Raw genomic sequence first — 226,021 nt, 5'->3', positions numbered from 1 at the left:
GGCCCGCAACCTCGCTCATCGGCGCGAGCAGCGGCAGCGCCCGCGTCGGCAGCTGCACGGTCTCGTAGGCGATCGAGGTGACACCGCCCTCCAGCAGCGCACGGGTCAGGGCTGGTTCCGCGGCCAGGTGCAGGTAGGTGAACAGCAGCAGATCGGGGCGAAAATAACCGTACTCGCTCGCCACGGGCTCCTTTACCTTGAGCAGCAGGTCGGCGGCGGCCCAGGTTGACGCGGCATCCGGCATGATCGTCGCGCCCGCCGCCGCATAGCTCTCGTCGCTGAGCCCGGAGCCGAGCCCGGCCCCCGTTTCGATCAACACCTCGTGCCCGTGCGCCACGAGGTCGTGTACGCCAGCCGGGGTGATTGCCACCCGGAACTCGTTGTTCTTGATTTCTGCCGGAACTGCGACCTTCATGGCGCTCCCTTGTCTAACGAATTCGACGGAGATTTTGATTCAAAAACCGTTTTTGGGGCCAAAAACGGCCTTTATGGTGAAAATCTCCGTCGAATTGGTTCAAACCCTCAGCGGTGGACCTCCGGGCGGTGGACCACTCTGGCCTGAGCGAAATCCTACCGCCGCCGAACAGCTCATTTCGATTGAGAGTGTCGCCATAGAGTGCTGATTTCGTGCGTGATCTGACCAGAAATTAACGATTCGGTCACTCTTGGGTGCGCAGGGGGCGCTCCTGTGCAAGTATCTAGCAACTCGCAATGAAAGCTGTGAGAGCTCATCCGCTGAGAAGTGCAAGGAGACCCGACCATGAAGCCCAGGCCGTTGCCCGCAGATCCCATGATCGCTCAGCTGGTCCGTCAGGCCCGGGCGACCACGATGGGGCGCCGCGCTCTGCTCGCCGGAGCCGGTGGCGGGGCCGCAGCCCTGGCGCTCGCCGCATGCTCGACCGGAGGGGCCACGAAGCCCACCGCCGCCCCCGACGAGTCCGACAGCAGCAAGCTCGTGCGCTGGGACAACTGGGCGCTCTACATCGACGTCGATGACGCCGGCGACTACCCCACACTGGATGCGTTCACGACCGAAACCGGCATCAAGGTCGAGTACACCGAGGCCGTCGACGACAACAACACCTACTACGGCAAGGTCAAGGACCAGCTCGCCCTCGGCCAGGACATCGGCGCCGACACCGTCTGCCTGACCGACTGGATGGTCGGCCGTTGGATCCGGTTCGGCTACACCCAGGAACTCGACCAGGCCAACATCCCCAACTTGAAAAACCTGCTCCCGTCCCTGAAAGACGTGGGCTTCGACCCCGGCCGCAAGATGAGCGTGCCGTGGCAGGGCGGGTTCGCCGGCATCTGCTGGAACAAGGAGAAACTTCCGAACGGCATCGCCTCGGTCGAGGACCTGTGGAGCTCCGACCTCAAGGGCCGGGTCGGCGTTCTGTCCGAGATGCGCGACACCATGGGACTGATCATGCTCGACATGGGTGTCGACATCGCGGGCGACTGGGGCGACGACGAGTTCTTCGCCGCGATCGACGTGCTGGAGAAACAGGTCGGCGACGGCCAGGTTCGCAACATCAAGGGCAATGCGTACAAGGAAGACCTCATCAACGAGGACACCCTCGCCGCCATCGTCTGGTCCGGCGACATCGTGCAGCTCAACGCCGAGAACGGGGACAAATGGGAGTTTGTGGTCCCCGACAAGGGCGGCACCCTCTGGAACGACAACTTTCTGGTGCCGATCGGCTCCACGCACAAGAAGAATGTCGAGAAACTCATCGACTACTACTACGACCCGGCCGTCGCCGCCGAGGTCGCCGCCTACGTGAACTACATCACCCCCGTCGCCGGCGCCAAGGAAGCCGCGATGGCGATCGACCCCGAGCTCGCGAACAACCAGCTGATCTTCCCGGACGACACGACCCTGGCCAAGGCTCGCGTCTTCCGCACCCTGACCGGCGCGGAGGAGCAAAAGTACGACGCCGCCTTCCAGGGCATCCTGCTGGGCTCGTAGGGATGGCCAACGGAGAATTCGCCAGCGCGGGGGCCGACCTGGAGCTGGTGGGTATCCAGAAGAGGTTCCCGGGCTTCACCGCTATCGAGCATCTCGACCTGAAGATCCCCGCGGGGTCGTTCTTCGCGCTGCTCGGCCCGTCCGGCTGCGGCAAGACCACGACCCTGCGCTTGGTGGCCGGCCTCGAGGAACCGACGGCCGGGCGCATCCTGATCGGGGGCACGGATGTGACGAATCAGAAATCCTTCCAGCGTCCGGTCAACACGGTGTTCCAGAGTTATGCCCTCTTCCCGCACATGACAGTGTTGGAGAACGTCGCCTTCGGGCTGCGCCGCCGGCGGATGGACGACCCGGTCGCCAAGGCTCACGAGGCGCTCCGCCTGGTGGAACTGGACCACCTCGCCGCCCGCCGCCCGCAACAGCTCTCCGGCGGACAGCAGCAGCGCGTGGCCCTCGCTCGCGCGATCGTCAACCGGCCGGCCCTGTTGCTGCTCGACGAGCCCCTCGGGGCGCTCGACCTGAAGCTGCGGCGCCAGATGCAGCTCGAGCTCAAGACCATCCAGGAGGAGGTCGGCCTCACGTTTCTGCACGTCACCCACGACCAGGAGGAGGCCATGACCATGGCCGATACCGTCGCGGTCATGAACAAGGGCCGGATCGAGCAGATGGGCGCCCCCGAGGAACTCTACGAGCTGCCGCGCACGGCGTTCGTCGCTAACTTCCTCGGCCAGTCGAACCTGTTCACCGGCCCCGTGGTCGGTAGCACGAGCGAGGCCATCTCCGTGGCCGTGGCCGGCCAGAAAATCGTGGTTCCGGCGGCGCGCGCGCACCGGCACACCGGCGAGGTCACGATCGGCGTCCGCCCGGAGAAGCTGACCCTGCACGTGACCGAGCCCGTCGCCGACGTCGCCCGCAACCTGATGGGTCCCGGCCGGGTGATCGACGTCTCGTTCAGCGGGGTCAGCACCCAGTACCTGGTCGAGGTCGTCGGCGTCGGCACCCTCATCGTCTTCGCGCAGAACATGGCGTTCGGCCCCGTCGCCCATGAGGGGTCCGAGGTCTGGCTGGACTGGAACATCGAACACGGCTTCGGGCTCGAGGACGACGCCTCGGCGGAGCCCCGTTTCGAGGCGGACGACAGCACCCGGAGCATCGCGACCCAGAAACGCTCCTCCCTGCTCACGGAGCTTGAGGGAGCCTAGGGTGGCGTTCGCGGCATTCTCCACCAGCACCACCGCGCCCGAACCGGCGCCGCGCCGGAAGAGCCCGATCGCGCTGCTCCTGCTGTTGCCGGGCATCCTCTACCTGGTGCTGTTCTTTCTGGCCCCCCTCGTCTCGCTGCTGCTGACGTCGTTCCAGGCCCCCTCGGAATTCGGCGACGTCGGCCAGTACTCCTACGCCTTCCGCTGGGAGAACTACGTCGACGTCATCACGGCCTACTGGCCGCACATCATGCGCTCCTTCGGCTACGCGCTGATCGCCACGCTGCTCGCCCTGGTGTTCAGCTACCCGCTGGCGTACTTCATCGGCGTGAAGGCGCGGCCCTGGCCGTTGCTGCAGAGCCTCATGCTGGTGCTGGTGATCGCCCCGTTCTTCATCAGCTTCCTGCTGCGTACCCTGGCCTGGAAGCAGCTCCTGTCCGACGAGTCGTTCGTGATCACCTCGCTCAAGGCTCTGTCGTTGCTGGCACCGGATGCCCATTTCACGGGCACTGCTTTCGCCGTCATCTTCGGGCTCACCTACAACTTCATCCCGTTCATGACCCTGCCGCTCTACACGACGCTCGAACGGCTCGACCTGCGCTACCTCGAGGCCGGCAGCGACCTCTACGCGCATCCGTTCGACGTGTTCCGCAAGATCACGATCCCGCTGTCGATGCCCGGCATCGTGGCCGGAACTCTGCTGACCTTCATCCCGGCGGCCGGCGACTACATCAACGCGAGCCGGGACTTCCTCGGCGGACCGGACACCCAGATGATCGGTAACGTGATCGAGGCCAACTTCCTGGTGCTGCAGAATTATCCGGCGGCGGCCGCGCTGTCGATCATCCTGATGTCGGTGATCCTGGTGATCGTGAGCGTCTACGTCAAACGGTCGGGCACGGAGGAGCTGCTGTGAAAATCTCCCTGGGCAAGTGGTTGCTGCCGCTTTACACGGTGCTGGCGCTGATCTTCCTGATGGTGCCGATCGTCTACACGTTCGTGTTCTCGTTCAACGACTCGCTCAAGTCCAACATCACCTGGCGCGGATTCACCTTCGACAAGTGGCTGAACGTGTGCCAAGTGCAGAACGGCGCCGTCTGCGAGGCGTTCGGCAACAGCATCCTGATCGGCGTGGTGGCAACGGTGGCCGCGACCACGCTCGGCACCATGATCGCGATCGCCCTCGTGCGGTACCGGTTCCGGTTCCGTTCGCAGACGAGCCTGCTCCTGTTCCTGCCGATGGCCACGCCGGAAGTCGTGCTCGGCGCCGGCCTGGCCGCGCAGTTCCTGTCCCTCGGCGTTCCGAAGGACATGTCCACGATCATTCTGGCTCACACTATGTTCTGCATCAGCTTCGTGGTGGTGACGGTCAAGGCGCGTGTCGCGAGCCTCGACCCCGCGCTCGAGGAGGCCGGCCGGGACCTCTACGGCTCGGCAACCCAGGTGTTCGCGCGGATCACCTTTCCGCTCCTGCTGCCCGGCATCCTGGCGGCCGCGCTGCTCTCCTTCGCGCTGAGCTTCGATGACTTCATCATCACCAACTTCAACTCCGGCGCCGTCACCACGTTCCCCAAGTACATCTACGTGTCCGCCGCCCGGGGGATCCCGGCCGAGGCGAACGTGATCGCGTCGGCGGTGTTCATTTTCGCCCTGGTGATCGTGGTCACCGCCCAGGTATCCCGGGCGGCCAAGGAGAAGCGGCTGGCAAAACTGGGCTGACTCCCGGCCCGCGCCCTACACGTAGCTGGCGCGGATCTCCCCGACCGGGAGCCCACCGCCCAGCACCATCAGGTGCAGCTCGGGCAGAATGGCCTCGACGTCGCTGTGTGCGATCGCACCGGAGTCCGCGAGCAGACGCAGGGCCACGATGGTGGTTGCCCGCAGGCTGCCGTCGAGAATCTTGAGGGCGACCGTCGTGCCGTTGGCGGCGGAGGCGACGCAGATGCCCTCCGCGCCGGTCTTCACGAACAGTCCGAGGCGGTCGATCACGACCGTGTCGGGCATGCCGGGTCCGGCGATGACCCAGCCGTTCTGCCGTATTGCCTCGCCGAGGAAGCCGGCCTCGCGGTAGATCGCGAACGGCGAGTTTGACTTGGACGTGGCGATGCGGGCGATGCCGCGTGCCAAAGCGGTGAGGGACAGCGCGTGAACCGGCGCGCCACATCCGTCGATGCCCGACGCCGACGGCCGCTCGCCGGTGAAGCGCTCCACCACGTCGAGAATGCGCTTCTGCAACGGATGCGCCGGCTCCAAGTATCCAGACAGCGCCCAGCCGTTCTGCTGGCAGGCCACGAGCATCGCGGCGTGCTTGCCCGAGCAGTTCATGTAGATCGGGGCCTTGGCGGCCCCCAGTCGCACCAGGGCGTCGCGGGTGGGGGAGTCGTCCGGCCAGGCCGCCGGGCAGGCGAGCGCCGTCTCGGGGATGCCGGCGCGGGCGAGGAGCCCGCGCACGAGGTCGGCGTGGCGCTGCGTTCCGGTGTGGCTGGCGGTCGCGATGGCGGCGTCTTCCCCGCGCAGGGTGACCCCGCTGGCCATCACGGCGATGGCCTGGAATGGCTTCATCGACGACCGCGGGAAGATCGGGGTGGTCACATCGCCGAGGGCGCGTAGGACCGCGCCCTCGCTGGTGAGCACGACCGCGCTGCCGGCATGCCTCGATTCGATGAAGCCGCTGCGCTCGACCACGGCCAGTTCGACCGCATCGGGGACGAAGAACGTCTGCCCGGCGTGGATTGGCACCTCGAATGTCGTTGTCACGGTGTGTGCTTCGCGCCTAAAGCGCGGCGATGGCGTCGTCGATGACCGAGAGGGCATCGTTCAGGAGGGCATCACTCACGGCCAGGCTCGGGAGGAAGCGCAGCACGTTGCCGTAGGTTCCGGCGGTGAGCAGCAACACGCCGTGCTGGGCGGCGTAGGCGGCGATGGAGGACACTGCGGCGGCGTTCGGCGCCTTCTCCGTGTCACCGGTGCCCGGCTGCACGAGTTCGATGGCGATCATGGCGCCGCGACCGCGGATCTCGCCGATGATGTCGTACTTCTCCTTGAGGGAACCGAGGCCGGCGCGCAGGGTGTTCTCGATACGCACACCCTCGGCGAGCAGATCGCCTCGCTCAATCGACTCGAAGACCGCTATGGCCGCTGCGCAGGAGACCGGGTTACCGCCGAAGGTTCCGCCGAGGCCGCCGGGCTGCGAGGAATCCATGATCTCGGCGCGGCCGGTGACGGCGGCCAGCGGCATGCCGCCGGCGATGCCCTTGGCGGTGAGCACGAGGTCGGGGGTCCAGCCGAAGTGCTCGCTGGCGTAGTACTTGCCGGTGCGGGCCATGCCGCTCTGGATCTCGTCTGCGATCATGACGACGCCGTTCGCGGTGCACCAGGTCTGCAGGGCGTTGAAGTAGCCCTCGGCCGGAACCATGAAGCCACCCTCACCCTGGATGGGCTCGACGACCAGGCAAGCCAGGTCGGTGGGTCCGACGACCTTCTCGAGGTACGCGATCGTGCGCGCCGCGGCATCCGCCCCGCTCAGACCGTCGTGATACGGGTAGGAGCTGGGGGCGTGGTAGACATCGCTGGCGAGTGGGCCGTAGCCGGTGGCGTAGGGCATGGCCTTGTAGTTCATGGCCATGGTCAGCACCGTGCGACCGTGGTAAGCGTGGTCGAGCACGGCGACGGCGCGGCGGCCGGTGTGCTTGCGGGCGATCTTGACACCGTTCTCGACGGCTTCGGCGCCCGAGTTGATCAGCACCGACTTCTTCGGCCAGGAGCCGGGGGTGTGCTCGGCGAGAAGCTCGCAGACGCGCACATACTCCTCGTAGGGCGTGATGGTGAAGAGGGTGTGGATGAAGTCCTGGGTCTGTTCGACGGCGGCCGCGACCACGCTGGTCTCGGTGTGGCCGATCGTGGTCACACCGATGCCGGCGCCCAGGTCGATGAACTGGTTGCCGTCGACGTCGACGAGGATGGCGCCGTTCGCCTTGGCGATGTAGACGGGCAAAGCGGATGCGACGCCGCCGGAGACGACGGCGAGCCTGCGCTGCTGGAGTTCTTTCGAGCGCGGACCCGGGATCGCGGTCACGATCTTGCGTTCCTGCGGCACGGTGTAAACCAGTGCGGCGGGGGTGGACGGGGAGGTCGAAGGCGTCAGCGTGTCAGTCATGATCTGACCAGTTTACCGATCGATGCGACGGGAGGCGCGGCGAATTGCTGCGACAATCGGTTCCCTGGCCGTGTTACGGCCCGTTGTCGGCCGCGAATCGGCCCGCAGAGCCGCGCAAATCGAAGGAGGCGCCGTGATCGGTGCACACCACCACTACGCCGTGAACATCGCCTGGACAGGCAACCGAGGCACCGGCACGAGCAGCTACCGGGACTACGGCCGGGATCACCTGATCACCGCCCCCGGCAAGGAGCCGATAAGTGCATCGGCCGATCCGACCTTCCACGGGGACGCCGACCGTTGGAACCCGGAGGAACTGCTGCTGGCCGCCCTCAGCGAATGCCACCTGATGAGCTACCTGCACGTCGCCGTGAAGCACGGCGTGCAGGTCGTCGACTATACCGACGACGCGACCGGGTCGATGGCCCAGACGACGGATGGTGGCGGCCACTTCACCGAGGTGACCCTGCGACCGCGCGTCACGGTTGCCGACCCCGGCCAGGTCGAACTCGCGCAGTCCCTGCACGCGGAGGCCGCCGGCCTCTGTTTCATCGGCGCATCCGTGAACTTCCCCGTCATTCACCAGCCGCAGACGGTGGCGCTCGCCGATACTGAGGTGTGACGCCGACCCGGTCACCGCAACGTGCGGTCGGTGGCCGTGCTCCCTGCGGCGGCGGCGATCAGACGGCTTCCGCCGCACGCTCGCCGCCACCTACCCGGGGTTCTATCGGTGCTACGGGCCGGACAAGGCGGCGAGGGTTTCCTCGATAACGGAGGCGGCATCGTCGATCAGCGCCTCGGAGATGACGACCGACGGCATGATGCGCAGCACCGAGTCCCAGCTGCCGGCATCCAGCACGATGACGCCGTTGGTGGTCGCGTGCTTGATGATCGCGGTGAGAGCCTCGGGGTACGGTGTGTTCGTGCCCGGGTGAACGAGCTCCACCCCGAACATCGCACCCTTGCCGCGCACGTCGCCCACGACCGCGAACCGCTTCGGCCAGTCGCCGATGCGTGCCCAGAGGGCCTTCTCGACGCGCCGCGCCTCGCCGAGGAGGTCGTCCCGCTCGATCAGGTCGAAGACGGCGAGGGCGGCCGCGGTCGAGACCGGGTTGCCGCCGAAGGTTCCGCCGATGCCGCCGGGCTGCACAGAGTCCATGATGTCGGCGCGGCCGGTGACGGCGGCGAGCGGGAATCCGCCGGCGATGCCCTTGGCGGTGGTGACGAGGTCCGGCACCACGTTGTGGTGCTCGATGCCGTACCAGGCGCCGGTGCGAGCGATGCCGGCCTGGATCTCGTCGGAGACGAAGACGATGCCGTGCTCGGTGCAGAATTCGCTCAGGCGCTTGAAGAATCCGGGGGCGGGGATGACGATGCCGCCGTCGCCCTGGATCGGCTCGATGAAGAAGGCCGCGATCTCGGTGGCGCCGATGTGGGTGTTGATGTAGTCGATGGTCTTCTCGGCGGCTTCTTCGCCGGTCAGGCCGTCACGGTAGGGGTAGCTGGTCGGCACGCTGTAGATCTCGCCGGGGAACGGTCCCATTCCGGCGCGCTCGGGCCAGGGGCGGTAAGTCATCGCCATGGTCAGGTTGGTGCGACCGTGGAACGCGTGGTCGAGCGCAACGATGGCGCGCCGGCCGGTGAACTTGCGGGCGATCTTCACGGCGTTCTCGACGGCTTCCGCGCCGGTGTTCACCAGGATGGAGCGCTTCTCGAAGTCGCCGGGGGTGATCTCGGCGAGCTTCTCCGCGACGGCCACGTAGTTCTCGTACGGGGTGACGGTGAACAGGGTGTGGGTGAGCTTGGCGGCCTGCGCCGCGGCGGCCGCGGCCACCTCGTCGTTCGCGTGACCGATGGTGGTCACGCCGATGCCGCAGCCGAGGTCGATGATCTGGTTGCCGTCGACGTCGACGAGGATCGCTCCCGCTCCGTGATCCATATAGATGTTCGCCAGCGTGCCCGCACCGCGGGAAACCGCGCGCAGGCGGCGTTCCTGCAATTCGACCGACTTGGGGCCGGGAAGGGCGGTGACGAGCTTGCGCTCCTGGGGTACCGAATACGTGTCAGACATGACCCCAGCTTAGGTCGCGCCCGTTTCCGCGGTGTTTCCGGGCGACGGATGCTCGGCTCGGCCGGTCCGAAAGCGGCTAGACGCGTTCGCGCGGGAAGACCCGGTCGGCGATCTTTTGCAGGGTGCCCGAGGGCGGCGACTCGTTGTACCGGCCGGCCAATTCCTGACGGGACAGGGCGTGGATCGCGGCCATGATCTCGTCGGTCGCGCCGCGCCGTGCCTTGCCGGACTCGGCGGAACCGTGGCGGCTCAGGTCGAGGGGCTCGCCGAAGGTGACCGTGACCTTGCGGATGCGCGGGAATTTCGCTCCCACCGGCTGGATCTCCTGTGTGCCGATCAGCCCGACCGGAACCACGACGGCCCCCGTGGTGAGGGCGAGCCATGCCACGCCCGTGCGGCCCTTGTACAGGCGGCCGTCGAGGGAACGGGTTCCCTCCGGGTAGATCGCGAACGCGCTGTCGGATTCGAGGATGTTGCGACCCGCGTCGAGAGCGTCCTGGGCGGCCTGCCCCGCGCCGCGTTCGACCCCGACCGCTCCGATCGAGGTGAAGAAGGTGCGCGAGACGAAACCCGTGAACCCGGTGCCGGTGAAGTAGGTGGACTTGGCCAGGAACTGCACACGCCGAGGTGCGACCAGCGGAATCACGATGCTGTCGATGAACGACAGGTGGTTGCTGGCCAGGATGACGCGGCCGCTGCGCGGGATGTTATCCCGGCCGATGATGGTGGGGCGGAAGACCAGCCGGGCGATCGGCGCCATGATGCCGTAACCGAGAAAGTAGACGAATCCGGGGCGCTTCGTGCGCTCCGATTCCTCCGCCGACAGGTCGACGGGAGTTGCATCCTGGGAATCTTCTTTGGAACCGGTCATCCTTGGACCCTACCGCCACGGCCCGCCCCGCCACGAAAGGCGGCGGCGCCACCTAAAATTGCAGGATGCGCAGACGAGTTGTAATTCTCGGGTCGACCGGCTCGATCGGAACCCAGGCCCTCGATGTGATCAAGGCCAACCCCAACCGGTTCGAGGTGGTCGGGCTCTCCGCCGGCAACAACAGGACGATGCTCGAGGCGCAGGCCGCCGAGTTCGAGGTCGAGCACACGGCGCTCGGCGCGGACGAGGCCGAAGAGCTCGTCCGCGACGTCGAGGCCGACGTGGTGCTCAACGGCATCACGGGCTCGGTGGGCCTCGGGCCGACTCTCGCCGCCCTGCGAGCCGGTCGCACGCTGGCCCTGGCCAACAAAGAATCGCTCATCGTCGGTGGCGACCTGGTGAAGTCGCTGGCGGCGCCGGGACAGATCGTGCCCGTCGACTCCGAGCACTCCGCCATCGCGCAGGCGCTCCGCTCGGGAACGGCCGGCGAGGTGCGACGCCTGGTGCTGACGGCATCCGGGGGCCCGTTCCGTGGCCGACGACGTGGGCAGCTCGCCGACGTCACGCCGGCCGAGGCGCTCGCGCACCCTACCTGGGAGATGGGGCTCGTCGTCACGACCAACTCGTCCACCCTCGTCAACAAGGGCCTCGAGGTGATCGAAGCGCACCTGCTCTTCGACGTGGAATACGAGCGCATCGATGTGGTCGTGCACCCGCAGTCCGTCGTGCACTCCATGGTGGAATTCATCGACGGATCGACGATCGCCCAGGCGTCCCCGCCGGATATGCGTCTGCCGATCTCGCTCGGGCTGGACTGGCCGAACCGCGTCGCGGCGGTCGGCACCCCGATCGACTGGACCATCCCGCAGAACTGGACCTTCGAGCCCCTCGACACGACGGCTTTCCCGGCCGTCGGCCTGGCCAAGCAGGTCGGGCGCGCGGGCGGCACCTACCCCGCGGTGTTCAACGCGGCGAACGAGCAGGCCGTGGCGGCTTTCCACGCCGGCTCCATCGGGTTTCTGGACATCGTCGACACCATCCAGCGTGTCGTCGAACGGCACGAGCAGGACGGCCCGCTCACACGCGAGTCGCTCGGCGGCGCCGAGGCGTGGGCCCGCGCCGCGGCGGACAAGCTCCTCGCCCGCTGAGAAAGCCGGCCACGCGGCTCAGGCCGTGTCGCCTGAGCTGCGGTAACTGTCCGCGGTGGCGGCGAGGGCATCCGGCCACGGGGTCTTGCCGACGCCGAGCTCGCGCTCGGTTTCGGCGGAATCGATGATGTACGGCACCCTGAGCTGATAGCTCGCGGCCCAGATCTCGTGCATCATCGGGTTCAGCGCGCCGAGCGATTTGAGCAGCCACTGCGGGTAGCCCGCCACCGTGCCGTGCGTGCCGTAGCGGCGGTTGAGCTGGGCGGCGATGTCGTCACGGGTGATGGCCGTGCTCGGCACATGCCAGAGCCGGCCCCAGTCGCCCCGGTAGTCGGCGGCGGCCACGAGAGTTGTCACGATGTCGGGCAGGTAGCTCCAGCTGTGCACGCGCCCGGGCCGGCCCACGACCCGGGCGGTCTTCGATTCCAGGATGGCTCTGAAGAACCGGTCGTCGAGATGCGCAGTGCCGACGACGCCCGGCCCGAAATAATCGCTCGCCCGCACCTCGACGGCCCGAATCTCGCCGCGGTCGTGCGCGTCCCTCACCCGGTGCCAGAGCTCCTTGCGCACGAGCCCCTTCGTCTCGGTGGTCGTTTCCGGCGAATGCTCGGTCATCGGCCCGGTCGGAGACCCGTACGGGTAGAGATTGCCCATCATCACCAGGCGGGCGCCGGTGACGGATGCCGCCGTCAGCGCCGCGTCGATGACCGGCGGCCACTGGGTGGGCCAGTCGGTGTACCGCGGGTTGATGCACAGAAAGATCGTCGACATGCCGGTTGCCGCCCGGGTGAAGGTCTGGGCGTCGCTCGCGTTCAACACGACAGACTCTACCCCGGGTGCCGCCGCGCCGGAGCGTGTTCCGACGGTCACCTGGTCTCCTCGAATCATCAGACGCTCGGCGAGCGGTCGTCCGACCATGCCGGCACCGACGATCAGTTGCTGGGGCATGTATCCTCCTGAGGTGAGGCCGACGCTAGTCCTCGTCGTCGCAGCCGTCGTCGTTCTTCTTGCATTTACCGTCGTCCTTGTCGTTGCCGTTGTCAACGGACGTCGGGCTCGGGGCTGGAACCGGGGCCACGGTCGGCTCCGGCTTGCTCGCTTCGATCGCGGCGGTCAGGTCCGCGGACACCAGGTTGAGGGCTGACTGGATGTCGGCAGCACGGGCGGCGCTCACCCCGTCCGCCGCGGCCGCGGTCAGCAGGTCGGCCTGGACGGCCTCGAGCGAGGCCTGGGCGGCTTCGAAGTCGCCGGCCGCGGCGGCCGCTGTGACGTTCCGCACACCGGCCTGCAACTCGGTGGCGGTGCTCTGCTGCAGGTCGGGAGGAGTGCTCCCGCACCCGGTCAGGGTGGACGCGACGAGCGTGATCGCGGTCAGCGCGAGTGTTAGGCGGGCCCGAGGCATCATGGCGTCACGCTTTCCTGGAGTCGCTTCAGATTGGTGCCGAGGGAGCCGTCGACGGCCGGGTAGGTAGCGGCGGGCGTGGACGGTTCAGGCACCCGCGGGGTGAAGACCACCACGGCGAGCAGAATGAGCGCGGCCAGGACTCCGAGCGAGGCGAGCACTCGGTGCCGGCGCCACGCGGGAGCGATGGTGGTGCCACGGGCGCTACCCGGGGACCGTTCCGCCGCGCGGCCCGGTGAGCGGGCCGGAGCGCCGGCCGGCGTCAGAAACTCGGTGGGGGAATCCGCGCCGGGTTTCGGGGCAGCGATGACCTTCGTGACGGCCAGAACCGCAGTCGGCTCGAGGGTCGCGGCCCTGAGGACCGCGGTGGACTCGAGGGTTTCGGTGGCGCCCAGGACGGCAGTGGGCTCCAACAGCTCGTTGGCGCCCGGATCGGCGGTGGGTTCCAGAAGCTCGGTGGCCCCCGGAGCCCCCATTGCCACGGTGACTGCGGTGACATCGGCGACGTTCTCCCCGCTGACCAGGCGTCGCAGCTGCACGGCTGCGTCGCCCGCGCTGAGTCGGTCGGCCGGCTCGCGGATGGTCATGCCGCCCAGAACAGCGGCCCAGCGCTGGCCGAGATGGGCCGGGATGTGCGGCTGCCGCTGCAGCCTGGCCATTGCCGATTCGATCGCCGTTCCGGTGAAGGCGCGCTCGCCAGTGAGGCATTCGAGCAGCACGAGTCCGAGCGAGTAGACGTCGCTGGGCGGGCCGATGGTGTTGCCGAGCGCCTGTTCGGGGCTGAGGTAGCCGGCCGTGCCGAGCAGAGACCCGGTCGCCGTGAGGCGGGTCGCGTCGAAGAGACGGGCAATGCCGAAGTCGGCGAGTTTGGCATGCATGGCGCGGCCGGGGAAGCCCGACGGTGCGAGCAGCACGTTCGCGGGCTTGATGTCGCGGTGGATGATGCCCTGCGCGTGCACGTAGTGCAGCGCCTCCGCGAGGTCGGCGCCCATGGCTGCCACCTCGTCGGGGTGCAGGGCCCCGTCGGCGATCTTGCTGCGCAGGTCCGTGCCGTCCACGAGCTCCATCACGATGTAGGTGCGCGAGACTCCGTCGATCACGGCCGTGCCGGCGTCGAACAGGGTGACCAGAGCGAAGTGGTTGAGGCTCGCGAGCACCGTGACCTCGCCGCTCTGGCGCTCGGGCCCGGCGTCGTCGGCCGTGTCGAGACGGAACAGCTTCACGGCGACCGTACGCCCCAGAAAGAGGTCGGTGGCCCGGTAAACGGATGCCATCCCGCCCGTTCCGAGCAGAGCGTCGATACGAAAACGGTCGGCCAGACTGATGCCGATGGGACCGACGGCGTGTGGCTTGGACAGAGGGAACCTCCTCGTGGATCCGTAAAGACAAGCAAACCACACCTTGCAGGGGGAACAGCCAGCGCCCTCGCAGGGTGGAGTGGGTAATCTACGACTGTGGAAACCGTGCTGCTGTATATTCTGGGCGTTCTGATCGTCGTGGTCGGCCTTGCCCTGTCCATCGGCCTGCACGAGATCGGGCACCTGCTTCCCGCCAAGCTCTTCGGCGTCAAGGTCACCCAGTACATGATCGGTTTCGGGCCCACCCTATGGTCCCGTCGCAAGGGCGAGACCGAGTACGGCGTGAAGGCCATCCCGCTCGGCGGCTACATCGCCATGATCGGCATGTTCCCGCCCGCCAAAAAGGGCGGCAGAGTGCAGGCATCCAGCACTGGCTTCTTCAACCAGCTGGTGCAGGAGGGTGAACCGGAGAAGAAGCCCGGCGCCATGGCCACCATGGTCGACGACGCCCGCCAGTCCAGCGCCGACACCATCGGTGAGGGCGAGGAGCACCGCGCGTTCTACCGCCTGCCCGTCTTCAAGCGTGTCATCATCATGCTCGGCGGGCCCACGATGAATCTCCTCATCGCGGTCGTGCTCTTCGCCGTGCTCCTGATGGGCTTCGGAACGGCCCAGGCCAGCACCAGCGTCGGCAGCGTGTCCGAGTGCGTGCTGCCGGCCACGAGCACCCGGCAGACCTGCGAACCGACCGACGAGAAGGCGCCCGGCGCCGCGGCCGGCCTGCAGCCGGGCGACCGCCTGGTCAGCATGAACGGCACCCCGATCGACAGCTGGGACCAGTCCACCGAGATCATTCGCGAGTCGCCGGGCATCCCGCTTGCCACCGTCGTCGAACGCAACGGCACCCAGCAGACCCTGACCATCACCCCGAAACTCACCGAACGCTACGTGAGCGATGCCGACGGCGAGATCGAAGAGGATGCCGCCGGCGAGCCGAGGACCCAGGAGGTCGGCTTCGTCGGAATCGGCCCGGCTGGCGAGCTCGTGTCGCAGCCGGCGACCGCCGTGCTGCCCGCGGTGGGCGAGAACATCGGCGCGGTCGTGCACATGATCGCGAACCTGCCGCAGCGCATGATCGATATCGCCAACGCGGCCTTCGGACCGGGGGAGCGCGACCCCAACGGCCCGATCAGTGTGGTCGGGGTCGGCCGCGTCGCCGGCGAGATCGCCAGCATCGACGCCATCCCGGTGAACAGCAAGATCGCGAGCATGCTGGGGCTCCTGGCCTCGCTCAACGTGGCCCTGTTCGTGTTCAACCTGGTGCCGCTGATGCCGCTCGACGGCGGACACGTCGCCGGCGCGCTCTGGGAAGGGTTGCGGCGTCAGATCGCCAAGCTGTTCAGACGCCCCGACCCGGGCCCCGTCGACACGGCGAAACTGATGCCGCTCACCTTCGCCGTCGTGGTGGTGCTCGGCGCCATGAGCCTGCTGCTGATCTACGCGGACATCGTCAAACCGATCAACATCTTCGGCTGATCGGCGGCGCGTCCCGGCGCAGTTCCTCGCGGCTCTGCCCGGCGAGATTCGCCGAGATTCGCCGAGATTCGCCGAAAATGCCGAGAGTCGCCGTTCCGCCAGGTCAACTGGGCAAAAACGGCGACTCTCGGCGTCTGCGAGCGGCGTCCGGTACGGGCGTTAGCGCGAGAGCAGCAGCGCCTCACCCTGGCCGCCGCCGCCGCAGAGGGCGACGGCGGCCTTACCGGTGCCGCGCCGGGCCAGCTCAAGCGCCGCGTGCAGCGCGAGGCGGCCGCCCGAGGCCCCGATCGGATGCCCGAGGGCGATCGCGCCGCCGTGGATGTTGACCTGCTCGGGGGAGAGGCCGAGCTCCCGGGTCGATTCGAGCGACACCGCGGCGAAGGCCTCATTGATCTCGACCAGGTCGAGCTCGTTGGCCGCCCAGCCCTGGCGCTCCAACGCGCGGTGGATCGCGTTCGCCGGCTGTGAGTGCAGCGAGTTGTCGGGTCCGGCGACCTGGCCGGAGGACTCCACCACCGCCAGCCAGCTGAGCTCATTGTCGTCGGCGAAGCGGCGGCTGCACAGCACGAGGGCGCTGGCACCGTCGCTCAGCGGCGACGAGTTGCCGGCCGTGACGGTGCCGTCCTCGGTGAAGGCCGGGCGCAGCCGGCCCAGCGTCTGCGTGGTGCTGTCGCCGCGCACACCCTCGTCCGTGGCGACCAGGAGCGGCTCGCCCTTCCGCTGCGGAACGCTGATCGGGGTGATCTCGTCGTCGAAGACGCCGTTCTCGACGGCGGCGGCGGCGCGCTGGTGCGAGGCGGCCGCGATGGCATCCTGGTCCGCCCGAAGCAGGCCGAGCCGCCCGTTGACATGCTCGGTGGAAAGGCCCATAGAGAGGCCGTCGAAAGCATCCGTCAGCCCGTCGCTGGCGGCGTGGTCAAGCATGGTGACGCTGCCGTAGGCCCAGCCCGTGCGCGAGCCGGGCAGCAGGTGCGGGGCGTTCGACATCGATTCCTGGCCGCCGGCCACGACGACATCCGCTTCACCGAGACGGATGATCCGGGCCGCGTCGATCACGGCGGCCAACCCCGAGAGGCACACCTTGTTCAGTGTCATTGCCGGAACGTTCCACGGGATGCCGGCGCCGATCGCGCTCTGCCGGGCCGGGTTCTGGCCGGAGCCGGCCTGCAGGACCTGGCCCATAAGCACGAACTGCACCTGATCGGGTGTCACGCCGGCGCGGGCGAGCGCCCCGGTGATGGCAGCGGTTCCCAGCTGCACGGCGGTGAGGCCTGAGAGCTGCCCGTTCACCCGACCCTGCGGTGTGCGCGAGCCCGCGAGGATGACGACGTCGCTGCTGTTCACGGCACTGTGGTTCATAGCGGATCTCCTTCAGAAGACCGATCGGGCCGGGGGCCGATCGGGTAGGGGTGGCGATGCGTTCCGGCGGTGGCCCCGACCGTCGGGAGTCATCCGGCATCCGTTCAGATTTCGCCCGGTCTCGCCGCGTAAGCTGTCGCCGTGGCTGCAATCAACCTGGGAATGCCCAAAGTACCTGAAGTTCTCGCTCCGCGTCGCAAGACGCGTCAGATCAAGGTCGGCAAGGTACTCGTCGGCGGCGACGCGCGCGTGAGCGTGCAGTCGATGACGACGACACCGACCACGAACATCAACGCGACCCTGCAGCAGATTGCCGAGCTGACGGCATCCGGCTGCGACATCGTGCGCGTCGCCGTGCCCAGCCGCGACGACGCCGAGGTGCTGCCGATCATCGCGATGAAGAGCCAGATCCCGGTCATCGCCGACATCCACTTCCAGCCGAGCTACGTGTTCGCCGCGATCGACGCCGGCTGTGCCGCCGTGCGCGTCAACCCGGGAAACATCCGCAAGTTCGACGACCAGGTCGGCAAGATCGCCGCCGCGGCCAAAGCAGCCGGCGTCTCCCTCCGCATCGGCGTCAACGCCGGCTCGCTCGAGCCGAGCCTGCTGCAGAAGTACGGCAAGGCCACCCCGGAGGCGCTCGTCGAGAGCGCCGTCTGGGAAGCCAGCCTGTTCGAGGAACACGACTTCCACGACTTCAAGATCTCCGTCAAGCACAACGACCCGGTGATCATGGTCAAGGCCTACCGGCTGCTCGCCGAACGCGGCGACTGGCCCCTGCACCTCGGCGTCACCGAGGCCGGACCGTCGTTCCAAGGCACCATCAAGAGCGCCACGGCGTTCGGTATCCTGCTCGGCGAAGGCATCGGTGACACCATCCGGGTGTCGCTGAGCGCGCCCCCGGCCGAGGAGATCAAGGTGGGCCTGCAGATCCTGCAGTCGCTGAACCTGCGCGAGCGCAAGCTGGAGATCGTGTCCTGCCCGAGTTGCGGTCGCGCCCAAGTCGACGTGTACAAGCTCGCCAACGACGTCACCGACGGCCTCGAGGGCATGACTGTGCCGCTCCGGGTTGCCGTGATGGGTTGTGTCGTTAACGGACCGGGCGAGGCCCGCGACGCCGACCTCGGCGTGGCGTCGGGTAACGGCAAGGGCCAGATCTTTGTGCGCGGCGAGGTCATCAAGACCGTGCCGGAGTCGGAGATCGTCGCGACCCTGATCGAGGAGGCCAACCGGATGGCCGCCGAGATGCCGCCGAGCGAAGACTCCCTCGGCGCCCCCGTCGTGACGGTCGGCTCCAACTAGTCGAGATCCGACGAGTCCAGCGAGTCCCATTCGCTGGGTCGCGTCGCGTCGCGTCCGGGAGATCAGATCTCAGGCGCCGCGTGCATGACGTCCATCACAGGTGGAGAACCGTACCAGCGTTGAACCAATTCGACGGAGATTTTCACGTAGTGGGGACTTTTCGCGGGCTCTAGGGCCGATTCCGGCAGAATCTCCGTCGAATTCGTTCGAGAGAGGGAAGCTGCCGGGGCTCTGATGGGAAGGACTCGTCGGCCGGAACGTGCGGTCATTCGGCGTCGCGGTGCGTCGCTGGGCCAGCCGCGCACACTCGTCATGGGCATCCGTTGTCACGTAAACGCGGGAATTTTTGAGACACACCGGTTTTGGCGCCGTATTGTGCGGCGTGTTGCGAAAATCTCCGAGGTTAGCGACCGGCCGCAACGGATGCCCGGGGCGGGAGCCTCCGCACGTCGGGTCGCCAAGTCTCGGCGAGTGCGACCGCCGCTGGTGCGACCGCCGCTGGCGGCACCTCGGTCAAGACGGTTCGCGGCGCGGGTTGTGGAATCCCGCGGACCGCGGAACAGGTGCCGGCGTCCACCGGGTGCGCCGCGACGTCTGTCCGCGCGCCGTAAAGTGGGTGAGTGCCTATTCGTATGTCCAACTACTTCCTCCGTACCCTCCGCGAAGACCCCTCGGACGCCGAGGTCACCAGCCACCGCCTGCTGGTGCGCGCCGGCTACATCCGCCGCCAAGCCCCCGGAATCTTCGCGTGGCTGCCGATCGGTCTGCGCGTCAAGGCCAAGATCGAGACGATCGTGCGCGAGGAGATGGCCGCGGCCGGCGCCTTCGAGGTGCACTTCCCGGCCCTGCTGCCGCGGGAACCCTACGAGATCACGGGCCGCTGGGACGAATACGGCGACGGCCTCTTCCGGCTCACGGACCGCAAGGGCAGCGACTTGCTCCTCGCCCCCACCCACGAAGAGGTCTTCACACTCCTCGTGAAGGACCTCTACAGTTCCTACAAGGACCTGCCCCTGTCGATCTTCCAGATCCAGGACAAGTACCGCGACGAGGCCCGGTCCCGCGGCGGGCTGCTGCGCGGCCGCGAATTCACGATGAAGGATGCCTACTCCTTCGACTACACGGATGCCGGCCTCGACACGAGCTACCAGGCTCAGCGCGACGCCTACGAGCGCATCTTCACCCGGCTCGGCCTCGAGTACGTCATCGTTCAGGCGGATGCCGGCGCAATGGGCGGCTCCAAGAGCGAAGAGTTCCTGCACCCGACCCCGGTCGGTGAAGACACCTTCGTACGCTCGGCCGGCGGCTACGCGGCCAACATCGAGGCGTTCCGCACGGTCGTCCCGCCATCGATCGACTGGGCTGGCTTCCCCGCCGCCGAGGTCTTCGACACCCCGGGAACCCCCACCATCCAGACCCTGGTCGACCGGGCCAACAGCGATCATCCGCGTCCCGACGGCCGCGCCTGGACCGCCGCGGACACCCTCAAGAACGTCGTCCTCGCGCTCATCCAACCCGACGGCACCCGTGAACTCCTCGTGATCGGCCTCCCCGGCGACCGCGAGGTGGACCTCAAGCGCGTCGAGGTGGCCGTCACCCCCGCCGAGGTCGAGGCCGCGAACGAAACGGACTTTGCCAAGTTCCCCGGGCTGGTCAAGGGCTACATCGGACCCTGGAGCGCGAACGGAGCGGTGTTCGGTGAGAAGTCGACCACCGGCATCCGTTTTCTGGTTGACCCGCGCGTCGTGGAGGGCACCGAGTGGATCACGGGCGCGAACGAGCCCGACCGCCACGTCTTCGGTCTCGTCGCCGGCCGGGATTTCGCGCTGGGCGGCACCATCGAGGCCGCCGAGGTTCGCGTCGGCGATCCCGCGCCCGACGGCTCCGGCCCGGTGGAGCTGGCCCGCGGCATGGAGATCGGCCACGTTTTCCAACTCGGCCGAAAGTACGCTGAGGCGCTCGGCCTCAAGGTTCTCGACGAGAACGGCAAGCTCGTCACGGTCACGATGGGTTCCTACGGCATCGGCGTCACCCGCATCCTCGCCACCATCGCCGAACTCAACAACGACCCGAAGGGGCTGATCTGGCCCGAGACGGTCGCGCCGTTCGACGTGCACGTGATCGCCACCGGCCGGGACGATGTCGTCTTCGAGACTGCCGAAACCGTTGTCGCCATGCTGGAGAGCACCCAGCGCGACGTGCTCTACGACGACCGCCGCAAGGTGTCGCCGGGCGTCAAGTTCGGCGACGCGGAACTGATCGGCATCCCCGTCATCGTCATCGTGGGCCGTGGCGCCGCCGACGGCATCGTGGAACTCTGGGACCGTCGCACCGGTGGGCGCACCCAGGTGGCCATTGCCGAACTGGCCGCCAGCTTCGCCTGAGCGCCCGGCCCGGCTGAAGGTTCAGAGGCGGGCGAGCCGCGCCTGGGCGAAGCAGTACACGCCATAAGCGATCACTCCGGCGCCGACCAGCACCAGGATCGCCACCCCGAACGGCAGCGCCACGAGTGATTTCAGCGCACCGTCCATGCCGGTGGCCTTCTCCGGGTCGAGCGTGAAAGCCGCCACGGTGAAGAGGATGCCCACGGCGGCCAGCGCGATGCCCTCCGCTATGTAGCCCACGGTTCCGAGGATGACGACCACCGTGCCGGCCGGGCCGCCGGGCACCGTGATGCTGTCGGTGAAGCCATGGCTGGCGCCGCGGTGAACGAAGACGCCGCCGATCACGACCACGGCCAGGCCGGCGACGAAGAGCAGCACGACGCCCCCGGGAATCGACAGCAGTCTCGCGGTCGAGTCGCTGGCTGTTTCCGACGAGCTTGCCGAGGCTCCGCGGGCGAACGTGAACGCCGTCCCCGCGATGAACAGGAAGACGACACCCTTGCCGATCAGGACGGCGCGGTGGGCCCACTTGCGTTTCGGATCTTGGGCGGGTTCAAGGAACACCTGTACCAGATACCAGAGGCCGAGCGAGGCCAGGCCGAGAACCACCGTCCAGAGCACGAACACGCCGCCGGGGGTTTGGGCCAGCTGCCCGAGCGCGCCAGACTGGTCTGCCGACTCGCCACCGGCGCCCGTTGCCACGCTGATTGCGATGGCGCCGATCATGATGTGAAGCAGGCCGTTCACAGCATAACCGGCGCGGGCCAGAAGTTGGAAGGTGCGGCTGCCCTCGACGGTGCGTGCAGCGTGGTGAGCGTTGTCGGATACGGAATCGGCGGCCATCCGCCCAGCGTAGCGCCGCGCTCGGGCCGAGGGGAAGGCAGTTTCGGCGCGGGACGGGCCTGGGTCGGGTGACGGGCGTCCGGGGATTCGGCTAATCTAGGACGAGCCCGCTGCGCAGTTTCGCGGCGGCAAGATCTGAATAGAGGAGGCCGGCCATGGACATCGACCTCAGCGTGTTGCGGCAGTTGGAGCGCGAGAAAGAGATTCCCTTCGAGGAACTCGTGCGGATCATTGAGCAAGCAATTCTGACGGCCTACGTGAAGCACACCCAGCAGGGTGAAGTCTCCACGAAGCAGGTCGTCGAGGAAGAGCCGGAAGCGCGCGTCGTCCTCGACCGCAAGACCGGCCACGTCGACATTTTTGCGCCCGAACACGACGAAGAGGGCAACGTCGTCGGCGAAGCCGTCGACAACCCCACCGACTTCGGTCGCATCGCGGCCTTCGCGGCCAAGCAGGTCATCAACCAGCGTCTGCGCGACCTGGCCGATGACGCTGTGCTCGGTGAATTCAAGGGCCGCGAGGGTGAGATCGTCGCCGGGATCATCCAGCAGGGTCCGAACCCGCGCATGATCCACGTCGACTTGGGCACGATCGAGGCGATCCTGCCGCCCGAAGAGCAGGTGCCGAGCGAGAGCTACGTGCACGGACAGCGCATTCGCGTCTATGTCACTGCCGTCGGCAAGGGCCTCAAAGGCCCGCAGATCACGGTGTCCCGCACGCACCCTTCGCTGGTGCGTCGCCTCTTCGCCCTCGAGGTGCCGGAGATCGCCAGCGGCGTCGTCGAAATCGTCTCGCTTGCCCGTGAGGCCGGTCACCGCACCAAAATGGCCGTTCGCGCCACGGAGCCCGGCGTCAATGCCAAGGGCGCCTGCATCGGCGAACTCGGCCAGCGCGTGCGCGCCGTCACCGTGGAGCTCAACAACGAGAAGATCGACATCGTCGACTACTCGCCAGACCTGGCCACCTTCGTCGCCAGCGCACTGTCGCCGGCCAAGGTCACCAGTTCCTACGTGATCGACGAATCGATCAAGGCCGTCCGAGCCCTCGTTCCCGACTACCAGCTGTCGCTGGCGATCGGCAAGGAAGGTCAGAATGCGCGCCTCGCGGCCAAGCTCACGGGTGCGAAAATCGACATTCAGCCGGACAGCATTCTGGAGGACACGGAATAGGGGGTACGATGAATCCCGTTAGAACGTGCATTGGATGCCGTTTGCGCGCTCCGCAATCCTCACTTCTGAGAGTTGTAGCCCGAGAATCGGAACTCGTGGTGGATGAAACCGCCACTCTGCCTGGGCGAGGCGCGTGGCTGCATCCCACTACCGCGTGCTTCCAGGACGCACTGCGGCGACACGCTTTCGGGCGTGCCCTTCGCGTGACCAGTTCAATGGACGCGAATCAACTAGAGAACAGGCTGAACAGGCTTATGGATAACTAATGAGCGGCTCGAAATGAGACCCGTCCGTTACTAACGGTCTGCCCCTTTCCGGGTGCAGACCCGGAACAGGAGAATTGTGGCTGCGAAACCACGCGTACACGAGATCGCTAGCGAGCTCGGCGTCGACAGCAAGGTTGCCCTTGCTAAATTGAAAGAGATGGGCGAGTTCGTCAAGGGCCCGTCCAGTAGCGTTGAACCCCCGGTAGCGCGCCGTCTGCGCGCCGCCCTGGCGGCCGATGGCTCCAGCACCGCGGCTCCCGCCGCCACTGCCACAGCTCCAGCCGGCGCCACCCCCATCGCCGCGACAACCCCCGCAAAGCCGGGCGGCGCACGTCCGTCCCCGGCCAAGTTGGCCGTCAAGCCGGGCGTACGTCCCGTCGTCGAGGTCCCCGCAGCGGTTGCTCCCACCGCGGACGTCCCGCCGATGCCGACTGCCCCGCTCACAGTCGCCGAGCGTCAGGCTCAGGCTGCCGAGAAGGCTGCGGCTGCCGCGAAGGCTGCGGCTGCCGCGATCGTCACCGAGACCGTGTCCGCGACGGATGCCCCGGTCGCCAGGACCGCGGGTGGCGCTTCGGGCGCAGCCAAGCCCGGTGCGTCCGTGCCGAAGCCGCCGGCGGCTCGTCCGGGCAACAATCCGTTCGCCAGCAACCAGGGCATGGGCAAGACCCCGAGTCCGCGTCCCGGCAACAACCCGTTTGCGAGCGCGCAGGGCATGGGCCAGCGCCCGCCGTCCACGTCTTCGCCCAGTAACATTCCGCGCCCCGCGGCCCCGCGCCCCGGTGCACCTCGTCCGGGTGGACCCGGGCAGGCCCCGCGCCCGACTGGTTTCGGTCAGCGTCCGGGTGCGTTCCAGCGCCCCGGTGGCGCTCCGGGTGGTGCCGGCGGCGCACGCCCCGGCTTCCAGCGTCCTGGTGGCGCCCCGGCCGGAGCCCCCGGCTTCGGCCCGCCCCGTCCTGCCGGTGGTGGCGGCGCCGGAGGTCGCGGTCGCGGCCCCGGCGGCGGAACCGCTGGCGCGTTCGGTCGCGGTGGCGGCAAGAACAAGGCCCGCAAGTCCAAGCGGACGAAGAGAGCAGAGTTTGAGCTGCGCGAGGCTCCGTCGCTGGGTGGCGTGAGCGTACCCCGCGGCGACGGCGGAACCGTGGTGCGTCTGCGCCGCGGTGCGTCCATCACGGACTTCGCCGACAAGATCGACGCGAGCCCCGGAAACCTGGTCACGGTCCTGTTCCACCTCGGTGAGATGGCCACGGCAACCGAGTCGCTCGACGAGGCCACGTTCGACGTTCTCGGCTCCGAGCTCGGTTACAAGATTCAGATGGTCTCTCCGGACGACGAAGACCGCGAGCTGCTGCTCGCCTTCGACATCGACATCGACCAGGAGCTGGAAGACGAGACGGATGACGAGCTTGTCGCCCGTCCCCCCGTCGTCACCGTCATGGGTCACGTCGACCACGGCAAGACCGCGCTCCTGGACGCCATTCGTAACGCGAAGGTGGCCGCGGGCGAAGCCGGCGGAATCACGCAGCACATCGGTGCCTACCAGGTCATCACCGAACACGAGGGCATTGAACGCGCCATCACCTTCATCGACACACCGGGCCATGAGGCGTTCACCGCCATGCGTGCCCGTGGTGCCCAGGTGACGGACATTGCGATCCTCGTGGTCGCGGCGGACGACGGCATCATGCCGCAGACGATTGAGGCGCTCAACCACGCCCAGGCCGCCAACGTGCCGATCGTGGTTGCAGTCAACAAGATCGACAAGCCCGGCGCCAACCCGCAGAAGGTGCGCCAGCAGCTCACCGAGTTCGGTCTCGTCGCCGAAGAATACGGTGGAGACGTCATGTTCGTTGACGTGTCGGCGAAGCAGGGCACCGGCATCCAGGAAGTCCTGAACGCCGTGCTCCTCACCGCTGACGCCGGTCTCGACATGCGGGCCAACCCGGACAAGGACGCTCGCGGTGTGGCCATCGAGGCTCGCCTCGACAAGGGGCGTGGCGCCGTGGCGACCGTGCTCATCCAGTCGGGAACACTGAACGTCGGGGACTCCATCGTGGCGGGCACGGCCTACGGCCGCGTTCGCGCGATGGCAGACGAGAACGGCGTGCCCGTGCTCGCCGCAACGCCGTCCCGTGCCGTCCAGGTTCAGGGCCTCTCCAGCGTGCCGCGTGCAGGCGACACCTTCCTGGTGATTCAGGAAGACCGCACGGCTCGTCAGATCGCCGAGAAGCGCGAAGCCGCCGAGCGCAACGCCCTGCTGGCCAAGGCCCGCAAGCGGATCAGCCTCGAAGACTTCACCCGTGCACTCGAAGAGGGCAAGGTCGAATCACTCAACCTCATCATCAAGGGTGACGTTTCCGGTGCTGTTGAAGCCCTGGAAGAGTCGCTGCTCAAGATCGAGGTCGACGATTCGGTTCAGCTGCGCATCATCCACCGCGGAGTCGGTGCGGTCACGGAAAGCGACGTCAACCTCGCCACCGTCGACAACGCCATCATCATCGGCTTCAACGTGCGCCCCGACACGAAGGCACGCGAACGCGCAGCCCGTGAAGGCGTGGATGTGCGCTTTTACTCGGTCATCTACAACGCACTCGAGGACATCGAGAACTCCCTCAAGGGAATGCTCAAGCCCGAGTTCGAAGAGGTGCAGAGTGGCGTCGCCGAGATCCGCGAGGTGTTCAGCTCCTCCAAGTTCGGAAACGTCGCCGGCGTCATCGTACGGTCGGGCGTCATCACGAGAAACGCCAAGGCGCGGGTAATCCGCAACGGTGTCGTCGTGGGAGACAACCTGGGCATCGAGTCACTGCGCCGGTTCAAGGACGATGTCACCGAGGTCCGTACGGACTTCGAGTGTGGCATCGGCCTGGGCAAGTTCAACGACATCCAGATCGGTGACGAAATCGAGACGATCGAAATGAAGGAAAAGCCGCGGGTCTAAGGACGTACGGATGATGGGTGTGGGTTTCGCCGAGGTTCCTGAACTCGGACGCGGCGGGGCCCGCACCTTCGGTAATTTTTCGACAATAGGAGTTAGACCATGGCAGATCCGGCACGCGCCAGGAAAATGGCCGACCGCATCAAGGTCATCGTGGCCAAGCGCATCGAACGCGGACTCCGCGATCCGAGGCTCGGTTTCGTGACCATCACCGACGTGAAGGTGACCGGTGACCTGCAGCACGCCTCGGTGTTCTACACGGTCTACGGTTCGGCAGAGGAACGAGCCGACAGCGCGACAGCGCTCAAGGCGGCTACCGGCATGCTGAGAAGCGAGGTCGGTAAGAACATCACCGCCCGGCTGACGCCGTCGCTCGAATTCATTGCGGACGCCATCCCGGAGAACGCGGCCCTGATCGACGACCTGCTGCGTGAGGCGCGCGAGCGCGACACGCAGGTCGAGGAGCAGGCACGCACGGCGAAGTATGCCGGCGACGAGGACCCCTACGTCAAGGCGCGCGAATACGACGACGGCGACGACGAAGACGAAGGCGACGACGAGGAAGACGACGAGGTGCAACCCGGGGGCGGCCAACACGCCGAAGTTCCCGCCGAAGTTCCCGCCGGGTCGGATTTGCAGAAGTAAGGAAGCAACACCTGCCGGTCAGTGACCGGCCGGCCGTGCCGGCCCGCATCATCCGTCAGCGGTGTGCGGGCCGGTTCGGCTTTTCTCGCGCCCGAAGGGGCTTATTCCTGCGGCAGGGTGTACTCGCCGGGTGCGGTGGCAATGGCGAGGCCGTCGGACAGCAAGCCCGCCAAAGCCCGGTCACGCTGGGGTGAGTCGGCCCACAGGTCGGTGATCTCGGCATCCGTCACCGGGTGCCGGGTGGCGCGAAGCTCGGCCATGATCAAGCCGCGCACCTTTCGGTCGCTGCCCTCGAACTTCTTCTGCACGGCTTTGCGCGGGCCGGAATAGGGCGGGTAGTCCGCCAGGCGCCAGGCGCAGGCGGCGCGGATGGGGCAGTCATCGCACCGGGGGATCCTGGCGGTGCAGACCACGGCGCCCAGCTCCATCATGCCGGCGTTGAATACGGCGGCGTCGCTCACGGGAAGTGGGAGCAGCGCGCTCATGGCGTCAAGGTCGCGGGTGCGGCTGGGTGGGGCTGGTTCGGCCTGACCGGCCACGGCGCGCGCGATGACGCGCCGGGTGTTGGTGTCGACGACCGGATGCCGCAGGCCGTAAGCGAACGCGGCGACCGCCCTGGCCGTATAGTCGCCGATCCCGCTGAGGGCCAGCAAGGCGTCGACGTCGGCGGGGACCACCCCATCGTGCCGCTCGGTGATCTCCACCGCGGCCGCGTGGAGCCGCAGAGCGCGGCGAGGGTAGCCCAGGTTTGCCCAGGCCCGCACCGCCTCGCCGGGCGGGACCGCCGCGAGGTCCCCCGGGGTCGGCCAGCGCTCGAGCCACTCCGCGAGGCGGGGAATCACCCGGTTCACCGGGGTCTGCTGCAGCATGAACTCGCTCACCAGCACGCCCCAGGCGCCGAAGCCGTGCCGGCGCCAGGGCAGGTCGCGAGCATTGCCCCGGAACCAGGCGTTGATGGCGAGGCTGAGGGCAGGGGAGCCGGCTGCAGGAGCAAGCGTGAGCGTGGCATTCACCGTTCTAACCTAGGCTCGAAAGATGAAGCTTGCCTCCACTCCCCGGATCGAGTTCCTGCGGGAACTCGCGACCGAAATCCTTGGCGTCTACGGTCTCGGTCGCACGGTCGTCGCCATCGACGGCACGGATGCCGCGGAGCGCGCCGCTTTCGCCGACGACCTGGCCGCCGTGTTCGATGAGCGGGAGCATCCGGTGTTCTCAGCCTCCCTGCGCGATTTCCGGCGGTCGCGCGCGGAGCAGGAGCGCTTCGGCCCGGAATCTCCCGAGCGGCTGCTGCGCCACCTGTACGACTTCTCGCTGCTGCGGCGCGTGCTGCTCGACCCGTTCCGGCTGGGTGGCAGCACCGGTTTCGTCACCCGAGCGTTCGACGCCGACCGGGATGCCTGGATCCAGCCCACCTGGCTGACCGGGCCGTCCGACGCCACGCTGATTCTCGACGGCGAGTACCTGAACCGCAAGGAGTTGCGCGACCTGTGGTCGTACAGCGTTCTGGTGGAGACCGAGGCGGACGCGGTGCGCTTCGGACCAGGCGGTGCCGAGGATACCGGCATGGTCACCGAGCACGAGGTCGCCGACCGGCTGTACCGCGGCGAGGTGCGTCCGCGCAGCCGGGCCACGGCCATCGTCGACGTGAGCAACCCGGCCGACCCGCGCCGTGTGTTCCTCGACAGCTGCTGATCGGGGTCTTGGGTCACGGGTCGTGACGGTCATCGGCGGAGCGCCGCGAACCGCTCGAGCACGTCGTACGGGGCCAGCGACACCCCGCGTGCCTCAACCTCGTGCACGAGAGTTGTCAGCAGCTCGTTCACGGGCGCCCGCACGCCGGCCAGGGCGGCTTCCCGCACCACCGCGCCGTTGAGAAAGTCGACCTCGGTGAGCTGCCCGCGCTTCAGGCTCTGCTGCGTCGAACCCAGGTTCGGCACGTCGCCCATGCGGGCCTTCAGCCTCAGCGGCAGCACCTGGCCGAGGGCCGGCGGCAGCCGCGAGAAGGCTCTCAACGGCCGGTCGCCGAGCCCCTGCAGGCTGCCGTAACGCACCCCGCGCTTCATCCCCACCTCCACGGTCTCGCGCATGCTCTCGGTCATCAAGCGGCGCAGCCCGGCGTGGTCGATGACATTCTGAACGCTCATCCCGGTGATCGCGGGTAGTGCGTTGAGCATGTTGACGACGAGTTTGGTCCACTGGGCACCGACGAAGTTGTCGAGGGCGACGGTGGGCACGGCGCCGGCGAGCACGTCCCGCCAGGCGAGCGTGGCGGCATCCGCGGCGCCGGTTCCCCGGCCCAGATAGGTGGGCGCGGCGGTTGTGATCGTCACCTGGCCGGGTGCCGCGTAATTCGCCGCGATGATCGACAGGGCGCCGAAGCAGTCCGAGCGGGGCAGCAGAGAGCCCGCCGTGAGCACCCCGTCGAGGCCGTTCTGCACGACGATCACGGGGGAGCCGTCGAGCACCCGGGCGTTCTCGCCGATGGCCGCAGCCGCATCCTGGGCCTTGGTGCAGACGAGCGTCAGCTGCGGGGTCCGGGCCAGACGTTCGAGCGCGAGCGGATGCTGGCGTACGGTTCCGAAGGCCCCGGTCAGTGAAATCCCCTCGGCCCGGATGGCCGCCAGCGCCGGTCCGCGCGCCGTCACGGTCACCGTATGACCGGCCCGGGCGAGCAGGGTCGCGAACGTGCCGCCGAGGGCGCCGGCTCCGATCACCGCAATATTCATCCCCCCAGCCTAGGTCGCGCCCGATGGGTCAGCGCCGGACCGGGGCCGGATACCATGTCAAGAATGAACGAAGCATCCGGCGGGCCAGCCAGCGAACCGACAGTCGAACGGACGCCCGGGCAGCGGTCGATGAAGGTCGGCACCACCGTCAGCGGACTCCTCCTGGTCGACAAGCCCCAGGGCTGGACCAGCCACGACGCCGTCGCCCGCACCCGCCGCCTGGCCGGCACCCGCAAGGTCGGCCATGCCGGCACGCTGGACCCGATGGCCACCGGCCTGCTGATCCTCGGCATCAACAGTTCCACCCGCCTGCTGACGTACGTCGTCGGCCTCGACAAGGAATACCTGGCAACAATTCGACTGGGTACGTCGACGACGACCGACGACGCCGAGGGTGAAGAGCTGGCGCGGGCATCCGTCGACGCCGTGGCCGCCGTCACGCCGAAAGCCGTCGCGGCCGGAATCGGCGCCCTCACCGGCGCCATCGCGCAGCAGCCCAGCTCCGTCAGCGCCATCAAGATCGACGGCAAGCGCGCCTACGCCCGGGTGCGCGCCGGCGAGGAAGTGGACCTGCCGGCCCGCCCCGTCACCGTGAGCGCGTTCGAGCTGCTCTCCCTGACCCCGGGCGACGGCTTCCTCGACCTCGAGGTGCGGGTGGAGTGCTCCTCCGGCACGTACATCCGGGCGCTGGCCCGCGACCTCGGCGCCGCCCTCGATGTCGGCGGCCACCTCACCAGCTTGCGCCGAACCCGGATCGGCCCGTTCGGCATCGACATGGCCCAGCCGCTCGCCGAACTCGACGTCGCTGCCGGACTGATCGGCCCGACGGATGCCGCCACGCGCATCCTGGGACGCCTCGACCTGACAGAGCAGCAGGCCATCGACCTCGGCCACGGCAAGCGCATCGCGGTGGACGGCGCAGTCGGCACCGACGCCGAAGCCGGCACGGCGGTGCCGGTCGGCCCGGTGGCCGCGGTCGCGCCGGACGGCCGGTTGGTCGGCCTGGTCGAGTACCGCGGCGACCACGCCAAGTCCCTGCTCAACTTCCCGCTTGATCAGGTCGCCGATGCCCCGCAAACCGTGGCAGCCCCGAAGGCCACCGCATGATCGAGTGGTTCATGTGGCTCCAGTTGGCCGTGGCCACCCTCGCCGGCCTACTCTGCATCGCCCTCGGCCTGGCCGGGCGCAAACCCAGCGACCTCACCATGGGTGCCACCGCGCTCGTGGAGCTACTGCTGATCGTGCAACTCGTCGTCGCGATCGTCGCCCCGCTCACGGGCAACACCGCGACCGGCAGCCTGCTCGAGTTCTACACCTACCTGATCAGCGCAATTCTCGTGCCCGTGGCCGCCGCAGCCTGGGCGCTGATCGAACGTAGCCGCTGGAGCACGGTCATCTTGGGCATCGCCGGGCTGGGCGTCGCCGTGATGGTCTACCGCATGTGGCAGATCTGGACCGTCCAGGGCCTGTGAGATTCAGGGCCAAGAAGTCCGGCGCCCGTGAATTCAGATCCACGGATGCTGCGATAATTAGGAAGCCATGACCGCAGAGCAGAGCAACGCCGCAGGGACGCCCGCCGAGAGCGCTCGGTCGACCCCGGTGACCGGCATCGGGCGCGTGCTGATCGCCGTCTACGGCCTCCTCGCGCTCGCCGCCACGGGCCGCTCCTTCGTGCAGATCGCCTCCAAATTCGCCGAGGCACCGTTGTCCTACTCATTGTCCGCGCTGGCCGCGGTCGTCTACATCGTCGCCACGGTGGCCCTGATCAGGAGCGGCGGACGCTGGCGCCGCGTGGCCTGGATCACGATCGGCTTCGAGTTCGCCGGCGTGCTGGTGGTCGGCACCCTCAGCCTCGTCGACCCGGCCCTGTTTCCGCACGACTCGGTCTGGTCGTTGTACGGCCGCGGCTACCTCTTCATCCCGCTCGTGCTGCCGGTCCTGGGCATGTGGTGGCTGTCCCGGAGCGGTAAGGTGCGCGAGTGAAGGTGCTGCGCGGCGTCGCCGATATCCCGGCCGACTGGCCGGCCTCCGCGGTCAGCATCGGCAAGTTCGATGGCGTGCACGCGGGGCATCGCGCGGTCATCGCCGAGTTGCAAGCACTCGCCGACAGCGACGGATTGGCCTCCGTGGTGGTGACCTTCGACCGGCATCCGCTCGCCGTGCTTGCCCCCCAGGAGTGCCCACAGACCCTGATCAGCACCGAACAGAAGCTTGCCTTGCTCGCCGAGACCGGCGTGCGCGCCACCCTTCTGCTCGAGTTCACCGCGGCGTTGGCCGCTCTTTCGCCCGAGGATTTCATTGAGAGCATCGTGGTGCAGGGGCTTCACGCGCGCACCGTGCTGGTCGGCCGCGACTTCCGGTTCGGCGCTCGCGGCGCCGGCGATGTGCACCTATTGCAGGAGCTGGGGGACCGGTTCGGGTTCACCGTGCGCCTGATCGACGACGTGAAACCAGACCGGATGCGCCGGGTCTCGTCGACCTGGATCCGCGAGCTGCTCTCTCGCGGCGAGGTCGGCGCGGCCATCACCCTGCTCGGGCACAACCCGACCGTGCGCGGGGAGGTCGTGCACGGCGCGAAGCGAGGACGCGAACTCGGCTTTCCCACGGCCAACCTGTCACCGGCGTCCGAGGGGCTGATCCCCGCGGACGGGGTCTACGCGGGCTGGCTGACGGATGCCGGTATCCGCTACCCGGCGGCCATCTCGGTGGGCAACAACCCCACCTTCGACGGTGTGGCGCAGAAGCAGGTCGAGGCCTTTGTGCTCGACCAGGACATCGACCTGTACGACCATGTGGTGGAGGTGTCCTTCGTCGAACGTATCCGCGGCATGGTCGCGTTCACCGGAATCGAACCGTTGATCGTGCAGATGCACGATGACGTGGAAAAGGTCCGCGGCATCCTGGCCTGACGCGGGCATCCTGGCCGGACCGGGCATCTCGCTGTTGAGAGTCGGCTACTTGGTCGCGCCGCTGCTTGTCGGGCTGCTGCTTTTCGGGCTGCTGCACCAGCTGGCCGGCGGCTGGACTTGGCCGCTCGCCTTCCTGATCGGCGCCGCCCTGGTCGCTACGCTCGGCGGCGCCGTGCTGTCCTGCCCGCCCAGTGTCCTGCTGCCTGCCTAGCGCCCTGCTGCCCGCCCAGTGCCCCGCGCGGCCTCACGAATTCGACGGAGATTCTGGCAAAAAACCGGGTGAGACCGGTCTCAATGCCGGTTGAGAGCAAAATCTCCGTCGAATTGGTTCAGGGGCGGGCGGGCAGGCGGGCCAAGGGCGCGCGGGCGGGGGAGTGGGTGACTCAGGCGACCAGATCGGCGCGGTGGATGAGCGCCGCGGCGCCGACCAGTGGGCCGTCGCCGGAGAGAGCGGATGCGACGACGCGCACCCGGGTCGCGAAGGAGAACACCGTGCGCTCGGCGACGGCCGCTCGCACGTAGTCGAACAGGTCCGGCGTGACGTGTGAGAAGCCGCCGCCGATCGCCACCACGTCGAGGTCCACGAGGTTCGTCGCGGAGGCGATCGCCTGGCCGATGGCCTGGCCGCAGCGCTTGACCGCACTGATCGCGATCGGGTCTCCCGCGGCGTACGCGGCCGAGAGGTCTTCGCCGGTGAGGCCCGACCAGCCCTCGGCGCGCGCCCAGGCCACGGTGCGCGGTCCGGATGCGACGGCCTCGAGGCATCCGGTGCCGCCGCAGGCGCAGGCGTCGTCGAACCCGCCGACTTCGATGTGACCGATGTGCCCGGCGTTGCCGGTCGGCCCGGAAACGGTGGACCCACCCAGGATCAGGCCGCCGCCGATGCCGGTGGACACGACCATGCCCATCAGGCTGTCGGCGCCCCTCCCGGCGCCGAGCCAGTGCTCGGCGAGCGTGATGCAGAGGCCGTCCAGGCGCAGGCGCACGGGCGCCTCGGGCACGAGGGCCGCGACACAATCCCGTAAGGGGTAATCCCGCCAGGCCGGCAGATTCAACGGAGAGACTGTCCCCGTGTCCACGGTGATCGGTCCGGCGGTGCCGATGCCGACGCCGAGGAGGGCGTCTCCGGCCGGCAGGCTCGCTCGGGCGCGGGTGACGACGGTCCGTACACTGTCCGCGAGTTCCTCGGCGGTTTTGACCGGGCCGGTGGGGGCGCGGTGCCGGCTGGCGGCGAGCACGACCCCCTGCTCGTCGACGAGTGCGGCTTCAACCTTGGTGCCGCCGAGGTCGACGGCGAGAGCGTAGCTGGTGGGCATGACATCAGCCTAGGGCGTGCAGAGTTGCAGGGTCGATGCTCGAATGCGCAGATGAGCAACATGACCAACAGGCGTTGATCGGGGGAGACCGGCGACTTAGGCTGGACCCGAACGGAACGGAGCACCATGACGGACACCGACGAACTCTTATCCATTCGCGCGGCCGAGCTCTACTATGAGGAAAACAAGACGCAGGACGAAATCGGCACCGTTCTCCGCCTCACCCGCTGGAAGGTGGGCCGGCTCCTCGCCCAGGCCAAGGCCAGTGGCTTCATCCGCATCGAAATCGTTCACCCGCGCGCCCGTCGTCTCTCCATCGAACGCCGGCTGCGCGAGACCACGCAGCTGACGGATGCCATCGTCGTCTCCTCTGCCGGCGTCTCCACTGACGAGGAACTCCAGTCCCGCACCGCCCAAGCTGCCGCCGACTACCTCACGGGCCTCCGCCCGGTGCCGCGAACGCTCGGCATCAGCTGGGGCCGCACCCTGCACGAGGTGTCGCTGCACCTGGCCCAGGGCTGGGCCAGCGGCGTCAACGTCGTGCAGATCAACGGCGGAGTCAGCCTCAACCGGCGCGCCGGCACCGCAGCCGCGACGGCCGTCACCATTGCTCACAAGGCCTCGGGGGCGGCGACGCTGCTGCCGAGCCCCGCCATCCTCGAGCGCCTCGACACCAAGACCGCGATCGAAGCCGACCGCTCCGTCGCCGCCGTGCTGAACCTCGGCGCCGCGGCATCCGCCTACCTGTTCAGCGCCGGCCAGGCCGACCAAAACTCGGCTCTCGTCGACAGCGGCTACCTCACCGCAGAACAGGTCGCCGAGCTCGTACGCAAGGGCGCGGTCGGCGACATCGTCGGCCGGTACATCGACAGCAACGGCAACATCGTCGACCCGGAACTCAACGGCCGGACCGTCGGCATCCAGCTCGAAGCGCTGCGTCACGCGAAGACCGCCATCGCCGTGATCACCGGCGGCTCCAAACACTCCATCGCCCGCGCCGTCGTCGGCAGCGGCCTGTGCACAGTGCTCGTCACCGACGAAGACACCGCACTCGCCATCCTCGGCGAAAACGCATGACCGCACCTCGACCGCAAGGACAATTCATGACTACCAGCCAAACGGCCATGGCCCAGCTGAACACCGGTGAACGCGCCCTGGCGCTCATCGGCGGCGAAGCCACGGATGCGAATCTGCGGCGTTACCTGCACGGCATCCCCGGCATCGACGCCGTCGGCTTGGAGCAGCGTGCCTCCGACCTCGGCACCCGCTCGATCAAGACCAGCTCGAAGAAGTGGGCGATCGACAAGATCATCAGCCTCATCGACCTCACCACCCTCGAGGGGGCCGATACCCCCGGCAAGGTGAAGTCCCTGGTCGGCAAGGCCCTCACGCCCGACGCCGGTGACCTCAGCTGCCCTCGCGTGGCTGCGGTCTGCGTCTACGGCGACATGGTGCCGCACGCCGTCGCCGCTCTCGGCTCCGCGCACTCCGCGGGCACGGATGCCGGCGTGAACGTCGCCGCCGTCGCGACCGCGTTCCCGAGTGGGCGCGCGTCCCTCGCGATCAAGCTGGCCGACGTGCACGACGCCGTCGCGGCCGGCGCCGACGAGATCGACATGGTCATCGACCGTGGTGCGTTCCTGTCCGGCAGGTTCGGCCAGGTCTACGACGAGATCGTGGCGGTCAAGCAGAGCTGCCGCCGCCCCGACGGCAGTTTCGCCCACCTCAAGGTGATCCTCGAGACCGGGGAGCTCAGTACCTACGACAACGTGCGCCGCGCGTCGTGGCTGGCCATCCTGGCCGGCGGCGACTTCATCAAGACCTCCACCGGCAAAGTGCCCGTCGCGGCCACCCTGCCCGTGACCCTCTCCATGCTCGAGGTCGTGCGCGACTGGCATCGCCTCACCGGGGCGAAGGTCGGTGTGAAGCCGGCCGGCGGCATTCGCACGTCTAAAGACGCCACCAAGTACATCGTGACCGTCGCCGAAACCGTGGGCGAGGAATGGCTCACGCCGAGCCTGTTCCGGTTCGGGGCGTCGAGCCTGCTGAACGACGTGCTGATGCAGCGCCAGAAGATGACCTCCGGACACTACTCCGGCCTTGACTACGTGACGATCGATTGAATCTCGACAAGCTCGATCACCGACAGCTCGATCAACCTTGATTGGAATAACCATGAGCTTTCTTGACTACGCTCCCGCCCCGGAGTCCCAGGCCGTGCTGAACCTTCGGGGGGACTACGGACTCTTCATCGACGGGGAGTTCGTCGCCGGTCGGGGTGAGCCGTTCCAGAGCATCAACCCGGCCACCGAGAAGCAGATCGCAATGATCGCCCACGCCGACGCGGCGGATGTCGATGCGGCGGTGGCCGCCGCCCGTCGCGCCTACGACAAGACCTGGTCGAAGCTCTCCGGCAGCGATCGCGGCAAGTACCTGTTCCGCATCGCCCGCCTTGTGCAGGAGCGGGCCCGTGAGCTTGCCGTCGCCGAGACCCTCGACAACGGCAAGCCGATCAAGGAGAGCCGCGACGTCGACGTGCCTCTCGTTGCCGCCTGGTTTTTTTACTACGCCGGCTGGGCCGACAAGCTCGACCACGCCGGGGTCGGCCCCACGCCGTCCGCGCGGGGCGTCGCCGCCCAGGTGATCCCGTGGAACTTCCCCCTGCTGATGCTGGCTTGGAAGATCGCCCCGGCCCTCGCCGCCGGCAACACGGTCGTGCTCAAGCCGGCTGAGACCACCTCCCTGACCGCGCTGTTGTTCGCCGAGATCCTGCAGCAGGCCGACCTGCCCGCCGGCGTTGTCAACATCGTCACGGGCGGCCGCGACACCGGCAAGGCCCTCGTCGGGCACCCCGGCGTCAACCTCGTCGCGTTCACCGGCTCCACCGGCGCCGGCCGGGCCATCGCCCGCTCGGTCGCCGGAACCGACAAGAAGGTCATCCTCGAGCTCGGCGGCAAGGCCGCGAACATCGTCTTCGACGACGCGCCCATAGACCAGGCGATCGAGGGCATCGTCAACGGCATCTTCTTCAACCAGGGCCACGTCTGCTGCGCGGGCAGCCGTCTGCTCGTGCAGGAGTCGATCCACGACGATGTCATCGACCGCCTCAAGGCGCGCCTGTCCACGCTGCGCCTCGGCGACCCGATGGACAAGAACACCGACATCGGCGCCATCAACAGCGCCGAGCAGCTGGCGCGCATCCGGGAGCTCACCGACATCGGCGAGCAGGAAGGCGCCGAGCGCTGGAGCCCGGACTGCGTGCTGCCCGAGGCCGGTTTCTGGTTCAGGCCGACCATCTTCACCAACGTCTCCACCAGCCACCGCATCGCCCGTGACGAGGTATTCGGCCCGGTGCTCTCCGTGCTGACTTTCCGCACCCCGGCCGAGGCCATCGCCAAGGCGAACAACACGCCGTACGGACTGTCCGCCGGAATCTGGACCGAGAAGGGCAGCCGGATGCTGGCCGTCGCCGACAAGTTGCGTGCCGGCGTGATCTGGGCGAACACGTTCAACCGCTTCGACCCGGCCAGTCCATTCGGCGGCTACAAAGAGTCCGGCTACGGGCGCGAGGGCGGCCGCCACGGGCTTGCCGCATACCTCAAGCCCGCCGCCGGTCGCGCGGCCGCGCGCACCGTGACGGCCGCGCCCGCGGCATCCATCGCACCGGCCGTTGCTTCGCCGGCCGCGGAGAAGACCCCCGTTTCCCGAAAGAAGGCAGCCAAGTGACCCGCCTCGCCGTTCCCAAGACCTACAAGCTCTACCTCGGCGGCAAGTTCCCGCGCAGTGAATCGGGCCGGGTCTACGAGATCCGTTCCCACGACGGGGAATTCCTCGCCAACGCCGCGAAGGCCAGCCGCAAGGATGCCCGGGACGCCGTCGTCGCCGCCCGCTCGGCCCTCGGCGGCTGGGCCGGCGCCACGGCCTACAACCGCGGCCAGGTGCTTTACCGCATCGCGGAGTTGCTCGAGGGGCGCCGGACCCAGTTTGTCACCGAAATCGTGCAGTCGGAAGGCGTGAGCACCGCGGCAGCGTCCGTCCAGGTCGACGAGGCCATCGACCGCTGGGTCTGGTACGCCGGCTGGGCCGACAAGTACCTGCAGGTGGCCGGCAACGCCAACCCGGTTTCGGGACCCTACTTCAACCTCTCGGTGCCGGAGCCCACGGGCGTCGTCGCCATCATCGCGCCGCAGACCGGGGGTTCCCTCCTCGGTCTCGTCAGCGCGGTCGCCCCGGCGCTGGTCTCAGGCAACACCGTGGTCATCGTCGCGAACGAGGCCATGCCGCTCTCGGCGATCAGCCTGGGCGAGGTGCTCGCCACTAGTGACGTGCCCGGCGGCGTAGTCAACATCCTCACCGGGTCTCCCGCCGAGATGGCGCCGTGGCTGGCCAGCCACGCCGACGTCAACGCCCTCGACCTGGTTGGCGCCGGCGATCTCGACTGGATCCACCTCGAGATCGACGCGGCCGAGACCCTCACCCGGGTGCTGCAGCCCGAGAACGGTCCGGATGCCGCGAGTCCCTCCCTGGCGCGCGTCCTGGCGTTTACCGAAACGAAGACGATCTGGCACACGAAGGGCCTGATCTAGCCCGCGCCCGCCTGACGAATTCGACGGAGATTTTGCCCAAAACGGCGCAAAAACCGCTTTCCGGGCCTCAAAACCCCAAAATCTCCGTCGAATTCGTCAGGGCCAACCGGGCTACGCCTCGTGCGGCCGCTCGGTGTCGTCGTCGCGCAACAAGTCTTCCAGGGCCTGGTCCACCTCGTCGAGGACCGGCTCAACCCCGGCTGCCGAGCTGGTCAGGCGGGCCACGAGGGCCTGTGGGTCGTCGAGGTCCGCTGACGAGGGCAGAAGGTCCGGGTGGGCCCACAGCTCGTCGCGCTTCTCGTTGCCCACGGCATCCGTCACGGCCTGCCACAGGGCGGCGGCCTCGCGCAGGCGCCGGGGGCGCAGCTCGAGCCCGACCAGGGTGGCGAACGCCGACTCGGCGGGCCCACCGGATGCCCGGCGCCGCTTCACCGTCTCGGCGATCGCGTCCGCGCGGGGCAGCCGGCTCGTGGCCTCGAGGGTGACGACATCGACCCAGCCCTCGATCAGGGCGAGCATCGTTTCGAGCCGGGAGAGCGCGGCCAGCTGGGCCTCGCTCTTCGGCGGGATCAGCGAGCCGTCGACCATGGCGGCGCGCAGTTCTTCCGGGTTGGCCGGGTCGAAGCCGTCGGCCAGCTGCTCGAGGCGGCTTGAGTCGATGTGGATGCCGCGGGCGAAGTCGGTGATCGAGCTGATCAGGTGCAGGCGCAGCCAGCGGGAGTGGCGGAAGAGGCGCGCGTGGGCGATTTCGCGCACCGCGAGGTAGATCTGCACCTGGTCGGCGGGAACGTCGAGGCCTTCCCCGAACGCGGCCACGTTCTGGGGGAGCAAAGCGGCCTGCTGGTCGCTGAGCAGAGGGATTCCAACGTCTCCACCGGAGACGACTTCACTGGACAGCTGACCCACGACCTGGCCGAGCTGCATGGCGAACAGGGTGCCGCCGATGCTGCGCATCACCTGGCCGGCACCGGCCATCATGCCTTTGAGCTCTTCCGGGGCCTGATCGGTGAGCACCCGGGTCAGGGAGTCGGAGATGCTGGTCGCGACGGGCTCGGCGAGCTGGGTCCAGAGCGGCATGGTCGCGGAGACCCATTCCTTACGGGTCATCAGGCGCGGAGGGGTGGTGAGCTCGGCGACCGAGATCACCTCGTCTAGCCAGAGGGAGGCGATGTGGAATGCCTGGTCGAGGGCGGCGCGTTCGGCCGAGGTCACGTCGAGTTGACTCTGGGCCGCGCGCTCCTGGCCCTGGTTGAGGGCGGCATCCCAATTGATGGATCCGTCGCCGCCGCCGCGCAGAGCACCCTGCAACTGATTCATCAGCGCGGAAATGCTCGCCGGGTCGCTGGGAAGCCCCGCCGCGCCGGCCAGCTGGCTCGGGTCGATGGACGACTTCCCACTCAGGATGTCGCGCAGCATGTCCCGAAACTCATCTTCAGGATTGTGACCCTCGTCGGGTCGGGAGTCGTCGTCGGCCACTTCAGGCACCTCTCAGTCGCGTCCTTCTACGCTAGCCGGAGATCCCCGGCGCGGACTGGGAAATGACCTACGCTGGTAAACCGGTGTCCGCCTGCCGCGAACAGCCAGCACAATCCCTGGAAGGAGACCGGTGGCCCTCTTCACCGATCACCCAGTACAGCCGCCCGACCGATCCGCGCGCGCCGTCGGGACAGGCTGGGTGGTGCTCGGGATCGCGATGGTCATCGGCCTCATCCTCGCCGTGACGCCGTCACCGTATGTGATCGAGAAGCCAGGACCGGTCTACAACACCATCGGCACGGCCGAACAGGACGGCAAGCAGGTGCCGCTCATCTCCATCTCCGGCGAACCCGTTTACCCGACCGAGGGCAGCCTCGACCTGCTGACCGTGTCGCTGCTGGGCAACCCCGACAACCGGCCGAGCTGGCTGACGGTCGCCGCCGCCTGGCTCGACCCGAACCAAGCCGTGATCCCGATCGAGTCGGCGTTCCCGCCCGACGTGAGCACGAAGCAGCGCGAGGAGCAGAGCCAGGCGCAGATGGTGAATTCGCAGCAGGATGCGATCGCCGCCGCTCTGACCAGCCTCGACTATGACTACCCGACGATCCTCTCGGTCGTCTCCCTGCCGGGCGACTCGCCCGCCGAGGGAGCCATCGAAGCCGGCGACGAGGTGGTCTCGGTGAACGGTGAAGAGGTCGCCGACATCACGGCCCTGCGGGACGCGCTGACGCGAAACGGTGTCGACGACGCCGCCTCCATCGGAATCATCCGGGACGGCGCCAGCGAGACGGTGCAGGTCACCCCGGTTGAATCGGGCGACGCCGTCGTGGTGGGCATCAATGTGACGAGCGACTACGACTTCCCCTTCGACGTCACGATCGAACTCGACTCGGTCGGCGGGCCCAGCGCGGGCATGATGTTCGCCCTCGGCATCATCGACACGCTCACCTCCGGCTTTATTCAGGGCGGTGAGGATGTCGCTGGCACCGGCACGGTAAACCAGGCCGGCGAGGTGGGTCAGATCGGCGGTATCCGACAGAAGCTGATCGGTGCCGACCAAAGCGGCGCCGATTGGTTCCTCGCGCCCGCCGACAACTGCGACGAGGTCACCGGTCACGTGCCCGACGGGATGACGGTCTTTTCCGTGGACACCCTCGACGACGCGCTGGCCGCGCTGGACGCCATCCGCACCGGTTCGGACACCGACGCACTGGAGCAGTGCGCACTCGGCTAACCCCGGGTCGCTGCCCAGCGAATGTGCGGCTTTCGTTCGCGGCGGCTGTCTAGAATGGGCGATGACCGCCGATTTCGAGATCAAGAGGCCAATTCGTGACGTCACAACAAGCCCGAAGCGCTCCCGCGCCACAGCGCAGCCGTGCTCCCCTTGCCATTACGGCAGCGATTATCGCGGGGCTGGTGATCATCTTCTTCGTTTTCGCCGGGCTATATGCCGACGTTCTCTGGTTCGACCAGTTGGGCTTCCTAGCCGTGCTGACCACGCAGTGGTTCGCCGGTGCCGTGCTGTTTCTGATCGGGTTCGTAGCGATGGCGGTCCCCGTCTGGGCGAGCATCCAGATCGCTTACCGCTTGCGGCCGGTCTATGCGAAGCTCAACTCGCAGCTCGACCGCTACCAGCAGGTCATCGAGCCGCTGCGCCGCCTCGCCATGTACGGCATCCCGGCTCTGCTAGGTCTGTTCGCCGGCGTCGCCGCGGCCACCCGCTGGCAGGTCGTTCTGATGTGGTTGAACCGCACGGACACCGGCCGAGTTGACCCCCAGTTCAAACTGGACATCTCGTTCTATCTGTTCGATCTCCCCTTCCTGCACTCCGTGCTCGGCTTCGCGTCGGCCGTGGTGCTCATCTCGGCCCTCGTCGCCGCGGCTACGAGCTACCTGTATGGCTCGATCAGGGTGAGCGGGCGCGAGGTCATGGTTTCCAAGGCCGCCCGCATCCAGATTGCCAGCACGGCAGCCCTCTACCTGATGCTGCAGGCCGTGAGTATCTGGCTCGACCAGTACTCCACGCTGACCAACACCAACGACATCATCACCGGCGCCGGCTACACCGACGTGAACGCCACGATTCCGGGCCGAGCCATCCTGGCCGGAATCGCCGCCGTCGTCGCTATCCTGTTCCTCCTCACGGCCTTCATCGGCCGCTGGCGCCTGCCCATTGTCGGCACCGCGCTGTTGATCGTGAGCAGTCTCCTGCTCGGCTCGCTGTACCCGTGGGTCGTGCAGCGCTTCCAGGTGGTGCCGAGCGCCAAAACGCTCGAAGAACCCTATATTCAACGCAACATCGACCTCACCCGCGACGCCTACGACCTGGCGGATGTGGAAGAGATTCCGTACAACGCGATCACGACGGCCGCGCCCGGCGCCTTGCGCGCCGACGCTGAGACGACCGCTAACATTCGTATTCTCGACCCTGCTCTGGTCAGCGACGCGTTCTCCCAGCTCGAGCAGTTCAAGCAGTATTACCAATTTCCGCAAAACCTCGACGTCGACCGGTACCCGATTGACGGCAAGTCCCAGGACACAGTGGTCACCGTGCGCGACCTCAACCTGGCCGGTTTGAACGCCGGCAACACCTGGGTCAACTCGACCGTGGTCTACACGCACGGCTACGGCGTCGTGGCGGCCTACGGCAACCAGCGCTCGGCCGCCGGCCAGCCCGTGTTCCTCGAGTCCGGCATCCCGACCACCGGGTCGCTGCCCGAATACGAACCGCGGATTTACTTCGGCGAGACGTCGCCGCCGTACTCCATCGTGGGTGCGCCCAAGGACAGCAAGCCGGTCGAACTCGACTACCCGTCGGGCACGGATGGGGCGCAGCAGACCTACACGACATTCACGGGCGACGGTGGGCCGAAGCTCGACAACGCGTTCAACAAGCTGATCTACGCGCTCAAGTTCCAGTCGGAGCAGATCTTTCTGGCCAACGCCGTGAACGAGAAATCGCAGATCCTTTACGACCGTGACCCGGTCACCCGGGTGCAGAAGGTGGCTCCGTACCTGACCCTCGACTCCGACGCTTACCCGTCGATCGTCGACGGTAAGCTCAAGTGGATCGTCGACGGCTACACCACCTCGGCCGACTACCCGTACTCCACTTCCGTGGGCCTGAGCGACGCGATCGCCGACACGGAAACGCCCCCGCAGCCATTCGCGCTCGACAACATCAACTACATGCGCAACTCGGTCAAGGCCACGGTCGACGCCTACGACGGCGAGGTCACCCTCTACGCCTGGGACGACGAGGATCCGCTGCTCAAGACCTGGCAGAAGATCTTCCCGTCGACGATCAAGCCGATGTCCGAGATGAGCGGCGATCTGATGAGCCACGTTCGCTACCCGGCGGACATGTTCAAGGTGCAGCGCCGGGTTTTGGGTAAGTACCACGTCACCGACCCGGGTTCCTTTTACTCGGTCGACGACGCCTGGACGACGCCGAACGACCCGGTGTCGCCGTCGACGAACACGACCCTACAGCCGCCCTACTACCTGACCATGCAGGTTCCGGGCCAGGAGAAGCCATCCTTCTCGCTGTACACCACGTTCATCCCGGACGCGAGCGGCGCGACGAGCCGGAACGTTCTGACCGGCTACCTTGCGGTCGACGCGGATGCCGGTTCGACCGACGGGGTGCGGGCGGAAGGCTACGGGAAGCTCCGCCTGCTCAATCTGCCGGAGGACGTGACCGTGCCTGGCCCCGGCCAGGTGCAGGCCAAGTTCAACGCGGACCCGACCGTCTCACAACAGTTGAACCTGCTGAAGCAGGGCCAGTCGAAGGTGCTCAACGGAAACCTGCTCACCGTGCCTGTGGGTGGCGGCCTGCTCTACGTGCAGCCGGTTTACGTGCAGTCCACAGGCGAGACCAGCTACCCGCTGCTGCAGAAGGTGCTCGTCGCCTTCGGAGACCAGATCGCGTTCGAGGACACGCTGGACAAGGCGCTTGACGTGCTCTTCGGAGGCGACTCCGGCGCCAGCGCCGGAGACACCGATGTGCCGCCGTCCGAGACGCCCGTGGAGGGGGAGGCCCCTGCCGAGGGCGAAACCACCCCGTCGACGTCGACCGGTGACCCGGCGACGGATGCTCAACTGAAGTCGCTCCTCGCCGCGGCCAAGCTGGCCGTCACCGAGAAGCAGGCGGCCCTGACGACCGGTGACTTCACCGCCTATGGGGTAGCCGACAAGAAGCTGAACGATGCGATCGCCGAAATGCTGGTGCTGCTCGACCAGTAGCGAGTCGTTCGCCGCTTCATCCGCTGCGCGGGTGCTGCGCCGTTTCGCCGGGGGCACGCCTCCCGCGGAACGGCGCGGCATCCGCGTTCCGCGGGCCGGGACGGCCGGTTCCGCAGCCCGTGTGGTCGGACCGCGCCGGAGGCTGTGGTAAATTTAATGTTGCAGCGCGGGGTGGAGCAGTTCGGTAGCTCGCTGGGCTCATAACCCAGAGGTCGTAGGTTCAAATCCTGCCCCCGCAACCAATGGCGTTTCAGGCAATGCCACCGTGATTTTCATCACATACGCAGAAGGACCGGTTCAGCAGAAATGCTGCACCGGTCTTTTTGCTTTAACTCACAGGGGCCAGTGAATGTCCGGACTTTTCAGAGAAAGTGTCGGGGAGGCCATCACCCTGACTCCACATTCATCACGGCCGCAGTTCGACTACCCGATCCGGATCGTCTGGGCGACGCTCGGCACCCCGTTAACGTCCATGGCGAACAGGAGATAATGCCCGGGGACCACGACTCCCGGATCGGACGGAATCGTCAGGGATGCGGTATTGCCGGTTACGCCGGTGGGCGTGAGTGGGTTGCGACGCTGGTCAGTGTTGATCGAGTGGGTGACCGTGCTCATGCGGATGAGGGAGAACGCTGGTGTGGGCCCGGACGTCGTTACCTGGATGGTGAAACCCCGCACCGCAGCGGTAGGCGCCGTGGTGATCGATGGGCGAGGGCGGGCGGTGCCGTCGGCGTTGAACAGGTAGGGCGGGGTGAATATCTGCCCGTCCGGGTGATTGGTCGTGCAGGTGCCGCAGAGGCCGCCACCGCCGACGAAGACCCGGGCATCAGGCAGCAGTAGCCCCACGCTGTGATATGTGCGCGGCGCAGTCATCGGCGCGAGCGCGGTGAACTTGCCTGTCACCGGGTTCCAAACCTCAGGCGCCATGGCGGCCGTTGCGTCCGAGAACGGCTTCGCGTACGCCTGACCGCCCAATGCCAGAACCTGTCCGTCGGGCAGCACGACGGGGTTCAAGAAAACCCGTCGCGCCGCCATGTCGCCGGTTCGCGTCACCTTGACACCATTGTTGATGTCGATTGCATAGGCCCGCGCGGTCGCGTCACTGTCCTGGTACGCGGGCGAGCCACCGAGGGTGAGTATCTTGCCGACGTCGTACATGACCGAATTTCCGTTCATCGCGTCGCCACTGTCGGCCCGGAGACCAAGATCCTGAACAGCGCTGGCTCTGCTGGTCGTGCACATGTTCATCCGACGGCTCGGGCCGGCATTGAACACCTTCCCGTCGGCCACCGCGAACAGCCACGCGTGGTTGTCGGATCGGAACACCCCTTGCGGGTCGTTCGTCAGGATCGGTGCGACAGGCACGTTGGCCAGCCCGCGCCACCCGGCGCAAGTCGACCAGATTTCACCGTTCTTACCGCCCTGGCCGCCCGCCCAGGAACCGCCGAGAAGGAACACCTGCCCATTGCAGAGCGTGACGTTCGACTGATAGGCGCGCGGGATGTTCATGGGTGTGGCGGCTGACCACGTGTTGTTCGCCGGGTCGTAGATCGTCGACGAGGCGGCATTGCTCCCCCCGCTGATCAGGATCCTGCCGTCCGAGAGGATCGACACTCCGGGGCAGAACATGTCGTGCCCCGTATTAGCGACAGTAAGCGGGGTGACCACGCCGGTGTTCAGATCGAGGATGGCGGTCTGGGTCTTGCCGTTGGCCCCGCCGAAGGTCGTGTTGGAGTACGAGGACCAGGTGAGCACTTTGTTGCCGGGCAGGAGGGCTGCCGCCGTGGTCCACTGTCCGCGATTGCCGGCCTCGGTCGTCGCGGTCAGGCGAACGTATCGCGCCTGAACAGCCGGGAACGTGAGGGTCTTCGCCTGGCTGTTGTCAGCCCAGGTTCCGCTGGCGACCGGTGCACTCCAGCTCGTTCCGTCGGAGCTCACGGCGATGGCATATTGGCCGATGGTGCCGTTCCGGGACGTGCCGGACCTCGGGGTGTAGGTGAAGCCGGAGACCTCGTTGATCGCCCGCACGTCGAGAACAATGCTGTGCGGCAACGGGATCAACGTGGGGGAGTACTGGGAGTGCCAGATCGTGGTGAGGTTGCCGTCGAGCATGTTCGCGGCGCCGCCGCTTTCGCGGGTTGTCTCTTGGTCGCTCACCGTCACTATCCAGCCGGTCCGGGTGAGCGCCGTCGGCGCTGGCGCGGGTGGGGGCGGCTGGGTGGTGCCTGTTTCTGCGATCAGATGGAGTTCGGCGGCGCTGGTCCAGGGCCGCCGTGACCTGCCTCCGTGATCGCGGTCAGCCGGATGAAACGGGTCGCCACAGGGGTGAATCCCGTCGTCTTCTCCAACGCGTTGTCGGCCCAGGTTCCTGTTGCGACGGCGGCACCCCAGTTCGTGCCATCCGGGCTGGCATGGATCTCGAAACGGCCGATTCGTCCATTCGAACTGCTTGTGCGCGGCAGGTACTTCAGGGCTGCGACGGTGTCGGTTTTGTGCATGTCGATGGTGATCGAATGGGGCAGCGGCACCGCGGTTCCGCTCCACTTACTGCGCCAGCAGGTCGAGGCGTTGCCGTCGAGCACGTGAACGGCTGCGCCGTTCTCACCTGTGGTTTCCTGGTCACTCGCGGTCACGGTCCACCCTGTGCGCGGCAGCGGAGTGGACGAGAAGCCGGGCAGCAGTCGGGTTTCGGCGCATGCGGAATACCTCGTTGGGTACCTCGGGGAAGGTGCAGGCACTGTCGATAGAGTCCCAGATCCACCGTCAATGGAAGGGTGGGGGGAGAGCAATTCGACGAACGTCGACATCCCCGGCACAGCGTCGCGCGCGGCCGCCCAGGACGTCCGGAATCAGTTTCCGGACTTGTCGCCGAAGCCGTCGGCATAAACGGCGGTGTCGGACAAGACTTCTGTGAGAACGGTCACGGGTGCATCTCTCTCTATCGAAAGCGGTTTCAGGAGTACCCAGAGCGTGGCCATCACCTCTGAGGTCTGACCATGCGTTTCACAACCCGAGGCTGTGGTAAGTTTGTTCTTGCAACGCGGGGTGGAGCAGTTCGGTAGCTCGCTGGGCTCATAACCCAGAGGTCGTAGGTTCAAATCCTGCCCCCGCAACCATCAGCCCCCGGAACCACACGGTTCCGGGGGTTTTTTTGTGTCTGGCACACGTGGCTGTGCGCCGAACGAATCGTCACGAAGGAGTCACTCATGCCACTGGTTCGAATCGATCTGAATCGAGCGGGCCCCCAGTCCAGTAAGTTCGATATGCATCAGGTCACCGGCGAACCCTCGCTGTTTCAGGCCGCCGCACGACAGTCGGGAACAGTTCAGATATGAAACTCAAGATCAGCCTGCTGGCCGTTTTCGGTGTCGCGTCGCTGGCGCTGACGGGGTGCACCGCCACGGAAACGGATGCTGACGGGGGAGCGGCAGGGGAGCCGGTCACCATCGCCGTGGTCACCCACGGCACCGCGGGCGATTCCTTCTGGGACGTCGTCAAGAGCGGCGCCGAGCAGGCAGGCACCGACCTCGGAGCCACGGTCACGTATCAGGGCGACGGCGACCCGGTCAAGCAGAGCCAGCTGATCGAAGCGGCCATCGCGGCCCAGCCCGACGGGCTCATCATCTCGATGGCGAACCCCGACGGCGTGAAGGGCGCCGTCGAGAAAGCCGTTGCCGCCGGCATCCCAGTGATCACCATCAACTCGGGCCTGGAGAAGTCCGTCGAATTCGGCGCCCAGACCCACGTCGGCCAGAGCGAGTTCATCGCGGGCCAGGGAGCCGGTGAACAGCTGGCCGCCGCCGACGTGACCAACGTGATCTGCATCATCCACGAGGCCGGCAACTCGGGGCTCGAAGAACGCTGCACGGGTGCCGCCGACACGGTCGGCGCGGACGTCAGCAACGTGCAGGTCGACGTCGCCAACCTCGCGGATGCCCAGAACATCATCAAGAGCAAACTCCTGGCCGACCCGTCCATCGACGCCGTCCTCACCCTGCAGACCGGGGTCGCCGTGGCCGCGAGCCAGGCCATCGACGAGGCGAAAAGCCCAGCCACGCTGGCCACGTTCGACGTGTCCGCCGACGTGACCCGGCTCATCCAGGGCGGCAAGATGCTGTTCGCGGTCGACCAGCAGCCGTACTCCCAGGGCTACCTGCCCGTGACCTTCCTCACCCTGCAGAAGCGCAACGGCGACGTCGTCGGCGGCGGGCTGCCGGTCTATTCAGGCCCGGGCTTCGTGACGAAGGACAACGCGGCCCAGGTCGCGAAGTTCGCGGAGAACGGCACGAGATGACCGTCGCTGTGAACGCGGGGATCGATGAACGGCCGACGAGGGCGCATCCGCTGCCCACTCTGCTGCGCAGGCCCGAGGTCGGCGCACTCGTGGCGACCCTGGCGATCTTCCTCTTCTTCTCGCTCTCCACTCAGGCGTTCCTGACTCCCGCGGGCATCTCCACCTGGCTCTACTCGGCCTCCCTGTTCGGCATCATGGCCGTGGCCGTCGCCCTGCTCATGATCGGCGGGGAGTTCGACCTCTCGGCGGGCGCGATGACGGGCACCACGGGGCTCATCGTCGGCGTGGTCACCACTCAGTGGGAGCTGAACATCTGGCTCGCCCTCGTGCTGGCCCTCGCGGTGGCGCTCCTGATCGGCGCCGGCAACGCCTGGGTCGTCATGAAGACCGGCCTGCCGAGCTTCATCGTGACCCTCGCGGCCTTCTTCATCCTGCAGGGCTGCAACCTGGCGTTGACGAAACTCTTCACGGGCAGCGTCGCCATTCAGGGGATGGGGGCGGTGCCCGGGTTCGACCAGGTCAAGGTCTTCTTCGGCTCCTCGTTCCCGTTCCTGGGGATGGACGTCAAGATCTCGATCGTCTGGTGGATCGCGTTCACCGCGCTGGCCACCTGGGTGCTGCTGCGCACCCGGCCCGGCAACTGGATCTTCGCCGTCGGCGGCCAGGTCACGAGCTCCCGGCAGGTCGGCGTTCCCGTGTTCAAGGTCAAGCTCGGGCTGTTCATGACCACGGCCGGTGCCGGCTGGCTCGTCGGCATGCTTCAGCTCTTCGACGTATCGACCGTTCAGGCCACGACCGGGGTCGGTCAGGAATTCATCTACATCATCTGTGCCGTCGTGGGCGGATGCCTGCTCACCGGCGGTTACGGATCGGCGATTGGCGCGGCCCTCGGAGCCCTGATCTACGGGATGACCCTGCAGGGCATCGTGTTCGCCCAGTGGGACAACAATTGGCTCAAGGCATTTCTCGGCGGGATGCTGCTGCTCGCCGTGCTTGTAAACCTGCTCGTTCGCCGCCAGTCCGGGGTGCGCGCATGACGCCGGCCCCGATCCGTCCGGAGCCGATTCTCGAGGTGCATGACATCGGGAAGTCCTACGGTTCGGTGCGGGCGTTGGCGGGCGTGTCGGCATCCGTCGGCGCCGGGGAAGTGCTCTGCGTGCTGGGCGACAACGGCGCGGGCAAGTCAACGTTCATCAAGATCCTCTCCGGTGCCCACCAGCACTCGGAGGGCAGCCTGCGCGTCTTCGGGGTGGAGCGCCGATTCGCGCATCCGCGGGAGGCGCTCTCCCTCGGCATCGCCACCGCCTACCAGGACCTGGCCGTGGTGCCGTTGATGCCGGTGTGGCGCAACTTCTTCCTCGGTTCCGAGCTCACCCGAGGCCGAGGCCCGCTGCGGCGCCTCGATGTCACCGGCATGCGGGCCACGACCAAAAACGAGCTCGCCCGGATGGGCATCAACCTACGCGACGTGGACCAGCCGATCGGAACGCTTTCCGGCGGGGAACGGCAATCCGTCGCCATCGCACGCGCCGTGCATTTCGGGGCGAAGGTCGTCATTCTCGACGAGCCCACGTCGGCCCTGGGGGTCAAGCAGGCCGGGGTGGTGCTCTCGTACATCGCCCGGGCCAGGGACCGCGGGCTCGGCGTCGTCTTTATCACGCACAATCCGCACCACGCCTATCCGGTCGGCGACCGTTTCCTGCTGCTGCAGCGCGGCACCAGTATGGGTGATTTCGCCAAGAGTGAGATCACGATCGAAGAGATGACCGCGCTGATGGCGGGAGGGGCCGAACTTGAGGCGCTGGCCCACGAACTGGAGCGTGCGTAGGGCCTGAGATGGCCGCCCCGTCGCCGCGCGGGCGGTGGAAAGGCGCTGATTCATTCGTATACATCTACTAAACTAGTTTGCGTTATTGGTGAGCTACTCTGAACTTCAGGTCGGCTTTACGATATAGGTGAGATGGCTCCCGAAGCCTCCGCGATTTTCGCTGCTCTTTGAATTTCTCTGGCTTGAGCTCGCGCAAGGGCCTTCTGGATGCGCAATTCCTCCATCGCGAGCTGTGGCTTGGCCGCCCAGAGGCTGTTGAAGAGGAACTCACCCTTTGGATTGACTTGGGTGTCATAGGTTTCGCGGTAGCTGCGTGGCGGGTGGCCGTGGTGCTCGTTCAAGAAGGCTCGGATGTCGGTGGCGTAGTCGGTAGCGGTGTCCACGCGCAGACGCGCCAGTCGCATCAGCGTCAGAAGGTGGTTCATCCGGGCTCTGTTCTTGAAAACGTAGGCGCGAGGTTTGATGATTTGCCGTATCTCCCGAATGGGCTGCTCGACGGCACTGTTGGAGTAGACCGGTGGGATCCGATCTCGGCCTTGTGTCTGCCCGCGCATCCACGTCTGGTTCTTCGTCAGCCATCCGTTCGTCATCAACAGTTTTGGCCGGCTGGTGATCGCAGCCTCGAATGCGTCCCATTTCTCTCGCGAGGTGAAGGCTCCGCGGGCGAGCGTCCGAATGGGGTCATCGGAGCTGAGTTTGTCGCTCTTAAAAGCGGCCAGAGCCCGTTCGTTGAGGTGGTGCTCACAGTGGTGAACCAAGTTCACCGCGGCCCACTCTCCCCAGTGTTTGTTGATGGCGCCGATGATGGATCCGCCCTGATCGCAGACGATTGACTCCGGTTTTCCGGGCAGCGAGCCAAGAAAATCAGTCCATGCTCCGATGTCATCCGCCGGCCCGGCTTCGAGCTTCCAGAGGTGCCCCTGCTTGCCGTCCTTGTCATATCCGTAGGCAGCCAGGATCGAGAACAGCGCCATGCTCGTCTTCGTCCGCGGATCGGTCCAGAAGAACGTCGTCGAGTCCAGAACGAGCACGGCCGGCCATGCGGTCTCCTCATGCCGGGCCGCGACCGCAGGCACGAAATCTGACATCCAGTCAGCTACGGTCTGGCCGTTGACTACCTCCCTGCGGTCACCGGTCTTGCCGATGTTCCCTCGAGCCCGGGCTCGGATCGCGGCGTCGGTATAGGTCTGTCCGCGGCCCATGCCCACGAGTGCGCCAGCGATTTCCCTCACGAGATACTCGCCCTCGGCTGGCGCTACAGGTCCTGCGTGCGGAGCAATGTGGTTCTCGCACTCCACACAGGTCGAATCGGCCGCGATCGTCCTGCTCATGACGCCGAGGAACCGATGATAAGTTCCATCAGGGAGCACGCACCGCCAGCGTTGCTTGGCCCGGCCGCCCTTGCGCTGGATGCCGTCTCGCACGATGCGCACGCTGTCATGGCCTCGGGGGCAGATTGCAGCCTTTTCGCTCATCGCTGCCTGCTTTCGATCACAGGATCAGGCTATGCCATCTCACCTATATCGTAAGGCCGCTTCAGGTTCTAGTCAGGGTAAAATTATCCCGTGACCAACCTCCTGGAACAGCCCGAAGCGGATGCCGCGCACGGCCTGTCCGCGGCCGCTCGGGCGGTCGCGGGGCTGCCGCACCGCCGGAGAACTACTCGAGCGTCTGACGCTCGTCTCCGGGCCGACCGCGGGGCGACGGATGCGGTTGGGCACGCAGCTGCGCACCGGCCGCTCCTTGGGGTGGCGAACCGCTGCCGCCCACCTTCCCCGCCACGGCCATCGGCCTGGCCGCCGGGGCGATCGGCGTCGACACGGCCGACGCGATTCTCACCGCGTTGACGCCGACGCTGCGGTACACCGACCTGGACTCGGTGCCGGCAGCCGAGAGCGAGCTGGTCGCCTCGGCCACCGGCACCATTTCTGAGACCCCGGTGCCGACGTCGGTGCCGGCGTCGCTGCCGGCGTCGCTGCCGGCGGATGAGATCCGGTTGCAGGGTGCGGTCTGGAGGGCCGTGCTCGCGCCCGACGGGTCCCGACCAGCGGCGCCACGACGTGCTCGCCGTGATCCTCGACGTCGTCTCCCGGGCCGGGGAGGCCCCGACCATCGGCGGCGCCCCGGCCACGGTTCTGGTCAGTGTGCGGGAACAGGACCTGAACGCGGACTTCGGTCAGGGCCGCGGCATCGGCTGGATCGACGGCGTCGAAACCCCGATCTCGATCAGCGCCGTCACGGACCTGATCAGCATCGGCGGTCAGCAGAAAGTCGTCATCACCGACGAGGGACGCATCATCGCCCTCGGCTCACCCGAACGGTGCTTCACCGCCGCGCAACGCCGGGCGATTCAGCTCCGCGACGGCACCTGCGTCATCCCGGGCTGCAAAATCCCGGCCGGGATGACCGAGGTTCACCACGTGATCCCGCACTCCGAGGGCGGACCGACGCACACCGACAACGGCGTCTGTTTGTGCTGGTGGCATCACCGCTACCTCGCCGCCTCCGGCTGGGCAATCCGGATGGTCCGCGGCGCCGTGCAGATCATGGCACCACCCTGGCTGGAGACCGGGGCCCGCAAATGGCGGAACGAGACCAAGTCCCGCCCCCGAATGACGGACGCGGCCGAACGGGAAAACGGATAGGGGGTCCCTGGTCACGGTCTCGGTCTCGACATGCTCGACCAGCGTCGCGGGAACGTTGGGGAGGGTGGGTCGCCGGGTAGCGTGGGGACCATACGCGTTGACCCGAGAAAGGGGCCCCATGAGCGCACCCCACGATCCGTTTGAGCTTTCTGCACGCCGGTTGACGCTGGACCTCGCCCGGCGGGGCACGGAATTCTTCGGTTGCGAACTGCAGGGGCTAACGGACGATGAACTCGACGGGGACTCCCTGCTGCCGGGCTGGACCCGGCGCCAGGTCGTCGCGCACGTCGCGTCCAACGCCCGTGCGATCGGACGGCTGGCACAGTGGGCCGACACCGGAGCCGAGACGGTGATGTATGCCTCGATGGAGGCGCGGAATGCGGAGATCGTCGCGGGCAGCATCCTCAGTTCCGATGCGCTCCGTGAATCCTGGGCGGACTCGGCCGCCGACCTGGACCGACGCTGGCTGGCGCTGGCGGACGACCGCTGGGTCGTTCCGGTCAGGAACGGGCAGGGTGCCATGGTGCCGCTGCGGGACACGATCTGGATGCGCACCCGCGAACTCTGGATCCACGCCGTCGACCTCAACCACGGTGCCGGCTTCCGGGACCTGCCGGAGGAGGCTCTCGAGCGGCTTCTCGGCGAGATCGTCGGTGCCTGGGCCGCCCGGGGTGACACGGGCCGCCGGCTCACCGCGACGGATTCGACGCACACAGGCTACGGCGATCCGGATGCCGCCCACCAGGTCACGGGGTCGCTCGCCGACCTGGCCGCCTGGGCCGCCGGCCGTGCCCGATCGGGCGTTACTTCCGATGCGGGGGAGACCCCCGTGGCACCGCGCTGGCTCTGAACCGACTGTGACCAGGCTCGCTCCTGCCACAGGCTGGACCGTACACGAGAACGGCCCCGCACCAACAGGTGCGGGGCCGTTCCCCAGACAATCAGGCGGTGACGGTTACTTGCCTGCCTTGCGGGCCGACTTCTTTTCTTCGGCCGGTGCCACTGCTTCGACGGCCGCGCGAGCGGCGCGGACCTCGTTGAAAGAGGTGCCGTAGTACGCGGCCTCCATGATGGTGTGCATGTCGTCGAGCATCGGCATGCGCGGGTTGGCCGGTGCGCACTGGTCACCGTAAGCACCCATGGCCAGGCTGTCGAGGCGGCTGATGAAGTCCTCTTCCGGCACACCCTGCGCCTGGAAGGACGGCTTGATGCCGGCCAGGTCGCGCAGCTTCTCCACGGCCAGGGCGTAGGACTCGACGCCCTCCGCCGGGGTCGACGCCGGGAGGCCGAGGTGCTTCGCGATCTGCTGGAAGCGCTCCGGGGCGATGTAGCTCTCGTACTTGGGCCAGCTGGTGAGCTTGGTGGGGATGAGGCCGTTGTAACGGATCACGTGCGGCAGGTAGGTCGCGTTGACCCGGCCGTGGATCAGGTGGAGCTGCGCGCCGGTGACGTGAGCCATCGCGTGACAAATACCCAGGAACGCGTTGCCGAACGCCATCCCGGCGATCGACGAGGCGTTGTGCATCTTCTCGCGGGCCTTGATGACCTCACCGTCGGTGCTGGCGGTGGTGCCGTTGACGCTGGTCACGATGTTCTCGAAGATCAGCTTGATCGCGTGCAGGCAGAGGCCGTCGGTGAAGTCGTTCGCGTAGACGGACACGTAGGCCTCGGTGGCGTGTGTGAGAGCGTCGAAACCCGAGTCAGCAACCAAGAACGACGGCATCATGGCCGTGAGCACGGGGTCGATGATCGCGACGGTCGGCAGGAGGGCGTAGTCCGCGAGCGGGTACTTGACTCCGGTGACTTCGTCGGTGATCACGGCGAACGGGGTCATTTCCGAACCGGTGCCCGAAGTGGTGGGGATGCAGACGAGCTTGGCCAGTTCGCCGAGGTCGGGGAACTTGAACGCGCGCTTGCGCACGTCGAAGAACTTTTCCTTCATGTCGGAGAATTCGATTTCGGGGTGTTCGTACAGCAGCCACATGACCTTCGCGGCGTCCATCGGCGAGCCGCCGCCGAGAGCGATGATGGTGTCAGGCTTGAAGGCCCGCATTTCGGCGGCACCCTTTTCGACCGCTGAGACGGTCGGTTCGGGCAGCACGTTGTCGATGATCTGCAGTGCGACGCGGCCCTCGCGCCGGTTCAGGATGTCGAGGATCTTGTCGACGAAACCGAGGCGGGTCATGGTCGAGTCGGTCACGATCGTGACACGTTCGACGTTGCGCATGTCCGCCAGGTAACGGATGGCGTTCGGCTCGAAGTACGTCTTGGCGGGGACCTTGAACCACTGCAAGTTGTTGTTCCTTCTGCCGATGCGTTTGACGTTGATGAGGTTGATCGCGGAGACGTTGTTCGAGACTGAGTTGTGTCCGTACGAGCCACAGCCGAGCGTCAACGACGGGATGAACGCGTTGTAGATGTCACCGATACCACCGAGCGAGCTGGGAGCGTTGGTGATGATCCGGACCGCCTTGACGCGGGTTCCGAACTCTTCGATGATGGCCGGGTTTTCGCTGTGGATGGAGCCCGAGTGGCCGAGGCCGTCGAATTCAACCATCTGCTCGGAGAGCGAAATGCCCTCTTCAGCGTCCTTGGCATGCAGCACGGCGAGAACGGGTGCCAGCTTTTCGCGGGTCATCGGCTCGTGCGGTCCTACTCCGGCGACCTCGACCAGGATGATCGATGTGTCGGCCGGGATGGTGAATCCGGCCTGCTGTGCGATCCAGACCGGCGACTTGCCGACGACGGCGGCGTTGAGCTTGGCCTCGCCACAGTTGGTCGAGTTGGCCTGGACTCCGAAGATGTAGTCCTCGAGGAGAAGCTTCTCGGCCGGGGTGACCAGGTAGGTGTGCAGGATCTTGAACTCGGCCATGGCTTCTGCGTAGAGCGGCTCTTCGATGATGACGGCCTGCTCCGACGCGCAGATCATGCCGTAGTCGAAGGACTTGGAGAGCACGACGTCGTTGATGGCACGCTTGAGCTTGGCGCTCTTCTCGATGAAGGCGGGAACGTTGCCCGCTCCGACGCCGAGGGCGGGCTTGCCGCAGGAGTACGCGGCCCGGACCATGGCGTTGCCACCGGTGGCGAGAATGGTTGCGACGCCCGGGTGGTTCATCAGCAGGCTGGTGGCCTCGAGGGACGGCGTTTCAACCCACTGGATGCAGTTTGCCGGTGCACCGGCGAGGATGGCGGCGTCGCGCACGACGCGCGCTGCGGCCACAGAGGACTGCTGGGCGCCCGGGTGGAAACCGAAAACGATCGGGTTGCGGGTCTTCAGCGCGATGAGCGACTTGAAGATCGCGGTCGAGGTGGGGTTCGTAACGGGGGTCACACCGCAAATCACGCCGACCGGTTCAGCGATCTCAGTAATGCCGGTAATGTCGTCTCGGCTGATAACGCCGACGGTCTTAAGGTTTTGCATCGAGTTCGTAACGTGCTCGCATGCGAAAAGATTTTTAACGGCCTTGTCTTCGAATACGCCACGGCCGGTTTCGGCAACGGCGTGAACGGCAAGCTCGGCGTGTTTGCTGAGAGCAGCCACCGAGGCTTTCTTAACGATGTGGTCGATTTGTTCCTGCGTGAAGTTCGCGTAATCCAGAAGCGCGACCTGAGCGGCTTTAACCAGAGAGTCAATTTGAGTGGCAAGTGACTCGGTGACTGGTTTGTCGATTATTGTCATTGTGTCCCTTTTTGGCGGCCCACCTTGGGCTTATCGCCTCTTACCTATAACCTTAGGGCGCTGGCCAGACGGCCGCACGTCGAGGGACGTGCAGTCAGCGGTCCAGGGTCGGTCACCGTCAGCAGATTAGCTGATCGGGGGCATCTTCGCCGCGAGGAACGAAACCTTCGGAAATTGTCTGACAACTCGCAGTAAGTTCGGTTTCTGTCGCGCGCGTGCACGCGCGCGCCGCGCGCGCGAAGCCGGGCCTGAAGCCCCGGCAGGTCAGCCTCGGCCGAGACTGCGGACGGTGCCCACGGCGGCCTGAACGGATGCGGCTGCTTCAGACGCATCCGCTGCTGTGGTCGTCGATGCCAGCGTGAACCGCACGGCGGTCTGGGCGACCTCAGCCGGGATGCCCAGAGCGGTCAGCACGTGGGACGGTTCGTCACTGTCGGCCGCGCAGGCCGACCCGCTCGAGCAGACGATGCCGCGCTGTTCCAGCTCGAGCAACACCGCCTCGCCGCTCGTGCCCGGGAAGACGAACGAGGCGGTGCCCGGCAGACGCTCCGTCGGGTGGCCGGTGAGCCGGGCCGACGGTGTGCCGCTCAGAACCGTGGCGATGAAGGCATCCCGCAGCGCGGTGATGCGGGGCGCTGCCTCCGCGCGTTCCGCCTCGGCGAGGCGCAGTGCGGTCGCCAGCGCCAGCGCCCCGGGCACGTTCTCCGTTCCGCTGCGGCGCCCGCGCTCCTGACCGCCGCCGTGCAGCACCGGTTCGACCGCGATGCGGCGGCGCAGGAAAAGCACCCCGATGCCGGGAGGTGCGCCGAGTTTGTGGCCCGACAGGCTCAGGGCATCGACGCCGAGAGCCCCCACGTCGACCGAAAGCCAGCCGGCCGCCTGCACGGCGTCGGTGTGGAGCGGCACGCGGGCGCCCTGGGCGATGGCCGACAGTTCCGCGAGCCGCTGAACGGTGCCGACCTCGTTGTTGGCGTATTGCACCGAGACGAGGGTGGTATCCGGGCGGATCACGGCGCGGAGCTGTTCCGGATCCACCCGGCCGGAGGCATCCGGGTCCAGGAGCGTCACCTCGAAGCCGTGCAGGCGGCGCAGATAGTCGCAGGATTCGAGTACCGCCTCGTGCTCGATCGGCGTCGTGATGAGGTGACGGCCGCGTGGAGCGCCCAGGGCGATGCCCTTGATCGCGAGGTTGTCGGACTCGGTGCCGCCGGTCGTGAACACAACGTCGGCCGACCGACACCCGAGCACGCCCGCGACCATGGCCCGCGCCTCGGCCAGCGCGGCGGCCGCGGCCTCACCCACTCGGTGGTGGCTCGACGGGTTGCCGAACCGGCCCGCGAGCTGCTGCCAGAGCACCTCGAGAACTTCCCGTCGCACCGGGGTGGTCGCGGCGTTGTCGAGATAGATCATGGCCGGACCGGTCAGCCCTCGGTGAGGATGACGACGTCGAGGCCGAGGTCGAGGGAGCGCACGCTGTGCGTGATAGCCCCGACCGAGATGATGTCGACGCCGGTCTCGGCGATGCCGCGCACGGTCAGCAGAGAGACGCCGCCGCTGGCCTCCACGCGTGCTCGGCCGCCCGTGAGGCGTACGCCCTCGCGCAGGTCGTCGGGGCTGAAGTTGTCGAGCATGATCGTGTCGACGCCGGCGGCAAGCACAAGCTCGATTTGGTCGATCCGGTCCACCTCCACCTCGAGGTGCGTGGTGTGGGAGATGCGGTCGCGCACCTGCCGGAGCGCCTCGGTGAGGTTCAGGCCGCCCGCGGTTAGCACGGCCAGGTGGTTATCCTTGGCCATGATCGCGTCGGAGAGGCTGAACCGGTGGTTGTGGCCGCCGCCGTCGCGCACCGCGGCACGTTCCAGCACACGCAGGCCCGGGGTGGTCTTGCGGGTGTCGACGATGCGGGCGCGGGTGCCGGCCGTCTCGGCCACGTAGAGCGCTGTCAGTGTGGCGATCCCGCTCATGCGCTGCACGAAGTTCAAGCCGATGCGCTCCGCCTGCAGAATGCCGCGGGCGGACCCCGACACTTCCGCCAGGGTGTCACCGGCGTCGAAGACGGTGCCGTCGGCCACGAGTATCCGAACGACGATGCGCGCGTCGGTCAGTCGGAAGGCCGCCGCGAACACGGCACCACCGCTGAAGACGCCGGATTCCCGGGCGACCAGCTGCGCGGTCGCGGCGGCGTCGGCGGGGATCAGCACCTGCGAGGTGAGGTCACCCCAGGGGGCGTCCTCCTCGAGCGCGGCGCGCACGACGGTGTCGATGGCGTTCATGGTCAGCATGCAATGGCCTCCTCGGCCTCAGTGGGGTGGTCCAGATTTAGGGTGCTCCGCATGCCGTCGGCTGTGTCCGGGGCTGTGCCGCGGTTCCAGGCGACGGTGCGGGTCCAGGCGACGGTGCGGGTGAGCTCGAGCCGGCCGTCGGGGTAGTCGGAGCGGTGATGTGCGCCGCGCGATTCCTCCCGGGCCAGGGCGGAAGCCACGGTGACCCGCGCCAGGTCGAGCAGGTTGGCGTCTTCATATGCCCGAACCCGCATATTAGGTGCAATGGTTTCGTCCGGGCCCGTCGGACGGGTGGCCCAGTCGGCCAGGGTGACGGATGCCTCGGCGAGCTTCTCCCCACTCCGCAGCACTCCCGCGCACTCCCACATCAGCTGCTGTACCGCGTCACGGTCGACACCGGCAGGCAACCCCCCGGTGGTCGAGCCGGTCACGACCGAGACCCCCGCCGACACCCGAACCGGCAGGCGCAGCGCGCGCACGGCCCGGTCGGCGAACACGGCCGCCTCGAGCAGAGAGTTGGAGGCCAACCGGTTGGCGCCGTGGGCGCCGGTGCGGGCCACTTCCCCCACGGCGAACAGGCCGGGCAGGCTGGTGCGGCCCCAGATATCCGTGAGCACCCCGCCCATCCAGTAGTGCGCCGCCGGGGCGACCGGGATCGATTCGACGGCCCAGTCCAGGTCGGCAGCACGGCAGGCCGCGGTGATGGTTGGGAAGCGTCGCTCGAGAAGTTCGCGGCCGAGACCGGTGGCGTCCAGTCGCACCGGTTCGCCGCCCTGCCTGGTCATTTCCCGGGCGATGCCTCTGGCCACGATGTCGCGCGGGGCGAGTTCCGCATCGGGGTGCAGGTCGAGCATGAAGCGGTGGCCCAACGCATTTCGCAGCACGGCGCCTTCCCCGCGCACCGCCTCGGAGACCAGCGGGGTACCGGGAACCGCGAGTGCGGTCGGGTGGAACTGGTAGAACTCGAGGTCGGCGACGGATGCCCCCGCGCGCCACGCGGCGGCCACGCCGTCGCCCGTCGCCAGAGCCGGGTTCGTGGTGTGCGGGAAGAGCTCGCCGGCACCGCCGGTCGCCAGGATCACCGTGTCGGCCAGGATCGTGCGGAGTGCTTCGTCGGGCCCGAGGAGGACAGCCCCGGTCACGCGACCGTCCTGCACGGTCAGATCAACCAGCATTGTGTGTTCCTGCACGCGCAGGCGGGCGCCCACGCCCCGCAGCGAGCGGGCGGCCCGTTCACGCACCGTCGCCACGAGGGCAGCCTCGATGGCTGCGCCCGTGGCGTCCCCGCCGGCGTGCAGCACCCGCGAGCGGGAGTGGGCAGCCTCCAGTCCGCGGGTCACCCCGGACTCGTCGCGGTCGAAGTCCACACCGAACCGGATTAGGTCCCGCACCCGAGCCGGTCCCTCGGAACAGAGCACGTGCACTGCGACCGGGTCGCAGAGTCCGGCCCCGGCTCGCAGGGTGTCCTGTACGTGTGACTCGACCGAGTCGTCGGGGAACATGGCCGCGGCGATCCCGCCCTGGGCCCAGCGGGTGTTGCTGTCGGGCAGGGCCGCTTTCGTGACGAGGGTGACCTGGTGGCCGGCATCCGTCGCACGCACCGCGGCGATGAGTCCGGCCAGCCCACTGCCGACGACGAGCACGCGGGTCACGGTCAGGCCTCGATGGAGACGGGCGGCTTGGCGGAAAGCATCCGTTCGAGGGCGACGCGGGCGTTGCCGGCAACCTCGCCCGATACCTGGATGCGATTGAGCACCTCGGGCGCGCGGTCCGCGGTGCCGACCAGCGCTTCGAGCACCCAGGCCAGGTAGCCCGAGTGGATGCGGTACATGGTGGAGCAGGGGCAGACCACCGGGTCGAGGCAGAAGATGGTGTGCTCGGGGTGCTGTGCGGCGAGCCGCTGCACCAGGTTGATCTCGGTGCCGATGGCGAACGTGGACCCGGCCGGGGCTGCCTCGATGGCCTTCTTGATGAAGTCGGTCGAGCCGTAGGAATCGGCGGCGTCGACGACGCCCATCGGGCACTCCGGGTGCACGACCACGCGCACGTCCGGGTGCGACTGGCGGGCCGCGGTGATCTGGTCCACCGTGAAGCGCTTATGCACGCTGCAGAACCCGTGCCAGAGCACGACCTGGGCGGCCTCGAGCTCCTCGGCCGTGTTGCCGCCGAGGGCCTTGCGCGGGTTCCACATCGGCATCCGCTCGAGGGGCACCCCCATCGCCTTGGCGGTGTTGCGGCCGAGGTGCTGGTCGGGGAAGAAGAGAACGCGGCGGCCGCGGGCGAAGGCCCACTCGAGCACGGTCTCGGCGTTGGAGGAGGTGCAGACGATGCCGCCGTGCTCGCCGCAGAACGCCTTCAGCGCGGCCGAGGAATTCATGTAGGTGACCGGGATCACGGGCACGCGGCCGTCGACGCCCTGCTCGCTACCGTAGAGGTCCTCCAGCTGTTCCCAGCAATCGGTGACGGAGTCGATATCGGCCATATCGGCCATCGAGCAGCCGGCGGCGAGGTTGGGTAGTATGACCGCCTGCTCCGGCGTGGAAAGCAAGTCGGCGGTTTCGGCCATGAAGTGCACTCCGCAGAAGACGATCGCCTCGGCATCCGGACGGCTCTTCGTGGCCTGCGCCAGCTGGAAGGAGTCGCCCACGAAGTCCGCGTGCGCCAACACCTCCTCGCGCTGGTAAAAGTGCCCGAGGACCACGACCCGGTCGCCGAGCGTGGCCTTGGCGGTACGGATGCGGTCGCCGAGTTCCTCCGTCGACGCGCGACGGTAGACCTCGGGCAGCTCACCCTGCCGCGGTGACCCGGTGGGGATGACATCGCCCATCGACGACCCCGGGCCATAGCCCGGCGTGCCGGAATCAAACTCCCACGGAGCGGTGAGCAGGTCGGGGCTGCACGTGCTGCCGGTGGCAGCTCCCGTGCTGATGAGTCGAATGGTCTGGTCGACCGATGCGATGGTCATGCGGTTACTCCTCGATATTCATACAAAGCGATAGTCGGACAAGCGGTGGCCAGCAGGAGGGTGCTGGGAGGAAGAGTCAGGCTCAGCCGATGGCCGGCTCGAGCGCACCCGGAGTGGTGGCATGAACGGAATCGTTGTAGCGGTAGAGGCGGGGCGGCCGATGCGGTACGCCGGCTACGCGCTGGCCGGTGTCGACCACGGTGCCTGACCCCTCGATCGTGCGGCGGAAGTTGGCCGGGTCGAGGGCCTTCTGCAGCACGGCCTCATGCACCTCGCGCAGCTGCGCGAGCGTGAAGGTCTCGCCGAGGAACGCGTGCGCGATGCGGGAGTACTCCACCTTGGTGCGCAGGCGCCAGAGGGCGTATTCCACGATGAGGTTGTGGTCGAAGGCGAGCGGCGACAGGTGGTCGGCCGGAAACCACCGCACGTTCTCGTCCTCGACGGCCAGCGCCGCCTCACCGGACTCGACGAGCGCCCAGTAGACGACCGAGACGACCCGGCCGCCGGGGGAACGCCCCGGATCCCCGAAGGTGTAGAGCTGCTCGAGGTACTTGGGGGTCAGGCCCGTGGTCTCGCGCAGGGCGCGCGCGGCCGCGCCGGCCAGGCGCTCATCGGCCCGCAGGCCGCCGCCGGGCAACGCCCACTGACCGAGGTAGGGTTCCCGGGTGCGGCGTACAAGCGGCAGCCACAGGGTCGAGTGGCCGGATTCCGGATCCGGCCGCAGGGCGAAAATGACCGTCGACACGGCGAGGGCCGCCTCAAGCTGGGTGTTTATTCGCGCATCCACTGTCATTCACCAAGTAAAGGTCATTGTGACTCTAACTGAATGGATTCATCTTATAGTCACTCTGACCAGAAGTCACGCCCTATGGGGCGGCGTGCGGGTCCGGTCAGCGGGCACGCGGCAGGGATGTCGGTGTAGACGCGGCAACGCGGCGAGCGTTCCTGCCGGTGAGACCCCAGATCGTGACACGGGCCATCGCCTCGGCCACGATCGCGGCACTCATCTTCGAGGAACCGACGGTGCGCTCCACGAACGTGATCGGCTTCTCGACAACGCTGAGCCCGGCCCGAACCGCATGCAGCAGCATGTCGATCTGGAAGCAGTAGCCCAGGCTCTCGACGCCGGAGAGGTCCATTCGCCGGAGGGCATGCGCCGTGAAGACGCGGTAACCGCCGGTGACGTCTCGCTGGGGCAGCCGGAGCAGCACGCGCGAGTAGACCGATCCGCCCCGCGACAGCAGACGCCGGTGCCACGGCCAGTTCCGCACCATTCCGCCCGGGACCCAGCGGGAGCCCAACACCACATCCGCCGTCTCCGCGGCCTCGAGCAGGGTCGGCAGTTGCTCTGGCAGGTGCGATCCGTCAGCGTCGAGCTGCACCAGTCGGTCGTAGCCGCGGGAGAGCCCCCAGGCGAAGGCCTCGAGATAGGCGGCTCCGAGGCCGCTCTTCCGGGAGCGGTGCAGGGCGTGCACCTGGGAATCGGTGGCGGCCAGCGCGTCAGCCAGCTGCCCCGTGCCGTCCGGGGAGGAATCATCGACGACCAGAACGTCGGCCGCCGGCACGCTCGCGCGCACCCGGGACACGATCGACGCGACGTTGCCCTGCTCGTTGTAGGTCGGGATGATGATCAGAGTCCGAGCCATGGGGCTACCTTGTCATTTCGATGATCTGCGTGCGGTTCAGCATGGTCGACTCGGCGACCGTGAACCCGAGTTGTTGCAGGATGCGGATGTTGTCCCCCCGCCTATTCTCACCGCTGGCCTGGTTCAGCAGCACCCAGACCCGGTTCGTGCCGGTAAGTCGGTCGGTCACCTGCTCCAGCGGCACAGCCACGTCCCACAAGTCGTTGGTGGCGTCGAACGGTACCGCGAGGGTGACGTCCCGCAGGCCCTCGAACGCGGCCGGGTAGAGCCGCAGGGCGAGACGGGGCTTGCGGGAGGGCCGCACGCTCTCGTCGAAAACGACCGCGTCTCCGGGCTGCGCGCCGGCCCGCACGACCTCGGACGCCTGGCGCAGGTCACTGCCGTAGTTCTTGCCGAACTCGCCGCGCTGGTCGAGATAGGTGGGCAGCATGAGAGCCGTGATCAGGCCCAGCGCGGCGGCCTGCGGCCAGAGCGGCCGGAGGCAGGCGATCCCCATGGCGATCGCGATCGCCGCCGCCGGCGTACCCACCGACAGGTACCGCAGCGAGTACATCGGCGTGACGAGGTGCGTGCCGATCAGGAGCGCTGCGCTCGGCACGATCAGCCAGGCCAGCATGACCGCCAGGGCCGCCCTGGTTGCTGTTGGTGCGGCCCGCCGCCCGCGCACGGCGAAGACCATCACCACCGCCAGCAGGATCAGACCCCACGCCAGAACGGCCAGCGGTACGTTGCCGAACCACTGGTGCACTGCGGCGGTGAGCACGGCGATCGGCGGGCGCCGCCCGATGAAGGCGATCTGATCGCGCTGCTGAAGGCTGGCCGCCATCACGGGGGCAGCCAGGGCGAGCCCGGAGGCCGTGGCCAGGGTCCAGGCGCGAATGCCCGCCCACCTGTCGCCCTCCGGCGGTATCAGCAGCACGGCGAGGCCGAGCACCGGGATCAGCAGCAGCACAAAGAGGAAGAAGTAGATTCCCAGGGCCAGGAGCGCGGTGTAAGCCGCCCAGAGCGCGAAGCGGGTGGCGCGATCCTGATAGCGGCTCCGCAGCAGGTGCACCAGCAGAACGGTCAGCCACACCACAACGGCCGTGGCGACGGCGGCCGAACGGGCTTCGGCGCCCATGTAGGTGACCCGGGGGAGCAGCGCGAAGACGATGGCCGCGAGCACGCCGACCCGGTGGGAGATCAGGGTGCGTGCCAGCACGAAGGTGCCGGCCGTCGCGAAGCCGACAAAGAGGGCGCTCAGCCCGCGAGTCGCCAGCTCCGAAGAGCCGAAGAGGCCGATCCAGACGTGCAGCAGCAGATAATAGGCGCCGTGCACCGCGTCGACGTTGTCCAGAAGTCGGAAGAGCCCCGGCAGGGAACGTTCCGCCGACATCACGCTGGCCGCCTCGTCGCCCCAATACGAGGGCCGCCACGATCCTGCCGCCGAGACGAGGAGGCCGAGCAGCCCGAGGATCGCTGCCAGTCCTTCGGCTCGGCGCAGGGGCAGGGTCAGCGCCTCGGGGCGAACCAGGCGGGAGACCAGCGGAGGGGGAGACACGCATATACGTTAGGCCACCCCGCTGAACCCTGGAACCCAGGACCGGTACGGACCGAGGGCTACGGATGCCGCGACCCCGGCCGACGCGTTGCCGGCGGCTAGGCTGACGCCATGATCGATCCCCTCAAGACGCGCGATCCTGCTCCCGCTGCAGCTGCAGCTGCCGGCGCTGGCTCCGGCCCTGTGGCTGCCCTGGGGGTTGCGGTGGCCCAGTTCGCCCCCGGCCGCGAGCCGGCCGTGAATCTCGCCGCCATGCGTGCCCTCGCCGAGACGGCCGTCGGCCGCGGAGCCCGGCTGGTCGTCTTCCCCGAGTACTCCTCTTTCTTCGAACCGGTCCTGGGGCCCTCTTTCTTCGCCGCGGCCGAACCTGTGGACGGCCCCTTCGTGGCCGCCCTCGCCGCGCTCGCGGTAGAACTCGGCGTGCATGTCGTGGCCGGCATGCTGGAGGCCACGGATGACCCGAGCCGCTTCTTCAACACCCTCGTCGCGGTGGATCCGGCCGGCGAACTCGTCGCGAAGTACCGCAAGCTGCACCTCTACGACGCTTTCGGCGACCGTGAATCGGACTGGGTGCGGCCTGGCGCCGTGGAGGAACCCGAGACGTTCGAGGTGGCGGGACTGCGGGTGGGACTGCAGACCTGCTTCGACATCCGTTTCCCGGAGGTGACGCGCCGCCTGGTCGACGCGGGGGCCGAACTGGTGCTGGTGCCCGCCGAGTGGGTGCGGGGACCGTTGAAGGAACAGCACTGGCGCACGCTGCTGACAGCGCGCGCCCTGGAGAACACGGTCTACGTGGCGGCCGCCGACCACGCCCCGCCAGTGGGCGTCGGCAACAGCATGGTGGTCGACCCGATGGGCGTGGAACTGGTCACCATCGGCGAGACAACGGATGTCGCCGTCGCCTGGGTGCTGTCGGAGCGCCTCACAGCCGTGCGCGCCCGCAATCCATCGCTGGCCCTGCGTCGCTTCGCGGTCGTGCCCCGCTGAGCGTGCAGCCAGCTCAGAGTTCGGTGGCGATGGTGTCCTGCGAGGCGGGCGCCGCGCGCACCGTGAACTTCTGATCCGGGCGATGACCGCGGTCGGTGCGCTCCGGATGTTCGGGTTCACCCATCGCCCGCTCCTCGCCGGTGGCCACCAGACCCTGGGAACTGTTAGCGGAACGGGTGAGCTGGGCGAGCCATAGCGGGTTGATGCTCGGCGGCTGACCGCCGGAGAACTTGAAATACAGGGGAATGGCCGGGTGCAGCCACGCGGAACTGCGACCGTTTCCGGCTTCGGCGGCGTTTCGCCACGAGAGCAGGAAGCTTTCGCCCCGGCGGAGTTTCTGTACGATCACGATCTGGAGATGCGCCAATATCCGGTCGTCGAATTCGACCGTGACCCTGTCATACGTCAACGAACCCATGGGGAGCCGCTTTCAATCGGTGGGGCTGTTCAGAGGCCGGCCGCACAGGGTGACCAGATCTCAGGACTGCTCCTCAGTTTGGTCGCTATGAACTCGCTTGACAAGGGAAACAGCCGTGCCGCGGGATCGTCCAGGACACAGCGACTACTACTGCGGGAACACGCCTGACCGGGGCAGGCATCCGTTCGGCAACAGGTGAAGCAGCGTCTCATACGGTTTCTCCACGTGCGCGAAATGCCCGGTGCCCGGCACCGTGACCAGATCGAAGCCGCGGATGACCGCGCGGAGCCTGGCCGCATCCGTCGCCGCCACGAAAATGTCGGCGTCACCCTGGGTTGCGTGCACGGCGCACTCGATCCGGGCCCAGCGGTTGGCGTCGTAGGTTCCGGCGAGGTCGGATGCCACGGCGAACGCCTGCGGGCGCAGCTCGGTCGCAAGGGCCCCGATGACGCTCTCGTGCAGCAGCTCCGGTCGGCGGAACAACGGCGCCGCCAGCGTGCGCAGCAGCCCGGTGCGGTGGAGCAGGCGGATCAGACCGTGGCCGGCGCGCCCGGCCCGGGCGACGGCCCGCAGTACCGGCAGCAGGGCGCTGTACCCCGGCAGCGCGGCGAACCGGGCGACCGGGTGCCGCACGGTGTCGATCACCGAGAACGTCGTGGCCGAGACGAGGCCGACGAACGCGGTCGACCGGGTCTCGCTTGCGGCAAGTTCGAGTGCCACGAAGCCGCCGAGGGAGTGGCCGATCACGGTCCAGGAGCGGTAGCCGAGCGCCCAGGCGATCTCGGCCACCACCGCAGCGGTTGCCTCGATGGAACGAGAGGGTCCCGCCGCCGGAAGCGGCGAGTCCCCCCAGCCGGGCAGGTCGGGGATGATCAGGTCGGTCAGGCCGAGACCGGAGGCTTCGGCCGCGGCCAGCAGCGGCGTCCAGGTCGTCCAGGATCCCGCGGCGCCGTGCAGCAGGATGGTCGCGGTTTCGCTCCCGGTACGGCGGCCGTGCCGCACCGAAACCGTTGCCTGGCGCAGCCGCATGGAGCTCGTGGTCAGTCCGAAGGCCCGGGCGTCGGACGACAGAGGGAACGGGCAGTATCCGGTGCGGTCCGGGTCCTCCCGGGTCGGTGCATCCGGGGTCGGGAAGCTCCGTGGCGACGTCGTCGGCCGGGTCTCGGCGATGGTGCTCATAATGCTGGTTCGGTGCGTCGGCTCCTGTGGATTGCCCGACCGTGACGGGTGAGGGGAATGTGCGGGAGAGCAGGGCCGTTGGCCCCAGGGGGAAGCTTCTTCCCCTGTCCGAGACGGCGCACGCTCCGTCCGGCGACACCCTGACCAACAGAAAGAGCTATTCGTGAATCTTTTCTCCCCGTTGTCCCTCGGTGACCTGGAACTGCCCAACCGGCTCGTCATGGCGCCGCTGACCCGGGTTCGGTCCGGAATCGAGGGCGTTCCCGGCCCCCTCGTCGTCGAGCATTATAAGCAGCGTGCTTCGCTCGGCTTGATCGTGACCGAGGGCACCTACCCCAGCCACGCCGGTCAGGGCTTCCCCGGCCAGCCGGGGCTGGTCACCCCCGAGCAGATCGCCGGCTGGACCAACGTCGCCGACGCCGTGCACTCCGCCGGCGGGCGCCTGGTCGCCCAGGTAATGCACGCGGGCCGCGTCACCCACGAGGGCACCAACGGCGGCCGCGAGGTCGTGGCTCCCAGCGCCATCGCCATCCAGGGCGAAACCCACACCTACGCGGGAAAGGCTGCCTACCCGGTACCGCACGCCCTCACACTCGACGAACTCCCCGGCGTGATCGCGGACTTCGTGCAGGCCTCCCGTAACGCCATCGCCGCGGGACTCGACGGCGTCGAGATTCACTCCGCGAACGGTTACCTCCTGCACGAGTTCCTCTCGCCGGCCTCCAACCAGCGCGACGACATCTACGGCGGCTCCCCGCAGAACCGGGCCCGTTTCGTCGTCGAGGTCGTCACCGCGGTGGCCGAGGCGATCGGCGCCGGCCGCGTCGGCATCCGGGTCTCGCCGGAGCACAACATCCAGGATGCCCTCGAAACAGATGCCGCCGACCTTATGGCCACCTATGGCGCGCTCGCCGACGCACTCGCTCCGCAGGGCCTTGCGTACCTGAGCATCCTGCACCGCGAGCCGGCCGGCGAACTGGTGCAGCAGCTGCGTGCCCGTTTCGCTGGGCCGCTCCTGGTGAACAGTGGCTTCGGCGAGGTCACCGACCGGGACGAGGCGATGGCCATCATCGCCGACGAACTGGCGGATGCGGTCGTCGTGGGCCGTGCCGTGATCGCCAACCCCGACCTCGTGTCGCGCTGGCTCAAGGACCTGCCGCTGAACACTCCCGACCCTCTTACCTTCTACGGTGCCGGAGCCGAGGGCTACACGGACTACCCGGCACTGGCGCACTAGAACCCCTGTCGGCACCTCCAAAGCGGCGGCTGCCGGGCTGCTAACGGGCGATGATGCCGGCCAGCTGGGCGGCGGCGCGCTCAAGCACGTCCACCTTTTTACAGTAGGCGAATCGCACCAGCGAGGCATACTCTGACCGGTGCTGGGCGGAGCAGAACGCGCCGATCGGAACCGCGACCACCCCGGCGAGATCGGGCAGCACCCGGCAAAACTCGGCGCCGTCAGGGTAGCCGAGCGGCGCGGCATCCGCCACGATGAAATACGACCCCTGAGGTCGACTGACCGTGAACCCCGCTTCGATCAGGCCGCTCTCGAGAACATCACGCTTGGCCTGCAGGTCGGCGGCGACACCAGCGTAGAAGGTGTCCGGCAGGTCGAGGCCCCGCGCGATCGCCGGCTGGAACGGAGCGCCGTTCACATAGGTGAGGAACTGCTTCACGGCCAGGATTGCGGTGACAAGAGCGGATGGGGCGGTGAGCCAGCCGATCTTCCAGCCGGTGGTGTTGAACGTCTTCCCACCGGAGGAGATCGTGATGGTGCGCTCGCTCGCGCCCGGAATCGTCGCGACGGGCACGTGGGCGACACCGAAGGTGAGGTGCTCGTAGACCTCGTCGGTCACGATGAGCGCGTCGTGACGGTGTGCGAGGGACACGATGAGTTCCAGGGTCTCGCGCGGCAGCACGGCCCCGGTGGGGTTGTGCGGATTGTTCACGATAATCAGTCGGGTGCGGTCCGTGATGGCGGCGCGCAGTTCGTCGGGGTCCGGCTGGAAATCGGGCGCCCGCAGGCGCACCGTGCGATGGATGCCCCCGCCCAGCGCGATCAGGCCGCCGTAGGCGTCGTAGAACGGCTCCAGCGTGACAACCTCGTCGCCGGGGTCGAGCAGTGCGAGAACGGTTGCCGCCAGCGCCTCGGTGGCACCCGCCGTCACCAGGACCTCGGTATCCGGATCGACGGACAGGCCGTAGAACCGGTGCTGATGCCGAGCGATGGCGCCTCGCAGCACGGGCAAGCCGCGCCCCGGCGGGTACTGGTTCGCACCGTCGGAGATCGCCTGGCGTGCGGCTTCGAGAACCTCGGCAGGGCCGTCCTCGTCGGGGAATCCCTGGCCGAGGTTGATGGCGCCGGTGCGCAGGGCGAGGGCACTCATCTCCGCGAAAATGCTCGCGGCGACGGTGCCGTCCGCGGCGAGCAGGCCGGCCCCACGGGCCGTGCGTCGCCAGGCCCCGGAGATTGTCATGATGTCACCTGCATGGCTCCAAACTACGACATGTGGAAAGTTCGAGCGGGGCTGCGCCGGATGCCCTAGGTTGGCCGCATGCGGACCGTGCAGCGCGACCTCCTCGTTCTGGGCCCGCTGCTGCTGCTCGGCACACTCGCGCTGACCGGTTGCACGCCCGAACCGGTGCCCCAAGCGCCCCAGGCGTCCGAGACGACCGCGCCGACGGATGCCCCCGTCTTCGCGTCCGATGAGGAAGCTCTGGCTGCGGCCACCGAAGCCTATGCGGCGTATCTGGCAATGTCAGACCAGATCCTCGCGGAGGGTGGGGAAAACCCAGACCGAATTCGTGCGTTTTCCACTGAAACGCTAGCCGAGATAGAGATGGAAGGTTACGCCCAGGTCCGGTCCAACAAACTCAGAAGCGTCGGCGAAAGTCGGTTTTCGGACTTAATCCTTCAGGATTGAGCCTAACTGAAAAAGCCGGCCGAGGGATAGTTACCACCTACTTGTGCTCGGACATCTCGGAAGTGGACGTGGTGAACGTGAATGGTGACTCCGTCGTGAAGGATGCGAGACCAGATTTCACTCCCTTCATCGTGTCGTTTGATCTCGTCTCGCGAGAGCCGGTCAAGCTCCTTGTGTCGAGCGCTGATGTCTGGGACGGGGCCGGAATATGCAAGTAATGCGGACGAACGTCGCCATCATGATTTGCTTCCTGACCGCCTTGATAGTCCTCACGATCCCCGAACCGACTCTTGCCGCCGATGGTTCCTGCAGTCGTGCTGACCTTCAGATTGGGGGCTGCCCGGAGGCTAACGGTGCCATCAACAACGGCGGGGTGGACCTTTCTGCGGGGTACGAGACCGGCGGGGGACAGGGGTCCGGGAACGAAGCCGGTGGCGGAGCGGGATCCGGGGCGAGCGGGTCCGGTTCCGGCAGCGGCAGCGGCAACGCCGGTGGCGGCCAAGTCGGTGCAGCACCCGTCGTCGATCCGCTGGCGTTCGTGCGCGACGACTTCACGGTCAACTGCATTCCGGGGTCGCCGTGCGACCCGAACCTCGTGGTGAGGGTTAGTGATCTGGTCAACTTCCAGCCCGCGGCGCCGTCCCAGACGATGGAACCGCGCGGCTGGAGCGTGGCGGGTTTGCCCGCGAACTTCATCGCGTCGGCATCCGAGCACTCCCGTACCGGCGCCTTGCTGGGATATCCGGCGGAGGTTCATTTCACCCCGGTCGGCTACCGCTGGTCCTACGGCGACGGTGCCCAGGCAAGCACGAACTCGGGCGGCGCGACCTGGGCGGCACTGGGCCTCCCGGAATTCTCCGACACCGCCACCAGCCACGCGTTCGCCAGTCCGGGAAGCTATGCCGTGGTCGTCGCGGTGGTGTACTCGGCCGAGTATCGCTTCGCGGGCCTTGCCTGGCGGCCGGTGCAGGGTACGCTGTCGACCTCGGCCAGCCCGCTCGGCGTGATCGTGGGGAATGCCCAGACGGTGCTCGTCAACCGCGAGTGCACGACAAACCCGGCTGGTCCGGGTTGCTAACTGTGTTGATCGACCCGGCACCGCGCAAGTCACGGCGTCGTCATTGAATGCTCCCAGGCTGCACAGATCATTCGTTCAGGTTCAGGAGTCAAGGTGGAAATGCTTGGAAGGAGCACACCATGACCGACAATCCGCAGGCACCCGGCACCACTCCCGATCCCGACGACGCAGTCCCATTCGAAGTCAATGCGGCCGGCGAGGCTTCCGCCACGGCCCAGCCCTCTGCGGATCACTCCTCCGGCGGCACCCCCGGCGACGAGAAGCCGACCGAGGTCATCCCCGACACAGTTTCCGCCTCTGAGCAGTCGCCGGCCCAGCCCACCGCGGCCCAGTCCACCTCCGCCTCGGCCGAGCCCGCGCGCGTGTACGCCACGGATTCCTTCGGTCGCCCGGTCGCGGAAAGCACCACCTCGAATCCCTACGCGCCGAATACCCAGCCGCAGTCCTACGCCCGTCAGAACGGGTACGCCGCCGACCAGCCCGTCGGCCCGCGCACGCAACCTCGCCGATCGGGTAATATCGCCCTGATCGCGGCCCTCGCCATCGGCGCTCTCGTCGGAGGGGCATCCGGCGCCGGCGTCACGGCCTTCGTGGTCACCAACCAGACCGTCGGAATCCCGACCAGCCAGGCCGACGGCCCCAGCACGGTCGTGGTCAACAACACCGACAGCGTCAACCAGATCACGGCGGTCGCCGCCAAGGCCACGCCCAGTGTCGTCACCATCGCCGCCTCCGACGGCAGCTCCGGCGGAACCGGTTCCGGCGTCATCCTGTCCGAAGACGGCTACATTCTCACGAACACGCACGTCGTCACCCTCGACGGCGCCGCAGCCGACGCCAGCATTCAGGTCACCGCCAGTGACGGCAAGCTCTACGCCGCCACCATTGTCGGCACCGACCCGGTTTCCGACCTCGCCGTGATCAAGCTGGACGGTGCGAGCGGCCTGACGCCGATCAAATGGGCCGATTCCGGCAAGCTCAACGTCGGCGACAGCGCCATCGCGATCGGCGCACCGCTCGGCCTCTCCGGCAGCGTCACCGACGGCATTGTCAGCGCACTGAACCGCAGCATCTCCATCGCCTCCTCGGCTGCCCCGTCGACACCCGAGAACTCCGCACCCGACGAAGAGCAGAGCCCGTTCTTTTTCGACCTTCCCGACCAGAACGGCGGCGCGGCCCAGGCTCCCTCCACCGGCAGCATCTCACTCTCGGTCATCCAGACGGATGCCGCGATCAACCCCGGCAACTCCGGCGGAGCCCTGCTCAACGCCAAGGGCGAGCTGATCGGCATCAACGTCGCCATCGCCAGCGCGGGCGGCGACTCGGCGGCCGCCGGCAGCATCGGCGTGGGCTTCTCCATCCCGTCGAACCTGGCCAAGCGTATCTCCGACGAACTGATCGCCACCGGCACGGCCAGCCACGGTCTGCTCGGCGCCAGTGTCACCAGCGCCGCCGGCAGCCCGGAGAGCGCCACCGTCGGCGCCCTGATCAGCGAGGTTTCGGCGGGCGGTGCAGCGGAGAAGGCCGGACTGCGAAAGGGCGACATCGTCACCAACCTCAATGATCTACCCATCACCGACGCGAACGACCTCACCGCCCAGGTGCGCGCTCTCGCGGCCGGCGAGACGGCCGACCTCACCTTTGTGCGCGATGGAAAGTCGGCCACGGTATCCGTCACGGTCGGCGCACTCTCCAGCTGACCACTCGCTCCTTCCAGAGAACAACAGCTGCGCCGCCGGTGATCCACCGGCGGCGCAGCTGTCGTTTGCGGCCCCGATGCAGGCAGGAAACACCCGGCTGGTAGGCTCTTACCTCCCGCCAGAAGAATGGAACTATGACCAGCCAGGATCCCTCTTCCGGAGCCGCATCCCTGCTCGGGGTTTCCTATGTGATGCCGGTGCTGAACGACGTCACCCATGTGCGCGCCGCCGTGACCAGTCTGCTCCGCCAGGATTACTCGGGGCCTTTCGAGGTCACCCTGGCCCTCGGCCCGAGCATCGACGGCACAACCGAACTGGTTGAGGAGATGGCCGCGGTTGATCCGCGCATCCGCATCGTGGCGAACGAGATCGGCTCCACTCCGGCAGGCCTCAACACGGCTATCCGTGCCTCGCAGTACGCGTTCGTCATTCGCGTCGACGCCCATTCGGTGCTGCCGCCGGACTACGCCCGCATCGCCGTGGAGACCCTTGAGCGCACCGGCGCCGACAATGTCGGCGGCGTCATGGACGCCCAGGGGGAAAGCCCGTTCCAGAAAGCCGTCGCGCGCGCTTACGGCACGAAGATCGGCCTCGGCGGCACTCCCCTGCACATCGGCGGCCCGGAGGGCCCCGCGGAAACCGTCTACCTGGGCTGTTTTCGGATGGACAGCATCGTGCGCGTCGGCCTCTTCGACGAGGGCATCAAGCGCGGCCAGGACTGGGAACTCAACCGCCGCCTGCGCGACCAGGGCGGCATCGTCTGGTTCACACCTCGGCTCCGGGTCGTCTATCGGCCCCGGCCGAGTCTGGCCCGGCTGGCCCGGCAGATGGTGTCCACCGGCCTCTGGCGAGGGGAACTCGCCCGCCGATATCCCGAGGACAACGGCATCCGTTACTTCGCCCCGCCCGTAATGGTCCTGGGTGTCACTGTCGGCACTCTGGCCGGGCTGGCTGGCCTGGTTCAGCTCCTCACCGGGGCGAACCCGTGGTTGCTGCTCGGTTTTCTGATTCCCGCCGCCTACCTGGGGCTCGTCGCCGTGGCCACGGCCCTGGTGACCCGGTCGGACGGGTTTCGTGCCGGGCTGTGGTTTCTCGTAGTCTTGCCCTGCATTCACTTCTGCTGGGGGATCGGCTTCCTGCTCGGGTTTCTGAAATTCACCACCAACATCACGGCCCATACCGGAAGGCACCAATGACGTCAGCGAATCCCGCGGCGACTCGACCCTCCTCAATCGCCGAGCTGCGCCACGTGGCCCAGCCGCCGGAAGTTCGGCTGCGGGCGAACGCCGAGCACTGGACGGCGTCGCTCTACCTGCGCGACATCTCCCCGTATCTGACCTGGATACTTCTGAAGACCTCAATCTCGGCGAACGGCGTCACCGGCCTGATGATCCTGGTCGGCTGGTCCACGGCGGCCGCGCTGCTCATTCCCGGCATCTGGGGCGCGATGCTCGCCCTCCTGCTTGGGCAGCTGCAGATGTTGGTCGACTGCTCCGACGGCGAGGTCGCCCGCTGGCGCCGGCAGTCCTCCCCGGCCGGCGTGTTCCTCGACAAGGTTGGGCACTACACGACAGAGGCCCTCATCCCGATCGCGTTCGGGATCCGGTGCGCCTTCTACCCGTTCGAGGCCCCCGCCGACTTCCTGTGGACCACGCTCGCACTGCTGCTCGCCCTCGTCATCGTGCTGAACAAGGCCCTCAACGACATGGTGCACGTGGCCCGCGCGAACGCCGGCCTGACCAAACTCGCCGATCGCAAGCACGAGCAGACCCCGACGTCGAGCTTCATCGCCCGCGCCCGCCGCCTGGCCCGGTTCCTCCCGTTCCACCGGCTGTACCACTCGGTCGAACTGACCATGCTGATCTTCGTCGCCGCGGTCGTCGGCAGCTTCCTCGGCGAGCCGGCGGTCGACCGGTTCGTGCTGATCGTGCTCGTCCCGCTGGCCTTCCTCTCACTGGTGGGCCACTTCGTGGCCATCATGGCGTCCAAGCGTGTCCGGTCCTAGCGCTTCACCGGTCGGGCCCGCCCTGCCGACAGTGGGGGTCGTGCTGCTCACCCAGGGCACCCGTCCCGACGACCTTGCCCGCGGCATCCGCAGTCTGCTGGCCCAGCAGGGAGTTCTCCTGGACATCGTGTGCGTGGGCAATGGCTGGCAGCCGACCGGGCTGCCGGACCAGGTGAAGACGCTCGGCCTGCCCGAGAACCTGGGCATTCCGGCCGGCCGCAACCGCGGGGTCTCCCGCGTCGCGGGCGAGTTTCTCTTCTTCCTCGACGACGACGCCAGCATCCCGGACCCGCACTTTCTGCGAGATGCCATCGGCGTGCTGCGGGCGGATTCGACCATCGGCCTCCTGCAGCCCCGAGTGGTCGACCCGGCCGGGATCGTGTCGCCGAGACGCTGGATTCCGCGCATCCGCAAGGGCGAAGCCACCCACTCCAGCAACGTCTTCTCGGTCTGGGAGGGTGCCGTACTGCTACCCCGGGCCGCCTTCGACGCCACCGGGGGCTGGGCCGAGCCGTTCTTCTACGCCCATGAGGGCATCGAGCTGGCCTGGCGTGTCTGGGACCTGGGCCTGCGCGCCTGGTACGCCGGCGAGCTGGAAGCGAATCATCCCGTGATCGCGCCCACCCGGCACGCCGACTACTACCGATTGAACGCCCGCAACCGGGTCTGGCTGGCCCGCCGTAACCTTCCGGTCCTGCTCGTGCCCGTCTACGCCGGGTCCTGGCTTCTGATCCAGGTACTGCGCTGGGCTCGAAATCCGGGCGCGCTGCGCGCCTGGCTCACCGGTTTCCGCGAGGGGTGGACCACCGACCCGGGGGAGCGGCGTCCCCTCAGGGCGCGCACGGTGTGGCGGATGACGCTGGCCGGACGGCCGCCCATCGTCTAACGATTCCGTCGTCACGTCCCCTTCGGGGGGCCAGAGGCGCTCGGTCGAGTGGCATCGTCGGTACTCTTGACGGGTGGGTATTCAACGAGACGTCAGGCTTGGGCTCAAGCTGGTCAGGGACGTCACGGCGTCCCGCAAGGCACAGCGGCTGCTGAACGGGCGGCTGTCCACGCGTGAGCCGCTGCCCCGGAATCACTTCAAGATCGCGGTCTACTTCGCCGACGGCGACGTCAATCTGTACCAGATGCGGCAGTGGTACAAGCCGCTCGCGAAGCTCGCCGAGACCTGGCCCGTCCTGGTGCTGAGCCGCAGCGGGGCAGGTGCCCTGCCGCTGATCGATGAGTCCCCGCTCCCGGTTGCCTACGTTCGCCGGGTCGTCGACCTCGAGCAGGTGCTGGCCCAGCAGGACATCCGGATCGTGTTCTACGTGAACCAGAACACCCGCAACTTCCAAATGATGCGCTACGGGGGCCGCTGGCACGTTTTCATCAACCACGGTGAGAGCGACAAAATGTACATGGTCACGAACCAGATCAAGGCCTACGACTACGCCTTCGTCGCCGGCGACGCCGCGATCGCCCGTCTCGACAAGGTGCTTTGGGACTACGACTTCGACAAGCGCGCACTGAAGATCGGCCGCCCCCAGGCCGACTTCTACTCCGGCGCGACGCCGTTCGCCCCGGACGAGCGCCAGGTCATCCTCTACGCTCCGACCTGGGAAGGCGACCGGCCAGCCGCCGCCTACGGCTCGATCGCGTCCCACGGCGTTGCCCTGGTGACGTCACTGCTGGCCTCGGGCCGGCACCGCGTGATCTACCGCCCGCACCCCCGCAGCGGCGTGGTGAGCAGCGAGTACGGCGCGGCGAACAAGACCATCATCGCGGCCATCGCGACGGCGAATGCGCGCGATGCCTCGGCCCGGCACATCTACGACGCGAGCCCCGACCTGGGCTGGCAGTTGTCGGCAGCGGATGTCGCCATCGTCGACATCTCGGCGATGGTCTACGACCGTCTGGCCTCGGGCAAGGCCCTGATGGTGACCCGCCCGGTCGACCCGGCCGCTCAGATCGACTCAGGCGGCTATCTCTCCGACTGCGAGTGGCTGAACGTCGACGATGCGGGAAGTATCCTCGGCGTGCTCGACGATCTCACCCATGACAGCGAGGCCCATGACCGGCTCAAGATCTGGGTCGAGCGTTACTTCGGCGACACCGGTCCCGGAGTCGCCACGGAGCGTTTCCACGCCGCTGTGGCGCACCTGATGGACGAGTGGGAGCGCTTCGACACATCCCACCCGCAGGCCGTGAGCCTGGAAGTGGTCGAACCAGCCATCGACGCTCCGACGGACGAGGTCAGCGACGTCGAGAAGCTCTAGTCTGCACGGGGCGGTGTCGGCGTTGTCGGGTCCGGTGCTCCGGGCATCCGTCGCCGGGGGGACAGCCGGCCGGACAGGCCGGTCAGGGACAGCCGGGTGATCCCCGGGATGCGGCGGGCCGGCGATTCCCGAACGACGATCCGCACCCGGGGGTCCAGTTCCTCGCGGAAACCGACCGGCGGCTGGCCGAACGCGAGCCGCGACGAGTGAACGACCCGCGAGCCCAGGATGTGGTTGCCCGCACCCCCGATGATGGCGCCCACACCGAACGGCAGGGCCTTGCCGATGAAGCTGGCGCCGCCCCTGGCGGCGAACTGCCGGATGAAGCTGCTCTTCAGCCGATCGGTCAGCGGTCCCATGATGGCCCGGGGAATGCTGGTCGTGATGAGTTCGCCCCAGTAAGCGGCGCGCGGGACGCCGGAGCCGGAGACCTGGCCGGCCAGCCGGCGCACCAGGTCTGAGCCTTCGCGGCCGAGCATCATCGTCATCACCAGAGCGCGTGCCCGCTCGGGGTCCTCGACCGTGATGCCGTGCACCTCGCTCACCGACTGCGTGAACAGGGCGGTGGCCTCGAGGAACCCGGCCGTCTCCACGCCGGAGATGGCCAGGGTGACGGCGGTGCCGACCCCCGGGATGACCGCCGTCGCGCCGACCGCGGCACCCCCGGTGGTGACGGCGGCGAGGTAGCGCCGCTCCAGGATCCGGATGATCTCCACGGGCGACGCTTGTGGGGAACGGCGGCGCACGGAACGGATGTGCGCGAGCACGGCAGGACGGTGAATCGCCATCACGCGGTCGAAGCCCGTGACGATCCCGGTGGGGAGCTGGCCGCCTTTCGGCAGGCCACCCGTCTCGGAAATAATCGGCTTGGTTTTTTTGGCCATCAGAGTGCCCTCCGTCAGTGTCCCGATGAGTTTACGTGCCCCGGCTGGGTGCCACTGGCGGAAAACTCGGTGCGCGCCTATACAAGGAGAATGCCTGAGCCGAAGTCAGAAGCATCCCGAATCCTCGGTGTTCGCCTGCGTCGTCGGCGGCGCCAGCTGTCCCTCAATCAGGAGGCCGTCGCCCACCTGGCCGGCCTCAACGTGTCCAACTACGCGCGGATCGACCGGGGACTTGGCAACCCCACTTTCCATACCCTGATCCGGCTTGCCACAGTGCTCGGCATTGAGCCGGGCGATCTGATGACCGGGTTCAATTCCGCTCAACTGCCGCCCTCCCGGGACGGCCTGGAAGATCCGGATGCCGTGATGGCCTCGGCCCGTTAGGCCGGCTTGATCCCGTATTGCGAGTTGTAGAGCGCCAGCACCTCGGTGATGGGGGCATCCAGAACCAGCGCACCCTTGTCAAGGTAGAGGCCTCGGGTGCAGAAGCGCTTGAGGTCCCGCTCGTTGTGGGACACGAAGAACAGAGTTCGCCCACCGGCGAGCAGTTCCTCGATCCGCCGGTAGCACTTCTCCCGGAACGCCTTGTCGCCGACGGCGAGCACCTCGTCCACGAGCAGGATGGGCTCCTCGAGCCGGGAAATCACGGCGAACGCGATGCGCACCTTCATACCACTGGACAGGTGCTTGTAGGGCGTGTCGACGAAGTCGGCGATCTCCGCGAAGGCGATGATCTCGTCGAAGCGCGCCGCGATCTGCTTCTTCGTCATCCCGTGCAGGCCCGCGGTCAGGTAGACGTTCTCGCGCACAGTGAGGTCGTCCACGAAGCCACCCGTGATCTCGATCAGCGGGGCCACACCCTCGGTCACGCGCACCGAGCCCTCGTCGGGCAGCACGACGCCGGTGACCAGCTTCAACAGGGTCGACTTGCCCTGCCCGTTGCGACCGACCACGCCGATCGCCTCGCCGCGCTGCACCGTGAACGCAACGTTCCGCAGCGCCCAGAATTCGTTCGGGCGGATGCGCCGCCTCCGGGCGGCGAACAGGTCCTTGAACGAGCGCCGACCGCGTCGATTGCGGCGGAAACGGATGCCGACACCCGTGAGGGTGATCACCGGTGCCGACACTAGATCTCCTTCAGGACGGCGCGCTCGGTGCGCGTGAAGACAACCAGGCCGGCGACAAGAAAGAGGACCGACATCAGCGCGCTGATCAGCACGAGATTCCAATCGAGCTGCTCGGGGAAGAACGCGGCCCGGTACAGGCTGAACAGGCCGCTGAGCGGATTGAAGCCGGCCCAGAACTGCAGTTCCGTGGGCAGGTCCGCGGTGCCATAGATGATCGGCGATGCGTAGAACAGGAAGCGGAGGATGAGCTTCACGGCCCGCTCAAGGTCGCGGAAGAAGACCACGAGGGGAGCGACGATCAGCCCGATCCCTGCGGTCAGGATCGTCTGAAGCAGGATCGCGAGGGCGAAGAGGGCCGCACCCGCGCTGAGTTCAGCCCCGGAGATGAGTGCGAACAGCAGAAGCACCGGGATGGACGCCACGAACTCGATGCCCTTGGACAGCACGAGCCGGTTCACCCAGATCGTGCGGGGTATTCGGGTGGACCGAATCAGCTTCGCTTCGCGCAGGAACGCGCGGGTGCAGTCGGACACGGTGCCGTTGAACCACATCCACGGCAGCAGCGCCGACAGCAGGAAGACGATATACGGTTCGTTGCCCACCGTGCGCTGGAAAACCTGGGTGAAGACGAACCAGTAGATACCAGCCATGACCAGAGGGTCGAGAATCGACCAGAAGTAACCGAGCAGCGACGTCGAGTAGCGCACCCGCAGATCCCGCTGCGTGAGCAACCAGAGGGAATGACGGTACCTGGCGAAAGACGTGCGCTGCTCAGGGCGCACTTCCGCATATCTACTCACGCGCTCTATCGTAGGGGCGCGGCGCGCGCCCCCGCGAAAGGCGCCGCTAGACGAAGAGGTTCGCCCGTTCGAGATCCTCGGCGAAGTCGACCTCGACCGCGTAGAAATCGGAGATGTCGAGAGGCTCGACCAACAGGTTGTTCTTCTCGATCGCGAGTTCGATGCCGCGCTCGAAGTAGTCCTGGTCGGCGACCTTCGTCAGGTGGTGGACCAGTACAGCCTTGTACGCGCTGGAAATGTAGTTGATGCCCACTGCCTCGCCCAACCCGCCCTTGACAGTCTTGGAGAGTTCTTTGATGTAGCCCTCGGCGCTGGTCGTGTACTTGACCTCCTCGTCGGACACCTTGGAGGTGTTGACGGTGACGAAGGACTGGTCGCGAGCGACCATCGCGGCAGCGCGGTCGAGAATGGCCGGGTCGAAGACGACGTCACCGTTCATCCAGAGCACACCGCCGGTGGTGGACGCCTGGAGAGCGCGCAGAAGGCTCTTCGAGGTGTTGGTCTGGTCATACTCTTCGTTGTAAACGAAGGATGCCTGAGGGAAGGCCTCGATGATGTGCTCGAGCTTGTAACCGACCACGATGGTAACTTTCGCCTTCTTGCCGAAGGCGTGCGCGATGTTGTCGAACTGCTGCTGCATGATTGTTCGACCGTCGTTGAGTTCGGTGAGCGGCTTCGGAAGCGAACGTCCGAGTCTGCTGCCCATACCTGCTGCCAAAATGACTACCTGGGTGGTCACGATTGTCTCCTCAAAAAAGAATTCGAGTGACCGAGACTCTCTCAGATTCAGATCGAGTTTGTCTAGGGTTCACTTGTACGTTCACGTATAGACACACCGTTATGCCAACTCGAGAGTACCCTACGCCCTCGGTTGGGGGGAAGAGCGGACTCCTTTCCGTGTTGCTTTCGTGACCCGGGCGCCCGTGGCTGGGCAGCGCCTGACTGTGTTTCCGGGTGACCCCCGAAGCCTGCGATGTCAGACGGTCCTTGGTAGGTTAGCGAGGTGACTCCAGCGCCCCCGACATCCGAGCCCGACGAGCAGAAGGTGCCCTCTTCTGCGCTAGATTCTGCTGAAACACAGGCCACGACGCCGGCTGTTGTGCGCACCGTCCCGGTGCGCAAGGCCCCTGTCCCCAAGGCGCCGCCGCGCACGAAGGCTACCCCCCGTGTGGCCGCCGGGCGACCGAGTACGGCCCGCGCAAAAGCGGCTGCAGAGGCGAGGGAGGGCACCCCCAGGGCGCCCCTTCCGAAGAAACCCGCGGCCAGGGCCAGCCCAAAGCCCGCACCGAGACCGGCTCCGAAAAGGCCCGTCGCAGCGCCGGAGTCTGACTCTGAAGGCACGTCGCCGACGGCCGACGCCCCGACACTCGCCTCTCCTCCCATCACCGCGGCTCGCACGACGTCGGCTCGCACGACGTCAGTACGGGCCACGGCCGCGCGCACGGCAGCGGCGAAATCTGAGTCCGTCGCGAAAACCGGCGCGGCCCGGTCCAGTGCGGCCAAGGCCAGCGCAGCGCGGGCTGCGGCCATCCGGGCGGCGACCTTGGCTGCGGCCGCGGCCGCGGCCGCCGTCGCCGAACCTGACGCGAGGTCAGTCGAACCTGTCTCTGAGCCTCTCACCACTGACTCTGAGAGTGTCGAACCTGACGCGGAGCCTGCCACGCAGGTTCTGCCGGAGTTCATCCCGTCGCCGGGCGAGGAGGCCGAGCCGGTCCTGGTCACCGCGCTGTCCGTGCCCCGGCCATCCGCTGCCGACGCATCCGCTGCCGACGCATCCGCTGCCGACGCATCCGCTGCCGACGCATCCGTGTCGGCAGGCATCGAACTGGTGCCCGTACTGGTGCAGCTGCCTGGGTCCGCCGAAACGGAGCTGCTGCCTGCCGCCGCCCCCGCTGCCGCCCCCGCTGCCGCGGAACCGCCCGTCGTGAAACGGGCCTCCCGCAAGCGCGGCCCGGTGATTCCGCCGGCTGCGCTCGATCTCGCCCCGCCGGTTGTGCTCGCGGTCAGCGGTCTGCACAAGAGCTTCGGCCGGACCGTGGCGGTATCGGGCATAGACCTCGAGGTTCGCGCGGGGTCGTTCTTCGGGATCGTCGGGCCCAACGGCGCCGGCAAGACCACGACGCTCTCCATGGTCACCGGGCTGCTCCGGCCGGATGCGGGCACCGTCACGGTGAACGGCATCGACGTCTGGGGGAGCCCGATGGCCGCCAAGCGCATCATCGGCGTTCTGCCTGATCGACTGCGCCTGTTCGACCGCCTGACCGGAGCCCAGCTGCTTTATTATTCCGGGGTGCTCCGGGGTCTCGACGACGTCACCGTGCGGCAGCGCGCGGCCGACCTGGCAACCGCCTTCGGCCTCGAAGACGCGCTTAATCGCCTCGTCGCCGACTACTCGGCCGGCATGACGAAAAAGATCGCACTCGCCTGCGCGATGATCCATTCGCCGCGACTGCTCGTGCTCGATGAGCCGTTCGAGTCCGTCGACCCGGTCTCCGCCGTCAACGTCACGGAGATCCTGCAGAAATACGTCGCCAGCGGTGGAACGGTCGTGCTGTCGAGCCACGGAATGGATCTGATCCAGCGCGTCTGCGATCGTGTCGCCATCATCGTGGAGGGTGCGGTGCTGGCCTCCGGCACCATCGACGAGGTTCGCGGCGAGAAAACGCTCGAGGAACGGTTCATCGAGCTGGCCGGTGGACGCAAGGTGGCGGAGGGCATGGAGTGGTTGCACAGTTTCTCGGACTGAAAGTCCGCCTGCTCGCCAATCTGTTCCGGCGCAGCCCCTGGCAGGTCGCCGGCATCGTGATCGGCCTGCTCTACGGCCTCGCCCTGGCCGTCGGCCTCTTTGTAGTGCTCGTCGGGCTGCGCTTCACGGGAGATCCCGTCGCCATTCGCGACGGCCTGGTCGTCGCTGGATCACTCGTCGTGCTCGGCTTCCTGCTGTTCCCGCTGGTCTTCGGGATCGACGACACCATGGACCCGCGCAAATTCGCGACCATGGGCATCCCTAGCCGGAGGCTTTCGTTCGGTCTGGCGCTGTCCTCTCTGGTCGGGGTGCCCGCGTTCGTGCTCTCGGTCGTGCTGCTCGGCACGGTCGTGACCTGGTCCCGCGGCCTCTTAGTGACGGTGCTCGCCCTCGCCTCCGCCACCCTGCTGCTGGCCACCTGCATGCTCGTGTCCCGGGTGAGCACGTCGCTGGGGGCGTTCCTGCTGGCAACGCGTCGATCCCGGGAATTCACCGGAATCATCGGGGTGCTTCTTCTGGTGATGATCGCCCCCGTCGTGCTTCTGGCGCTCAACTTCGATTGGGGTCGCTACGGCCTCGACCTGATCGGCGGGCTGGCGGGCATCCTCGGCTGGACGCCCCTCGGTGCGGCCTGGGCCGTTCCCGGGGATGCCTCCACCGGGCTCTGGGGTGCGGCCGTGCTCAAGCTCTCGATGGCCGCATCAACGACGTACCTGCTGTGGCTGGCCTGGCAGGGACTGGTGGCACGGATGCTCGTCACGCCCGGCCGCGAGGCTCAGGCCCGCCAGTACGGCGGGCTCGGGTGGTTCGACAGCATGCCGCACACTCCGATGGGTGCGATTGCGGCCCGTAGCCTCACCTACTGGCGCCGCGACTCCCGGTACTGGATGTCGGTGATCGTCATCCCGGTCATTCCACTGATCGTCATCTTGCCGCTGTCGTTCGCGGGGTTGCCGATCTCCTACCTCGCTCTTCTGGCGGTGCCGTTGATGAGTGTGTTCCTGGGCTGGACCCTGCACAACGACGTCGCCCTGGACCACACCGCGGTCTGGCTGCACGTGGCCTCCGGCACCCGCGGATTCGAGGACCGGATGGGCCGGTTGGTTCCCGCACTCTTCGTGGGGATCCCGATGATCGCGGCGGGGTCGGCGATCAGCGTGTCGGTCTACGGCGACTGGGCGGTGATGCCGTCCATCCTGGGGGTGAGCACCAGCATCCTGCTGACCGGGCTCGGGCTCTCGAGTTATTCATCGGCGCGCTTCCCCTATCCGGCGACCAAGCCGGGAGACAGCCCTTTCGCTCAGCCTCAGGCGTCGGACACGGCGGCCGCGCTGATCCAGTCGTTCACCTTTGCGGGGTCGATCCTGCTTTCGCTCCCGGCTCTCGCCTGCGCGCTGCTCGGCGTCTTCGTCGACCCGGTCTGGAACATTCCGGCGCTCGTGCTGGGCGTCGCCAGCGGACTGATCACGCTCGTGGGCGGGGTCTTTCTGGGTTCGCTCGCGTTCGAACGGCGCGGGCCGGAGATGATCGCCTCCGCCGTGCGGGCCTAGGCGTCCTGACGTTCGCGTGGCGCGCGTGCTGCGCCGCTGCGCCGCCGGCACGCCACGCGCGGAGGGGCGCAGCTCCCGCGCGACTCGCTCGCGGTATCCTCCGGGCTCCGGCTCGCGGGCAGGATCGGCAGGCCTGCCGGTGTGCCCGCGGGTTGTTTAGACTGAGTGCATGACTGATCACTTTCGCGCGAGCATCGCAGAACCCGGAAACCCCGGCAGCGGCGGCGGCACCTCGACGCTCGACCGTGAGCTCGAGCAACTCCTCAACCAGGAGCACATCGAGCCGGGCGACCACGAGCGTTTTTCGCATTACGTGCCCAAAGACAAGATTCTCGAATCGGCTATTTCCGGCAAGCCGGTGCGCGCCCTCTGCGGCAAGAAGTGGCTGCCCGGACGCGACCCGGAGAAGTTCCCGGTCTGCCCGGCCTGCAAGGCCATCTACGAGAAGATGAAGGCCTGACCTGCCGGTTGAGCGCTACCGGTACAGGGTCGGGATGACGGGGTCGCCGCGCCCGAGGCGGAAGGCCTCGATCGGCAATTCCTGCATGACGGCTGCGTGGTGCGCGCGGGCGCGGGTCGTGCCGGCCGCCCCGAGGTAACTTTCGTCGATCACGCCGTCGGTGATCAGAGGCACCAGCAGCACGCGGTCCCGGCCCGAAGGCTCTGCGGGCGGAGTGGAGTCGGCCGGATCCTCGCCGATCAGGACGACCTCGGCGCGCGCGATCCCGGCGGAGTCGAGCCGGCGCACGGCCCGCTTTCGGCCGCCGACCGAGCTCTTCGCGGGTGAGGTCTTGGCGACGGGCACCCAGTCTCCGGCGTCGTCGCGGTGCGCGACGAGTTTGTAGACCATCCCGGCGGCGGGGGAGCCCGAACCGGTCACCACCGATGTGCCCACGCCGAAGGCGTCCACGGGCGACGCGGACAGGGCGGCGATGGAGAACTCGTCGAGGTCGCTGGTGACGGTGATGTGCGTGTTGACGGCACCGAGCGAGTCCAGTTGGCTGCGGGCCTCCGCCACCCTGGTCGGCAGGTCGCCGGAGTCGATCCGGATCGACCCGAGCGCCGGTCCGGCCACCCTGACGGCCAGTTCGATGCCCGCGGCGACGTCGAAGGTGTCCACGAGCAGAGTGGTGGCCGGTCCGAAGGCCGCGATCTGGGCACGGAAGGCGTCTTCCTCGCTGTCGTGCAGGAGAGTGAAGGAGTGGGCGGCGGTGCCCATGGTGGGCACGCCCCAGCTGCGGCCGGCCTCCAGGTTGCTGGTCGAGGCGAAACCGGCTATGTAGGCGGCCCGGGCGGCGGCGACCCCGGAGTACTCGCCAGTGCGGCGCGAACCCATTTCGGCGAGGGGGCGGCCCAGGCTGACCGAGACCATCCGTGCGGCCGCGCTGGCGACGGAGCTGTCGTAGTTGAGCACGCTGAGAATCAGGGTTTCGAGGATGACGCATTCGGCGAAGGTGCCGTCCACCGTGATCAGGGGCGAGCCCGGGAAGTAGGCCTCGCCTTCCCGGTAGCCCCAGATGGTGCCGCGGAAGGCGTAGTCGGCGAGCCAGGCGATGGTGGGCTCGCGCACCACACGGTTGTCTCTCAGCCAGGTGAGTTCGGCATCCGTGAACCGGAAGGCCCGGATGAGATCGAGCAGCCGCCCGGTGCCGGCCACGATGCCGTAGCGGCGGCCGGAGGGGAGGTGCCGGGCGAAGGCCTCGAACTGGCACTCTCGTGCGGCGGTTCCACTTTGGATCGCGGCGTCCACCATGGTGAGTTCGTACCGGTCGGTGCGGAATGCTGAGGTTTCGGTCACCCGGAAAGCTTATCCGCCCGGCCCGATACGTGTTCTTGTCGGAGCAGAAGGCCTACAGCGCCCCGAAGGCGACGATGCAGTTCTGCCCGCCGAAGCCGAACGCATTCGCCAGGGCGAACTTCACCGGCTTCTCCCGGGCGACCCGCGGCACGTAGTCGAGCGTGCAATCCGGGTCCGGGGTCGTGTAGTTGATGGTGGGCGGGATGATGCCGGTTCGGACCGACAGGGCGCAGAGCAGGCCGGAGAGGGCACCCGCGGCGCCGATCATGTGGCCGGTCATCGACTTGGGGGCGGTGACGGCGATGGAATCGGCAGCGTGCCCGAGTGCCTGGCGTATCGCCGAGGTCTCGGCCCGGTCGTTGGCTTGGGTGGACGTGCCGTGGGCGCAGATCATGTCGATGTCGCTCGGGTTCAACTTCGACTTGATGAGTGCGCGGGTCATGGCCAGGCTCGCGAACTTGCCGGTGGGTTCGGGCGCGACGATGCTGTGGCCGTCGCTGGTGAGGGCGCCGCCCAGCACCTCCGCGTAGATCTGGGCGCCGCGGGCTCGGGCGTGGGAGAGCAGCTCCATCACGAAGATGACCGCTCCCTCACCGAAGACGAGTCCGTTGCGGTCGGCGTCGAACGGCCGAGAGGCCTCGGCCGGGGAATCGTTGTTCTTGGAGGCCGCGTGCATGGCGTTCAGGCCCGCGAACATGACGGGCGTGATCGCAGCCTCGACCCCGCCGGCGATGACGACGTCGGCGTCACCCATGACGAGCATGGTGCGTGCCTCGAGGAGTGCGTAGGCCCCGCTGGCGCAGGCAAGGGCACTCGCGTTGACCGGTCCGTGGACGCCGAGGTCGATCGCGATCTCGCAGGCGGCCATGTTCAACAGGGCGGAGGGCACGAAGCGCGGCGGGATGCGCCGGGAGTCGCCGGAGTTGACGAGCTCGGTGGCTTCCTGGATCTCCGCGAAGCCGCTCACGGCGCTGTTGACGACGACCGCCGTGTCGATGCCTTCCATGGAGGCGCCGAAACCGGCGTCAGCCACCGCCTCGCGGGCTGCGGCGATCGCGAGCTGCGAGGCTCGGGATGCGCGCTTGACCTGCTTCACGGTCATCCGCTCGGCCGGAATGAAGTTCTTCACCTCGCCGGCGATCTGCGTCGGCAGACCGGCGGGATCGAATTGGGTGATCCGGGCTACGCCGCTGCGGCCGCCGGTGAGACCCGACCACGTGTCGCGCCAATTGTTGCCCAGGGGCGTCAAGGCGCCCAGCCCGGTGATTACGACTCGATCATTCACGGCGATCATCTCCTCAAACAACGAATGTGACGTCATTCTGTTGCGGCGTCCGTCGGTTGGCGGGAGCCATATTCCGAGTGTAGTTACGGCCATATTCCCCGAATGGAACGTGCTGACGCTACCGGGGCGAGACTGGGAACATGCCGTCAATCTTCCTGTCCGAGAGGTGATCTCCGGCCGCGCCGGACCGGGTGCCGCGCGTACACGGGTGGGGGTCAGGGATTCCGACTAGGCTCGACTGTCGTGACGGATGCACCGATTGGAATCTTTGATTCCGGAGTGGGCGGCCTGACTGTCGCCCGGGCAATCAAGGATCAACTGCCGAATGAATCGATCCTTTATATCGGAGACACTGCGCATTCTCCGTATGGCCCGAAGAGGATCGCGGATGTGCGCGGTTTCGCCCTTGACGTTCTCGACGACCTGATTGCCCAAGATGTGAAGATGCTGGTCATCGCCTGCAACACCGCTTCGGCCGCGATGCTCCGGGATGCCCGTGAGCGCTACAGCGTTCCCGTGGTCGAGGTCATCCAACCGGCCGTGCGCCGTGCCGTGCGCACCACCCGCAACAACCGGGTCGGCGTGATCGGAACACTGGGCACAGTCAAATCGCGCGCCTACGACGACGCGTTCGCCGCGGCCACCGACATCCAGCTCCTGACGCAGGCCTGCCCACGGTTCGTCGAATTCGTCGAGGCGGGAATCACCACGGGCGACGAACTCCTGTCGGTCGCCGAAGGCTATCTCGCCCCGCTGCGTGCCGCGGAAGTCGACACGCTCGTTCTCGGATGCACGCACTACCCCTTCCTGCGCGGTGCCATCTCCTACGTGATGGGGGACACCGTGACCCTCGTCTCCAGCGACACCGAGACGGCCAACGACGTGTACCGGCTGCTGGTGAGCCAGGGCCTGGAACGCACCGAGCAGGCGCCACCCAGCTACCGGTACGAGGCCACCGGCGACAGCGCCGACGATTTTCTGCACCTGGCTCACCGGCTGATCGGGCCGGAAATCGGTCGTGTCGATCTGGTCGAGACCGGGTCCTTCAGTTTGAGCGAGCTTGCCGAGTTCGCCGCATCGCATCCCAACCCCAAGGAGACCCCGTGACCGACACCGTGCGCGTAGACGGACGAACGAACGACCAGCTGCGCCCCGTCACGATCGAGCGCGGTTGGAGCGACCAGGCCGAAGGGTCGGCCCTGATCTCGTTCGGGCGCACCAAGGTGCTCTGCACGGCCTCGTTCACCAACGGCGTACCCCGCTGGATGGCCGGCAAGGGCAAGGGCTGGGTCACGGCCGAGTACTCCATGCTGCCGCGCTCCACCGACTCTCGGATGGACCGCGAATCGGTCAAGGGCCGCATCGGCGGGCGCACCCACGAGATCAGCCGCCTGGTCGGACGCAGCCTGCGCGCCGTGGTCGACATGAAAGCACTCGGCGAGAACACCATTGTGCTGGACTGCGACGTGCTCCAGGCCGATGGCGGCACCCGCACCGCGGCTATCACGGGAGCCTACGTGGCCCTGGCCGACGCCCTCGAGTGGGGCAGGGAGAAGAAGTTCCTCAGCCAGAAGGCCCAGCCTCTGATCGACAGCGTCGCAGCCATCTCCGTGGGCATCGTGGGCGGTGAGTCCATGCTCGACCTTGCCTACACCGAAGACTCCCGGGCCGAGACCGACATGAACGTGGTCGTAACCGGCCGCGGCCTTTTCGTGGAGGTGCAGGGCACGGCCGAGGCCGCGCCGTTCGACCGCACCGAACTTAATTCTCTGCTCGACCTGGCGCTGGCCGGGACGATCTCCCTGACCGAGTTCCAGACGACGGCGCTGGGGCGCTAGGGCCATGCAGGTCGTTCTCGCCACCCACAACCAGCACAAGGTCGAGGAGCTGCGGCGCATCCTCGCCCCCCGGCTCCCCGACCTCGACGTGCTGGCCTACGACGGCCCCGAGCCGGTCGAAGACGGCGTCACCTTCGCCGAGAACGCTCTGATCAAGGCGCGCGCCGCCGCCGCGCACACCGGTCTGCCGGCCATCGCCGACGACTCCGGCATCTGCGTGAACGTCCTCGGCGGTTCGCCCGGCATCTTCTCGGCACGCTGGGCCGGGCCCGCCCGGGACTCCGACCAGAACCTGCAGCTGCTGCTCTGGCAGTTGGGCGATGTGGCCGCCGAGCACCGCGGCGGACACTTCACCTGCGTCGCCGCGCTGGCCATGCCCGACGGCACGGAGTGGCACGTGACCGGGGAATGGCTCGGGCAGATCCTGACCGAGCCGAGCGGCGCCGGCGGCTTCGGCTATGACCCGATCTTCCTGCCCGACGGCTATGCGATCTCCGCCGCCGAGCTGACCCCGAACGTGAAGAACGAGCACAGCCACCGGGCGAGGGCCTTTGGCAAGCTGATTCCGGTGCTGGAGACGCTGCTGGAAGCCTGACCGGCGCATCCGTCTCGACTGCTGAGTACGGCACTCATTCCCAACTGACGGCTGAACTGGCGGCCGGGTTCCCGCGGCCCTAGCGTGGAGGCATGGGCCATGATCACGCGCACACCTCGCAGACGAACCGTGCGCGTCTGTCGGTGGCGATCGGGATTGTCGCCGCGGTGCTCGTGGTGGAGGTCGTCGGCGCCTGGCTGACCGGTTCCCTGGCCCTGCTGGCGGATGCCGGCCACATGTTCTCCGACCTCGCGGGTCTGATCATCGCTCTGACGGCCACCGTGGTGGCCGCGCGGCCGGCTACCGACCGGCAGACGTTCGGTTACCAACGGGCCGAGGTGTTCGGCGCCCTGCTGAACGGGCTCATCCTGGTGGGGGTTGCCATCGCTGTCGTGATCGGCGCCGTCGGCCGGCTGGTCGACGCCGGCGGCAGCGAGGTGCGGGCGACTCCCATGCTGGTCGTGGCCGTGATCGGCCTCCTGGCCAACGTTGCGTCCCTGCTCCTGCTGCGCCCGGCGGCCGGGTCGTCGATCAATATGCGCGGCGCTTACCTCGAGGTGCTCGGGGACACCCTGGGCTCGGTGGCGGTCATCGCCGCGGCCGGGGTCATCCTGGTGACGGGCTTTGTACAGGCCGATGCGATCGCGTCGCTGGTCATCGCCGGCATGATCGCGCCCCGAGCCCTCGTGCTGCTGCGCGACGTAGTGCGGGTGCTGAGCGAATCGGTGCCGGCCGCAACGGATGTCGCAGAGATCCGGCGGCACCTGCTGGAAACGAACGGCGTGGTGGCGGTGCACGATGTGCACGTGTGGATGATCACCTCCGGAGCCCACGTCTTCAGTGCCCACGTCGTGGTCGAACCTGTGGTGCTCGGCTCGGGTGGCTCCGGCGCACTTCTCGATGAGCTTTCCGCGTGTCTGGCCGACCATTTCGATGTGGACCACTCGACGTTCCAGCTCGAGCCGGCCGAGCACGCGGCGCACGAGGAGAACCCGCACCGGTAGCGTGACCCGCCGGGAGCAGCCCGGACTGTGTTGAGCCCGACTGTGTTGAGCCCGGACTGTGTTGAGTCCGACTGCGTTGAGCTCAGAGGTCGTGCTTGTGCTCGTCGCGCGTGTGCTTGTGGATGTCCTCGAAGGCGTCGGCGTCGAGGACGAGGCTTCCGGTTTGGATGGTCCGTCCGGTGCGCGCGTCCCGGCGGGCTCTGGACGCGGACTGTAGGTAGTGGAAGACGGTGGGGATGAGCGTGATGAAGACCGCGGCCAGCAAGATGATGTCGATGTAGTTCTGAACGAAATCTGCGACTGGCGGGATGTAGCCCAGGAAGAAGCCGAAGTAGGTGAGGCCGGTGCCCCAGAGGAGGGCGCCGATCAGGTTGTACAGCGAGTATTTGCGGTAGTCCATGTGGCCGACGCCGGCCGCGACCGGGGCGAAGGTGCGCACGATCGGCACGAAGCGGGCCACGATGACGGCCACGCCGCCGAAGCGAACGAAGAACGCGTTCGTGCGCTCGACGTTCTTGATGCTGAACAAACCGGATTCTTTGCGCTCGAAGACCCTGGGCCCGAACTTGTGCCCGATCAGATAGCCGACTTCTCCGCCGAAAAAGGCCGAGAATCCGATGGCCAGGGCCACCCACCAGATGTCGATCTGGATGACCCCGGCAAAGGTCAGCAGGCCGGTGATGACCAGCAGGGTGTCGCCGGGAAGCAAAAACCCCACCAGCAGGCCGGTCTCGGCGAAGACGATCGCGCAGACGCCCAGGAGGGCCCAGGGTCCGAACCCGTTGATCAGGACTTCCGGGTCGAGCCAGGGGATGACTGCCGTGGGAAGCAGGGCTGTATGAATCACTAAGAAACTCCTGTGGGCGTCGGTCAGATCGGCCGGGCGGCGGGATCACTGTGTGCTCTGTTATAGGCTAACGCGGTTTTCCGACAGTGCGCCGTGGGCTCGCAGTGGGTCAGGGAGCCTGGACCACTGTCGGGTCGTCGGGGAGCGCGCTGCGGGCATCCAGCCGGTTCTGGGCGCGATCCATCAGCAGGGTGCGCATGCCGAAGACGATTGAGGCGGTGATGAAGACCCCGGCGATGACATAGGCGGTGCTCTTCACGCCAGGGATGGCGGCCGCGTAGTAGCCGGTCAGAGTAAGACCCACGCCCCAGGCCAGGGCTCCGACCAGATTGCTGGTCAGGAACGTGTAGTAGTTCATGCGGCCGACGCCGGCGATCACGGGCACGAAGACGCGGCCCCATGGCATGAACCGGGCGACGACCACTGACCACCAGCCGTACTTGCGGTAGAAGGTCTCCGTCTTGGCGATGGCCGTGCGGGTGTGGCGGCCGCCGTGGCGGTCCAGGTAGGAGCGGCCGAAGTGGCGCCCGAGCAGGAAACCGACCTGGTCACCCAGGAACGCGGCGATGCCGGTTCCGACGGCCAGAACGGCGATGCTCAGGCTCGGCGTGGATGCAGCCACCAGGCCGGAGCCGAAAAGCAGGGAGTCGCCGGTGATGAACGGGATGAAGACCCCAAGGAACACCGCCGTTCCGGCGAAGACCAGGGCCCAAACGAGCAGGTAGAACAGAACGACGCTGGTACTCTCCAGCAGTTCGTTCAATTGGCCGTCCAGGGCCGAGATGTGACTCATGTGCGGGAGAGGGGACTTGAACCCCCACGCTCGAAAGCACAGGAACCTAAATCCTGCGTGTCTGCCAATTTCACCACTCCCGCGAAGTGCGCTTCCAGTGTACTTCGAGGGAGAGCCCCGCCCGTGAGCGTTGGCCACCTCTCTGGACCGGGCACCGGGGCCACCGCACTGTCGCATCGCCGCACGGGTCGGCCAGATCTGCACGTCTCCGGGCGCGTGGCTGTGGATAAGTCGGGCGTGGTCGGCGAGGGATGGGCGATCATGCAGGAATGAGCGAAGCCGTGCGCATCATCACCGAGCAGGTTCGCACTCGGGTGCGTCGCGACGGCGTCGACCTGGCGTCGAACTCCGGGCTCGCCGAGCAGTACGTGCGCGACGAGGTGCAGCGCTACGCCGAGCGGGCGCTCGGCAACTCCCTGCCGCTGATCGCCGACGAGCGCCAGGCGGCGCGCGAGGTCGTGGCCTCACTGACCGGGTTCGGGGCGCTGCAACCGTTCCTCGACGATCCCGGCATCGAGGAAATCTGGATCAACGCGCCCAGCCGGGTGTTCGTGGCCCGCGACGGGGTGCCCGAGCTGACCACCATGGTGCTCACCGCGCGGGAGGTGCGCGACCTGGTCGAGCGGATGCTGCAGGCCTCCGGCCGCCGCGTCGACCTCTCCTCCCCGTTCGTCGATGCCTCTCTGCCCGACGGGTCGCGGTTACACGTGGTCATCCCGGATATCACGCGCCAGCACTGGGCGGTCAATATTCGCAAGTTCACCCGGCGCATCCGCGACCTGAACCAGCTGGTCGGGCTCGGGTCGCTCACGCAGCAATCGTCCGAGTTTCTGCGCATGTGCGTGCTGGCCGGGCAGAATATCCTCGTCTCCGGTGCCACCCAGACCGGCAAGACCACCATGCTCAACGCCCTGCTCTCGGCCACGCGCAAGAACGAGCGCATCGTGACGGTGGAGGAGACGTTCGAACTCGACCTGGCCGCGCGCGACGTCGTGGCGATGCAGTGCCGCCAGCCGAGCCTCGAGGGAACCGGGGAGATCACCCTGCGCCGCCTGATCAAGGAGTCGCTGCGGATGCGCCCCGACCGGCTGATCGTCGGCGAGGTGCGCGAAGCCGAGAGTCTCGACCTGCTCATCGCCCTGAACAGCGGGCTGCCGGGCATGTGTTCGATCCATGCCAACAGTGCCCGGGATGCGCTCGGCAAACTGTCCACGCTGCCGCTTCTGGCGGGCCGCAACATCGACTCCTCGTTCGTGCTGCCGACCGTGGCCGGCTGCATCGACATCGTCGTGCACTGCGAGATCGACCGGCACGGACGGCGCCGGGTGACGGAGATCCTTGCGCCGAGCGGCCAACTGTCAGGGGCGATGATCGAGGCCAGCCCGATCTTCCTGGCCCAGCGGGGCGCCCTTGAGCCGACCGGGGGGTATCCGACGAAGCTGGCCAAGTTCCACGCGGCCGGACTCGACCCGGCCATCGTGCTGCGGACCGGGGCCGTATGACGCTCGCACTCGGGGCTCTGCTCGGCACCGGGCTGCTCCTGGTCGCCGCGCCGTTCCTCTGGCCGCGCACCAGGGGCAAGGCCCGGTCCCGCACGCCGGGACGGCTGCGGGCGAACCTCGCCCAGGCCGGACTCGGCAGCCTGCCGCTGCCGGCCTTCGTCGCCCTCTCGGCGGTGCTGGGGCTGGCGGTGTCGGCGCTGAGCCAGGCCCTCCTGGGCATCGCTGCCCTGTCGATCGTCACCGCGCTCGCCGGGCTGTCGCTGCCGACGCTGATGGTCGTCTGGCGGGTGCGCGCCCGGCGGCGGGCGAACCGCGCCGTCTGGCCCGACGTCGTTGACCACCTGGTGTCAGCGGTGCGGTCGGGCCTGGCACTGCCGGACAGCGTCGGCAGCCTGGCAGGGGCTGGCCCGCTGTCGACGCGGCCCGCCTTCGCCGAGTTCGCCCGGGAATATCAAGCGACCGGCAACTTCGGTTCCGCCGTCGACGGGCTCAAGGTCTCCCTGGGTGACCCGGTGGCCGACCGCATCCTGGAGACGCTGCGCATGGCCCGGGAGGTAGGCGGCAGCGACCTCACGGTCGTGCTGCGCAGCCTCGCGGCCTGGCTCCGGCAGGATGCCGCCATCCGCTCGGAGGTCGAGGCGCGCCAGTCCTGGATCGTCAACGCGGCGCGGCTGGGCGTGGCCGCGCCCTGGATCGTGCTGCTGCTCCTGGCCTCCCGGCCGGAGGCGGCGGTTGCGTACAACACCTCCGCCGGTGTCGTCGTGATCGTCGGCGGCCTCGGCGTCTCCGTGGTTGCCTACCGCCTGATGGTGGCGCTGGGACGGCTGCCCGAGGAACGCCGGTGGTTCAAATGAGCGCCGCGCAGGCCTGGGCGCTGTTCTGCGGCACCGCGTTGGGCGTGGGGCTCTGGTCGCTCGCCAGCTTGGTGCCTCGGCTGAGTCGGCCGCGCCTCGCGCAGAGGCTGGCGCCGTACATCCTCGACGTGTCGGCGGAGGCGCGGCTATTCGTGGGGCGCACGACGGTGCATCCGTTGCCGGTGCTCGGCACCCTGTTCGCGCCCGTGTTCGGCGCCCTCAAACGAGCGTTCGGCGCCGTTCTCGGCGGCACGGAGACGATCGCCCGACGGCTCCGGCAGTCGGGGTCGGTCCGCGGCACCGACGAGTATCGATCGGAGCAGGTGGTGTGGGCGCTCGCTGGACTCTTCGTCGGGGCAGGTGCGGTGGTTGCCCTGCCGGCGTTTCGGTCGATGCCGGTGCTGGTGCAGGTCGTTCTGCCGGTGGTAGCCGCGGCGGGCGGCGCGCTGGCCCGCGATTGGATGCTCGGCCGCGCCGCCACCGCCCGCCTCGCGCGCATGCAGAGCGAGTTTCCGACCGTCCTCGAGTTCATGACGCTGTCTCTGTCGGCGGGGGAGGGCATCCTGGATGCGCTCGCCCGGGTCTCGCGCACGAGCACGGGCGAATTGTCGCGGGAGCTGGCGGGGGTGGTGGCGGATGTGCGCACCGGGGTGCCGCTCGCCACCGCCCTGCACGCGTTGTCACGTCGGATCGCGCTGCCTGCGGTGACCCGGCTGGTCGATCAGGTCACGGGTGCGCTCGACCGGGGAACCCCGCTCGTGGAGGTGCTGCGCGCCCAGGCGCAGGATGCCCGCGACGAGGCCAAACGCGAACTGATCGAGGTGGCCGGCAAGAAAGAGGTGGCCATGCTCGTGCCGCTCGTTTTCCTGATTCTGCCCATGACGATCCTGTTCGCGATCTTCCCCGGCCTGTTCATCCTGCAGAGCGGATTCTGAACCACTGAACCACTGAACCACTGGCGCACGAGAGAACCACTGTCCCCACGAGAGAAAGTGAGTCAATCATGAAGACACTGCAGCGACGTGTGCGCGACCGGTGGAGCGATGCCGGGGGCGATGAACGAGGCGACGTTCCGGGATGGGTGCTCATCACCCTGATGACGGCCGGGCTGGTCATGATCATCTGGGGTCTGGCCGGTCCGGCGTTGAGCGGCGTGTTCCAACAGGCGATCGACCGGGTCAGCGGAATGTGACCGGCCGTGACGCGCACGCGGGGGAACCGAACCCGATCGCTCGGTGGTGAGGAGGGGTCGGCGGCCGCCGAATTCGTGATGGTCGGCGCACTGCTGACCGCGCTGACGCTCGGCGTCATGCAGCTGGGGCTGACCCTGCTCGTGCGCAACACCGTGCTTGACGCCGCCGCCGAGGGAGCCCGGTACGCCGCGCTCGCCGACAGCGGGCTGGGTGAGGGTGCGGCACGCACCCGCGAGCTGATCACGACGTCGATCGGGCCTGCGTATGCAACCGATGTGGAGGCCAGCTATGGGGACTATGGCGGGTTCCCGAGCGTGCAGGTGCGCGTCGTGGCGCCGCTGCCGCTGCTGGCCCTGTTCGGCGTCGATCGCGGGCTGGAGGTGGTCGGACATGCGGCGGTCGAGACCCTGCGGTAGTGGGGGCCGAGTCAGCCGTTGGCGTGTGTGGTCGGCGAACGGAGAGCAGGGTTCGGCCTCGCTGGAGTTCATCACGGCCGGCCTGATCCTGCTGGCGCCGCTCGTCTACCTGGTGTTGGCGATGGCGGCGCTGCAGGGCGGCGCCCTCGCCGTGGAGGGAGCAGCCCGCCAGGCCGCACGCGTCTACGTCCAGGCGCCCGATGAGGCCGCGGCGAACGCCCGCGCCGAGCGGGCCGTGCAGTTCGGGCTCACGGACTACGGCATCGACCCTGCGGGTGCCGAGGTAAACGTGGCCTGCGAGGCCGGTGTGAACGGATGCCTGACCCGGCAGAGCACAGTCACGGTCACCGTGCGCATCCGGGTGGCCTTGCCGCTGCTGCCGGACCTCCTCTCACTGCGCGACTCGGCCAGTGTTCCCCTGGAGGCCCAGGCCACGCAGACGGTGTCCCGCTTCTGGCGGGCCGGATGAGCGGCGGCGGAGGCTCGGCGGTCGCCTGCGCGGCAGCGCTCGCGGGCACGCCATCGGGATCGCGGGCGGCGCGGTGGCGGCGCCGGCTGCCGATCCGGTCCGGAGGCGAGAAGGGATCGACGCTCATCCTCACGATCTTCTACGGCTTCCTCGCCCTGCTGCTGATCCTCGTCGTCGTGGCCGCGACCTCTCTGTACCTGGAGCGCAAACGCCTGCTGACCCTCGCGGACGGCGCTGCGCTCGCCGGGGCCGAGGCGTTCGACCTGGGCGCGATGGCCGTCACGGTCGACGGCTCGGGCGCGGAGTTGCGACCCTCCCTGTCGTCTGCTGGAGTGCGGACGGCCGTGGAAGAGTTTCTCGCAGCCACCCCGGATGGCCGGATGGAGGGACTGAGGGTGAGCGGTGCGGCATCCGTCGACGGGCAAAGCGCCACGGTTTCACTGAGTGCCTATTGGCGTCCGCCGGTGCTGGCCGTGCTGCTGCCGGCCGGGGTGCCGCTGGAGGTCACGGCGGTGGCGCGCTCGGTGTTCCGCTAGCGTTAGCGAAACGCGCCTGACCCGGCGCAGGGGAGGAGAACCGTGACGGCCGAGCGCGACCGCCTGACCGGTGCCGGCGCCCAGGTCGTGACCGAGGTGAGCATCAACTTCGGGTCGTCCCTCGCCGGTCTGGCCATTCCGCTCGTCGGCTCGCCCGTCGTCGTCGCAGTGCGGCAGCTGGTGATGGCCGCCACGGTGCTGCCCTTTTACCGGCCAAAACTGGCCGGCCTCAGCTGGCGTCGGCTGTGGCCGGCGCTGGCGCTCGGTGTCGTGCTCGCGGTGATGAACCTCACCTTCTACGAGGCTGTCGACCTGCTCGGGCTCGGCATCGCGGCCACGATCGAGTTCCTCGGTCCGTTTGCTCTGGCGCTGGCCTCGTCGCGCCGACTGCTCGACTTCGTCTACGCCACCGCGGCGGCCGGTGGGGTGTTCCTGCTCACCTGGTCTGACGGGGCACTCAATCTGCTCGGCATCCTCTTCGCCCTGACCGCGGCGGCGTCATGGGCGGCCTACATTCTGCTGACCCGCAAGGTGGCCGTGACCTTCCCCGGGCTTGAGGGCATTTCCGTGGCCAGCGTCGTCAGCCTGACTTTGCTGGTGCCGTTCGCGCTGCTCACGGTCGACTGGCCGAGCCTCAATTGGGGCGTGATCGGGCTGCTGCTCGCCATCGGCGTGCTCTCGTCGGCGTTCCCGTACACGCTGGACACCTTCATCTTGCGCCGCATCACCCCGCGCCTCTACGCGATCATCACCAGCTTCGGCCCCGTGATCGCGGCGCTGTTCGGCGCGCTGGTACTGGGGGAGACCTTCCTGGTGCAGCAGCAGATCGCCATCCTTGTGGTGTGCGTGGCGGCCGGCGCGGCCATCGCCAGCCAGCGCGAAACGCCGAAATCCGAACTCGAGATCATCGCGGGCGCGATTCCCTGATCGGGCGCGATTCTCCGATCGGGCGCGTGCGGGCATCCGTCGCCGGCTGGCCGGCGTTGAACCAATTCGACGGAGATATTGTCTCAAAGGCCTGTTTTCAGCGGGTCTGGGGCTGATTTCGGCAAAATCTCCGTCGAATTCGTTAGGGGCGGGCTATCTGCGCAGCGCCCGCGGCTCGGGGACTGACTCGGCTAGGTGACGATGATGCCGAGGTGTGCGGCGAAAACGGGCGCAAGCAGGCTGAGCTGGGCGTCATCGATGGTGGCGCCGCGCAGCCCCTCAAGCCCGTGGATGGCACTGAAGTCGCTCGAGCGTAGGTCGGCGTCCTTGAGGGTGGCACGGGTCACATCGAGGGTGCCGACGCGGCAGTCGCGCATCTCGAAGCGCTGCACGGTGGCGCTTCCGAGGTCGAGCTCCTCGATGATGCAGTTGGAGAGCAGCACATCGGTCAGCGTCGCCCCGCGCAGGTTCACGAAGTCGAGCTTGGACTCGTCGATGTGCACCGAGCGCAGGGTGGCCTCGTAGAGCTCGAGCGACCCGAGCCGGGAGTGCTCCACCCTGACGTCCCGCCAGCTCGAGCGGGGCGCGCAGAAGACGGCCGCGTGCAGCTCGCCGGCCACGCAGTCGGCGACGGATGCCCCGCGCAACTGCGTGTCGCTGAGGGAGACTCCGCGCAGCTCGCACTCCTGGAAGCCGATGCCGGTCAGGTCCCGGCCGGACAGGTCGCATGCGCTGAAGCGCTCGGCCTCCCGGCTGTCACCGGCGCGGAGGTCGCTGCCGTCGGAGTCGGTCAGGCCGGCCAACACGATTCGGTCGATTCGGGGACCGCGGGTATTCGCGCGTGCCACCGTCAGGAGACGGGAGCAGCCGCGGCGGCAGTCGTAGTGGCGGGAGCGCCGGCAGCGGGAGCGGCGGGGGGAACCGCTTCCAGCACGAACACCGGGATGACCCGGTCGGTCTTTTTTTCGTAGTCGGCGTAGTCGGGGAACGCGGCCACGGCCCGCTCCCACCACGCAGCGCGTTCGGTGCCGGTGACCTCGCGGGCCAGCATGTCCTGACGGCTGGGGCCATCCTGCAGCTCGATGAGAGGGTGGGCCACCACATTGCCGTACCAGACGGGGTTCTTCGGGCTGCCGCCGAGGGAGGCGATGGCGGCGTAGGCACCCTCGTGCTCCACGCGCATCAGCGGGGTCTTGCGCAGCTTGCCCGACTTGGCCCCGAGGGTGGTGAGCACGATGACGGGCATCCCGCGCAGGGTGGTGCCTTCCGTGCCTCCGGAGCTTTCGTACAGGTCGACCTGGTCGCGCACCCACTGCTGGGTGCCGGGCTCGTATTCTCCGATGAGGGGCATACGACCATTAAACGCCCTCGGTCGGACTCCCATTCCCCCGGGTTCAGCGCGTCGGGGCCGAGGCAGCGTCAGGGACGCATGCGCGGCCGGCGAGGCGCGTAGCGGGGGATGTAGCGGCCCAGAATCACGGCGCCGAACAGTCCGAACACTCCCATCACGACGCTGGCGATCGAGATGGTGGCGACCGCGGTCAGGCCGGCCACGGCCAGGGGGGCGACGGCCCCGCCCAGGTCGGCGGTGAAGCGCCATGCGCCCAGGAACGGTGCCGGGCTGGTGTTCTTCGGGGCCAGGTCGGCGCCGAGCGTCATCAGGAGGCCACTGCCGATGCCGTTGGCGAGCGACAGGATCATGGCCACGGCGACGAACCACTCCACGTTGCCGGGCAAGTCGTGTGTGAACGCGAGAATGAGGTGCCCGGCACCTAGGCCGATCATCGACGGGATGGCGGTCCACAGGCGGCCGAAACGGTCCATGATCTGGCCACTGACGTAGAAGAGGGCGAAGTCGACCGCGCCGGCGATGCCGATGATCAGGGCGATGTCGGGGACGCTGATGCCGATGCTGACCGCCCAGAGCGGGAGCAGCACCGTGCGGGAGGCGCGCATTGCCCCGATCAGGCCCGCGCCCGTGCCAAGGCGCAGGAGCACCGCTCGGTGGCCCCAGATGGTGCGGAACAGCCCCTGGGATTCCTCGGCCGCGAGCTCCCGCCCGGCCGGCACGACAGATCCGTCGGGCGCCTTCACCAGTTGCGGGCCACCGAAAGTGCTCTCGGGATCGGGCAGCAGGAGCAGCATCGCGGCCGCGCCGAGGCAACAGACCACGAACACCCAGAACACCGACTCGGTGCTGTCGGTGAGGCTGAGCAGGGCGGCGGCGATGAACGGGCCGATGAACCAGCCGGCGCGGAAGATGCCGCCGAGGGTCGACAGCGCCCGGGCCCGGTAGGCCAGAGGCACGTAGCTGGTCATGAACGCGTGGCGGGCCAGGGCGAACACGGCGGTGGCCAGGCCGATCAGGAAGATGCCGATGCCCAGCACGAGCGGATTGGGAGCGACGATGCAGATCAGGACGGCGATGATCGTGAGCAAGGATGCCCAGATCATGGCGTTGCGCTCCCCGATGAGGGAGACCACCCAGCCGCTGGGGATGTCCCCGGCCAGTTCACCCACCATGATCATGGCGGCGATGAACCCTGCGATCGCGAGTGTGGCACCCAGGTCGTTGGCCACGATCGGGATCAGCGGGATGATCGCGCCCTCGCCGATCGAGAACAGGAGGGTCGGTAGGAACGCGGCAAGTGCGACGGAACGCATCTGGAAGGGGCGGTCGGCGTTACTCATGGCTTTTCGATGTTATCCCCGGGCGGGTGTTGGTGTTTCGAGTCCGCACCCTTACGGCAGCTTCGACCCGAACGAATTCGACGGAGATTCTGCCTGAATCAGCCCTGAGCAGGCCGAAAGAGCGCTTTCACACGAGAATCTCCGTCGAATTGGTTGACGCCGGGCAGGGCATTCCGCCGTGCACGAACCGCGGCCACACGGAATGGTCAGCATGGACCTTTGCAGGGTCCGGACCAGCCGCATCCGGCGCTGAAAGCGGACTCCACGAGCGGATGCCGTGACCGGGTGGCCCGGTAGGCTGGGGTTCGACATGATTGAGCTGGAATTCTCGGAGCAGATCGCCGCACTGCGGGCCACGTTCGACGACATCCGGTCGGTGATCGATATCGATCGACTCCGCACCGATATCGCCGACCTGAATGAACAGGCCGGTGCGCCCGATCTGTGGGACGACTCCGACCACGCGCAGAAGGTGACCAGCCAGCTGAGCCATCGCCAGTCGGAGCTGGCCCGCATCGTGAGCATCGAGTCCCGCCTCGACGACCTTGAGGTGCTGGTGGAACTCGCCAACGCCGAGGGTGACCAGGAATCGGCTGACGAGGCCACCGCGGAACTCGCGAGCATCACGAAGGTGCTCGGCGACCTCGAGGTGCACACGCTCCTCAACGGCGAATTCGACGTGCGTCCGGCGGTCATCACCATCCGTTCCGGCGCCGGCGGCGTCGACGCGGCCGACTTCGCCGAGATGCTGCTGCGCATGTACCTGCGCTGGGCCGAGCAGCACAACTACCCCGTGCAGGTGCTCGACGTGGGCTACGCCGAAGAGGCCGGCATCAAGAGCGCGACCATCCAGGTGGATGCGCCCTACGCCTTCGGCACGCTGAGCGTCGAGGCCGGCACGCACCGCCTCGTGCGGATGAGCCCGTTCAACTCCGCCGGTAAACGCCAGACCTCCTTCGCCGCTGTGGAGGTGGTTCCGCTGATCGAGCAGACCGAGTCGATCGAGGTGCCCGAGAACGACATCCGGGTCGACGTCTTCCGCTCCAGCGGACCCGGCGGCCAGTCCGTGAACACGACCGACTCCGCCGTGCGCATCACCCACCTGCCCACGGGCACGGTGGTGAGCTGCCAGAACGAGAAGAGCCAGATCCAGAACCGGGCCGCCGCCATGCGCGTGCTGCAGTCCCGGCTGCTGTTGCTGCAGCGCGAGCAGGAAGCCGCCACCAAGAAGGAGCTGGCCGGGGTGATCACGGCCAGCTGGGGCGACCAGATGCGCAGCTACGTGCTCGCGCCGTACCAAATGGTCAAGGACCTGCGCACCAACTACGAGGTCAACAATCCCGGCCAGGTGTTCGACGGCGACCTTGACGGTTTCATCGCCGCCGGCATCCGTTGGCGCAAGCAGGCGCCGCAGGGTTAGAGCCTTGATCTGCGGGTCTGTCACCGGTTAGGTATGTCGGAGTAGGAATTATCAAGATGCCTGCCTAGGCTCAAGGGGCCATGATTCGTTTTGACACCATCACCAAGAAGTATCCGGGAACGAACCGACCGGCACTGGACGCCATCAGCGTCGAGGTGCTGCGCGGAGAGTTCGTCTTTCTCGTCGGTGCTTCCGGCTCGGGGAAATCGACTTGCCTCCGCCTTGTGCTGAAGGAAGACCGGCCCACCAGCGGCAGCATTCACGTGCTCGGACAGGACTTGCGGTCGATCTCCAACCGCAAGGTGCCCTATTTCCGCCGCAACATGGGCGTCGTCTTCCAAGACTTCCGCCTGCTGCCGAATAAGAGCGTTTTCGACAACGTGGCCTTCAGTCTGCAGGTGATCGGCAAGTCGCGCGGGTTCATCCAGGAAGCCGTACCCGACACCCTCGAGATGGTCGGACTGGCCGAAAAGGCGCTGCGCCTGCCCCACGAACTCTCCGGTGGTGAGCAGCAGCGTGTTGCCATCGCCCGCGCCATCGTGAACAAGCCGCAGATCCTGCTGGCCGACGAGCCCACCGGAAACCTCGACCCCACCACCAGCGCCGGCATCATGGCCCTGCTCGAACGTATCAACGCCGCCGGCACGACCGTGATCATGGCCACCCACGAGGCCGGAATCGTCGACCAGATGCAGCGCCGTGTGATCGAACTCGTCGGCGGACGCATCGTGCGCGACGAGCGCCAGGGTGGCTACGCCACCGCGGCCATCCCCACCACCACCGCCGGCACCGGGCGCCGTTCCGCCCGAGAGGTTCCCAGTGGCTCGTCGGGTGTGGCACCTGCGGCTGCGGCACCGTCATCCATTTTCGCGCCGGCCGCCGCCGCCGCCCCTCCCGCCGTGCCCACTGACGAGGTTCTGCCTGCGTCGCACCCTCCCCTCACCTTTCCACCGGTTCCCGTGCCGGCGCCGGTCGCCGAGCCTGCCGCGGCCCCGTTCTCAGCCGCGAAGGGTCCGGCCGATCCGGCGCCCCTCGACGACGAATCGTCCGAGGACGCAGAAGTGGAAGTGGAAGTGGAAGTGGAAGCAGAAGCAGAAGCAGAAGCAGAAGCAGAAACGGACGCAGAAGCAGAAGCGGATTCCGCCGCCGATGCTTCGATGACCGACCTGAGCCGGGCCATGACCCGGCCGGTTCTTCCGATCACTCAGCACGACGTACCGGAGCAGTTGACCCTGGCCGAGAAGCTCGGGCTGCGCGCGCCGGGCGAAAAACCGGACCAGACCGGCGAACAGAATGTAGGGCCCACCCGATGAGACTCGGACTCGTGCTCTCCGAAGCAGCCAACGGCCTGCGCCGCAACGCTTCCATGGTCGTTTCCGTGGTGCTCGTGACCTTCATCTCGCTAACCTTTGTCGGCGCCGCGATCCTGATGCAGATGCAGATCGGGCAGATGAAGAACTTTTGGTACGACCGCGCCCAGGTGGGCATCTACATGTGCACCGCCATTTCGTCGGGTGAGACGTGCACGGCCGGGGAGGCCACGCCCGAACAGATTGACACGGTCAAGGCGCAGCTCGAGACCCCTACCCTGTCACCGTTCATCGACAAGTACTACTTCGAGACTCACGACCAGGCCTTCGAGAACTTCAAGAAGCAGTTCGCCGACAACCCGGTGGTCGACTACGTCACCGCTGACCAGTTGAACGAAACCTTCTGGGTCAACCTCGGCGATCCCTCGCAATCGGATGTGCTCGTAGAGGCTCTGTCCGGCGTCGCCGGGGTGGAGAACGTCGCGGACCAACGAAAGTACCTGGACCAGATCTTCTCCGTGCTGAACGTTGCCAGTTACACCGCGATCGGCATCGCCGCGCTGATGCTTGTGGCGGCGGCCCTGCTGATCGCCACCACCATCCGTCTCTCCGCGTTCTCCAGGCGGCGCGAGCTGGGCATCATGAGGCTGGTCGGGGCATCCAATCGGTTCATTCAAACGCCCTTCATCCTGGAGGGTGTTTTCGCGGCTCTGCTGGGATCGCTGCTGGCGGGAGGCGCCGTTCTCGGTCTCGTGTACTGGTTCGTGCAGGGCTATCTGGGCGAACGTCTGACCAACTTCTCCCTCGTCGGCATGCAAGACGCCCTCGTGGTGGTTCCGATCCTGTTGGTGGTCGGCGCGGTGCTGGCGGCCTTCTCCGCTCAATTCGCCATCACGCGCTATCTGAAGGTCTGACCTACTCCGCTCGGCCCGCCCCCAGAGCGCTAGACTGGTGGGCTGGTCGGCATCGCGTCCGAACACATCCACCGAGTCGAGGAGTATGCCGTGCCCAGGGAAATAGGCGAGAAGGTCGTCTCGACCAATCGCAAGGCACGCCACGATTACCTCATTGAGGAGACCTACGAGGCCGGAATGGTACTCAGCGGCACCGAGGTCAAGTCTCTCAGGGCCGGTCGGGCTTCGCTCGTCGACGGCTACGCTTTCATCGAGAACGGCGAGATCTGGCTGGACGCCGTGCACATCCAGGAGTACGTCGCCGGCACGTGGACCAACCACCCGCCGCGGCGCAAGCGCAAACTCCTGATGCACAAGCAGGAGATCATCAAAATCAGCCACAAAACCAAAGAGGGCGGCTACACGCTCGTCCCGCTGCGGCTCTACTTCAAGAACGGCAAGGCCAAGGTGGAGATCGCGGTCGCCAAGGGCAAGAAAGAGTACGACAAGCGCCAGACACTGCGCGAGCGCCAGGACAAGCGCGAGTCCGACCGGGCCATCTCCGCCCGAAAAAACCTCGGCGACTAGCCTTCCACCTCGTCGTATTGTAAGCTAAAGGGCTGCACGATCCATTCGGGCCGTGAGGATTGACACTCAGCAGATTGAAAACTCAACAGCGTGTGACAGTGACCCACTTGAATGCCGCCATGGTGGCAGTGAGTGCACATGGGGATGATCGGTTTCGACATTGCCTGCGCAATTATGAGAAGCGGGTCGAGGATGCAGGGTTATCTCGTAAACGATCTCTGCAAAACAATAAGTGCCAAATCAAACCGCACTGACTTCGCCCTCGCTGCCTAAGCGAGCGCACTAAGAAGTCCGCCAGGCCGGGAATGCTCTCTACCCGGACCCTGACGTCATTTAGAGAGATTGCTCCTACTCTGAGCCGCGGGGTGTAGGGGGACTCAAACGAGGGCTGGGCTCGTCGGATTAGATGCCAGCGGCAAATTCCGGAGCCGAGTAGAACGATTTCACTGGATACACCCGTAGAAGGCATATGACCACAGCAGTGGACGGGGGTTCAATTCCCCCCATCTCCACCACCGGTTGCTGTCACACGTTGTTGAGCCGGAAGGCCCGACCCCTCATGGGGTTCGGGCCTTTTTGCGTCGTGGTTATGGGGGAAGATGGGCCGGGAGGAACTCAATGGCGGCTGCGTGGGTGAAGAAGTGGGTGCCGGGTGTCGATACCGCGCTCACCTACCGGCGCGCCTGGCTGCTCCCTGACCTGAGGGCGGGGCTTGTGCTCACCGCCTTGCTGATCCCGGTGGGCATCGGCTACGCCGAGGTGGCCGGCCTGCCGCCAGAGACCGGCCTGTACGCCACGATCATTCCGTTGGCGGCATATGCCTTGTTCGGCCCCTCTCGCGTGCTGGTGCTCGGCCCCGACTCGGCCCTGGCGCCGATCATCGCGGCCGTGATCCTGCCGCTTGCCCTCGGCGACGACGACCGAGCGGTGGCCCTGGCGGGACTTCTCGCGATCATGGTCGGCCTGATCCTCCTGCTGGGCGGACTGCTCCGCCTCGGATTCGTGACCGACCTGCTCTCCAAGCCCATCCGGGTCGGCTACCTGAATGCCCTCGGACTCCTGGTGATCATTTCCCAACTGCCGGCGCTGCTGGGATTTTCGATCGACTCGGGTCCGCCGATTGCCGACGTGATCGCAATCGGGGCCGGTATCGCCGGGGGCGAAGTCAACCTCACCGCGTTGCTCTTCGGACTCGGGTCGCTGCTCATCATCGTGGGTCTGTCCTGGGGCAGATCTCGGATCCCCGGCGTGCTAGTGGCCGTCGTGCTGGCGACACTGCTGACTGCCGTACCCGGGCTTCACAGCACCATACCCGTCGTCGGGGCGATGCCGCAGGGACTGCCCGCTCCGGCGCTCGGCGGTCTGGTCTGGGCGGATGTCGCCGCGCTCGCCCTTCCCGCCCTCGGCGTCGCCCTGATCGCCTTCGCCGATACGGCCGTGCTGTCGCGCACGTTCGCCGCGCGCCGCGGCGAGAGTGTCGACGGGAGTCAGGAGATGGCGGCGATCGGCGCCTCGAACATCGCGGGCGGTCTGCTCGGCGGCTTCCCCATTTCGGCGTCGTCCTCGCGCACCCCCGTTGCCGAGAGCGCGGGCGCACGAACCCAGCTCACGGGCGTGGTCGGCGCCGCACTCATCGTGGTGTTCATGCTGCTGGCGCCCGGACTCACCGGCTACCTGCCCTCGGCGACCATCGCTGCCGTCGTGATCGTCGCGGCCGCCGGTCTGATCGACGTGAAGGGGTTCCTCGCCCTCGTGCGGATGAACAAAGTGGATGCCGCGCTGTCCATCGCGTCGTTCCTCGGTGTCGTGGTCGTGGGCGTGATCGAGGGCATCGGCGTGGCGATCGTGCTGTCCCTCGGGGCATTCGTGAGCCACGCCTGGCGACCCTACCGGGCTGAGCTCGGGCGCATCCGTGGGCTGCGCGGGTACCACGACCTGTCCCGTCATCCGGAGGGCGAGCGGTTGCCCGGCATCGTCATCGTGCGCTTCGACGCGCCGCTGTTCTTCGCCAACGGCGGCATTTTCGACGACTTCGTGCGTCGCGTCGTCACCGAGGCAGGGAGTGACGTGCACACGGTCATCCTGGCGGCCGAGCCGATCACAGAGATCGACACGACCGCCGTGGAAGAACTTCTGGAACTCGACGATTTCCTCGCCTCACGCGGGATCACGCTGATCTTCGCCGAGATGAAGGGTCCGGTGAAGGACCACCTGCGCGACTACGGTCTCAGTCGACGGTTCCCACCGGAGCGGTTCGCGGGCACCGTGGGCGAGGCGGTCGACGAGGTCACCGGCACATTGCGCGGCGACCTCGAGGGCACCGAATGGGGCGACGAGCACTGAGGCTGCGCTGAGATTCCGCGCGGATCAGACGCCGGCAAGCCAGAGGTCAGGGCCGAAGATCTCGTAGTGGATGCGGTCGGCCGGCACACCGGACTCCAGCGCCTGTGAGCGCAGGCTGCGCATGAACGGGAGCGGACCGCACAGGTACACCGAGGCATCCGTCGGGATCGTCACGTTCTCAAGGGACATGAAGCCCTCGTGGTGGCCCTCGCTCGGGATCTCCAGCCAGAGTTCGAGCTCTGCTGCTTCCAGCAGTGCGATGTCTTCGCTCATCTGGTCGCGCAGCGCCCAGCGTTCGAGGTTGCTCTCGGCATGCAGCACGAGCACCTCGCGCTTCGAGCCGGTGTCCACCAGGGAGCGCAGGATCGATGCGCTGGGCGTGCAGCCGATTCCGGCCGAGGCCAGGATCAGCGGGCCGGTGCCCTGATCTAGGGTGATGTCGCCGCACGGCACGGAGAGGATGAGCGTGTCGCCGACCTGCACATCACGGTGCAGCACGGGGGAGACCTCGCCGTCTGCGTCGAGCTTGGTGGTGAAGACGCGGGTCGTGGCCGTGCCGGCCGACAGCGAGTACTGGCGCACCTGGCGGATGCCGTCGGGCATGGTGGCCGTGACGCTGACGTACTGGCCCGGCAGGGCAGGCGTCACGGGAGTGTCGTCGGCCGGCTCCAGGGTGAATGTGACGGCGTCGGTGCCGGCCGCTTCCTTCTTCACGACGACCCAGGGGGCGAGCGGCTTGTCGCTGGCGAGACCGGCGTAAAGGCCCTTCTCCATCTTGATCAGGGCGTGGGCCATCAGCCAGTAGACCTCGGTCCAGGCGCCGGCGATCTGGGCCGTGATGACGTCGCTGAGTTCTTCGGCGATGGCCTCGAAGAGGTACTTGTAGACGATGTCGTACTGCTCGGGCGCAATGGAGAGGGAGATGTGCTTGTGGGCGATGCGGGAGAGCATGGCCTCCGGCGTGGTGTCGGGGTTCTGCACCAGGTAGGTCGCGAAGACGGCGATACTTCCGGCCAGGGCCTGCTGCTGCGAGCCGTTTTTCTGGTTGGAGCGGCTGAAGAGGCCGTCGAAGAGGTCGGGATGAGCGGTCAGCATCCGGCCGTAAAAGTTCTTCGCGATCTCGGGCATGCGCTCGCCCACCAGGGGCAGAGTCGCTTTGATGAGGGGCAGTGACTGGGTGGATAGCATGCAAACTCCAAGCAATTGAGGGACGTACCCAAAAGTATCATTTCAAATGCTTAATATCGGGTTGTATCCCATTACCCCCGATCGGCGCGGCGCGGCGGCGGGGGTGCCAGCGTGAGGACAACGGGAGCGGGGAAGCCGATATGGGGGAGAGCCGCGATCACAAGGTCGTCGAGTTCGGCGTAGAACGCCTCCCGTGCTCGTCGGAGCCCCCCGCGGAGTCCACAGCCGCCACTGAGCGGACAGTCACCGTGGGGCGTCTCACAGTCGGCGACATCGTCGCGGGTGTCGAGTTGGCGCAGCAGCCAGCCCACGGTGGCCGTTCGCCCGACCGGGCTGATCCTCACTCCGCCGGTACGGCCGCGCAGTGACTCCACGAGTCCCAGCTCGCGGAGTCGCATGACGGCCTTGCTGACATGGCTGTACGGGGTGGCCACCGCCTCGGCGATGACCCGCGAGGTCTGAAGCTCGCCGTCGGGGAGCGTCGCCAGGAACATGAGCGCTCGCAGGGAGACATCCGAGAAGGCATTGATCCTCATGGGTCAACAGTATGGCCGCGGGTCAGCGCGATGCGCCGGCCAGGGTGCCGGTCACGGCGCCGGCCGGGTCGGTGATCAGGCATGAGACGTCGCGGCTGCCCGGGCCGTTCGGGCTGGCCAGGACGTCGGCGTCGGCCCAGCTCTGCGCCGTGGGGGTGAGGTAGGCGAAATCCAGACTCGATGCCCGGTACTCGAGCAGCACGAAGTCCTCGAACAGGGAACCGCAGCCGGTTTCCGCCACTGCGGTCACGGCGTTGTCGCCGGGGAAGGCGTCGCCCGGCACCGGGAACCGGGCGAATACCTCGAACTCGTGGCTCTCGTCGCATGAAACCCGCGGAACGATCGATGCGTTCACGTCCAGTCCCTCCGAAACCTCACGCAGGCAGTCTCCGACGAGAAGGTCGGCCACAGCGGTGACCTCTCCGAGAGCGGATGCCGGCACGGCAGCCACGTTGCGGACCGGCGTCGGCAGCATGTCGCCGATCACGCTGCAGCCGGTGAGGCTGGCGGTCAGGACGCTGGCCGCAGCGATCAGCAGGGTCAGGGTTCCGGGGTGCGTGCGCGGCGGGATCATCGGTTAGCGGGTCGGCGCGCTCGGGGACGCGGGTGCATCCGTGGTGGTGGTCGCTGAGCCGAGGGCCCGCAGAGCCGGCTCGTGCAGCAGGCCGTTGGTGGCCAGAGCGCTGCCGTGCCAGGGGCCGGGCCGGCCGTCGGCGGAGGAGAACCGGCCGCCGGCCTCCTGCACGATCGGGGCCAGGGCCGCGAGATCGTAGGGCTGCAGATCGTATTCCGCGACGATGTCGAGCAGACCCTCGGCGAGGAGCATGTACGACCACATGTCGCCGTAGGCGCGGGTGCGCCAGACCTGGCGGGACAGTGTGATCAGCTCGTCGAGGTGCCCGGTCTGGTCCCACTGCTGGATGCTGTTGTAGCTGAGCGAGGCGTCGGCGAGCTTGGTCACGCCGGACACGGCCAGGCGCACGGGGTCGGCGCCGGGTGTGCGCTCGTCGGTCATCCAGGCGCCGCCGCCGGTGCGCGCCCACCAGCGCTTGCCGAGGGCTGGGGAGCTCGCCATCCCCACCACCGGATCGCCATCGACGGCGAGGGCGATCAGGGTGCCCCAGATCGGGATGCCGCGCAGGAAACCGGCTGTGCCGTCGATCGGATCGATGATCCATTGCCGCACGCTGGTGCCCTCGGTGCCGAATTCCTCACCGAGGATGCCGTCGACCGGGCGCCGCTCGGCCAGGGCGGTCCGGATCGCGCGCTCCACGGCCTGGTCGGCATCCGTCACCGGGGTGCGGTCGGGTTTGGTCGTCACGACGAGGTCCATCGCGGTGAACCGGTCGCGCGAGATCGCGTCGGCCAGATCGGCGAGCTCGGTCGCGAGCTGGAGGTCGTCATCGAGGGAGTACTTCTGGGGCTGGGTCACAGACCAAGACTAGTAATTTTGGCGCGACTCTCCGGTTTGTACCGCGATTGGCGCCGAAGGTAATCGTGCTGTTAGTATCTAGAGTCGGTTCGGGTCACCCTGGGTCGGAGAGTAGAGAAACACGCACCTCTAGCTCAATTGGCAGAGCAACTGACTCTTAATCAGTGGGTTCCCGGTTCAAGTCCGGGGGGGTGCACCATCAGAAAAAGGCCAGGCTCGCTCCAAACGAGGCTTGGCCTTTTCTGTACCCGGTAGCCTGATATCCAGTCAACAGCACCTTCATCGTCAGGCGGAAAAAATCAGAGCTGCACGAGCCACCAAAGACAGACCCCACGCGGTGCGAATCTGGCACGACATCATCGTTAATTGGCTCCTGGCTACACCGCTGATCGTCAATGGAGCGCATCGGTCTCGGCTGCTCCACCTCGCCGGAATGAACGTCAGAAGTTCCAGAGTGCTGAAGGGGGTCACCTTTGGCTCCAGAATGGTCGTTCTAAAACCCGGCGCGTTCGTGAATGAGGGCTGCTACTTCGACGGAAATGAGCGTGTGGTCATCGGGCGCGCGGCTGTGGCCCAGGGCGTCCGCTTCGTCACAAGTACGCATGAGATCGGACCCAGCGAGTTCCGAGTCGGCCCACTGGTAACCAAGCCGATCCATGTCGGCGACGGCGCGTGGATCGGTGCTTTCGCCACAATCCTGCCCGGTGTCACGATCGGCAACGGGGCAATCGTGGCTGCCGGAAGTGTAGTGACCAAGGACGTCGAGCCCAACACCGTCCATGGTGGCGTGCCGGCTCGTCTGATCAGGTCGCTGGAGGGCTAGCCGACCGGAAGAGGGTGGAGTGGCCGCGCAGGCCTCGAACATGACTTCTAGAAACTTCCATATATAAGTGACAGACTCTCAACTCTGTATGTCATGTTTGCTAGTTTCGAAACATGACAACCACCGCGGATGACCTCAGGCAGGCAACGGATGCCGTCGCCTTCCTCGGTTCCGTTTTCGCCGAAAATAAGGCCCTCGCCGATGCTGAGGTGCTGGCCGGTCAGAGGCCGATCGCGGCCGCTCGCCGCCTCCTCGACACCCGTTCGGCGCGGATGGCGGCGACCATCGCCCGGCGTTCGCGGCTGGAACCGGGCCACTCCGGTCTGGCCGCGCAGCAGGGGTTCCTCTCGCCTCAGGCGTTGATCCAGAAGGTGACCGGCTCGACGAAGAACGACGCGTTCAAGCTCGTCGCGGTCGGCTCGATGATGGCCGACGCCGCGGCGGCGGAGAAGCTCGTCTAAGCCGTCCTGAAGTCGCGCGATTCGGATGCCGCCGCGGTCGCGGCGTTCGTCGAGAAGGTGTCGTGGCAGGCGCCGATCGCCCGGGCAGTCACCGCGGGAATGCTCTCGGTCGATGCGGCCGAGTCGATCCGTTCCGGTCTCGGCCAGATCGACGACGTGGTCACCGCCGAGAAGCTTCGTGCGGCCCCCGATTCTCTCCTCGCCGTGGCCTCAACTCTGAACGCGGACCACGTCTTCAAACTCGCGAGACGAATGCGCGACCGCCTCGACGAAGCCGGCATTGCCGCTCGGGAGAAGCAGGCCTACGACGACCGGTTCCTGAAGGTGTACCGGCTGGGAAACGGCAAGGTGCGCCTGAATGGGCTCTTCGCTCCCGAAGACGGCGAATTCGTGCTCTCCGTCTTCGATTCGGTCACCGACCCTCGCCGCGGAGGCGTGCGTTTCGTCGACAAGGAGAAGGCGGCGTGGGCGAAACGCCTGCAGGATGACTCGCGCAGCACGGATCAGATCGCCGCGGATGCCTTCGTGCAGCTGCTGAAGATCGCCGGTGAGGCCGACCAGGGGCGGGTGTTCGGTGGCCGCCGCCCGTCGGTTTGAGTGATCGTGGCCGGAACGGCCCTCGAAACGGGTCAGGCGGGTCAGGCAGGGCAGATCGAGGGAAACCCGGTCCCGATCTCGCAGGACACCATCGACCGGCTCCTCTGCGACACCGGAACCCGCGGCATCCAGTTCAGTGAATCCGGCGACATCATCAACGTCGGCCGCGACGAACGCCTCTTCACCGAAGCCCAGCGGGCCGCAATGGGCGTTCGCGACGGCGGATGCCGCTGGGTCGACTGCGACAAATCACCAGCCTGGAGCGAGGCCCACCACATTAACGAATGGGTGAAAGACAACGGCTATACCGACCCCGCCGACGGGGTACTGCTCTGCCACCCGCACCACCTGCTGTTGCATAATCAGCACTGGAGCATCATCCGCACCGGTAACGACTACTGGCTCCGGCCGCCGGTCGGAGTCGACCCCGAACAAACCCTGATCGCACTCCCGAGCAAACGGGCGCAACCGTAATCCAGCTGCTGGGCGGTGGGCCTCGACAGGCTCGACCACCGCCAGGTAGCAAGCCGGGGCTACTCTGGCTCCGACGCGGGACACATCGGGGCCACCAACCGAGGCACTGACGAGGCACTCGGCGTAAGGAGAACCGATGCTGTCGAGCTACCTGATCGCCGAGGCCTACGCACGTGTCCGGAGCATCGTGCATGTCGTGCTCGTGGATGCCGACGAAGAGCTGCTGACCTTCCGGCCCGACCCGGAGGCGAACAGCATCGCGTGGTTGATCTGGCACCTGACCCGGGTGCAGGATGACCACCTGGCCGAGCTGATGAACGAGGACCAGCTCTGGGACAGCGCCGGCTGGGCCGACAGGTTCGCGTTTCCCTTCGCGCGGGCGGCCACCGGCTACGGCCAAACCGCCGAGGAGGTTGGGCAGGTGCGCGCCGGCGCATCCGTTCTGGCCGGCTATCTCGACGCGGTGCACGCCCGCACCATCGCCTGGCTGCCCACTCTCACCACGGCAGATTTCTCCCGGGTCGTCGACACCCGCTGGACCCCGCCGGTCACACTCGCGGTGCGCCTGGTCAGCGTGCTCTCCGACGACCTGCAGCACGCCGGCCAGGCCGCCTGCGTGCGCGGCCTGGCGGAGCGCGCCGGCCGCTGAGAGAGCCACGCCAGGAGTGCTCACCGCGCGGCCGTGACTGCACGTGCGCGCTACAGCCGCTTCCAGACGTATTCGTTCTCTGGCCGCCCCGGCGTGCCGTAGCGCGGCGACCGCTCGAGTGAGCCGGTGTCGGCCAGATGCTCAAGGTAGCGCCGGGCGGTCACCCGAGAAATGCCGAGCTGCTCCATGACCTCGCTGGAGGAGACCGGAACGGTCTGCAGCTTCAGGAACTCGATCACCGCGCCCAGGGTGCCCTCGGACAGACCCTTCGGCCGCGGCAGCTCGGTGGGCGTGCGCAGGCTCGCGAACGCCAGGTCCACGTCGGTCTGGCTGGTCATCGCGGACAGGCCGCCCAGCTGAAGCCGAAAGTCCCGATACTGCACCAGCTTCTGCGCGAAGGTCGAATAGGTGAACGGCTTGATCAGGTATTGAACAATGCCGGCCGCCACGGCGCCGCGCACGATGTGCAGTTCGCGCACCGCCGTGATGGCGATGATGTCCGTGGTCAGGCCGGCCGCGCGCATCCGTCGGCTCACGTCGAGGCCGTGCAGGTCGGGCAGGGTCATATCCATCAGCACCAGATCGATGGGCTGCCCGGCGGTGACGGCCGTAGCCAGGGCGCGCAGGGCGGAATGGCCGTCGCCGACGGTGCCCGCGTGCACGAAACCGGTCAGACGCCCGAGGTAGGCGGCGTGCGCCTCGGCCGCAATGGCTTCGTCTTCGACGACGAGCACCCGGATGTCCCGGTCAGTCATGCAATCCGCCCATCGTCGCCTCGAGGTCGGGTTCGATGCCCGCAGCGGGCTCCTCCGGCTGCCGGGGGAGGGTGACCGTGAACACGGCCCCCTCGCGGCGGGTGATGCTGAGGCTGCCGCCGAGCCGGTTGACCGTCTGCCGCACCAACGCCAGTCCGAGGCCGCGGCCGAAACTGCCGGGCTCCTTGGTGCTGTAACCGCGGCGGAGGATGTCGGTCACGGCGTCCGGGTCGACGCCGGGCCCGGTGTCGGCCACCTCGATCGCCACCGACGAGGGCGTGGAGCCGACCGAGAGGTGCACCCGGCGGGGTGCCTCGCCGCCGGCGGCCGCGTCGAGTGCGTTATCGACCAGGTTGCCCACGACCGTGACCAGGTCCTGCGCCGTCAGGCCGGAATCGGCGAGGGTTCCGGCCGCCTCAACCGTGAGCAGCACGCCCAGCTCGCTGGCTTGGGCGAACTTGCCCATCAGCAGGGCGCTGAGCACCGGTTCGTCCACCGAGTCGAGCATGTCATCGGTGAGTTGCTGGCTGAGCTCCAGGTCTTTGGTGGCGAAATCGAGGGCCTCGGCGCCGCGCCCGAGTTCCATCAGGGACACGATGGTGTGAAGCCGGTTGGCGTGCTCATGGGTCTGGGCGTGCAGGGCATCCGAGAGGGTGCGCATCGACCGGAGCTCGCTGCCCATCGATTGCAGGTCGGTGTGGTCGCGGATGGTCGCAACCCAGCCCATCGGCGCGGGTTTGGTGCGGCCGCTGCCCGGTTTCAGTGCCGGCAGCTGGCTGACGACCAGCACGCGCGTGTCGGTGACGTGGATCTCGTCGGTGGCGGGGCGGCCGCTCTTCAGTAGCTCGGCGAGCGCCGGGGGAAGGTCGAGACGGTCAAGGCTCTGCGTGGCGGCGGAGGATGCTCGGCCCTCAGTCGGTGAGCGCGGCGGCAGGCCCAGCAGCCGGGCAGCCTGATCGTTGTAGAGCACGACCTCGCCCGTGAGAGTGACGAGTACGAGACCCTCCCGCACCGAATGCAGCACCGAGTCGTAGTAGACGAAGAGCTGGGCGAGCTGCTCCGGTCCCCAGCCGAGCGTGACCCGGCTCAGATAGCGACCGAGCAGCCAGGCGGCGAGGGTGCCCGTGGCTAGCAGCATCAGGGCCACCCCCAGCACGGCCGGCAGCCGCGCGCTCAGCGCGATGGAGAGGTTGCTCGTCTTCACCCCCGCAGCCACCAGGCCCTGAACGGCTCCCTGCTCGTCGGTGATCGGAACGACGGCCCGCACCGAGGGTCCGAGCGTGCCCGTGGTCACCTCGGTGAACGGTTCCCCGGCCAGGGCGGGCGTGACGGTACCGATGTAGGGGCGGCCGATCTCCAACTCGGTCGGGTGGGTCCAGCGGGTGCGGTCGGGCGCCATGATCGTGATGAAGTCGAGGGTGGCGTCGGCGGTGACCCGCTCGGCGTACGGCTGGAGCACCGCGCTGGGATCGGCTGAGCGGCTGGCCTCCAGTACGAGCGGGTTGTCGGCGATGGCGCTGGCGACGGACAGCATCCGTTCCTCGGCGGCGACGAAGCCACGGTCGCGGGCGTCCACGAAGGCCGCGGTGCCCGCGAACACGGTTATCGCCATGATGACCAGGGCGTTCGCCAGGAACAGGCGGCGCGCAATGCTCCAGCCTTGCCCCATCGCATCCTTCTTCCATTTGCGCGACCGTGACCAATATGACCGCAACAGTGACGCGGGCGCCTCGGTCGTCCAGTCTGAAACACACCACGGATGGTCCGGGCGCACCAGCGCTTCACCCCAGCCTAGTTACTAGACAAAGGAGTCTTTTATGGCATCACTGCCTCGCGCTCGCGCTGCACAGCCCGCGAAGAAGTTTGACAAGTCCCACTACCTGTACATGGCGGTCATCGTCGCGGTGATCCTCGGCGTCATCGTCGGCCTGCTCTTCGGCGGCACAGGCGGATTCGCCGTCTCGCTCAAACCGCTCGGGGACATCTTCATCGCCCTGATCAAGATGATGATCTCGCCGATCATCTTCTGCACGATCATCCTCGGCATCGGGTCCATCGCGAAGGCCGCCACGGTCGGCAAGATCGGCGGACTGGCCCTCGGCTACTTCCTGACCATGTCCACCTTCGCCCTGGCGATCGGCCTCGTCGTGGGCAACGTGATCAAGCCCGGCTCAGGGCTTGATCTCACCGCGACCACCTTCGTGCCGCCGGAAGCCGCCGAATCGGACTTCTTCCTCGGCATCATCCCGACCACACTGTTCTCCGCACTGACCGCCGGCAACATCCTGCAGACCCTGCTGGTGGCCCTCATCGCCGGCTTCGCGCTGCAGAAGATGGGAGCCGCCGGCAAGCCGATCCTCGAGGGCATCGCGCACGTGCAGGCCCTGGTCTTTCGCATCCTGATCATGGTCATGTGGCTCGCGCCGATCGGCGCCTTCGGTGCGATCGCCGCCGTCGTCGGTGCCACCGGCTTCCAGGCCGTTATCAGCCTCTTCACCCTGATGGGCGCCTTCTACCTGACCTGTGTGCTCTTCATCGTCGTCATCCTCGGCGGGTTGCTCAAGATCGTCACCGGCATCAGCATCTTCAAGCTGATGCGTTATCTCGGCCGAGAGTACCTGCTGATCTTCTCGACCTCCTCTTCCGAGGCGGCGCTGCCGCGCCTGATCGCCAAGATGGAGCACCTCGGCGTCTCCAAGCCGGTCGTGGGCGTCACGGTTCCCACCGGATACTCCTTCAACCTCGACGGCACCGCGATCTACCTGACCATGGCGTCGCTCTTCATCGCCACGGCCATGGGTCAGCCGCTCGCCCTGGGCGAGCAGATTGGGCTCCTCGCCTTCATGATCATCGCCTCCAAGGGTGCCGCGGGAGTGTCCGGTGCCGGGATCGCGACCCTGGCCGCCGGCTTGCAGGCCCACGCCCCGCAGCTGCTTGAAGGAGTCGGCTTCATCGTGGGCATCGACCGCTTCATGTCCGAGGCCCGCGCGCTCACGAACTTTACCGGCAACGCCGTCGCCACCGTGCTGATCGGATCCTGGACCAAGGAGATCGATCGTGCCCAGGTCGACCGGGTGCTCGACCGTCACGAGCCGTTCGACGAGACCACGATGATCGCCCACCACGGTGCGCCCAGCGCCGCCGAAACGGCCGCCGCGACCGAGAAGTCCGCGCAGATCGCGGCGCTCAAGGCCTGAGTCCGTTCCGGGTCGTCGAACGCGACCCGGCACGGATGGTCCGCGGCGACTGTCTCGCGGCCTGCGGTAGGGCCGGTTCTCCCCGCTACCCGAAACCGTCGAAATCGCTGCTTCTGCGACGCAAATACCCCCGTGTTAGGATTACTGCTGGTCTTACGACCCTTCACCAGGACGCGAATGTACAGCCACGGCCCCATCGGTACGGCGCTTCGTATGGTGAGGCCATGACGGATGCGATCCCCATGATCGCCCCAGCCCACGCTTTCCATCGCGTCGAGGCCGGTCACGGCCTACCCGTCCGACACAGCGTGCATCCGTTCCGTCGGCCGTGATTCGGCCCCGCCCGGCGTGCACCGGGAGAATCCGTGACCGAAACTATTGCCGTGAAGGCAGATCGACTGTACAAAGCGTTCGGGCGTCGTCCGCACGAGCTCGTCAAGAAGCTGACCGCGGGAGCCAGCCGCGATGAGGTGTCCTCGCTGGGCACCGCCGCCGTTATCGACGCCTCATTCGAGGTTCACCGCGGCGAAATCTTCGTGGTGATGGGGTTGTCCGGTTCGGGCAAATCCACCCTGATCCGCATGCTCAACGGGCTACTGGACGCCACCTCTGGCAGCGTGACGGTGGCCGGCCAGGCCATCACCGGCATCTCCGCCGCCGCGCTGCGCGAGGTGCGCCGCACCAATATTTCCATGGTGTTCCAGCACTTTGCCCTGCTACCGCATCGCACCGTGATCGACAACGTCGCCTACGGACTCGAGGTGCAGGGCACGGGCCGCGAGGAGCGGCTCGCCAAGGCGCGCACCATCATCCGCCTCGTCGGGCTCGACGGCTGGGCCGACAGCCTGCCGTCCGAGCTTTCCGGCGGAATGCAGCAGCGAGTCGGCCTCGGCCGGGCTCTCGCCGCCGACACCGACGTCCTCCTGATGGATGAGGCGTTCTCGGCCCTTGACCCGCTGATCCGCCGCGAAATGCAGGAGCAGTTGATCGAGCTGCAGGCCGAGCTCGGCAAAACCATCATCTTCATCACCCACGATCTCAACGAGGCCATGTTCCTCGGCGACCGCATCGCGGTCATGCGCGATGGTCGCATCGTTCAGATCGGCACCCCCGAGGAGATCCTGACCGACCCGGCGAACGACTACGTCGCTCAGTTCGTGCAGGATGTCGACCGCGCCCGGGTGCTGACCGCGGCCAGCGTGATGGAGCCCGTGCGCTCCGTGGTCACGATCACCGGCGGTCCCCGAGCTGCGCTCCGCACCATGCGCGACCTGCAGACCTCCGCCACCTTCGTGCTCAACCGCGACCGCACCTTCGCCGGTGTGGTGCGCGATCGCGACGTGCTGGGGCAGGTCAAGGCCGGCGAGACCGATCTGCGCGCGATAGTGCGCACGGATGCGATCTCCGTCAACCCGGACACCCCGCTGGTCGACCTGGTCGAACCCTCGGTCGGCAGTGATCTGGCCATCGCCGTGGTCGATGAGAAGAACCGTCTGCTCGGCGTCATCCCGCGGGTGACCCTGCTGGCCGCGCTCGGCAACGTGAGCACGAATACGGGGGACGTGCCCGTGATCGAGCCCGCAGCCACGATTTCCATCAGCGTGATCACCGAAACCCTCCGCGACACCGCTCTGGAAGGAGCCGACCTGTGAACGACTTCCGACTTCCTCTGGGCACCCTCGTGGAGGGGTTCATCGACTGGATCACCGACACGTTCGGGTTCTTATTCGACTTCATCCGGGCCGTCTTCGACGGTGCCTACGAACTGGTCGACTTCCTCCTGGTGGCGCCGCCCTTCTGGGTGATCATCGTGCTCTCGGCGGGGCTGGCCCTGGCCACCCGCGGTTGGAAATTCATGGTCGGTACCGTCCTCGGTCTGATCGTCGTCGTCGGCGTCGACCAGTGGGAGAACGCCATGGACACCCTCGCACTGGTGCTGGTCGCCAGCGTGCTCGCGATCGCCCTCAGCCTGCCGCTCGGCATCCTGGCGGCGAAGTCCGCGGTGGCGTCCAACATCATCCGGCCGATTCTCGACTTCATGCAAACCATGCCGGCCTTCGTGTACCTGATTCCCGCGCTGATTCTGTTCCGCGTGGGCGTCGTGCCCGGAATCGTGGCCACCATCATCTTCGCGATGGCCCCGGGAGTCCGCCTCACCGAGCTGGGCATCCGCGGAGTCGACCGAGAAGTGGTTGAGGCCGGGCAGGCCTTCGGCGCCTCGCCCTGGCGCATCCTCCGGCAGATCCAGCTTCCGCTGGCGATGCCGACGATCATGGCGGGTATCAACCAGGTCATCATGCTCTCCCTGTCGATGGTCGTCATCGCCGGTATGGTCGGTGCCGGGGGGCTGGGAGCGGATGTCGTCGCCAGCCTGAACCGCATCGATGTCGCACTCGGTTTCGAAGCCGGCCTCGCCGTGGTGATCCTCGCCATCTTCCTTGACCGCCTGACCGCCGCACTCGGCACCGGCGACACCCCGCTCGGTCGAATCATGTCGGCCCGCAAGCGCCGCGCCCAGCAAGCCCTGGCCGCCTGAGCCAGTGCGCCGCGCACACGACCTCCTGATTTCTGATTCTGCCCCGGTCGCCCACCAGGCGACACGAAAGGAAACAATATGAAAAACCGATCACTGTCCCTCATCGCCCTCGGAGCCGTTGGGCTCCTCGCACTCAGCGGCTGCGCCTCGGCCGAGGCCGCCGTCGTCGGCGACGGGAACAAGGACCAGAAAGACATCACCATCGCCGTGTTCAACGGCTGGGATGAAGGCGTCGCGGTCTCCGAACTGTGGAAGGCCATCCTCGACGAGAAGGGCTACAACGCGGAGTTGGAATACGCCGACGTTGCCCCCGTCTACTCGGGTCTCTCCACCGGAGACTACGACATCAACATGGATGTCTGGATGCCACAGACCCACGCGTCCTACGTGAAGGAGTACGGCGATGACATCGTCGACCTCGGCGCATGGAACGAGGAATCCCGCCTGACCATCGCCGTCAACAAGGATGCCCCCATCGATTCCCTCGACGAGCTGGCCAGGAACGCCGACAAGTTCGGCAACCGCATCGTCGGAATCGAACCCGGAGCCGGCCTGACCAAGGCCACCACTGAGAAGGTCATCCCGGCCTACGGCCTCGACGACATGGAATACCTGACCTCATCGACCGCAGCCATGCTCACCGAGCTGACCGCGGCCACCAAGGCCGGCGAGAACATCGTCGTCACCCTCTGGGAGCCGCACTGGGCCTACGGTTCGCTGCCGATCAAGACCCTCGAGGACCCCAAGGGAACCCTGAAGAACACCGAGTCGCTCCACAGCTACGCCAAGTCCGACTTCGCCGAGGACTTTCCGCAGGCCACCGAGTGGATCAAGGGCTTCGACATGGACCTCGACAAGCTGTACTCGCTTGAGAAGGCCATGTTCGTCGACTACGACGGCAAGGACTACGAGCCGATCGTGGCGAAGTGGATCTCCGAGAACCAGGAGTACGTAGACTCTCTGACCACCACTTAACACAGAACACAACACGAGAGCGGCAGGAGAGGCCCGGTCAAGGATACCCGGGCCTTTCTTGCACCTCAGCGGGGCAGCACGGATGTGCGCCCCCGGGTGTCGAAGGCGGCCGACCGCGCCCCGCAGGGTGCCGGGGCGACGCTGGCAGTGGTTGCCCTGGTTTTGGAGGTCGAATCGAAGATGACCAGGGTGCTCACGCCGTGCTCCAACGATCGGGTTCGTCAGGTGCCGGCCGCTTCAGTGCATCGCAACCGCGGACCGGGGAAGGTTGCCGACTACGGGGTTGTCTGTGTCAGGAACTCAGTGAGCTCGCGGGTGATTTCGGCGGCAACGGCATCCGTTGACATGGTGGCAACACCGTCGCCGTTCTCGGCGCCGTAGTCGCCGAACCGCGCATGGTTGGCGCCTTCGATTTCGACGAAACGGGTGTCGGGCACAAGTAGATCTGCGCTGTCGGCGATCTTCTCCGGGGTGCTGAGGCCGTCGGCGCTCCCGCTGAGGCTGAGGGCCCGCAGATCGGTGCGCTCCGGCGCGGCCGCGCAGTAGCTGCCGAACAGCACCAGCCCTGCCACCGCGGGATCGTCCGCCAGCATGCAGGCTCGCACGCCGCCGATCGAGTGGCCGCCCACGAACCAGGTGGAGACGTCGGGGACGGCGTCGGTGAAGGTGGACAACGTCCGGCGGTCGAAGATGGCGAGGTTGAGCACCGGCTTGGTGATCACAACGGTCACCCCGGTGTCTTCGACCGTGCCCGCCAGCTTGTCGAGGTAGGCATAGGGGTCAACCCGGGCACCGGGAACGAAGACCAAGCCGATGTCGCCGGCGTCGTCGGCGGGCGCGAGGACGACCGACGTGGGGGTGTCGGTGACGGTCACGTTCGGGTTGGCGAAGACCTCGTCCGCCGCGGCCCGATCGGCCACGCGCACAGTGTTCACCCAGGCAAGGAACACGATCACGACGAGTACGAACGCGGTCAGGGTCCACCAGCCACCGGCCCGGATGCCGCGCCGCAGCCGTCCTCGTCGACGTGCCTCGGTCATGCAGCCGGGCTGGATCATCGCGCTCCGCTCCTCGCCTGTCCGGTCGGGGTGAGACCGGAAACCGCTGGTGGTCTCAACCTAGCCGCAACCGACCTGCCGGGGCCGAACCGCTCCGGCCTCAGTCGTCGAGACCGCGGGCGGCCAGAGCCTCACCGATCGCATCCGCGGCATAGAGCGAGCGCACGACCACCGGCACGGCCAGGGCGAGCAGCGAACCCTGGGTGCCGCGCGCCCGACGGGCCTCGATCACCTCGGACACGATCTCGGTGACGAGCGGGATGCACCGCAGGGTGAGGGCGAGGAGGAGGCCGACCCGGTCGGCGTCGACCCAGCGACGGAACGGTCGCAGAAGCTTCTGAAAGCCCTCAAGCACGGCCGTGACCGTGGTCGTCACGGTGAACAGCGCCGCCAGCGCCACGGCGATCAGTAGCCGCCCGGCCATCAGGCCGGCCGTGGTCCAGCCGGCGAACAGCGCCTGGACTGGAACGGCGATCACCAAAATCCACAGGATCGGGCCGATCTGCTGCCACGCCGCGCCCAGCGGCACCCGCGCCACCAGGAACAGTGCGGCGACCCCGAGAAGGCAGGCGCCCAGCTGCCAGAGCTCGCCGAGCGAGCCGACGAGCAGCACGGCGAGCGAGAGAAGCACGAGCTTGAGCAGCATCGGCGCGCGGTGGATCAGCGAGTGGCCGGGGTGATAGAGCCCGATCATGCCGGCCCGATCATGCCAGCAGCTCCCGGTACGCGCCGAGCGCGGCATCCGGTGCACCGTCGGCGACCACCCGGCCGTCCTCGATCACAATCACGCGGTCGAAGGCGGCGAGCAGGTCCAGCTGGTGGGTGACCACGATGACCTGCTGGCTCAGGCCGAGCAGAAGTTCGGTGATGCGCCGGGCATTGCGTGCGTCGAGCAGCGTGGTCGGCTCGTCGGCGACCACGATCTCAGGCTCCGCCACGAGCACGGCCGCCAGCGCGAGCAACTGCTTTTGGCCGCCGGACAGCCGGTGCGCCGGATGGTCGGCGTGCTGGTCGAGCCCGAAGCGCTCGAGCGCCGCCCGCGTGCGGGTCGAGATCTCGAGCGGGGTCAGCCCGCGGCGGCGCAGGGTGAAGGCGACGTCTTCGGCCACGGTGGGCATCACGATCTGATTGTCCGGGTTGGTGAAGATGAAGCCGACCTGCCGGCGCACCGCCTTGGCGTTCCGGGCCACGTCGAGGCCGCCGACGCTCACGATTCCGGTGTCGGGCTTGATCAATCCGTTGATCAGGCGCACGAGGGTGGACTTTCCCGACCCGTTCGCACCGACGATGCCGATGCGCTGTTCGGTGAGGGTCAGACGGATGTCCCGCAGCACCATCCGTTCACCGAACGCATGCGAGACGCTGTCGAAGTCGATCCTGCTCATGATGCGGGCGTGACTGCTCCGGCGGTGACGTCGGCGGCCTCGGGCGCGGGAGCGGCGCTGCGGCGCGGCGGGATCAGACCCGGGTAGGCCCTGTGAACCTGGCGGGCCACCAGTACGGTCACGACCACCTTGATCAGGTCGCCGGGCAGAAACTTCGCGGCGTCGACAAGAGCAACCCAGAGCGGCAGGCCCAGGTTGATCGCGGTGACGGGCACGCCGATCAGGTAGACCACGACGATACCGCCGAGGGTGGTGGCGCCGAGCGCCGCCCAGAGCCGGTAGCGGGGGAGGAGCAGGCCGGTCAAGTAGCCGATGACCAGGGCGCCGAGCAGCCAGCCGTAGAGGTAGCCGGCGGAGGGTGAGGTGGTGAACCAGACGATGCCGCCGCGCCCGCCAGACAGCAGCGGGAGGCCGGCTGCGGCGAGGGCGAGCAGGAGGAGCACGGCGAAGAAGCCCTTGCGCGCCCCGAGGATCGCCCCGGCCAGCATCACCCCGAGGGTCTGGAAGGTGATCGGCACGGCCACCGCCCCAATACTCAGGGCGCCGGGCAGTCCGAGTGCGGCGATCAGGGCGGCGAAGATGGCGATCTGCGACAGGTCGCGCACGCTCATGATGCGGGGTGTCGGGGTGCGGGCGATGAGGGGGCTGGAAGTCATGATCTTCAATCTAGAATTCCGCGGCAGCGCGAGTCTGAAGAAGACCTACAAAGAATGCGGCGGAACTCTATACGGGCGCGTCCGGCAAGCTCCCGACGCAGGGGTGTCTCGGGGTTTCTGCCGGTAGAGCGTTTCCCCGCATTCGAGCATGCCGATGTAGGTCGCAATCTTCGCGGCGCGAGCCTCGGGCTGCTTCGTACCGTCGAGGCGGAACAGGATCGCGAAACGGTTCTGGGACGTGAGCGCCGGGAAGAACCCGGCGGGACGCATCCACCCCTCCGCGATGAGGGTGAGGGCTGAGTCCCGGTTGAGCTGTGACCACACGCTGCGGGCTCGGCGGGGAGTGAAGGCCTGCGACAAGTAACCGTCGAGAGAGTTCACTTGCCCGTCGATCCAGCCGCAGCACAACGCGATCTCGAGCGCCTGCATGGGTGGTCTCCGGTGCCGCGGGGCGTTTCTTCCGCAGCTGCAAACGGATGCGCTCGTCCGACGGAGTACTGCTGTGCCATGCTCACCCTTTGCTCCTGCACAACAAGCACTGGACGATCATCCGCACCGGAACTCAGTGCCGACTGCGGTCACCGATGCAGGTTGACCCGGAGTGGACAATAATCGCGTTGCCGAGCGAGCAAACAAGCGGGGCCGAGGGTCAGGCGACGAGGCGGGCGTTGTTCGTCGAAGCAGCGGCGGAGAAGCGCGGAAGGGTGGCCGTCGGCGCCCGCTCCGGTTCGGCCCAAACGGAGATCGGGGCGGGAATGAAGGGGAGCGCGGTGGGCTCGGCGGTGACCTCGCCGCGCAGAATGGCGGTCTCGGTGCGGAGCACGGAGGCCAGGGACGAGGCAATCTGGTTCGCCTTCAGATCGTGGAAGATCACGTCGGTGTCGTCACTGCTGCGGGGAATTAGAGTCCACTGGCCTTGGGCGCCGACGAGACGAGCGATTTGGGTGTGCAGGAGCTCGAATATCTGAGCGTCGCTGAGCTCGGGAACGGGCGGGGGGATGACCGGTGCGACCGGTGCGACGCGACGTCGTCGACCAAACATCGGGAGCCCCTTTCGGCTAACGTGCCCGTGAACTCTTCAGTTTGCCGTGCGGCGCGCTACGGCCCGCGCTGACACGCCGACAGCGGAGGACTTAGTCTTCGATTCGGCGATCGTCGGCATCCTGGATGACGGTTCCGATGGCGACGGCGGCGCTGAGCAGCCAGCCGACCCACATCAGCGCCAGGCGCCAGTCGCGCGGACCGGTGCGGGTGGCGCTCAGAATGTTCCAACCGCCGGCGAGCACGCCGATGATGGCACTGCTGAAAATGAACTTTCGCATGGAGACCTCCGCGTCTAACGCTACCCGGAAGTTGCCCGGCTGCACGTTTCCCGACAATCTGACCGATCGGACAAGCTCTGACCGATCGGTCAGGTACCGTGATCGGGTGACTCCAGAGCCCGTTATGCCCCAGCCCCCACACAACCGCCAGAGCACCAGCGCAGAACTGCGCGCGACAGCGCTGGAGCAGTTCGCCTCGGTCGGGTTCGCCGGCACCTCGCTGCAGCAGATCGCCGACGCGGCCGGGTACTCCAAATCGAGCGTGCTCTACCACTTCGCCTCCAAGGAAGCGCTCCTCGACGAGGTGCTCACCCCGGCGGTGAACCGGCTGGAGGCCATTCTCGAACGGTTCCTCGCCACCGAGGAGAGCGCCCTGACCCGGAGCCGGTTCGTGAACGACTTCATCGACTTCATCCTCGAATTCCGCCTCGAGCTGCACACCTTCATCAACCAGTCTCAGTCGCTGCGCGGCATCCCCGTGATCGACCGGGCAGGAGTGGTGATCGTGCGCCTCTCCGACACGCTGTGCCACGGCGATGCGAGTACGGAGGACCGCATCCGCTTCGGTATCGCCCTCGGCGGCGCCGCCTACACCCTGGTGGCCGGTATGACGTTCCTCGGGGAGGAGATAACCCCGGTGGAAGAGGTCCGACCGGCTCTCCTGACCGTCATCACCGAGCTGCTTGCCCCTGTCACCGTTCGCACCGCCCCGTCCCGGAAGTAGCACCCATGGCAACCCTGCTCTATCGAATCGGCCACTTCGCCTACCAGCGTGCGGGCCTGGTGCTCGGCATCTGGGCCATCCTGCTGGTCGGGATCCTCGGCTCCGGGGTGGCCCTCGGTGGCCAGACCCAGGAGTCGTACGCGATTCCCGGCACGGAATCACAGGACACCATCGACAAGCTCGGCGAGGTGTTCCCCCAGGCGGCCGGCGCCGCGGTACAGGTTGTCTACACGGCCCCGGACGGGGCATTCGTCACCGACGAGCCTTACCGCACGGCCATCGTCGACATGGCGGCCGAACTCGCGGACGTGCCCGGCGTCGACTCGGTGCTGACGCCCTATGACGAATATGCGTCGGGCGCGATCTCCGACGACTCGGAGAGTGCGTTCAGCCAGGTTCAGTTGTCCGGCTTATCAACCGACGTCACCGCGGAAACTCTCGACGACGTGACCGCGACGCGGGATATCGCCGAGCAGGCCGGCCTCGAGGTAGCCTTCGGCGGCCAGGTTTTCCAGGACAACACCTTTGGCATCACCATCTCCGAGGTTCTCGGCCTGATCTTCGCGGGCGTGGTGCTGGTGATCACCTTCGGTTCGCTCGTATCCGCCGGGATGCCGCTGCTGATGGCCCTGATCGGCGTCGGCGTCGCCATCGGCGGCATCACCGTGATTTCCGCATTCGTGCCAGTCTCGAGCACGGCCCCCATGCTCGCCCTGATGCTCGGACTCGCCGTAGGCATCGACTACGTGCTCTTCATCCTGTCGCGGCATCGCACGCAGCTCGCCAACGGGGTCGAACCACACGATTCGGCCGCCTCGGCCGTGGCCACCGCCGGCAGCGCCGTCGTCTTCGCCGGGATCACCGTGATCATCGCCCTGCTCGGGCTGCTCGTGGTCGGCATCCCGTTCCTCAGCGTGATGGGGCTGGGCGCCGCCTTGGCCGTGCTGGTCTCCATCTTCGTGGCGGTCACGCTCCTCCCCGCCGTTCTCGGCCTCGCCAAGGGGCGCCTCACTCCCAAGACAGGCAGCCGCGCGCACCACCGGGCCACCCGTCCAGACACCGGCCGGCCCACCCTCGGCCACCGCTGGGTCAACCTCGTGCTCAGGGCGCCGGTCGTGGCCGTGCTCCTCGTGGTGGGCGTGCTCGGCACGCTGGCGATCCCGGCCCTCAGCCTCGACCTGAACCTGCCTGACGGGGCGTCCGAGCCGGCCGGTTCGACGCAGCGTGAGGCGTTCACCATGCTCGAGGAGGGCTTCGGTCCGGGCTACAACGGTCCGCTCATCGTCGTCGTCGACATCACCCAGACGACGGATATCTTCGGTGACCTCGACACCATCGGCGCGGCCCTGCGCACCCTGCCCGGCGTGGCCTTCGTCGGCAAGGGCACTCCGAACCCGACCGTCGACACCGCCATCATCCAGGTCATGCCGGACAGCGCGCCGAACGCGCCCGAGACCAAGGCGCTCGTGCAGGCCATCCGCGATCTGGCACCATCGATCGACGACGACTTGCGCACCCCCATCGCCGTGACCGGCGCGACCGCCGTGTCGATCGACATCTCCAACCGCCTCAGCAACGCGCTCGTGCCGTTCGCCCTGATCGTGGTGGGGCTCTCGATCATCCTGCTGACCATGGTGTTCCGGTCGATCTTCGTGCCGATCAAAGCGGCCCTCGGGTTCCTGCTCTCGGTGGCCGCATCGATCGGCGCGACCGTGGCGATCTTCCAGTGGGGCTGGTTCTCCGAGCTGCTCGGGGTGGAAACCCCCGGGCCGATCCTAAGCTTCCTGCCCATCCTGCTGATGGCCGTGCTCTTCGGTCTGGCCATGGACTACGAGGTGTTCCTCGTCTCTGGCATGCGGGAGGAGTTCGTGAAGACTGGCCTGGCCCGCGAATCCATCGTGCACGGGTTCTCCCACGCTGCCCGCGTGGTCACGGCCGCCGCCCTGATCATGTTCTTCGTCTTCTTTGCCTTCGTGCCCGAGGGCACCGGGGCGATCAAGGGCATCGCGTTCGCCCTCGCCGTCGGAGTCTTCCTCGACGCGTTCCTGGTGCGGATGACATTGGTCCCGGCCGCGATGGCCCTCGCCGGCGATGCCGCCTGGTGGCTGCCACGCTGGCTCTCCCGCATTCTGCCCAACGTCGACATCGAGGGTGAGGGTCTGCGCCGGCACCTGGCCGACAAGGAATGGGCCATCAGCCAGCCGCACGCCATCACGGCCGAGGGAGCCGTCTTCGGGCTGCCGGAGAGCCCCTTCGGGCCGCTGGACCTCACCATCGACGCCGGCGCGGTGGTGGTACTGACCGGCTCCGCCACCCACCGCCGCGTCGTCGCCGCCACCCTGGCCGGCCGGCTCGACCCGGTGTTCGGCCGCCTCCAGGTCATGGGCTTTCCGCTGCCGTCCGAGCGCAGCCGCGCCCTCTGCGCGGTGGCGCTCGCCGACGTGGGCGACAGCCGCGACAATGGGCTCACCGTGGGGGAGTTGCTGGCCGAACGGCTGGACCTGGCGCATCCGTGGTACCGCGCCGCTTCGCGCCGTTCGCTTCTCGCGGGGTGGATCGCGCGTCTGAACGGTGCGCTCGGCACCCCGTCGAGCGGCCGGGACGCCGGCCCGATCGTGGCCGGCACGACGGTATCGTCCCTCTCCGCCCTGGGCCGTGCCGCGGTGCACGTGACCGCGGCGCTCATCGAGACCCCGGGAGTTGTCATCGTCGACCTCGGCGAGGGACTGCCCGTCGACCCGGCGGGGCGGGACCTCGTGCAGGTGCTGGCGATCCTCGCCCCGGCCTCGACCGCCCTCATCGTCGGTGCCGCCTCCTTCCCCGAGGCGATCGCGGTCTACCGCGGGGCCCGCCCGCTGCAGACCCTCGAACTCGGTTCCCGTGACCGAAAGGCCCTGCAGCGATGAGCACCAGGCTTGAGAAACTGTTCAGCCGCACGCCCGGGCAGCGCCGAGGGGCCCTCGGGGCCCTGCTGGCGGGCCTGATCGTGGTGCCGCTGGCGGTTGCCGGACTCTTCGCCGGGGCCCTCGCCACCGCCGATCAGCGCGTGGACACGCTGCCGGCGATCGTCGTCAACAACGACGAGATCGTCACCACCACCCTGCCCGACGGCACCGAGCAGCCGGTGCTCGCCGGCCGCCTGCTCGTGACCGAACTCACCAAGCCTTCCGATGAGGGGTCCGAGGCCACCGGGTTCGACTGGACCATCTCCAACTCCGTGGATGCCGCGGCGGCCCTGGCCTCCGGCGACGCCTACGCGGTGCTCACGATCCCGAAGGACTTCTCGGCGTCGGTGACCTCGCTGGGCGGGGCGGCTCCCACCCAGGCCGACCTGGGCATCCGCACGGATGACGCGCACTCGTTCCTGGCCGGATCGGTGGCCCAGTCGGTGGGCACCGCCATGTCGGGCGTCTTCGGCCGCGAGATCACCTCGCAGTACCTCAACGGGCTGTACACCAACCTGGCTGTGCTGGGCGAGTCCCTCACGCAGGCGGCGGATGGCGCCGCGCAGGTTTCGACCGGGGTCACCGGCGTGGCCACCGGACTCGATTCGCTGGCCGGCGGCACGGCCGCCGCGGCATCCGGGGCCTCGTCCGCCGCGACCGGCGCCGCCAGCTTCTCCTCCGGCGTGGCCGAGTACACCCAGGGCGTCACCGGACTGAGCGACGGCCTGACCCGGCTGAGCACGGGCGCGGCCGGGCTGGCTCCGCTCGCGACCGGCCTACCGGCCTACGCGGCCGGGGTGCAGTCCAACGCCGACGGTTTCAGGCAGCTGAACGCGGCCATGCAGAGCGACCCGCGGGTCGCCGACTACGCGCCGGCCCTGCTGCAGCTCCAGGGCGGATTCGACGCCCTCGCCGCGCAGAGCACCGGCATCGGCCAGGTTGGTCCGGGCCTCGAAGGCGTGCTCGATGGGGTGTCTCAGAGCGCCAACGGTGCGAGCCTGCTCTCCGCCGGCGGCAGCGACCTCCGCGGCGGTGCCAGCGACCTCGCCACCGGCGTTGCCGGCATCGCCACCGGCCTCTCGCAGCTGGCCACCGGAACAACGGATGCCGCGGCGGGCGCCCGCCTGCTCGAATCGGGCGCGGTCGAACTCGCCAGCGGGCTGCAGGACGGCGCGGACAGCGCGGCCCTTCTCACCGACACCGACCCGGTGACGACGGCGGCGGTCGTCTCCGAACCGGTCGGCATCACCGCGGAGCGCGACAACGCCTTCGCGTCGATCGGCCCGGTCATCGGCATGGTCTTTGTGCCGATCGGCCTGTGGATCGGTGCCCTGGCGATCTTCCTGGTGATGCAGCCGCTGTCCGCGCTCGCGCTCGCGTCGACCGCGTCGACCGGCAACCTCGTGGCCCGCAGCCTCGGCCGTGCGTTCGGAATCGCCGCAGCGCAGGCCGTGGTCGTGGTGTTGTTGCTGCACAGCACGCTCGGCGTCTCGTGGTCGATCCTGCCGTCGACCCTGGCCTTCGCGGTGTTCCTCGCCTTCGTGTTCGCGGCGGTGCACCACTTCCTCACGGCGGCGTTCGGCCGGGTCGGAATCGTGGTCTCCCTGGTACTGCTCGCGCTGCAGCTCACCGCGGTGGGTGGGCTCTACCCGATTGAGCTGGTGTCGGCGCCGTTCCAGATGATCAGCCCGTTCCTGCCGCTCACCTGGGCGGTGCGGGGCATGCAGGCCATTGTCTCCGGGGGAGGCGGCAGCGCCGGCGGGCCCGCGGCCATCCTGCTGATCTTCGCACTGGTGAGCGTTCTGGCCTCGTATTGGACCGTCGCCAGCCGGCGCGGCGCCCGCTCGTTCGGCCTGGCGCAGGCCCGCAGCTGATTCGGGGTATCTGTTCCCGGAGGGAACGTGTGCCCGCCCGCGTGAGGTTGCGCCCCGTGCGCCGCACGAATTCGCCGGAGATTTTGGCTCACCCGAGCAACCGTGGTTCAGGTTCAGGTTCAGGCGAGCTTGCGTGTGGGGCTGACTCAGGACATCCGTCGCCCAAATTCTCCAGTCGGCGCGGACCAGTGCGGAACAGGTGCGGATACCCGGCTCGGCCCGGCCGGATCTCCTGAGGTGGCCACACCTCCCGCCTGATGCGCCGAAGTGCCTGTGCGGTTCGGGCGTGCACCTCGCGCTTTGTTCTGCCCCGCAGCCCGAACGAATTCGACGGAGATTTTGCCAAGCCAGGTCCAGGATGCCCCGGAAAGTAGCGTTTCCGCCAAAATCTCCGTCGAATTGGTTCGACGACCTGGCTCAGAGTTGGTCGACGACCAGGATCAGGGGAGAGACGGGCCCTGGCCGATACTCAACCAGGCGTCGGTTCCTCCGCGAGCGTTCGGGCCAGGGCCTCGGTTCGTGGCGCGGGCCTCCTTCATCGCTTGAAGCTGGCGGTCGACAGCCGCTCTGGTCGCCCCAGCCGAGAGCTGCCGTTCGAGGTCCGCGTCGAGCGGGGCCGTGACATCGTTCAGAGCGCCGCTGGAGAGCAGCTCGTCGGTGGCGGCGGCGCGGGCCTGCATCTGGGTGACCCGGTCCTTGGCCCGGTCGAGGTCGGCACCGACCGTGCCCAGTTGCGAGCCGATGCCGGACGCGGCCTCGTTGGCCTTGACCCGAGCCTCGGAGGCAGCGTAGGTGGCCTTGATGGTCTCCTTCTCCGTGCGGAAGGCGGCGACCCGTTCGGCGAGGCGTCGTTCGTTGTCCTGCAGTTGCGCCTGCTGCTGCGCCAAAACGAGGTACTGGTCACGGATGGCTGCCACCTGGCCCTCGAGGAGCGACCGGCGTTCCAGCGCCGTGCGGGCCAGATCTTCCCGGCCCTGGTTCAGGGCCTCCTGGGCCTGGTCGGCCAGCCGCTGGTAGCGGCCGCCCATGTCCTGCCCCTGCAACTCAATTCGCTTCTTTGCCGTTGCGACCTCGGCCAGCCCCAGGCGCACCTGCTGGAGCGACTTCACCTGCTGCTCGTAGCTGTCGTCGAGGGCCTCGCGGGGGTCTTCGATCCGGGTCAGGGCCTGGTTTGACTTGCTGCGGAGGATGACGCGCAGCCGCGAGGTGAGGCTCATGATTCAGTCCTTCTGTTGAAAGTATTCATGGGCAGGGGCCGGCGCGGATCGGAGAACCCGTCGTTGCCGTTATGGGAGTGGCCGTCGAGGGAGCAGCCGTTGAGCGAGCGGCCGTTGAGGGAGCGCAACTCATCGACCCCAGCCCGGAGCGCGGCCACCTCGCGGTCGACCTCGGACCGAAGGGCCGTGAGGGTGTCATCGGTGAGCTCTCCGAGACCGGCAGCGACGGCCGAGCGCAGCCGGCGCACCAACCCGGCCACTTGGTCGACACGGCGGCCGGCCACCGACAGCGCCTCGGCGAGCACGACAGGATCGGCCTCGCTCGTCAGTAGCCGCAGCTGCGATTGCAGCGTGACGCTTTCGCCCTGAATGCGACGGAAAAGTCGCGGAAGCTCGCCGAGCGGGCCCTGGCTGCTCCGGGCCAGGTCGACGGCTGCCTGACCACTGTCGAGAGATTCCTTCAGCCGCAACTGCAGCTTCAGAACCTCGTGTTGCGGGCCCCGACTCAGGATGGTGCGAGAACGCAACACCGCGCCGGTCAGCCTGCGGCTACGGCGAATGCGCCGGTACAGCCTCCGCACCAGAACGAAGAACGAGACGAAGACAACGAGGCTGATGGTCGCGAGTGAGATCGACACCCAGCTCAGCAGTGAATTCAGGTCCATGGGTCCGCCTCTTTCAAACAGTCAGCCGGGGTCGCGCCACACCCGGACACGATCCACGGGTTAAAGTACGCGCGTTACCTCAAAGTTGTCCCCATGTCGGGCGACCGTGGCCGAGTGGCCAGCCCGGCCACCGCTTTCGGCCCACTGGTAGCCTTGGGAGACCACCAAGGCGTCGCTCTGCGCCCGCCGGAACGGACGATCCCATTACCTCTGCAGCCGAACCCACGGCATCCGCCGCCCCGGACTCCACCTATTCGCTGGTCGTGGTCTCCAACCGCCTCCCGATCGAGATCGAGGTTTCCGAAGACGGAACCGAGGGCTGGCGCACCTCGCCCGGCGGCCTGGTCACCGCCCTCGAGCCCATGATGCGCAGCTCCGACGGCGCCTGGGTGGGCTGGCCCGGCATCGCCGACCGCTCGTTCGACCCGTTCGAGAACGACGGCATCTCCATCGTGCCGGTGCGGCTCAGCGAGTCGGAGTTGGAGGATTACTACGAGGGCTTCTCCAACGACACGATCTGGCCGCTTTACCACGACGTGATCGCGCCGCCGCGCTACCACCGCGAATGGTGGGAGGCCTACGTTCGGGTGAACCGCCGCTTCGCCGACGCCGCCGCATCCGCCGCTGCGCCCGGCGCCACGGTGTGGGTGCACGACTACCAGTTGCAGCTCGTGCCACGGATGCTGCGCGACGCGCGGCCCGACCTCGTGATCGGGTTCTTCAACCACATCCCTTTTCCGCCCTACGGGATCTACGCCCAGCTACCCTGGCGCAAGCAGATCCTCGACGGACTGCTCGGCGCCGACCTGATCGGTTTCCAGCGCCTCGCCGACGCCGGTAACTTCTCCCGAGCCGTGCGCCGCCTCTACGGCTATCCGACCCGCGGCGTCGCCATCGATGTGCCCGCACCCGATGGCAAGCATCGCCGGGTGATCGCCAAGCACTTCCCGATCTCCATCGACGCCGCCGCCTACGAGGAACTGGCGCGGCGCCCCGAGATCCAGGAGCGGGCGCGCCAGATCCGCGAAGACCTCGGCAACCCCCAGACGATCATGCTGGGCGTGGACCGGCTCGACTACACCAAGGGCATCGCCCACCGCATCAAGGCGTTCGGCGAGCTGCTCGCCGACGGCAGCCTGAGCGTGGAGGACGTCACCCTGGTGCAGGTCGCCAGCCCCTCCCGGGAACGCGTCGGCCCCTACATCGCCCTGCGCGACGAGATCGAACTGGCCGTCGGCCGCCTCAACGGCGACTTCTCCACCATCAGCCACACCGCCATCAGTTACCACCATCACGGCTACCCGCGCGAGGAGATGGTGGCGCTCTACCTCGCGGCCGACGTGATGCTCGTGACCGCGCTCCGCGACGGCATGAACCTCGTCGCCAAGGAATACGTGGCCGTGCGCTTCGACCGCGACGGCGTGCTCGTTCTGAGCGAGTTCGCCGGCGCCGCCGACGAGCTCAAACAGGCCGTGCTGATCAACCCGCATGACATCGACGGCGTGAAGGCCGCCATCCTCAGGGCCGTCGCGATGCCCCGCCAGGAACGGCTGCGACGCATGCGCTCGCTCCGCCGCAAGGTCTTCGACAACGACGTCGACGCCTGGTCCTCTTCCTTCCTCCGAACCCTGACCGAAGGAGCCGCCGTGCGTCCCGGGATCCCCGACACCCTCGCCGGTGCGCTGAAGGATCTCAGCCGCGCCGACAACATCCTCGTGGCCCTCGATTTCGACGGGACGCTTGCCCCGCACGTCGACAAGCCCGAAGACGCGCGCGCAGTGGCAGGCACCCGCGAGGCGGTGCAGCGCCTGCTCGACCTCGACGGGGTGCGGGTCGCGTTCGTCTCCGGCCGGGCCCTGGTCAGCCTGCGGCACGTGTCGCAGCCGCAGACCGATGTGCTCCTCGCCGGCTCGCACGGGATCGAGGTGCAGCTGGACACCCCCGAGATCGAACTCGACCTCGTCACCGAGGAACTCGAGCAGCTCGACGCCCTCGCCCGGGTGCTTGAGCGCATCTCCGGCAGCATCGACGGAACCTGGATCGAACGCAAGCCGGCCGGTCTGGCCCTGCACACCCGGCTGGCGACGCCTCGGAAAGCGGCGGCCGCCCTGAAGGCCGCACGCGGGGAGCTGGGCACGCTGCTGCCCGGCCTGACTGTGCGGGACGGCAAGGACGTGATCGAATTCGCGGTGCGTGCCAGCACCAAGGGCGACGCCCTTGCGCGGTTGCGCCGGCACGCGGGGGCCGACCGGGTCTTCTACGCCGGCGACGACACCACCGACGAAGACGCCTTCGCCGTGCTGCGACCCGGCGACGTCGGCCTCAAGATCGGGGCAGGCGACTCGCTCGCCGGCTACCGGGTGCGCGGCCCCGAAGACGTGCCGCTGGTGCTGGGCCTGATCGCCGATGCCCGCGCGGCCGTCGCCGCGGAGCGTGAGGCCGCCGCCGGAGCATGACCCTCGGGCGACGTTCCGCCTTCAGCGGACGTTTAGACTCAGTGCATGACTGAGATCGATATGAAGCCTCGCAGCCGGGACGTCACCGATGGAATCGAAGCCACCACCTCGCGGGGGATGCTCCGGGCCGTCGGTATGGGCGACGCCGACTGGGAGAAACCCCAGATCGGCATCGCAAGCTCGTGGAACGAGATCACGCCCTGCAACCTCTCCCTGGACCGCCTCGCGCAGGCCGCCAAAGAAGGTGTGCACGGCGGCGGCGGCTACCCGCTGCAGTTCGGCACCATCTCCGTCTCCGATGGCATCTCGATGGGCCATGAGGGCATGCACTTCTCCCTCGTCTCCCGCGAGGTCATCGCCGACTCGGTCGAGGTTGTCATGCAGGCCGAGCGCCTCGACGGCTCCGTGCTGCTGGCGGGCTGCGACAAGTCGCTGCCCGGGATGCTGATGGCCGCGGCCCGCCTCGACCTGGCCAGCGTTTTCCTCTACGCAGGATCGATCGCTCCCGGCTGGGTCAAGCTTTCCGACGGCACCGAAAAAGACATCACCATCATCGACTCCTTCGAGGCGGTGGGCGCCGTCAAGGCCGGGCGGATGTCCGTGGCCGACGCCAAGCGCATCGAGTGCGCCTTCGCTCCCGGCGAGGGTGCCTGCGGCGGCATGTACACCGCCAACACCATGGCCAGCGTGGCCGAGGCTCTCGGCATGAGCCTGCCGGGATCGGCCTCCCCGGCCTCCGCCGACCGCCGCCGCGACTACTACGCGCACCGCTCCGGCGAGGCCGTCGTCAACCTGCTGCGTCTGGGGATCACGGCCAGGGACATCCTGACCCGCAAGGCCTTCGAGAACGCGATCGCCGTGGCGATGGCGTTCGGCGGCTCCACCAACGTGGTTCTGCACCTGCTGGCCATCGCGAACGAGGCCGAGGTCGAGCTCACCCTCGACGACTTCAACCGCATCGGCGACAAGGTGCCGCACATCGGCGACCTGAAACCGTTCGGCAAGTACGTCATGAACGACGTCGACCGTCACGGCGGCGTGCCGGCCGTGATGCGGGCCCTGCTTGAGGCCGGCCTCATCCACGGCGACGCGCTCACCGTGACCGGCAAGACCGTGGCCGAGAACCTTGCCGAGATCGACCCGCCCGAACTGGACGGCGAGGTGCTGCGCACCCTCGACAACCCGATTCACGCCAGCGGCGGAATCACCATCCTCAAGGGCTCTATCGCCCCCGAGGGTGCCGTCGTCAAAACCGCCGGCTTCGACTCCGACATCTTCGAGGGACCCGCGCGCGTGTTTGAGCGTGAGCGCGCCGCCATGGACGCTCTCACTGCGGGGGAGATCCAGAAGGGAGACGTCGTCGTCATCCGCTACGAGGGACCCAAGGGCGGGCCCGGAATGCGGGAGATGCTCTCGATCACCGCCGCTATCAAGGGCGCCGGGCTCGGCGCCGATGTACTACTCTTAACGGACGGTCGATTCTCAGGCGGCACAACCGGACTGTGCATCGGCCATATAGCACCCGAAGCGGTGGACGAAGGTCCAATCGCCTTCGTGCGCGATGGTGATCTGATACGGGTCGATATCGCAGCTCGCACGCTCGACCTACTGGTCGACCCTGATGAGCTGACCGCCCGGAGTGTTGGCTGGGCACCTCTGCCTCCGCGCTACACCCGGGGCGTTCTCGCAAAGTACTCGAAGCTTGTCCAGTCTGCGGCCGTCGGCGCCGTCACGGGGTAGAACTCACTATTCGTCATCGAACTAGGGAACTGATCACATGACCGCGGAAACACCCGTGCCATCACCGTCGCCCTCGTCTGCCGCGGCCGCCGGGGCGCCCGACTCGGGGGCACCGGAAATCCTCACCGGTTCCGGTGCGATCATCCGCTCGCTGGAGCTGCTGGGCGTCACCGACGTCTTCGGTCTGCCGGGCGGCGCCGTCATTCCGCTCTACGACGAGCTGATGAGCCAAACCGTGATCCGGCACATCCTGGTGCGGCACGAGCAGGGTGCCGGCCACGCCGCGGAGGGCTACGCCTCGGCGAGCAACCGCGTCGGGGTGGCCATCGCCACCTCCGGGCCCGGCGCCACCAACCTTGTCACCGCCATCGCCGACGCGTACATGGACTCGGTGCCGATCCTTTGCATCACCGGCCAGGTCTTCTCCACCCTGATGGGCACGGATGCCTTCCAGGAGGCCGACATCGTCGGCATCACCATGCCGATCACGAAGCACTCCTTCCTGGTCAAGCGTCCCGAGGACATCCCCGCGGCTATCGCGTCGGCTCACCTGATCGCCTCCACCGGCCGGCCCGGCCCGGTCCTGGTGGACATCACCAAGGATGCCCAGCAGAAGAGCGCCCCGTTCATCTGGCCGCCCAAGCTCGACCTGCCCGGCTACCGGCCGGTCACCAAGGCCCACGGCAAACAGGTGCAGGCTGCGGCCCAGCTGCTTGCCGAGGCCAAGAAGCCCGTCCTCTATGTGGGTGGCGGTGTCATCCGTGCCCGCGCGTCGGAAGAACTGCTCGCGTTCGCCGAACTCAGCAAGACGCCCGTCGTCACCACGTTGATGGCGCGCGGCGCGTTCCCGGACTCGCACGACCAGCACCTGGGCATGCCCGGGATGCACGGCACCGTGTCCGCGGTGCTCGCGCTGCAGGAGGCAGACCTGATCATCGCGCTCGGCTCCCGCTTCGACGACCGGGTCACCGGCAAGGTCTCCGAGTTTGCGCCGCACGCCACGATCGTGCACGTCGACATCGACCCCGCGGAGATCGGTAAGATCCGCGCCGCCGACGTTCCCATCGTCGGTGATGCCAAGGAGGTCATCACCGAACTCACCATCGCCTACGCGGCCGCCATCACCACGACGACGCCCGACGTCAGCGTTTGGTGGACCTACCTCAAGGGTCTGCGGGAGGAGTTCCCGCTGGGCTATTCCGAGCCGACCGACGGCCTCATGAGCCCGCAGTTCGTGATCCAGCGCATCGGCGAGCTGACCGGGCCGGAAGCCGTCTATGCGGCCGGTGTCGGCCAGCACCAGATGTGGGCGGCCCAGTTCATCAAGTACGAGCGGCCCAATTCCTGGCTGAACTCCGGGGGCGCCGGCACGATGGGCTACTCCATCCCCGCAGCGATGGGTGCCAAGGTGGCCGAGCCCGACCGGGTGGTCTGGTCGATCGACGGCGACGGATGCTTCCAGATGACCAACCAGGAGCTGGCCACCTGCACGATCAACAACATTCCGATCAAGGTCGCCATCATCAACAACTCCTCGCTGGGCATGGTGCGCCAGTGGCAGACCCTGTTCTACGACGGACGGCACTCCTTCACCGATCTGCACACCGGGCACGGGTCCGCCATGGTGCCGGACTTCGTGAAGCTGTCGGAGGCCTACGGTGCCCTCGCCATCCGGGTCACCAGCCCCGACCAGGTCGACGACGCCATCAAGCTGGCGTTGGCGACCAACGACCGGCCCGTGGTGATCGACTTCATCGTGAGCCGGGACGCCATGGTCTGGCCGATGGTGCCGCAGGGTGTCAGCAACAGCTATGTGCAGTATGCCAAAGAGCACGCACCGACCTGGGAAGAGGAATAACCCGTGAGCACCCACGTTCTGAGCCTCCTCGTCGAGGACAAGCCCGGCCTGCTCACCCGGGTCGCCGGCCTCTTCGCCCGCCGCGGTTTCAACATCGAGAGCCTCGCCGTCGGCCACACCGAAATCCCCGGGCTCTCCCGCATCACGATCCTCGTCGACGTCGAAGACGCACCGCTGGAGCAAGTGACCAAGCAGCTGAACAAGCTGATCAACGTCATCAAGATCGTCGAACTCGACCCGGCCCAGTCGGTGCAGCGCGAACACCTGCTGGTGAAGGTGCGCGCCGACAACACGACCCGGTCGATGGTGCTCGAAGCCGTGACCCTGTTCCGGGCTCGGGTCGTCGACGTGTCCGTCGACGCGGTCGTGATCGAGGTCACCGGGGACTCCGGCAAAACGCAGGCGCTGCTGCGCGTGCTCGAGCCCTACGGGATCAAGGAAATCGCCCAGTCCGGCCTGCTCGCCATCGGCCGCGGGTCGAAATCGATCAGCGAGCGCGTCTTCAAAAACTAGAGCTCGACCACCGACTACAACAACAAGGAGAACATTTACTCGTGTCTGAGATTTACTACGACAAAGACGCCGACCTGTCGATCATCCAGGGCAAGAAGGTAGCCGTCATCGGCTATGGCTCGCAGGGTCACGCCCACGCGCAGAACCTGCGCGACTCGGGTGTCGAGGTCGTCATCGGCCTCAAGGAGGGCTCGAAGTCCAAGGCCAAGGCCGAAGAGGCCGGCTTCACCGTTCTCAGCACCGCCGAGGCATCCGCCTGGGCCGACGTCATCGTCATCCTGGCGCCCGACCAGGTGCAGCGTCACCTGTTCGCCGACGACGTGCTGCCGAACCTCGCTGCGGGCAAGGCCCTTGTCTTCGGACACGGCTTCAACATCCGTTTCGGCTACATCAAGGCCCCCGAAGGCATCGACGTCACCATGGTCGCCCCCAAGGGACCGGGCCACACCGTGCGCCGCGAGTATGAGGCCGGCCGCGGCGTTCCCGTGATCGTCGCCGTCGAGAAGGATGCCTCGGGCGCGGCCTGGCCGCTCACCCTCAGCTACGCCAAGGCGATCGGTGGGCTGCGCGCCGCCGGCATCAAGACCACCTTCACCGAAGAGACCGAAACCGACCTGTTCGGCGAGCAGGCCGTGCTCTGTGGTGGCGCGTCGCAGCTGATCCAGTACGGCTTCGAGGTTCTCACCGAGGCCGGCTACCAGCCGCAGGTCGCCTACTTCGAGGTGCTGCACGAGCTCAAGCTCATCGTCGACCTGATGTGGGAGGGGGGCATCGCCAAGCAGCGGTGGAGCGTCTCCGACACCGCCGAGTACGGCGACTACGTCTCCGGCCCACGCGTCATCGACGCCCACGTCAAGGAGAATATGAAGGCCGTTCTCGCCGACATCCAGAACGGCGCCTTCGCGGCCCGCTTCATCGCGGACCAGGACGCCGGAGCACCGGAGTTCCTTGCTCTGCGCAAGAAGGGCGAAGAGCACCCCATCGAAGCCACCGGCCGTGAGCTGCGCAAGCTGTTCGCCTGGAACGCCTCCGCCGACGACGACTACACTGACGGCGAAGCCGCGCGCTAACACCCGAGCTCGCATCGGCAGCGGGGCCAATCCACTGGATTGGCCCCGCTGCCGCGTCAACGGCGCTGATTGCCCGAGGATGCATTCGGGGTGCTTGCCACGTCCGGTCCGGGTGGTCACCATTGATGCCCGTGGATGAACCCGGCCTGCCGGTTCGCACAGGACACGACCCCATTCGCAGCCGGTTCATGGCAGCCCCGACGGCCCGGCGGGGGAGACGGTCACGGCCGCGAAGCTCGAGCGCGCCTCGGCCCCGGACGCCGTCTTCCGGCTCGTCGCGCAGAAGAAGATCCCAGCCGACAAGCTGACCACGCATCGGTTCCGGATGGACCAGATCCTCGAGGCGTACGACACCTTCTCCCGCGCGGCGGAAACCAAGGCACTGAAAGTCTTGATCAGCCGGAAGTGTGCGCCGCCCGGGCGGCGCCTCGGTACGCTGGTCTCATGACTTCTGGACACTCCGGTGACGACAACCGGGACGACGCCCTGGGCTGGGCCGGCGACGACGACCCCACGCTCGTCTCCGGCGACGAGTCTGGCGCGACCGCACGGCCCGCCGAGCCCGATTCGGGCGCTTTCGTCACGACCGGCGACGGTTCCGGCTCCGGCTCTGAAACCGAAACCGACACCGGCACCGCGGCCGGTACCGAGACCGGTTCCGTCGCGCCTCCGGAGGGATGGACCGTGGCCGGTCCGGCATCCGCTGTCGCGGCGAAGGCGGCGGCCGACGCCGCCCTGACCCGCACGGCCACGAGTTCCCTGGCGCTCGTCTCGCTCGGAATCTTCGGCGGAATATATCTGCTCTACACGGTGGGCTGGTTCATCGGCGTGGGCCGCATCCAGACCCCGCCCGCCGACGAGTTGTCCGAGTTCATGTTCTCCCTCGGTCTCTGGCTGGCCGTGGCCGCTCCAGCGGTCTGGTTCGCGGTGACGTTCTGGCTGACCAGAACGCATCCCCGAGCCCGGATCGGCTGGCTACTCCTCGGAGTCGTTCTGCTCGCCCCGCTGCCGTTCATCTCCGGACCGGGGGTCATCGCATGACCGATTCACCGGTGACCACGCCCGCGGCCGTCCCCTCATCCCGGCGGCGCACCCCGCGCTGGCTGTCGACGGGCATCGCGATCCTGTTCGGCCTTTGCTATGCCTACGACATCTGGGAGGGCGTCGGCAACCTCGTCGGCCTCAACATCCTGGCTCAAAGCCTCGACACCCAGCTGAGCGGACTCGGTATTTTCGTGCTCCTCGTCGGCATCCTGGGCCCGCTCCTCGTCTTCGTGCTTGCCGCATGGATCGGGCGTTCGCGCGGACCCGCCGCGCAGGCTGCCCTGTTCCTGGCCGGCCTGGGTCTGAACGCCGCGATCGCCGCCAACATCTTCACCCTCGGCGCGGGCAGCCTGCTCGCCTAGCCCTGCCTGCTCGCCTAGCCCTGCTTGCTCGCCTGGCCCTGCTTGCTCGCCTGGCCCTGCTTGCTCGCCTGGCCCTGCTTGCTCGCCTGGCCCTGCCTGCTCGCCTGGCCCTGCCGCTCGGTGTCCCGAACGAATTCGACGGAGATGTTGCTCTCAACAGCGCGTTTGGGTTCAAAAACGGGTGTTTGACCCAAAATCTCCGTCGAATTGGTTCGACACCGGGCAGGGCGCTCCGCCTGTGGTGCACGGCGTCGCCTAGCGCTCAGGCGATCGCGACGACGATCAGCCCCATCAGCACGAGCTGCCCGGTCAGCCGCGGCACGAGGGGGATCGCGGCCACGCCGAAGCGGTCCGGGTAGCGCGCGGCGAAGGCGTTGGCGGGGAAGATCGCCGCCAAGAACACGATCAGGCAGACGCCAGCCGTCACGATCGTGGGTGGATACAGCAGTCCGAGCCCGCCCGCGATCTCGCAGACTCCGGTGAGGATGACGAGGTTGCCGGGGCGAAGCATCCCGGTCGTTCGCAGCCGTGGCGGGATCATCGCCCTCATCGTGCGCGCCACACCCGGCACGAAATGTGCGATGCCGGCGCCGATGAAGACCACCGCCAGCACGATGCGCACGGCGAACTGGAGGTCGGGGAATGTAACGCTGCTCATGGCCCTATTCTCCAGCCGATAGAGTGATTTCATATCTGGCGCCCCACGGTCGCGGCGCAAGCCATGCTTTTCTGCTGCAATCGGAGGATCCGTTTTCGTGTCAAAACCTGTTGTCCTAATCGCTGAAGAATTATCGCCTGCCACCGTCGACGCCCTCGGGCCCGACTTCGAGGTCCGCTCCGTAGACGGCACTGACCGGGTCGCGCTACTCGCCGGACTGGCCACGGCGCATGCCGTTCTGGTGCGCTCCGCCACGAAGGTGGACGCGGAGGCAATCGCCGCCGCACCGTTACTGAAGGTCATCGCCCGCGCGGGCGTCGGCCTCGACAACGTCGACATTAAAGCGGCCACGGCTGCGGGCGTCATGGTCGTCAATGCCCCGACCTCCAACATTATTTCCGCCGCAGAACTGACCGTCGGGCACATCATCAGCCTGGCCCGTCACATCCCGGCCGCCCACGGCGCGCTGGCGCAGGGGCAGTGGAAGCGCTCCAAGTACACCGGCGTCGAGCTCTACGAAAAGACCATCGGCATCATCGGCCTCGGCCGCATCGGCGCCCTCATCGCGGCGCGGATGCAGGCCTTCGGCACGAACATCATCGCCTATGACCCCTACATCACCTCCGCCCGCGCCCAGCAGCTCGGCGTGGTTCCGGTCAGCCTCGATGAGCTCCTTGCACAGTCGGACTTCATCACCATCCACATGCCCAAGACGCCCGAAACCAACGGCATGATCGGCGCCGAACAGTTCAAGCTGATGAAGCCCACCGCGTTCGTCGTGAACGTGGCCCGCGGCGGCCTCATCAACGAGAACGACCTCTACGACGCCCTCACGGCCGGCACGATCGCCGGCGCCGGCCTCGATGTGTTCGTCAACGAGCCGCCGACCGGGTCGAAGCTGCTCGGCCTCAACAACATCATCACCACGCCTCACCTCGGCGCCTCCACGGACGAAGCCCAGGAAAAGGCCGGCGTCTCCGTCGCCAAGTCGGTTCGCCTCGCCCTGTCGGGGGAGCTCGTCCCCGACGCGGTCAACGTCGCCGGAGGCGTTATCGACCCCTACGTGCGCCCCGGCATCCCGCTGGTGGAGAAGCTCGGCCAGGTCTTCTCCGGTCTCGGCGCCCACAGCCCGCTGACCAGCGTCGACGTCGAGGTGCGCGGCGAGCTCGCCGACTATGACGTGAGCGTGCTCCGGCTCGCCGCGCTCAAGGGCATTTTCACCAATGTCGTCAGCGAGACCGTGTCCTACGTCAACGCGCCGTTGCTCGCCGAGCAGCGCGGCGTCGCGGTGCGCATGATCACCGACAAGGAGTCGCCGGAGTACCGCAACGTCATCACGCTGCGTGGCGCCCTCGCGGATGGCTCGCAGGTATCGGTGTCCGGCACCCTGACCGGCACCAAGCAAATCGAGAAGATCGTCGAGATCAACGGCTACGACGTCGAGGTTCCGTTCGACGACCACCTGATCGTGATGCTCTACACGGACCGTCCGGGAATCGTGGCCGTCTACGGCCGCGAGTTCGGCGACGCCCAGATCAACATCGCGGGCATGCAGATCGCCCGCCACGTGGCTGGCGGCAAGGCCCTGAGCGTACTGACGGTCGACTCGCCCGTTCCGGCGAGCCTGCTGGCCACGGTGCGCGACGCGATCTCGGCCGAGGCCATGATCGAAATCTCCATCACCGAATAGCAGTTCCGTCGGTCATCCGCCCGATCACCGCGAGCAACCGGTCCAACCTCGTCGTCGATGTGTCATCGACGGCAGGCTGGCCGGGGCTCGCGAGGGTGGATTCGTAGTACAGCCCGTCACTGACGAGCATGATCACCTCGGCCACGTCCGGGTCTCCCACCGCCTCCTCGATGACGCTCAGCCACTGGCGTCGAGTTGCGGCCAGGGCCGCATTGGCCAACGGATGTGCCCCCTGCGCGAGCCTGACGGCCGCACCGATCGACTGGTCGAGCACCGTCCCCTCGCTCATCGACGTGCGGATCAGGTAGTCGACCGCTCCGGCCGAGGCCGCTCGAATTTGTTCGACATCGTCGGCGACGAGCGCGTCGAGCCGGGCCAGGAGTCCCTCCACGAGCGCGTCTTTCGACCCGAAGTGGTAGAGCAGGCCGCCCTTGGAAAGGCCAGCCGCCACCGCCACCGCCTCGAGGGTGGCCGCCCGCTCGCCCTGGTCGACCAGGAGGTGCGCGAACGCGTCCAGGATGCGATCGCGCGTGGGGGAGAGGCGGGGCACGTTCCGGGCCGGGGCTGCGGTTTTAGAGCTCATGGTGCTACTATACCGTCTGGACGGTTTACTGTACCGTCTGGACGGTGCAGCATCCGTCCCTGGAGCCGAAAGAAGTCGTTCCCGTGTCGAATACCGTCCGAGAGACCACCCCCGTCATCGCCGTCAGCCGTGTGCTCGGCCCCCGCCGCCGGTGGTGGGCGCTCGTCGTGCTCATGCTGCCCGTGCTCCTGGTCTCGATCGACAACACGGTGCTCAACCTCGCCCTGCCGGCCATTTCCGAGGACCTGCGGCCGACCGGCACGCAGCTGCTCTGGGTAATCGACATCTACCCGCTCATGCTCGCCGGCCTCCTAGTGGCCATGGGCAGCCTCGGTGATCGAATCGGGCGCCGCCGGCTGCTGCTGATCGGCTCCGCCGGGTTCGGCGCCGTTTCCGTGGTGGCCGCCTTCGCCCCAAGCGTCGAGTGGTTGATCATCGACCGCGCCGTGCTGGGCTTCTTCGGCGCCATGCTGATGCCGCCGACGCTGTCGCTGCTCCGCTCCGTCTTCACCGACCGCAACCAGCGGCGGCTGGCGATCGCGATCTGGGCGAGCGGTTTCGCCGCAGGCAGCGCGCTCGGCCCCGTGGTGGGCGGCGTGCTGCTGGAGCACTTCGCCTGGGGCTCGGTCTTCCTGCTCGCGGTGCCGCTGCTCCTGCCGCTGCTGGTTCTCGGGCCCCTGCTCGTGCCGGAGTCCCGCGACCCGAACCCCGGACGCATCGACGCGCCGAGCATCGCGCTCTCGCTGGCGACCATGCTGCCGGTCGTCTACGGGATCAAGGCCCTGGCGGAGCACGGACCCACGCCCTTCTCGCTCGGCCCGATCGTGCTCGGACTCGCCGCAGGCGTGGTCTTCGTGCGCCGCCAGCCCCGGCTGACGCACCCGATGATCGACCTCGGGCTGTTCCGCCAGGGGGCCTTCAGCGGGGCGATCGGCGTCAACCTGCTGAGCGTCGTGGCTCTCGTCGGCGGCCTGTTCTTCGTCTCCCAGTACCTGCAGCTCGTACTGGCCCTCTCGCCTCTGGAGGCGGGTCTGGTGCTCGTGCCGGGACTGGCGGCGATGATCGTGTCCGGCCTCGTCATCGTGCCCATCGCCCGGCGCGTGCGGCCGTCGATCGTCGTTCCGGTGGCACTGCTGATCTCGGCCGTCGGCTACGCGGCCGCCGCCCTGGGCGGGGGAGACCTCGACGCGGTCGGCATCGCGCTCGTCTTCGTGGCCCTCGGGATCGGGATCGGCGCGGCCGAGACGGTCTCGAACGAACTGATCGTGGCGAACGCCCCGGCGGCCAAGATGGGGGCGGCATCCGCTGTCGGCGAGACGGCCTATGAACTGGGCGCCGTGCTCGGCACGACCATCCTCGGTACCATCCTGACGGCGTCGTACCGCAGTGCGGTCGTGTTGCCGGAGGCCCTCACCGCGGCGCAGAGCGCGGCGGCGGCGGAGACCCTCGGCGGTGCGGTGGCCGTGGCCGACGGGCTGCCCTCCGGCCTGGCAAACGTGCTGCTCTCGTCGGCCCGCGATGCCTTCACCAGCGGAATTGGGCCCACGGCCTGGATCGGTACCATTCTGGTGCTGGCGGCGGCGTTGGTGGCGCTGGTCACCCTGCGTAAGGCGACCTGATCACCTGGGCCGCCGCCGGCGCAGGCCGGTGCCGGGGCGCGTGTCGACGTCGACCTCGACACGGGCCCCGGCACGACGGACGTCGACCTAGACGTCGTCGACGGAACGCTTCTGCGACGTGACCTGTTCCCCGCTCGCTTGGTCGACGGCGCTGCGGGTCGTGGTGATGCTGCTGCGCTTGCGGGTCAGCAAGACGATGCCGATGACCATGATGACAGCACCGGCGCCCATCAGGATGTAGCCGACCAGCTCGATGTCCATCCACTCGACGGTCACGTTCAGGGCGAACACCATAATGGCGCCGACGACAAGAAGGAAGATTCCCAATCCGAGACTCATGCGAAACTGCTTTCTATTGGTTGTCAGGAGTTGACCAGCTTAGACACTCGCTGCGTCGCAGTAGGGTTTATCTACAGCCAACTTTCAGACATACGGAGTCGAATGTCCCCTCTCATCAAGCTTGCTGTCATTCCCGGCGACGGGATCGGCCCCGAGGTCGTCGCCGAAGCGGTCAAGGTTCTCGAGGCGGCCACGTCTGCCGACGACGTCACCTTCGACGCAACCTGGTTCTCCCTCGGCGCCGCACGGTTCCTGGAAACCGGCGATGTGCTGACCGATGACGACCTCGCGGCGATCGCCGGCCACGACGCCATCCTGCTCGGCGCCGTCGGCGGCGTGCCGGGGGACCCCCGCCTCGCCAACGCGAATATCGAGCGCGGCCTTCTGCTCAAGTTACGCTTCTCGCTCGACCACTACGTGAACCTGCGCCCGAGCGTTCTCTACCACGGCGTGCCCAGCCCGCTGGCGTCTCCGGGCACCGTCGACTTCGTCGTCGTGCGCGAGGGCACAGAGGGTCCCTACGTGGGCAACGGCGGAGCGATCCGCCAGGGTACCGCGCACGAGGTGGCCAACGAGGTCTCCGTCAACACGGCCTTCGGCGTCGAACGCGTGGTGCGCTACGCCTTCGCCCAGGCCCAGGGTCGGCCCCGCCGCCACCTCACACTCGTGCACAAGACCAATGTGCTCGTCTTCGCGGGCAGCCTGTGGCAGCGGATCGTCACCGCCGTCGCAGCCGAATACCCCGAGGTGACCGTCGACTACCTGCACGTCGACGCGGCCACGATTTTCCTGGTCTCAAATCCGAGTAGATTTGACGTCATCGTCACGGACAACCTCTTCGGCGACATCCTCACCGATCTCGCGGCGGCAATCAGCGGCGGCATCGGCCTTGCGGCCTCCGGGAACATTAACCCTGAGGGCAGGTTCCCCAGCATGTTCGAGCCGGTTCACGGTTCGGCACCGGACATCGCGGGCAAACAACTGGCTGACCCCACGGCGGCCATCCTGTCGGTGGCACTACTCCTGGAGCACTTCGGACTCACGGATGCCGCGGCCCGGGTGACTGCCGCCGTGACCGCCGACATCGTGGCCCGGGCGGCTCTCGACATACCCCGGAGCACCAGCGCCGTGGGCGACGCCATCGTGACTCGACTGACAGACAAGGGAATCCAATGAGCCAGCCAGCGCCCCCGACGACATCCGGAACCGCCACCTTCCCGCTGAAATTCAGCCTGACGCCGTCGACCGCGGCCCGCACGAAGATCGAGCGCGAAGAGATCCTCGTCGATCCCGGCTTCGGCAAGAAGTTCACCGACCACATGGTCGCCATCGACTGGACCCTCGACGCGGGCTGGCACAACGCCCGGGTCATGCCCTACGGTCCGCTGCACCTCGACCCGGCCTCCTCGGTGCTGCACTACGGCCAGGAGATTTTCGAGGGGCTGAAGGCCTACCGTCACGCCGACGGGTCGATCTGGACCTTCCGCCCGGAGAAGAATGCAGAGCGCCTGCAGCGCTCCGCACGCCGCCTGGCACTGCCGGAACTCTCCGAGGCCGACTTCATCGAATCGATCCGGCAGCTCGTGGCCGTAGACGGCGACTGGGTGCCCTCCGCTGCGGAGACCAGCCTCTACCTGCGCCCATTCATGATCGCCAACGAGAGCTTCCTCGGCGTGCGGGCCGCGCACCAGGTCGGTTACTACGTGATCGCCAGCCCGGCCGGCGCCTACTTCGCAGACGGTGTGGCCCCGATCAAGATCTGGCTCTCGACCGAGTACTCCCGCGCCGGCCGCGGCGGCACCGGCGCGGCCAAATGCGGCGGCAACTACGCCGCCAGCCTGCTGCCTCAGATGCAGGCTTATGACAACGGCTGCGCCCAGGTGCTCTTCCTCGACGGGGAGACCAGCAGCCGCATCGACGAACTCGGCGGCATGAACGTGTTCTTCGTTCATGGCACCGACACGCTCGTCACCCCGCGCTTGACCGGCGCGATCCTCGAGGGCGTTACCCGCGACAGCATCATCCAGCTCGCTCGGGACCGAGGCCTGACCGTGGAGGAGCGCGACGTGACCCTCGGCGAATGGCAGGACGGTGTCGCATCCGGTGCCATCACCGAGGTGTTCGCCTGCGGCACGGCCGCCGTCGTCACCCCGATCTCGCAGCTCAAGGGCCCGAACCTCTCCATCGGCGACCCGGATGGCCCGGCCGGCCAGATCACGATGGCGCTCCGCCAGGAGCTGACCGACATTCAGTACGGCCGCCTGCCCGACCGCCACGGCTGGCTCACCCGGCTCGACGCCCCGGTGGGACCCGCGTGAAAATCGCACGGTTCAGTCACGAGGGACGTATCTCGTTCGGCATCGTCGACGACGACGAGATCGTCGTTTTAAAGGGCGACCCGATGTTCGCGGGCTATGACCCGTCCGGGGAGCGCGTGGCCCTGCGCGACGTGAAGCTGCTCGCCCCGGTGATCCCGCGGTCGAAGATCGTGGGCATGGCGTGGTCCTACTTCGCCGACGCGGCCGAGCAGTCCACCGCGGCCCGCTCGCCCGGTGAGCCCAGGTTTTTCCTCAAGCCGAACACCTGCGTCGTCGGCCCCGGCGACCCGATCACCGTGCCGGTGTCCACGGACAACGTGCACGTCGAGGGCGAGCTCGCGATCGTGATCGGCAAGATCACCCGCAACGTGTCCGTCGACGCCGCCGAGGACTCCATCTGGGGCTACACGGTAGCAAACGATGTCACCGCCCGCGATCTGCAGGAGCGCGACGGCGACCTCACACGGGCCAAAAGCTTCGACTCGTTCTGCCCGCTCGGACCGGTCATCGACACCGAATACGATTGGACCGCGTTGACCATCGAGTCCCGCATCAACGGCGAGGTCTTCCAGAAGGGCAATGCGACGCTGCTCAAGTACACCGTTGCTGAGATGATCTCCTTCGTCTCCAGCGTGTTCACCCTGCTGCCGGGCGACGTCATTCTGACGGGTGCCCCAGACCGGTCCGCCTCCGTCGTGCATGGTGACGCCGTGCAGGTGGAGATCGCCGGCATCGGCGTGCTGACGAATCCGGTGCGGCGCGCCTGATCGTCAGGCGTCGGTTGCGGCGTGCACGGGAAACCAGGACCGGATCTGCTCCGTCGCCGTATCCAGCAACGCCACCGATTCGGTCGCGTTGACCCGGGCGAGCAGCATGGCGCTCATGCCGAGCGAAGCCAGGGTGCGGGCGCGTTCCGGCGCGCTTCCTCCGGCCGCGGTCCCGGCCGCCCGGAGGGCGTCCTGAAGGGTGTCCGTCAGCTCGGACCGGTAGCCCTCCACGACCTGGCGGGCCAAGTCGTCGTGCCCGGCGAGGCCTGCGGCGCAGTTCACCAGCAGGCAGCCGCGGCGCGGGGAGTCCTCCGGCAGGGCGGAGACCGCCGACCTGAGTTCGCTGAAGTAGGCCAGCAGCGAGGCCCGGCCGATCCCCGGCCCGGTCAGGGTCCGCAATCTCGGGCGGATGACGGAGGCCTGGTAGTCCTCGACGGCGGCGTCGAACAGGCCACGCTTGCTGCCGAAGGCATGGTAGAGGCTGGATCGCCGGAGACCGGTCGCATCTTCGAGGTCGGCGAGCGAGGTAGCCTCGAAGCCCTTGTCCCAGAACAGGTCCCTGGCCGCCTGGACAACGGTCGTGCGCTCGAAACTCTGCAGCCGCCCCATGGTGTTTCCTCCGTTTTCGCTGTGAGTGGTTTTGTGTATCGCTCAGTACACAATATATTAAAACATTCGTTACAAAGAAGCAGAGGAGCCGCCATGGCCTCGTCCATCACCATCACCAGCACCCAGATCCAGCTTGTCGCCCGCCCCACCGGCTGGCCAACGGATGCCGACTTCGGCACCATCCGCATCGACCTGCCCGAGCTGACCCCCGGTCAGGTTCGCGTGGCCAACGAGTTCGTCTCGGTCGACCCCTACATGCGCGGCCGGATGAACGACGCCAAGTCCTACTCCGCCCCCTACGCCCTCAACGAGACGATGACGGGCGGGGCCGTCGGCCGCGTCGTCGCATCCGCCTCTGACGCGGTTGCCGTCGGCGACGTGGTCGTGCACCAGTTCGGCTGGCGCGACCTGGTACAGGAGGAGGCCTCCGGCTTCCGCGTCGTCCCGGAAATCCCCGGCGTGCCTCTCTCCGCCTACCTCGGCGTGCTGGGCATGACCGCACTCACCGCCTACGTGGGCCTGCTCGAGGTGGCCGGGCTCACGGAAGGCGACACCGTTTTCGTTTCCGGCGCGGCCGGGGCCGTAGGCAGCATGGTCGGCCAGATCGCCCGTCTCAAGGGCGCGAAGCGCGTGATCGGTTCCGCCGGGTCGGCCGAGAAGGTCGCCCTGCTGACCGAGAAGTACGGCTTCGACGCCGCCTTCAACTACAAGGACGGCGACATCGCCAAGCAGCTCGCCGCCGCGGCTCCGGACGGCATCGACGTCTACTTCGACAACGTCGGCGGCGAGCACCTCGAGGCGGCACTGGCCAGCTTCAACGACGGCGGACGCGCCGCCCTCTGTGGTGCGATCTCCGTCTACAACAACACCGAGGCGACCGGCGGCCCGCGCAACCTGGCGAACATGATCGGTCGCGGGCTGACCCTCAAGGGCTTCATCGTGGGCAACTACGTGCAGCATTTCCCCGCGTTCTCGGCCGACATGGCCGGCTGGCTCGCCGCGGGCGACGTCGTCTTCGACGAGACCGTGGTCGACGGGATCGACCACGCGGTCGACGCCTTCCTCGGCCTCATGCGTGGCGAGAACACCGGCAAGATGGTCGTCCGCACGAACGTCTGACTTTCCCGACAGCATCCATTTCACACGATCACACACTCTGGAGAACCCATGAATTCCGTACTTTTTGTCGTCAGCGCCGCCGATCACTGGACCCTCAACGACGGCAGCCTGCACCCCACCGGCTACTGGGCCGAAGAGCTCGCCGAACCGCACCGCCTGTTCACCGAGGCCGGCTGGCGGATCACCATCGCGACGCCCGGCGGCATCGCCCCCACCATCGACGCGGGAAGCCTGGCACCCCAGGCGGCCGGCGGGGAAGACCGGGCCGCGGCCATCGTCGCCTACCTCGACACCATCGGCAGTGAACTCGACGAGCCCCGCTCGATCAGTGACATCACGGTCGCCGACTACGACGTCGTCTTCTACCCCGGCGGCCACGCCCCGATGGAGGACCTGGCCGTCGACGCCGACTCCGGACGTATCATGACCGAAGCCCTCGACTCCGGAACGATTCTCGGCGTGCTCTGCCACGCCCCGGCCGCCATGCTCGCCGCCCAGCGAGCCGACGGCAGCTGGCCCTTCACCGGCTACCGCATGACCGGCTTCACCGATGAGGAGGAGACTCTCGGCGGCCTCGCCCCCAAGGCGCCGTGGCTCGTGCAGAGCCGCCTGGTCGCGCTGGGCGCCGACTTCGTCGCCGGCGCAGCCTGGGCCGAGCACATGGAGATCGACCGCAACCTGTACACCGGCCAGAATCCGGCTTCCTCCGCTGCTCTCGCCGGCGCGATTATCACCGCCGTCACCGCACAGAAGTAGTCGAGTCGCCGCGAGGCCCTCTGGCCGAGCAGGCCCTGCGGTCGCGCCCGTCGTGACCCGGCTACGTACGCAGGGCGCGCAGGGCGTCGGCGACGTCGTCCTCGTCATTCCACAGGTGGAAGGCGACGCGGGCCCGTCCGGCCCTGCGCGACGCGGTGAGACCGGCCCGGGTGAGGCGTTCAAGGTCGGTGCCGTCGGCATCCGGCCAGGTCACGATCGACTGCCCGGCCGGGGCGAGCCCGAGCCCGGCGCAGAGCGCGTCGCCCAGCGCCACCGCGTGGTCGCGCACCGTCGACAGGTCGAGCCGCCCGAACAGTTCCAGTGCGGGTTCGGCGCCCACCCAGGAGTTCCAGGCCGGGGAGACGTCGAATCGGCGCGCATCAGCCGCAAGGTTCATGTCCGGTCCGTAACAGGAGGCCCACGGGTCCCGGCCGGCATACCAGCCCGCCTGCACCGGGTGCAGCAGTACGGCCAGCCGCTCGGCCACGGTCAGGAAGGCCACGCCGCGCGGGGCGCAGAGCCACTTGTAACTGTGGCAGATAGAGGCGTCGAAGACGGATGCGTCCACCGGCATCCACCCGGCGGCCTGCGTCGTGTCGCAGAGGGTGAAGCACCCGTGAGCACGGGCGGCGGCCACGATCCCCGCGGTGTCGGCGACGGCACCGGTGGCGGACTGCACGAGCGAGAACGCCACAAGCCAGGTGTCGGCGGTGATCCCGACGGCCAGCTCGGCCAGAGGCAGGTGCCGCACGGTGACCCCGCGGTGCGCCTGGCTGAGGAACGGGAACACCATCGAGCTGAAATCGCCATCGACGCAGAGCACCTCGGCGCCGTCGGGAACGCTCGCGGCGAGCAGGCCGGCCAGCACGGACGCCTGAGACCCGATCGCGACCCGGCTCACCGGAACAGCGACGAGTCTGGCATACGCGTGCCGGACCCGTTCGACCACGGCGGCGTACCCCGCCGCCGACGCGGTGCCCAGCGCCCAGGCGTCGGCGTCCAGGCGCAGGGCCGCTTCCGTTTCCCGGGTCGGCAGCCCGAGCGTGCAGGCCGCCAGATAGCCGCGGCCGCCCCGGAACCGCTCGCGCGCCTCGCGCACGCCGATGCGGGCCGGCAGCGTCGAACGGGACGCGGAAGAGTCGCTCTGGATCATTTCTCCAGCATGCGACCGGCCTATTCATTTGACAATAACCAGTAGCTGAGGCAATCCATAAGCATCAGTTATGATCACTTCGTGCCCGCCATCGTCCAGCCCGAACTCGACTCCACCATGCTGCGCGTCGTGGGTGCGCTCGCCGACTGCGGCTCGATCACGGCGGCCGCGGCGGCGCTCGGCTACAGCCAGCCCGCCGTGAGCCAGCAGCTTAGACGGCTCGAGCAGCGCATCGGGATGGCCGTGATCGAACGCATCGGCCGCGGCGTGCGGCTCACCGAGACCGGCCGGCTGCTCGCCCGGCACGCCGCCATCGTGAGCGGGGCCCTGGACGCCGCCGCGGGGGAATTGTCCGAGCTGCGCGGCCTGCGCGCGGGCCGGGTGCGTCTGGCGGCGTTCCCCTCCGCCTCGGCGACCATTGTGCCGCGCCTGCTCGCTGACCTGCAGCGCCCCCATCCGGGAGTCAGCGTCACCTACCTTGAGGCTGAGCCGCCCGAAGCCGTGGCTCTGGTGCGCCAGAACCAGGCCGATCTGGCGATCACGTTCAGCTACCCCGGCGACCGGGTCGACCCTCACCGGGACAGCGCCGAGGGCCTCGTCGTGACCCGGCTCCGCCGGGACGAGATGATGCTCGTGCTGCCGGCCGGACACGCCCTGGCCAAAAACAGCGCAGTCGACCTCGGCGACCTGGCCGAGGAGAATTGGATCGGCGGATGTCCTCGGTGCCGCGGCCACCTGCTGGAGCTTTGCGGTCACAACGGTTTCACCCCCCGCATCTCTTACGAGACCGACAACGCGGCCGCCGTGCTCGGCCTCGTGGCGGCCGGCATCGGGGTGGCGATGCTGCCCGCGCTTGCCCTCGACTCCGTCGGCGCGCAGCCTCTCGTCGCCATCCGGCCCACCCGCGGCCGCGACCACCGCACCCTGCACACGGTCACGGTCACTGGGTCCGCGGGCGTGGCGGCCATTGCCGTCACCCTGCGCCGGCTCGCCGCGCTGGCCGGACCGGACGCGCCACCCGCGGCGCCACCCGTATCCCCACCCGCGCCCTCACCCGGAGGCAACTAGAATCGGGGGTGATGTCTGAGACAATTGCGCACCCGTTTTCCACTGCCACCGGCACCGACGTTCGCGTTCGGTTCTGCCCCTCGCCGACCGGAACGCCGCACGTCGGTCTGATCCGCACGGCGCTCTTCAACTGGGCTTACGCCCGGCACACCGGCGGCACGTTCATCTTCCGGATCGAAGACACCGATCCGGCCCGCGATACCGAGGAGAGCTTCGTGCAGCTCCTCGACGCGCTGCACTGGCTACGCCTGGACTGGGACGAGGGCGTCGAGGTCGGCGGACCGCACGCTCCCTACCGCCAGTCCGAGCGCTACGACATCTACCGTGACGTGATCGAGCAGCTCAAGGCGTCCGGTCACATTTACGAGAGCTTCGCCACCGGCGAGGAGATCGAGGTGCGAAACGTCGCCCTCGGCCGCGACCCGAAGGCCGGATACGACAACTTCGAGCGCGACCTCAGCGATGAGAAGAAGGCGGCCTTCCGTGCAGAGGGCCGCTCGCCGGCGCTCCGCCTCAAGGTGCCCGACACGGACATCTCCTTCGACGACCTGGTTCGCGGCGAGATCACCTTCCCGGCCGGCTCGTTCAGCGACTTCGTCGTCGTGCGGCCCAACGGGCATCCGTTGTACCCGTTCGTGAACCCGGTCGACGACGCCATGATGGGCGTCACCCACGTGCTGCGCGGCGAAGACCTGCTCTCCTCCACGCCGCGCCAGATCGCCCTGTACCACGCGCTGATCGACATCGGACTGGCCACGTTCGTGCCGCGTTTCGGGCACATGCCCTACGTCATGGGCGAGGGCAACAAAAAGCTCTCCAAGCGCGACCCTGAGTCCAACCTGTTCCACCACCGCGCCCGCGGCTTCGTTCCCGAGGGACTGGTCAACTACCTGTCCCTGCTCGGCTGGTCCCTCTCCAGCGACCGCGACGTGTTCACGATCGATGAGATGATCGCCGCGTTCGACGTCGTCGACGTGCTGCCGAACCCGGCCCGCTTCGACCTCAAGAAGGCCGAGTCGCTCAACGGCGACCACATCCGGCTGCTCGACCCGGCCGATTTCGCCGCCCGGGTCATCCCGTACCTGGTGGCCGCCGGCGACGTGACCGAACCACTCAGCGAGGTGCAGCAGGCTATTCTCGAGGCCGCCGCACCGCTAGTGCAGGAACGCATCGCCCTGCTCGGCGAGGCACCCGGCATGCTCGGTTTCCTGTTCATCGGCGGCGACTCGCTGGCCTACCAGCCGGATGCCCTCGCCTCGCTCCCGCAGAACACGCGCGAGATCCTCGCCACGTCCACGGCAGCGCTGCTCGACATTCCCGAAGCGGAATGGACGCACGACCGCGTGCACACCACCCTGACCGAGACGCTGATCGACGGGCTCGCGCTCAAGCCGCGCGTGGCCTTCGGCCCCCTCCGGGTCGCGGTCTCCGGCCGGCGCATCTCGCCGCCGCTGTTCGAGTCGATGGAGATCCTGGGCAAGGCGGAGTCCGTGCTGCGTCTTGCACGTCTGGCTGCCACCACTCTCGAGTGACTGGCCGCGCGGTGTCGGGCCCCTCGGGGTCTGCCCCGGCAATCGGCTCGAGCCGGCGATGATTTCGGCTCTGGGTTTGTCCCGGCACTCTGAGTGGGTTAGAGTTACGAGTCGGTCCGTTCTGAGGAACAGGCAGTGGGGTATGGTGTAATTGGCAACACGACTGATTCTGGTTCAGTTGTTCTTGGTTCGAGTCCAGGTACCCCAGCAGTAATAGGTGCAGGATTTCGCGGCGATATCACCCATCGCCCATCCTCTCCCCTTGGCCCGGGCCCGCTCCGGTGTTTAGAATCACTATCACAAGCTCCATGCGGGGCTGCAGCGGCGTTTCGCCGCCCGGGTTGATTCGCTTTCGTCACGACGCAACCGGACTGACACTCGACGCCGTTCGGCGTTCAGCCCGCAGCGCCAAGGTGCACACTGCGATGTCTTTCCCGGCTTGTCGGGATGCGGTGGACAATCTGATTTTCAGACGATGACTCGATCAGTTGACGGATGGTTTGCCGCGCCGCTGGTGCCAGGAATCGACGCATAACGACCGTCGGCATGCGCTTTGCGGATCGGTATGAGCCTGGCCAGCGCGTTTCATCAAACCTTCACATGCTCGGGGGCTGGAGCTTCATGCGCGGTCTGCATGCTGGTGTGTAGACACCAACTTGGTGGCTGAACGCGAAAGGTGTTGAGACTGATGAAATTCAATCGGAAGAACGTGACCGCTGGTGTTGCGGGACTCGGGCTTGTCGGAGCGCTTGTCACGGGCGGTGTTGCCGCGGCGCAGGCATCTACCGGTGATGGGGCTATTTCCCAGCCACCATCGACGACCTCGTCGTCAGTTGGCGAGCACCGGTCAGGCCACTTGGCCGGCATGACATTCGGGCAGAGTTCGCCCATGGTCGCGATCGCGAGCTACCTCGGCTTGAGTCGGACGGAGCTGCAGGACCGGGTCCAGTCGGGTGGGTCCCTCGCGGATGTCGCTGAAGCCCAGGGAAAATCGGTTTCTGGGCTCAAAGACGTAATTCTCTCGCAGCAGAGGACCACTCTCGACTCCAACACCACTCTGTCATCTGATGACGGGGAGGCAGCCGTAGAACAGATGAGGAGCCGCATTGACCCGATGCTGAGCGCGACCCACACCCCAGGTGAGGGGATGGGCATGGGTTCGGGAGTCGGTATGCACTCGGGCGCAGGGATGGGCGTAGGGATGGGCTTGGGAATGGCGCGGACCTGACCGTCTCCTGAACAGGCGGAGCGGTCCACGGGCTGCCTGGATGTACGAAAATAAACAGAAACTGAAGGAGCAGAAGAAATGATGTGGGGAAACGGATACAACATGACGTGGGGATGGCCGGTAGGGCTGCTCATGCTCGTCGCAGTCATCCTCCTTGTTGTCTGGGTTGTGCGGGCTTTTGCTGACGAAACTGAACGCGGAGGGTTCCGCGGGACTACTCCGCTGAGCCGCGGACAAGGCGAGCGCAGTCCAGCGCGTCAAATACTCGATGATCGCTTCGCGAAGGGTGAATTGAATGAAACGGAATACCGAGAACGGTTGCAGGTGCTCGAGAGGTAAGGCCTGAGTTGGTACTCCCTCGCCGAGTCCCTGGGGCGCAGTGCAGAGTCCGTGCCGCCGCACGGCGATAATCAGAAGAAAAGGGGTGAGCGATGCAGAAGGTCCTGGTTGTCGACGACGAGGCGCAGATCAGGACGGTCCTGCGCGGCTACCTGGAAGCGGAAGGTTATGACGTAGCGGAGGCCGCGGACGGCGCCGAGGCGCTTGCGGTACTCCATAAGGACCCTCCCGCTCTCGTGCTGCTGGATGTAATGCTGCCGGGGATCGACGGGCTGGAGGTTCTCCGGCAGTTGCGAGGCTTCAGCGACGCGTACGTGATCCTCGTCACGGCCAGGGCGGAGGAGGTCGACAAGCTCGTGGGGCTCGGTGTGGGTGCGGATGACTATGTGACCAAGCCATTCAGCCCGCGCGAGGTGACGGCTCGAGTGAAGGCAATGCTCCGTCGTGACAATCGGGATGAGCGAACCGACAGAGACTCCCTGCTTCGCTTCGATGGCTTGTCCATCAAACCCGCCCACCGAGAGGTTGAGGCGAATGGAGTCTCCGTGGGGTTGTCGAGCCTGGAGTTTGATCTTCTCACCGCACTCGCAACCGAGCTTGGGCGGGTGTTTTCCCGGGCACAACTGCTTAAAAAAGTCTGGGGCTACGATTTCTACGGCGACGAACGGGTCGTCGATGTTCACATCCGCAGTTTGCGCGCACGACTCGGCGACGATGCCGGCGATCCACACCTGATCGCCACGGTGCGGGGCGTGGGCTACAAGTTTGTGGCCGGGCCCAGATGAAGATGCGCCTCTCGCTGCGCCTGTTCATCTCCTATGCCGCTATTGCCGTGGTCGGCGGCATGGTGGCTTATCTGACGATCTCGCTGCTCGCTCCTCGACTGTTCGAAGACCGGCTGGGGATGATGATGGACAGTGAGGGCACCGGAATGTCGATGGGGGCCATGGACGCGACCAGCGTGCGCTCCGCCTTCCTATCCGCGCTCACGACCTCGCTGATCGTCGGGGTACTGGCCAGCGTCATCGCCGCAGGTTTCGTCGCCGCGGCAGTCACGGGGCGCCTACTTCGCCCCCTCAACGCTGTGCGGGCCGCGACCAAACTGATCGCTGCCGGAAAATACGGAGGCAGGGTCCCCGTCCCCTCCGAGCCAGAACTCGCAGCGCTGGCCACAGACGTCAACACGCTGGCCCAGGCCCTGGCCGATACCGAGTCACGGCGAACCCGGCTGCTCGGGGAGGTTGCGCATGAAATGCGAACCCCACTGACCGTTCTGGACGGCTACGTCGAGGGGCTGATCGATGGCGTGTTCACCGCCAGCCCCGACACATTCGCCTCCCTCAGCGAGGAACTGCGCCGCCTGCATCGCCTCTCCGATGACCTGTCCAGCCTGTCGCGCGCTCAAGAACAGCGGCTCGACCTGCATCCAGTCGATGCCGACCTGGCCGATCTTGCTCGCCGCACGGCCAACCGGCTCGCTCCGCAATTCGAAGATTCGGGCGTGACGTTGACACTCAACGTCGCCACGCCGCTGCCCGTGCACGTGGACCCGGACCGGATCACCCAGGTTCTGACCAACCTTTTCGGCAACGCCCTGCTCGCCACCCCGGCGGGCGGTGCGGTCACCATCACGACGCACGGCGCCGACGGCCGTGGTGAGGTCGTCGTGATCGACACGGGAGTGGGCCTGGCCGAGGAGGACACAGACCGTGTTTTCGAGCGGTTCTACCGTGTGCCCGGACAGGCCCGCCGCTCCGCCGGATCAGGGATCGGTCTCACGATCGCCCGGGAAATAGCGCGTGCGCACGGCGGGGACGTGACGGCCTCGTCGGGAGGGACAGGGCAGGGAGCCAGATTCGCGGTCGTGGTACCCCTGCGGGCCGGCGCCAGATCAGGCTGAAACTCCGACGTCATTCCCTGCTCCGTCAGCCGATGTGGTGGCCGTCGTGCTCTCGGGCTGTCGCGGGAGGCGCAGCCGCTTGAGCAGCAGCGCGTTGACCGCGACGATGACGCTGGAGCCGGACATGGAGATGGCGGCGATTTCCGGACTGAGCCGGATGCCGAACGTCGGAAAGAAAACGCCGGCGGCAATGGGGAGCGCGATCGCGTTGTAGCCGACCGCCCAGCCGAGGTTTTGGCGCATTTTGCGCACGGTGCCTTTCCCGATGCGCAGGGCGATGGGGACGTCGAGGGGGTCTGACCGCATCAGGACTACGTCCGCCGTGTCGATGGCGACGTCCGTCCCCGCCCCGATGGCGATGCCCAGGTCCGCCTGTGCCAAGGCCGGAGCGTCGTTGACTCCGTCGCCGACCATCGCGACTCGCTTGCCGGACGCCTGCAGCTCCTTGATTTTCGCGGCCTTGTCTTCCGGGAGCACCTCGGCGATCACAACATCGATCTGGAGCATGGATGCGATCCGCTGCGCGGTCGCCTCATTGTCGCCGGTGAGCATGACGACCTCGATTCCCGCTTCGTGAAGAGCGACAACGGCGGCCGCCGCGGTCTCTCGAACGGCGTCAGCCAAGGCGATGACCCCAGCGGCCTTCCCGTCGACGGCGACGAGGACCGCCGTCCGTCCGGTGGCGGCCAACGTCTGACGCTGGGCGGACACCGGATCAATATCGATGCCCTGGGCGACCATGAGTTTGCGGTTGCCGACGAACACCTGGCGTCCTGCGACTGTTGCGCCGGCACCATGTCCCGGAACATTGCGGAACGCAGATGCTTCCAACGCAGTCGCGCCGCGCCCGACGGCGTAACTGACGACGGCTGCGGCGAGCGGATGCTCGGACTCCCGTTCCACTGCAGCGACAAGGGCCAACAACTCGACCTCATCCATCCCAACAGCAATGAAGTCCGTCACCTCTGGTTCGCCCCGGGTCAGAGTTCCCGTCTTGTCCAGGACGACCGTGTCGATTCGAGCTGAAGTCTCCAACGCGGTCGCAGTTTTAAAGAGGACACCGCGTTTGGCGCCCAGGCCGGTGCCGACCATGATGGCGGTCGGTGTCGCCAGGCCCAACGCATCCGGGCAGGTGATGACGACGACGGTGATCGCAAAGAGGATCGCGGTAGGAAGGCTCGCGCCGGCCAAGAGCCACGCACCCAGGGTGGCGCTGCCGCCAATGAGGGCTACGAGCACAAGCCAGAAGGCCGCGCGGTCGGCTAGCCGTTGTCCGGGGGCCTTGGAGTTCTGTGCTTCCTGAACCAGGGCCACGATCTGCGCGAGTGCGGTATCGGCGCCGACTTTGGTCGCCCGCACGCGAAGGGTTCCGGTGGTGTTCACTGTGGCGCCGATCACGTTGGATCCGATGCTCTTGGCGACGGGAAGGCTCTCCCCGGTGACCATGGATTCGTCGATGTCGGACTCACCGTCTTCTACGACGGCGTCAGTTGGAACTTTTGCTCCGGGCCGAACCAGGAGGAGGTCGCCCGGGACAACCTCCGCGGTCGGGACCTCAACCGGTTCCCCGTCGCGGATGACGAATGCCATCGACGGTGCCAACTCGAGCAGCGTGCGGATGGCGTCGTTTGCGCCGCCCCTGGCACGCATTTCAAACCAGTGGCCCAGGAGGACGAAGCTGGTCAGAACGGTCGCAGCCTCGTAGAAAACTTCCCCACCACCGGTAAGGGTGACAGACAGGCTATAGAGCCAGCCCGCTCCGACACCGACGGCTACCAGAACCATCATGTCCAGGGTTCGAGCCCGCAGCGCCCGGAAGGCCCCATCGAAAAAGATCCAAGCCGAATAGAAAATGACCGGCAGAGACAGGATCAACGCGAAAACGTCATCCCGCAGCCCGAACGGGGCAGGAACCGCGAAACCGAAAACGTCGCGGCCGATCGGCGACCACAGGGTGATCGGAACCGACAGGATCACCGCCACCATGAACCGGTTGCGCATGTCCCGGATCATGCCGGCCATGGACATGTCGCCGTGCGCGCCACCATGCCCCATGGTCTCCTGCATGGTTCGAGGCGGTTGTCCGGTCTTCATTTCATGTTCGGTGTGGTCGGTGACGGATGACGCCACCGGATCGCAGATGTGATCGGGCACGGAGCGTCCAGCGCAGTGGTAACCGCATTCCCGGACCCATGCCGCCAGATCAGTGACGGAGGTCTGCCTGGGATCGAAGGTCACGCTCGCGGTTTGCGCTACCGGATTCGCATCAACGCTCAACACGCCGGGGCGGCGGGCGAGCACCGACTCAACGATCGCTCGCGAGGATGCCCATTGAACGCCCTGCACTTCGAGGACAGTAGTTTCGGCTTCCTGAGTCATGTGAATCTTCCATTCTGAAGAATCGGCCTCACAGCGACAATCTCCGTGTCGAACACTCTCACCCTATACCCATGGGGGTATACGATCGGGGCGATCCACCTCGTCGGTGGGAGGCTGTCGTAGGGCCTCTGGGTCGTTAATCAGGCAACGCTACTAGGATAGATAGTATTCCGGAATGCTTCTACCGGCTCACGGCTCGCTTGTCGTTCGCTGCTCGCCGTGACGGCTTGAGGCGCACTGAACGACTACCCCTTCCGGGAGGATGCACCGCCTGAAAAGGGGGAGTGGTGCACGCCGTTTGATTGTCCAAAATACCCCAAGGGGTATGCTTGCGGCAGTGTCTATTCTCGAAATATGAGTCGAAGGAGTCGGATCATGATGTGGGGCTATGGAGGAAGTATGGGGCTGTACTGGCTCTTCGGGCTGCTGACAATTGTCGGTATCTCGTTGCTGGTCGTGCTCATGGTTCGGCTGTTTTCTGGCGATCGTAGTGTCGGGCGGAAACAGGGGGGAGAGGTTGGGCTAGGCCGCGCGCGCCAGATACTGGATGAACGTTTCGCCAGGGGTGAGCTGACCGCAGAGCAGTACCGCGAACAGCGCGCAGTCTTGGGCGAGGATAAGCGGTGAAGCCTCTCAGCCGTCGAAGCGCTCTCACGCTCGGTGGCCTCGGGCTGGCGAGCACGGTTGCCGGGGGAGCGGGACTTCTCTGGAGCCAGCAGACAGCATCGCCTTCGGCCACCAGCTCAGGCTTTGGGGCGCCCTCCGGGGATCCACTGGTTCAGCCGCCCGAGCTGCGTAGCGCCGATGGCCGCCTCAAGGTACGCCTGGATGCTGCACCGGGGGACGTGAAGATTTCCGGTCGCGGTGCCACCGTGCTGAGCTATAACGGGGGCGTGCCGGGGCCTACCCTACGCGTTCAGGCGGGCGACACGCTCAATGTGAGCCTGCACAACGGCCTCAACGATCCGAGCAACCTGCACGTGCACGGATTGCATGTTTCTCCGTCGGACAACGGCGACAACATGTTCGTGACCGTGAAGGCCGGAGAGTCATTCGACTACGAATATCAGCTGCCGCCTGATCACCCGCCGGGAGTGTACTGGTATCACCCGCACCACCACGGGTTCGTCGCCGATCAGGTCTTCGGCGGCCTTTACGGGGCCATCATTGTCGAGGACCCCACGCCCATCAGGGCAACGCGAGAGCGCGTGCTCGTCATCTCAGACATCACACTGGACAGCCTGGGCCGCATCCCTCCCGTCACGCCGTCGGAACAGATGGCGGGACGGGAAGGACAACTCGTTCTGGTCAACGGGCAGGTGAATCCGGTGATGACCGCCCGTCCGGGGGAACGCGAACGTTGGCGCATCGTCAACGCCTGTGTGTCCCGGTACCTGCGGCTGCGTCTCGACGGGCAGGAACTACAACTCCTCGGCATCGACTCGGGACGGTTCCAGACCCCCGGCGACGTCGATGAGGTAGTGCTGTTACCCGGCAACCGAGCGGACCTCCTGGTTACCGCTGTCTCAGGGACATCCATCTTCCAGACTCTGCCCTACGACCGCGGCGGCCCGAACGGAATGATGGGCGGGATGATGGGCGGCGGCGCTGGACCAAGCGGGCAGGACGCTCAGAGCAACCCTCGCGGCTTTTCAGTGGCGACACTAACGGTGTCCGGTGATGCGATGACCGCCCTGTCCGCAGTCCCCGAGCAGGCCGTGCCCCCAGATCTTCGTTCGCGGCCCGTGACGGCGCGTCGCGAGCTCACGTTCGGGATGGGAATGGGCGGGATGAGGGGCGGCTCGATGATGAGTTTCACCATTAATAAAGAGGTGTTCGATGCGGACAGAACAGACACCACGGTTCAGGCCGACAGCATCGAAGAATGGACCCTGACAAACACCAGCCAGATGGACCACCCCCTGCACCTGCACGTTTGGCCAATGCAGCTCGTTGAGGAAAATGGCAGGGCGGTCGAGTTGGTGGTTCGGCAAGACGTTGTCAATGTTCCGGCAGGGGGACGAGTGAAGGTCCGCATCGCCTTCGACGACTTCGCCGGACGGACTGTCTATCACTGCCACATCCTCGATCACGAGGACAACGGGATGATGGGCGTCATTGAAGCAAAGTGACAACGACTCCTGACAGGGGCTTTCCTGTGTGACCGCGGTTCACTGCGACGGGAGCCAACTTCGGCTACTACTATGAAAGATAGTAGACAAAGAAGGAGGCGCTCATGCGCTCACGAATCTGGATCATCTCCCTGGCCGCTGGAGCGTTGCTTGCAGCAGGCACCGTCGCTCCGGCCTACGCGGCCGAGGGCAGCAGCCCTCCGGCCCCGGCGGGTCAGGCCGAGGATAGCGCCCGCGGACACATGGCCGCGATGCACAGAGCACCTGGCCTGGTGAAAATGCACGAACAGATGATGGCCGGGATGTCCGACACGGCTGACATGACGGCCGGTGCACCCGGCATGGCGAAAATGCACGAGCAGATGATGGCCCATCACCCGGCTGGCGACGCTTCGTCGGAGGCTGGCAATAAAAGCCTGGAGGCGTCACGGTGAGTACGGCGCTCTATGGTCTGGCCCTCCTGGCCTGCCCAGCGGCTATGGGCTTGATGATGTGGTTCATGATGCGAGGGAAGACGACAGCTGATGCGCCGAAGTCGCTGTCGGCGGCCGATGAAATGGAGTTGACCACACTGCGCGCGGAGGTGGACACGCTGCATCTGCCGAATTGAGGTTCTTATTCAGCCTCAACACCTGTTCGATGGCCGTCAGTGCGGTTGCAGTGTGAGATCCGGGCTTCCGGGGGAATGCGCAGCGTCGATCACATCGTCAAGGACTGCTCGTCCTCCGGGCACGGGTCCATTGTTCCCGCTGCGGATGCGGGGGCGATGGCGAGGAACAAGGGCAAGGCGATCAACAATCCCATAGCCAAAGCAGCGACGGTTGTCTTCCCGGCGCCAAGGGGCCGAGTCGGTGAAATAAGTCTCCTGACTCGGCTGGGAGCTGATTCTTCGCCAGCACCGAGGGCCGCCGCGGGGGTCAGCCCGTGTTCAGCCAGGCGCACCAAGGCGGTGGCGACTGTGGTCCGGTCACTATGACGGGCCGCACTGTCATCGGCGAGCATCTCGACGAGCCGGCCCAGTTCTCTGCGTGCGGTTCGAAATGCTGGGACACTGGGGAATGCATGCTGTAGCGCGTCGGCCGCCGCGAGGATGAGGTCGTGACGTCCCCGCAGGTGGGCCCGTTCGTGGGCCAGAACGGCGAGGAGCTGATTGTGATCCAACGCCGACAGGGCGGCACTGGTCAAGACGACCTGACGGACCCTGCCTGGTAGGCAGTACGCGGCGGCGGCCGGATGGTCGACGACGAGAGCGTCGTATCGGAGGTGGGGTTGCGCAATGAGGGCCAGGGCGTCCAGTTGTACTTTCCTGTTGCGGGCTGCGATTGCCCGGTCCGCGGCCAGGCAATAGGCGACCCGGACGAGGATGGCACTTGCGGCGGCAGCGCCGGTGGCGCTGACCACGGCACCGCCTGGCGTGGAGTATTGCGCGAGGAGGGCCATCGCGCAGGTACGGATCCAGTCGGCGAGGATGATGGTCCAGGGAATCGCGGGGATGGCCAGGCTCGAACCGGCAAGCAGCACCGCCAAAACAATTGAGACGCTCAGCGTTTGCCACGCAGTGATCCCGATCCGGGGAGACCGCTCGAGCCACGACATCCGGCGCAATAGGGTCGGCCCCAGGACGGCCAGAATCACGGCGAGGACCGCCAAAACGGCTGGAGCAATCATGGCGCGGTGCTTGTGCGACCCTGAAGGTGCTCGTCAAGGGCAAGACGGAGGCTGGCGACTTCCTCTGGCGGAATATGGTCGAGGAAGTGCAAAAATGTCACCGAAGTGTCAGCTCCTCCGGCAAGGACTTCCCCCATGAACGCGGCAGTGTGCTGCTCACGAGTCTGCGCAGGTCGGTAAAGATACGCACGGCCGTCCTTCTCCCGAGTCAGAAAGCCTTTGCGGCGCAGGTTGTCCATAACTGTCATTACCGTTGTGTAGGCGAGTGTGCGCTCGCGTTGAAGATCCTCCAGCACCTCGCGAACGGCGACCGGGCGCCCCCAGGACCAGATGCGATCCATGACGTGCTGTTCCAGCGTGCCGAGTGGGCGCACCATGGGTTGTTCCCTTCTACGCTCTAATGGAAACGAAAACCCCTAATCAACTACCTTCCATAGTAACGTACGGTCCCTGCTGCGCCCGCGGGATCCCGTGCCGATCAGCCCTGGACGCCACCAGAGCAGGGTGCGCCGGGTTCGGGTGTCTGTGGGCCCTGTAGGTAGGTCTGCAGGAACAACTGCAGGCGGGGGTCATCCACGTTGTCCAGTTGCAGTTGTTTTCCCCAGGCGCTGGCGACAATCGGGGCGGGGAGGTCAGGATACGGGCTCAAGAGTTCGTATGGGTTCGACTCGGCATCAGCCGTCAGAGTGTCGATCTGCTCTTGCGGCAGATCGGATCGGTAGGTGACCCACACCGCGCCATGCTCGAGCGAGTGCACGGCCCGCCAGGTGTCTACCGGCTTCGTGTACACGCCGCAGTTTGTCAGCTCGGCCGAATGATCTCCGCCGACGGGGGGAAGCGTCGGAAACGCAACCTCGTTGACCACGTGGTCGCGGCTCAATCCATCAGAACTCTCCACGCCACTGATTGGCTTGTCTGCTGCCGATCTCGCCGCGTCCTGGTCTTTCTGGTTGACGATGAAGATGGAGACAACGGTCGCCACGAGGGTGATTGCGACGACGGTGCCCAAGCCGTAGATCCAGAAGCTCCGACGCCGCTCGCCCCGCTTCAGCTGTGCCCGTGCGGCCGCAACGATCGCCTGCCGATGTGCTCTGTCCTCTGTGTTCGGGTGTTCCATTTGGACGGTCCTCTCTATTGCTGATGTGCATTGTGGTGTACGGCAACGTTCTGTGAGCTGCCGTTCGAGCCCGGCTGCCCCTGGGCGGCTACGTCGGGGCGGGACAGCTGGAGCCGCAGCTTCTTCTCCGATAGCCTCCCGTAGCTGAACATGACGTCGTCGATCAGGATGCCGGGGGCAAAGATGATGCCGTTCCGAGCGGCCAGAGCCCGGCCTTCATCGGTGTCCAGGCCGATCGCCTCGACCTGAAAGAAGTAGTCCGAGGAGAGTCGGGACACTACCAGCTTGGCTTGATCGCAGGCGTGGCACGAGGCTTGCGTCAGTACGATGATTCGCATCAGGCGTCGGTCCGGACAGCCTGCATCTGGGTGAGTATCTCGTCTACCGGCACGTACATGGTGTAGTTCGGCGGGCCACCGTAGTCGGCGCGCCACTCAATTTCCCCCGTCGGCCCAACCAGGATGAAGCTGTGTCCGTTGCGGGATTCACCCATCATTCCTCACTTGTTGGTCTGGTAAGTCAGGGAGACATCCAGACGGGTGTCGGCCAAAGCGACCGCCGTCAGCTTGTCGTCGGCCATTTTCTGGGCGATCAGGTTCACCGGCCCGCTGGTGATGGTGAGGAGCTGATCGACGCCGACAGACTGCAGCTCGGTCTGGGCGGCGTCCAGATCGCGGATTTCGTCCCAGCACGGCTGGCACCCGATCCCCTCATGAAAAAAGAGCAGAACGGACTCGCCACGGTAGTCGCTGAGATTGACCGTCCCCCCAGCCGTGGAAGCGAGAGAAAAGTCGGGGGCTTCCGCGCCCGGGCCTGGAGCACCCACGGCGTAACTGACGGAGGTGGTGTTTTCCACAGCCGTGGGGGTCCCGTTCCAAGTGCTTTCCATGACCACCAGGATGGCTGCCGCAACCGCCATGATGCTCACGACCATCGTTGCCCGGCGCAACCCGGTGCTCCTGGCGCGTGACTGCAGGCGTATGCCCGGACGGCCTTTCTCCCGTGATGCCATTACTGTGACTTTTCTGTCTGGGCGCGCGTATGCGCCTGGTCGGGTCGGTTGCCGGAGGCGGTCGGCGTGGCTGCGTGCTTTCGGCTGCGGAGCGCCGTCCAGACCAAAGCGCCGAGAGCGGAGAAGACGGTGAGCGTCGAGATCCACCCTGGAATGAAGGCCAGGAACTGCTGGATGACGGCGGCCCAGTGCCCCAGTGCTGCGGCAAGTTCAACCTGCCACCCATCCGGTGCCATGCCCGGTCCCTGCACCGCGAGGACGACGGTGAGCACGCCAATGGCGATCATCAACCCGCTTGAGAGCACTGTTCCCACGGACAACCGCCACCGGGCCCGGGGCCCGATCGGAAGGGTCGTGGCCGCGAGCAGGCGACTTGCTCCCCAGTTTTTCTGTCCCACACCGACGCCAAGGCGCACAGGGGAGCGACCATCCCGAATACGTAGGCGACGCCCACTGCGGCGGCGGCCGGGAAAGACGAAGCGGCACCGGAGAGCGCCGCCACATCGGCGAGGACTGGGGCGCAGCACGCGCTGGCGGCACCGGAGAACACTCCGAGTCCGTACACCGAGCCGATGCTCGTTCCGCCGCCGCGCCCGGAGGGCATCGGTAGCATCATTTTCCAGCCCCCAGGGTGGCAACGCCCACTGCCACCATCGCGAGACCAGGCGGCCGTCGATCATGTGCTCGATGATGGCGCACACGCCGAGTCCGCTGGCGTCGGTTGCCGAGACGTCCTTCACGATGCCGTCCGCGACTGCCTGGCTGGGAGTGTTCACGCCGGGATTCATGTCCAGGCCCTTGTTGAAGCTCGAGCAGCGGTCGCAGGACGGCACGCGCGGACCGCAGTCCGTCGTGATGAAGACCCCGACTGTGAACGGCCGCTGAACTGGCGAAGTCACGTCCTTGACATAGCTGCCCGACCTTTGGTTATAGGCGCCTGGCTACGGCTTCTGCACTCGTCCCACGGTGAAAACGTCGCGCAGACGCTGACGGTGTCTGCTTCGTTGATGGGCACGACCTGGGGCGCGTCAGCGGCCAGTTGGCTCTGTGGATTCGCCGCGGCCGGGCCGGGTTTTGCGAGCGAGAGCGGGGAGCGAGACACTGACGGCGAAAAGCGCGACGAAGGCCATCGCCACGACGCCGAACAATCGCCGCCGCACTGGTGGCGGAGCCGGTCGGTCGGACTGTTGTCGGCGCGATTTGTGTGCCAGCCTGCGGGGCTGCCGATGACGCTGGTGTTTTTCTGCCGCCCGCAGACGGCGACGGGTCTCGATAGGCTTTACCGCCGGGAAAGGTGAGGGGTCCTACGGGGTGGAGAGGATGTCCTTCATGACATCGATCTCATCGGTCTGGCTCGTGACGATGTTCGACGCCATGGCCTTGGCGTCCTCGTTTCGACCTTCATCCAGTTCCAGCTCCGCCATCATGATCGCGCCCTGATGGTGGACGATCATCTGTTCCAGGTATAGCTCGCCGGCCTGCGGGCCCGACGCATTTTCGAGGGCCATCATGTCGTCGTCGGACATCATTCCGTCGGAACCGTCACCCATCCCCGACATCCCATCCATGCCGCCGGTGCTGGTCTCATCGGTGCCCCACTCGGCGAGCCAGTCTCTGAGTTGCTCTATTTCCGGTTCTTGGGCGGCTTTGATCTGCGTGGCGAGGTCGGTGATGCGCACGTCGACCTCGTCCTTGGCGAGGATGTCCTCGCTCATCTCGACAGCTTGCTCGTGGTGGGGGATCATCATCTGTGCGAAAGTCACATCAGCCGACCCGAAAGAAGCGGACGCAGTGGAGGTGCTGGATGACCCGGACGAACTGTCGGGGGTTGTCCCGTTGGTGCAGGCGCTGAGCGTGAGCACGGCGGCAAGGGCCGCCCCCGTCAGAAGGTACTTACGTGATTTGAGCATTGTTTTTCCATTCATTAGTCAGACTTGAGAAACCGAGGCGCCGGCGGCCGCGAGGAGGCCACGCGTCCATGAGGGCGCGTCGGCGGCGGTTCGGTCTAAATGCGACTGATGGAAAGAATGGTCAGATTCGGCCTGTGAATATCCAGGACGAGGCGGTGAGAGAGCCGAGCGATGTGCCCGCCCGCGTCGAACAGCCTGCGGTACGTTGACGGTAACCGAGCCAGCAGGATCAGCGAAGCGAGCACCAGCAGGATGGTGCAGGTCATCGCGAGGATCGCACAGTCCAACATGCAATCGGAACAATCCACGACTCCGAGACCGGTGTGTGCGATGACGGAAACCGCCGAGACAGCGCCCGCCGTGACAACGGGGGAGACACCGACCTGCGCGGTGGGGTCAGATGCAACCGCGGTCCCACCCGTCTCGTGACTGGCATGCGTGGAGTTCATGGCCAGCACACCGAACAGGAGTCCGGCCATGGCGACCAACGCCACCAAACCAGACAGGAGGACAGGCCTCGTGCGGGGAACCACGTGTGCTGTGCTATCCAGCTTCATGTCGCCTCCGGTCCCGTTCCTGTCGCGGTTGGTTCCCGCGCATACGCCTCCACAGTATCGACTTTCACACTGCTCGACCTGTGAATGCGATCTCGCAGGTCACCCGATGGTGGCAGGATGTGCGGTGAGCGTTCCGGTAGGTATCGGGGCACCCGCCACGTTGAGTCCGCGAAAGCCGCGCAGCCGGAGGCTGTTGCTCACCACGAAAACAGATGACAGTGCCATGGCCGCGCCGGCGATCAACGGGTTGAGCAAGCCCAGCATAGCCAGCGGGATCGCCGCCACGTTGTAGGCGAAGGCCCAGAACAAGTTGGCCTTGATGGTCGACAGGGTGCGCCGGGAGAGTCGGATCGCATCAGCTGCCGCGATGAGGTCGCTTCTGACCAGGGTCAGATCGCTGGCCTCGATGGCGACATCCGTTCCCGTTCCCATCGCAATGCCCAGGTCCGCGGTGGCCAGTGCCACAGCGTCGTTCACGCCGTCGCCGACCATGGCAACCACGCGACCCTCGCTCTGCAGCTCCCGGATGATCTGCGCTTTCTCGGCCGGCAGCACACCGGCACGAACGTCGCTGATACCGACCTCAGCCGCAACGAAGGCCGCGACGGCCTCGTTGTCGCCGGTGAGGAGCACCGGCTGCAGACCCAGGCGACGGAACTCCGCGATCGCGGCAGCGCTGGTGTCTTTGACGACGTCAGAGACGGCGAGGATACCCCTGGCCTGGCCGTCCCAGGCGACGGCGACCGCGGTTCGACCCTGTGCCTCGAAGGCGGCCAGCACCGTCTCGAGCTCTGACGGAAGCGGGATAGTCCACTGTTCCGTCAGCCAGCGCGGACGTCCCACGAGAACGACCCGACCGCCGACCAGGGCTTGAACGCCGAGACCGTCCGTCGACGCGAAGGACTCGGGAGACGGTAGTTCGCCGGCGCGTTCCCGGGCACCAGACACAATCGCCTGGGCGATGGGATGTTCGGAACCCGTTTCCGCGGCTCCGGCGAGGTGAAGCAGGAGCTGCTCGTCTCCACCAGCGACGGGAACGGCAGCCACGAGCGTCATCCGGCCGGTCGTGACCGTGCCGGTCTTGTCGAGCACGATGGTGTCTACCCGGTGGGTTGATTCGAGAATCTGGGGTCCCTTGATCAGGATGCCCAACTGCGCACCACGCCCGGTGCCCACGAGCAGAGCGGTCGGGGTCGCCAAGCCGAGCGCGCACGGGCACGCGATGATGAGCGTTGCCACGGCCGCGGTGAATGCGACGACGGTCCCTGCTCCGAGCAGCAGCCAGACCACAAGGGTGGCCAGCGACAACCCGATCACGATCGGGACGAAGATCGCTGAGACCCGGTCGGCGAGGCGCTGTACCTCGGCCTTACCGGTCTGCGCCTCTTCGACCAAGCGACCTAGCTGGGCGAGCTGCGTGTCCGCGCCAACGCGGGTGGCCCGCACGACCAGGCGACCACCCGAGTTCAAGGTGGCGCCGACCACGGCTGCGCCGGGCCCGACCTCGACCGGAACGGACTCGCCGGTGAGCATGCTGACGTCGATCGCCGAGTTACCTTCTACAACGGTTCCATCCGTGGCGATCTTCTCGCCGGGACGGACGACGAACTGGTCGCCGACGACCAGCGACGCGGTGGGGACGGTGGTCTCGACACCATCCCGCAGAAGGGTCGTCTCTTTCGCCCCGAGTTCGAGCAGCGCCTTCAGCGCGGCACCAGACTGTTTCTTCGCACGGGCCTCGAAGTAACGGCCGGCCAGGATGAACACCGTGACGGCGGATGCGACCTCCAGGTAGATTTCATCGGCACCGCTTCCCGGGGTGGCGGTAAAGCTGAAGGCCATGGTCATGCCCGGGACTCCAGCCATTCCCAGGAAGAGGGCGTACAGCGACCAGCCGAGTGCGGCGAGCACTCCGATACTGATCAGGGTGTCCATAGTCGCAGCACCGTGGCGCAAATTCACCCAGGCAGCGCGATGGAACGGCCATGCTCCCCAGGCGGCGACCGGGGCGGCAAGGGTGAGAGCCAGCCATTGCCAATTGGTGAATTGCAGCGGGGGGATCATCGAGAGCAGGAGCACGGGGGTGGCGAGCACGGCGGACAGGATCAGCCGCTGGCGCAGGCTGGCCACTGCGCGGTCTTGGTCCGTGGGCACATCGAGTGTCGGCGCCTCAGGCGGTTTCGGACGTGCGGCCGTGTATCCGGTCTCCTCAATCACCGCGATGGCATCCTCAACCGTCGTGCCGTCAGGGATGAGGACACTGGCCTTCTCGGTGGCGTAGTTCACCGATGCCTCGACCCCGGGCATCCGGTTGAGTTTTTTTTCAATTCGCGCCGCGCAGGAGGCGCAGGTCATGCCGCCGACGAGAAGGTCGACCTGCTCTCCACTCATCGTGTCGCCGTGACCAGTTCGTAGCCTGCCTCATCGATGGCGGCGGCCACAGCGGCGGGATCGAGGGGTCTGGAGCTGGAGACGGTGACCACGGAGACGCCGCCCGGAACAAGGTCAACGTCCACGGCTTCGGCTCCGGCGACCTTGCCCACTTCGGCCGTCACGCTCTTCACACAGTGAGAGCAGGTCATTCCCGATACCTGGAAAGTGGTGGTCATGCCGGTAGGTTCTGCGGTGCGCTCGGATTTGTGATCGTGCGACCCGCACGTGCACGAAGAGTCAGTAAGACCAAGGTCGTTCTTATTCGACGTCGACATAGTATTCGCGATTCCTTTCGTTCCCCGGCGATCGAAGCAACCGTCGGGACGTACTTCCAGGGGATACATCCACGGTATACCCCAGGGGGGTACCCGGTCAACATGAGATCGGTGCGCACAGTTGGTCACCCCGCCGCGTGTGAGGTATACCACCCGGGGGTATACTCGGAAAATTCAAAGTGCCACCACTCGCCGGCAGGCCACCAGGATCGCGCGGGGCAGACCAGATCGGATACACACACCAATGAGTGATTTCAGCGACAAGAGCGCGATGACAACCCACGCTGGCCCGCACGGCTATATATCGAGCAAAGACGCGTATGTGAAGCGCCTCCGACGAATCGAAGGACAGGCCAGGGGATTGCAGGGAATGGTTGCAGATGAGCTGTACTGCATCGACATTCTGACGCAGATATCAGCTATGACCAGCGCTCTGCAGTCCGTGGCCTTGGGCTTACTCGAGGACCACATGAGTCACTGTGTTGTTGCCGCTGTCGCTGCCGGCGGTGAAGAAGGCGACGCCAAGATCAAGGAAGCTTCAATCGCAATCGCACGATTGGTCCGCTCCTGACCTCCCCCATGCGCACTGCGCCGCCAGCGCCTGCAAGTACCTAGTGCTTCATCGTCGACGAGTCGCCAGAAACCACCGGAAGCTCCAACTTTGTTTCCGGGGACGGTTCGACGGTTTGCGTTGAGAAGCTGATTCCATTTGGTGTGGATCCGACCGGGATACGTGCCACAACGGTGAGCGACCTCAGATCGAGGACGGCGACCGTGTCTGCGGCCATGTTGGTGACGTACGCGTGTCGGCTGGAGGGGTCAATGACGACGCCGTGGGCGCCGTCGCCCGTCTTCACGCTCTTCACAACCTTGAATGTATCGACACTCAGGATCGAGACTGTTGTGCCTGGTTCGTCGTCGGTGCCCTGGTTGGCTACCAATAGGTACTTGTTGTCCGGGCTCACGAACGTCTGGATCGGTCCGGAGCCGACCGCGGTCTTTCCGATCAGCTTGCGGGTGGCCACGTCTACCTTGGCAACGGCATTTTCCCCACTGAGCGAGGCGTACACGAAGCGTCCGTCCGGCGAGAATGCCACTTGGGCGGGCGCCGCGCCGACCTCAATCTCTGCGACCTGTGAGTTAGTTGCGGTATCGACGACGCCCAGAATCGTTCCGCCGATGTTGGCGACGTAAATCCATTTTCCATCGGGGCTTGGCCGGAGCCCGTGTGGGCCTGTCCCGACGGGGATGGTGGCCACCGACTGCATCGTCGAGGCATTGACTGCCGTCACGGTGTCGTCAGCGTTATTGGTTGTGTAACTCGTCGTGAGATCCGGAGTGACGACAACGTGAGCAGGCATGGCGCCGGTGGCGACCATTCCCGTCACAGCCAACGTAGATGCGTCGAGCTTGATCGCCATAGACGTGGATCCACTGACGGCCCACACGGACTCCCCATCGGCTGTCGCCTGCACATTGTGTGGGCTCTTAAGACCGGTCAGGGTGGTTGCGACCTTGTTCGAGGCCGCGTCGATCGCACTCAGGCTGGCGCCATCTTCGTTGGCGACCCAGACCGTTCCGGTCACGAGTCCCTCATGCATGGCTACCCGGGCCTCCGGGTCATCGGTTGTGGTCATCAGAATTGCCGTCGCGGCCGCCACGATGACCAGGGGGATCGCGCCCATGGCCACTGCACGTCTTCTGTTCATTGCATTCCCGTCACTCATGCCGTTGTCTCTTCGGACGGACCCTCAGCGAGACCATGATTTGTCGAATTGTATTATCTACGATAATACTGCTTTCTATACAGGCATAAGAAAAACGCGCCTGCGCATCGGCTGCTGATGCGGTCGCGGCGACCGGCGGTAAGAGCACATGCTCTCCGATGCCGCTGGTCCCGCAGCCCATTGCACGGTTCAATGTGTTCGACGCGAGGTCTTCAGGTAGCTGCAGATCTCGTCAGGATCGCATCCTGTCCGGCGGAGGAAGCGAGCCTCGATCCTCGACATAGTGCAGCGTTTTCGCCGTCATCCCGGCCACATCAGCCGTTCCTCCTATGCGCACCCTGTGCTCCTGCCATGACCGGACTCGTGGTCCGGCTTGACCTTCCAGCCGTGAGGAAGGTCGAGACTTGAGGTCCGTGCACACCGCACTGCGCGGCGGCAGCGCGATTGCCGATTGGAAGCACTTGGAGGATTCATGTGTAAAACAACGCCGACCGACTTTGACTTGGCGATTATCGGTTTCGGTGGTGCAGCATTCGCGTCCGCGATCCTGGCGACCAGGCTTGACAAGCAAGTGGTTGTGGTCGAGCGTGCAACTATCGGAGGCACCCGCGTTAACCCGTGATGTATGCCGTCTAAGGCCTTGTTGGCGGCCGCCGAAGCTCGCCATGTTGCCTTGGATGCGAGGCGATTCCCCGGCATCGCAGCCTCTGCGGAGCCGGTGGATATGAAGGAGTTAATCGAGGGCAAGCGCGCTCTGGTCAACACGATGCGGGCCAGCAATTAGGGGGGACTTGATCGCCGAATACGATTGGGCCTTCCGTCACGGCGACGCAACGTTCATGGGAACTACGGAGGAGCTGCTATAGGAGATCACCTCGGACGACGGCAGCGTGGAAACCATGCGTTCGGACCAGTACCTCGTGGCCACCGGCTCCGCCCCGTGAGCACCACCCATTGCGGGGTTGTCCGAGGTGGGCTACCTGACCTCGGCGAACGCCATGGAGCTAGACGAAGTGCCCGAGTCATTGCTGGTCCGGGGGGCTACGTGGCCCTCGAACACGCACAACTGTTCTCCCGGCTCGGCTGCGAAATGACCGTCCGGGTGCGCTCCCGGCTGGTGTCGCAGGAAGAATCCGAGGGCACCCGCGACGTGATCGCCGAGGTGACAAGCGCCACCGGCAAGGAGACAATCCGGACCAGCAAGCTCCTCGTGGCCACCGTACGTAGACCCGCCACCGCGGACCTGCACCTCGACAAGGTCGGCGTCACAGTCGGGACACGAGGGCAGATCGAAGTCTCAGGCATGTTGACTCACACGAAGCCGTAGTCCTTCACCTATTGGCCTTCTGAAGCCGTGTTGACGCCGATGTCCACGACCGGACCGCCGCGAGCCCGGCGAGTCCGGCGAGTACGGCGATAGCGGCCAGGACGAGGGCAGTCGGGGCAAGTCCGAGCGTTGCCCCGAGGATCCCGGCCAGCGGGTAGGTGATGATGAAGCAGGCGTGGGAGAGCGAAAACTGGACGGCGAAGACCGCTGGCCGGTTGGTGTCGTCGGAGTAGCGGCGGAGGAGCCGGGCCGACGGCGTGAGGATCAGTGCGGTCGCGGCGCCGAGAACGAACCAGACCGTGAGCACGCCGGGCCAGGCCGGCGCGGAGTCCTGAGCCAGGACCAGCAGCGCGACGGCGACGGGCCCGCTCGGGAGGATGGCGCATCCGGTCAGCATCACGCGTCGATCCGGATAGCGATCCAGCACCCGCGGCAGGTTGAGGGCGACGAGCATGGAGCCGAGTCCGTAGCAGGCGAGGGTGATCGCGAAATCGACCTGGGTTCGTTCGAGGCTGTTCTGCTCGAGGATGACGGTGTTGACGATCACCATCGCGGTAGACGCGGCGACGACGAGGTTCATCGCGAGCAGTGCACGGAGCGGCGGGGTGCGCCAGAACACGCGCACGCCTCGAGTGAGCCGGTCGACGAACGGTGCGGCTGCGGTGGATCTCATCGCCGGGAGGGTGGTGGAGAGCACGAGTGTGGCCGAGCCGACGAAGCCGAGCGCTGTTCCCACGAACAGGGAATGGTAGCTGATCACGGTCAGGAGCGCGGCCGCCAGGATGGGACTGAGCAGGGATTCCAGGTCGTAGGCCAGACGGGACAGCGACAACGCCCGCGTGTATTCGCTTTCCTTAGGAAGAACATCCGGGATCAGCGCCTGGAACGCGGGCGTGAAGGTCGCGGAAGCGGCCTGCAGCACAAAAATGAGAATGTAGATCTGCCAGGCCTCGGTGACGAACGGGAGCGAGATCGCGACCCCGGCCCGGAGAACATCTGAGGACACCAGCAGCACCTTGCGGGGGACGTGGCTGGTGAGCGCGGACACGACCGGGGCGACGCCCACATAGGCGAGCATCTTGATCGTCAAGGCGCTGCCCAGGACGATGCCGGCATCCCCGCCGGCCAGATCGAAGGCGAGCACCCCAGTGCGACGGTGAGCAGGCCGGTGCCAATCAGCGCCACAACCTGGGCGCTGAACAGTTTTCGGTAGGCGGTGTTCCGCAACACGTTACGCATGCGCGTCCACCTCAAGGTCTGTGCTGGCGCTGTCGTGCGGGTGCCGGTGGTGGGCCGGAACGCCATCGAGGGCGTGTTCGGCCTGAAAGATGGCGTCGGGGACAAGCTGGCGGGCGTGCTCGTTTGCGAGGCGATAGAACACCCGGGTTCCTTCGCGCCGGGTAGTCACGATGCGGGCGAGGCGCAGCTTCGCCAAATGCTGCGATACGGCGGCCTGGGACTTGTTGACGATTTTCGCCAGTTGGTTCACCGACAGTGCGAGTCCCGCAACGCGAGTATGACCCGGATGCGCGTGGCGTCGGCGAGCATCGCGAAGACCTCCACGGCCAACTCGACTCACTCACTTTCTGGGCCGAGTGTGCAACCATCCTCATGCATTCATGCGCAGTGTGTTACACACGGGCGAGCACGTTGCGGTGGCTGATACGGCCAGGCTACGAGTGTCCACCTGTCGAGCCGGTCGATGAAGTTTCTGGCGTCTCCGCTGAATCGTTGGGCCGTGCCTGCGTGGAGGGTCCTGACATGCCCAGCGCCGAAGGGATGGTGTACACGGTCACCGCTGCATTGATCAGACCGGTGATCGCGGTAATGGTCTACGGGACCAGACGCGCGTTGATCGCCGCGTCGGTCGCGGCCCGCACGGCCACCCAGCCGATATGCGCGGACCTGAATCCTCGTGCCGTCCCGGCGGACGCGCGGGGGTTGTAGAGAAGCCGGATGCTGATCAACCCCAGGTCGGGGGCCACCCCGCGCGAGAGCGTGGCTTCGGCGTTCACGCTGCCGCTTCCATGGCTTCGGCGTTCACGCTGCCGCTTCCAGTGCTGGGGCGGACTGCGCGGCTCCCAGCGCGGTTGTGCGGCTCAGCCGGCCCGCCCGGACGCCGTTGGCGATCACGACGATTTCGGCCAGTTCGTGGATCAGGACCACGGCGGCCAGGCCGAGCGTGCCGAATAGTGCCAGGGGAATGAGCACGGCGATCAGCAGCAGGGACAGGCCCACGTTCTGGAGCATGATGCTCCGGGTTCTCCGCGCGTGGTCGAGCACCTGGGGTAGGTGGTTCAGATCTTCGCCCATCAGGGCGATGTCGGCTGTTTCGATGGCGACGTCGGAGCCCATGGCGCCCATGGCGATGCCGGTGTCGGCGGTTGCGAGGGCCGGCGCGTCGTTGACGCCGTCGCCGACCATGGCTGTGGGCTGGCGGGCTTTGAGGGTGCGGATGATTTCCGCTTTGTCCTCGGGGCGGAGGTCGGCGTGGACTTTGGTGATGCCCGCAGCCTTCCCCAAGGCGGTGGCGGTGACCAGGTTGTCGCCGGTGAGCATGACCGTGGTGTATCCGGATGCGCTCAGCCGGTCTATGACCTGCCGGGTTTCGGGACGCAGCTCGTCACGGACTGCGATGGCGCCGATGACCTGCCCATTGTCCTCGATGAGGACAGCGGTGGCGCCGGCCTGTTGCATCCGCTGGACGTCGGCGGCCAGGGGGCCGGCATCGATCCACCCCGGCCGGCCGAGGCGTACACGTCGCCCGTCCACCCGGCCCTCCAGGCCGGCGCCGGGGACGGTATCCACGTCGGTGACAAACGCCCGGTCCGGAGCCGCGGCGAGAATGGCGTGGGCGAGGGGGTGTTCGCTGCGGGATTCCAGACCGGCCGCGAGGAAGAGGACATCGTCTTTGGAAGCGGATCCGGTGGTGGCGACATCGATCACGGCGGGTTTGTTGCGGGTGAGGGTTCCGGTCTTGTCCAATGCGATGGTGCGGATCCGGCCGAGGGTTTCCAGGGCACCCCCGCCCTTGATGAGAACGCCCATGCGGCTGGCGGCGCCGACGGAGGCGACCACGGTGACCGGGACGGAGATGGCCAAGGCGCAGGGCGAGGCGGCGACCAGAACGACGAGCGCACGTTCGAACCACAGCAGTGGTTCGCCGACGATGAAGCCGAAGATGATGATCAGGACTGCAACGATCAGGATGCCCGGAACCAGCTTGCTGGCGATCGAGTCGGCCAGCCGCTGACCGGGCCCCTTGCGGGACTGCTCGGCCTCCACGATCTGAACGACCCTGGCCACCGAGTTGTTCTCAGCGGTGCTGGTGACCTCAACTTCGAGCGGGCCTGTGCCGTTGATGGACCCGGCATAGACCTCGGTTCCCGGTCCCGCCTCGACGGGGACGGACTCTCCGGTGAGCGCAGAGGTGTCCAAGGACGTGCGGCCGATGATGATCCTCCCGTCGGTGGCTAGACGTTCCCCGGGCCGGACGACCATGCGGTCGCCGGGGGCGAGTGCTGACAGGGCGACGGTGACCTCGGCGCCGTCGCGCAGGACGATCGCCTCAACCGGGACCAGGTCCAGCAGTGCGCGCAGACCGCGGCGGGTTTTCGCCAGGGAGTATTCCTCAAGCCCTTCCGAGATCGCGTAGAGGAATGCCAGCATGGCTGCTTCCTCGAACTGCCCGAGCGCGACCGCGCCGGCGGCGGCGATCGTCATCAGTGTACCGACCCCGATTTTGCCTTTGAGCAGTCGTCGGAGGGTGGACGGAACAAATGTCCAGGCGGCAATCAGAAGCGCCATGATTTCCAGCGGTAGCAGCAGCCCCTGGGGGCCGCCGGTCAGCGAGACGATCCACGCGGCAAGGAGAAGTGCACCGGAGGCTGCCGCCGCCCGGATCTCGCTCACCTGCCAGAAACTGGCGGTCTCCTCCTCTTCGGATGCCTTGGTCCCGTTTTTCTCGTCGCTGCAACCGCAGGCAGCACTCATGGTGTGCGCTTCTTTGTCAGGGGGACGCCGGTACTGCCGGTGCCGTAGATCGGGCACAGGCTGACCGCGTTGCCGGTTGCGGCGAGTAGAACCTCGGCCTGGGCGAGCATGTCAATCAGCTCCGGACGAGACAGCGAGTAGTACACGCTGCGGCCCTGCATACGGCCTTCCACCAGGCCGCACTCACGCAGGCACGCAACGTGCGCCGAAACCGTGGACTGGGCGAGGCCCAGCTCGTCGGTAAGGTCACTGACCCGTACCTCGCCGCCGGCCATTCGCTTCACAATGCTCAACCGGGCTGGGTCACTGAGGGAGTGGAACAGCGCCGCCGCAGGATCGCGTTGCTCGCACCCATCGGACAGAACCGAAGATTTGATCGTCATTAAACGATGATAGCGCTCAAGGTGGATCCTTCTTCGCTCACCGCCGGGAGTCGGACATCGGCCCATCCGACGCGAGGGTAAGGGCGTTGTGCGTATACACGATGGCGGGACCCGTGCGGTGGATGGAGCGCCGGCGGATTGTAGACATCCGTTTTCTGGGCACCGCGATTGCCGTCGACTTCATCGTCGTTCCGATGGTCGCGTTCGGCCCGTCACGATTCGTTGCCGGCGACCGGGCACTGCTCCTCGGTGCCCCGCTCGTGCTGCTGACTCCGTGTGTCGACTATGTGATCGTGTTCACCGGTCTGGCCGGCGGGGCACGTGAACGACTCCTGGCGGCCACACCTCTGCTGATGCTTCTACAGATTGTTCTACTTCCCATCTACCTGCTGCTGTTCGCCGGCCCGAACACCGTCTCGATGATCGAGATCGAGCCGTTCCTCGAGGCGTTCCTCGTCCTGATCGTGATTCCCCTGCTGGCAGCGGTCACGGTTCAATGGGTTGGCCGTCGGCACCGGTTCGGCCGGGCCATCGAAGCCGTCCTGCAGGTTATTACGGTGCCGCTGATGATGGCCACCCTGGCGGTGGTGATCGGATCCCAGATCGCGGCGGTAAGCATGCGGATCGCCTCGCTTCTGCTGGTGGTGCCGCTGTACATCGCGTTCCCGGTCATCATGGTCGTCGTCGGGTTGTCAGCGAGTCGACTCGCACGCCTGGACGTGCCGGCGACCCGCGCGCTCGTCTTCAGCGGGTCCACCCGCAATTCCCTGGTGGTGCTCCCTCTGGCGCTTGCGCTAGCGGAGTCCCTGTCCGTGGCCGCACTGGCCGTGGTGACCCAGACCGTCGTGGAGCTGGTCGTCATGGTGATCCTCGTGCGTCTCGTACCTCGGCTCACCGGCCAGCGTCGAGCCGCCGACAAAATCGCACATCGATGACGGATGTGGCGGCGCATCCAGTGCCGCCTTCGGTCTATGAGAGGCCTTTCACTCTGTGTACGGCACGCGCGAGGATGTGACCAGAAACGCGCCGAAGACCCCTTGGCGTGACCAGAGTTGGCCCGTATTCGTCCGTGCCAGCGCGTGCACTTGCCACATCAAAACCGCGGAAATCCGCGGCATTTTGCCCCTGTAGCGGGTGGGCCGCACGGCCGAGACTACTATCAGTTGTTTGGGTTCGAGTCCAGGCACCTCAGCACTACCGTGAGTTTTTATGAAAACCTGAGATTTGCGTATTTCCAGTCACACTGTTCGCACCGGGGACACTCAATCGCTGTCGTCGGCATGGTGTCTGTGAACGACGTCAGGGCACTAGGGAAGACTCTTCCCATGACGAGTGGAGAGTGACATGGTGACTGCGCGCCGAGGAGTGCCGGAAGTTGATGCGATCGTGGTCGGCTCCGGGCCCAACGGCCTCGCCGCCGCGGTCACCCTCGCCCGGGCCGGATTCTCTGTGCGCGTCTACGAGAAGTCCGCCGGCGTCGGTGGTGGCGCCGCGACCGCAGAACTGACCTTGCCGGGCTTCCACCACGATGTCTGCTCCGCCGTGCACCCACTCGCGCTGGCTTCGGAGTTCTTTCAACGATTCGGGCTCGCGGATCGGATCGAACTGGCAATTCCCGAGGTTTCTTACGGCCACCCGCTGCCGGGCGGCACCGCCGGCCTCGCCTACCGCAGCTTGACGCGCACCGTCGCCGAACTGGGCAGGGACGGCGCGGCCTGGCAGCGGTTGTTTGCGCCCCTCGTGGCGCATGCCGAGCAGGTCGCTCAGTTCACCGGTGCGCAGCTCCTGCGACTGCCGAAGCATCCGGTCACCGCGCTGCGCTTCGGCTTACGCTCCCTCGAACAGGGCAGCCCGCTCTGGGGCCTGCGCTTCTCGGGCGAAGCCGCGCCTGCCCTGCTCTCCGGCGTCAGCGCCCATACGATCAGGTCGATGCCGAGCATCGTCACAGCCGGTGCGGGCCTCACCCTCGCCACGTATGCGCACGCGGGCGGCTGGCCGATACCGGTCGGCGGCAGCGGCGCGATCGTGACCGCGCTGGTCGACGATCTGCTCGCTCATGGCGGTGAGATCGTCACGTCGACCGAGGTGCGGCGGCTGAGCGAACTGCCGCCGGCCCGCGTGGTGATGCTTGACCTGACGCCGCGTGCGCTCCTGCGACTCGCCGAGGGCGAGCTTCCCGGCGCCTACGCGCGACGGTTGCGCGCCTTCCGGTACGGAAACGGCGTCGCCAAGGTCGACTTCGCGCTTTCGGGTCCGGTGCCCTGGCAGGCTGCCGGGGTGCGGGCGGCTGGCACCGTGCACGTGGGCGGCACTCGGGCTCAGATCCGGCGAGCCGAGAACACCGTTGCGCGCGGCGGACACGCCGAGGAGCCGTATGTTCTCGTGTCCCAGCCCAGCGGCACCGACCCCAGTCGCGCGCCGGCCGGTCAGCACACTCTTTGGGCGTACACCCATGTTCCGCGCGGCTCAACCATCGACCAGACCGAAGCGATCGTGCGCCAGATCGAGCGCTATGCCCCGGGTTTCCGTGACACGATCCTGGCCAGCGCCGGTCGCACCGCGACGGAGATGGAACAGCTCAATCCCAACTACGTCGGCGGTGACATCTCGGCCGGCGAGGTGAGTCTGACCCAACTCGTGCGCCGCCCGGTACTGTCCACTGACCCTTGGCGCACCCCCCTGAGCGGCGTGTACCTGTGCTCGTCATCCACACCGCCGGGCCCCGGCGTGCACGGCCTGGCCGGCTGGTACGCGGCCCTGAGCGCTCTTCGACACGACCTCGGGGTGCGCACAGCCCCCGATCTTTCCCCGACTAACCAGAAATAGGTGACACAGTGGCCGTGACCTACCGCACCATGAGCTGTCCGCCCGAGAACGTTTTCGCCGTCCTCGCTGACGTCTGGCTGTACCCGAGCTGGGTCGTCGCAGCCTCCCGCATGCGGGCTGTCGACGCGGCCTGGCCGACAGCCGGAAGCTCCATCCATCACTCGGTGGGCGTCTGGCCGGCTCTGATCGACGACTCCACCTCTGCTCTGGAGTGGGAATCACCTGGGCACGCGTTGTTCACGGCCCGTGGCTGGCCGATCGGGAAGTCCCACGTGGCCCTCAATGTGAAGGCACGAGGTGGCGGATGCGTCGTGCGCATCACCGAGGACGCCACCGCCGGCCCCGGCCGGTTCGTGCCCTCCTTCCTGCGCGACCCGGCCATTAGTATGCGAAACGTGGAGACTTTGCGCCGGCTCGCTTTCCGGGCCGAGGGCGGTGCCGAGAGGGGCCCGAGAGCGCTCACCGACGCGTGACCACCCCCGGTACCGCGGCCATGATTGAGATGACCCAGTCCCAGTCCCAGCACGCTGGAGCGGACAGGAACAGCCGGGTCACGGGTGCCTCGGCCAGCAGATTACCCAGTGAGGTGTCTGCGGCATGTCCCTCGGATGGGACGGGCCAACATATTATTGACGGCACTGCCGCGGCCGCGGTGAAGAGAGTCGAGCCGTTCCATGTGCACCTGGAAGGACCACAATGTCAAACGTCATCAACCATCTGCCGGCGCAGTCCCGTATGAGCGCAGGGAAGCCGAAAAAGTGACCATCCCGAATCGTTTAGACGCCGATGAGTTCGACCGGCCTCGACATAAGAAGTCCGGCTCCGTGCCCGATCCCGCCGCGCAATCGGGGAAGTAGATCGTGTTCCTTCTCTTCGGCACGCGTGCGCATCGTGCCGTGATAAATGTTGTCTCGTTTGTGTGCGGATATTGTGGGATTCTGGCCCAGCAGCGGGTGGTGAAAAAGTCGTCGAAGTTTACGCTGTTCTTAGTGCCATTGTTTCCCCTTGCCAGGTCGTACGCCAACGAGTGCACCAACTGCGGTGGCACCACACGACTCACCGCCACCCAGGTTCGGCACTCATTGGATTGGGCGACATCACGGGCCGCAGAAGACTAGGAAAGTTCGAAACAGCGAATAGCTGTCTGCCCTGAGCCCGTGCCGCTGCGCACTGGCAGATCACACGGACGCGGTCATCGTCGACGGACAGGCCTGGTTCGGAGAGCAACGCCCGAAGTCCTTCGGGAAATGGTTCGATTGAGTCGACCGCGTTGCAATGGTGGTCCGTCTATTCGCTGCTTTTGGTTCGTCGCGGATGGCACGTCGACTGTCAGGCCGATGGGGAGAAGGCGTCGAGGGAGTGACGTGCGATCGGGTTGCAGTCGAGGGCGTTGCTGAGATCTTCTGGTGCCGCGGGCGCGTCGATATCCCTCATCGTGTTCCACGCCCCGGTCGCAGTGGCGACGTCGACCAGCTGAGGGGTGTGGTGGTCGTCGATCTCTCGCCGTTCGCCATCGCTCCATCCGAACACGTCAAGGTGGTCGAAGACGACTTCGTCGTTGATGGATCGTCCGGGCGCGGCCTTGAGGAAGGTGACCAGCCAGACGGGGTCCTGCCGGGCGTAATATCCGGTCTTCGCGTCGGCCAGCCCGACTGAACACGAGCGCGACGGCGGAGGAGAGGCTGTTCATCATCCGCGGAGCGCCGAGTTCGGTCTCGAACCAATTCGACGGAGATTCTCGTGTGAAACTGCATTTCGGCGGATTTTCGGCAAATTTTGGCAAAATCTCCGTCGAATTCGTTCAGGACGGAGTTGTCCATCCGTGAAACCGTTACCGCCGAAAGTGATTGGTGCGCACTCCCCTCACACCACCGCGAGCGCCCGTGAACATCCATAGGGACGATTTCTGTCATCCGACGACTCTCAGGATCAGTCCGGTCGGGCGTCTAGGATCGAAAGTCCACGACGTCCTGGAGGAATCTTATGAAGTGCCCAAATGACTCAACCACCCTCGTGATGAGCGAACGCAGTGGTGTGGAAATCGACTACTGCCCCGAATGCCGCGGCGTGTGGCTGGACCGCGGCGAACTCGACAAGATCCTCGACCGCGTGGAAAAGGAAGCCGCCCAGGCAGCGCCGGTCCCACCGGTCGCCGGGGCACCGGTTCAGCCGTATCCGGACACCCGCAACCGCGCGCAGTACGGCGAGCGCGACCGGAGTTATGACGACCGAGACCGTGGCTACGACAACCGTGACGGGTACCGTCCCAAGAAAAAGGAGAACTGGCTCGGCGAACTCTTCGGTTAGACGTTCGCGGGCTCACCCGCTCACGGCTCGGCGTCTCTATTTGTGAGCAACCTCCCAGCGGGATTCCGAGCCGACTGTCAGAGCCCCGGCGTAGCATCAGGATATGAATCGTTTCGGAACAGGTCGTTGATCATGTCACGCAATTCAACCAAGTGGCTTCCCGCCATCGTCGTCCCGGTTGTCATCGCCGCCGGTGTGATTGCTGTACCTCTGCAGGCCGGTGCAGCCGTCGATCTGCCCGACAAAACGCCCGAGCAAGTGCTACTCATGGTCAGTGACAGCACCATCAGTGCGTTCTCCGGCACCGTCGAGAAAACAGCCGAGCTGGGACTACCCGACATCGACCTGAGCGCCGGCATGTCCGAGTCCATGAGCGACTCGATGGCCGAATCCGCACCGGAAGGTACGACCGAACCGGGGGCGGCGGCCACCGGAGCGCTCGCCTCCGTGATGGAACTCTTCAGCGGCTCGCACACGGCCCGCATTTATGTGGACGGCAGTGACTCCGACGGCCCCGCGAAAGCCCGCGTGCAGATCCAGGACCGCATGGCCGAACGCAACGTGGTGAGTAACGGTACGGATGTCTGGACCTACGACTCCGAGACCAACACCGCCAGCCACCTGACCATCCCCGCCGACGCCCGGGCCATCGCCGAGGCGAAGTTCGCCGAAATAGTTGACTCTGCCCCGGCCGGCCTGTCGACGCCCTCGCAGGTTGCCGAGCGCTTTTTGAGCGAGATCGACCCGAGCACCACCGTCTCGGTCGGCACCGACGGCACCGTGGCCGGTCGCACGGCCTATGAGCTGGTGCTCACCCCCAAGACCACACGGACCCTGGTCGAATCGGTGTCGATCTCGGTCGACTCTGAGACGGGGGTGCCGCTGCAAGTCACCGTGCGCGCCGACGGCCAGGAAGACCCCGCTCTTCAGGTCGGCTTCACCGCCGTCGACTTCAGCACCCCGTCCGCCGATTTGTTCGACTTCAGCCCGCCAGCCGGCACCACCGTCGAAGAGGTCGCCCTTCCGGTCATGCCCGAGATGACCGAGATGCCCGCCGACCAGGCCAAGCCTGAGATTCCGGCTGAGAAGCTTCCCCTCGTGACGGGAAGCGGCTGGGACGCCATCGTCGAAGTGCCCGCGGCATCCGTTCCGTCCGAACTCAACGCCAACCCGCTCATGTCGGAACTGGCGACCGCGGTCGACGGTGGGCGACTATTCTCAACAGCCCTGGTCAACGTGTTTCTCGCCGATGACGGCCGTGTCTTCGCCGGATCCGTTCCGGTGGAGATGCTCCAGGCCGCCGCCGCCCAGTGATCACGACACAGTGACAGCCGCAACCCCGGCTCCCGATCTCGCGATCGAGAGCCGGGGTCTCACCAAGCGCTTCGGCGAGCAGATCGCCGTGAACAAGATCGACCTGGCCGTCCCGCGCGGAGCGGTCTTCGGATTCCTCGGGCCGAACGGCTCCGGTAAGACCACCAGCATCCGCATGCTGCTCGGCCTAACCCAGGCCAGCAGTGGGCAGATCAGCGTGCTGGGGCAGAGCATGCCCGACAGTCTGCACGCGGTGCTGCCGCGCGTGGGCGCCCTCGTGGAGGGACCGGCGTTCTACCCATTCCTCTCCGGAGCCGCCAACCTGCGCCGGCTCGACACCGCCGACCGCAACGCGCCGTCTAGCACGCGAGGCGCCCGGGTCGAGCAGGCGCTGGCGCGCGTGGGCCTGACCCACGCCGCCGGCAAGAAGGTAGCTGCCTACTCGCTGGGCATGAAGCAGCGCCTCGGCATCGCCAACGCGCTTCTGCAGCCGCGCGAGCTGCTCGTGCTCGACGAACCCACGAACGGGCTTGACCCGCAGGGCACCCGCGAGGTGCGCAGCCTGGTGCGGTCGCTCGCGGCCGAGGGCACCACGGTCTTCGTCTCGAGCCACCTGCTCGCCGAGGTGGAGCAGATGTGCACTCACGCCGCGGTGATGAGCGGCGGCAACCTCGTGGCCCAGGGCACGCTGGCCGACCTGCGCCACGTGGGCCAGACGCGGGTCCGCGTGCGCACACCGGATGCCGCCGCGGCCGCAGCCGTGCTGACCGGCCTCGGTCTGGCACCCGTGCACAGCGACGTGCCGGAGCAGGATCCCTGGGTCGCGGCTCCGCTGCCCCGAGAAATGTCGGTCGACCTGACCGGGCAGCCGGAGTCCATCGTCACGGCTCTCGTCGCCGGTGGCGTGCGCGTGCGCGGTTTTCTGATCGAGGAATCCAGCCTGGAAGAACGTTTCGTGGCCCTGACCGGAGAAGGTTTCGATGTCCTCCAATAGCGTGGCGAGCTCGAAGGTGTCGGGCAACGGCGTTCCGAGCAGGCGCCGATCAGCCGGACCGGCCCTGCTCGGCTCCGAGCTAACGGTGCTGTTCCGCCGCCGCCGCACCTGGGCGATGCTGGTCGCCATCGCTCTCATCCCCATCCTGCTCGCCGTCGCCGTGCGGCTTTCGTCGGAGACCTTGGCACCGGGAGAGGGCCCGCCCTTCCTGGACCGGGTCACCCAGAACGGCCTGTTCGTGGCGTTCACCGCCATGATCGTGGCCATCCCGTTGTTCCTTCCGCTCACCATCGGCGTCGTCGCCGGCGACACCATCGCGGGGGAGGCCGGGCAGGGCACCCTGCGCTACCTGCTCGTGGCCCCGGCCGGGCGTTTGCGCCTGCTACTCGTCAAGTACGCCGGCGTCGCCGTGTTCTGCCTGGCCGCGACGTTGACCCTTGCGGTGGCCGGGACCCTGATCGGGGCCGCACTGTTCCCGGTCGGGCCGGTGACACTGCTCTCGGGCGATGTGATCAGCGTGCCGGAATCGCTGCTGCGCTCCGGGCTGATCTCGCTCTACGTGACAGTCTCACTGCTCGGCTTCGCGGCGATCGGGTTGTTCATCTCCACCCTCACCGATGTTCCCGTGGGGGCGATGGCCGCCACGGTCGTGGTATCGGTCGTCGTGCAGATCCTCGACGTGCTCCCGCAACTGTCGTGGCTGGATCCGTGGCTCTTCAGCCACTACTGGCTGGGCTTCGCCGACCTGTTGCGGCAGCCCATGGACCTGGGCTCGTTCGGCGACAACGTGCTCCTGCAACTGGGCTACATCGCCGTGTTCGGTACCCTGGCCTACGGCCGGTTCTCCACCAAAGACATCTTGTCCTGACCCTGTGTCCGGTTGGGATCACCACGCCCGAACAGCCGACGACGTTTGGCCCGCGGATGCTCGACACCTGTCGATCAGGTCTGGCCCGCGGCCGCGGGGTGCGGGCTGGGGTGCGCCTCGGCTGCCACCCGGGTTCGGGGGACGCCCGCCCGAGGACGTAGCGTTGCTACTTCAGAACCCGAGTCGGGCCGCTTCACAACCGTGAGGCCCCAACGGGTTGACACGGTCGTCCTCTGGGTGGCTGCGTCTGTGCCGTTTTGAGGAAGAAGCCCCATGCCTGAACGCACCACCGCGGTACCCGGAACCTCACCTACCGGGGCCGCAGCCCGAGACTCGCACGCGGATCCGAGCCTTGCTCGCTCGCTGAGTCGGCGGCACATCCAGATGCTCGCCATCGGCGGCACGATCGGAACCGGGCTATTCATGGGCGCCGGCAAGACCATCTCCCTCGCCGGGCCGGCCGTGATCTTCGTCTACATGATCATCGGCTTCATGCTTTTCTTCGTGATGCGGGCCATGGGCGAGATCCTGCTGTCCAACCTGAACTACAAGTCGTTCAGCGACTTTGCCGGTGACCTGCTCGGCCCGTGGGCGAGCTTCTTCACCGGCTGGTCATATTGGGCGTTCTGGGTGGTCACCGGCGTCGCCGACATCGTGGCCATCTCCGGCTACGTCGACGTGCTGGCACCGGGCACGCCGCTGTGGATCCCCGCGCTACTCACTCCGGTTGCGCTGATCCTGCTCAACCTGCCGAGCGTCAAGGCGTTCGGTGAAGCCGAGTTCTGGTTTGCGCTGATCAAGGTTGCCGCCATCGTGGCCCTGATCGGAACCGGCCTGGTAATGATCATTACGCACTTCACCTCCCCGTCGGGTGCCGTGGCCGGCTTCGAGAACATCTGGAACGACGGCGGGATGTTCCCGCACGGCGTCGCCGGCTTCGTGCTCGGCTTCCAGATCGCCATCTTCGCCTTCGCCGGAATCGAGCTTGTCGGCACCGCGGCCGCGGAGACGAGGGACCCGGAGAAGAACTTGCCCCGAGCCATCAACACCATTCCGCTGCGGCTGCTGCTCTTCTACGTGGGTGCCCTGGTGATCATCATGTCGGTCAACCCGTGGCGCACCATCGACCAAGGCAGCAGCCCTTTCATCGGCATGTTCGCCCTCGCCGGGCTGGGGGTCGCGGCCATCGTCGTCAACCTGGTCGTGCTCACCTCCGCCGCCTCGAGTGCCAACTCCGGCATCTACTCGACCTCCCGGATGGTCTACGGCCTCGCGCAGGACGGCAATGCCCCGAAGACCTTCGGCACGCTGAGCAGCCGCAAGGTGCCGAGGAACGCCCTGCTGTTCTCCTGCATATTCCTGCTGGCCGGGCTGGTGCTGCTGTACACGGGTGATTCCTTCATGGGCGCTTTCACGCTTGTCACCTCGGTGGCATCTGTGCTGACGATGTTCGTCTGGTCCATCATCATGGTCAGCTACCTCGCCTTCCTGCGCCGCCGTCCCCACCTGCACGCCGCCTCGAAATACAGGATGCCGGGCGCTCGGTTCATGCCCTGGGTCGTGCTGGCGTTCTTCGCCTTCATGCTCTGGGCCCTGGGCCAGGCTGACGACACGCGCCTCGCGCTGGTCGTGGCCCCGGTCTGGTTTCTGGCCCTCGGCGCCGCGTGGTACGTCAACCGCAAGGCGCCGCTGCAGCAGGCCCGGATCGTGGAGTGGAAGGCCGACGTTCAAGCAGAGAAGGCCACGCTCGTCCGGCGCTAGATCCGCGGCCGCCGCGACCAGCGGTCTGCCTTCATCGCGAGGTGCAGTTCCAGCCGCACCTGGCCGCCCAGCGGGTCAGCGCCGATCAGGGTGCGGATCTTCGCCAGCCGGTTGTAGATGCTGCTGCGGTGCAGGTGCAGGGCCGCCGCGACATCCTGAACCGACCCGTCGGTGTCGTAGAGCAGTTCCAGCATCGGAAGCAACTCGTGGTTGTCGTCGAAGTCCCGCAGCTCGGTGAAGTAGACCGATTCCACGGGGGAAAGGTTGCGGCTGCTGGCCGCGAGGAACTGGTAGACGCCGATCTGGCGGAAATCGGCGATGGTGCCCAACCGGGCGTCGACGGCGGCGGCCTGCACCGCTTTGCGGGACTGGATGTAGGCATCCGGGAACCGTCTGAGATCGGTGAACACCTCGCTGAAGCCCATCAGGTCGGGGCGTTCGGGGGTGCCGCCGCGCCGGGCGAGTTCGTACCGATAGCGGTGAAGCATCTCGGTGTGTGCCACCTTGCCCGCTGAATCGCGCAGCAGCACAACCGCGTGGGTCTCGGTGCCGGCGCTGAACCGGGCCGCGTCGATGCCGACCGTGGCGTGCAGCGCCGAGATCCGCTGGAGCAGAACGCCGGCGGCGAAATCGGGCGTGGCGTCGCCGCCGTCGGCCTGCTCGACGGGGCGGGGCATCAGGGTGGCGAGATGCCACGGGCCGGTCCCATGAATCTGCGGCCAGCCCGCGATCTCCTCGATGGCGGATGTCTCCGCCTGGCAGGCCGCCAGGAATAGGGCCTCACGTTGCCGGCGGTGCTCGGATTCGGCGGTGTTGCTGTCGAGCAGGGTCTCGGCCAGCCGGTCCAGCTGGCCGCGCACGGCGGGTAGCTCACGGAGGATCGCCTCCGGGGATTCGTCGTGCGACCCCTGCATCGCCCACAGGTAGCCGACCCGGAACCCCCGCACCATCAGCGGCACACAGACGCGGCCGAGCATGCCCAGCGCGGCGTTGGCGGGGACGGCGACGGGACGGACCGCTGTGCTGATTCCGTGCTGCAACTGCCAGGCGCTGACGTCGGCGGGCACCCTCTTGCTCAACAGGAAATTGACCCGCACGCTGTCGGCGAGCGGCTGGTCCCGGCTGTACGCCAGCAGGCCTCCGTCGAGATCCTCGAGCGAGAGGGCGCGGTCAAGGCCGGCCGCGAGGTGTTCGACCAGGTCTTCGATTTCCGCGGTTCTCATTGGCTCAATGTTAGGGGGCCGGAGCAGGCCGGAAACGGACATCAGGCGACGCTTGCCGGGTTGACGCGCGACAACTGTCGAGTGACAAAGCGGTTCTTCATTTCGGTAACCGGTGCGGTCCGGAGCGAAGCCGACCGGGATCACCAGGAAAACCCCTGAACGCAAGGCTTATTTATGCTGCGGTGGAGCCGTTGTCGGCATCGGTCTCCGCCGCTGGACCTCATGCCCGACGGCGGCGTGCGGTTCGGGCCGAATTGGTGGATTTAGTCTTGACCCCGCTGCGGTTCACTGTCGAAAGTGGCGCCGCAGCCCCCTGTCACAAGTTCAATTGAGCAGTACTGAGCAACGGAGTCGGCCATGATCATCGGTGTACCCAAGGAAATCAAGAACAACGAATTCCGCGTAGCCATCACAGCCTCGGGCGTGCACGAGTTCCTGGCCGCCGGTCACACCGTGTTGGTCGAAAAGGGTGCCGGCCTCGGATCGCACATCACCGACGACGAGTACCACGTGGCCGGCGCCGAGCTGGTCGACTCCGCCGACGAGATCTGGGCCCGCGCCGACATGGTGATGAAGGTTAAGGAACCGGTCGCTTCCGAGTACCAGCGCTTCCGCGAGGGTCTGATCCTCTTCACCTACCTGCACCTGGCCGCCGAGCCCGACCTCACCCGCGCCCTCGCCGAAGCCGGCGTCACCGCCATCGCCTACGAGACGGTGCAGACCGCCAACCGCGCGCTGCCGCTGCTGGCCCCGATGAGCGAGGTGGCCGGCCGACTGGCCGTGCAGGTCGGCGCGCAGTCCCTGATGGCCCCGGCCGGCGGCAAGGGCGTGCTGCTCGGCGGCGTGCCCGGGGTGCGCCCCGCGAAGGTCGTCGTGCTGGGCGCCGGCGTCGCCGGCACCAACGCGGCCGCCATGGCAATGGGCCTCGGCGCCGACGTCACGATCCTCGACATCAACATCGACCGGCTGCGCCAGCTCGACGCGCAGTACCAGGGCCGGCTGAAAACCGTCGCGTCCAACTCCTACGAGATCGAGAATGCCGTGACGGATGCCGACCTGGTCATCGGCTCCGTGCTGATCCCGGGCGCCAAGGCCCCGAAGCTGGTCACCAACGCTCTCGTGGCGCGCATGAAGTCCGGCTCTGTGCTGGTCGACATTGCCGTGGACCAGGGCGGCTGCTTCGAGGACACCCACGCGACCACGCACGAAAACCCGACCTACCGCGTTCACAACTCGATCTTTTACTGCGTCGCCAACATGCCCGGCGCCGTGCCGAACACGTCGACTTACGCGCTGACCAACGTCACCCTGCGGTACGCCCTCTCACTGGCCAACCTTGGCGTGAAGGCGGCGCTCGAGCGCGATGACGCCTTGGCCCTCGGCCTGAACGTCGCCGCCGGAGCGGTCACGAACCGTTCCGTGTCCGAAGCCCACGGCCTGCCGCTGGCCGACTGGCGCGAGCTCGTCACCGCGTAGCGCCGCGAGCGTTCCTGGCCTGCCGCCGGTCGAGCAACCGGTGGTCGGGCTCGTCGAGAAGCGGCGACCCGACGTCCGGAGGCTCCCGTTCGGCGCTCGGGCTCGTCGAGACCCGGTGCGCCACCCCGCGCTAACTTCGGAGATTTTCGCATGACGCCGCTCAGCCGGGCGCGAAAACCGGGGTTTCCCGAAAATCTCCGAGATTACGTCACGATGGATGCCCGTTGCGGGCACTGCGACGCTGCGGCGCCCGTTAGCTTAGCGGGGCGCCGGAACAGCCGTCCCCGTCAGGCGCTGCACCAGGGCGAGGGAGTGGTGCAGTAACTCGCCGGGGCTGCCGGTGAAGCCGCCGGAGAACCACTTCTGCATCGAGTAGCGCATGACACTGCCCGCGAGGGCGACGACCATTCTGGCCTCGTCGGCCAGATCGGGGGTGCCCGTCTCGGTGCGCCCCTGGACGTGGAAGCGGTCGAGGACCAGCTGCACCAGATGCTCCTCCAGCTCCGCGATGCGGGACGTCTCCCCGGTGAGGAGTTCCGGGGTGCGCTCGATCAGCACCCTGCGGCTACGGAGAAGTTCCGTGTCGGGGGAGTGGTCGGCCACGGCGGCAGCGATCATTTCGACGAGGTCGCCCAGCACGTCCCGGCCGGTGCCGTGCACGAACGCCTGGTGCTCGGCATCCGTCGGCTGATGCGGCGCGCCGCCGAGGAACGCGCCGTCCTTCGTGCCGAAGTAGTTGAAGAAGGTGCGCGGCGAGACCACGGCCGCCTCGCAGATCATGTCGACCGTCACCCGGTCGTAGCCGTGCTCGAGCGCCAGCGAGATGGCGGCCCGCTCCAGCGCCGACTGGGTGGCCGCGCGCTTGCGGGCGCGCAGCCCCAGGTCGGCGGCGGGGCCGGCCGGACCGGGGCCGTTCGGGCCCGCACCGCTCGGGCCCGTGCTACTCATACCGCAGGGCGTCGATCGGGTTCTGCCGCGCCGCGGCCCGGGCGGGCAGGGTACCGGCCAGGAAGGCGATCAACATGACGACGCCGATGATGATGGCGATCGAACTCGGCGCGAACTGCACGACCTGAAGTCCGGGCAGGTTCTCGAACACGGTCGTAGCGAGGATGTTGCTGATCACCGAACCGACGCCCACCGCAACGAGCGCGCCCAGGGCGCTGCCCAGGAAGCCGATGAAGACGGCCTCGGTGCTGAACAGAGCGTAGACACGGCCGCCGTTCATGCCCATAGCCTTCATCAGCCCGATCTCCCGGGTGCGTTCCTGCACGCTCATCAGCAGCGTGTTGATGATGCCGAAGCCGGCGGCGATCAGCGCGATCACGGCGAAGGCGTTGAGCACGCCGATGATGACGTTGATCACGGTTTCGAACGAGCCGATCTGGTCCGCGACGGTCTGCGAGGCGTAGCCCTGGTCGGCGAGGTCGGCCTTGATCGCGACGATCTCCTCGTCGGAGGCGTCCAGGTCGAACCGGGCGGTCGCACTGGCGTAGCTCTGTGGTGCCCCGGCGGGGGTGCCGGCGAGTTCGACGTCGTGCAGCCGGTCCGTCAGCGGCTGGTTGAGGCCGGCCCCAGCGCCAAGGATGGTCTCGTTCTGCACGCCGACGATGGTGGCCGGAACCTGCTGCGGGGTGCCCGCGAAATCAGTGATGCCGATGGAGACGGTCTGGCCGATGGCCGACTCCGGGGTACTGAAGCCCAGCGCGTCGAGGTAGGTGGTCGGCAGCAGAAGCTGGTCGGTGGCGCTCTCGTTGTCCAGTTGAGCCCCGGCCGCCAGGTCGGCCGTGGTGAGGGTGGCGGGCGCGTTCACGGTCAGCTCGAACTTTCCGCTGCCGTCGTACTCGATGAAGTCGGGCGTCACCTGCACCGCCGGGTCGACGCCGAGGATGCCGCTGGTGGCCTTGATCGTGTCGAGATCGGCGTCGGTGAGCGCCTGGATGGTGCTACCGGGGCGCGAGCCGTTGCCCAGGCTGATCGTGGTGGCCTTCTCCGGGTCATACGCCGCCGGTCCGTCGCTCTCCGTCGCCGCGGCGTCGTCGGTCTTGGAGACCGTGAGCACATCCGCCGCACCGATCGCCGAGACCTGGCTGTTGATGTAGCTCGTCACCCCGGTGCCGATGCCGCTGGTGATGGTGAGCGTGAACGCGCCGATGAAGATGGCGATGACGGTCAGGCCGGTGCGGAGCTTGCTGCGAAAACTGTTCGCGATCGCGGATGTGATGATGTCGACGAATTTCATGCGCGCGCTCCCTCGGGCTTCGAGATGGCTTCAGGAGATCTGGTGATGTCCTCGATCCCGTCCCGGATGAAGATCTGGCGGTCGCAGCGGGCAGCGAGATCGATGTCGTGGGTGACGATGATGAGCGTGATGCCCTTGTCCTTATTGAGGGAGAAGAGGATGTCCTCGACGACGGCTCCGGTTGCCGTGTCGAGGTTGCCGGTCGGTTCGTCCGCGAAGATCACCTTCGGGTTGTTGACCAGGGCCCGGGCGATGACCGCGCGCTGCTTCTGCCCGCCGGAGAGGTTCATGGCCTTGTTCTTCGCCTTGTCGGCCAGCTCCAACTGCTCCAAGGCCTTCATTCCGCGCGCCCTGCGCGCCTTCGGGCTGACCCCGGCTATCTTCAGGGGGAGCACGACATTCTCGAGCACACTCGCATTGGCGGTGAGGAAGAACTGCTGGAAGACGAACCCGAAGTCCTGGTTGCGAAGCCGGTTCACCTCCTTGCCCTTGAGCTTCTTCGCATCCGTTCCCTCGACCAGCAGCGCGCCGCTGTCCGGGGCGTCCAGCAGCGCCAACAGGTGCATGAGCGTGGACTTGCCGGACCCGCTCTTGCCGACGATGGCGACGGATTCACCGGCGCGGATGTCGACGGAGACTCCCTTGAGCGCGTCGAAACGGTTCGCCCCGCTCCCATAGGACTTGCCGATGTTCTGGGCCGAGAGAACGGGAACAGTCATAGGGGCAGCATCCTTCGGGGGAGAAGTCATCGGGTCGCACGTGTGCAGAGCCATCAAAATTACAGTAGCTGCACCGATGCCGCGTCAGCTGGGTGCGCCCTGTGCAGGGGCGGTGCATCCCTTCTTTGGTTTTGGGCCGGACAAAGCGGGGCCCGGATCAGTGGATCCAGGCCCCGCGGCCTATCGGTTCTCGGTCAGCGCCCCATTCTCAGGCGGCGGACCAGCCAGACGGTTGCCCCTGCCAGGACCAATCCGATCAGGACCATGATCCCGGGAGCCGAGCGATGGAAGCTCAGCGTCTCGGCGCCATCGGCCAGCTTGCCTGAACCCGCGGCCACCTTGGCATAGCCGGCGCTCAGCTCGGCGGTGCCGGCGGCGAGCGTGTTCGCACCGTCGAGGAGCGTCCCGGATCCGTCCGACACCTTCTCGGTGCCCTCGGCCAGGGCAGTGGACCCGGTTTCGAGCGCAGTGGTGCCGGCGACCAGCGTGGACGCCCCCGCCGCGAGGGTCTGCGTGCCGTCGGTCAATGACCCGGCGCCGACCGAGATGCGGGTTGCGCCGTCGGCGAGACTCACAGCGCCAGTTGCCAGGGTCGTCGCTCCCGTGAACAACGACGAGGCGCCGGCGGCTACTCGGCTGGTGCCGCCCTGGAGGGAGCTTGCACCGGTGGAAACCACGCTGGTGCCGGCCGCAACCCGTTCGGAACCGGCGGTGAGGGCCCGCGTACCGACCTGGAGTTCCGAGGCCCCCGTCGCGACGGCACCTGTCCCCGCGGCCACCGCGGCAGCTCCGCCGGACACCTGGGCCGCGCCGGCGGCGAGGGTTGTGAGCCCGTCGCGCAGTTCTGCGGATCTCGTCTGGAGCACCTCAGTGCCCTCGCTCAGGGGCGTCAATCCGTCGCGGAGGACGGCCGAACCGTCCCGAAGGGCAACAGCCCCGGACTCAACCCCCGTGGTGCCCGTGTGCAGGCTGGAGGCGGCGGAGCTCAGCCCCTGGAGAGTGGCCAGAAGGGCGTCCGGGGTGATCGTGTCCGCCTCGACCTGGTCGGCCAGGGTGGCGAGTGCGGCATCCAGCCTCGTGGCTCCCGCAGCGACTCTGCGGGCTCCGTCGCTGAGCTCGGTCGCCCCCAGCGCGAGGGCCTCGGCGCCGCGCCGGGCCTGGTTCGTGCCCTGGGCGGCGGATGCCGTTCCAACGGCGAGCAGGACCGAGCCGTCGCGAGCCGTCCTGGCGCCGAGGGCAGCCTGGCCGGCGCCGGTGGCCAGGGTTGCCGCACCCGCGGCAACCTGCGTTGCGCCGGCGGAGACTTTCATGGCGCCGGTCCCTGTTGTGGCGACGCCGGCGGCGAGAGTCGCCGCACCGGTCGCAGCAGCTCCGGCACCGGCGGCGAGAGCGCTCGCTCCGCTGGCGGCGGTGGCGGCGCCGGCGGACAGCGTCTCCGCGCCCCGTGCGGCCGATTCGGCGCCGAGCACCAGCCTGGTGCTGCCGCTGACGCTCGTGAGTGCTCCGTCGAGGAGGGTGCCGGCGCCGGCCGAAGCGTTCGCCGCACCTGTCGCCAGGCTGATGGCGCCCGTGTTGGCCCGGGTCGCCCCGGCCTGGAGGTCGGTCGCACCGGCGGCCGCGGCGGCCGCGCCCTCCGACAGCGTCTCGGCGCCCACGGCGAGTTGTGCCGCGCCGCCGGTGACTTTCAGGGAGCCGGTTTCCACCGTGACGGCTCCGGTGGAGAGTTCTCCGGCGCCGCTGGCCAGCCGCCCGGTGGTCAGGAAGAAGAACGTCAGCAGCATGACCAGCATGAGGCTGAGCCCGGCCACAGTGGAGCGAATGCCAATGGTGCCTGGGCGGGATAGTGCACGGTCAGATCTCGTCATTGAGGCTCCTTGAAAGACGTGAGCAGGCATGCGGGCATGCCGGAACTCGCGTGGTGTGGTGTGCGGTGCGCGGTCAGACTCCGACGTCACGGCCGGTGGTTCACGGCCGTGCGGCACGGTGGCGCGCCGAAGTGACACGACCGTAGCAGTGGGGAGAAGCCACGAACCGAAGCCCGGAAAAGTTCGGGGCCAGGGCTAACGCATTCCGCGCTGACTATATATCGTTTGTGGGATTCCTACAGGGCTACCCCCCGAAAGGAGCGTCAAACATCACAGGTCAAGGGACTCGTTCGGCTCGAGCGGGAAGAACTCGCCGCCGTTCTGCTCGGTGGCCCACTGAATCCGGGCGTTGGACAGTTCCTTGCCACCCCGGGAGAGTCCCATTTCGTGGGTGGGGAAGGTGCGGCGCGGCTCGAGGGCCAGCACGTAGTCCATCACCTCGCTGATCTTGAGCCAGGGCGCGCCGGCCGGAACGGCGAGGGTCTGCACTGTCACGCCTTCCGGAATCGCAAACGAGTCACCGCCGTAGTAGAGCTCCTCGTCGACGAGTACGCCGAGGTTGTCGATCACCGGGATCGTTTTGTGGATGATGGCGTGCGTGCCGCCGAAGAAGCGCAGCCGAAACGGCCCGGCCTCCACGGTGTCGCCCGCGCTGACGACGGTCACGGGATAGCCGGCGGCGGCGGCCGCGACCCCGGCCGGGGCAAAGATCGCCACGTCGGGGTTCAGGGCGATGATGCGGTCCAGCTGTTCCGGGGTCCAGTGGTCGGGGTGCTCGTGGGTGAGCACGACGGCGACAGCTCGGGCGGTGTCGGTGAGCGGGCTCGTGAACGAGCCGGGATCGATGAATAACTTCTGGCCGGCCTTGTCAAGAATCAAAGCCGCGTGCTCGAGTTTCGTCAGTTTCATGGATTGAGCTAATACCCAATCCCAGAGCGCTGCAAGCTGAGACCATACTGGAGCGGTGCCTCCATGTCTTCACCTCGTCGTCGCCATCAACGCCGCCGCTTTCGGTCGCCGCAGGGACGTCGGCCCTCGGGTTGCCCAGGCCCTGGTCGTGGCCGGCCACCAGGTGACCAGTCTGAGCGCCCCCAGCTTCGACGCGCTTCGCCGCGACGTCCAGGGCGCACTGGTGTCGCGGGTCGACGCGCTCGTGGTCGTCGGCGGCGACGGGATGGTCAGCCTTGGCACCAACCTCCTGGCCGGTACGAGTCGATTCCTGGCCATTGTGCCGTGCGGCACGGGCAACGACCTCGCGCGCGGGCTGGGGATCCCGGTCGACGACACGGATGCTGCCATCCGTCACCTGCTCGATGCCCTCACCCGCCCGCCGCGGGCCATAGACGCCGCCCGGGTGCGGTGCGGCGACACGACGATCTGGTTCGCGGGCGTGCTTTCGGCCGGGTTCGACGCCGTGGTCGACGAACGGGCCAACCGGATGCGCCGGCCCCGCGAGAAGAGCCGCTACACCCTGGCCATCCTGCTGGTGCTGACGACGTTTCGGCCCATCTCCTACCGGCTGACCGTCGACGGCCGGCCACGCCGGATGCGGGCCATGCTGATCTCCGTAGCCAACAACGTGTCGATCGGCGGCGGCATGCGCGTCGTTCCGGGTGCGGTGATCGACGACGGCCTGCTGGACCTCTTCATCGTGGCCCCGCTGTCGCGGGCGGGTTTCCTCCGCGTCTTCCCGAAGGTATTCTCGGGCACGCATACAACCCTGCCGCAGGTGGAAATCACCCGGTGTTGCAGCATCCGGATCGACGCCGACCGGGTCGCCGCCTACGCCGACGGGGAGAGGGTCGGGGCGATGCCGGTGCAGGTCGACGTGGTACCCAAAGCCCTGCTCGTGCACGCCTGAGCCGCTCAGTTTGGTTTTAGCTATCGGCGTGTGGCATATTAGGTGAGTTGCAAAACGGCCCCATCGTTTAGCGGCCTAGGACATCGCCCTCTCACGGCGGTAACGCGGGTTCGAATCCCGCTGGGGTCACACCAGCCCGGTTTCCTTCTTTTCGAGGGGCACCGGGTGTCTTATTTAAGCGAGACCCCGGTAGACTCCACGGAGTGAAGGGGAGTATCCCCGTGCCCGTTTCGGGCACCTCGCCGTGAACGTCAACACGGGCCGCGGCGCAGGGGCCCGACACGGCGGTATCGATCCATCGATACGGGAGAGACTCTCAGGTTTCCTGCTGCCTCCAGCATCCCCTTCATTGAAAGGCTCTACGCGCATGGAAATTGCTCTCCCGCTCTGGTTTGAGATTGGGTCGCTCGTCGTCCTGACGCTCATCCTGGTTGCCGACCTCCTCATCGTCTTCAAGCGGCCGCACGTGCCCTCGATGCGCGAGGCCAGCCTGTGGGTTGCCTTCTACGTGGGACTGGCCCTGATCTTCGCCCTGCTGATGTTGGTCCTGGGCGACGCCGAGCACGCGGGGCAGTTCCTCGCCGGCTGGCTCACGGAGTACAGCCTCAGCATCGACAACCTGTTCGTTTTCGTCATCATCATGGCGAGGTTCTCGGTGCCCCGGAAGTACCAGCAGGAGGTGCTGATCGTGGGCATCATCATCGCGCTGGTGCTGCGCGGCATCTTCATCCTGCTCGGAGCCCAGCTGATCGAGAACTTCAGCTGGATCTTCTACATTTTCGGCGCGTTTCTTCTCTACACGGCCGTGCACCAGGCGGTCGCAAAAGAGCCCGACGTGGACGAGGCCGACAACGGGCTGATCCGTTTCCTGCGCCGACACATGAACATCTCGTCGACCTTCGACGGTTCGAAGTTGCGCACCCTGGTCGACGGCAAGAAGGTCTTCACCCCCATGCTGATCGTGCTCCTCGCGATCGGCACCACCGACCTGGTCTTCGCCCTCGACTCCATCCCGGCGATCTTCGGCATCACGCAGAGCCCCTTCATCGTGTTCACCGCGAACGTGTTCGCCCTGATGGGGCTGCGTCAGCTGTACTTCCTGCTGGGCGGGCTGCTCGAACGCCTCGAATACCTCAATTACGGGATCGCATTCATCCTGTTCTTCATCGGCGTCAAGCTTGTCTTCCATGCCCTGCACAACAATGAGGTCTTCTTCATCAACGGCGGCGAGGGCGTGGGCTGGGCTCCGGAGATCGACACCTGGACTTCTCTCGGGGTGATCGTGGTTTCCATGGCCGTGGCCACCATCGCCAGCCTGATCAAGGCTCGGCGGGATGCTCGCCGGCGCGGTCACACCCTCGCCGAGGAGATCCCCCACTTCGTCGAGGAGTGACATTCGCCGACGTGCCTCGCACGCACGCGAACACAGGAGCTGACGTGGTCTCGCAGAGTGAGAGCGAACTGGTGCTCCCCGCAACCCGTGCGCGGTTCGTGTTCAGTGCCCGGAGCGACGTCGGCCGCGAGCGCAAGGTCAACGAGGACAGCTTCCTGGCCCAGGCCCCGGTCTTCCTGGTCGCCGACGGCATGGGTGGTCATGCCCAGGGCGACGTGGCCAGCCAGACAGTCGTGCGGGTCTTCGAGGAACACATCGCCTGCGACGCACCTTCGACCCCGGAACGCGTGCTCGACGCCATCCACTCGTCGAACGATGCGGTGCGCGACCTCAGCGCCGTCGACGACTACGGCACCGCGGTGTCCGGTACGACGCTGTCGGGCATCGCGTTCGTCGACGCCGGCGACGACGTCGGCTTCCACTGGATGGCCTTCAACGTCGGCGACTCGCGGGTCTACACCTGGGACGGGCACACGTTGGCGCAGCTGAGCGTCGACCATTCCGCTGTGCAGGAGATGGTCGACGCGGGTCTCATTTCCAGTGACGAGGCGGAGCAGCATCCGGAACGCAACGTGATCACCCGCGCGATCGGCGCCGACGAGTCCGTGGACGCCGACGTGTGGCTGCTACCGGCGTCCGGGCGGCACACGTTCCTGATCTGCTCCGACGGACTGACCAAGGAACTCGGCGCGGCCGAGATCGCGAAGATCCTGGCATCCTATGACGGTGATAGCTTGCCCAGCCGTTCCCGCGCAGACGTGCTCGTCGACGCGGCTCTGGCCCACGGCGGACACGACAACGTGACGGTCGTCTATGTGGAGTCGGAACTGGGCAACCCCGAGCAGGACGACACCGCCGACACGGGCGAAGCAGCGCGCCACAGATAGAGTGACGTCGTGGACACAGCGGAAAGCACCCTCGAATGAGGGGCGTCAGGCAAAGCTCGCACACGCACAGTGTTAGCCTGTCAGGGTGCTGCTGCGTCGACTCCCTCTTCCCTGCCGCGACGAGTCCCAGTTCTGAGGCCTCTCTCGTCGTGGAGTTTCTGGTTGGCTGCATACCCATCGTTGAGGAAGACGCACACACATGACTGACGCACCACTGCTGGAAGAACGTCCGCGTACTCTGGCCGAAAAGGTTTGGGACAAACACCTCGTCGCCAAGGGCGAAGACGGCACGCCCGACCTGATCTACGTCGACCTGCACCTCGTGCACGAGGTCACCAGCCCGCAGGCCTTCGACGGGTTGCGCTTGGCCGGACGCCCTCTGCGCCGCCCCGATCTCACCATCGCCACGGAAGACCACAACACGCCGACCCTGGCGATCGACCGGCCCATCGCCGACCTCACCAGCCGCACCCAGATCGAGACGTTGCGGCGCAACTGCGAGGAATTTGGCATTCGCCTGCACTCGCTCGGCGACATCGAGCAGGGCATCGTGCACGTCGTCGGACCGCAGCTGGGCCTGACCCAGCCGGGCATCACCGTCGTCTGCGGCGACTCGCATACCTCCACCCACGGCGCCTTCGGGGCCATGGCGCTCGGCATCGGCACAAGCGAGGTAGAGCACGTGATGGCCACCCAGACTCTGCCTCTGACACCCTTCAAGACCATGGCGATCACCGTCGACGGCACTCTCCGCCCCGGCGTGACGGCCAAGGACATCATCCTCGCCGTGATCGCGAAGATCGGCACCGGCGGTGGCCAGGGCTACGTGCTCGAATACCGCGGCAGCGCCATCCGCGCCCTCTCCATGGAGGGTCGCATGACCATCTGCAACATGTCGATCGAGGCCGGCGCCCGCGCGGGCATGGTGGCCCCGGATGCGATCACCTACGACTACCTTCAGGGTCGCGCACACGCCCCGGAAGGCCAGGATTGGCTCGACGCGGTCGGCTACTGGGACACCCTCGCCACCGACGACGGCGCTGTGTTCGACGCCGAGGTGCTGCTCGACGCCGACACTCTCGAACCCTTCGTGACCTGGGGCACCAACCCCGGGCAGGGCGTGTCCCTGAGCGATACCGTGCCGGACCCGTCCGGAATCATCGACGCCAACGAGCGCTCGGCCGCCGAACGCGCCCTCGAGTACATGGACCTGGCGGCTGGCACCCCGATGAAGGAGATCCGGGTAGACACCGTCTTCCTCGGCTCCTGCACCAACAGTCGGGTCGAGGACCTGCGCGCCGCCGCCAACATCATCCAGGGCCATAGCCTGGCCCCCGGCGTGCGGATGCTGGTGGTGCCCGGTTCTGCGCGGGTGCGCATCGAGGCCGAGGCGGAGGGCCTCGATAAGATCTTCACCGACTTCGGCGCCGAATGGCGCTTCGCCGGCTGTTCGATGTGCCTCGGCATGAACCCCGACCAGCTCGCTCCCGGCGAGCGGTGCGCTTCCACGAGCAACCGCAATTTCGAGGGCCGTCAGGGCAAGGGCGGGCGCACGCACCTCGTCTCCCCGCTGGTCGCGGCGGCGACCGCCATCCGCGGTACGCTTTCGAGCCCGTGGGACCTGGTCCAGGATGGAGACGAGTAAGTAATGGAAAAGTTCACAACCGTCACGGGCATCGCGCTTCCACTGCGCCGCTCCAACGTCGACACCGACCAGATCATCCCCGCCGTCTACCTCAAGCGCGTCACCAAGACCGGCTTCGAAGACGCCCTCTTCGCCCGCTGGCGCGCCGACCCCGACTTCGTACTCAACAATCCGGCCTACGAGGGTGCCCGCGTGCTCGTGGCCGGCGCCGACTTCGGCACCGGCTCCTCGCGGGAGCACGCCGTATGGGCGCTACGCGACTACGGCTTCGACGTGGTCCTCAGCCCCCGCTTCGGCGACATCTTCCGCGGCAACTCCGGCAAGCAGGGTCTGCTCGCCGGCCAGATCTCCGAGGCCGACGCCCAGCGCCTGTGGGACATCATCGAGGCCTGTCCCGGAGTCGAACTGACGGTCGACCTCGTGTCGAGGACCGCCCGCGTGGGCGGCCTCACCGTTCCGTTCGAGATCGATGACTATACCCGGTGGCGCCTCCTCGAGGGCCTCGACGACATCGGACTCACCCTGCGCGATGAAGCGCGGATCGCAGAATTCGAATCCCACCGGGAGCCATGGCGGCCCCGCACTCTCCCCGCAAGGCAGGTACGTTTGTGAGCACCATCAGCGAAAACACCCAGGACCGTGAAGACGACCAGAACCGGTCGGACGCGCAGAACCGCGAGAACGCCCAGAACTGGGGCGCGGCCGTCGGGCTGCAGGGCGACCGGATCACCATCCGCGGCGGCATCCCCCTGGTCGGCCGGATCGAACTGAAAGGCGCGAAGAACCTGGTCACCAAGGCCATGGTCGCGGCCCTTCTCGGTGAGAGTCCCAGCACGCTCAAAAACGTGCCGAACATCAGCGACGTGCGCATCGTGCGCCAGCTGCTCGAAGTGCACGGCGTCAAGGTCACCGACGGCGCCGAGCCCGGCGAACTGCTGCTCGACCCGGTCGACGTCGAGAGCGCGCATTTCGCGGCGATCGACGCGTACGCCGGTTCCTCGCGCATCCCGATCCTGTTCTGCGGCCCTCTGCTGCACCGCCTCGGGGAGGCGTTTATCCCCGATCTGGGCGGCTGCCGCATCGGCGACCGCCCGATCGACTACCACCTGGACGTGCTGCGCAAGTTCGGCGCCGTCGTCGAGAAGCAGCCCAACGGCATCCGGATGTCCGCGCCCAACGGGCTCAAGGGCACCAAGGTATCCCTGCCCTACCCGAGCGTCGGCGCGACCGAGCAGGTACTCCTGACCGCCGTGCGCGCGGAGGGCATCACCGAGCTCAAGGGCGCGGCGATCGAGCCCGAGATCATGGATCTCATCAACATCCTGCAGAAGATGGGCGCCATCATCACGGTCGACACCGACCGGGTGATCCGGATCGAGGGCGTCGAGCGCCTCGAGGGCTACAACCACCGCGCCCTGTTCGACCGGAACGAGGCGGCCAGCTGGGCGGCAGCGGCCCTGGCCACCGACGGCGACATCTTCGTCGGTGGCGCACGCCAGCCCGAGATGTTGACGTTCCTGAACGTGTTCCGCAAGGTCGGCGGGGCGTTTGACATCGAAGACGACGGCATCCGTTTTTACCACCCGGGCGGCGACCTCAAGCCCGTCATCATCGAGACGGATGTGCACCCCGGCTTCATGACGGATTGGCAGCAGCCGCTCGTGATCGCCTTGACCCACGCGCACGGCGTCTCGATCGTGCACGAGACCGTCTACGAGCAGCGCTTCGGCTTCGTGGACGCTCTCGTCGAGATGGGCGCCACCATCCAAATCCACCGGGAATGCCTCGGCGGGCACCCCTGCCGGTTCGGCCAGCGCAACTTCAACCATTCGGCCGTGATCACCGGGCCGACGAAACTGACCGGCGCCGACATCGAGGTTCCCGATTTGCGCGGCGGCTTCAGCCACCTGATCGCGGCGCTGACCGCGAAGGGAACCTCCACCGTCAGCAACGTCGGAATCATCAGCCGCGGCTACGAGAACTTCATCACCAAGCTTCAACTGTTGGGGGCTGACTTCGATCTCGAAGGATAATGGGGCTGTGCCAGCATCCGATCCAGCGTCCGTGTCCGATCCAACGCCCCAGACCCACATCTCCCGTGACGTCGTGAACCCCGGGCGGGAGCGTTCGGAGACCCGGCGGCCATCCGTGTTCTGGGTGCTGGCGATGATGATCCTTCCGGTGATCAATCTCGCCGTGCGGTACAAGGTCACCGACGCCGCGAAGTTCCCCCGTTCGGGGGCGTTCGTGATGGCGCCCAACCACTTCAGCGAGATCGACCCGCTTCTGATGGGGGTAATGAGCTGGAATATGGGGCGCGCGCCCCGGTTCATGGCGAAGGCATCCGTCTTCAAAATCCCGGTGATCGGGTGGCTGCTGCACAAGTCGGGACAGATCCCGGTGCAACGCGGCGGCAGCGTGCGCGGCAGCGAGCCCGTGAAGGCGGCCGAGCGACTGGTCGAACGTGGCCAGATGGTCGTCGTCTACCCGGAGGGGTCGCTGACCCGGGACCCCGCGCTGTGGCCGATGCGTGGCAAGACCGGCGCTGTGCGGATCGCTCTCGAGCAGGGTATCCCGATCGTGCCGGTGGCCCACTGGGGAGCGCAGGCGATCATGCCGCGCTACTCGAAGCGGCTGAACCTATTCCCGCGCAAGACCGTGCTGGTCAAGATCGGTGACCCGCTCGACCTGGCGCAGTTCCGGGGCCGCAACCTCGACCCGGCGACGCTCAATGAGGCCACCACGCTCGTCATGGCCGCCATCACCCAGTTGCTCGAAGATCTTCGGGGTGAGACGGCGCCGTCCAAGCGCTGGAACCCGACCGAGCACGATCAGAAAGAGACCGGCCGTTTTGAAGCCTAAGGTTCAGCCAGGCAAACGGGTGGCCGTTCTCGGTGCCGGCAGCTGGGGCACCACGTTCGCCAAGATCCTGGCCGACGGCGGGGCCGACGTCGTGCTGTGGGCCCGCCGTCCCGAGCTCGCCCGCGAGATCACCGAGGCCCGGCGCAACAGCGACTACCTGCCCGGCATCAACCTGCCGGAGGGCCTGCGGGCCACCGCGAGGCTCGACCTGGCCCTCGCCGGCGCCGAGCAGGTGTTCGTATCGGTGCCGAGCCAGTCGCTGCGCGAGAACCTGATCCTGGCCGAGCCGTTCCTGGCTCCCGGCGCCATCGTGGTGTCGTTGATGAAGGGCGTCGAGCGCGGGTCCGGCCTGCGCATGAGTCAGATCATCGCCGAGATCCTGCCGATCAACCCCGACCTGATCGCGGCGATCTCCGGACCCAACCTGGCCCTGGAAATCGCCAAGGAACAGCCGACGGCGGCCGTGGTCTCCTCGAACAGCCTCGAGACCGCGCAGGCCGTTGCCATGCTGGCCCGCAACCGCTACTTCCGCTCCTACGTCAACACGGATGTCATCGGCACCGAATTCGGCGGCGTGCTGAAGAACCTCATCGCCGTGGCCATCGGCATCGTCGACGGCGTCGGCTACGGGGAGAACACGAAGGCGTCGATCATCACCCGCGGTCTCGTGGAGATGACCGATTTCGCGGTGGCCTACGGCGCGCATCCGGAAACGCTGGCTGGCCTGGCCGGCCTGGGCGACCTGATCGCGACCTGCCAGTCGCCGCTGTCGCGCAACAACACCGCCGGCCGGCTCCTCGGCCAGGGCTACGGCATCAACGACGTCGTCAAGCAGATGCAGCAGACCACCGAGGGTCTTGCGTCCGTCGGCCCCATTCTCGATCTCGCCCGCGCCAAGGGGGTGGACATGCCCATCGTTGAGCAGGTCCGCCAGGTGCTGGCCGGTACTCTGAAACCGCGGGATCTCGCCCCGCACCTGACCACGGACTCAGCGGAGCCGCAGGGCGAAAGGACGATTGATGACGAACAAGCTCACGGTGGCGCTGCTCTTTGGGGGTCGGTCAAGCGAACATTCGATCAGTTGCGCCACAGCGGGCGGCGTCCTGGCGGCGATTGACCGCGATCGCTACCACGTCATTCCGGTCGGCATCACCCGTGACGGAGCCTTCGTGCTCGAAGCGGATGACCCGGCCCGGTTCACATTGGACGCGGACGAACTGCCGGAGGTCTTCGACAACGGCACCCGCATCCGGTGGCCGGAGAGCAGCCTCAGCCGCCAGCTGACCGTCAGTGACGGCGCCGGCTATCGTTCGCTCGGTAACGTCGACCTGGTCTTCCCGATCCTGCACGGCCCGTTCGGCGAGGACGGCACCGTGCAGGGGCTACTCGAACTCGTCGGGCTGCCCTACGTGGGCTCAGGCGTGCTCGCGTCGGCGCTCGGAATGGACAAGCACTTCACCAAGACCGTCTTCCAGCAGGCTGCCCTCCCGGTCGCCCCTTGGCGTACCATCACCGCCGGCGATTGGGCCGAGGCTCCCGGGATGGCGTTCGCGGCGGCCGAGGAGCTCGGGCTGCCCGTGTTCGTGAAGCCGGCTCGTGCAGGGTCGAGCGTGGGCGTGAGTCGGGTGTCGACCCTGGACCAGCTCGCCGAGGCGATGCGGGTTGCTCTGCTCGAGGACAGCAAGGTTCTGATCGAGGCCGGGCTGCGCGGACGCGAACTCGAGATCGCGGTGCTGCAGGGGCGTCCTGGGGAGCCGACGCGGGCATCCGTCGCCGGCGAGGTGCGGGTCACCGGGCGGGACTTCTACGACTTTGCCGCCAAGTACCTCGGTGCGTCCGGCATCGACCTGGTCTGCCCGGCCGACCTCACCTCCGAGGAACTCGCCCAGATGCAGGCCCTGGCCATCCGCGCGTTCGACGCGATCGACGGCGCCGGCCTGGCGCGGGTGGACTTCTTCCTCACCGATGACGGCTGGGTGATCAACGAGATCAACACCATGCCCGGGTTCACCCCCATCTCGATGTTCCCGAGCTGCTGGCTGGCCAGTGGCTTCACCTACCCGCAGTTGATTGATGAGCTGATCGAGGTGGCGATCGCCCACCGCGCCGCGCCGGCCGCGCTGCACCTGGCGGTCTAGCCGCCCAGCCGCGCGCCCGGCGCGGCGATCAGACCTTCTGCACCGTGATGGTCCAGTGGGCGTCCCCGACGCGATCGAAGTGGGTGACCGGGTAGCCGCTCTCCGCCGCCCAGCGTGGCAGGGCGTCCGTCGCTTGCGTGCAGTCGAAGTTGATGGTGAGCTCGTCGCCGAGGTCGAGCTTCTCGATTGCGGCTCCGGCCTCCACGAGCGGGAACGGGCAGACCTGACCGTCGGTCTCAAGTACGTACTGTGCCATGTCGGGCTTCTTTCTCCTGGTTGGCTGCGGGGTTGCTACTGGTTGGCCGGAACGCGAGCGGGGGAGACCCCTACCCGCGCGGACCCGGTGATGAAGAGGCGCGTCGCGGCGCCGGTGCCGATGATCATGAACACCAGCGCCACCCAGCCCTGGAGGCCGAAGGTGGCGGTGTCGACCATGCCGTTGCCGATGGTGCAGCCGCCGGCCAGGCTGGCTCCGACGCCCATCAGCACCCCGCCGAGGATGCTGCGGATGGTGGTGGTGACATCGGGCAGCCGCACCCGGAACTCGCCGCTGCCCTTGGCTGCGATGAACGAGCCGAGCAGGATGCCGATCACCAGGTACACTCCCCAGTCGATCAACTGGGGATCGCCGCGCACGAGGTAGTTGACGATGTTCGAGGACGGCCCGGTGATACCGAGCCCGGACTCGCGCCCGGTTGCCCAGCTGAGCGGCCAGGCGAGGATGGCGAGCGGCGCGATGATCAGGGCGGTGGTGAACGCGCCCCATTTCTTCTCGAACAGGAGATGCCGGATGCCGCTCGTGCGGGCCGGGAGCGACGCGACCGGCAGGGACGACCGCAGCCGCAGGTGGTGCCGGGCGAGCAGGCCGACGCCGGTAACGAGCACCGCGACCAGCACCCACGGTGAGATGCCGAGGACGCCGTGGATGGTGGAAGCCTCCACGGTGATACCGCGCAGCGCCGCGACCGGAGCGGACAGCGCGCCCGTCTTCGAGATGGCGGAGAAGAGGGCGTAGAAGATCAGGGCGAACCAGCTGCCCACCAGACCCTCGCCGGCGCGATAGTAGGTGCCCGTGGCGCATCCGCCGGCCAGCACGATGGCGAACCCGAAGATGAACGCACCGATGATCGTGGCCAGCCAGGCGAAGGGCTGGGGGTCGAGGGTGATCACACCGGCAGCGTCGAGGGCGAAGACTCCCACACTCTGCACCGCGATGACGATCAGAAAGGCCGTCAGCCAGCGGGTGCTGCCCGTGAGCCACAGGTCCCGGAAAGCGCCGGTGACGCAGAACCTGCCCCGCTGCATGGTGAAGCCCAGGGCGACGCCCAGGCCGAGTCCGGTGAGAAGCATGTCGTGTCCCCGTCCATCAGAGGCCGCACGCCGTGTGACGGCGACTCCCCAGCGACGTTACGGGCCGGCCGGCGGCGCTGCTCCCAGACGTCGCGGCATAACGAAATGAGACGTAACACTTGACAACTCCGTACCCGCACTCGTCCGTGCGGCCGCAACCCCCGAAAGCTGTCGACTCGGGGCAGCAGGACGGCGGGGCGGCAGGGTGGCGGGCTATGGAGCGGGCGCCACCGTCTCGCCGTCGGTCGGCAGCAGCAGGTCCGCGGCGCCGAGGCACTGGCCCGTCGCGGGGATGTTCCCCACGGCCTGCGCCAGGTCTACGAGCACCGTGGACCCGCTGACCTTGTCCGAGTCGATGACCAGTTCGGTTGCCGGGTCACGGCCGTAGGTGGTGTAGCGGTAGAGCGGGGCATCCGAGTCGTCTTCGATCCAGTCGATGCCGTTGACCGTGAGGCAGGGGAGCGTCGTCGGTGGGGGCACGGCAACGCCGCAGTGCAACAGGACCGCGCTCGGGGTGCCCCACGCGCCCGTGGCCTGGGCGTTCGTCTCACGTTCCGGAAGCGAGGCCACCGAGGTCGGAAGGCGAACGATGAGGTCGGCGCAGGTGGGATTGACGGCATCCGCGGCCGGTTCCAGCGGCACGACCACCGTGCAGCCGGTGAGGAGCACGGTACCGGCGACGAGCGTGAGCGCGAGGCCGGTGTGGAGGAAACGGATGCGGGGAGTCATTGCATTCAGGCTACCGTTTGAAGCATGACGAATTCTGCGGGCGCGATGATCCCCATGAGTGCGACGCTGGCCGACCTGAGCGAAGGGGAGGTTCTCGCCCGGATCTTCCCGCGACTGCCGGGCTCCGCGGCCCAGCTCCTCGGCCCCGGCGACGACGCCGCCGTGATGCGGGCCCCGGACGGGCGCTACGTCGTCACCACGGACATGATGATCCAGGGTCCGGATTTCCGGCTCGCCTGGTCGTCCCCGCACGACCTCGGCTGGAAGGCCGCCGCGACGAACCTGTCCGACGTCGCCGCCATGGGGGCCCGTCCCACCGCACTGGTGGTGGCGATCGCCGCCCCGCCGTCGACGCCGATCTCGGTGATCGAGGGCATCGCCGACGGGGTGCGCGACTGCTGCGAGGCGCTGGCCCCCGGCTGCGGCGTCGTCGGCGGCGACCTGTCCGCGTCCGACGCCCTCACGCTCGCTGTGACAGCCTTCGGCGACCTCGAGGGACGCGAGCCCGTGCTGCGCTCCGGGGCGCGGCCAGGCGACGTCGTGGTCCTGGCCGGGCGCCTCGGTGAGGCCGCCCGAGGCCTGGACCTGCTCTTCCGCCTCGCCGTGGACGAAAACGGTGTTCCGGATGCTGCGCTGGCGGACGCACTGCGGGCGCAGCATCCTGAGGCGGTCGCCGCGCAGCTCGCACCGGTGCCGCCCATCGACCGAGGTCCGGCCGCCGCCGGCGCCGGCGCGACCGCGATGCTGGACGTGTCCGACGGACTCGCCATCGACGCCGGGCGCCTCGCCCGGGCCAGCGGCGTGGGCATCGACTTCGCCCGGTCGGCCCTCGGCGAGAATGTCGAGCGTTCCCTCGGCGGCGGCGAGGACCACGGCCTGCTGGCCACTTTCCCGCCGGGCGCCGTGCTGCCGGCCGGCTTCCGCGCCGTCGGCGTGGTGACGGATGCCGCAGGCTCGGTCCTGGTGGATGGCCGCCCCCACGACCAGGCCGGTTGGGACCCCTACCGCGGCTGGGACGGCGCCGTCGCCTGAGACCGCCTCAGGCCGCCGGCAGCACGGGGGAGGCGTACCAGACGGTCGTGTCGCCGTAGTCCTTGCGCCGGTCGGATGCGAGGCCCGCCCCCCAGACCGGTTCGGGGGAGCGCGAACTGCGCTCCACGATGACGAGTGCGCCCGGGTCGAGCAGCGGCGCCAGGGCGGCAAGGTTGTGGCCGAGCTCGGTCTCGGCCAGGTCGTAGGGCGGGTCGATGAAGACCAGGTCGAACCCCTCGCCGGTGGCCGCGAGGAACGACTGCACGGCCTGGCTGCTCATCTTGATCCTCGGGGCGCCCCGCCCCGGTGCCGCCCGCAGCACGGTCTCGGTGTTCTTGCGGCACATCTGCGCGGCGCCAAAGTTGTTCTCGACCAGGGTCACGATGCGCGCTCCCCGGCTGGCCGCCTCCAGGCCGAGCCCGCCCGACCCGGCGTACAGATCGAGAACCCGAGCGCCACGGATGATGTCGCGCGCGTCGAGGGCGGAGAAGATCGCCTCCCGAACACGGTCGCTGGTGGGGCGGGTGCCGGTCTTGGGCACCGCCAGGGGCAGGGAACCGGCAAACCCGGCGACGATTCGCGTCATAACCTGTCGAGTTTATCGCCCGTCGGCGGCCGCGGTCGCGGTGCACTCGCGCCGACGCGGTGCCGCATGTCGCACGTGCCGCCTACGATCGAGACATGACCGATTCGGAGGCTGGGGAGACTCTCGCCCCAGTGACCCTCGACAGCAAGCTGGCCACCGTGGTCGGCGGCAAAACGGCCGTCGCCCTGGGCAAGGCCTTCGGTTCGCACACCGTGGGCGATCTGCTCAGCCACTACCCGCGCCGCTACGCCCGCCGCGGCGAGCTCTCGTCGATCAGCCTGCTGCCGCTCGACGAGAACGTGACCATTGTGGCGGAGATCCGCTCGGTCGAGGAACGCCCGATGAAAGCCCGCAAGGGGTCGATCGTCGAGGTGAAGATCTCCGACGGCCGCGGCATCCTCAGTCTCACCTGGTTCAACCAGTCCTGGCGGGCCAGGCAGCTCCAACCCGGCATGCGCGGAATGTTCGCGGGCAAGGTCACTGACTACCGGGGCCACCTGCAGCTCACGCATCCGACCTACAAGCTATTCGGCCCCGGCGCCGACGACGAACCCGAGATGCCCACGGATGCCGCGGCCGCCAAACTCTGGATCGAGCAGCCCGTCGCGATCTACCCGGCCACCAACACCGTGGCCAGCTGGCAGGTCGCGCAGTCCATCGCGATCCTGCTGGACAGCGTGGGCCCGGTGCCCGACCCGATCCCGCCGGGGCTGCGCGCCGAGCGCGGGCTGCTGCCGCAGGGCCGGGCCTTCGAGCTGATCCACCGCCCGGAAACCGATGCGGACTGGCGCCGTGCGAGGGACACCCTGCGGTTCACCGAGGCCTTCGTGCTGCAGAGCGCCCTGGTGCAGCAGCGGCTCGCCGCTCGGCAGCAGCACTCCGCCCCGCGCGTGGCGTCGTCCGGCGGCCTGCTCGAGCGCTTCGACGCCGGCCTGCCCTTCAGCCTCACCGCGGACCAGCAGGGCGTGGCCACGGAGATCTCCGCCGACCTTATCGAGACCCACCCGATGAACCGGCTGCTGCAGGGTGAGGTCGGATCCGGCAAGACCGTCGTGGCCCTGCGGGCCATGCTCACCGTCGCCGACACGGGCGGCCAATCGGCTTTCCTCGCTCCCACCGAGGTTCTGGCGGCCCAGCACCTGCGCACGATCGTGCGGTCGCTCGGCCCCGAGCTGGCGGGCACGCTGATGCCCACCCTGCTCACCGGGCAGCTGCCGGTGGCAGAGCGCCGCAAGGCGCTGCTCCGAGTGGTGTCCGGACAGGCCAAGATCGTGATCGGCACGCATGCGCTGCTCGGCGACAAGGTCACGTTCTTCGACCTCGGACTGGTCGTCGTCGACGAGCAGCACCGGTTCGGCGTGGACCAGCGCGAGGCGCTGCGGCTGAAGGGGGCCGTGCCGCCGCACGTGCTGGTGCTCACCGCCACCCCGATCCCGCGCACCGTGGCCATGACCGTGTTCGGCGACCTCGACGTGAGCACGATCGCGGAGCTTCCGGAGGGGCGGCAGGGCATCGAGACGTTCGTCGTGCCTGTGTTCGAGAAGCCCGGCTGGGTCACCCGGGTGTGGACCCGGCTGGCGGAGGAGCTCGCCCAGGGCCGCCAGGGTTTCGTGGTGTGCCCGGCCATCGCCCCGAAACAGCTCGAGGAGGGCGCGGAGGTCGATCCCGAGGCTGCAGCGCCGGCATCCGTCGAAATGGTGCTCGCCGAACTGCGTCGTAACCCGGCCCTGGCCTCTGCCCGCATCGAACCGCTGCACGGGCGCATGACCAGCGAAGAGAAAGACGTGGCCATGCGCGCGTTCGCGGCCGGTGAGATCGACGTGCTCGTGGCGACGACCGTCATCGAGGTCGGCGTCGACGTGCCCAACGCCTCCGCCATGGTGGTGCTGGACGCCGACCGGTTCGGCGTCTCGCAACTGCACCAGCTGCGCGGCCGGGTGGGCCGCGGCGGCGTGCCGGGGCTCTGTCTCCTGGTCACGAGTTCGGAGGCCGAAACCATCGCGCGCGAGCGAGTCGAGGCTGTCGCTGCCACCCTCGACGGGTTCGAGTTGGCCCAGGTCGACCTGGAGCTGCGCCGGGAGGGCGATGTGCTCGGCAGCAACCAGTCCGGGGGCCGCTCTTCGCTGCGCCTGCTGAGGGTGGCGACCGACGGCGACCTGATCGGGGAGGCCAGAGGCCATGCGCAGCGCCTGAGCGAGCACGACCCGCACCTCGAATCGGTCCCGGCGTTGCGGGAGGCGGTGCGGCGGCGCCTCGACGACGCGGAGCGGGCCTCGCTCACCAAGTCCTGACAGCAGGATCGGAGCGCGCTCAGGCACCGTTCACGCACTGGGGCTAGGGTGATCGCTATGCGCAGGATCGCCGTCGTCCCCGGTTCATTCGACCCCGTCACGCGGGGTCATCTCGACGTGATTGAACGGGCGTCCGGTCTCTTCGACGAACTGCACGTGCTCGTCGTGCACAACCCCGGCAAGACGGCTCTGTTGCCGATCAGCCAGCGGGTTTCCCTGCTGCAGCGGTCCATCCTGGACGCCGGGCTGCCGGGCAACATCGTGGTGGCCTCCTGGGGCATGGGGCTGCTCGTCGAATACTGCACGGAGGTTGGCGCAAGCGTGCTGATCAAGGGCATCCGCTCACAGGTGGACGTGGCCTACGAGACCCCGATGGCGATCGTGAACCGCAACCTCGCCGCCGTGGAAACGATCTTCCTGCTGCCGGACCCGGCCAACGCCCACGTGTCCAGTTCCCTGGTGCGCCAGGTCGCCGCGCTCGGCGGCGATATCACCCCGTATGTGCCGCCGGCCGTGGCGGCGTTCCTGCAGAAGACACGCGTGTGAATACGTCGCCCCTGCGCTCGGTTTCCGTTCCGGCGCTCGCCGGGAACGTGGGCGGCCCTGTCGCCGACACGGTCGACGAGACCCTGATGGACCTTCCGGCCGTCGAGGCTGCGGCGCGTGCGATCATCCGCAATGTGGAAACCGTCATCGACGGCAAGCACACGGCCGTCACGACGGCTCTCACGGTGCTTCTGGCCCAGGGGCACCTTCTGATCGAGGACGTTCCCGGCGTCGGCAAGACCATGCTGGCCAAGGCGCTGGCCAAGTCCGTGCACTGCACGGTCAGCCGCGTCCAGTTCACCCCCGACCTGCTGCCCTCCGACGTGACGGGCGTGTCGGTGTTCAACCAGGTGGACCGCCGATTCGAGTTCAAGCCTGGCGCCATCTTCGCGAACATCGTGATCGGGGACGAGATCAACCGGGCGAGCCCGAAGACCCAGTCCGCGCTGCTGGAATGCATGGAGGAACGCCAGGTCACCGTCGACGGCTCCACCTACCTGCTGCCGCTGCCCTTCACGGTCGTGGCCACCCAGAACCCGATCGAGATGGAGGGCACCTATGCGCTTCCCGAAGCCCAGCGGGACCGGTTCATGGCACGCATCTCGATGGGGTACCCCGACACCGAGTCCGAGCTGATGATGCTGGATGCCCGCGACACGTCGAGCCCGCTGGCCGGCATCGAGGCGGTCGTCTCCGGCGCCCAGCTGCGCGGAATGATGACGGCCGTACAGCGGGTGTTCGCCTCTCCCGCGGTGAAGGAGTACACGGTCAGCCTGGTGCGGGCCACCCGCGACGACCGCGACCTGCGCCTGGGCGCCAGCCCCCGTGCCACACTGCAGCTGATCCGGGCGGCCAAGGCCCAGGCGGCGCTTCACGGCCGGGACTATGTGCTGCCCGACGACATCGACTCTCTCGCCGTCGCCGTGCTCGGGCACCGCCTCGTGGCGAGCAGCCGGGTGCTCGGCCACCATCAGGACAGCGGCCCGGTGGTCGACGACATCGTTCGCCGGATCGTGGCGGCCACCCCCGTTCCCGTCGGTGCCACCGGGCATCCCTGACGCCATGCCGGCGAAGCAGCGGCGCGTCCGGTTTCCCCGGGTCACCCTTCGAGGCGGGATGTTCCTCGCCGCGGGAGCCGGCCTTCTGCTGCTCGCCCTGCTGACGAACCAGCGCGACCTTCTGTTCATCGCCGGTGTGCTCCTGGCCATCCCCGTCGCCGCCCTCGGGTACGTCTCGATCCATCCGGTGCGCCTGCGCGTCACCCGGATGCTGCGCCCACCGGTCGTGCCGGCCGGCGGCGAGGTCGTCGTGGGGCTCGGGGTGCGGAACCTTTCCCCCCGGCCCCTGGCGGGCCTGCATCTGCGGGACACCGTGCGGGGGCGGGACGCCGGCGACGCCGGACTGACCGTGCCGGCCGGAACGCCGCTGCCGGCCCTCGACCGCTACGAGGGCGGCCCGGACACCGGTGCAGACAGCGTGAGGTTCGAGTACCGGTTCAGCTTGCCCCGGCGGGGTCTCTACGCAACGGGCCCGGTGCTGATCGGGCGTTCGGATCCGTTCGGCCTTGCCTCGGGCGAGTGGGCCGTGGGGGAGCCGCACGACCTGGCGGTGACGCCCCGGGTGACCGCCCTGGCCGGCCGGGGCCTCACCGGCACCCTGAACGACGGCGACGTTCCGGAGCGGCTCCGGCACCTGAACCACAACGCAGACCCCTTGATCGCGCGCGAGTACCGGCCGGGCGACCCGCTGCGCCGCGTGAACTGGCCGGCCACGGCCCGTCTGGGCGCGATCATGGTGCGGCAGGAGGAAGAGCAGAGCAACCCCGGAGCCCGACTCGTGCTTGACACCGCGCTGCGCGGACGCCGCGGCCGCCCGACCGTCGTCGGTGCCGACACTGGTGCCGGTGCCGACAGCGGCACCGATCTCGGCGGGCCGCGCCTCGAGCAGGCGTTCGAGGTGGCTGTCGAGCTCGCGGCATCCGTGGGGGTGCACCTGCTGGCGGCCGGCTACCGGCTCGACCTCGTTGCGCTGGGACCGAGCCTGTCCACACCGAGCCTGTCCAGTCCCAGCTCGGGCTCGTCCGGCAGACTGGCGAGCCCGGGTCAGGCGAACGCCACCCCGGGGCGACCCGGCGGCCGCGGCGGCCTGCGCGGCGACCCTCCCACCGTCTTCCTGCCGCCGGGCGGAGTCGCGCTGCTGCTCGAAGGGCTGGCCGGGGTCAAGCCGGCGGACCCGCCCGACCCGGCGGAGACCGCCGAGGACGAAGCAGAACAGACGTACACGTTCGGCGGCCCCGCAGTGAAGCCCGGACCTCCGGCATCCGTCGAACCCGGTACGCCCGAGTCCGGGACCGCCGCGAAACTCAGCACGCTCGTGGTGCCCGGCGGGCTGCTGCCGACCTTCGCGGTGCTCGTCGCCGTCGACGACCGGGATCTGGCCGAGCTCGCCGACCTCGTGTCCCAGAGCCGCCCCGCGGTGGCCTTCGTGCTGCCCACGGTGCGAACGGATGCCGTGCGCCGGCTGCGCGAGGCCGGCTGGCGCTGCATCCCCGTGCACCAGACCCCGGACATCCCCCGTGCCTGGGAGGACTTTATCGGCGCGAGGAGGCCCCTGAATGACGCCGTCTGACCGGGTCGCTCCCGACCAGGCCGCTCCCGACCAGGGCACTCGCACCGCTTGGCGCGACCCCTCCGCCCGCGCGGCCCGACTCAAGCGGGCGGAGTGGCCCCTCGCGTTCGCACTCCTATTGCTATTGGTCGTGGCCGACGCCGGCCTCGGGCCGCTGCTCGAGGGCACGGGCTGGTGGTGGCTGATGACGTTCACGGCCGCCGGCGTCCTGCTCGGTTCCGCCGGGTTCCGCCGCGCCGGCCTGCCCGTCTTCCTCGGGTCGCTCGCTGGATTAGGGGTTCTTGTGGCGGTCCTGACGCTGCTCTTCGGCGCCGGAAGCGGCTGGCTCTGGCTGATCCCGACCGGGGAGACGATCGACCGGTTCCGCGATCTGGCGCTCTCCGGGGTGGTCTCCATCGAGCAGCAATCGACGCCGGCCGAGGCGACCGCCGGCATCCTGTTCCTGCTCAGCGCCGGCGCCGGCGTGATCGCGATCCTGATCGACACGCTCGCGGTCATCCTGCGCGTGCCCGCGCTCGCCGGACTGCCCGTGCTGGTGCCGCTGCTCGTGCCGGGGCTTGCCCTCGGCCACGAGGCCAACCTGGAGGCCCTCGTGCTCACGGCCGCCGCCTACCTCCTGCTCCTCCATGTCGAGATCCGGATGCGCCGAGCCGGCAGCCTGCCCGGCCCGCCGGTCGTAGCGGGGCCCGGCACGGTCGCGCCCGGGCGGCGCCACGTGCCCGGCTCTTCTCAGGGAGCGGTCGTCGTGGGCAGCGTCGCGATAGTGGCGGCAATCGTGGTCAGCGTCGCCACGCCCGTCTTGCCTGGGGGCAGCCTCACGCGCGCGCGCCCGGGCAGCAGCCTGCTGTTCGCCAACGGTGTCAGCCCCATGATCAACCTCGGTCAGGACCTGCGCCGGCCGGACGCCGAACCGGTGCTGCACTTCCGCACCACGGCGACTCGGCCGCCCTACCTTCGGCTGCTGACACTCGATGAATTCTCGGGCCGCAACTGGACCGCCGGGGAGGCGCCCAGGAGCCGCGCGAACGCCGTAGACGACATCGACCTGGCGCCAGGGTTCTCACCCGATATCAAGACGAGCGAGACGATCACGACCATCGGCATCGACAACCTGGCCGCCCGGTGGCTGCCTATCCCGGCGCCGCCCCGCTCGGTGACCGGCCTGCTCGGCGCCTGGTACTGGAACGAGGCGACCGGGTCCATCACGAGCCCCGGCGACACGACCCGCGGCCAGGAGTACACCGTCACCGCGCTCACGTTGGAGCCGACGGCGGAGCAGTTGCGGGAAGCCGAGGGTGCGTATCCGGCGGAGATCCGGCGCAGCCTGAGGCTGCCAGCCGAGACTCCGGCCCTGATCGGCGACACCGCGCGTGAGGTCACCGCCGGCACCACGAGCGCGTACGAGGCCGCGCGGGCCCTGCAGGACTACCTGCGCGGCAGCGACTTCGCTTACGACACCGAGGCTCCCGTCGAGGCCGGCTATGACGGTGGCGGCATTGACGTCGTCAGCACCTTCCTCGAGGTGAAGACCGGGTACTGCGTGCACTTCTCCTCGGCGATGGCGGCTATGGCCCGCTCGATCGGCATCCCGTCCCGGATCGCGATCGGCTACCAGCCCGGGTCGCTGTCCGCGTCGGGTTCCGTCGCCGGGGTCGGCCGGTACAGCGTCGACACCCACGACCTTCACGCGTGGACGGAGATCTACTTCGAGGGCGTCGGCTGGGTGCCCTTCGAGCCCACGCCCGGCCGCGGCGCCGTGCCTGCGTACACGCAGGACAATGCCGTCACCGTGCCGCTGACTGATTCCGGCCAGGCCGGCCCGTCGGACGCGCCGCGCCCCGAGGACCTCGGCGGCCAGAACGCCGCTGACGCCCAGGCCGACGCTTCTTCGCCCGCGGACTCGCGCGGCGGCATCATCCGTCTCGGCCTGCTCGTCCTCGGGACGTTCGCGCTGCTCCTTCTGCCGGCCCTCATCCGGGTGACCCGGCGGATGCTGCGGCGCCGGGGCCTCCTGTCGGGGCAGAGCGGGGCCGTGGAGGCGTGGCGTGAGGTCAGCGACACGGCGGTGGACCATGGCGTCTTCGTGCGGGAGACCGAGACGCCGCGCGAGCTCGCCGCGCGGCTCCGGGTTCTCATCGGCTCGGTAGGCGGTACCGAGAGCGTTACGGAGGGCGCCGATCCGGGCGGGGGAGCCGCGGCCGAGGCCCTCGACCGGCTCCTCGTGGGAGCGGAGCGCAGCCACTACGGGCGACCGGGTGACGACGCGCAGTCCGCGCGGGCGGCGGAACGCGTGGCCGACCTCGACGTGGTGCTCCGCGGCATCCATTCGGTGTCGGGCCGGCGCCTGCGGGTGCGGGCGACGCTGCTGCCGGCATCGCTCTGGCGCCCCGGCGAGCGACGAATCGGACGCCCAGCCGTGAACGCGTAGAATCTTCCCTCGTGAGTAGATTCAAGAAGACCCCGTACAAGGTCGATGTGCGCGACCTGATCAACCGCCCGGGCACCATGCACCAACGACACCTCGAAATCGTCGTGCCGGGAGACCTCGGCGAGAGCCTGGTCGCCGTGAAGGCCGGCTCTACCGTGATCGCGAACCTGCGCCTCGAAACCCTGCACGAGGGCATCCTCGTGTCGGCCCAGGTGTCCGGAATCGCCGCCGGAGAGTGCGGCAGATGCCTCATCGACGTCGAATTGCCGGTCCAAGTCGAGTTTCACGAGCTTTTCGCGTACTCTCTAGACGAAGCTTATGAAAGTGAAGTTCAAGATGACCACGTGGATCTTGAACCTCTGATCAGGGATGCGGTGGTGTTGTCACTGCCGTTCCAGCCGGTTTGCCGGCCGGATTGCCCAGGTCTCGACCCCGAGACCGGTGAACGGCTTGCCGAGGCCCCTGAGTTCCTACCCGAAGAAAAGCGCGATCCCCGGTGGGCCGCGCTCATGGAATTCCAAGCTTCCGAAAGCAGCGGCACGGATGAAGACATCCAGGCTGAAACGGATAGAGAAGAGAAGTAGTCATGGCAGTCCCGAAGCGCAAGCAATCACGCTCCAACACCCGTTCACGTCGTTCCTGCTGGAAGGCCGAAGCGCCCACCCTGGTCAAGACCATGGAAAACGGCAAAGTTGTCTACAGCCTGCCGCACCGCGCCAAGGTCGTCACCGACGCAGCCGGCACGGCGCTGTTCATGGAATACAAGGGCCGCAAGGTCGCCGACGTTTAGTCTCGTCGTGCTCGAACGCCTGATGCCGCGCCGACGGATGCCGGGAGTCCCGATTCAGGGTCCCGTTCCGTTGAGTCGCGGCATCAGTGTTTTCGGTCGGCATCTGCCCGGCGCGCACTCGCTGAGCCGGCACTCGTGAGCGTCGATCCCGGGGTTTCGTCCTTGCTGGCGACTCTCGGCGTGCAGATCGACCCGGCCTTGCTTGAGCTCTCTCTCACCCACCGCTCGTACGCGTACGAGCACGGCGGCATACCCAATAATGAGCGCCTCGAATTTCTCGGCGACTCGATTCTGGGGCAGGCCGTGACGGTCATGCTCTATCGGGAGTACACGCAGCTCGACGAGGGTGACCTTGCCAAGCGCCGGGCCAGCCTGGTGTCGAGCGTTGCCCTGGCGGGCATCGCGCGCGGCATCGGCTTGGGTGCGTACGTGCGCCTCGGCCGCGGCGAGATCCTCACCAATGGGCGTGACAAGTCGTCGATCCTTGCCGACACCGTCGAGGCGCTCATCGGAGCGGTCTACCTCGACTCCGGCGGAGAGACGGCGACGGCGCTCGTGCTGCGCCTGATCGAGCCGCTCCTCCGTGACCCAGGGCACTTCGGAGTGTCCATGGACCCCAAGACGAGCCTGCAGGAAGCCGCGGCTCGCCTGGGCACCGGGGTTCCCGTGTATTCCATCGCGGAAAGCGGACCCGATCACTCCAAGATCTTCATCGCCACCGTCACCGTGGGTGAGGTCAGTGCGGTCGGCGAGGGCACGAGCAAGAAGCACGCCGAGATGGCCGCCGCACTCGACGCCTGGACGCGCCTCAGCGCTCCCTGAGCTGCTGTCAGGCCGTGACGCTGAAAGGCTCGCATGCCCGAACTTCCTGAAGTGGAGGTCGTTCGCGCCGGCCTGGCGCCGGCCGTAACCGGCGCCGTGATCGTCGGTGTCGAGGTCTTCGAGCCACGATCCCTGCGTCGCCATGACTCCGCGAGCGGGCATTTCGCCGACCTGTTGCAGAGCCGGGGCGTGCTCGCCGCCGTCCGCCGGGGTAAGTTCCTCTGGCTGCCGCTGGATTCCGGGCGCGCCCTGGTCGTGCACCTCGGAATGAGTGGTCAGGTGCTGCTGCGCAGCCCCGGATCGGATACGGACCGGCACCTGCGCATCCGTTTGCAGATCGAGCACCCGGAACACGGCGAGCTGTGGGTCAACTTCGTCGACCAGCGCATCTTCGGCAGTATGGCCGTGGACTCGATGCAGCCCACCCGCGACGGGCTGACGGCCGGGTACTCCGGGCTCGCAGGCGGCGCGACCGGGGCGGACGGACTAGCCGGTTCGGGCCTGGGCTGGTCGGGGCTGATCCCGTCGCAGGTGGCGCACATCGCGCGCGACCCGCTGGATCCGGGCTTCTCGGCGCCGCTCTTCCTGGCTGCCCTGGCCCGCAAGAAGACCGGGATCAAGCGCGCCCTGCTCGACCAGACCCTGATCAGCGGCATCGGGAACATCTACGCCGACGAGGCCCTTTTTGAGGCCCGGGTGCACTACGAGCAGCCGGCAGACTCCCTGTCGCCCGCGAAGGGGCGGGCGCTGCTCGGCGCGGTCCGCAGCATCCTGAACCGGGCCCTGGCCGAGGGCGGCACCAGTTTCGATGCGCAATACGTGAACGTGAATGGTCAGTCCGGATATTTTTCGCACCGCCTCAACACGTACGGCCGGCAGGGTCTACCGTGCCCCCGCTGCGGCACACTGCTCGTGCGGCAGCAGTTCATGAACCGCAGTTCACACCTCTGCCCGCGATGCCAACGGCTGCGCTGAGGCTCGCTGCCCGCGAGAAGCCTGACTGTTGAACAAAAATACGAAACTCTTTTGAATATCAAGTGAATAACTCTCAACTTCAATCACCATCTTTGCTAACCGCGGACCATGACAACCGCCGCAGATGACCTCAGAGCGGCAACGGATGCCGACGCCCGCCTGGACTCCTCCTGCGCCGACTAGGAGCACCTCGCCGACGCCGAGGTGCTGGCCGGTCAGAAGCAGATCGCGGCCGCCCGCCGCCTCCTCGACACGCGATCCGCGTGGATGGCGGCGACCATCGCCCGGCGGTCCCGGTTCGAACTCGGCCATTCAGGTCTGGCCGCGCAGCAGGGATTCCTCTCGCCCGAGGCGCTGATCCAAAAGGTGACGGGCTCGACCAAGACCGACGCGTTCAAACTGGTCTCGGTCGGCACGATGATGGCCGGTGCCGAGGCGGCGCAGGCGCGCGTCGAGGCGGCCGTGGAGTCGCCGGACGCTGATGCCGCCGAGGTCGCGGAGTTCGTTGCGAAGGTGCCCTGGCAAGCGCCGATCGCCCGCGCGGTCACCAGTGGCGCTCTCTCCGTCGACGCGGCCGAGTCGATCCGTTTTGGTCTCGGCCAGATCGCCGCGACGGTCACCGCCGACAAGCTCACCGAAGCCCTGACCCCTGCTTCTCGTCGAGGCGTCGACGCTGAACACGGACCAGGTCTTCAGACTGGCGCGGCGCATGCGCGACCGCCTCGACGAGGCCGGCATTGCCGCCTGGGAGAAGCAGGCCCACGACGACCGGTTCCTGAAGGTCTACCGGCTCGGCAACGGCAAGGTGCGTCTGAATGGCCTCTTCGCGACCGAAGACGGCGAGTTCGTGCTCTCCGTCTTCGACTCGATCACCAGCCCTCGCCGCGGCGGGGTGCGCTTCGTCGACAAGGCGAAAGCCGCGTGGGCCACACGCATGCAGGACGACCCCCGCACCACGGACCAGATCGCCGCCGATGCCCTCGTGCAGCTGCTGACGATCGCCGGCGAGGCCGATCAGGGCCGGGTGTTCGGCGGTCGCCGCCCTTCGCCTCAGCTACGTGTGCCGGCTTTGCCCTCTTTGCTGGCTTTGCGGTCTTTTGTTTTTTGGCTTTGGCTTTGGCTTTGGGCTTTTGGTTGTCGGGTCTTGGGATCTGGGTCTTTGGCTCTGGGACTCAGGGTTCGGAAATTCAGGGCTCGGCAGGCTCGAGGGCCGGAGGGCCGGGTTAGAGGGCGTCGCGGCGCCAGGCTCCCTCGTAACCAAGCGGCACGAAGCCGATGGCCTCGTTGACCGTGAGCATGTGCCGGCTCTCCTCAGCGTTATAGGTCATCACCGACGGATGCCCGGGGCGCTTCGCCGCGAGCAGCTCGAGGTTCGCCATCTTCAGCAGCATCCCCAACCGGCGGCCGCGGTGCTCGCGCAGCACCAGAGTGTCCTCCTGGCTGACCGAGCGGCGGGACTCCGCCGGCACCTCCAGCTCGGTGAATCCCACGAGGTGGCCGCTCGGGCCATGCAGCACCGCCGAGGTCAACGCCGTGCGCCTGCCGGCGGCAGCCTTCTGCTCCTCCTGCATGACGCGCTCGGGCGTCTAGAGCTGCTCCGGTTCGGCAAGGCCGGCGCTCGGGGCATCCGTGCTCATGCGCGTGTAGAGCACCGCCAGATCGGGCAAGCATTCCGGCGGGGTGCGATCGACCCACTGCAGCACTGCATAGTCCGGACCCGCGTGCGCGGCGGCGGCGTCGCGCAGTCGACGTAGCTGCGTGGGATCCACCGGCAGGGTATGCCGGCTGGCGCGCACGACCTGCTCGAGGAGGTAGCCGCGGCCCTGAAGGAACCGAACCTCGGGGTTGCCGAGCGGAACCGAACCGAACCCGGTGGGGGAGTGAAGGCGCCCACCCGGCGCTGTCGGTGATGGTGCGTAGACGATCTGAACGCTGCGGTCCTCGGAGTGCGCGATCGCCCCGAGCCGGGCAGTGAGGGCTGAGCCGATGCCTCGCGGTCGGTACTCGGGAAGCGCTTCCACGGCCAACCACGCGTGCTCGGCGGAACCCTCCGGAAGGGTCTCGTAGTGACCGCGCCCGACAAGGCGTCCCTTGGACCGGGCCACGGGGAGGCGCTTGGGCTCCCACGCCTGCTTGAGCCAGTCCGGCAGGAGCTCTTCGGCGGTCAGCTCCAGGTCGGTGGTGCCATACGCCTCCGCCTCGACCGTGTTGCGCACCCCGTTTGCCGCCTCGAAATCGGCCCAGCCGGGAGCCTGCGGCGCGGCGGGGATGGCGAGTTCGTCGATCTCGAAGGTGAAGGTCCCCATGATCGGCCAGCGTAGCGCCGCCCCTGCCGCCCCTGCCGCCCCTGCCGCCCGGGTTCGGCCCCAGCTCCGAATCAATTCGACGGAGATTTTGCTCAAACCCGGCCCGAGACATCCGTTTCCGCTCCAAATCGGCAAAATCTCGGCTCTCCTGTCGTAACCGTGGGTTAATCCCGGCCGGGGAGCACTGGTTTGTGGCCGCCGAGGCTGAGCATGGCGAGGGCGATGAGGGCGTCGGGTGATTTGAAGCCGAAGGCGATGCGGGTAATGAGCCGGATCTTGGTATTCATGGATTCGATGCGGCCGTTGGAGAGGCCGTGCTCGATCGATGCAAGGATCGCGGCCCGGTGCTTGACGATGGAGCGTTGGAGTTTCACGAATGACGGTATTCGGCTGCGGCGTG

General features: G+C 67.2%; 222 protein-coding genes, 6 tRNA genes, 1 other RNA gene and 2 pseudogenes (1 of these 231 cut by a window edge). 134 read left to right on the top strand and 97 right to left on the bottom strand.

Annotated features, from left to right (window positions below; genetic code table 11):
* A protein-coding gene (gene ald, locus E3T25_RS02050; protein WP_104100281.1) for an alanine dehydrogenase crosses the window boundary here: on the bottom strand, positions 1-415 show its beginning. The gene continues 701 nt to the left of window position 1, outside the view; the window shows 415 of its 1,116 coding nt (coding positions 1-415); its start codon is at positions 413-415; its stop codon lies beyond the left edge, outside the window.
* 345 nt (positions 416-760) lie between these two features.
* Here ald (E3T25_RS02050) and E3T25_RS02045 point away from each other — a divergent pair, with 345 nt between their 5' ends.
* The 4 genes from E3T25_RS02045 to E3T25_RS02030 are packed head-to-tail and all read left to right on the top strand — an operon-like array spanning position 761 to position 4,893.
* On the top strand, positions 761-1,972 hold the full coding sequence (locus E3T25_RS02045) for a polyamine ABC transporter substrate-binding protein (protein WP_104100280.1): 1,212 nt from the start codon (positions 761-763) through the stop codon (positions 1,970-1,972).
* 2 nt (positions 1,973-1,974) lie between these two features.
* Positions 1,975-3,174, top strand: a complete 1,200-nt coding sequence (locus E3T25_RS02040; RefSeq protein ID WP_134343311.1) for an ABC transporter ATP-binding protein — start codon at positions 1,975-1,977, stop codon at positions 3,172-3,174.
* 1 nt (position 3,175) lies between these two features.
* Complete coding sequence (locus E3T25_RS02035; RefSeq protein WP_104100278.1) at positions 3,176-4,090, top strand: ABC transporter permease; 915 nt, start codon at positions 3,176-3,178, stop codon at positions 4,088-4,090.
* Positions 4,087-4,893, top strand: a complete 807-nt coding sequence (locus E3T25_RS02030; RefSeq protein WP_174720187.1) for an ABC transporter permease — start codon at positions 4,087-4,089, stop codon at positions 4,891-4,893. The genes E3T25_RS02035 and E3T25_RS02030 overlap by 4 nt, the downstream gene beginning before the upstream one ends.
* A 15-nt stretch (positions 4,894-4,908) precedes the next feature.
* On the opposite strand, the gene E3T25_RS02025 is transcribed toward E3T25_RS02030, so the two are convergent.
* Positions 4,909-5,931, bottom strand: coding sequence for an asparaginase (locus tag E3T25_RS02025; RefSeq protein WP_233191307.1), 1,023 nt, complete (start codon positions 5,929-5,931; stop codon positions 4,909-4,911).
* Between the two features lie 16 nt (positions 5,932-5,947).
* Positions 5,948-7,330, bottom strand: a complete 1,383-nt coding sequence (gabT, locus tag E3T25_RS02020) for a 4-aminobutyrate--2-oxoglutarate transaminase (protein WP_104100276.1) — start codon at positions 7,328-7,330, stop codon at positions 5,948-5,950.
* 136 nt (positions 7,331-7,466) lie between these two features.
* On the opposite strand from gabT, the gene E3T25_RS02015 reads away from it, so the two are divergent.
* A complete protein-coding gene (locus tag E3T25_RS02015) occupies positions 7,467-7,952 on the top strand; it encodes an OsmC family protein (RefSeq protein ID WP_104100294.1) in 486 nt (161 codons plus the stop codon).
* A gap of 111 nt (positions 7,953-8,063) precedes the next feature.
* Here E3T25_RS02015 and E3T25_RS02010 read toward each other — a convergent pair whose 3' ends face one another.
* Together E3T25_RS02010 and E3T25_RS02005 are read right to left on the bottom strand one after the other, a co-directional pair.
* Positions 8,064-9,401: an aminotransferase class III-fold pyridoxal phosphate-dependent enzyme gene (locus E3T25_RS02010; protein ID WP_104100275.1), complete on the bottom strand. Its 1,338-nt coding sequence runs from the start codon at positions 9,399-9,401 to the stop codon at positions 8,064-8,066.
* A gap of 76 nt (positions 9,402-9,477) precedes the next feature.
* Positions 9,478-10,272, bottom strand: coding sequence for a lysophospholipid acyltransferase family protein (locus tag E3T25_RS02005; protein WP_104100274.1), 795 nt, complete (start codon positions 10,270-10,272; stop codon positions 9,478-9,480).
* A gap of 65 nt (positions 10,273-10,337) precedes the next feature.
* Here E3T25_RS02005 and dxr point away from each other — a divergent pair, with 65 nt between their 5' ends.
* Positions 10,338-11,420, top strand: coding sequence for a 1-deoxy-D-xylulose-5-phosphate reductoisomerase (gene dxr, locus E3T25_RS02000; protein WP_134371801.1), 1,083 nt, complete (start codon positions 10,338-10,340; stop codon positions 11,418-11,420).
* Positions 11,421-11,438: 18 nt separating this feature from the next.
* On the opposite strand, the gene E3T25_RS01995 is transcribed toward dxr, so the two are convergent.
* From E3T25_RS01995 to E3T25_RS01985, 3 genes are read right to left on the bottom strand one after another with little or no spacing between them, the layout of a single operon-like run.
* Entirely contained in the window at positions 11,439-12,368 is a 930-nt protein-coding gene (locus E3T25_RS01995) for a Rossmann-fold NAD(P)-binding domain-containing protein (RefSeq protein ID WP_134371799.1), read from the bottom strand.
* Between the two features lie 25 nt (positions 12,369-12,393).
* Positions 12,394-12,825 (bottom strand): hypothetical protein, encoded by a 432-nt coding sequence (locus tag E3T25_RS01990; protein ID WP_134371797.1) that lies wholly within the window; start codon positions 12,823-12,825, stop codon positions 12,394-12,396.
* Positions 12,822-14,222 (bottom strand): serine/threonine-protein kinase, encoded by a 1,401-nt coding sequence (locus E3T25_RS01985; RefSeq protein WP_420898219.1) that lies wholly within the window; start codon positions 14,220-14,222, stop codon positions 12,822-12,824. Before E3T25_RS01985 ends, E3T25_RS01990 begins: the two co-directional genes overlap by 4 nt.
* 54 nt (positions 14,223-14,276) lie before the next feature.
* On the opposite strand from E3T25_RS01985, the gene E3T25_RS01980 reads away from it, so the two are divergent.
* Positions 14,277-15,656, top strand: coding sequence for a M50 family metallopeptidase (locus E3T25_RS01980; protein ID WP_198415624.1), 1,380 nt, complete (start codon positions 14,277-14,279; stop codon positions 15,654-15,656).
* 159 nt (positions 15,657-15,815) lie between these two features.
* On the opposite strand, the gene E3T25_RS01975 is transcribed toward E3T25_RS01980, so the two are convergent.
* Positions 15,816-17,015, bottom strand: a complete 1,200-nt coding sequence (locus E3T25_RS01975) for an acetyl-CoA C-acetyltransferase (RefSeq protein ID WP_104100269.1) — start codon at positions 17,013-17,015, stop codon at positions 15,816-15,818.
* Between the two features lie 141 nt (positions 17,016-17,156).
* On the opposite strand from E3T25_RS01975, the gene ispG reads away from it, so the two are divergent.
* Both ispG and E3T25_RS01965 read left to right on the top strand, forming a co-directional pair.
* Complete coding sequence (gene ispG, locus E3T25_RS01970; protein ID WP_174720143.1) at positions 17,157-18,317, top strand: flavodoxin-dependent (E)-4-hydroxy-3-methylbut-2-enyl-diphosphate synthase; 1,161 nt, start codon at positions 17,157-17,159, stop codon at positions 18,315-18,317.
* Positions 18,318-18,949: 632 nt separating this feature from the next.
* The gene (locus E3T25_RS01965; RefSeq protein WP_134343319.1) at positions 18,950-20,701 is read left to right on the top strand and encodes a proline--tRNA ligase; all 1,752 of its coding nucleotides are present in this window, start codon (positions 18,950-18,952) and stop codon (positions 20,699-20,701) included.
* Between the two features lie 21 nt (positions 20,702-20,722).
* Here the strand turns inward: E3T25_RS01965 and E3T25_RS01960 are convergent, their stop codons facing one another.
* Positions 20,723-21,544, bottom strand: coding sequence for a DUF1206 domain-containing protein (locus E3T25_RS01960; RefSeq protein WP_134343307.1), 822 nt, complete (start codon positions 21,542-21,544; stop codon positions 20,723-20,725).
* 155 nt (positions 21,545-21,699) lie between these two features.
* Between E3T25_RS01960 and nusA the strand changes: the two genes are divergently transcribed.
* From nusA to rbfA, 4 genes are all read left to right on the top strand, one after another.
* The gene (gene nusA / locus E3T25_RS01955) at positions 21,700-22,713 is read left to right on the top strand and encodes a transcription termination factor NusA (RefSeq protein WP_134343306.1); all 1,014 of its coding nucleotides are present in this window, start codon (positions 21,700-21,702) and stop codon (positions 22,711-22,713) included.
* Between the two features lie 8 nt (positions 22,714-22,721).
* Positions 22,722-22,979, top strand: coding sequence for a YlxR family protein (locus E3T25_RS01950; protein WP_134343305.1), 258 nt, complete (start codon positions 22,722-22,724; stop codon positions 22,977-22,979).
* 76 nt (positions 22,980-23,055) lie between these two features.
* A complete protein-coding gene (gene infB, locus E3T25_RS01945) occupies positions 23,056-25,914 on the top strand; it encodes a translation initiation factor IF-2 (protein ID WP_134371793.1) in 2,859 nt (952 codons plus the stop codon).
* A gap of 99 nt (positions 25,915-26,013) precedes the next feature.
* Positions 26,014-26,556 carry a 30S ribosome-binding factor RbfA gene (gene rbfA, locus E3T25_RS01940; protein ID WP_104100263.1) on the top strand — a complete coding sequence of 181 codons (543 nt, stop codon included), beginning with the start codon at positions 26,014-26,016 and terminating at the stop codon, positions 26,554-26,556.
* A gap of 101 nt (positions 26,557-26,657) precedes the next feature.
* Here rbfA and E3T25_RS01935 read toward each other — a convergent pair whose 3' ends face one another.
* Positions 26,658-27,512: an HhH-GPD family protein gene (locus E3T25_RS01935; protein ID WP_166785926.1), complete on the bottom strand. Its 855-nt coding sequence runs from the start codon at positions 27,510-27,512 to the stop codon at positions 26,658-26,660.
* A 79-nt stretch (positions 27,513-27,591) separates the two neighbouring features.
* On the opposite strand from E3T25_RS01935, the gene E3T25_RS01930 reads away from it, so the two are divergent.
* Positions 27,592-28,248 (top strand): nucleoside/nucleotide kinase family protein, encoded by a 657-nt coding sequence (locus E3T25_RS01930; RefSeq protein WP_134343301.1) that lies wholly within the window; start codon positions 27,592-27,594, stop codon positions 28,246-28,248.
* Positions 28,249-28,277: 29 nt separating this feature from the next.
* Here E3T25_RS01930 and E3T25_RS01925 read toward each other — a convergent pair whose 3' ends face one another.
* Entirely contained in the window at positions 28,278-29,282 is a 1,005-nt protein-coding gene (locus E3T25_RS01925) for a ketopantoate reductase family protein (RefSeq protein WP_134371791.1), read from the bottom strand.
* A gap of 129 nt (positions 29,283-29,411) precedes the next feature.
* On the opposite strand from E3T25_RS01925, the gene truB reads away from it, so the two are divergent.
* The 5 genes from truB (at position 29,412) to E3T25_RS01900 (ending at position 32,402) form a co-directional block, all read left to right on the top strand.
* Positions 29,412-30,389 (top strand): tRNA pseudouridine(55) synthase TruB, encoded by a 978-nt coding sequence (gene truB / locus E3T25_RS01920; RefSeq protein WP_134371831.1) that lies wholly within the window; start codon positions 29,412-29,414, stop codon positions 30,387-30,389.
* Entirely contained in the window at positions 30,386-30,754 is a 369-nt protein-coding gene (locus tag E3T25_RS01915) for a hypothetical protein (protein WP_134371789.1), read from the top strand. The genes truB and E3T25_RS01915 overlap by 4 nt, the downstream gene beginning before the upstream one ends.
* A gap of 67 nt (positions 30,755-30,821) precedes the next feature.
* Entirely contained in the window at positions 30,822-31,265 is a 444-nt protein-coding gene (locus E3T25_RS01910; protein ID WP_104100258.1) for a hypothetical protein, read from the top strand.
* Entirely contained in the window at positions 31,262-32,191 is a 930-nt protein-coding gene (locus E3T25_RS01905; protein ID WP_134371787.1) for a bifunctional riboflavin kinase/FAD synthetase, read from the top strand. Before E3T25_RS01910 ends, E3T25_RS01905 begins: the two co-directional genes overlap by 4 nt.
* Entirely contained in the window at positions 32,157-32,402 is a 246-nt protein-coding gene (locus E3T25_RS01900) for a hypothetical protein (RefSeq protein ID WP_134371785.1), read from the top strand. Before E3T25_RS01905 ends, E3T25_RS01900 begins: the two co-directional genes overlap by 35 nt.
* A gap of 172 nt (positions 32,403-32,574) precedes the next feature.
* On the opposite strand, the gene E3T25_RS01895 is transcribed toward E3T25_RS01900, so the two are convergent.
* Complete coding sequence (locus E3T25_RS01895) at positions 32,575-33,507, bottom strand: ROK family protein (RefSeq protein WP_134371783.1); 933 nt, start codon at positions 33,505-33,507, stop codon at positions 32,575-32,577.
* 126 nt (positions 33,508-33,633) lie between these two features.
* Here E3T25_RS01895 and E3T25_RS01890 point away from each other — a divergent pair, with 126 nt between their 5' ends.
* Genes E3T25_RS01890 through E3T25_RS01875 form a run of 4 tightly spaced genes read left to right on the top strand, consistent with a single transcriptional unit; the run spans position 33,634 to position 38,093 of the window.
* Positions 33,634-34,584, top strand: coding sequence for a sugar-binding transcriptional regulator (locus E3T25_RS01890; protein WP_104100254.1), 951 nt, complete (start codon positions 33,634-33,636; stop codon positions 34,582-34,584).
* A gap of 26 nt (positions 34,585-34,610) precedes the next feature.
* Positions 34,611-35,630: a deoxyribose-phosphate aldolase gene (gene deoC, locus E3T25_RS01885; RefSeq protein WP_134343298.1), complete on the top strand. Its 1,020-nt coding sequence runs from the start codon at positions 34,611-34,613 to the stop codon at positions 35,628-35,630.
* 52 nt (positions 35,631-35,682) lie between these two features.
* Positions 35,683-37,233 carry an aldehyde dehydrogenase family protein gene (locus E3T25_RS01880; RefSeq protein ID WP_104100252.1) on the top strand — a complete coding sequence of 517 codons (1,551 nt, stop codon included), beginning with the start codon at positions 35,683-35,685 and terminating at the stop codon, positions 37,231-37,233.
* Positions 37,230-38,093 carry an aldehyde dehydrogenase family protein gene (locus tag E3T25_RS01875; RefSeq protein ID WP_134371781.1) on the top strand — a complete coding sequence of 288 codons (864 nt, stop codon included), beginning with the start codon at positions 37,230-37,232 and terminating at the stop codon, positions 38,091-38,093. Before E3T25_RS01880 ends, E3T25_RS01875 begins: the two co-directional genes overlap by 4 nt.
* A 111-nt stretch (positions 38,094-38,204) precedes the next feature.
* Here the strand turns inward: E3T25_RS01875 and E3T25_RS01870 are convergent, their stop codons facing one another.
* On the bottom strand, positions 38,205-39,569 hold the full coding sequence (locus tag E3T25_RS01870) for a zinc-dependent metalloprotease (protein WP_369827945.1): 1,365 nt from the start codon (positions 39,567-39,569) through the stop codon (positions 38,205-38,207).
* A gap of 130 nt (positions 39,570-39,699) precedes the next feature.
* Between E3T25_RS01870 and E3T25_RS01865 the strand changes: the two genes are divergently transcribed.
* The 3 genes from E3T25_RS01865 to E3T25_RS01855 all read left to right on the top strand — a co-directional run bounded on the left by E3T25_RS01865 (position 39,700) and on the right by E3T25_RS01855 (position 44,056).
* Positions 39,700-40,803 (top strand): YlbL family protein, encoded by a 1,104-nt coding sequence (locus E3T25_RS01865; RefSeq protein WP_134371779.1) that lies wholly within the window; start codon positions 39,700-39,702, stop codon positions 40,801-40,803.
* Positions 40,804-40,898: 95 nt separating this feature from the next.
* The gene (locus tag E3T25_RS01860) at positions 40,899-43,814 is read left to right on the top strand and encodes a UPF0182 family membrane protein (RefSeq protein ID WP_174842989.1); all 2,916 of its coding nucleotides are present in this window, start codon (positions 40,899-40,901) and stop codon (positions 43,812-43,814) included.
* 165 nt (positions 43,815-43,979) lie between these two features.
* Positions 43,980-44,056: transfer RNA gene (locus E3T25_RS01855), tRNA-Met, on the top strand.
* Between the two features lie 181 nt (positions 44,057-44,237).
* Here the strand turns inward: E3T25_RS01855 and E3T25_RS01850 are convergent.
* Positions 44,238-45,971 (bottom strand): galactose oxidase family protein, encoded by a 1,734-nt coding sequence (locus E3T25_RS01850; RefSeq protein ID WP_134371777.1) that lies wholly within the window; start codon positions 45,969-45,971, stop codon positions 44,238-44,240.
* An 80-nt stretch (positions 45,972-46,051) separates the two neighbouring features.
* On the bottom strand, positions 46,052-46,447 hold the full coding sequence (locus E3T25_RS01845) for a discoidin domain-containing protein (RefSeq protein WP_166785924.1): 396 nt from the start codon (positions 46,445-46,447) through the stop codon (positions 46,052-46,054).
* Between the two features lie 406 nt (positions 46,448-46,853).
* Between E3T25_RS01845 and E3T25_RS01840 the strand changes: the two genes are divergently transcribed.
* The 4 genes from E3T25_RS01840 to E3T25_RS01825 all read left to right on the top strand — a co-directional run bounded on the left by E3T25_RS01840 (position 46,854) and on the right by E3T25_RS01825 (position 49,936).
* Positions 46,854-46,930: transfer RNA gene (locus E3T25_RS01840), tRNA-Met, on the top strand.
* A gap of 215 nt (positions 46,931-47,145) precedes the next feature.
* The gene (locus E3T25_RS01835) at positions 47,146-48,108 is read left to right on the top strand and encodes a sugar ABC transporter substrate-binding protein (protein ID WP_134371773.1); all 963 of its coding nucleotides are present in this window, start codon (positions 47,146-47,148) and stop codon (positions 48,106-48,108) included.
* A complete protein-coding gene (locus E3T25_RS17045; RefSeq protein ID WP_134371771.1) occupies positions 48,105-49,145 on the top strand; it encodes an ABC transporter permease in 1,041 nt (346 codons plus the stop codon). Before E3T25_RS01835 ends, E3T25_RS17045 begins: the two co-directional genes overlap by 4 nt.
* Complete coding sequence (locus tag E3T25_RS01825) at positions 49,142-49,936, top strand: ATP-binding cassette domain-containing protein (RefSeq protein ID WP_104100244.1); 795 nt, start codon at positions 49,142-49,144, stop codon at positions 49,934-49,936. Before E3T25_RS17045 ends, E3T25_RS01825 begins: the two co-directional genes overlap by 4 nt.
* Before the next feature lie 116 nt (positions 49,937-50,052).
* Here E3T25_RS01825 and E3T25_RS01820 read toward each other — a convergent pair whose 3' ends face one another.
* The gene (locus E3T25_RS01820; protein ID WP_134371769.1) at positions 50,053-51,411 is read right to left on the bottom strand and encodes a hypothetical protein; all 1,359 of its coding nucleotides are present in this window, start codon (positions 51,409-51,411) and stop codon (positions 50,053-50,055) included.
* Positions 51,412-51,595: 184 nt separating this feature from the next.
* Positions 51,596-51,862, bottom strand: a complete 267-nt coding sequence (locus tag E3T25_RS01815) for a hypothetical protein (protein WP_134371767.1) — start codon at positions 51,860-51,862, stop codon at positions 51,596-51,598.
* Between the two features lie 59 nt (positions 51,863-51,921).
* Here E3T25_RS01815 and E3T25_RS01810 point away from each other — a divergent pair, with 59 nt between their 5' ends.
* Together E3T25_RS01810 and E3T25_RS01805 are read left to right on the top strand one after the other, a co-directional pair.
* Positions 51,922-52,581 (top strand): HNH endonuclease signature motif containing protein, encoded by a 660-nt coding sequence (locus E3T25_RS01810; protein ID WP_134371765.1) that lies wholly within the window; start codon positions 51,922-51,924, stop codon positions 52,579-52,581.
* A 118-nt stretch (positions 52,582-52,699) separates the two neighbouring features.
* Positions 52,700-53,431, top strand: coding sequence for a maleylpyruvate isomerase family mycothiol-dependent enzyme (locus E3T25_RS01805; RefSeq protein ID WP_134371763.1), 732 nt, complete (start codon positions 52,700-52,702; stop codon positions 53,429-53,431).
* A gap of 105 nt (positions 53,432-53,536) precedes the next feature.
* Here the strand turns inward: E3T25_RS01805 and adhE are convergent, their stop codons facing one another.
* The 8 genes from adhE to E3T25_RS01765 form a co-directional block, all read right to left on the bottom strand.
* A complete protein-coding gene (gene adhE, locus E3T25_RS01800; RefSeq protein WP_134371761.1) occupies positions 53,537-56,260 on the bottom strand; it encodes a bifunctional acetaldehyde-CoA/alcohol dehydrogenase in 2,724 nt (907 codons plus the stop codon).
* A 264-nt stretch (positions 56,261-56,524) separates the two neighbouring features.
* Positions 56,525-57,670: a cysteine desulfurase family protein gene (locus tag E3T25_RS01795; RefSeq protein ID WP_134371759.1), complete on the bottom strand. Its 1,146-nt coding sequence runs from the start codon at positions 57,668-57,670 to the stop codon at positions 56,525-56,527.
* Between the two features lie 11 nt (positions 57,671-57,681).
* Positions 57,682-58,542 carry a carboxylating nicotinate-nucleotide diphosphorylase gene (gene nadC / locus E3T25_RS01790; RefSeq protein ID WP_134371757.1) on the bottom strand — a complete coding sequence of 287 codons (861 nt, stop codon included), beginning with the start codon at positions 58,540-58,542 and terminating at the stop codon, positions 57,682-57,684.
* Complete coding sequence (gene nadB, locus E3T25_RS01785; RefSeq protein WP_134371755.1) at positions 58,536-60,194, bottom strand: L-aspartate oxidase; 1,659 nt, start codon at positions 60,192-60,194, stop codon at positions 58,536-58,538. Before nadB ends, nadC begins: the two co-directional genes overlap by 7 nt.
* Positions 60,195-60,196: 2 nt before the next feature.
* A complete protein-coding gene (nadA, locus tag E3T25_RS01780; protein ID WP_134342944.1) occupies positions 60,197-61,507 on the bottom strand; it encodes a quinolinate synthase NadA in 1,311 nt (436 codons plus the stop codon).
* 82 nt (positions 61,508-61,589) lie between these two features.
* The gene (locus E3T25_RS01775) at positions 61,590-62,300 is read right to left on the bottom strand and encodes an NUDIX hydrolase (protein ID WP_134342945.1); all 711 of its coding nucleotides are present in this window, start codon (positions 62,298-62,300) and stop codon (positions 61,590-61,592) included.
* A gap of 97 nt (positions 62,301-62,397) precedes the next feature.
* A complete protein-coding gene (locus E3T25_RS01770) occupies positions 62,398-63,153 on the bottom strand; it encodes a polyprenol monophosphomannose synthase (protein ID WP_134342946.1) in 756 nt (251 codons plus the stop codon).
* A 4-nt stretch (positions 63,154-63,157) separates the two neighbouring features.
* Positions 63,158-64,693: a glycosyltransferase family 39 protein gene (locus E3T25_RS01765; protein ID WP_134371753.1), complete on the bottom strand. Its 1,536-nt coding sequence runs from the start codon at positions 64,691-64,693 to the stop codon at positions 63,158-63,160.
* Between the two features lie 111 nt (positions 64,694-64,804).
* Here E3T25_RS01765 and E3T25_RS01760 point away from each other — a divergent pair, with 111 nt between their 5' ends.
* Positions 64,805-65,680 (top strand): carbon-nitrogen hydrolase family protein, encoded by an 876-nt coding sequence (locus tag E3T25_RS01760; RefSeq protein ID WP_134371751.1) that lies wholly within the window; start codon positions 64,805-64,807, stop codon positions 65,678-65,680.
* A 13-nt stretch (positions 65,681-65,693) separates the two neighbouring features.
* Here E3T25_RS01760 and E3T25_RS01755 read toward each other — a convergent pair whose 3' ends face one another.
* Positions 65,694-66,098, bottom strand: a complete 405-nt coding sequence (locus E3T25_RS01755; RefSeq protein WP_233191304.1) for a DUF7882 family protein — start codon at positions 66,096-66,098, stop codon at positions 65,694-65,696.
* 147 nt (positions 66,099-66,245) lie between these two features.
* A complete protein-coding gene (locus tag E3T25_RS01750; RefSeq protein ID WP_158250232.1) occupies positions 66,246-67,277 on the bottom strand; it encodes an alpha/beta fold hydrolase in 1,032 nt (343 codons plus the stop codon).
* 163 nt (positions 67,278-67,440) lie between these two features.
* Here E3T25_RS01750 and E3T25_RS01745 point away from each other — a divergent pair, with 163 nt between their 5' ends.
* On the top strand, positions 67,441-68,514 hold the full coding sequence (locus tag E3T25_RS01745) for an alkene reductase (protein ID WP_134371747.1): 1,074 nt from the start codon (positions 67,441-67,443) through the stop codon (positions 68,512-68,514).
* 40 nt (positions 68,515-68,554) lie between these two features.
* Here E3T25_RS01745 and E3T25_RS01740 read toward each other — a convergent pair whose 3' ends face one another.
* Complete coding sequence (locus E3T25_RS01740; protein WP_134371745.1) at positions 68,555-69,754, bottom strand: aminotransferase class I/II-fold pyridoxal phosphate-dependent enzyme; 1,200 nt, start codon at positions 69,752-69,754, stop codon at positions 68,555-68,557.
* A gap of 78 nt (positions 69,755-69,832) precedes the next feature.
* On the opposite strand from E3T25_RS01740, the gene E3T25_RS01735 reads away from it, so the two are divergent.
* The 7 genes from E3T25_RS01735 (at position 69,833) to E3T25_RS01705 (ending at position 77,245) form a co-directional block, all read left to right on the top strand.
* Complete coding sequence (locus E3T25_RS01735; protein WP_134371743.1) at positions 69,833-70,201, top strand: hypothetical protein; 369 nt, start codon at positions 69,833-69,835, stop codon at positions 70,199-70,201.
* Positions 70,202-70,418: 217 nt separating this feature from the next.
* Positions 70,419-71,279, top strand: a complete 861-nt coding sequence (locus tag E3T25_RS16600) for a hypothetical protein (protein WP_166785922.1) — start codon at positions 70,419-70,421, stop codon at positions 71,277-71,279.
* A gap of 119 nt (positions 71,280-71,398) precedes the next feature.
* Positions 71,399-72,979 (top strand): S1C family serine protease, encoded by a 1,581-nt coding sequence (locus tag E3T25_RS01725; protein WP_134371739.1) that lies wholly within the window; start codon positions 71,399-71,401, stop codon positions 72,977-72,979.
* A gap of 134 nt (positions 72,980-73,113) precedes the next feature.
* The gene (locus tag E3T25_RS01720; protein WP_241980526.1) at positions 73,114-74,175 is read left to right on the top strand and encodes a glycosyltransferase family 2 protein; all 1,062 of its coding nucleotides are present in this window, start codon (positions 73,114-73,116) and stop codon (positions 74,173-74,175) included.
* A complete protein-coding gene (locus E3T25_RS01715) occupies positions 74,172-74,984 on the top strand; it encodes a CDP-alcohol phosphatidyltransferase family protein (protein WP_134371737.1) in 813 nt (270 codons plus the stop codon). Before E3T25_RS01720 ends, E3T25_RS01715 begins: the two co-directional genes overlap by 4 nt.
* Positions 74,971-75,870, top strand: a complete 900-nt coding sequence (locus E3T25_RS01710) for a glycosyltransferase family 2 protein (RefSeq protein ID WP_104100224.1) — start codon at positions 74,971-74,973, stop codon at positions 75,868-75,870. The genes E3T25_RS01715 and E3T25_RS01710 overlap by 14 nt, the downstream gene beginning before the upstream one ends.
* A gap of 73 nt (positions 75,871-75,943) precedes the next feature.
* Positions 75,944-77,245, top strand: a complete 1,302-nt coding sequence (locus E3T25_RS01705; RefSeq protein ID WP_104100223.1) for a hypothetical protein — start codon at positions 75,944-75,946, stop codon at positions 77,243-77,245.
* On the opposite strand, the gene E3T25_RS01700 is transcribed toward E3T25_RS01705, so the two are convergent.
* On the bottom strand, positions 77,242-78,129 hold the full coding sequence (locus tag E3T25_RS01700; RefSeq protein ID WP_241980525.1) for a hypothetical protein: 888 nt from the start codon (positions 78,127-78,129) through the stop codon (positions 77,242-77,244). The genes E3T25_RS01705 and E3T25_RS01700 overlap by 4 nt on opposite strands.
* Before the next feature lie 90 nt (positions 78,130-78,219).
* Here E3T25_RS01700 and E3T25_RS01695 point away from each other — a divergent pair, with 90 nt between their 5' ends.
* Positions 78,220-78,513, top strand: a complete 294-nt coding sequence (locus E3T25_RS01695; protein WP_104100222.1) for a helix-turn-helix domain-containing protein — start codon at positions 78,220-78,222, stop codon at positions 78,511-78,513.
* On the opposite strand, the gene E3T25_RS01690 is transcribed toward E3T25_RS01695, so the two are convergent.
* The 3 genes from E3T25_RS01690 to E3T25_RS01680 are packed head-to-tail and all read right to left on the bottom strand — an operon-like array spanning position 78,510 to position 80,795.
* Positions 78,510-79,256, bottom strand: coding sequence for an ABC transporter ATP-binding protein (locus tag E3T25_RS01690; RefSeq protein ID WP_104100221.1), 747 nt, complete (start codon positions 79,254-79,256; stop codon positions 78,510-78,512). The two genes, E3T25_RS01695 and E3T25_RS01690, sit on opposite strands and share 4 nt — an antisense overlap.
* Complete coding sequence (locus E3T25_RS01685; RefSeq protein WP_233191298.1) at positions 79,256-80,056, bottom strand: ABC transporter permease; 801 nt, start codon at positions 80,054-80,056, stop codon at positions 79,256-79,258. The genes E3T25_RS01690 and E3T25_RS01685 overlap by 1 nt, the downstream gene beginning before the upstream one ends.
* Before the next feature lie 46 nt (positions 80,057-80,102).
* A complete protein-coding gene (locus tag E3T25_RS01680) occupies positions 80,103-80,795 on the bottom strand; it encodes a phosphocholine cytidylyltransferase family protein (RefSeq protein WP_104100219.1) in 693 nt (230 codons plus the stop codon).
* An 804-nt stretch (positions 80,796-81,599) separates the two neighbouring features.
* Between E3T25_RS01680 and E3T25_RS17235 the strand changes: the two genes are divergently transcribed.
* From E3T25_RS17235 to E3T25_RS01665, 3 genes are all read left to right on the top strand, one after another.
* A complete protein-coding gene (locus tag E3T25_RS17235) occupies positions 81,600-82,802 on the top strand; it encodes an ABC transporter ATP-binding protein (RefSeq protein WP_241980523.1) in 1,203 nt (400 codons plus the stop codon).
* Positions 82,778-84,352 (top strand): PAM68 family protein, encoded by a 1,575-nt coding sequence (locus tag E3T25_RS01670; RefSeq protein ID WP_241980521.1) that lies wholly within the window; start codon positions 82,778-82,780, stop codon positions 84,350-84,352. Before E3T25_RS17235 ends, E3T25_RS01670 begins: the two co-directional genes overlap by 25 nt.
* 169 nt (positions 84,353-84,521) lie before the next feature.
* Positions 84,522-84,812, top strand: a complete 291-nt coding sequence (locus E3T25_RS01665; RefSeq protein ID WP_104100218.1) for a DUF3039 domain-containing protein — start codon at positions 84,522-84,524, stop codon at positions 84,810-84,812.
* A 15-nt stretch (positions 84,813-84,827) separates the two neighbouring features.
* Here E3T25_RS01665 and E3T25_RS01660 read toward each other — a convergent pair whose 3' ends face one another.
* Both E3T25_RS01660 and E3T25_RS01655 read right to left on the bottom strand, forming a co-directional pair.
* On the bottom strand, positions 84,828-86,150 hold the full coding sequence (locus E3T25_RS01660) for a nicotinate phosphoribosyltransferase (RefSeq protein WP_104100217.1): 1,323 nt from the start codon (positions 86,148-86,150) through the stop codon (positions 84,828-84,830).
* Between the two features lie 52 nt (positions 86,151-86,202).
* Complete coding sequence (locus tag E3T25_RS01655; RefSeq protein ID WP_198411977.1) at positions 86,203-87,435, bottom strand: beta-ketoacyl-[acyl-carrier-protein] synthase family protein; 1,233 nt, start codon at positions 87,433-87,435, stop codon at positions 86,203-86,205.
* Between the two features lie 243 nt (positions 87,436-87,678).
* On the opposite strand from E3T25_RS01655, the gene murI reads away from it, so the two are divergent.
* The 4 genes from murI to E3T25_RS01635 all read left to right on the top strand — a co-directional run bounded on the left by murI (position 87,679) and on the right by E3T25_RS01635 (position 90,872).
* On the top strand, positions 87,679-88,542 hold the full coding sequence (murI, locus tag E3T25_RS01650) for a glutamate racemase (RefSeq protein ID WP_104100215.1): 864 nt from the start codon (positions 87,679-87,681) through the stop codon (positions 88,540-88,542).
* Positions 88,539-89,273, top strand: a complete 735-nt coding sequence (rph, locus tag E3T25_RS01645) for a ribonuclease PH (RefSeq protein WP_104171581.1) — start codon at positions 88,539-88,541, stop codon at positions 89,271-89,273. The genes murI and rph overlap by 4 nt, the downstream gene beginning before the upstream one ends.
* 4 nt (positions 89,274-89,277) lie before the next feature.
* Entirely contained in the window at positions 89,278-89,868 is a 591-nt protein-coding gene (rdgB, locus tag E3T25_RS01640) for an RdgB/HAM1 family non-canonical purine NTP pyrophosphatase (RefSeq protein ID WP_104100213.1), read from the top strand.
* Between the two features lie 92 nt (positions 89,869-89,960).
* Positions 89,961-90,872 carry a cation diffusion facilitator family transporter gene (locus tag E3T25_RS01635; protein WP_134371735.1) on the top strand — a complete coding sequence of 304 codons (912 nt, stop codon included), beginning with the start codon at positions 89,961-89,963 and terminating at the stop codon, positions 90,870-90,872.
* Between the two features lie 82 nt (positions 90,873-90,954).
* Here E3T25_RS01635 and E3T25_RS01630 read toward each other — a convergent pair whose 3' ends face one another.
* The 3 genes from E3T25_RS01630 to E3T25_RS01620 all read right to left on the bottom strand — a co-directional run bounded on the left by E3T25_RS01630 (position 90,955) and on the right by E3T25_RS01620 (position 92,595).
* On the bottom strand, positions 90,955-91,719 hold the full coding sequence (locus tag E3T25_RS01630) for a DedA family protein (RefSeq protein WP_370295290.1): 765 nt from the start codon (positions 91,717-91,719) through the stop codon (positions 90,955-90,957).
* A 109-nt stretch (positions 91,720-91,828) separates the two neighbouring features.
* Complete coding sequence (locus E3T25_RS01625; RefSeq protein ID WP_134371733.1) at positions 91,829-92,512, bottom strand: DedA family protein; 684 nt, start codon at positions 92,510-92,512, stop codon at positions 91,829-91,831.
* A gap of 1 nt (position 92,513) precedes the next feature.
* Positions 92,514-92,595: transfer RNA gene (locus E3T25_RS01620), tRNA-Leu, on the bottom strand.
* A gap of 186 nt (positions 92,596-92,781) precedes the next feature.
* On the opposite strand from E3T25_RS01620, the gene E3T25_RS01615 reads away from it, so the two are divergent.
* The 8 genes from E3T25_RS01615 to E3T25_RS01580 all read left to right on the top strand — a co-directional run bounded on the left by E3T25_RS01615 (position 92,782) and on the right by E3T25_RS01580 (position 98,409).
* Positions 92,782-94,014 (top strand): TadA family conjugal transfer-associated ATPase, encoded by a 1,233-nt coding sequence (locus E3T25_RS01615; protein ID WP_134371731.1) that lies wholly within the window; start codon positions 92,782-92,784, stop codon positions 94,012-94,014.
* Positions 94,011-94,868, top strand: coding sequence for a type II secretion system F family protein (locus E3T25_RS01610; protein ID WP_134371729.1), 858 nt, complete (start codon positions 94,011-94,013; stop codon positions 94,866-94,868). Before E3T25_RS01615 ends, E3T25_RS01610 begins: the two co-directional genes overlap by 4 nt.
* On the top strand, positions 94,865-95,803 hold the full coding sequence (locus E3T25_RS01605) for a type II secretion system F family protein (RefSeq protein ID WP_134371821.1): 939 nt from the start codon (positions 94,865-94,867) through the stop codon (positions 95,801-95,803). The genes E3T25_RS01610 and E3T25_RS01605 overlap by 4 nt, the downstream gene beginning before the upstream one ends.
* Before the next feature lie 68 nt (positions 95,804-95,871).
* Positions 95,872-96,060: a hypothetical protein gene (locus tag E3T25_RS01600; protein WP_104100207.1), complete on the top strand. Its 189-nt coding sequence runs from the start codon at positions 95,872-95,874 to the stop codon at positions 96,058-96,060.
* A 6-nt stretch (positions 96,061-96,066) separates the two neighbouring features.
* Complete coding sequence (locus E3T25_RS01595) at positions 96,067-96,477, top strand: TadE family protein (protein WP_233191293.1); 411 nt, start codon at positions 96,067-96,069, stop codon at positions 96,475-96,477.
* 25 nt (positions 96,478-96,502) lie between these two features.
* On the top strand, positions 96,503-96,946 hold the full coding sequence (locus E3T25_RS01590; protein ID WP_104171587.1) for a hypothetical protein: 444 nt from the start codon (positions 96,503-96,505) through the stop codon (positions 96,944-96,946).
* Entirely contained in the window at positions 96,943-97,482 is a 540-nt protein-coding gene (locus tag E3T25_RS01585; RefSeq protein ID WP_134371727.1) for a pilus assembly protein TadG-related protein, read from the top strand. Before E3T25_RS01590 ends, E3T25_RS01585 begins: the two co-directional genes overlap by 4 nt.
* Positions 97,483-97,524: 42 nt before the next feature.
* Positions 97,525-98,409, top strand: a complete 885-nt coding sequence (locus E3T25_RS01580; protein WP_104193868.1) for an EamA family transporter — start codon at positions 97,525-97,527, stop codon at positions 98,407-98,409.
* A 191-nt stretch (positions 98,410-98,600) separates the two neighbouring features.
* On the opposite strand, the gene E3T25_RS01575 is transcribed toward E3T25_RS01580, so the two are convergent.
* From E3T25_RS01575 to E3T25_RS01565, 3 genes are all read right to left on the bottom strand, one after another.
* Positions 98,601-99,257 carry a pentapeptide repeat-containing protein gene (locus tag E3T25_RS01575; protein WP_241980519.1) on the bottom strand — a complete coding sequence of 219 codons (657 nt, stop codon included), beginning with the start codon at positions 99,255-99,257 and terminating at the stop codon, positions 98,601-98,603.
* 2 nt (positions 99,258-99,259) lie between these two features.
* Complete coding sequence (locus E3T25_RS01570; protein ID WP_134342960.1) at positions 99,260-99,760, bottom strand: nitroreductase family deazaflavin-dependent oxidoreductase; 501 nt, start codon at positions 99,758-99,760, stop codon at positions 99,260-99,262.
* 68 nt (positions 99,761-99,828) lie between these two features.
* A complete protein-coding gene (locus E3T25_RS01565) occupies positions 99,829-101,100 on the bottom strand; it encodes an MFS transporter (protein WP_134371725.1) in 1,272 nt (423 codons plus the stop codon).
* 310 nt (positions 101,101-101,410) lie between these two features.
* Between E3T25_RS01565 and prfB the strand changes: the two genes are divergently transcribed.
* The 6 genes from prfB (at position 101,411) to E3T25_RS01535 (ending at position 107,654) form a co-directional block, all read left to right on the top strand.
* The gene (gene prfB / locus E3T25_RS01560; protein ID WP_104102756.1) at positions 101,411-102,520 is read left to right on the top strand and encodes a peptide chain release factor 2; all 1,110 of its coding nucleotides are present in this window, start codon (positions 101,411-101,413) and stop codon (positions 102,518-102,520) included.
* Positions 102,521-102,600: 80 nt separating this feature from the next.
* On the top strand, positions 102,601-103,833 hold the full coding sequence (gene ftsE, locus E3T25_RS01555) for a cell division ATP-binding protein FtsE (RefSeq protein WP_134371723.1): 1,233 nt from the start codon (positions 102,601-102,603) through the stop codon (positions 103,831-103,833).
* Entirely contained in the window at positions 103,830-104,744 is a 915-nt protein-coding gene (ftsX, locus tag E3T25_RS01550; protein ID WP_134341825.1) for a permease-like cell division protein FtsX, read from the top strand. The genes ftsE and ftsX overlap by 4 nt, the downstream gene beginning before the upstream one ends.
* A 90-nt stretch (positions 104,745-104,834) precedes the next feature.
* A complete protein-coding gene (gene smpB / locus E3T25_RS01545) occupies positions 104,835-105,311 on the top strand; it encodes an SsrA-binding protein SmpB (RefSeq protein WP_104193627.1) in 477 nt (158 codons plus the stop codon).
* 140 nt (positions 105,312-105,451) lie between these two features.
* Positions 105,452-105,826, top strand: a transfer-messenger RNA (tmRNA) gene (gene ssrA, locus E3T25_RS01540).
* 103 nt (positions 105,827-105,929) lie between these two features.
* Complete coding sequence (locus E3T25_RS01535; protein WP_134371721.1) at positions 105,930-107,654, top strand: SulP family inorganic anion transporter; 1,725 nt, start codon at positions 105,930-105,932, stop codon at positions 107,652-107,654.
* Between the two features lie 24 nt (positions 107,655-107,678).
* Here the strand turns inward: E3T25_RS01535 and E3T25_RS01530 are convergent, their stop codons facing one another.
* From E3T25_RS01530 to E3T25_RS01515, 4 genes are all read right to left on the bottom strand, one after another.
* Positions 107,679-108,842, bottom strand: coding sequence for a globin domain-containing protein (locus tag E3T25_RS01530; RefSeq protein ID WP_134371719.1), 1,164 nt, complete (start codon positions 108,840-108,842; stop codon positions 107,679-107,681).
* 71 nt (positions 108,843-108,913) lie between these two features.
* Entirely contained in the window at positions 108,914-109,378 is a 465-nt protein-coding gene (locus tag E3T25_RS01525) for an RrF2 family transcriptional regulator (protein WP_104171597.1), read from the bottom strand.
* Between the two features lie 22 nt (positions 109,379-109,400).
* Positions 109,401-109,952 carry a septum formation family protein gene (locus E3T25_RS01520; RefSeq protein WP_104102793.1) on the bottom strand — a complete coding sequence of 184 codons (552 nt, stop codon included), beginning with the start codon at positions 109,950-109,952 and terminating at the stop codon, positions 109,401-109,403.
* Between the two features lie 3 nt (positions 109,953-109,955).
* On the bottom strand, positions 109,956-110,810 hold the full coding sequence (locus tag E3T25_RS01515; protein ID WP_134371717.1) for an inositol monophosphatase family protein: 855 nt from the start codon (positions 110,808-110,810) through the stop codon (positions 109,956-109,958).
* Positions 110,811-110,933: 123 nt separating this feature from the next.
* Here E3T25_RS01515 and E3T25_RS01510 point away from each other — a divergent pair.
* The 6 genes and pseudogenes from E3T25_RS01510 (at position 110,934) to E3T25_RS01485 (ending at position 113,814) form a co-directional block, all read left to right on the top strand.
* Positions 110,934-111,009, top strand: a tRNA-Lys gene (locus E3T25_RS01510).
* A gap of 459 nt (positions 111,010-111,468) precedes the next feature.
* Positions 111,469-111,618, top strand: a pseudogene (locus E3T25_RS17840) (DapH/DapD/GlmU-related protein); the annotation flags it as partial.
* Between the two features lie 128 nt (positions 111,619-111,746).
* A complete protein-coding gene (locus tag E3T25_RS01500; protein WP_134371715.1) occupies positions 111,747-112,094 on the top strand; it encodes a hypothetical protein in 348 nt (115 codons plus the stop codon).
* A gap of 57 nt (positions 112,095-112,151) precedes the next feature.
* Positions 112,152-112,691 (top strand): DUF222 domain-containing protein, encoded by a 540-nt coding sequence (locus E3T25_RS01495; RefSeq protein WP_134371713.1) that lies wholly within the window; start codon positions 112,152-112,154, stop codon positions 112,689-112,691.
* A gap of 6 nt (positions 112,692-112,697) precedes the next feature.
* Complete coding sequence (locus tag E3T25_RS01490; RefSeq protein WP_134341817.1) at positions 112,698-113,165, top strand: hypothetical protein; 468 nt, start codon at positions 112,698-112,700, stop codon at positions 113,163-113,165.
* A 136-nt stretch (positions 113,166-113,301) separates the two neighbouring features.
* Positions 113,302-113,814: a mycothiol transferase gene (locus E3T25_RS01485; protein WP_134341816.1), complete on the top strand. Its 513-nt coding sequence runs from the start codon at positions 113,302-113,304 to the stop codon at positions 113,812-113,814.
* A 50-nt stretch (positions 113,815-113,864) separates the two neighbouring features.
* On the opposite strand, the gene E3T25_RS01480 is transcribed toward E3T25_RS01485, so the two are convergent.
* Both E3T25_RS01480 and E3T25_RS01475 read right to left on the bottom strand, forming a co-directional pair.
* Positions 113,865-114,569 carry a response regulator gene (locus tag E3T25_RS01480; RefSeq protein WP_134341815.1) on the bottom strand — a complete coding sequence of 235 codons (705 nt, stop codon included), beginning with the start codon at positions 114,567-114,569 and terminating at the stop codon, positions 113,865-113,867.
* On the bottom strand, positions 114,562-116,238 hold the full coding sequence (locus tag E3T25_RS01475; protein WP_134371711.1) for a sensor histidine kinase: 1,677 nt from the start codon (positions 116,236-116,238) through the stop codon (positions 114,562-114,564). The genes E3T25_RS01480 and E3T25_RS01475 overlap by 8 nt, the downstream gene beginning before the upstream one ends.
* Before the next feature lie 148 nt (positions 116,239-116,386).
* Here E3T25_RS01475 and E3T25_RS01470 point away from each other — a divergent pair, with 148 nt between their 5' ends.
* The 4 genes from E3T25_RS01470 (at position 116,387) to E3T25_RS01455 (ending at position 121,277) form a co-directional block, all read left to right on the top strand.
* The gene (locus tag E3T25_RS01470) at positions 116,387-117,766 is read left to right on the top strand and encodes a cation:dicarboxylate symporter family transporter (protein ID WP_104102820.1); all 1,380 of its coding nucleotides are present in this window, start codon (positions 116,387-116,389) and stop codon (positions 117,764-117,766) included.
* Positions 117,767-118,149: 383 nt separating this feature from the next.
* On the top strand, positions 118,150-119,418 hold the full coding sequence (locus E3T25_RS01465) for a quaternary amine ABC transporter ATP-binding protein (RefSeq protein WP_241980517.1): 1,269 nt from the start codon (positions 118,150-118,152) through the stop codon (positions 119,416-119,418).
* Entirely contained in the window at positions 119,415-120,302 is an 888-nt protein-coding gene (locus E3T25_RS01460; protein WP_104102826.1) for an ABC transporter permease, read from the top strand. Before E3T25_RS01465 ends, E3T25_RS01460 begins: the two co-directional genes overlap by 4 nt.
* Positions 120,303-120,380: 78 nt before the next feature.
* Positions 120,381-121,277, top strand: a complete 897-nt coding sequence (locus E3T25_RS01455; protein WP_104171603.1) for a glycine betaine ABC transporter substrate-binding protein — start codon at positions 120,381-120,383, stop codon at positions 121,275-121,277.
* Between the two features lie 65 nt (positions 121,278-121,342).
* Here the strand turns inward: E3T25_RS01455 and E3T25_RS17605 are convergent, their stop codons facing one another.
* The 8 genes from E3T25_RS17605 to E3T25_RS01420 form a co-directional block, all read right to left on the bottom strand.
* A complete protein-coding gene (locus tag E3T25_RS17605) occupies positions 121,343-121,474 on the bottom strand; it encodes a hypothetical protein (RefSeq protein ID WP_255453076.1) in 132 nt (43 codons plus the stop codon).
* Positions 121,475-121,552: 78 nt separating this feature from the next.
* Positions 121,553-122,335, bottom strand: a complete 783-nt coding sequence (locus E3T25_RS01450; RefSeq protein WP_241980515.1) for an alpha/beta hydrolase — start codon at positions 122,333-122,335, stop codon at positions 121,553-121,555.
* Positions 122,336-122,435: 100 nt separating this feature from the next.
* Positions 122,436-123,029, bottom strand: a complete 594-nt coding sequence (locus tag E3T25_RS01445) for a CbiQ family ECF transporter T component (RefSeq protein ID WP_104102832.1) — start codon at positions 123,027-123,029, stop codon at positions 122,436-122,438.
* Positions 123,030-123,039: 10 nt separating this feature from the next.
* Positions 123,040-123,720, bottom strand: a complete 681-nt coding sequence (locus E3T25_RS01440) for an energy-coupling factor ABC transporter ATP-binding protein (RefSeq protein ID WP_104102835.1) — start codon at positions 123,718-123,720, stop codon at positions 123,040-123,042.
* Positions 123,717-124,376 (bottom strand): biotin transporter BioY, encoded by a 660-nt coding sequence (locus E3T25_RS01435; RefSeq protein WP_134341813.1) that lies wholly within the window; start codon positions 124,374-124,376, stop codon positions 123,717-123,719. Before E3T25_RS01435 ends, E3T25_RS01440 begins: the two co-directional genes overlap by 4 nt.
* A 45-nt stretch (positions 124,377-124,421) precedes the next feature.
* On the bottom strand, positions 124,422-124,805 hold the full coding sequence (locus tag E3T25_RS01430; RefSeq protein ID WP_134371707.1) for a YdeI/OmpD-associated family protein: 384 nt from the start codon (positions 124,803-124,805) through the stop codon (positions 124,422-124,424).
* A gap of 220 nt (positions 124,806-125,025) precedes the next feature.
* Positions 125,026-125,418, bottom strand: a complete 393-nt coding sequence (locus tag E3T25_RS01425; protein WP_134371705.1) for a hypothetical protein — start codon at positions 125,416-125,418, stop codon at positions 125,026-125,028.
* A 91-nt stretch (positions 125,419-125,509) separates the two neighbouring features.
* Entirely contained in the window at positions 125,510-125,698 is a 189-nt protein-coding gene (locus E3T25_RS01420) for a hypothetical protein (RefSeq protein ID WP_104195104.1), read from the bottom strand.
* Between the two features lie 124 nt (positions 125,699-125,822).
* Between E3T25_RS01420 and E3T25_RS01415 the strand changes: the two genes are divergently transcribed.
* From E3T25_RS01415 to E3T25_RS01405, 3 genes are read left to right on the top strand one after another with little or no spacing between them, the layout of a single operon-like run.
* A complete protein-coding gene (locus tag E3T25_RS01415) occupies positions 125,823-126,422 on the top strand; it encodes a TetR/AcrR family transcriptional regulator (protein ID WP_134371703.1) in 600 nt (199 codons plus the stop codon).
* Positions 126,423-126,427: 5 nt separating this feature from the next.
* Complete coding sequence (locus E3T25_RS01410; protein WP_134371701.1) at positions 126,428-129,328, top strand: MMPL family transporter; 2,901 nt, start codon at positions 126,428-126,430, stop codon at positions 129,326-129,328.
* Positions 129,325-131,241, top strand: a complete 1,917-nt coding sequence (locus E3T25_RS01405) for a YhgE/Pip family protein (RefSeq protein WP_134371699.1) — start codon at positions 129,325-129,327, stop codon at positions 131,239-131,241. The genes E3T25_RS01410 and E3T25_RS01405 overlap by 4 nt, the downstream gene beginning before the upstream one ends.
* A gap of 440 nt (positions 131,242-131,681) precedes the next feature.
* On the opposite strand, the gene E3T25_RS01400 is transcribed toward E3T25_RS01405, so the two are convergent.
* On the bottom strand, positions 131,682-132,458 hold the full coding sequence (locus tag E3T25_RS01400; protein WP_134371697.1) for a PspA/IM30 family protein: 777 nt from the start codon (positions 132,456-132,458) through the stop codon (positions 131,682-131,684).
* On the bottom strand, positions 132,455-133,123 hold the full coding sequence (locus E3T25_RS01395; RefSeq protein ID WP_134371695.1) for a hypothetical protein: 669 nt from the start codon (positions 133,121-133,123) through the stop codon (positions 132,455-132,457). The genes E3T25_RS01400 and E3T25_RS01395 overlap by 4 nt, the downstream gene beginning before the upstream one ends.
* Positions 133,124-133,326: 203 nt before the next feature.
* Here E3T25_RS01395 and E3T25_RS01390 point away from each other — a divergent pair, with 203 nt between their 5' ends.
* From E3T25_RS01390 to E3T25_RS01360, 7 genes are all read left to right on the top strand, one after another.
* Positions 133,327-135,579 (top strand): bifunctional alpha,alpha-trehalose-phosphate synthase (UDP-forming)/trehalose-phosphatase, encoded by a 2,253-nt coding sequence (locus tag E3T25_RS01390; RefSeq protein ID WP_134371815.1) that lies wholly within the window; start codon positions 133,327-133,329, stop codon positions 135,577-135,579.
* 45 nt (positions 135,580-135,624) lie between these two features.
* Complete coding sequence (gene ilvD / locus E3T25_RS01385; RefSeq protein WP_104171612.1) at positions 135,625-137,319, top strand: dihydroxy-acid dehydratase; 1,695 nt, start codon at positions 135,625-135,627, stop codon at positions 137,317-137,319.
* A gap of 37 nt (positions 137,320-137,356) precedes the next feature.
* Positions 137,357-139,177 carry an acetolactate synthase large subunit gene (locus tag E3T25_RS01380; RefSeq protein WP_134371693.1) on the top strand — a complete coding sequence of 607 codons (1,821 nt, stop codon included), beginning with the start codon at positions 137,357-137,359 and terminating at the stop codon, positions 139,175-139,177.
* A gap of 3 nt (positions 139,178-139,180) precedes the next feature.
* Complete coding sequence (gene ilvN / locus E3T25_RS01375) at positions 139,181-139,690, top strand: acetolactate synthase small subunit (protein WP_104102867.1); 510 nt, start codon at positions 139,181-139,183, stop codon at positions 139,688-139,690.
* Between the two features lie 41 nt (positions 139,691-139,731).
* On the top strand, positions 139,732-140,760 hold the full coding sequence (gene ilvC / locus E3T25_RS01370; protein ID WP_104102870.1) for a ketol-acid reductoisomerase: 1,029 nt from the start codon (positions 139,732-139,734) through the stop codon (positions 140,758-140,760).
* Between the two features lie 444 nt (positions 140,761-141,204).
* Positions 141,205-141,801, top strand: coding sequence for a DNA polymerase III subunit gamma/tau (locus E3T25_RS01365; protein ID WP_134371691.1), 597 nt, complete (start codon positions 141,205-141,207; stop codon positions 141,799-141,801).
* Complete coding sequence (locus E3T25_RS01360) at positions 141,798-142,166, top strand: hypothetical protein (RefSeq protein WP_134371689.1); 369 nt, start codon at positions 141,798-141,800, stop codon at positions 142,164-142,166. Before E3T25_RS01365 ends, E3T25_RS01360 begins: the two co-directional genes overlap by 4 nt.
* A gap of 14 nt (positions 142,167-142,180) precedes the next feature.
* Here E3T25_RS01360 and E3T25_RS01355 read toward each other — a convergent pair whose 3' ends face one another.
* Both E3T25_RS01355 and E3T25_RS01350 read right to left on the bottom strand, forming a co-directional pair.
* Positions 142,181-142,360 carry a hypothetical protein gene (locus E3T25_RS01355; protein WP_134371687.1) on the bottom strand — a complete coding sequence of 60 codons (180 nt, stop codon included), beginning with the start codon at positions 142,358-142,360 and terminating at the stop codon, positions 142,181-142,183.
* A gap of 68 nt (positions 142,361-142,428) precedes the next feature.
* A complete protein-coding gene (locus E3T25_RS01350; RefSeq protein WP_104102881.1) occupies positions 142,429-142,824 on the bottom strand; it encodes a DoxX family protein in 396 nt (131 codons plus the stop codon).
* A 97-nt stretch (positions 142,825-142,921) separates the two neighbouring features.
* On the opposite strand from E3T25_RS01350, the gene serA reads away from it, so the two are divergent.
* Positions 142,922-144,514, top strand: a complete 1,593-nt coding sequence (serA, locus tag E3T25_RS01345) for a phosphoglycerate dehydrogenase (protein ID WP_104102883.1) — start codon at positions 142,922-142,924, stop codon at positions 144,512-144,514.
* Here the strand turns inward: serA and E3T25_RS01340 are convergent.
* Complete coding sequence (locus E3T25_RS01340) at positions 144,504-145,097, bottom strand: TetR/AcrR family transcriptional regulator (protein ID WP_134371685.1); 594 nt, start codon at positions 145,095-145,097, stop codon at positions 144,504-144,506. The genes serA and E3T25_RS01340 overlap by 11 nt on opposite strands.
* An 83-nt stretch (positions 145,098-145,180) precedes the next feature.
* Between E3T25_RS01340 and E3T25_RS01335 the strand changes: the two genes are divergently transcribed.
* The gene (locus E3T25_RS01335; RefSeq protein ID WP_420898218.1) at positions 145,181-146,716 is read left to right on the top strand and encodes an MFS transporter; all 1,536 of its coding nucleotides are present in this window, start codon (positions 145,181-145,183) and stop codon (positions 146,714-146,716) included.
* An 87-nt stretch (positions 146,717-146,803) separates the two neighbouring features.
* On the opposite strand, the gene E3T25_RS01330 is transcribed toward E3T25_RS01335, so the two are convergent.
* The gene (locus E3T25_RS01330) at positions 146,804-147,055 is read right to left on the bottom strand and encodes a DUF6458 family protein (RefSeq protein ID WP_104102889.1); all 252 of its coding nucleotides are present in this window, start codon (positions 147,053-147,055) and stop codon (positions 146,804-146,806) included.
* A 102-nt stretch (positions 147,056-147,157) separates the two neighbouring features.
* On the opposite strand from E3T25_RS01330, the gene E3T25_RS01325 reads away from it, so the two are divergent.
* From E3T25_RS01325 to E3T25_RS01315, 3 genes are read left to right on the top strand one after another with little or no spacing between them, the layout of a single operon-like run.
* Entirely contained in the window at positions 147,158-148,231 is a 1,074-nt protein-coding gene (locus E3T25_RS01325) for a 3-isopropylmalate dehydrogenase (protein ID WP_134371684.1), read from the top strand.
* Complete coding sequence (locus tag E3T25_RS01320) at positions 148,228-149,373, top strand: branched-chain amino acid aminotransferase (protein WP_104102894.1); 1,146 nt, start codon at positions 148,228-148,230, stop codon at positions 149,371-149,373. Before E3T25_RS01325 ends, E3T25_RS01320 begins: the two co-directional genes overlap by 4 nt.
* Positions 149,370-150,140, top strand: a complete 771-nt coding sequence (locus E3T25_RS01315) for a fumarylacetoacetate hydrolase family protein (protein ID WP_104102895.1) — start codon at positions 149,370-149,372, stop codon at positions 150,138-150,140. Before E3T25_RS01320 ends, E3T25_RS01315 begins: the two co-directional genes overlap by 4 nt.
* A gap of 3 nt (positions 150,141-150,143) precedes the next feature.
* On the opposite strand, the gene E3T25_RS01310 is transcribed toward E3T25_RS01315, so the two are convergent.
* Complete coding sequence (locus E3T25_RS01310) at positions 150,144-150,749, bottom strand: TetR/AcrR family transcriptional regulator (protein ID WP_134371682.1); 606 nt, start codon at positions 150,747-150,749, stop codon at positions 150,144-150,146.
* A 93-nt stretch (positions 150,750-150,842) separates the two neighbouring features.
* Here E3T25_RS01310 and E3T25_RS01305 point away from each other — a divergent pair, with 93 nt between their 5' ends.
* Entirely contained in the window at positions 150,843-151,868 is a 1,026-nt protein-coding gene (locus E3T25_RS01305) for an NADP-dependent oxidoreductase (protein WP_104102898.1), read from the top strand.
* 48 nt (positions 151,869-151,916) lie between these two features.
* Positions 151,917-152,624 carry a type 1 glutamine amidotransferase domain-containing protein gene (locus E3T25_RS01300; RefSeq protein ID WP_134341800.1) on the top strand — a complete coding sequence of 236 codons (708 nt, stop codon included), beginning with the start codon at positions 151,917-151,919 and terminating at the stop codon, positions 152,622-152,624.
* Positions 152,625-152,685: 61 nt separating this feature from the next.
* Here E3T25_RS01300 and E3T25_RS01295 read toward each other — a convergent pair whose 3' ends face one another.
* Complete coding sequence (locus E3T25_RS01295) at positions 152,686-153,777, bottom strand: aminotransferase class V-fold PLP-dependent enzyme (RefSeq protein WP_134371680.1); 1,092 nt, start codon at positions 153,775-153,777, stop codon at positions 152,686-152,688.
* Between the two features lie 81 nt (positions 153,778-153,858).
* Here E3T25_RS01295 and E3T25_RS01290 point away from each other — a divergent pair, with 81 nt between their 5' ends.
* From E3T25_RS01290 to E3T25_RS01260, 7 genes are all read left to right on the top strand, one after another.
* Complete coding sequence (locus E3T25_RS01290) at positions 153,859-154,845, top strand: LysR family transcriptional regulator (RefSeq protein ID WP_241980511.1); 987 nt, start codon at positions 153,859-153,861, stop codon at positions 154,843-154,845.
* An 11-nt stretch (positions 154,846-154,856) separates the two neighbouring features.
* Complete coding sequence (gene gltX / locus E3T25_RS01285) at positions 154,857-156,377, top strand: glutamate--tRNA ligase (protein WP_104102905.1); 1,521 nt, start codon at positions 154,857-154,859, stop codon at positions 156,375-156,377.
* A 136-nt stretch (positions 156,378-156,513) separates the two neighbouring features.
* Positions 156,514-156,585: transfer RNA gene (locus E3T25_RS01280), tRNA-Gln, on the top strand.
* A gap of 681 nt (positions 156,586-157,266) precedes the next feature.
* The gene (locus tag E3T25_RS01275; protein WP_134371678.1) at positions 157,267-157,605 is read left to right on the top strand and encodes a hypothetical protein; all 339 of its coding nucleotides are present in this window, start codon (positions 157,267-157,269) and stop codon (positions 157,603-157,605) included.
* Between the two features lie 78 nt (positions 157,606-157,683).
* Positions 157,684-157,944, top strand: coding sequence for an SHOCT domain-containing protein (locus E3T25_RS01270; RefSeq protein ID WP_134371676.1), 261 nt, complete (start codon positions 157,684-157,686; stop codon positions 157,942-157,944).
* A 92-nt stretch (positions 157,945-158,036) separates the two neighbouring features.
* Complete coding sequence (locus E3T25_RS01265) at positions 158,037-158,729, top strand: response regulator (protein ID WP_134371674.1); 693 nt, start codon at positions 158,037-158,039, stop codon at positions 158,727-158,729.
* Positions 158,726-159,844: a sensor histidine kinase gene (locus tag E3T25_RS01260; protein WP_104102917.1), complete on the top strand. Its 1,119-nt coding sequence runs from the start codon at positions 158,726-158,728 to the stop codon at positions 159,842-159,844. The genes E3T25_RS01265 and E3T25_RS01260 overlap by 4 nt, the downstream gene beginning before the upstream one ends.
* On the opposite strand, the gene E3T25_RS01255 is transcribed toward E3T25_RS01260, so the two are convergent.
* Complete coding sequence (locus E3T25_RS01255) at positions 159,836-162,223, bottom strand: heavy metal translocating P-type ATPase (RefSeq protein WP_134371672.1); 2,388 nt, start codon at positions 162,221-162,223, stop codon at positions 159,836-159,838. The two genes, E3T25_RS01260 and E3T25_RS01255, sit on opposite strands and share 9 nt — an antisense overlap.
* Positions 162,224-162,598: 375 nt before the next feature.
* Between E3T25_RS01255 and E3T25_RS01250 the strand changes: the two genes are divergently transcribed.
* The 4 genes from E3T25_RS01250 (at position 162,599) to E3T25_RS01235 (ending at position 164,965) form a co-directional block, all read left to right on the top strand.
* Positions 162,599-162,850, top strand: a complete 252-nt coding sequence (locus E3T25_RS01250; RefSeq protein ID WP_134341795.1) for an SHOCT domain-containing protein — start codon at positions 162,599-162,601, stop codon at positions 162,848-162,850.
* Entirely contained in the window at positions 162,847-164,355 is a 1,509-nt protein-coding gene (locus E3T25_RS01245; RefSeq protein ID WP_134341794.1) for a multicopper oxidase family protein, read from the top strand. The genes E3T25_RS01250 and E3T25_RS01245 overlap by 4 nt, the downstream gene beginning before the upstream one ends.
* Positions 164,356-164,459: 104 nt before the next feature.
* On the top strand, positions 164,460-164,789 hold the full coding sequence (locus E3T25_RS01240; protein ID WP_104102926.1) for a hypothetical protein: 330 nt from the start codon (positions 164,460-164,462) through the stop codon (positions 164,787-164,789).
* A complete protein-coding gene (locus E3T25_RS01235; protein WP_134371670.1) occupies positions 164,786-164,965 on the top strand; it encodes a hypothetical protein in 180 nt (59 codons plus the stop codon). Before E3T25_RS01240 ends, E3T25_RS01235 begins: the two co-directional genes overlap by 4 nt.
* Positions 164,966-165,054: 89 nt before the next feature.
* On the opposite strand, the gene E3T25_RS01230 is transcribed toward E3T25_RS01235, so the two are convergent.
* The 7 genes from E3T25_RS01230 to E3T25_RS01205 all read right to left on the bottom strand — a co-directional run bounded on the left by E3T25_RS01230 (position 165,055) and on the right by E3T25_RS01205 (position 168,439).
* A complete protein-coding gene (locus E3T25_RS01230) occupies positions 165,055-165,990 on the bottom strand; it encodes a M56 family metallopeptidase (protein WP_166785921.1) in 936 nt (311 codons plus the stop codon).
* A 29-nt stretch (positions 165,991-166,019) separates the two neighbouring features.
* Positions 166,020-166,400 carry a BlaI/MecI/CopY family transcriptional regulator gene (locus E3T25_RS01225; RefSeq protein WP_134371666.1) on the bottom strand — a complete coding sequence of 127 codons (381 nt, stop codon included), beginning with the start codon at positions 166,398-166,400 and terminating at the stop codon, positions 166,020-166,022.
* A 101-nt stretch (positions 166,401-166,501) separates the two neighbouring features.
* Positions 166,502-167,140, bottom strand: a complete 639-nt coding sequence (locus tag E3T25_RS01220; protein ID WP_104102938.1) for a DUF3105 domain-containing protein — start codon at positions 167,138-167,140, stop codon at positions 166,502-166,504.
* A 14-nt stretch (positions 167,141-167,154) separates the two neighbouring features.
* Positions 167,155-167,478, bottom strand: a complete 324-nt coding sequence (locus E3T25_RS01215) for a thioredoxin domain-containing protein (RefSeq protein WP_174843906.1) — start codon at positions 167,476-167,478, stop codon at positions 167,155-167,157.
* Positions 167,478-167,636, bottom strand: coding sequence for a hypothetical protein (locus tag E3T25_RS16595; RefSeq protein ID WP_166785810.1), 159 nt, complete (start codon positions 167,634-167,636; stop codon positions 167,478-167,480). The genes E3T25_RS01215 and E3T25_RS16595 overlap by 1 nt, the downstream gene beginning before the upstream one ends.
* A gap of 3 nt (positions 167,637-167,639) precedes the next feature.
* Positions 167,640-168,059: a redoxin domain-containing protein gene (locus E3T25_RS01210; RefSeq protein ID WP_277613178.1), complete on the bottom strand. Its 420-nt coding sequence runs from the start codon at positions 168,057-168,059 to the stop codon at positions 167,640-167,642.
* A 92-nt stretch (positions 168,060-168,151) separates the two neighbouring features.
* Entirely contained in the window at positions 168,152-168,439 is a 288-nt protein-coding gene (locus tag E3T25_RS01205) for a hypothetical protein (RefSeq protein WP_134371664.1), read from the bottom strand.
* A gap of 400 nt (positions 168,440-168,839) precedes the next feature.
* Here E3T25_RS01205 and E3T25_RS01200 point away from each other — a divergent pair, with 400 nt between their 5' ends.
* A complete protein-coding gene (locus E3T25_RS01200; RefSeq protein WP_134371662.1) occupies positions 168,840-169,037 on the top strand; it encodes a hypothetical protein in 198 nt (65 codons plus the stop codon).
* 419 nt (positions 169,038-169,456) lie between these two features.
* On the opposite strand, the gene E3T25_RS01195 is transcribed toward E3T25_RS01200, so the two are convergent.
* The 4 genes from E3T25_RS01195 to E3T25_RS01180 form a co-directional block, all read right to left on the bottom strand.
* Positions 169,457-170,062 (bottom strand): DUF305 domain-containing protein, encoded by a 606-nt coding sequence (locus E3T25_RS01195; protein ID WP_198411399.1) that lies wholly within the window; start codon positions 170,060-170,062, stop codon positions 169,457-169,459.
* Positions 170,063-170,157: 95 nt separating this feature from the next.
* A complete protein-coding gene (locus E3T25_RS01190; protein ID WP_104102956.1) occupies positions 170,158-170,619 on the bottom strand; it encodes a hypothetical protein in 462 nt (153 codons plus the stop codon).
* Between the two features lie 99 nt (positions 170,620-170,718).
* Positions 170,719-173,010, bottom strand: a complete 2,292-nt coding sequence (locus E3T25_RS01185; protein ID WP_134371660.1) for a heavy metal translocating P-type ATPase — start codon at positions 173,008-173,010, stop codon at positions 170,719-170,721.
* Positions 173,007-173,228, bottom strand: coding sequence for a heavy-metal-associated domain-containing protein (locus E3T25_RS01180; protein ID WP_134371658.1), 222 nt, complete (start codon positions 173,226-173,228; stop codon positions 173,007-173,009). Before E3T25_RS01180 ends, E3T25_RS01185 begins: the two co-directional genes overlap by 4 nt.
* Before the next feature lie 343 nt (positions 173,229-173,571).
* Between E3T25_RS01180 and E3T25_RS01175 the strand changes: the two genes are divergently transcribed.
* Positions 173,572-173,898: a metal-sensitive transcriptional regulator gene (locus tag E3T25_RS01175; RefSeq protein ID WP_166785345.1), complete on the top strand. Its 327-nt coding sequence runs from the start codon at positions 173,572-173,574 to the stop codon at positions 173,896-173,898.
* 40 nt (positions 173,899-173,938) lie between these two features.
* Here E3T25_RS01175 and E3T25_RS01170 read toward each other — a convergent pair whose 3' ends face one another.
* Complete coding sequence (locus E3T25_RS01170; RefSeq protein ID WP_241980507.1) at positions 173,939-174,988, bottom strand: YVTN family beta-propeller repeat protein; 1,050 nt, start codon at positions 174,986-174,988, stop codon at positions 173,939-173,941.
* Positions 174,989-176,099: 1,111 nt separating this feature from the next.
* Between E3T25_RS01170 and E3T25_RS01165 the strand changes: the two genes are divergently transcribed.
* Complete coding sequence (locus E3T25_RS01165; RefSeq protein ID WP_134371657.1) at positions 176,100-176,381, top strand: hypothetical protein; 282 nt, start codon at positions 176,100-176,102, stop codon at positions 176,379-176,381.
* Positions 176,382-176,385: 4 nt separating this feature from the next.
* Here E3T25_RS01165 and E3T25_RS01160 read toward each other — a convergent pair whose 3' ends face one another.
* The 5 genes and pseudogenes from E3T25_RS01160 to E3T25_RS01140 all read right to left on the bottom strand — a co-directional run bounded on the left by E3T25_RS01160 (position 176,386) and on the right by E3T25_RS01140 (position 180,757).
* Entirely contained in the window at positions 176,386-177,525 is a 1,140-nt protein-coding gene (locus E3T25_RS01160) for an MFS transporter (RefSeq protein WP_241980505.1), read from the bottom strand.
* A gap of 87 nt (positions 177,526-177,612) precedes the next feature.
* A pseudogene (locus tag E3T25_RS01155) lies at positions 177,613-177,899 on the bottom strand (helix-turn-helix domain-containing protein).
* Between the two features lie 314 nt (positions 177,900-178,213).
* Positions 178,214-178,396: a signal peptidase II gene (locus tag E3T25_RS01150; protein WP_104102965.1), complete on the bottom strand. Its 183-nt coding sequence runs from the start codon at positions 178,394-178,396 to the stop codon at positions 178,214-178,216.
* A 25-nt stretch (positions 178,397-178,421) separates the two neighbouring features.
* On the bottom strand, positions 178,422-180,374 hold the full coding sequence (locus tag E3T25_RS01145; RefSeq protein WP_134371655.1) for a heavy metal translocating P-type ATPase: 1,953 nt from the start codon (positions 180,372-180,374) through the stop codon (positions 178,422-178,424).
* Positions 180,371-180,757, bottom strand: coding sequence for an ArsR/SmtB family transcription factor (locus tag E3T25_RS01140; protein ID WP_134371653.1), 387 nt, complete (start codon positions 180,755-180,757; stop codon positions 180,371-180,373). Before E3T25_RS01140 ends, E3T25_RS01145 begins: the two co-directional genes overlap by 4 nt.
* A 122-nt stretch (positions 180,758-180,879) precedes the next feature.
* On the opposite strand from E3T25_RS01140, the gene E3T25_RS01135 reads away from it, so the two are divergent.
* The 3 genes from E3T25_RS01135 (at position 180,880) to E3T25_RS01125 (ending at position 184,056) form a co-directional block, all read left to right on the top strand.
* The gene (locus E3T25_RS01135) at positions 180,880-181,692 is read left to right on the top strand and encodes an arsenic resistance protein (protein WP_241980527.1); all 813 of its coding nucleotides are present in this window, start codon (positions 180,880-180,882) and stop codon (positions 181,690-181,692) included.
* 409 nt (positions 181,693-182,101) lie between these two features.
* Positions 182,102-183,583, top strand: coding sequence for a phytoene desaturase family protein (locus tag E3T25_RS01130; protein WP_134371651.1), 1,482 nt, complete (start codon positions 182,102-182,104; stop codon positions 183,581-183,583).
* Between the two features lie 8 nt (positions 183,584-183,591).
* The gene (locus tag E3T25_RS01125) at positions 183,592-184,056 is read left to right on the top strand and encodes an SRPBCC family protein (RefSeq protein WP_174720165.1); all 465 of its coding nucleotides are present in this window, start codon (positions 183,592-183,594) and stop codon (positions 184,054-184,056) included.
* A gap of 856 nt (positions 184,057-184,912) precedes the next feature.
* Here the strand turns inward: E3T25_RS01125 and E3T25_RS01115 are convergent.
* Positions 184,913-185,113 carry a YdeI/OmpD-associated family protein gene (locus tag E3T25_RS01115; RefSeq protein ID WP_134371647.1) on the bottom strand — a complete coding sequence of 67 codons (201 nt, stop codon included), beginning with the start codon at positions 185,111-185,113 and terminating at the stop codon, positions 184,913-184,915.
* A gap of 453 nt (positions 185,114-185,566) precedes the next feature.
* Between E3T25_RS01115 and E3T25_RS01110 the strand changes: the two genes are divergently transcribed.
* The 5 genes from E3T25_RS01110 (at position 185,567) to E3T25_RS01090 (ending at position 190,827) form a co-directional block, all read left to right on the top strand.
* Entirely contained in the window at positions 185,567-185,890 is a 324-nt protein-coding gene (locus E3T25_RS01110) for a TFIIB-type zinc ribbon-containing protein (protein ID WP_104102983.1), read from the top strand.
* Positions 185,891-186,022: 132 nt separating this feature from the next.
* Positions 186,023-187,204: a LolA family protein gene (locus E3T25_RS01105; RefSeq protein WP_134371645.1), complete on the top strand. Its 1,182-nt coding sequence runs from the start codon at positions 186,023-186,025 to the stop codon at positions 187,202-187,204.
* Between the two features lie 10 nt (positions 187,205-187,214).
* Complete coding sequence (locus tag E3T25_RS01100) at positions 187,215-188,198, top strand: ABC transporter ATP-binding protein (protein ID WP_241980503.1); 984 nt, start codon at positions 187,215-187,217, stop codon at positions 188,196-188,198.
* Positions 188,185-189,066, top strand: coding sequence for an ABC transporter permease (locus E3T25_RS01095; RefSeq protein WP_104102992.1), 882 nt, complete (start codon positions 188,185-188,187; stop codon positions 189,064-189,066). The genes E3T25_RS01100 and E3T25_RS01095 overlap by 14 nt, the downstream gene beginning before the upstream one ends.
* A 273-nt stretch (positions 189,067-189,339) precedes the next feature.
* Positions 189,340-190,827 (top strand): amino acid permease, encoded by a 1,488-nt coding sequence (locus E3T25_RS01090; protein ID WP_104102995.1) that lies wholly within the window; start codon positions 189,340-189,342, stop codon positions 190,825-190,827.
* Here the strand turns inward: E3T25_RS01090 and E3T25_RS01085 are convergent.
* The gene (locus E3T25_RS01085; RefSeq protein ID WP_134371641.1) at positions 190,824-192,050 is read right to left on the bottom strand and encodes a PucR family transcriptional regulator; all 1,227 of its coding nucleotides are present in this window, start codon (positions 192,048-192,050) and stop codon (positions 190,824-190,826) included. The two genes, E3T25_RS01090 and E3T25_RS01085, sit on opposite strands and share 4 nt — an antisense overlap.
* A 357-nt stretch (positions 192,051-192,407) precedes the next feature.
* On the opposite strand from E3T25_RS01085, the gene ald (E3T25_RS01080) reads away from it, so the two are divergent.
* Positions 192,408-193,526 (top strand): alanine dehydrogenase, encoded by a 1,119-nt coding sequence (gene ald / locus E3T25_RS01080; RefSeq protein ID WP_134371639.1) that lies wholly within the window; start codon positions 192,408-192,410, stop codon positions 193,524-193,526.
* 258 nt (positions 193,527-193,784) lie between these two features.
* Here ald (E3T25_RS01080) and E3T25_RS01075 read toward each other — a convergent pair whose 3' ends face one another.
* The 5 genes from E3T25_RS01075 to E3T25_RS01055 all read right to left on the bottom strand — a co-directional run bounded on the left by E3T25_RS01075 (position 193,785) and on the right by E3T25_RS01055 (position 199,261).
* Positions 193,785-194,474, bottom strand: a complete 690-nt coding sequence (locus E3T25_RS01075) for a TetR/AcrR family transcriptional regulator (protein ID WP_134371637.1) — start codon at positions 194,472-194,474, stop codon at positions 193,785-193,787.
* Positions 194,467-195,768, bottom strand: coding sequence for an ABC transporter permease (locus tag E3T25_RS01070; protein ID WP_104103007.1), 1,302 nt, complete (start codon positions 195,766-195,768; stop codon positions 194,467-194,469). Before E3T25_RS01070 ends, E3T25_RS01075 begins: the two co-directional genes overlap by 8 nt.
* Positions 195,765-196,487, bottom strand: coding sequence for an ABC transporter ATP-binding protein (locus tag E3T25_RS01065; protein WP_134371635.1), 723 nt, complete (start codon positions 196,485-196,487; stop codon positions 195,765-195,767). Before E3T25_RS01065 ends, E3T25_RS01070 begins: the two co-directional genes overlap by 4 nt.
* A gap of 194 nt (positions 196,488-196,681) precedes the next feature.
* Positions 196,682-198,352, bottom strand: a complete 1,671-nt coding sequence (locus E3T25_RS01060) for a YhgE/Pip domain-containing protein (protein ID WP_166785920.1) — start codon at positions 198,350-198,352, stop codon at positions 196,682-196,684.
* A 270-nt stretch (positions 198,353-198,622) separates the two neighbouring features.
* Positions 198,623-199,261, bottom strand: a complete 639-nt coding sequence (locus tag E3T25_RS01055; protein ID WP_104103016.1) for an MBL fold metallo-hydrolase — start codon at positions 199,259-199,261, stop codon at positions 198,623-198,625.
* 55 nt (positions 199,262-199,316) lie between these two features.
* Here E3T25_RS01055 and E3T25_RS01050 point away from each other — a divergent pair, with 55 nt between their 5' ends.
* The 10 genes from E3T25_RS01050 to E3T25_RS01005 all read left to right on the top strand — a co-directional run bounded on the left by E3T25_RS01050 (position 199,317) and on the right by E3T25_RS01005 (position 209,138).
* Complete coding sequence (locus tag E3T25_RS01050; protein WP_134371631.1) at positions 199,317-200,213, top strand: diacylglycerol/lipid kinase family protein; 897 nt, start codon at positions 199,317-199,319, stop codon at positions 200,211-200,213.
* 56 nt (positions 200,214-200,269) lie between these two features.
* Positions 200,270-200,342, top strand: a tRNA-Glu gene (locus E3T25_RS01045).
* 238 nt (positions 200,343-200,580) lie between these two features.
* Entirely contained in the window at positions 200,581-201,606 is a 1,026-nt protein-coding gene (locus tag E3T25_RS01040) for a TerC family protein (protein ID WP_134371629.1), read from the top strand.
* Positions 201,607-201,650: 44 nt separating this feature from the next.
* On the top strand, positions 201,651-202,493 hold the full coding sequence (locus E3T25_RS01035) for a PP2C family protein-serine/threonine phosphatase (protein ID WP_241980501.1): 843 nt from the start codon (positions 201,651-201,653) through the stop codon (positions 202,491-202,493).
* Between the two features lie 199 nt (positions 202,494-202,692).
* Positions 202,693-204,138: a 3-isopropylmalate dehydratase large subunit gene (leuC, locus tag E3T25_RS01030; protein ID WP_134371627.1), complete on the top strand. Its 1,446-nt coding sequence runs from the start codon at positions 202,693-202,695 to the stop codon at positions 204,136-204,138.
* Positions 204,139-204,141: 3 nt separating this feature from the next.
* Positions 204,142-204,750, top strand: coding sequence for a 3-isopropylmalate dehydratase small subunit (gene leuD / locus E3T25_RS01025; protein ID WP_104103024.1), 609 nt, complete (start codon positions 204,142-204,144; stop codon positions 204,748-204,750).
* Positions 204,751-204,848: 98 nt separating this feature from the next.
* Positions 204,849-206,171 carry a UDP-N-acetylglucosamine 1-carboxyvinyltransferase gene (gene murA, locus E3T25_RS01020; RefSeq protein WP_233191550.1) on the top strand — a complete coding sequence of 441 codons (1,323 nt, stop codon included), beginning with the start codon at positions 204,849-204,851 and terminating at the stop codon, positions 206,169-206,171.
* Between the two features lie 133 nt (positions 206,172-206,304).
* Complete coding sequence (locus E3T25_RS17225; protein ID WP_241973097.1) at positions 206,305-207,000, top strand: lysophospholipid acyltransferase family protein; 696 nt, start codon at positions 206,305-206,307, stop codon at positions 206,998-207,000.
* A gap of 19 nt (positions 207,001-207,019) precedes the next feature.
* Positions 207,020-208,117: an NAD(P)H-dependent glycerol-3-phosphate dehydrogenase gene (locus tag E3T25_RS01010; RefSeq protein WP_104103030.1), complete on the top strand. Its 1,098-nt coding sequence runs from the start codon at positions 207,020-207,022 to the stop codon at positions 208,115-208,117.
* The gene (locus E3T25_RS01005) at positions 208,020-209,138 is read left to right on the top strand and encodes a D-alanine--D-alanine ligase family protein (RefSeq protein ID WP_134341768.1); all 1,119 of its coding nucleotides are present in this window, start codon (positions 208,020-208,022) and stop codon (positions 209,136-209,138) included. The genes E3T25_RS01010 and E3T25_RS01005 overlap by 98 nt, the downstream gene beginning before the upstream one ends.
* A 28-nt stretch (positions 209,139-209,166) precedes the next feature.
* Here E3T25_RS01005 and E3T25_RS01000 read toward each other — a convergent pair whose 3' ends face one another.
* From E3T25_RS01000 to E3T25_RS00990, 3 genes are all read right to left on the bottom strand, one after another.
* The gene (locus E3T25_RS01000) at positions 209,167-209,394 is read right to left on the bottom strand and encodes a sulfurtransferase TusA family protein (RefSeq protein WP_134371621.1); all 228 of its coding nucleotides are present in this window, start codon (positions 209,392-209,394) and stop codon (positions 209,167-209,169) included.
* A gap of 35 nt (positions 209,395-209,429) precedes the next feature.
* Positions 209,430-210,488: a YeeE/YedE family protein gene (locus tag E3T25_RS00995; RefSeq protein ID WP_104103039.1), complete on the bottom strand. Its 1,059-nt coding sequence runs from the start codon at positions 210,486-210,488 to the stop codon at positions 209,430-209,432.
* 213 nt (positions 210,489-210,701) lie between these two features.
* Complete coding sequence (locus tag E3T25_RS00990) at positions 210,702-211,217, bottom strand: DUF3515 family protein (RefSeq protein WP_134371619.1); 516 nt, start codon at positions 211,215-211,217, stop codon at positions 210,702-210,704.
* A 24-nt stretch (positions 211,218-211,241) separates the two neighbouring features.
* Here E3T25_RS00990 and thiL point away from each other — a divergent pair, with 24 nt between their 5' ends.
* Entirely contained in the window at positions 211,242-212,249 is a 1,008-nt protein-coding gene (gene thiL, locus E3T25_RS00985) for a thiamine-phosphate kinase (RefSeq protein ID WP_233191531.1), read from the top strand.
* A 7-nt stretch (positions 212,250-212,256) separates the two neighbouring features.
* On the opposite strand, the gene rsmD is transcribed toward thiL, so the two are convergent.
* Entirely contained in the window at positions 212,257-212,835 is a 579-nt protein-coding gene (rsmD, locus tag E3T25_RS00980; RefSeq protein ID WP_134371617.1) for a 16S rRNA (guanine(966)-N(2))-methyltransferase RsmD, read from the bottom strand.
* 95 nt (positions 212,836-212,930) lie between these two features.
* On the opposite strand from rsmD, the gene E3T25_RS00975 reads away from it, so the two are divergent.
* From E3T25_RS00975 to E3T25_RS00935, 9 genes are all read left to right on the top strand, one after another.
* Positions 212,931-215,126: an ATP-dependent DNA helicase RecG gene (locus E3T25_RS00975; RefSeq protein WP_134371615.1), complete on the top strand. Its 2,196-nt coding sequence runs from the start codon at positions 212,931-212,933 to the stop codon at positions 215,124-215,126.
* Between the two features lie 57 nt (positions 215,127-215,183).
* A complete protein-coding gene (gene coaD / locus E3T25_RS00970) occupies positions 215,184-215,672 on the top strand; it encodes a pantetheine-phosphate adenylyltransferase (RefSeq protein ID WP_104103054.1) in 489 nt (162 codons plus the stop codon).
* 86 nt (positions 215,673-215,758) lie between these two features.
* The gene (locus E3T25_RS00965) at positions 215,759-216,730 is read left to right on the top strand and encodes an AAA family ATPase (RefSeq protein ID WP_104103531.1); all 972 of its coding nucleotides are present in this window, start codon (positions 215,759-215,761) and stop codon (positions 216,728-216,730) included.
* Between the two features lie 4 nt (positions 216,731-216,734).
* A complete protein-coding gene (locus E3T25_RS00960; RefSeq protein WP_134371613.1) occupies positions 216,735-218,300 on the top strand; it encodes a DUF58 domain-containing protein in 1,566 nt (521 codons plus the stop codon).
* On the top strand, positions 218,287-220,728 hold the full coding sequence (locus E3T25_RS00955) for a transglutaminase TgpA family protein (protein ID WP_134371611.1): 2,442 nt from the start codon (positions 218,287-218,289) through the stop codon (positions 220,726-220,728). The genes E3T25_RS00960 and E3T25_RS00955 overlap by 14 nt, the downstream gene beginning before the upstream one ends.
* Before the next feature lie 11 nt (positions 220,729-220,739).
* Positions 220,740-221,312: a YceD family protein gene (locus tag E3T25_RS00950; RefSeq protein ID WP_134371609.1), complete on the top strand. Its 573-nt coding sequence runs from the start codon at positions 220,740-220,742 to the stop codon at positions 221,310-221,312.
* A gap of 2 nt (positions 221,313-221,314) precedes the next feature.
* Entirely contained in the window at positions 221,315-221,518 is a 204-nt protein-coding gene (gene rpmF / locus E3T25_RS00945) for a 50S ribosomal protein L32 (RefSeq protein WP_066596228.1), read from the top strand.
* Positions 221,519-221,653: 135 nt separating this feature from the next.
* Positions 221,654-222,340, top strand: a complete 687-nt coding sequence (gene rnc / locus E3T25_RS00940; protein ID WP_134371607.1) for a ribonuclease III — start codon at positions 221,654-221,656, stop codon at positions 222,338-222,340.
* Between the two features lie 33 nt (positions 222,341-222,373).
* Positions 222,374-223,315 carry an Fpg/Nei family DNA glycosylase gene (locus E3T25_RS00935; protein ID WP_134371605.1) on the top strand — a complete coding sequence of 314 codons (942 nt, stop codon included), beginning with the start codon at positions 222,374-222,376 and terminating at the stop codon, positions 223,313-223,315.
* Here the strand turns inward: E3T25_RS00935 and E3T25_RS00930 are convergent.
* Together E3T25_RS00930 and E3T25_RS00925 are read right to left on the bottom strand one after the other, a co-directional pair.
* Positions 223,280-223,627, bottom strand: a complete 348-nt coding sequence (locus E3T25_RS00930; RefSeq protein WP_134371603.1) for a hypothetical protein — start codon at positions 223,625-223,627, stop codon at positions 223,280-223,282. The genes E3T25_RS00935 and E3T25_RS00930 overlap by 36 nt on opposite strands.
* Positions 223,628-224,026, bottom strand: a complete 399-nt coding sequence (locus E3T25_RS00925; RefSeq protein WP_134371601.1) for a hypothetical protein — start codon at positions 224,024-224,026, stop codon at positions 223,628-223,630.
* On the opposite strand from E3T25_RS00925, the gene E3T25_RS00920 reads away from it, so the two are divergent.
* A complete protein-coding gene (locus tag E3T25_RS00920) occupies positions 224,025-224,603 on the top strand; it encodes a hypothetical protein (protein WP_241980499.1) in 579 nt (192 codons plus the stop codon). The two genes, E3T25_RS00925 and E3T25_RS00920, sit on opposite strands and share 2 nt — an antisense overlap.
* Here the strand turns inward: E3T25_RS00920 and E3T25_RS00915 are convergent.
* The 3 genes from E3T25_RS00915 to E3T25_RS00905 form a co-directional block, all read right to left on the bottom strand.
* A complete protein-coding gene (locus tag E3T25_RS00915; protein WP_134371597.1) occupies positions 224,539-224,886 on the bottom strand; it encodes a hypothetical protein in 348 nt (115 codons plus the stop codon). The genes E3T25_RS00920 and E3T25_RS00915 overlap by 65 nt on opposite strands.
* 15 nt (positions 224,887-224,901) lie before the next feature.
* Complete coding sequence (locus E3T25_RS00910; protein WP_134371595.1) at positions 224,902-225,621, bottom strand: GNAT family N-acetyltransferase; 720 nt, start codon at positions 225,619-225,621, stop codon at positions 224,902-224,904.
* Positions 225,622-225,785: 164 nt separating this feature from the next.
* On the bottom strand, positions 225,786-226,021 hold a 236-nt coding region (locus E3T25_RS00905), incomplete at its 5' end, for a transposase (protein WP_166785919.1).

This window comes from Cryobacterium sandaracinum (assembly GCF_004403415.1).
In the GTDB taxonomy this organism is placed as follows: Bacteria; Actinomycetota; Actinomycetes; order Actinomycetales; family Microbacteriaceae; genus Cryobacterium; species Cryobacterium sandaracinum.
The sequence above is the reverse complement of the archived record's forward strand: the minus strand, read 5'-3'. Positions and strand labels throughout refer to the sequence as shown.

Excerpts from the sequence above, each read along its gene's own strand:
- E3T25_RS02045 (WP_104100280.1), top strand. The coding sequence starts at position 761 with ATGAAGCCCAGGCCGTTGCCCGCAGATCCCATGATCGCTCAGCTGGTC.
- E3T25_RS02040 (WP_134343311.1), top strand. The coding sequence starts at position 1,975 with ATGGCCAACGGAGAATTCGCCAGCGCGGGGGCCGACCTGGAGCTGGTG.
- gabT (WP_104100276.1), bottom strand. The coding sequence starts at position 7,330 with ATGACTGACACGCTGACGCCTTCGACCTCCCCGTCCACCCCCGCCGCA.
- E3T25_RS02010 (WP_104100275.1), bottom strand. The coding sequence starts at position 9,401 with ATGTCTGACACGTATTCGGTACCCCAGGAGCGCAAGCTCGTCACCGCC.
- E3T25_RS02005 (WP_104100274.1), bottom strand. The coding sequence starts at position 10,272 with ATGACCGGTTCCAAAGAAGATTCCCAGGATGCAACTCCCGTCGACCTG.
- dxr (WP_134371801.1), top strand. The coding sequence starts at position 10,338 with ATGCGCAGACGAGTTGTAATTCTCGGGTCGACCGGCTCGATCGGAACC.
- E3T25_RS01995 (WP_134371799.1), bottom strand. The coding sequence starts at position 12,368 with ATGCCCCAGCAACTGATCGTCGGTGCCGGCATGGTCGGACGACCGCTC.
- E3T25_RS01990 (WP_134371797.1), bottom strand. The coding sequence starts at position 12,825 with ATGATGCCTCGGGCCCGCCTAACACTCGCGCTGACCGCGATCACGCTC.
- E3T25_RS01975 (WP_104100269.1), bottom strand. The coding sequence starts at position 17,015 with ATGAACCACAGTGCCGTGAACAGCAGCGACGTCGTCATCCTCGCGGGC.
- E3T25_RS01965 (WP_134343319.1), top strand. The coding sequence starts at position 18,950 with ATGTCCAACTACTTCCTCCGTACCCTCCGCGAAGACCCCTCGGACGCC.
- E3T25_RS01960 (WP_134343307.1), bottom strand. The coding sequence starts at position 21,544 with ATGGCCGCCGATTCCGTATCCGACAACGCTCACCACGCTGCACGCACC.
- nusA (WP_134343306.1), top strand. The coding sequence starts at position 21,700 with ATGGACATCGACCTCAGCGTGTTGCGGCAGTTGGAGCGCGAGAAAGAG.
- E3T25_RS01950 (WP_134343305.1), top strand. The coding sequence starts at position 22,722 with ATGAATCCCGTTAGAACGTGCATTGGATGCCGTTTGCGCGCTCCGCAA.
- rbfA (WP_104100263.1), top strand. The coding sequence starts at position 26,014 with ATGGCAGATCCGGCACGCGCCAGGAAAATGGCCGACCGCATCAAGGTC.
- E3T25_RS01930 (WP_134343301.1), top strand. The coding sequence starts at position 27,592 with ATGAAGCTTGCCTCCACTCCCCGGATCGAGTTCCTGCGGGAACTCGCG.
- E3T25_RS01925 (WP_134371791.1), bottom strand. The coding sequence starts at position 29,282 with ATGAATATTGCGGTGATCGGAGCCGGCGCCCTCGGCGGCACGTTCGCG.
- truB (WP_134371831.1), top strand. The coding sequence starts at position 29,412 with ATGAAGGTCGGCACCACCGTCAGCGGACTCCTCCTGGTCGACAAGCCC.
- E3T25_RS01915 (WP_134371789.1), top strand. The coding sequence starts at position 30,386 with ATGATCGAGTGGTTCATGTGGCTCCAGTTGGCCGTGGCCACCCTCGCC.
- E3T25_RS01910 (WP_104100258.1), top strand. The coding sequence starts at position 30,822 with ATGACCGCAGAGCAGAGCAACGCCGCAGGGACGCCCGCCGAGAGCGCT.
- E3T25_RS01900 (WP_134371785.1), top strand. The coding sequence starts at position 32,157 with ATGACGTGGAAAAGGTCCGCGGCATCCTGGCCTGACGCGGGCATCCTG.
- E3T25_RS01895 (WP_134371783.1), bottom strand. The coding sequence starts at position 33,507 with ATGCCCACCAGCTACGCTCTCGCCGTCGACCTCGGCGGCACCAAGGTT.
- E3T25_RS01890 (WP_104100254.1), top strand. The coding sequence starts at position 33,634 with ATGACGGACACCGACGAACTCTTATCCATTCGCGCGGCCGAGCTCTAC.
- deoC (WP_134343298.1), top strand. The coding sequence starts at position 34,611 with ATGACTACCAGCCAAACGGCCATGGCCCAGCTGAACACCGGTGAACGC.
- E3T25_RS01880 (WP_104100252.1), top strand. The coding sequence starts at position 35,683 with ATGAGCTTTCTTGACTACGCTCCCGCCCCGGAGTCCCAGGCCGTGCTG.
- E3T25_RS01835 (WP_134371773.1), top strand. The coding sequence starts at position 47,146 with ATGAAACTCAAGATCAGCCTGCTGGCCGTTTTCGGTGTCGCGTCGCTG.
- E3T25_RS17045 (WP_134371771.1), top strand. The coding sequence starts at position 48,105 with ATGACCGTCGCTGTGAACGCGGGGATCGATGAACGGCCGACGAGGGCG.
- E3T25_RS01825 (WP_104100244.1), top strand. The coding sequence starts at position 49,142 with ATGACGCCGGCCCCGATCCGTCCGGAGCCGATTCTCGAGGTGCATGAC.
- E3T25_RS01820 (WP_134371769.1), bottom strand. The coding sequence starts at position 51,411 with ATGAGCGAAAAGGCTGCAATCTGCCCCCGAGGCCATGACAGCGTGCGC.
- E3T25_RS01815 (WP_134371767.1), bottom strand. The coding sequence starts at position 51,862 with ATGGTGCCGGTGGCCGAGGCGACCAGCTCGCTCTCGGCTGCCGGCACC.
- E3T25_RS01810 (WP_134371765.1), top strand. The coding sequence starts at position 51,922 with ATGAGATCCGGTTGCAGGGTGCGGTCTGGAGGGCCGTGCTCGCGCCCG.
- E3T25_RS01805 (WP_134371763.1), top strand. The coding sequence starts at position 52,700 with ATGAGCGCACCCCACGATCCGTTTGAGCTTTCTGCACGCCGGTTGACG.
- adhE (WP_134371761.1), bottom strand. The coding sequence starts at position 56,260 with ATGACAATAATCGACAAACCAGTCACCGAGTCACTTGCCACTCAAATT.
- E3T25_RS01795 (WP_134371759.1), bottom strand. The coding sequence starts at position 57,670 with ATGATCTATCTCGACAACGCCGCGACCACCCCGGTGCGACGGGAAGTT.
- nadC (WP_134371757.1), bottom strand. The coding sequence starts at position 58,542 with ATGCTGACCATGAACGCCATCGACACCGTCGTGCGCGCCGCGCTCGAG.
- nadA (WP_134342944.1), bottom strand. The coding sequence starts at position 61,507 with ATGACCATCGCATCGGTCGACCAGACCATTCGACTCATCAGCACGGGA.
- E3T25_RS01775 (WP_134342945.1), bottom strand. The coding sequence starts at position 62,300 with ATGACAGTGGATGCGCGAATAAACACCCAGCTTGAGGCGGCCCTCGCC.
- E3T25_RS01770 (WP_134342946.1), bottom strand. The coding sequence starts at position 63,153 with ATGGCTCGGACTCTGATCATCATCCCGACCTACAACGAGCAGGGCAAC.
- E3T25_RS01760 (WP_134371751.1), top strand. The coding sequence starts at position 64,805 with ATGATCGATCCCCTCAAGACGCGCGATCCTGCTCCCGCTGCAGCTGCA.
- E3T25_RS01755 (WP_233191304.1), bottom strand. The coding sequence starts at position 66,098 with ATGGGTTCGTTGACGTATGACAGGGTCACGGTCGAATTCGACGACCGG.
- E3T25_RS01750 (WP_158250232.1), bottom strand. The coding sequence starts at position 67,277 with ATGAGCACCATCGCCGAGACCCGGCCGACGACGTCGCCACGGAGCTTC.
- E3T25_RS01740 (WP_134371745.1), bottom strand. The coding sequence starts at position 69,754 with ATGACAATCTCCGGGGCCTGGCGACGCACGGCCCGTGGGGCCGGCCTG.
- E3T25_RS01735 (WP_134371743.1), top strand. The coding sequence starts at position 69,833 with ATGCGGACCGTGCAGCGCGACCTCCTCGTTCTGGGCCCGCTGCTGCTG.
- E3T25_RS16600 (WP_166785922.1), top strand. The coding sequence starts at position 70,419 with ATGCGGACGAACGTCGCCATCATGATTTGCTTCCTGACCGCCTTGATA.
- E3T25_RS01725 (WP_134371739.1), top strand. The coding sequence starts at position 71,399 with ATGACCGACAATCCGCAGGCACCCGGCACCACTCCCGATCCCGACGAC.
- E3T25_RS01720 (WP_241980526.1), top strand. The coding sequence starts at position 73,114 with ATGACCAGCCAGGATCCCTCTTCCGGAGCCGCATCCCTGCTCGGGGTT.
- E3T25_RS01715 (WP_134371737.1), top strand. The coding sequence starts at position 74,172 with ATGACGTCAGCGAATCCCGCGGCGACTCGACCCTCCTCAATCGCCGAG.
- E3T25_RS01700 (WP_241980525.1), bottom strand. The coding sequence starts at position 78,129 with ATGGCCAAAAAAACCAAGCCGATTATTTCCGAGACGGGTGGCCTGCCG.
- E3T25_RS01695 (WP_104100222.1), top strand. The coding sequence starts at position 78,220 with ATGCCTGAGCCGAAGTCAGAAGCATCCCGAATCCTCGGTGTTCGCCTG.
- E3T25_RS01665 (WP_104100218.1), top strand. The coding sequence starts at position 84,522 with ATGACTGATCACTTTCGCGCGAGCATCGCAGAACCCGGAAACCCCGGC.
- rdgB (WP_104100213.1), top strand. The coding sequence starts at position 89,278 with ATGCAGGTCGTTCTCGCCACCCACAACCAGCACAAGGTCGAGGAGCTG.
- E3T25_RS01635 (WP_134371735.1), top strand. The coding sequence starts at position 89,961 with ATGGGCCATGATCACGCGCACACCTCGCAGACGAACCGTGCGCGTCTG.
- E3T25_RS01625 (WP_134371733.1), bottom strand. The coding sequence starts at position 92,512 with ATGAGTCACATCTCGGCCCTGGACGGCCAATTGAACGAACTGCTGGAG.
- E3T25_RS01615 (WP_134371731.1), top strand. The coding sequence starts at position 92,782 with ATGAGCGAAGCCGTGCGCATCATCACCGAGCAGGTTCGCACTCGGGTG.
- E3T25_RS01610 (WP_134371729.1), top strand. The coding sequence starts at position 94,011 with ATGACGCTCGCACTCGGGGCTCTGCTCGGCACCGGGCTGCTCCTGGTC.
- E3T25_RS01605 (WP_134371821.1), top strand. The coding sequence starts at position 94,865 with ATGAGCGCCGCGCAGGCCTGGGCGCTGTTCTGCGGCACCGCGTTGGGC.
- E3T25_RS01600 (WP_104100207.1), top strand. The coding sequence starts at position 95,872 with ATGAAGACACTGCAGCGACGTGTGCGCGACCGGTGGAGCGATGCCGGG.
- E3T25_RS01585 (WP_134371727.1), top strand. The coding sequence starts at position 96,943 with ATGAGCGGCGGCGGAGGCTCGGCGGTCGCCTGCGCGGCAGCGCTCGCG.
- E3T25_RS01570 (WP_134342960.1), bottom strand. The coding sequence starts at position 99,760 with ATGCCCCTCATCGGAGAATACGAGCCCGGCACCCAGCAGTGGGTGCGC.
- E3T25_RS01565 (WP_134371725.1), bottom strand. The coding sequence starts at position 101,100 with ATGAGTAACGCCGACCGCCCCTTCCAGATGCGTTCCGTCGCACTTGCC.
- prfB (WP_104102756.1), top strand. The coding sequence starts at position 101,411 with ATGATTGAGCTGGAATTCTCGGAGCAGATCGCCGCACTGCGGGCCACG.
- ftsE (WP_134371723.1), top strand. The coding sequence starts at position 102,601 with ATGATTCGTTTTGACACCATCACCAAGAAGTATCCGGGAACGAACCGA.
- ftsX (WP_134341825.1), top strand. The coding sequence starts at position 103,830 with ATGAGACTCGGACTCGTGCTCTCCGAAGCAGCCAACGGCCTGCGCCGC.
- E3T25_RS01535 (WP_134371721.1), top strand. The coding sequence starts at position 105,930 with ATGGCGGCTGCGTGGGTGAAGAAGTGGGTGCCGGGTGTCGATACCGCG.
- E3T25_RS01530 (WP_134371719.1), bottom strand. The coding sequence starts at position 108,842 with ATGCTATCCACCCAGTCACTGCCCCTCATCAAAGCGACTCTGCCCCTG.
- E3T25_RS01525 (WP_104171597.1), bottom strand. The coding sequence starts at position 109,378 with ATGAGGATCAATGCCTTCTCGGATGTCTCCCTGCGAGCGCTCATGTTC.
- E3T25_RS01520 (WP_104102793.1), bottom strand. The coding sequence starts at position 109,952 with ATGATCCCGCCGCGCACGCACCCCGGAACCCTGACCCTGCTGATCGCT.
- E3T25_RS01500 (WP_134371715.1), top strand. The coding sequence starts at position 111,747 with ATGACAACCACCGCGGATGACCTCAGGCAGGCAACGGATGCCGTCGCC.
- E3T25_RS01485 (WP_134341816.1), top strand. The coding sequence starts at position 113,302 with ATGCTGTCGAGCTACCTGATCGCCGAGGCCTACGCACGTGTCCGGAGC.
- E3T25_RS01480 (WP_134341815.1), bottom strand. The coding sequence starts at position 114,569 with ATGACTGACCGGGACATCCGGGTGCTCGTCGTCGAAGACGAAGCCATT.
- E3T25_RS01475 (WP_134371711.1), bottom strand. The coding sequence starts at position 116,238 with ATGGGGCAAGGCTGGAGCATTGCGCGCCGCCTGTTCCTGGCGAACGCC.
- E3T25_RS01470 (WP_104102820.1), top strand. The coding sequence starts at position 116,387 with ATGGCATCACTGCCTCGCGCTCGCGCTGCACAGCCCGCGAAGAAGTTT.
- E3T25_RS01455 (WP_104171603.1), top strand. The coding sequence starts at position 120,381 with ATGAAAAACCGATCACTGTCCCTCATCGCCCTCGGAGCCGTTGGGCTC.
- E3T25_RS01450 (WP_241980515.1), bottom strand. The coding sequence starts at position 122,335 with ATGATCCAGCCCGGCTGCATGACCGAGGCACGTCGACGAGGACGGCTG.
- E3T25_RS01445 (WP_104102832.1), bottom strand. The coding sequence starts at position 123,029 with ATGATCGGGCTCTATCACCCCGGCCACTCGCTGATCCACCGCGCGCCG.
- E3T25_RS01440 (WP_104102835.1), bottom strand. The coding sequence starts at position 123,720 with ATGAGCAGGATCGACTTCGACAGCGTCTCGCATGCGTTCGGTGAACGG.
- E3T25_RS01435 (WP_134341813.1), bottom strand. The coding sequence starts at position 124,376 with ATGACTTCCAGCCCCCTCATCGCCCGCACCCCGACACCCCGCATCATG.
- E3T25_RS01430 (WP_134371707.1), bottom strand. The coding sequence starts at position 124,805 with ATGCAGGCGCTCGAGATCGCGTTGTGCTGCGGCTGGATCGACGGGCAA.
- E3T25_RS01425 (WP_134371705.1), bottom strand. The coding sequence starts at position 125,418 with ATGTTTGGTCGACGACGTCGCGTCGCACCGGTCGCACCGGTCATCCCC.
- E3T25_RS01420 (WP_104195104.1), bottom strand. The coding sequence starts at position 125,698 with ATGCGAAAGTTCATTTTCAGCAGTGCCATCATCGGCGTGCTCGCCGGC.
- E3T25_RS01415 (WP_134371703.1), top strand. The coding sequence starts at position 125,823 with ATGCCCCAGCCCCCACACAACCGCCAGAGCACCAGCGCAGAACTGCGC.
- E3T25_RS01410 (WP_134371701.1), top strand. The coding sequence starts at position 126,428 with ATGGCAACCCTGCTCTATCGAATCGGCCACTTCGCCTACCAGCGTGCG.
- E3T25_RS01405 (WP_134371699.1), top strand. The coding sequence starts at position 129,325 with ATGAGCACCAGGCTTGAGAAACTGTTCAGCCGCACGCCCGGGCAGCGC.
- E3T25_RS01400 (WP_134371697.1), bottom strand. The coding sequence starts at position 132,458 with ATGAGCCTCACCTCGCGGCTGCGCGTCATCCTCCGCAGCAAGTCAAAC.
- E3T25_RS01395 (WP_134371695.1), bottom strand. The coding sequence starts at position 133,123 with ATGGACCTGAATTCACTGCTGAGCTGGGTGTCGATCTCACTCGCGACC.
- ilvD (WP_104171612.1), top strand. The coding sequence starts at position 135,625 with ATGACTGAGATCGATATGAAGCCTCGCAGCCGGGACGTCACCGATGGA.
- E3T25_RS01380 (WP_134371693.1), top strand. The coding sequence starts at position 137,357 with ATGACCGCGGAAACACCCGTGCCATCACCGTCGCCCTCGTCTGCCGCG.
- E3T25_RS01365 (WP_134371691.1), top strand. The coding sequence starts at position 141,205 with ATGACTTCTGGACACTCCGGTGACGACAACCGGGACGACGCCCTGGGC.
- E3T25_RS01360 (WP_134371689.1), top strand. The coding sequence starts at position 141,798 with ATGACCGATTCACCGGTGACCACGCCCGCGGCCGTCCCCTCATCCCGG.
- E3T25_RS01350 (WP_104102881.1), bottom strand. The coding sequence starts at position 142,824 with ATGAGCAGCGTTACATTCCCCGACCTCCAGTTCGCCGTGCGCATCGTG.
- E3T25_RS01340 (WP_134371685.1), bottom strand. The coding sequence starts at position 145,097 with ATGAGCTCTAAAACCGCAGCCCCGGCCCGGAACGTGCCCCGCCTCTCC.
- E3T25_RS01330 (WP_104102889.1), bottom strand. The coding sequence starts at position 147,055 with ATGAGTCTCGGATTGGGAATCTTCCTTCTTGTCGTCGGCGCCATTATG.
- E3T25_RS01325 (WP_134371684.1), top strand. The coding sequence starts at position 147,158 with ATGTCCCCTCTCATCAAGCTTGCTGTCATTCCCGGCGACGGGATCGGC.
- E3T25_RS01320 (WP_104102894.1), top strand. The coding sequence starts at position 148,228 with ATGAGCCAGCCAGCGCCCCCGACGACATCCGGAACCGCCACCTTCCCG.
- E3T25_RS01310 (WP_134371682.1), bottom strand. The coding sequence starts at position 150,749 with ATGGGGCGGCTGCAGAGTTTCGAGCGCACGACCGTTGTCCAGGCGGCC.
- E3T25_RS01305 (WP_104102898.1), top strand. The coding sequence starts at position 150,843 with ATGGCCTCGTCCATCACCATCACCAGCACCCAGATCCAGCTTGTCGCC.
- E3T25_RS01300 (WP_134341800.1), top strand. The coding sequence starts at position 151,917 with ATGAATTCCGTACTTTTTGTCGTCAGCGCCGCCGATCACTGGACCCTC.
- E3T25_RS01295 (WP_134371680.1), bottom strand. The coding sequence starts at position 153,777 with ATGATCCAGAGCGACTCTTCCGCGTCCCGTTCGACGCTGCCGGCCCGC.
- gltX (WP_104102905.1), top strand. The coding sequence starts at position 154,857 with ATGTCTGAGACAATTGCGCACCCGTTTTCCACTGCCACCGGCACCGAC.
- E3T25_RS01275 (WP_134371678.1), top strand. The coding sequence starts at position 157,267 with ATGGTCGCGATCGCGAGCTACCTCGGCTTGAGTCGGACGGAGCTGCAG.
- E3T25_RS01270 (WP_134371676.1), top strand. The coding sequence starts at position 157,684 with ATGATGTGGGGAAACGGATACAACATGACGTGGGGATGGCCGGTAGGG.
- E3T25_RS01265 (WP_134371674.1), top strand. The coding sequence starts at position 158,037 with ATGCAGAAGGTCCTGGTTGTCGACGACGAGGCGCAGATCAGGACGGTC.
- E3T25_RS01260 (WP_104102917.1), top strand. The coding sequence starts at position 158,726 with ATGAAGATGCGCCTCTCGCTGCGCCTGTTCATCTCCTATGCCGCTATT.
- E3T25_RS01255 (WP_134371672.1), bottom strand. The coding sequence starts at position 162,223 with ATGACTCAGGAAGCCGAAACTACTGTCCTCGAAGTGCAGGGCGTTCAA.
- E3T25_RS01250 (WP_134341795.1), top strand. The coding sequence starts at position 162,599 with ATGATGTGGGGCTATGGAGGAAGTATGGGGCTGTACTGGCTCTTCGGG.
- E3T25_RS01240 (WP_104102926.1), top strand. The coding sequence starts at position 164,460 with ATGCGCTCACGAATCTGGATCATCTCCCTGGCCGCTGGAGCGTTGCTT.
- E3T25_RS01225 (WP_134371666.1), bottom strand. The coding sequence starts at position 166,400 with ATGGTGCGCCCACTCGGCACGCTGGAACAGCACGTCATGGATCGCATC.
- E3T25_RS01220 (WP_104102938.1), bottom strand. The coding sequence starts at position 167,140 with ATGGAACACCCGAACACAGAGGACAGAGCACATCGGCAGGCGATCGTT.
- E3T25_RS01215 (WP_174843906.1), bottom strand. The coding sequence starts at position 167,478 with ATGCGAATCATCGTACTGACGCAAGCCTCGTGCCACGCCTGCGATCAA.
- E3T25_RS16595 (WP_166785810.1), bottom strand. The coding sequence starts at position 167,636 with ATGATGGGTGAATCCCGCAACGGACACAGCTTCATCCTGGTTGGGCCG.
- E3T25_RS01210 (WP_277613178.1), bottom strand. The coding sequence starts at position 168,059 with ATGGCGGTTGCGGCAGCCATCCTGGTGGTCATGGAAAGCACTTGGAAC.
- E3T25_RS01205 (WP_134371664.1), bottom strand. The coding sequence starts at position 168,439 with ATGATCGCCATTGGCGTGCTCACCGTCGTCCTCGCGGTGCAGGGACCG.
- E3T25_RS01200 (WP_134371662.1), top strand. The coding sequence starts at position 168,840 with ATGATGGCGCACACGCCGAGTCCGCTGGCGTCGGTTGCCGAGACGTCC.
- E3T25_RS01195 (WP_198411399.1), bottom strand. The coding sequence starts at position 170,062 with ATGCTCAAATCACGTAAGTACCTTCTGACGGGGGCGGCCCTTGCCGCC.
- E3T25_RS01190 (WP_104102956.1), bottom strand. The coding sequence starts at position 170,619 with ATGAAGCTGGATAGCACAGCACACGTGGTTCCCCGCACGAGGCCTGTC.
- E3T25_RS01185 (WP_134371660.1), bottom strand. The coding sequence starts at position 173,010 with ATGAGTGGAGAGCAGGTCGACCTTCTCGTCGGCGGCATGACCTGCGCC.
- E3T25_RS01180 (WP_134371658.1), bottom strand. The coding sequence starts at position 173,228 with ATGACCACCACTTTCCAGGTATCGGGAATGACCTGCTCTCACTGTGTG.
- E3T25_RS01175 (WP_166785345.1), top strand. The coding sequence starts at position 173,572 with ATGAGTGATTTCAGCGACAAGAGCGCGATGACAACCCACGCTGGCCCG.
- E3T25_RS01145 (WP_134371655.1), bottom strand. The coding sequence starts at position 180,374 with ATGAGTGCTGCCTGCGGTTGCAGCGACGAGAAAAACGGGACCAAGGCA.
- E3T25_RS01140 (WP_134371653.1), bottom strand. The coding sequence starts at position 180,757 with ATGACGATCAAATCTTCGGTTCTGTCCGATGGGTGCGAGCAACGCGAT.
- E3T25_RS01135 (WP_241980527.1), top strand. The coding sequence starts at position 180,880 with ATGGAGCGCCGGCGGATTGTAGACATCCGTTTTCTGGGCACCGCGATT.
- E3T25_RS01130 (WP_134371651.1), top strand. The coding sequence starts at position 182,102 with ATGGTGACTGCGCGCCGAGGAGTGCCGGAAGTTGATGCGATCGTGGTC.
- E3T25_RS01110 (WP_104102983.1), top strand. The coding sequence starts at position 185,567 with ATGAAGTGCCCAAATGACTCAACCACCCTCGTGATGAGCGAACGCAGT.
- E3T25_RS01105 (WP_134371645.1), top strand. The coding sequence starts at position 186,023 with ATGTCACGCAATTCAACCAAGTGGCTTCCCGCCATCGTCGTCCCGGTT.
- E3T25_RS01095 (WP_104102992.1), top strand. The coding sequence starts at position 188,185 with ATGTCCTCCAATAGCGTGGCGAGCTCGAAGGTGTCGGGCAACGGCGTT.
- E3T25_RS01090 (WP_104102995.1), top strand. The coding sequence starts at position 189,340 with ATGCCTGAACGCACCACCGCGGTACCCGGAACCTCACCTACCGGGGCC.
- E3T25_RS01085 (WP_134371641.1), bottom strand. The coding sequence starts at position 192,050 with ATGAGAACCGCGGAAATCGAAGACCTGGTCGAACACCTCGCGGCCGGC.
- ald (WP_134371639.1), top strand. The coding sequence starts at position 192,408 with ATGATCATCGGTGTACCCAAGGAAATCAAGAACAACGAATTCCGCGTA.
- E3T25_RS01075 (WP_134371637.1), bottom strand. The coding sequence starts at position 194,474 with ATGAGTAGCACGGGCCCGAGCGGTGCGGGCCCGAACGGCCCCGGTCCG.
- E3T25_RS01070 (WP_104103007.1), bottom strand. The coding sequence starts at position 195,768 with ATGAAATTCGTCGACATCATCACATCCGCGATCGCGAACAGTTTTCGC.
- E3T25_RS01065 (WP_134371635.1), bottom strand. The coding sequence starts at position 196,487 with ATGACTGTTCCCGTTCTCTCGGCCCAGAACATCGGCAAGTCCTATGGG.
- E3T25_RS01060 (WP_166785920.1), bottom strand. The coding sequence starts at position 198,352 with ATGACGAGATCTGACCGTGCACTATCCCGCCCAGGCACCATTGGCATT.
- E3T25_RS01055 (WP_104103016.1), bottom strand. The coding sequence starts at position 199,261 with ATGAAACTGACGAAACTCGAGCACGCGGCTTTGATTCTTGACAAGGCC.
- E3T25_RS01040 (WP_134371629.1), top strand. The coding sequence starts at position 200,581 with ATGGAAATTGCTCTCCCGCTCTGGTTTGAGATTGGGTCGCTCGTCGTC.
- leuC (WP_134371627.1), top strand. The coding sequence starts at position 202,693 with ATGACTGACGCACCACTGCTGGAAGAACGTCCGCGTACTCTGGCCGAA.
- leuD (WP_104103024.1), top strand. The coding sequence starts at position 204,142 with ATGGAAAAGTTCACAACCGTCACGGGCATCGCGCTTCCACTGCGCCGC.
- E3T25_RS17225 (WP_241973097.1), top strand. The coding sequence starts at position 206,305 with ATGATGATCCTTCCGGTGATCAATCTCGCCGTGCGGTACAAGGTCACC.
- E3T25_RS01005 (WP_134341768.1), top strand. The coding sequence starts at position 208,020 with ATGACGAACAAGCTCACGGTGGCGCTGCTCTTTGGGGGTCGGTCAAGC.
- E3T25_RS01000 (WP_134371621.1), bottom strand. The coding sequence starts at position 209,394 with ATGGCACAGTACGTACTTGAGACCGACGGTCAGGTCTGCCCGTTCCCG.
- E3T25_RS00995 (WP_104103039.1), bottom strand. The coding sequence starts at position 210,488 with ATGCTTCTCACCGGACTCGGCCTGGGCGTCGCCCTGGGCTTCACCATG.
- E3T25_RS00990 (WP_134371619.1), bottom strand. The coding sequence starts at position 211,217 with ATGACTCCCCGCATCCGTTTCCTCCACACCGGCCTCGCGCTCACGCTC.
- thiL (WP_233191531.1), top strand. The coding sequence starts at position 211,242 with ATGACGAATTCTGCGGGCGCGATGATCCCCATGAGTGCGACGCTGGCC.
- rsmD (WP_134371617.1), bottom strand. The coding sequence starts at position 212,835 with ATGACGCGAATCGTCGCCGGGTTTGCCGGTTCCCTGCCCCTGGCGGTG.
- E3T25_RS00975 (WP_134371615.1), top strand. The coding sequence starts at position 212,931 with ATGACCGATTCGGAGGCTGGGGAGACTCTCGCCCCAGTGACCCTCGAC.
- coaD (WP_104103054.1), top strand. The coding sequence starts at position 215,184 with ATGCGCAGGATCGCCGTCGTCCCCGGTTCATTCGACCCCGTCACGCGG.
- E3T25_RS00965 (WP_104103531.1), top strand. The coding sequence starts at position 215,759 with ATGGACCTTCCGGCCGTCGAGGCTGCGGCGCGTGCGATCATCCGCAAT.
- E3T25_RS00960 (WP_134371613.1), top strand. The coding sequence starts at position 216,735 with ATGCCGGCGAAGCAGCGGCGCGTCCGGTTTCCCCGGGTCACCCTTCGA.
- E3T25_RS00955 (WP_134371611.1), top strand. The coding sequence starts at position 218,287 with ATGACGCCGTCTGACCGGGTCGCTCCCGACCAGGCCGCTCCCGACCAG.
- rpmF (WP_066596228.1), top strand. The coding sequence starts at position 221,315 with ATGGCAGTCCCGAAGCGCAAGCAATCACGCTCCAACACCCGTTCACGT.
- E3T25_RS00935 (WP_134371605.1), top strand. The coding sequence starts at position 222,374 with ATGCCCGAACTTCCTGAAGTGGAGGTCGTTCGCGCCGGCCTGGCGCCG.
- E3T25_RS00930 (WP_134371603.1), bottom strand. The coding sequence starts at position 223,627 with ATGGCCGAGTTCGAACCGGGACCGCCGGGCGATGGTCGCCGCCATCCA.
- E3T25_RS00920 (WP_241980499.1), top strand. The coding sequence starts at position 224,025 with ATGCGCGACCGCCTCGACGAGGCCGGCATTGCCGCCTGGGAGAAGCAG.
- E3T25_RS00925 (WP_134371601.1), bottom strand. The coding sequence starts at position 224,026 with ATGCGCCGCGCCAGTCTGAAGACCTGGTCCGTGTTCAGCGTCGACGCC.
- E3T25_RS00915 (WP_134371597.1), bottom strand. The coding sequence starts at position 224,886 with ATGCAGGAGGAGCAGAAGGCTGCCGCCGGCAGGCGCACGGCGTTGACC.
- E3T25_RS00910 (WP_134371595.1), bottom strand. The coding sequence starts at position 225,621 with ATGGGGACCTTCACCTTCGAGATCGACGAACTCGCCATCCCCGCCGCG.